Source organism: Paractinoplanes lichenicola, assembly GCF_016785085.1.
GTDB lineage: Bacteria > Actinomycetota > Actinomycetes > Mycobacteriales > Micromonosporaceae > Actinoplanes > Actinoplanes lichenicola.
On the sequence record NZ_JAENHO010000013.1, the window covers coordinates 170,795 to 383,177 of the forward strand.

General features: G+C 70.7%; 157 protein-coding genes and 3 pseudogenes (1 of these 160 only partly in view). 66 read left to right on the top strand and 94 right to left on the bottom strand.

Annotation, left to right across the window (positions count from 1 at the left end; genetic code table 11):
* The 3 genes and pseudogenes from JKJ07_RS50565 to JKJ07_RS38290 all read right to left on the bottom strand — a co-directional run.
* Positions 1-5,389: the beginning of a type I polyketide synthase gene (locus JKJ07_RS50565; RefSeq protein WP_307834619.1), read on the bottom strand. Its footprint begins 8,852 nt before the window's first position; only the first 5,389 of its 14,241 coding nucleotides appear in the window; the start codon lies at positions 5,387-5,389; its stop codon lies off the left edge, out of view.
* Positions 5,390-5,451: 62 nt separating this feature from the next.
* Positions 5,452-31,971 (bottom strand): type I polyketide synthase, encoded by a 26,520-nt coding sequence (locus JKJ07_RS50570; protein WP_438871471.1) that lies wholly within the window; start codon positions 31,969-31,971, stop codon positions 5,452-5,454.
* 5 nt (positions 31,972-31,976) lie between these two features.
* Positions 31,977-37,181: pseudogene (locus JKJ07_RS38290) on the bottom strand (beta-ketoacyl synthase N-terminal-like domain-containing protein); the annotation flags it as partial.
* Positions 37,182-37,476: 295 nt separating this feature from the next.
* Between JKJ07_RS38290 and JKJ07_RS38295 the strand changes: the two are divergent.
* Both JKJ07_RS38295 and JKJ07_RS38300 read left to right on the top strand, forming a co-directional pair.
* Positions 37,477-39,027, top strand: coding sequence for a glycosyltransferase family 39 protein (locus tag JKJ07_RS38295; RefSeq protein ID WP_202996872.1), 1,551 nt, complete (start codon positions 37,477-37,479; stop codon positions 39,025-39,027).
* Positions 39,028-39,056: 29 nt separating this feature from the next.
* Positions 39,057-39,818, top strand: coding sequence for a thioesterase II family protein (locus JKJ07_RS38300; RefSeq protein WP_202996873.1), 762 nt, complete (start codon positions 39,057-39,059; stop codon positions 39,816-39,818).
* Between the two features lie 11 nt (positions 39,819-39,829).
* Here the strand turns inward: JKJ07_RS38300 and JKJ07_RS38305 are convergent, their stop codons facing one another.
* Both JKJ07_RS38305 and JKJ07_RS38310 read right to left on the bottom strand, forming a co-directional pair.
* Positions 39,830-40,957 carry an SAM-dependent methyltransferase gene (locus JKJ07_RS38305; RefSeq protein WP_202996874.1) on the bottom strand — a complete coding sequence of 376 codons (1,128 nt, stop codon included), beginning with the start codon at positions 40,955-40,957 and terminating at the stop codon, positions 39,830-39,832.
* Positions 40,958-41,056: 99 nt separating this feature from the next.
* Positions 41,057-41,515: a flagellar basal body-associated FliL family protein gene (locus JKJ07_RS38310; protein ID WP_202996875.1), complete on the bottom strand. Its 459-nt coding sequence runs from the start codon at positions 41,513-41,515 to the stop codon at positions 41,057-41,059.
* Between the two features lie 324 nt (positions 41,516-41,839).
* Between JKJ07_RS38310 and JKJ07_RS38315 the strand changes: the two genes are divergently transcribed.
* Positions 41,840-42,433, top strand: coding sequence for a hypothetical protein (locus tag JKJ07_RS38315; protein WP_202996876.1), 594 nt, complete (start codon positions 41,840-41,842; stop codon positions 42,431-42,433).
* On the opposite strand, the gene JKJ07_RS38320 is transcribed toward JKJ07_RS38315, so the two are convergent.
* The gene (locus JKJ07_RS38320) at positions 42,414-43,859 is read right to left on the bottom strand and encodes a sigma-70 family RNA polymerase sigma factor (RefSeq protein WP_202996877.1); all 1,446 of its coding nucleotides are present in this window, start codon (positions 43,857-43,859) and stop codon (positions 42,414-42,416) included. The two genes, JKJ07_RS38315 and JKJ07_RS38320, sit on opposite strands and share 20 nt — an antisense overlap.
* Before the next feature lie 394 nt (positions 43,860-44,253).
* On the opposite strand from JKJ07_RS38320, the gene JKJ07_RS38325 reads away from it, so the two are divergent.
* Complete coding sequence (locus JKJ07_RS38325; protein ID WP_202996878.1) at positions 44,254-45,705, top strand: non-reducing end alpha-L-arabinofuranosidase family hydrolase; 1,452 nt, start codon at positions 44,254-44,256, stop codon at positions 45,703-45,705.
* 20 nt (positions 45,706-45,725) lie between these two features.
* Here JKJ07_RS38325 and JKJ07_RS38330 read toward each other — a convergent pair whose 3' ends face one another.
* On the bottom strand, positions 45,726-46,925 hold the full coding sequence (locus tag JKJ07_RS38330) for a serine/threonine-protein kinase (RefSeq protein ID WP_202996879.1): 1,200 nt from the start codon (positions 46,923-46,925) through the stop codon (positions 45,726-45,728).
* A 398-nt stretch (positions 46,926-47,323) separates the two neighbouring features.
* Here JKJ07_RS38330 and JKJ07_RS38335 point away from each other — a divergent pair, with 398 nt between their 5' ends.
* Positions 47,324-48,781: an endo-1,4-beta-xylanase gene (locus tag JKJ07_RS38335; RefSeq protein WP_307834620.1), complete on the top strand. Its 1,458-nt coding sequence runs from the start codon at positions 47,324-47,326 to the stop codon at positions 48,779-48,781.
* A 96-nt stretch (positions 48,782-48,877) separates the two neighbouring features.
* On the opposite strand, the gene JKJ07_RS52470 is transcribed toward JKJ07_RS38335, so the two are convergent.
* Complete coding sequence (locus JKJ07_RS52470; RefSeq protein WP_236030597.1) at positions 48,878-50,203, bottom strand: alpha-N-arabinofuranosidase; 1,326 nt, start codon at positions 50,201-50,203, stop codon at positions 48,878-48,880.
* 227 nt (positions 50,204-50,430) lie between these two features.
* Between JKJ07_RS52470 and JKJ07_RS38350 the strand changes: the two genes are divergently transcribed.
* From JKJ07_RS38350 to JKJ07_RS38360, 3 genes are read left to right on the top strand one after another with little or no spacing between them, the layout of a single operon-like run.
* Positions 50,431-51,702: an ABC transporter substrate-binding protein gene (locus tag JKJ07_RS38350; protein ID WP_307834621.1), complete on the top strand. Its 1,272-nt coding sequence runs from the start codon at positions 50,431-50,433 to the stop codon at positions 51,700-51,702.
* 2 nt (positions 51,703-51,704) lie between these two features.
* On the top strand, positions 51,705-52,676 hold the full coding sequence (locus JKJ07_RS38355; RefSeq protein WP_202996884.1) for a carbohydrate ABC transporter permease: 972 nt from the start codon (positions 51,705-51,707) through the stop codon (positions 52,674-52,676).
* Between the two features lie 2 nt (positions 52,677-52,678).
* The gene (locus tag JKJ07_RS38360) at positions 52,679-53,494 is read left to right on the top strand and encodes a carbohydrate ABC transporter permease (RefSeq protein WP_202996885.1); all 816 of its coding nucleotides are present in this window, start codon (positions 52,679-52,681) and stop codon (positions 53,492-53,494) included.
* A 41-nt stretch (positions 53,495-53,535) separates the two neighbouring features.
* Here JKJ07_RS38360 and JKJ07_RS38365 read toward each other — a convergent pair whose 3' ends face one another.
* Positions 53,536-54,054 (bottom strand): TetR-like C-terminal domain-containing protein, encoded by a 519-nt coding sequence (locus JKJ07_RS38365; protein WP_202996886.1) that lies wholly within the window; start codon positions 54,052-54,054, stop codon positions 53,536-53,538.
* Positions 54,055-54,129: 75 nt separating this feature from the next.
* On the opposite strand from JKJ07_RS38365, the gene JKJ07_RS38370 reads away from it, so the two are divergent.
* The 3 genes from JKJ07_RS38370 to JKJ07_RS38380 are packed head-to-tail and all read left to right on the top strand — an operon-like array spanning position 54,130 to position 54,806.
* A complete protein-coding gene (locus JKJ07_RS38370) occupies positions 54,130-54,372 on the top strand; it encodes an SDR family NAD(P)-dependent oxidoreductase (protein ID WP_202996887.1) in 243 nt (80 codons plus the stop codon).
* Positions 54,373-54,398: 26 nt separating this feature from the next.
* Positions 54,399-54,578, top strand: a complete 180-nt coding sequence (locus JKJ07_RS38375) for a hypothetical protein (RefSeq protein ID WP_202996888.1) — start codon at positions 54,399-54,401, stop codon at positions 54,576-54,578.
* A gap of 21 nt (positions 54,579-54,599) precedes the next feature.
* On the top strand, positions 54,600-54,806 hold the full coding sequence (locus JKJ07_RS38380; RefSeq protein ID WP_202996889.1) for a 4-oxalocrotonate tautomerase family protein: 207 nt from the start codon (positions 54,600-54,602) through the stop codon (positions 54,804-54,806).
* 160 nt (positions 54,807-54,966) lie between these two features.
* Here the strand turns inward: JKJ07_RS38380 and JKJ07_RS38385 are convergent, their stop codons facing one another.
* Positions 54,967-56,037, bottom strand: coding sequence for a LacI family DNA-binding transcriptional regulator (locus JKJ07_RS38385; protein WP_307834622.1), 1,071 nt, complete (start codon positions 56,035-56,037; stop codon positions 54,967-54,969).
* Positions 56,038-56,084: 47 nt separating this feature from the next.
* Entirely contained in the window at positions 56,085-56,276 is a 192-nt protein-coding gene (locus tag JKJ07_RS38390; protein WP_202996891.1) for a hypothetical protein, read from the bottom strand.
* A 188-nt stretch (positions 56,277-56,464) separates the two neighbouring features.
* Here JKJ07_RS38390 and JKJ07_RS38395 point away from each other — a divergent pair, with 188 nt between their 5' ends.
* A complete protein-coding gene (locus JKJ07_RS38395) occupies positions 56,465-58,414 on the top strand; it encodes a sensor histidine kinase (RefSeq protein WP_202996892.1) in 1,950 nt (649 codons plus the stop codon).
* Between the two features lie 60 nt (positions 58,415-58,474).
* Here JKJ07_RS38395 and JKJ07_RS38400 read toward each other — a convergent pair whose 3' ends face one another.
* The 3 genes from JKJ07_RS38400 to JKJ07_RS38410 all read right to left on the bottom strand — a co-directional run bounded on the left by JKJ07_RS38400 (position 58,475) and on the right by JKJ07_RS38410 (position 62,907).
* Entirely contained in the window at positions 58,475-59,503 is a 1,029-nt protein-coding gene (locus tag JKJ07_RS38400; protein WP_202996893.1) for a glycoside hydrolase family 11 protein, read from the bottom strand.
* 390 nt (positions 59,504-59,893) lie between these two features.
* A complete protein-coding gene (locus JKJ07_RS38405) occupies positions 59,894-62,173 on the bottom strand; it encodes a putative bifunctional diguanylate cyclase/phosphodiesterase (protein ID WP_307834623.1) in 2,280 nt (759 codons plus the stop codon).
* On the bottom strand, positions 62,167-62,907 hold the full coding sequence (locus tag JKJ07_RS38410) for a zinc-binding dehydrogenase (protein ID WP_307834624.1): 741 nt from the start codon (positions 62,905-62,907) through the stop codon (positions 62,167-62,169). The genes JKJ07_RS38405 and JKJ07_RS38410 overlap by 7 nt, the downstream gene beginning before the upstream one ends.
* A 107-nt stretch (positions 62,908-63,014) precedes the next feature.
* Here JKJ07_RS38410 and JKJ07_RS52025 point away from each other — a divergent pair, with 107 nt between their 5' ends.
* Positions 63,015-63,290 (top strand): MarR family winged helix-turn-helix transcriptional regulator, encoded by a 276-nt coding sequence (locus tag JKJ07_RS52025; protein WP_307834625.1) that lies wholly within the window; start codon positions 63,015-63,017, stop codon positions 63,288-63,290.
* An 11-nt stretch (positions 63,291-63,301) separates the two neighbouring features.
* Here the strand turns inward: JKJ07_RS52025 and JKJ07_RS52030 are convergent, their stop codons facing one another.
* Complete coding sequence (locus JKJ07_RS52030; RefSeq protein WP_307834626.1) at positions 63,302-65,176, bottom strand: helix-turn-helix transcriptional regulator; 1,875 nt, start codon at positions 65,174-65,176, stop codon at positions 63,302-63,304.
* 445 nt (positions 65,177-65,621) lie between these two features.
* Positions 65,622-66,032, bottom strand: a pseudogene (locus JKJ07_RS52345) (ATP-binding protein); the annotation flags it as partial.
* 123 nt (positions 66,033-66,155) lie between these two features.
* Between JKJ07_RS52345 and JKJ07_RS38430 the strand changes: the two are divergent.
* Positions 66,156-66,626: a VOC family protein gene (locus JKJ07_RS38430; protein ID WP_202996896.1), complete on the top strand. Its 471-nt coding sequence runs from the start codon at positions 66,156-66,158 to the stop codon at positions 66,624-66,626.
* Positions 66,627-66,802: 176 nt separating this feature from the next.
* Here the strand turns inward: JKJ07_RS38430 and JKJ07_RS38435 are convergent, their stop codons facing one another.
* Together JKJ07_RS38435 and JKJ07_RS38440 are read right to left on the bottom strand one after the other, a co-directional pair.
* A complete protein-coding gene (locus JKJ07_RS38435; protein WP_202996897.1) occupies positions 66,803-67,789 on the bottom strand; it encodes an SDR family NAD(P)-dependent oxidoreductase in 987 nt (328 codons plus the stop codon).
* A gap of 63 nt (positions 67,790-67,852) precedes the next feature.
* The gene (locus JKJ07_RS38440; protein WP_202996898.1) at positions 67,853-68,749 is read right to left on the bottom strand and encodes an alpha/beta hydrolase family protein; all 897 of its coding nucleotides are present in this window, start codon (positions 68,747-68,749) and stop codon (positions 67,853-67,855) included.
* A gap of 133 nt (positions 68,750-68,882) precedes the next feature.
* Between JKJ07_RS38440 and JKJ07_RS38445 the strand changes: the two genes are divergently transcribed.
* Positions 68,883-69,476, top strand: coding sequence for a TetR/AcrR family transcriptional regulator (locus JKJ07_RS38445; RefSeq protein WP_202996899.1), 594 nt, complete (start codon positions 68,883-68,885; stop codon positions 69,474-69,476).
* A 55-nt stretch (positions 69,477-69,531) separates the two neighbouring features.
* On the opposite strand, the gene JKJ07_RS38450 is transcribed toward JKJ07_RS38445, so the two are convergent.
* From JKJ07_RS38450 to JKJ07_RS52350, 4 genes are all read right to left on the bottom strand, one after another.
* Positions 69,532-70,041, bottom strand: coding sequence for a GtrA family protein (locus JKJ07_RS38450; protein ID WP_202996900.1), 510 nt, complete (start codon positions 70,039-70,041; stop codon positions 69,532-69,534).
* 79 nt (positions 70,042-70,120) lie between these two features.
* A complete protein-coding gene (locus JKJ07_RS38455) occupies positions 70,121-70,594 on the bottom strand; it encodes a DUF1707 SHOCT-like domain-containing protein (protein WP_202996901.1) in 474 nt (157 codons plus the stop codon).
* A 288-nt stretch (positions 70,595-70,882) separates the two neighbouring features.
* Complete coding sequence (locus JKJ07_RS52035) at positions 70,883-71,197, bottom strand: COG4705 family protein (protein ID WP_202996902.1); 315 nt, start codon at positions 71,195-71,197, stop codon at positions 70,883-70,885.
* Positions 71,190-71,321 (bottom strand): hypothetical protein, encoded by a 132-nt coding sequence (locus JKJ07_RS52350; RefSeq protein ID WP_202996903.1) that lies wholly within the window; start codon positions 71,319-71,321, stop codon positions 71,190-71,192. Before JKJ07_RS52350 ends, JKJ07_RS52035 begins: the two co-directional genes overlap by 8 nt.
* A 71-nt stretch (positions 71,322-71,392) precedes the next feature.
* On the opposite strand from JKJ07_RS52350, the gene JKJ07_RS38470 reads away from it, so the two are divergent.
* Positions 71,393-72,049 carry a hypothetical protein gene (locus JKJ07_RS38470; protein WP_202996904.1) on the top strand — a complete coding sequence of 219 codons (657 nt, stop codon included), beginning with the start codon at positions 71,393-71,395 and terminating at the stop codon, positions 72,047-72,049.
* A gap of 45 nt (positions 72,050-72,094) precedes the next feature.
* Positions 72,095-72,784: a response regulator transcription factor gene (locus JKJ07_RS38475; protein WP_202996905.1), complete on the top strand. Its 690-nt coding sequence runs from the start codon at positions 72,095-72,097 to the stop codon at positions 72,782-72,784.
* Here the strand turns inward: JKJ07_RS38475 and JKJ07_RS38480 are convergent.
* Positions 72,763-73,983: a sensor histidine kinase gene (locus JKJ07_RS38480; RefSeq protein ID WP_202996906.1), complete on the bottom strand. Its 1,221-nt coding sequence runs from the start codon at positions 73,981-73,983 to the stop codon at positions 72,763-72,765. The genes JKJ07_RS38475 and JKJ07_RS38480 overlap by 22 nt on opposite strands.
* Before the next feature lie 87 nt (positions 73,984-74,070).
* Between JKJ07_RS38480 and JKJ07_RS38485 the strand changes: the two genes are divergently transcribed.
* The 5 genes from JKJ07_RS38485 to JKJ07_RS38505 all read left to right on the top strand — a co-directional run bounded on the left by JKJ07_RS38485 (position 74,071) and on the right by JKJ07_RS38505 (position 79,829).
* Positions 74,071-74,670, top strand: a complete 600-nt coding sequence (locus tag JKJ07_RS38485) for a hypothetical protein (protein ID WP_202996907.1) — start codon at positions 74,071-74,073, stop codon at positions 74,668-74,670.
* Positions 74,667-75,320: an ABC transporter ATP-binding protein gene (locus JKJ07_RS38490; RefSeq protein WP_202996908.1), complete on the top strand. Its 654-nt coding sequence runs from the start codon at positions 74,667-74,669 to the stop codon at positions 75,318-75,320. Before JKJ07_RS38485 ends, JKJ07_RS38490 begins: the two co-directional genes overlap by 4 nt.
* Positions 75,317-75,907 carry an ATP-binding cassette domain-containing protein gene (locus tag JKJ07_RS38495; protein ID WP_202996909.1) on the top strand — a complete coding sequence of 197 codons (591 nt, stop codon included), beginning with the start codon at positions 75,317-75,319 and terminating at the stop codon, positions 75,905-75,907. Before JKJ07_RS38490 ends, JKJ07_RS38495 begins: the two co-directional genes overlap by 4 nt.
* The gene (locus tag JKJ07_RS38500) at positions 75,904-78,486 is read left to right on the top strand and encodes an FtsX-like permease family protein (RefSeq protein WP_202996910.1); all 2,583 of its coding nucleotides are present in this window, start codon (positions 75,904-75,906) and stop codon (positions 78,484-78,486) included. The genes JKJ07_RS38495 and JKJ07_RS38500 overlap by 4 nt, the downstream gene beginning before the upstream one ends.
* A 104-nt stretch (positions 78,487-78,590) precedes the next feature.
* On the top strand, positions 78,591-79,829 hold the full coding sequence (locus JKJ07_RS38505) for a COG4705 family protein (protein WP_236030600.1): 1,239 nt from the start codon (positions 78,591-78,593) through the stop codon (positions 79,827-79,829).
* Positions 79,830-79,834: 5 nt separating this feature from the next.
* On the opposite strand, the gene JKJ07_RS38510 is transcribed toward JKJ07_RS38505, so the two are convergent.
* Together JKJ07_RS38510 and JKJ07_RS38515 are read right to left on the bottom strand one after the other, a co-directional pair.
* The gene (locus JKJ07_RS38510) at positions 79,835-80,722 is read right to left on the bottom strand and encodes a M56 family metallopeptidase (RefSeq protein WP_202996911.1); all 888 of its coding nucleotides are present in this window, start codon (positions 80,720-80,722) and stop codon (positions 79,835-79,837) included.
* Positions 80,719-81,099 carry a BlaI/MecI/CopY family transcriptional regulator gene (locus JKJ07_RS38515; protein ID WP_307834628.1) on the bottom strand — a complete coding sequence of 127 codons (381 nt, stop codon included), beginning with the start codon at positions 81,097-81,099 and terminating at the stop codon, positions 80,719-80,721. The genes JKJ07_RS38510 and JKJ07_RS38515 overlap by 4 nt, the downstream gene beginning before the upstream one ends.
* Before the next feature lie 84 nt (positions 81,100-81,183).
* Between JKJ07_RS38515 and JKJ07_RS38520 the strand changes: the two genes are divergently transcribed.
* Complete coding sequence (locus JKJ07_RS38520) at positions 81,184-82,083, top strand: M48 family metalloprotease (protein WP_202996912.1); 900 nt, start codon at positions 81,184-81,186, stop codon at positions 82,081-82,083.
* Here the strand turns inward: JKJ07_RS38520 and JKJ07_RS38525 are convergent.
* The 5 genes from JKJ07_RS38525 to JKJ07_RS38545 form a co-directional block, all read right to left on the bottom strand.
* Complete coding sequence (locus tag JKJ07_RS38525) at positions 82,068-82,748, bottom strand: metal-dependent transcriptional regulator (protein WP_202997055.1); 681 nt, start codon at positions 82,746-82,748, stop codon at positions 82,068-82,070. The genes JKJ07_RS38520 and JKJ07_RS38525 overlap by 16 nt on opposite strands.
* A 62-nt stretch (positions 82,749-82,810) precedes the next feature.
* The gene (locus tag JKJ07_RS38530) at positions 82,811-83,482 is read right to left on the bottom strand and encodes a phosphatase PAP2 family protein (RefSeq protein ID WP_202996913.1); all 672 of its coding nucleotides are present in this window, start codon (positions 83,480-83,482) and stop codon (positions 82,811-82,813) included.
* Between the two features lie 37 nt (positions 83,483-83,519).
* On the bottom strand, positions 83,520-84,332 hold the full coding sequence (locus tag JKJ07_RS38535) for an alkaline phosphatase family protein (protein WP_236030602.1): 813 nt from the start codon (positions 84,330-84,332) through the stop codon (positions 83,520-83,522).
* Between the two features lie 55 nt (positions 84,333-84,387).
* Positions 84,388-85,572, bottom strand: coding sequence for a sensor histidine kinase (locus JKJ07_RS52040; protein WP_202996918.1), 1,185 nt, complete (start codon positions 85,570-85,572; stop codon positions 84,388-84,390).
* 3 nt (positions 85,573-85,575) lie between these two features.
* A complete protein-coding gene (locus tag JKJ07_RS38545) occupies positions 85,576-86,187 on the bottom strand; it encodes a response regulator transcription factor (protein ID WP_202996919.1) in 612 nt (203 codons plus the stop codon).
* Positions 86,188-86,274: 87 nt separating this feature from the next.
* Here JKJ07_RS38545 and JKJ07_RS38550 point away from each other — a divergent pair, with 87 nt between their 5' ends.
* Genes JKJ07_RS38550 through JKJ07_RS38560 form a run of 3 tightly spaced genes read left to right on the top strand, consistent with a single transcriptional unit; the run spans position 86,275 to position 89,848 of the window.
* The gene (locus JKJ07_RS38550) at positions 86,275-87,303 is read left to right on the top strand and encodes an iron ABC transporter substrate-binding protein (RefSeq protein ID WP_202996921.1); all 1,029 of its coding nucleotides are present in this window, start codon (positions 86,275-86,277) and stop codon (positions 87,301-87,303) included.
* Entirely contained in the window at positions 87,300-88,790 is a 1,491-nt protein-coding gene (locus JKJ07_RS38555) for an ABC transporter permease (RefSeq protein ID WP_202996923.1), read from the top strand. The genes JKJ07_RS38550 and JKJ07_RS38555 overlap by 4 nt, the downstream gene beginning before the upstream one ends.
* Positions 88,787-89,848, top strand: a complete 1,062-nt coding sequence (locus tag JKJ07_RS38560; RefSeq protein WP_202996925.1) for an ABC transporter ATP-binding protein — start codon at positions 88,787-88,789, stop codon at positions 89,846-89,848. The genes JKJ07_RS38555 and JKJ07_RS38560 overlap by 4 nt, the downstream gene beginning before the upstream one ends.
* Here the strand turns inward: JKJ07_RS38560 and JKJ07_RS38565 are convergent.
* Entirely contained in the window at positions 89,787-91,130 is a 1,344-nt protein-coding gene (locus tag JKJ07_RS38565; RefSeq protein ID WP_236030603.1) for a sensor histidine kinase, read from the bottom strand. The genes JKJ07_RS38560 and JKJ07_RS38565 overlap by 62 nt on opposite strands.
* Before the next feature lie 84 nt (positions 91,131-91,214).
* Between JKJ07_RS38565 and JKJ07_RS38570 the strand changes: the two genes are divergently transcribed.
* Positions 91,215-91,880: a response regulator transcription factor gene (locus JKJ07_RS38570; protein ID WP_202996927.1), complete on the top strand. Its 666-nt coding sequence runs from the start codon at positions 91,215-91,217 to the stop codon at positions 91,878-91,880.
* Here the strand turns inward: JKJ07_RS38570 and JKJ07_RS38575 are convergent.
* Positions 91,862-92,473, bottom strand: a complete 612-nt coding sequence (locus JKJ07_RS38575) for a DedA family protein (RefSeq protein ID WP_202996928.1) — start codon at positions 92,471-92,473, stop codon at positions 91,862-91,864. The two genes, JKJ07_RS38570 and JKJ07_RS38575, sit on opposite strands and share 19 nt — an antisense overlap.
* Positions 92,474-92,572: 99 nt before the next feature.
* On the opposite strand from JKJ07_RS38575, the gene JKJ07_RS38580 reads away from it, so the two are divergent.
* The 8 genes from JKJ07_RS38580 to JKJ07_RS38615 are packed head-to-tail and all read left to right on the top strand — an operon-like array spanning position 92,573 to position 99,827.
* Entirely contained in the window at positions 92,573-93,310 is a 738-nt protein-coding gene (locus JKJ07_RS38580; RefSeq protein ID WP_202996930.1) for a COG4705 family protein, read from the top strand.
* Positions 93,307-94,407 carry a glycosyltransferase gene (locus JKJ07_RS52045; RefSeq protein WP_202996932.1) on the top strand — a complete coding sequence of 367 codons (1,101 nt, stop codon included), beginning with the start codon at positions 93,307-93,309 and terminating at the stop codon, positions 94,405-94,407. Before JKJ07_RS38580 ends, JKJ07_RS52045 begins: the two co-directional genes overlap by 4 nt.
* Complete coding sequence (locus JKJ07_RS38590) at positions 94,404-95,111, top strand: polysaccharide deacetylase family protein (protein ID WP_202996934.1); 708 nt, start codon at positions 94,404-94,406, stop codon at positions 95,109-95,111. Before JKJ07_RS52045 ends, JKJ07_RS38590 begins: the two co-directional genes overlap by 4 nt.
* Entirely contained in the window at positions 95,108-96,427 is a 1,320-nt protein-coding gene (locus tag JKJ07_RS38595; protein ID WP_202996936.1) for an FAD-binding oxidoreductase, read from the top strand. Before JKJ07_RS38590 ends, JKJ07_RS38595 begins: the two co-directional genes overlap by 4 nt.
* Positions 96,420-97,187, top strand: coding sequence for an SDR family NAD(P)-dependent oxidoreductase (locus JKJ07_RS38600; RefSeq protein ID WP_202996938.1), 768 nt, complete (start codon positions 96,420-96,422; stop codon positions 97,185-97,187). Before JKJ07_RS38595 ends, JKJ07_RS38600 begins: the two co-directional genes overlap by 8 nt.
* Position 97,188: 1 nt before the next feature.
* The gene (locus JKJ07_RS38605) at positions 97,189-97,839 is read left to right on the top strand and encodes an HAD-IB family hydrolase (protein WP_202996940.1); all 651 of its coding nucleotides are present in this window, start codon (positions 97,189-97,191) and stop codon (positions 97,837-97,839) included.
* Positions 97,836-98,924: a hypothetical protein gene (locus tag JKJ07_RS38610; protein ID WP_202996941.1), complete on the top strand. Its 1,089-nt coding sequence runs from the start codon at positions 97,836-97,838 to the stop codon at positions 98,922-98,924. Before JKJ07_RS38605 ends, JKJ07_RS38610 begins: the two co-directional genes overlap by 4 nt.
* A 9-nt stretch (positions 98,925-98,933) precedes the next feature.
* The gene (locus JKJ07_RS38615) at positions 98,934-99,827 is read left to right on the top strand and encodes a decaprenyl-phosphate phosphoribosyltransferase (protein ID WP_202996942.1); all 894 of its coding nucleotides are present in this window, start codon (positions 98,934-98,936) and stop codon (positions 99,825-99,827) included.
* A gap of 3 nt (positions 99,828-99,830) precedes the next feature.
* Here JKJ07_RS38615 and JKJ07_RS38620 read toward each other — a convergent pair whose 3' ends face one another.
* On the bottom strand, positions 99,831-100,466 hold the full coding sequence (locus tag JKJ07_RS38620) for a DedA family protein (RefSeq protein WP_202996943.1): 636 nt from the start codon (positions 100,464-100,466) through the stop codon (positions 99,831-99,833).
* A gap of 150 nt (positions 100,467-100,616) precedes the next feature.
* Here JKJ07_RS38620 and efeU point away from each other — a divergent pair, with 150 nt between their 5' ends.
* Positions 100,617-101,450 (top strand): iron uptake transporter permease EfeU, encoded by an 834-nt coding sequence (gene efeU, locus JKJ07_RS38625; protein WP_202996944.1) that lies wholly within the window; start codon positions 100,617-100,619, stop codon positions 101,448-101,450.
* Here the strand turns inward: efeU and JKJ07_RS38630 are convergent.
* The 5 genes from JKJ07_RS38630 to JKJ07_RS38650 all read right to left on the bottom strand — a co-directional run bounded on the left by JKJ07_RS38630 (position 101,441) and on the right by JKJ07_RS38650 (position 107,595).
* Positions 101,441-101,977 carry a phosphatase PAP2 family protein gene (locus JKJ07_RS38630; protein ID WP_202996946.1) on the bottom strand — a complete coding sequence of 179 codons (537 nt, stop codon included), beginning with the start codon at positions 101,975-101,977 and terminating at the stop codon, positions 101,441-101,443. The two genes, efeU and JKJ07_RS38630, sit on opposite strands and share 10 nt — an antisense overlap.
* A gap of 264 nt (positions 101,978-102,241) precedes the next feature.
* Complete coding sequence (locus JKJ07_RS38635) at positions 102,242-103,330, bottom strand: calcium-binding protein (RefSeq protein ID WP_202996948.1); 1,089 nt, start codon at positions 103,328-103,330, stop codon at positions 102,242-102,244.
* Between the two features lie 53 nt (positions 103,331-103,383).
* Positions 103,384-104,136, bottom strand: coding sequence for a carboxymuconolactone decarboxylase family protein (locus tag JKJ07_RS38640; protein ID WP_202996950.1), 753 nt, complete (start codon positions 104,134-104,136; stop codon positions 103,384-103,386).
* Positions 104,137-104,247: 111 nt separating this feature from the next.
* Positions 104,248-105,252, bottom strand: a complete 1,005-nt coding sequence (locus tag JKJ07_RS38645) for a glycosyltransferase family 2 protein (RefSeq protein WP_202996952.1) — start codon at positions 105,250-105,252, stop codon at positions 104,248-104,250.
* 81 nt (positions 105,253-105,333) lie between these two features.
* The gene (locus JKJ07_RS38650) at positions 105,334-107,595 is read right to left on the bottom strand and encodes a hypothetical protein (protein ID WP_202996954.1); all 2,262 of its coding nucleotides are present in this window, start codon (positions 107,593-107,595) and stop codon (positions 105,334-105,336) included.
* 267 nt (positions 107,596-107,862) lie between these two features.
* Here JKJ07_RS38650 and JKJ07_RS38655 point away from each other — a divergent pair, with 267 nt between their 5' ends.
* The gene (locus JKJ07_RS38655; RefSeq protein ID WP_202996956.1) at positions 107,863-108,909 is read left to right on the top strand and encodes a TolB-like translocation protein; all 1,047 of its coding nucleotides are present in this window, start codon (positions 107,863-107,865) and stop codon (positions 108,907-108,909) included.
* A 95-nt stretch (positions 108,910-109,004) separates the two neighbouring features.
* Positions 109,005-109,583 (top strand): hypothetical protein, encoded by a 579-nt coding sequence (locus JKJ07_RS38660; protein ID WP_202996958.1) that lies wholly within the window; start codon positions 109,005-109,007, stop codon positions 109,581-109,583.
* A gap of 136 nt (positions 109,584-109,719) precedes the next feature.
* Here the strand turns inward: JKJ07_RS38660 and JKJ07_RS38665 are convergent, their stop codons facing one another.
* The gene (locus tag JKJ07_RS38665; protein WP_202996960.1) at positions 109,720-110,304 is read right to left on the bottom strand and encodes an RICIN domain-containing protein; all 585 of its coding nucleotides are present in this window, start codon (positions 110,302-110,304) and stop codon (positions 109,720-109,722) included.
* Positions 110,305-110,464: 160 nt separating this feature from the next.
* On the opposite strand from JKJ07_RS38665, the gene JKJ07_RS38670 reads away from it, so the two are divergent.
* Positions 110,465-112,663, top strand: a complete 2,199-nt coding sequence (locus tag JKJ07_RS38670; RefSeq protein ID WP_202996961.1) for an XRE family transcriptional regulator — start codon at positions 110,465-110,467, stop codon at positions 112,661-112,663.
* Between the two features lie 36 nt (positions 112,664-112,699).
* Here JKJ07_RS38670 and JKJ07_RS38675 read toward each other — a convergent pair whose 3' ends face one another.
* The 3 genes from JKJ07_RS38675 to JKJ07_RS38685 all read right to left on the bottom strand — a co-directional run bounded on the left by JKJ07_RS38675 (position 112,700) and on the right by JKJ07_RS38685 (position 116,644).
* On the bottom strand, positions 112,700-113,179 hold the full coding sequence (locus JKJ07_RS38675; protein WP_202996963.1) for an SRPBCC family protein: 480 nt from the start codon (positions 113,177-113,179) through the stop codon (positions 112,700-112,702).
* 35 nt (positions 113,180-113,214) lie between these two features.
* Positions 113,215-116,016 (bottom strand): AfsR/SARP family transcriptional regulator, encoded by a 2,802-nt coding sequence (locus JKJ07_RS38680; RefSeq protein WP_202996965.1) that lies wholly within the window; start codon positions 116,014-116,016, stop codon positions 113,215-113,217.
* Between the two features lie 181 nt (positions 116,017-116,197).
* Complete coding sequence (locus tag JKJ07_RS38685; protein WP_202996968.1) at positions 116,198-116,644, bottom strand: MarR family winged helix-turn-helix transcriptional regulator; 447 nt, start codon at positions 116,642-116,644, stop codon at positions 116,198-116,200.
* Between the two features lie 53 nt (positions 116,645-116,697).
* Here JKJ07_RS38685 and JKJ07_RS38690 point away from each other — a divergent pair, with 53 nt between their 5' ends.
* Positions 116,698-118,713 (top strand): MMPL family transporter, encoded by a 2,016-nt coding sequence (locus tag JKJ07_RS38690; RefSeq protein WP_202996970.1) that lies wholly within the window; start codon positions 116,698-116,700, stop codon positions 118,711-118,713.
* Between the two features lie 15 nt (positions 118,714-118,728).
* Here JKJ07_RS38690 and JKJ07_RS38695 read toward each other — a convergent pair whose 3' ends face one another.
* The 5 genes from JKJ07_RS38695 to JKJ07_RS38715 form a co-directional block, all read right to left on the bottom strand.
* On the bottom strand, positions 118,729-119,388 hold the full coding sequence (locus tag JKJ07_RS38695; RefSeq protein ID WP_307834629.1) for a response regulator: 660 nt from the start codon (positions 119,386-119,388) through the stop codon (positions 118,729-118,731).
* Positions 119,385-120,488 (bottom strand): sensor histidine kinase, encoded by a 1,104-nt coding sequence (locus tag JKJ07_RS38700; RefSeq protein ID WP_202996971.1) that lies wholly within the window; start codon positions 120,486-120,488, stop codon positions 119,385-119,387. Before JKJ07_RS38700 ends, JKJ07_RS38695 begins: the two co-directional genes overlap by 4 nt.
* A 61-nt stretch (positions 120,489-120,549) precedes the next feature.
* On the bottom strand, positions 120,550-122,766 hold the full coding sequence (locus JKJ07_RS38705) for an MMPL family transporter (protein ID WP_202996972.1): 2,217 nt from the start codon (positions 122,764-122,766) through the stop codon (positions 120,550-120,552).
* Between the two features lie 389 nt (positions 122,767-123,155).
* Positions 123,156-123,866 carry a hypothetical protein gene (locus JKJ07_RS38710; protein WP_202996973.1) on the bottom strand — a complete coding sequence of 237 codons (711 nt, stop codon included), beginning with the start codon at positions 123,864-123,866 and terminating at the stop codon, positions 123,156-123,158.
* A 139-nt stretch (positions 123,867-124,005) separates the two neighbouring features.
* Positions 124,006-124,704 (bottom strand): SDR family NAD(P)-dependent oxidoreductase, encoded by a 699-nt coding sequence (locus tag JKJ07_RS38715; RefSeq protein ID WP_202996974.1) that lies wholly within the window; start codon positions 124,702-124,704, stop codon positions 124,006-124,008.
* 87 nt (positions 124,705-124,791) lie between these two features.
* On the opposite strand from JKJ07_RS38715, the gene JKJ07_RS38720 reads away from it, so the two are divergent.
* Positions 124,792-125,637 (top strand): helix-turn-helix domain-containing protein, encoded by an 846-nt coding sequence (locus tag JKJ07_RS38720; protein ID WP_202996975.1) that lies wholly within the window; start codon positions 124,792-124,794, stop codon positions 125,635-125,637.
* 139 nt (positions 125,638-125,776) lie between these two features.
* Positions 125,777-126,193 (top strand): hypothetical protein, encoded by a 417-nt coding sequence (locus JKJ07_RS38725; RefSeq protein WP_202996976.1) that lies wholly within the window; start codon positions 125,777-125,779, stop codon positions 126,191-126,193.
* 21 nt (positions 126,194-126,214) lie between these two features.
* Here JKJ07_RS38725 and JKJ07_RS38730 read toward each other — a convergent pair whose 3' ends face one another.
* Positions 126,215-126,796, bottom strand: a complete 582-nt coding sequence (locus JKJ07_RS38730; RefSeq protein WP_202996977.1) for a TetR/AcrR family transcriptional regulator — start codon at positions 126,794-126,796, stop codon at positions 126,215-126,217.
* Positions 126,797-126,861: 65 nt separating this feature from the next.
* On the opposite strand from JKJ07_RS38730, the gene JKJ07_RS38735 reads away from it, so the two are divergent.
* From JKJ07_RS38735 to JKJ07_RS38745, 3 genes are all read left to right on the top strand, one after another.
* The gene (locus tag JKJ07_RS38735; RefSeq protein WP_202996979.1) at positions 126,862-127,560 is read left to right on the top strand and encodes an alpha/beta hydrolase; all 699 of its coding nucleotides are present in this window, start codon (positions 126,862-126,864) and stop codon (positions 127,558-127,560) included.
* Positions 127,557-127,946: a nuclear transport factor 2 family protein gene (locus tag JKJ07_RS38740; RefSeq protein ID WP_202996981.1), complete on the top strand. Its 390-nt coding sequence runs from the start codon at positions 127,557-127,559 to the stop codon at positions 127,944-127,946. Before JKJ07_RS38735 ends, JKJ07_RS38740 begins: the two co-directional genes overlap by 4 nt.
* Positions 127,947-128,052: 106 nt before the next feature.
* Positions 128,053-128,421, top strand: coding sequence for an STAS domain-containing protein (locus JKJ07_RS38745; protein WP_202996983.1), 369 nt, complete (start codon positions 128,053-128,055; stop codon positions 128,419-128,421).
* Here the strand turns inward: JKJ07_RS38745 and JKJ07_RS38750 are convergent.
* Together JKJ07_RS38750 and JKJ07_RS38755 are read right to left on the bottom strand one after the other, a co-directional pair.
* Positions 128,373-128,696: pseudogene (locus JKJ07_RS38750) on the bottom strand (SAM-dependent methyltransferase); the annotation flags it as partial. The gene JKJ07_RS38745 and the pseudogene JKJ07_RS38750 sit on opposite strands and share 49 nt — an antisense overlap.
* Positions 128,697-128,769: 73 nt before the next feature.
* Positions 128,770-129,729, bottom strand: coding sequence for an acyl-CoA dehydrogenase family protein (locus JKJ07_RS38755; RefSeq protein ID WP_307834630.1), 960 nt, complete (start codon positions 129,727-129,729; stop codon positions 128,770-128,772).
* A gap of 86 nt (positions 129,730-129,815) precedes the next feature.
* On the opposite strand from JKJ07_RS38755, the gene JKJ07_RS38760 reads away from it, so the two are divergent.
* Positions 129,816-130,667: an AraC family transcriptional regulator gene (locus tag JKJ07_RS38760; protein WP_236030653.1), complete on the top strand. Its 852-nt coding sequence runs from the start codon at positions 129,816-129,818 to the stop codon at positions 130,665-130,667.
* On the opposite strand, the gene JKJ07_RS38765 is transcribed toward JKJ07_RS38760, so the two are convergent.
* The gene (locus JKJ07_RS38765) at positions 130,664-131,101 is read right to left on the bottom strand and encodes an RDD family protein (RefSeq protein ID WP_202996986.1); all 438 of its coding nucleotides are present in this window, start codon (positions 131,099-131,101) and stop codon (positions 130,664-130,666) included. The genes JKJ07_RS38760 and JKJ07_RS38765 overlap by 4 nt on opposite strands.
* Positions 131,102-131,238: 137 nt before the next feature.
* Between JKJ07_RS38765 and JKJ07_RS38770 the strand changes: the two genes are divergently transcribed.
* Positions 131,239-132,252: a LacI family DNA-binding transcriptional regulator gene (locus JKJ07_RS38770; RefSeq protein WP_202996988.1), complete on the top strand. Its 1,014-nt coding sequence runs from the start codon at positions 131,239-131,241 to the stop codon at positions 132,250-132,252.
* Here JKJ07_RS38770 and JKJ07_RS38775 read toward each other — a convergent pair.
* Positions 132,249-133,268, bottom strand: coding sequence for a glycoside hydrolase family 26 protein (locus JKJ07_RS38775; RefSeq protein WP_202996989.1), 1,020 nt, complete (start codon positions 133,266-133,268; stop codon positions 132,249-132,251). The two genes, JKJ07_RS38770 and JKJ07_RS38775, sit on opposite strands and share 4 nt — an antisense overlap.
* A gap of 192 nt (positions 133,269-133,460) precedes the next feature.
* Between JKJ07_RS38775 and bglS the strand changes: the two genes are divergently transcribed.
* A complete protein-coding gene (gene bglS / locus JKJ07_RS38780) occupies positions 133,461-134,234 on the top strand; it encodes a beta-glucanase (protein WP_202996991.1) in 774 nt (257 codons plus the stop codon).
* A gap of 21 nt (positions 134,235-134,255) precedes the next feature.
* Here bglS and JKJ07_RS50605 read toward each other — a convergent pair whose 3' ends face one another.
* From JKJ07_RS50605 to JKJ07_RS38795, 3 genes are read right to left on the bottom strand one after another with little or no spacing between them, the layout of a single operon-like run.
* Positions 134,256-135,086, bottom strand: coding sequence for a M23 family metallopeptidase (locus tag JKJ07_RS50605; RefSeq protein ID WP_202996992.1), 831 nt, complete (start codon positions 135,084-135,086; stop codon positions 134,256-134,258).
* Entirely contained in the window at positions 135,083-135,580 is a 498-nt protein-coding gene (locus JKJ07_RS38790) for a helix-turn-helix domain-containing protein (protein ID WP_202996993.1), read from the bottom strand. The genes JKJ07_RS50605 and JKJ07_RS38790 overlap by 4 nt, the downstream gene beginning before the upstream one ends.
* 45 nt (positions 135,581-135,625) lie before the next feature.
* On the bottom strand, positions 135,626-136,531 hold the full coding sequence (locus JKJ07_RS38795; protein WP_236030606.1) for a beta-ketoacyl-ACP synthase 3: 906 nt from the start codon (positions 136,529-136,531) through the stop codon (positions 135,626-135,628).
* A 341-nt stretch (positions 136,532-136,872) separates the two neighbouring features.
* Between JKJ07_RS38795 and JKJ07_RS38800 the strand changes: the two genes are divergently transcribed.
* The gene (locus tag JKJ07_RS38800; protein WP_202996995.1) at positions 136,873-140,331 is read left to right on the top strand and encodes an AMP-binding protein; all 3,459 of its coding nucleotides are present in this window, start codon (positions 136,873-136,875) and stop codon (positions 140,329-140,331) included.
* 127 nt (positions 140,332-140,458) lie between these two features.
* Here the strand turns inward: JKJ07_RS38800 and JKJ07_RS38805 are convergent, their stop codons facing one another.
* From JKJ07_RS38805 to JKJ07_RS38825, 5 genes are read right to left on the bottom strand one after another with little or no spacing between them, the layout of a single operon-like run.
* Complete coding sequence (locus JKJ07_RS38805) at positions 140,459-141,133, bottom strand: DUF1345 domain-containing protein (protein ID WP_202996996.1); 675 nt, start codon at positions 141,131-141,133, stop codon at positions 140,459-140,461.
* The gene (locus JKJ07_RS38810; RefSeq protein WP_202996997.1) at positions 141,100-142,275 is read right to left on the bottom strand and encodes a zinc-dependent alcohol dehydrogenase; all 1,176 of its coding nucleotides are present in this window, start codon (positions 142,273-142,275) and stop codon (positions 141,100-141,102) included. Before JKJ07_RS38810 ends, JKJ07_RS38805 begins: the two co-directional genes overlap by 34 nt.
* A complete protein-coding gene (locus JKJ07_RS38815) occupies positions 142,272-142,760 on the bottom strand; it encodes an SRPBCC family protein (protein WP_202996998.1) in 489 nt (162 codons plus the stop codon). The genes JKJ07_RS38810 and JKJ07_RS38815 overlap by 4 nt, the downstream gene beginning before the upstream one ends.
* Positions 142,757-143,332 (bottom strand): type 1 glutamine amidotransferase domain-containing protein, encoded by a 576-nt coding sequence (locus JKJ07_RS38820; RefSeq protein WP_202996999.1) that lies wholly within the window; start codon positions 143,330-143,332, stop codon positions 142,757-142,759. Before JKJ07_RS38820 ends, JKJ07_RS38815 begins: the two co-directional genes overlap by 4 nt.
* A 1-nt stretch (position 143,333) precedes the next feature.
* Positions 143,334-144,494, bottom strand: a complete 1,161-nt coding sequence (locus tag JKJ07_RS38825) for a glutathione-independent formaldehyde dehydrogenase (RefSeq protein ID WP_202997000.1) — start codon at positions 144,492-144,494, stop codon at positions 143,334-143,336.
* A gap of 196 nt (positions 144,495-144,690) precedes the next feature.
* Between JKJ07_RS38825 and JKJ07_RS38830 the strand changes: the two genes are divergently transcribed.
* Positions 144,691-146,340 (top strand): alpha-amylase family protein, encoded by a 1,650-nt coding sequence (locus JKJ07_RS38830; RefSeq protein ID WP_202997001.1) that lies wholly within the window; start codon positions 144,691-144,693, stop codon positions 146,338-146,340.
* Positions 146,341-146,469: 129 nt separating this feature from the next.
* Positions 146,470-147,336: a sigma-70 family RNA polymerase sigma factor gene (locus JKJ07_RS38835; protein ID WP_202997002.1), complete on the top strand. Its 867-nt coding sequence runs from the start codon at positions 146,470-146,472 to the stop codon at positions 147,334-147,336.
* On the opposite strand, the gene JKJ07_RS38840 is transcribed toward JKJ07_RS38835, so the two are convergent.
* Positions 147,312-148,334 carry a LuxR C-terminal-related transcriptional regulator gene (locus tag JKJ07_RS38840; protein WP_202997003.1) on the bottom strand — a complete coding sequence of 341 codons (1,023 nt, stop codon included), beginning with the start codon at positions 148,332-148,334 and terminating at the stop codon, positions 147,312-147,314. The genes JKJ07_RS38835 and JKJ07_RS38840 overlap by 25 nt on opposite strands.
* Before the next feature lie 448 nt (positions 148,335-148,782).
* On the opposite strand from JKJ07_RS38840, the gene ctaD reads away from it, so the two are divergent.
* Positions 148,783-150,777 carry an aa3-type cytochrome oxidase subunit I gene (gene ctaD, locus JKJ07_RS38845; RefSeq protein WP_202997004.1) on the top strand — a complete coding sequence of 665 codons (1,995 nt, stop codon included), beginning with the start codon at positions 148,783-148,785 and terminating at the stop codon, positions 150,775-150,777.
* A 79-nt stretch (positions 150,778-150,856) separates the two neighbouring features.
* Here the strand turns inward: ctaD and JKJ07_RS50610 are convergent, their stop codons facing one another.
* Positions 150,857-151,180 carry a glycosyltransferase gene (locus JKJ07_RS50610; protein WP_236030607.1) on the bottom strand — a complete coding sequence of 108 codons (324 nt, stop codon included), beginning with the start codon at positions 151,178-151,180 and terminating at the stop codon, positions 150,857-150,859.
* Here JKJ07_RS50610 and JKJ07_RS38850 point away from each other — a divergent pair.
* A complete protein-coding gene (locus tag JKJ07_RS38850) occupies positions 151,179-151,967 on the top strand; it encodes a zinc-dependent alcohol dehydrogenase (RefSeq protein ID WP_236030608.1) in 789 nt (262 codons plus the stop codon). The genes JKJ07_RS50610 and JKJ07_RS38850 overlap by 2 nt on opposite strands.
* A gap of 24 nt (positions 151,968-151,991) precedes the next feature.
* On the opposite strand, the gene JKJ07_RS38855 is transcribed toward JKJ07_RS38850, so the two are convergent.
* The 5 genes from JKJ07_RS38855 to JKJ07_RS38870 all read right to left on the bottom strand — a co-directional run bounded on the left by JKJ07_RS38855 (position 151,992) and on the right by JKJ07_RS38870 (position 158,013).
* On the bottom strand, positions 151,992-153,674 hold the full coding sequence (locus JKJ07_RS38855; protein ID WP_236030609.1) for an MFS transporter: 1,683 nt from the start codon (positions 153,672-153,674) through the stop codon (positions 151,992-151,994).
* Positions 153,650-154,672, bottom strand: a complete 1,023-nt coding sequence (locus JKJ07_RS38860) for a hypothetical protein (RefSeq protein WP_236030610.1) — start codon at positions 154,670-154,672, stop codon at positions 153,650-153,652. Before JKJ07_RS38860 ends, JKJ07_RS38855 begins: the two co-directional genes overlap by 25 nt.
* Positions 154,673-155,526: 854 nt before the next feature.
* Entirely contained in the window at positions 155,527-156,468 is a 942-nt protein-coding gene (locus tag JKJ07_RS38865; protein WP_307834631.1) for a methyl-accepting chemotaxis protein, read from the bottom strand.
* A 67-nt stretch (positions 156,469-156,535) separates the two neighbouring features.
* A complete protein-coding gene (locus tag JKJ07_RS52050) occupies positions 156,536-156,868 on the bottom strand; it encodes a Tar ligand binding domain-containing protein (RefSeq protein WP_307834632.1) in 333 nt (110 codons plus the stop codon).
* 575 nt (positions 156,869-157,443) lie between these two features.
* Complete coding sequence (locus JKJ07_RS38870) at positions 157,444-158,013, bottom strand: CGNR zinc finger domain-containing protein (RefSeq protein WP_202997007.1); 570 nt, start codon at positions 158,011-158,013, stop codon at positions 157,444-157,446.
* 55 nt (positions 158,014-158,068) lie between these two features.
* Here JKJ07_RS38870 and JKJ07_RS38875 point away from each other — a divergent pair, with 55 nt between their 5' ends.
* The gene (locus JKJ07_RS38875) at positions 158,069-159,358 is read left to right on the top strand and encodes an MFS transporter (protein ID WP_202997008.1); all 1,290 of its coding nucleotides are present in this window, start codon (positions 158,069-158,071) and stop codon (positions 159,356-159,358) included.
* A gap of 43 nt (positions 159,359-159,401) precedes the next feature.
* On the opposite strand, the gene JKJ07_RS38880 is transcribed toward JKJ07_RS38875, so the two are convergent.
* The 4 genes from JKJ07_RS38880 to JKJ07_RS38895 form a co-directional block, all read right to left on the bottom strand.
* Positions 159,402-160,217, bottom strand: coding sequence for an alpha/beta fold hydrolase (locus tag JKJ07_RS38880; protein ID WP_202997009.1), 816 nt, complete (start codon positions 160,215-160,217; stop codon positions 159,402-159,404).
* Between the two features lie 142 nt (positions 160,218-160,359).
* Positions 160,360-160,779, bottom strand: coding sequence for a hypothetical protein (locus JKJ07_RS38885; RefSeq protein WP_202997010.1), 420 nt, complete (start codon positions 160,777-160,779; stop codon positions 160,360-160,362).
* A 104-nt stretch (positions 160,780-160,883) separates the two neighbouring features.
* Positions 160,884-161,096, bottom strand: a complete 213-nt coding sequence (locus tag JKJ07_RS38890) for a hypothetical protein (RefSeq protein WP_202997011.1) — start codon at positions 161,094-161,096, stop codon at positions 160,884-160,886.
* Between the two features lie 142 nt (positions 161,097-161,238).
* Positions 161,239-161,412, bottom strand: coding sequence for a hypothetical protein (locus tag JKJ07_RS38895; protein WP_202997012.1), 174 nt, complete (start codon positions 161,410-161,412; stop codon positions 161,239-161,241).
* A gap of 349 nt (positions 161,413-161,761) precedes the next feature.
* On the opposite strand from JKJ07_RS38895, the gene JKJ07_RS38900 reads away from it, so the two are divergent.
* From JKJ07_RS38900 to JKJ07_RS38915, 4 genes are all read left to right on the top strand, one after another.
* Positions 161,762-164,182, top strand: a complete 2,421-nt coding sequence (locus JKJ07_RS38900) for a hypothetical protein (RefSeq protein WP_202997013.1) — start codon at positions 161,762-161,764, stop codon at positions 164,180-164,182.
* Positions 164,183-164,277: 95 nt separating this feature from the next.
* Positions 164,278-165,381 (top strand): winged helix-turn-helix domain-containing protein, encoded by a 1,104-nt coding sequence (locus tag JKJ07_RS38905; RefSeq protein ID WP_202997014.1) that lies wholly within the window; start codon positions 164,278-164,280, stop codon positions 165,379-165,381.
* A 107-nt stretch (positions 165,382-165,488) separates the two neighbouring features.
* A complete protein-coding gene (locus JKJ07_RS38910) occupies positions 165,489-166,907 on the top strand; it encodes a cellulase family glycosylhydrolase (RefSeq protein WP_202997015.1) in 1,419 nt (472 codons plus the stop codon).
* Positions 166,908-166,940: 33 nt separating this feature from the next.
* Positions 166,941-167,408, top strand: a complete 468-nt coding sequence (locus JKJ07_RS38915; protein ID WP_202997016.1) for a hypothetical protein — start codon at positions 166,941-166,943, stop codon at positions 167,406-167,408.
* Between the two features lie 124 nt (positions 167,409-167,532).
* On the opposite strand, the gene JKJ07_RS38920 is transcribed toward JKJ07_RS38915, so the two are convergent.
* From JKJ07_RS38920 to JKJ07_RS38930, 3 genes are read right to left on the bottom strand one after another with little or no spacing between them, the layout of a single operon-like run.
* Positions 167,533-168,024, bottom strand: a complete 492-nt coding sequence (locus JKJ07_RS38920) for a S26 family signal peptidase (RefSeq protein ID WP_307834633.1) — start codon at positions 168,022-168,024, stop codon at positions 167,533-167,535.
* The gene (locus JKJ07_RS38925; protein ID WP_202997017.1) at positions 168,021-169,862 is read right to left on the bottom strand and encodes an ABC transporter ATP-binding protein; all 1,842 of its coding nucleotides are present in this window, start codon (positions 169,860-169,862) and stop codon (positions 168,021-168,023) included. The genes JKJ07_RS38920 and JKJ07_RS38925 overlap by 4 nt, the downstream gene beginning before the upstream one ends.
* A complete protein-coding gene (locus JKJ07_RS38930) occupies positions 169,859-170,392 on the bottom strand; it encodes a TlpA family protein disulfide reductase (protein ID WP_202997018.1) in 534 nt (177 codons plus the stop codon). Before JKJ07_RS38930 ends, JKJ07_RS38925 begins: the two co-directional genes overlap by 4 nt.
* 477 nt (positions 170,393-170,869) lie before the next feature.
* Here JKJ07_RS38930 and JKJ07_RS38935 point away from each other — a divergent pair, with 477 nt between their 5' ends.
* Entirely contained in the window at positions 170,870-171,439 is a 570-nt protein-coding gene (locus JKJ07_RS38935) for a MauE/DoxX family redox-associated membrane protein (protein WP_202997019.1), read from the top strand.
* Positions 171,440-171,448: 9 nt separating this feature from the next.
* Positions 171,449-172,033: a TetR/AcrR family transcriptional regulator gene (locus tag JKJ07_RS38940; protein WP_202997020.1), complete on the top strand. Its 585-nt coding sequence runs from the start codon at positions 171,449-171,451 to the stop codon at positions 172,031-172,033.
* On the opposite strand, the gene JKJ07_RS38945 is transcribed toward JKJ07_RS38940, so the two are convergent.
* Positions 172,030-172,851: an SDR family oxidoreductase gene (locus JKJ07_RS38945; RefSeq protein WP_202997021.1), complete on the bottom strand. Its 822-nt coding sequence runs from the start codon at positions 172,849-172,851 to the stop codon at positions 172,030-172,032. The genes JKJ07_RS38940 and JKJ07_RS38945 overlap by 4 nt on opposite strands.
* 95 nt (positions 172,852-172,946) lie before the next feature.
* Between JKJ07_RS38945 and JKJ07_RS38950 the strand changes: the two genes are divergently transcribed.
* Positions 172,947-173,855, top strand: a complete 909-nt coding sequence (locus JKJ07_RS38950; protein ID WP_202997022.1) for an AraC family transcriptional regulator — start codon at positions 172,947-172,949, stop codon at positions 173,853-173,855.
* On the opposite strand, the gene JKJ07_RS38955 is transcribed toward JKJ07_RS38950, so the two are convergent.
* The 3 genes from JKJ07_RS38955 to JKJ07_RS38965 all read right to left on the bottom strand — a co-directional run bounded on the left by JKJ07_RS38955 (position 173,812) and on the right by JKJ07_RS38965 (position 176,265).
* On the bottom strand, positions 173,812-175,218 hold the full coding sequence (locus JKJ07_RS38955) for a dihydrolipoyl dehydrogenase family protein (RefSeq protein WP_202997023.1): 1,407 nt from the start codon (positions 175,216-175,218) through the stop codon (positions 173,812-173,814). The two genes, JKJ07_RS38950 and JKJ07_RS38955, sit on opposite strands and share 44 nt — an antisense overlap.
* 2 nt (positions 175,219-175,220) lie before the next feature.
* Positions 175,221-175,778, bottom strand: coding sequence for a hypothetical protein (locus JKJ07_RS38960; protein WP_202997024.1), 558 nt, complete (start codon positions 175,776-175,778; stop codon positions 175,221-175,223).
* A 184-nt stretch (positions 175,779-175,962) separates the two neighbouring features.
* Entirely contained in the window at positions 175,963-176,265 is a 303-nt protein-coding gene (locus JKJ07_RS38965; RefSeq protein ID WP_202997025.1) for a hypothetical protein, read from the bottom strand.
* Positions 176,266-176,853: 588 nt separating this feature from the next.
* On the opposite strand from JKJ07_RS38965, the gene JKJ07_RS38970 reads away from it, so the two are divergent.
* Both JKJ07_RS38970 and JKJ07_RS38975 read left to right on the top strand, forming a co-directional pair.
* Positions 176,854-177,708: an aldo/keto reductase gene (locus tag JKJ07_RS38970; protein ID WP_202997026.1), complete on the top strand. Its 855-nt coding sequence runs from the start codon at positions 176,854-176,856 to the stop codon at positions 177,706-177,708.
* 226 nt (positions 177,709-177,934) lie between these two features.
* Positions 177,935-178,987: a hypothetical protein gene (locus tag JKJ07_RS38975; RefSeq protein WP_202997027.1), complete on the top strand. Its 1,053-nt coding sequence runs from the start codon at positions 177,935-177,937 to the stop codon at positions 178,985-178,987.
* A 27-nt stretch (positions 178,988-179,014) separates the two neighbouring features.
* On the opposite strand, the gene JKJ07_RS38980 is transcribed toward JKJ07_RS38975, so the two are convergent.
* The 3 genes from JKJ07_RS38980 to JKJ07_RS52475 form a co-directional block, all read right to left on the bottom strand.
* Positions 179,015-179,617 carry a hypothetical protein gene (locus JKJ07_RS38980; RefSeq protein WP_202997028.1) on the bottom strand — a complete coding sequence of 201 codons (603 nt, stop codon included), beginning with the start codon at positions 179,615-179,617 and terminating at the stop codon, positions 179,015-179,017.
* Between the two features lie 95 nt (positions 179,618-179,712).
* On the bottom strand, positions 179,713-182,358 hold the full coding sequence (locus JKJ07_RS38985; protein WP_202997029.1) for a hypothetical protein: 2,646 nt from the start codon (positions 182,356-182,358) through the stop codon (positions 179,713-179,715).
* A 185-nt stretch (positions 182,359-182,543) separates the two neighbouring features.
* Positions 182,544-183,251 (bottom strand): helix-turn-helix domain-containing protein, encoded by a 708-nt coding sequence (locus JKJ07_RS52475; protein WP_202997060.1) that lies wholly within the window; start codon positions 183,249-183,251, stop codon positions 182,544-182,546.
* Positions 183,252-183,444: 193 nt separating this feature from the next.
* On the opposite strand from JKJ07_RS52475, the gene JKJ07_RS38995 reads away from it, so the two are divergent.
* Positions 183,445-184,131 (top strand): DUF4097 family beta strand repeat-containing protein, encoded by a 687-nt coding sequence (locus tag JKJ07_RS38995; RefSeq protein ID WP_236030611.1) that lies wholly within the window; start codon positions 183,445-183,447, stop codon positions 184,129-184,131.
* Between the two features lie 10 nt (positions 184,132-184,141).
* Complete coding sequence (locus JKJ07_RS39000) at positions 184,142-185,245, top strand: serine hydrolase domain-containing protein (protein ID WP_202997030.1); 1,104 nt, start codon at positions 184,142-184,144, stop codon at positions 185,243-185,245.
* Here JKJ07_RS39000 and JKJ07_RS39005 read toward each other — a convergent pair.
* The 3 genes from JKJ07_RS39005 to JKJ07_RS39015 form a co-directional block, all read right to left on the bottom strand.
* Positions 185,172-186,482: an MFS transporter gene (locus JKJ07_RS39005; protein ID WP_202997031.1), complete on the bottom strand. Its 1,311-nt coding sequence runs from the start codon at positions 186,480-186,482 to the stop codon at positions 185,172-185,174. The genes JKJ07_RS39000 and JKJ07_RS39005 overlap by 74 nt on opposite strands.
* A gap of 358 nt (positions 186,483-186,840) precedes the next feature.
* A complete protein-coding gene (locus JKJ07_RS39010; protein WP_202997032.1) occupies positions 186,841-188,562 on the bottom strand; it encodes a 2-isopropylmalate synthase in 1,722 nt (573 codons plus the stop codon).
* Positions 188,563-188,584: 22 nt separating this feature from the next.
* A complete protein-coding gene (locus JKJ07_RS39015) occupies positions 188,585-188,923 on the bottom strand; it encodes a hydroxyisourate hydrolase (RefSeq protein ID WP_202997033.1) in 339 nt (112 codons plus the stop codon).
* On the opposite strand from JKJ07_RS39015, the gene JKJ07_RS39020 reads away from it, so the two are divergent.
* On the top strand, positions 188,922-189,398 hold the full coding sequence (locus tag JKJ07_RS39020) for a hypothetical protein (protein WP_202997034.1): 477 nt from the start codon (positions 188,922-188,924) through the stop codon (positions 189,396-189,398). The two genes, JKJ07_RS39015 and JKJ07_RS39020, sit on opposite strands and share 2 nt — an antisense overlap.
* A gap of 61 nt (positions 189,399-189,459) precedes the next feature.
* Here JKJ07_RS39020 and JKJ07_RS39025 read toward each other — a convergent pair whose 3' ends face one another.
* From JKJ07_RS39025 to JKJ07_RS39070, 10 genes are all read right to left on the bottom strand, one after another.
* Positions 189,460-192,609 (bottom strand): AfsR/SARP family transcriptional regulator, encoded by a 3,150-nt coding sequence (locus tag JKJ07_RS39025; RefSeq protein WP_202997035.1) that lies wholly within the window; start codon positions 192,607-192,609, stop codon positions 189,460-189,462.
* Positions 192,610-192,928: 319 nt separating this feature from the next.
* Entirely contained in the window at positions 192,929-193,645 is a 717-nt protein-coding gene (locus tag JKJ07_RS39030) for a 4'-phosphopantetheinyl transferase family protein (RefSeq protein WP_202997036.1), read from the bottom strand.
* 142 nt (positions 193,646-193,787) lie between these two features.
* Complete coding sequence (locus tag JKJ07_RS39035; RefSeq protein WP_202997037.1) at positions 193,788-196,553, bottom strand: helix-turn-helix transcriptional regulator; 2,766 nt, start codon at positions 196,551-196,553, stop codon at positions 193,788-193,790.
* A gap of 202 nt (positions 196,554-196,755) precedes the next feature.
* Positions 196,756-197,718, bottom strand: coding sequence for an aminotransferase class III-fold pyridoxal phosphate-dependent enzyme (locus tag JKJ07_RS39040; RefSeq protein ID WP_202997038.1), 963 nt, complete (start codon positions 197,716-197,718; stop codon positions 196,756-196,758).
* Positions 197,705-198,469 carry a thioesterase II family protein gene (locus tag JKJ07_RS39045; RefSeq protein WP_307834634.1) on the bottom strand — a complete coding sequence of 255 codons (765 nt, stop codon included), beginning with the start codon at positions 198,467-198,469 and terminating at the stop codon, positions 197,705-197,707. The genes JKJ07_RS39040 and JKJ07_RS39045 overlap by 14 nt, the downstream gene beginning before the upstream one ends.
* Positions 198,466-199,836, bottom strand: a complete 1,371-nt coding sequence (locus tag JKJ07_RS39050) for a lysine N(6)-hydroxylase/L-ornithine N(5)-oxygenase family protein (protein ID WP_236030612.1) — start codon at positions 199,834-199,836, stop codon at positions 198,466-198,468. The genes JKJ07_RS39045 and JKJ07_RS39050 overlap by 4 nt, the downstream gene beginning before the upstream one ends.
* Positions 199,837-199,979: 143 nt before the next feature.
* Entirely contained in the window at positions 199,980-200,567 is a 588-nt protein-coding gene (locus tag JKJ07_RS39055) for a DUF1579 domain-containing protein (RefSeq protein ID WP_202997039.1), read from the bottom strand.
* Between the two features lie 66 nt (positions 200,568-200,633).
* The gene (locus JKJ07_RS39060; protein ID WP_307834635.1) at positions 200,634-203,837 is read right to left on the bottom strand and encodes an AMP-binding protein; all 3,204 of its coding nucleotides are present in this window, start codon (positions 203,835-203,837) and stop codon (positions 200,634-200,636) included.
* A 140-nt stretch (positions 203,838-203,977) separates the two neighbouring features.
* Positions 203,978-207,100 (bottom strand): type I polyketide synthase, encoded by a 3,123-nt coding sequence (locus tag JKJ07_RS39065; RefSeq protein WP_202997041.1) that lies wholly within the window; start codon positions 207,098-207,100, stop codon positions 203,978-203,980.
* Position 207,101: 1 nt separating this feature from the next.
* Positions 207,102-212,381 (bottom strand): type I polyketide synthase, encoded by a 5,280-nt coding sequence (locus JKJ07_RS39070; RefSeq protein ID WP_202997042.1) that lies wholly within the window; start codon positions 212,379-212,381, stop codon positions 207,102-207,104.
* Between the last annotated feature and the right edge of the window lie 2 nt (positions 212,382-212,383).

Genomic DNA, 212,383 nt, shown 5'->3' on the forward strand with positions numbered 1-212,383 from the left:
GCGCCGCCCGGATCACCCGCTGCTGCGACGGACCATTCGGCGCCGTCAACCCGTTCGACGCCCCGTCCTGATTCACCGCACTACCGCGCACCACCGCCAGCACCCGGCGTCCCGCTGCCACCGCATCCGACAGCCGCTGAACCACCAGCACGCCGACGCCTTCCGACCAACCCGTCCCGTCCGCAGCATCAGCGAACGCCTTGCACCGGCCATCACCGGCCAACCCACCCTGACGCGCAAACTCGGTGAACGTATCCGCAGTCGCCATCACGGTCACACCACCCGCGATAGCCATCGAACACTCACCAGCCCGCAACGACTGACCCGCCAAATGCAGGGCCACCAACGACGACGAACAAGCCGTGTCCACCGTCAACGCCGGACCTTCCAACCCCAGCACGTACGACACCCGGCCCGACACCACACTGCCCGCGCCACCGGTCATCAGATAGCCCTCGGCCCCGCCGCCGTCCTCACCCCCATAACCCGACGGCGTCCCACCCATGAACACCCCGACCGGCGAACCCCGCAACGAATCCGGAGCCACCCCCGCCCGCTCCAGGGCCTCCCACGAACACTCCAACACCAGCCGCTGCTGCGGATCCATCGCCAACGCCTCACGCGGCGAAATACCGAAGAACCCCGCATCGAACCCGCCCACATCACGGACGAACCCGCCCACCGCGGCAAAGTCTCCACCGCCGGGCCAGCCCCGATCCGCCGGGAAACCCTCCATCGCGTCAACGCCCGCAACGGTCAGATCCCACAGCGCCTCAGGCGAGGACACCCCACCCGGCAAACGGCATGCCATCCCCACAATGGCCAGACTCTCGTCAACAGCACCGACCACTGGTGCCGCCGCCACGGCCGGAGTCGTACCCAGCAGCTGCTCACGGATGACATCAGCCAAGGCCCGCGGGTTCGGATAGTCGAACACGACAGTGGCCGGCAACGTGACACCCGTCGCCGACGCCATACGGTTCCGGATCTCCACCGCGGTCAGGGAATCAACACCCATGTCCCGGAACGCACGCTCGGGCGCGATCTCACCAGTAGCGCCGAACCCCAACACCGCCGCCGTCTCCGCCCGCAACAACTCCAAGACTGCGCGGCTCTGCTCCGCCGGCCGCATGCCGACCAGACGCCGTACGAGCTCATTCGACCCGCCTTCGGAAGGACCGGCCGAGACTGCGGCGTCGGGCAGATCCGAGAACAGCGGATGCGCCCCCGTGGCAAACCGCGACCAGTCGACATCGACGACGACGAGGTCACCGGCCCCCGTCACCGCGCGGCTCAGGGCGGCGAGCGCGATATCGGGCTCGAGCGGTGTGAGACCTGCCCGCAGAGCGCGCTCGTGGGCCAGCCCGACCGCCATACCCCCACCATCCCAGGGACCCCAAGCGATCGCCGTCGCGCGACGCCCCGCCGCCCGGCGACGCCGGACCACCGCCTCCAACCCCGCGTTCGCCGCGGCGTAGGCCCCCTGACCAGGGCCACCGGTCACAGTCACGAACGACGAGAAGCACACGAAGTACGCCAGATCGAGGTCGGCGGTCAGCTCATCCAGATGCTCCGCCGCCTGCACCTTCGGCGCCATCACCACATCGAGGTCGCCGGGAGACACCGCGTCCAGAACACCGTCCCGCACCACGCCGGCAACGTGGAACACCGCGGTCAAAGGAGCCTCAGGACCGGCCAACGCGATCGCCGACGCCACCGCGTCGCGATCAGACACGTCACCGGCGACCATACTTACCCGGGCGCCGAGCGTTTCGAGCTCGTCCACCAGCTCGGCGTCACGCCCCCGGCGGCTCATCAGGATCAGATGACCGGCACCGTGAGCGGCCGCCCAACGCGCGACATGAGCACCCAACGCACCCGTGCCACCCGTCACCAGAACCGCGCCGCGAAGCACGGGCTCGTCCCAGTCCACCCGCTGGTCCGCACGTACGAGACGCCGCCCGAACACACCCGTCGCCCGGACCGCAAACTCGGTCTCGCCGTCCCGGGCCTGCAACGCGCCCAACAACCCCTGAGCCATGACGTCGTCGAGGCACGGCACATCGACCATCCCGCCCCAGCGGTGCGGATCCTCCAAGGCAGCAACCCGGCCCAGACCCCACACAGCGGCCTGACCGACATCGACCGCGACAGCCTGCTCATCGACACCGTCGATGCGAACCCCGTCGGTCGTCAGCAACCACAGCGGCGCGTCGACCCCAGCATCGCCGAGAGCCTGAACCAGAACGGTCGTCGCGGCCACCGGAGCCGGGCCCAGAGCCAGCAGTGAGATGACACCCGCCAGATCCCCATCACCCACGGCCGCGATCCGCGCCGCCAGCTCCACCCGATCGCCTTCAGCAACCAGCAGGCACGGTTCGCCGCCGTGAGCCGCGAGCAGACCGGCCACGTCCGGCACCTCAACGGACGGAACCACCACCAACCAACGCCCGCCGATCCCGGTGCCATCAACCGGCCCGCGCGCACTCCAGGTAACCCGATAACTCAGGTCCCCAACACGCGACCGCTCCCGCCGACGACGACGCCAACCCGAGAGCGCCGGCAAGACCGTGCGCAAAGGCTGGTCGGCATCGATAGCGAGACTCGCAAAGTCCTCCCGCTCCACCGCGGCCCAGAACTCGGCGTCAACCCGATCGCTCGAACCCCCGCCGGGCACCCCACCCGCCCACCAAAAATGCTGGTGCTGGAACGCGTACGTGGGCAGTGCGACCTGCCGTGCGCCGGGGAACACCGCACGCCAGTCGACGTCAACTCCCGAGGTCCACAGTCGTGCCAGGAACGCCGCCACCGCGTCGCGCTCGTCGCGGTCGCGGCGCAGGATGGGTATCACCTCGGCGGTGGTGGTGAGCGTCTCCAGGGCCGAGCCGCTCAGCACGGCGTCCGGTCCGAGTTCGAGGAGGGTGCCGATGCCGCCGTTCTGCAGCCGGCGCACCCCGTCGGCGAAGCGGACCGTCTCCCGGACGTGGCGGACCCAGTGCGCCGCGTCGGCGGTTTCGATGACGTCGCCGGTGAGGGTGGAGACGATCGGGATGCGTGCCGGGTGGTAGTGCAGGGTCGCGGCGACCTCGTGGAACGCGTCGAGCATCGCGTCCATGTGGGGCGAGTGGAAGGCGTGGCTGACCCGCAGGCGGTGCGTGCGGCGACCGAGCTCGGCGAACGAGCGCTCCAGTTCGTCGACGACAGCATCGTCTCCGGCGATCACGACCGAGGCCGGCCCGTTCACGGCGGCAATCGAGACCTGCGACTCGCGGCCCACGAGGAACGGCGCGATGGTGGCCTCGTCGGCGCCGACCGCGAGCATCGCCCCGCCAGTCGGGAGGGCCTGCATCAGGCGCCCACGCGCCGCGACCAGCGTGGCCGCGTCGGGCAATGAGAGGATCCCCGCGACATGGGCCGCGGTGATCTCACCGATCGAGTGGCCGATCAGCATCGTCGGTCGCAGACCCCACGACTCCACCAGCCGGTAGAGCGCCACTTCGACCGCGAACAGCGCCGGCTGTGTCCACTCCGTCCGATCGAGCAGGCCCTCGGGGTCGTCGGCGAAGACCACGTCCCGTAGTGGCCGGCTCAGGTGGCGGTCCAGTTCGGCACAGGCGGCGTCGAAGGCCTTGGCGAAGACCGGCTCGCTCGCGTACAGGTCACGGCCCATGCCCGGACGCTGCGCACCCTGGCCGGAAAACATGACCGCGAACCGGCCGTCACCCCGTACGGTGCCGTGCACCACGGAAACGGCGGGCTCGTCCTTGGCGAGCGCGGCAAGACCGCTGAGCATGTCCGCACGGTCGGTGCCGACGACGGCTGCCCGGTGCGGCATCGCGGCCCGCGTGGTGGCCAGAGAGAATCCGACGTCGGCGAGGGGCGCCTCGGGGTCGAGCGCGGCGAGCAGCCGGGCGGCCTGGCCGGCGAGGGCGGCTTCCGAGCGGGCCGAAAGCAACCACGGCACCGGCCCGGATGTGGGCCCGGCGGCGCTTTCGAGACCGGCCGGAGGCGCCTGCTCGAGGATGACGTGCGCGTTCGTGCCGCTGATCCCGAACGACGAGACCCCGGCGCGTCGGGGCCGCCCGGTGTCGGGCCACGGGGTGGTGTCGGTGAGCAGGCGTACGGCCCCGGCGGTCCAGTCGACCTGCGCGGTCGGCTCGTCCACGTGCATGGTCCGCGGCAGGCTGCCGTGCCGCATCGCCTGAACCATTTTGATCAGACCCGCGACGCCGGCGGCCGACTGAGTGTGACCGATGTTCGACTTGATCGTGCCGAGCAGCACCGGACGGTCGCTGGGCCGGTCCTGCCCGTACGTCGCGAGCAGGGCCTCGACCTCGATCGGGTCCCCGAGGGTGGTGGCGGTGCCGTGGCCCTCCACGGCGTCGACGTCGCCCGCGGTCAGCCCCGCGTCGGCCAGGGCTTGGCGGATCAACCGCTCCTGAGAGGGTCCGTTCGGGGCGGTGAGCCCGTTCGAGGCACCGTCCTGGTTGACCGCACTGCCACGGACGACCGCGAGCACCGGGTGACCGTGCCTGCGGGCGTCGGACAGCCGCTCCAGCAGCAGCACCCCGACGCCCTCGCTCCACGCCGTGCCGTCGGCCGCCGTCGCGAACGAACGGCACCGCCCGCTCGTGGACAGGCCGCGCTGCCGGCTGAACTCGACGAAGGTGCTCGGCGTGGCCATCACCGTGACACCGCCGGCGAGCGCCATCGTGGCCTCCCCGTTCCGCAGCGCCTGCGCGGCCAGGTGCACGGCGACCAGCGACGACGAGCAGGCCGTGTCGACGGTGACGGCGGGCCCTTCCAAGCCCATGACGTACGCGACCCGCCCCGACGCCACGCTGGCGGAGGTGCCGGTGGCCAGGAACCCCTCGACGCCGTCGGGCAGCCGCTCGGCATCGGGGATGTAGTCGTGGTTGCTGACCCCGGCGAAGACCCCCGTACGCGACCCGCGCAGCCGCGTCGGGTCGATGCCGGCTCGCTCGACCGCCTCCCAGGCGACCTCCAGGAGCAGCCGCTGCTGCGGATCCATCGCCAACGCCTCGCGCGGGCTGATGCCGAAGAACGCCGCGTCGAACGCTCCCGCCTCGTGGAGGAATCCGCCCTCCCGCGCGTACGTCGTCCCGAGATGGTCCGGGTCGGGGTGATACAAGCCTTCGAGGTCCCACCCGCGGTTGACCGGGAACGGTGTGATCCCGTCGCGACCCTCGTCGACGAGCTGCCACAGCTCCTCCGGGCCGTCGACCCCACCGGGATAGCGGCAGCTCATGGCGACGATCGCGATCGGCTCGGCCCGGCTCTGCTCGAGCTCGCGTACGCGCGCACGGGTCGTGTGCAGATCGGCGGTGACCTGCTTGAGGAAGTGCCGCAGCTTGTCTTCGTTCGTCATCACAGGTCAGCTCCCAGGGGCGGCAACGGGCCGGGTAGGTCGTAGGTGGCGGCACCCGCCGGTCAGGAGATGCCGAACTCCCGGCCGATGAAGTCGAAGACCTCGTCGTCGGTGGCGGTCTCGAGCCGAGGGCCGGCGTCGTCGCCGGGATGCGAGGGGCCGGCGCTGTCCGCGAGCAGGGCCCGCAGCCGGTTGACGATGCGCTCGCGGGCCGTGTCGTCCAGCGCGTCACCGCGCAGCACCCGTTCGACGGCGTCGAGCTCCGCGGTTGCGACCGCGTCGGGAGCCGGCTCGTCCAGTCCCAGTCGGTGCACCAGGTGGACCGCGACCGCGGCCGGGGTCGGGTGGTTGAACACAATTGTGTTGCTCAGCTCGAGGCCGGTGGCGACACGGAGCCGGTTGCGGATCTCCAGGGCGCCCAGGGAGTCGACGCCCAGCGCCTGGAAGGGCCGGTCGGGCGCGACGTCGTCGGCGGTGTGGCCGAGGGCGCCTGCCACCTCACGGCTAACCAGCTCCAGGACGGCACGCTGCTGATCGGCGCTAGTGAGGCCGGTCAGTCCGGCGACGAAGTCCGCGCTGTGCTCCCCCGCCGGCGCCGGAACCGGCTCGGCCAGCGCCGCCCGAGCCTCGGGAATCCCGTCGAGCAGAGGACGTGCCCGGGCGATGCTGAAGGACGCCGCGAAGACCGGCCAGTCGACGTCGGTGACCACGACGGTGGTCTCGCCTCGCCCCACGGCGACGGCCATCGCCTGGATCGCCGCGCCGGGATCCATCGGGCGCAGTCCCCGCCGGCTCAGGTGCCCGGCCGTCGGACCACCGGCGGACATGCCGACCTCGCCCCAGGTGCCCCAGGCGATCGACGTGGCGGCGAGGCCCCGCGAGTGCCGTCGCTCCGCCAGCGCGTCGAGCGCGGCGTTGGCCGCGGCGTATGCCCCCTGCCCGGCACCGCCCCACGTGGCCGCGTTGGACGAGAACAGCACGAACGCCTCGAGGTCGGGGCAGAGCTCGTCGAGGTGCTGTGCCCCGAGGACCTTCGCGCCGCGTTCGGCGGCGAGGGCATCGAGGTCGAGGTCGTCGATGACGGCGCTGCTCCCGAGACCCGCTGCGTGCACGACGGCCGTCGGAGGGTGCTCGGCGACCAGCGCCGCGAGCGCGTCCCGGTCGGCGCTGTCACAGGCCACGACCGTGACCCGTACGCCCAGGCCTTCGACCTCGGCGGCAAGCTCGGCCGCGCCCGGGGCGTCGGGTCCGCGGCGGCTGCACAGGACGAGGTGCTCCGCGCCCTCGCGGGCCGCCCAGCGCGCGACGCTTCCGCCCAGCCCACCGGTCCCTCCCGTGATCAGCACGGTGCCGTGGGGAGACCAAGGGGTCACCGTCTCGTCCGCACTCAGGGGAGCTCGCTCGAGGCGCCGGGCGTGGATCCCGTCGGCGCGGATCGCGAGCTGGTCCTCATCGCCCGCGCCACAGGCGAGCAGCGCGACGGCGTGGGCCGTCGCCGCCGGGTCGAGCCGGGCCGGCAGGTCGATCAGGCCGCCCCAACGATGCGGATACTCGAGCCCCACCACGCGGCCCAGGCCCCAGATCTCGGCCCGGTCCGGCCGCGGCGCCTCGTCGTCACCCACCGCGACCGCGCCCTGGGTGACGATCCAGAGCGGCGCGTCGAGCTCCGCGTCGGCGAGGGCCTGGGCGAGCACGACGGTACGGGCCAGTCCGAGCGGCACCGGGCCGCCCACGGTGTCGTCCCCGGCGTCATCGTCGGCCGCGAGGAGCAGCACACCGGCCGGCGCCGCGGCGGCGAGAGCGCGGGCCAGGCCGGCGCGGTCCAGGCCCGCGTTGTCGATCCGGCTCACGGTGGCGCCCGCGGCGGCGAGTTCCGTGCTCAGCTGTTCCCCGACCGGGTCGTCGGCGGACCCGACGACGACCCACGAACCCGCGGGCGGGCGTGGGGCGGGGGTGACGGTGGTCCAGGCGACGCGATAGCGCCAGGCGGTGAGCGCTTCCCGGGCGACCCGCTCCCGGCGCCAGGCGGACAGGGCAGGGAGCACGTCCGCGACAGCGTGCTCCGCGAGCCCGAGTTCGCCCGCGTCGAGGCGCTCCACGGCGGACCAGAACGCGGTGTCGACGAGCGACCCACTGCCGGCCGTACGGGATCCGGTGGACCCGGATGAGCCGAGGTCCCCGAGCCAGAAGCGGCGATGCTGGAACGCGTACGTGGGCAGCGCGACGGGCCGGCCGTCCCCGAGGAAGGCGGGCCAGTCGAGCGCGACCCCCGACACGTGCAGCGCGGCAAGAGCACCGACCAGCGTCTCGGCCTCCGGACGATCGCGGCGCATCGCGGCCACGACGACGGTCTCGTCGGGAACCAGAGCGCGGGCGATGCCGGCGAGCACGCCGTCCGGGCCCAGCTCGAGCAGGGCACCGACGCCACGCCCGACCAGGCACCCGACGTTGTCGGCGAATCGCACGGTCGCGCGCACGTGCCGAACCCAGTACTGCGCCGACGCCACGTCCTCGACCTGACCGGTCACGTTCGACACCACCGGGATCCGGGCCGGGTGGTAGGTGAGCTGCTCGGCCACCGCGGCGAAGTCGTCGAGCATCGGTGCCATCAGCGGCGAGTGGAACGCGTGACTGACCCGCAACGCCGGGGTGCGGTGCCCTTCTGCCGCGAAGGCCTCGGCGAGCGCCGCGACCTCGGCGGCGGCGCCGGAGATGACGACTGCCTCGGGGCCGTTCACCGCCGCGACCGACACCGCGTGACCGACCGCGCGCTGCTCGATGGCCGCCAGGACCGCCGGCTCGGTCGCGTCGACGGCCACCATCGCCCCGTCCGCGGGCAGCGCCTGCATCAGGGCCGCCCGCGCGGCGACCAGGCGGGCCGCGTCGGCCAGGTCGAGCACGCCGGCCACGTGCGCCGCGACCAGCTCCCCGATCGAGTGCCCGGTGACGACGTCGGGGGTCAGCCCCCACGACTCGACGAGCCGGTAGAGGGCGACCTCGACGGCGAACAGGGCCGGCTGCGTCCAGCCCGTCGTGTCGAGCAGGCCGTCCCCGGCCGCCACGACCTCGCTCAGCGGCCGGTCGAGGTGGCGATCGAGCTCGGCGCAGACGGTGTCGAAGGCCGTCGCGAAGACCGGGTACGTGGCGTAGAGCTCGCGGCCCATCCCGGCGCGCTGGGAGCCCTGGCCCGAGAACAGCACGGCCAGGCGCCCGGCCCGCCCCGAGCCTCGCACGACCGCTGCGGACGGCTCGTCTGCCGCGAGGGCGTCGAGGCCCGCCTCGAGTGCGGCACGGTCGGCGCCGACCACCACCGCACGGTGCTCGAGGACCGCGCGACCGGTAGCCAAGGAGTAGGCGATGTCGTGGTCGGTGCCGGGCACCGTGCCGAGCCACTCGCGCAGCCGCCGGGCCTGGTCGGCGAGGGCCGCCGGGCTGGCGCCGAACAGGACCCACGGCAAGGGCCCCGCCACGACCGGTCCGCGGGGCGCCGGTGGGCCGGCCGCCGCCGGCGCCTCCAGCACGACGTGGGCGTTGGTGCCGCTGATCCCGAAGGCCGAGACCCCGGCGCGGCGCGGCCGGTCCAGCGCCGGCCAGGGCCGGTTGCGGGTCAGCAGTTCGACCGCGCCGACGCTCCAGTCGACCTGGGCCGACGGGTTCTCGGCGTACAGGGTCTGCGGAAGCGTGCCGGCGTTGAGCGCCATCACCATCTTGATCACGCCGGCCAGACCGGCCACGGCCTGCGTGTGACCGATGTTCGTCTTGATCGAACCGAGGTAGAGCGGCAGGTCGGGGCGATCCTGACCGTAGGTGGCGAGCAGGGCGTGGGCTTCGACAGGGTCGCCCAGCGCGGTGCCCGTACCGTGTGCCTCGACCGCGTCGACCTCGCTCGGGGCGAGCCCGGCCTGGGCGAGCGCGGCCCTGATCACCCGCTGCTGGGAGGAACCGTTGGGCGCGGTGAGGCCGTTGGAGACGCCGTCCTGGTTGGTCGCCGAGCCCCGCACCACGGCCAGCACGCGGTGACCGCGAGCCCGCGCGTCGGACAGGCGCTCGACGAGCAGGGTAGCCACGCCCTCGCCCCACCCGGTGCCGTCGGCGTCGTCGGAGAACGCCTTGCACCGGGCGTCGCGAGCGAGGCCGCTCTGCCGGCTGAACTCGACGAAGGCGGTGGGAGTCGACATGACAGTGACCCCGCCGACCAGCGCTGCCGAGCATTCGCCGGTGCGCAGGGAGCCCGCGGCGAGGTGCAGCGCCACCAACGAGGCCGAGCAGGCGGTGTCGACGGTAAGGGCGGGACCACGCAGTCCGAGCATGTAGGACAGGCGTCCCGAAAGCACGCTTCCCGCGGTTCCGGTCATGAGGTAACCGCCGTCGTCCTCGCCGGCCTGGCCCACGGTGTGGATGTAGTCCTGGCCGCTGGAGCCGACGAACACCCCGACGTCTTCGCCGCGGAGCGAGGTCGGGTCGATCCCGGCGTGCTCGATGGCCTCCCACGCGCTCTCGAGCAGCAACCGTTGCTGCGGGTCCATCGCGGTGGCCTCGCGCGGGCTGATCCCGAAGAACTGCGGGTCGAACCCGGCCACATCGCTGAGGAACCCACCCTCACGGACGTACGACGCGTCGAGGTGCTCGACACCGGCGATGAGCTCGGCGTCCCATCCGCGGTCGGTCGGGTACGGTCCCATCGCGTCGACGCCGTTGAGGACCAGCGACCACAGGTCGTCCGGGGAGGAAACCCCGCCCGGGAACCGGCAGGCCATCCCCACGATCACGATCGGGTCCTTGCCGGTGTTCACCGTATTCGGCGCCGTGGGCTGCAGGGCTGGGGCGGTGTCGGCGCCGAGCAACTCGCCGAGCACATGGGCGGCGAGCAGCTCCGGTGTCGGGTGGTCGAACACGAGCGTGGCCGGCAGCCGCAGCCCGGTCGCCGCGGTCAGCAGGTTGCGCAGCTCCACCGCGGTCAGCGAGTCGAAGCCCTGGTCCTGGAACGCCCGCTGCGCCGGCACCGAACTAGCCGACCCATGCCCCAGCACCGAAGCCGCGATCCCCCGCACCATGTCGAGGACCAGCTCGCGCCGCTCGGCCGAGTTCGCCCGCCGCAGACGTCCAAGCAGCTCCGCCTCACCGGCCGAGGTGCCCGTCGCGACGACACGACGGGCCGGGGCACGCACCAAACCGCGCAGCAGCGACGGCACCGTGCCGCTCTTGGCGACCGCGGCGGTGTCCAAGGGCTGCGCCACGACCAGGGCCTCGTCGAGGTCGACGGCGCGGTCGAACAGCGCCATACCTTGCTCGGTCTCAAGCGTCCGTACGCCGTCACGACGCAACCGCGCCATGTCGGCCTGGCCCAGATGCGCCGTCATCCCACTGGCCTGAGCCCACAGACCCCACGCCACCGATTGGCCCGCCAACCCCCGCGCGCGGCGGTGCGCGGCCAGGGCGTCGAGGAACGCGTTCGCCGCGGCGTAGTTGCCCTGCCCCGGACCGCCCATCACCGACGCGGCCGAGGAGAACAGCACGAACATCGCCAGGTCCATCCCGGCCGTCAGCTCATGCAGTGCCAGCGCCCCGTCGACCTTCGGGCCCATTACTCGCTCAACCTGCTCGGCGCTCATCCCGGCCACGGTCACGTCATCGAGCACCCCGGCGGTATGCACCACCCCGGTCAACCGACGCCCCAAACCGTCTAGCAGCTCGGCCAGCGCGCCGCGGTCAGCCACATCGCACGCGGCGATCTGAACGTTGGCCCCAGCCGCCTCCAAGTCGGACTGCAACTGTTCCGCGCCCGGCGCCGACAGCCCTCGACGGCTGGTCAACACCAGATGCCGCACCCCGTACGCGGAAACTAGATGCCGCGCGAGCTCCCCACCCAACGTCCCGGTTCCACCGGTGATCAGCACCACGCCGTCCGGGTCCCAAGGCGACGCCGCCGTTCCCTTCTCCGGACGGACCAACCGCGGCGCCCACAAGTCGCCCTCATGCCACGCGAGTTGTGGTTCGTCTTCCGGCAGCCCCGGCAGCACCATTTCGGTCTCGGATTGGGCGGGCAGGTCGAGCAGCACGAACCGATCCGGGTGCTCCGACTGCGCCGAACGCACCAACCCCAGACATGCCGCCTGCGCCAGGTCGACGACATCGCCACCCGCCTCGACCGCTACCGCACCCCGGGTCACCAGCACCAGTACGACGTCGGCCAGCACCGGTGCCGCCAACCACTGCTGCAGCAACACCATCGTCGCCGTCACCGCCTCAACCGGCGAGGAACCTGCGGGCACGGCCGCAAAGACCTTCTCCGGTACGGGGGCACCCTCCTCGATAGCGGCCGCCAGCGCACCGACGTCGCCGTACCGCGTACCCACCGCGAGACCATCGATCGGCTCGCCGAGTACCCACGGCGTCGCCGGACTGCCAGCGACGGGCACGGTGGTCCACTTGACGGCGAACAAGGCGTTGTTTTCCGCCCCGGCGGCTGCGGCGAGTTGCTCGGCCGACATCGGGCGGAACACCAACTCGTCGATCCGCGCCACCGCCGCGCCGGCGTGGTCAGCCGCCTCTACCCGCAGCACTCCACCGTTGCCGGCGCTCAACCGCACCCGCAACCGTGACGCGCCCGACGCGAGCAGACTCACCCTGCGCCACGAGTACGGCAGTAGCGCGCCCTCGCCCGCAGGAGTCAACCCACCCAGCGACGCGGCCTGCAACGCCGCGTCCAACACCGCCGGATGCAACCCGAACCGCTCCGGCTCCAGAACCGGCGACTCGACCTCGACGAAGACTTCGCCATCGCCGGCCCACGCCGCGACCACACCCTGGAACACCGGCCCGTAGACCAGCCCTTCATCGGCGAGCCGGTCGTAGAACCCGGCCAGGTCCACCGGGTGTGCCGAGACGGGAGGCCACACCGACAGATCAGCTGACTCCGGCACCGGCGTTGGCTCGCTGGTCAGCACCGCCGACGCGTGACGCACCCACGTGCCGCCGGAGCCACCGCGGGCGAACACCTGCGCGTCCCGTACCCCGTCGTCGAGCGCACCGACGCCGACCTGCAACGCCACCCCGCCCTCGGGTGGGATCACCAACGGCACCTCGATCGTCAGGTCGGCAAGGTGCGGGCAACCGACCTCATCACCCGCCCGAACCAGGACTTCCACCAACGCCGTACCCGGTACGACGATCGACCCGCCTACGACGTGATCGGCGAGCCACGGTTGGGCCGCCAGCGACAACCGGCCGGTCAACACCACCCCGGCATCGGGCAACTCCACCAACGCCGACACCAGCGGATGGCCGGTGTCGCGCAAACCGGCCGCACCCAGGTCCCCTGCCCCGGCCGCCGGGGCCAGCCAGTAGCGTTCGCGCTGGAAGGCGTACGTGGGCAGATCGACCCGGCGGCCTTGGGCCAGCACGCTGGTCCAGTCAACGTCTAGGCCGGCGGTCCAAGCCTCGGCCAAAGCGGTGGTGAACCTAGTCTGGTCGCCTTCGCCGCGTTTCAAAGTCGGCAGGACAACCGCGTCGGGAGCGGCCTGTTCCATCCAGTAGGTCAATACCGGATGCGCGCTGACCTCGATAAAGGCCTGATAGCCCTGCTGCGACAACACCGCCGGCACCTGCGCGAACCGCACCGGCTCACGCAGGTTGCTGTACCAGTAACCTGCGTCGAGTTCCGGCCCGTCGATCCACCCTGTGTCGCCGACGGTTGAGTACATCGGGATTGTGGCCGGGCGCGGTGTAACCGGCGCCAGCAGAGCGGCAATCTCCTCACTGATTTCCTCGACGTGGTGGGAGTGCGAGGCATAGTCCACCGGGATCCGCCGCACCCGCACACCCTCGGCCTCATAGACGGCCAGCAACGCGTCGAGTTCGGCATCATCACCGGAGACCACCGTGGCCGCCGGAGCGTTCACCGCCGCCACCGACAACCCCGGCGTCAACCGCGCCTGTACCTCGGCCTCCGGCAAAGCGACCGACACCATCCCGCCGCGGCCGGTGATCACGGTGATCGCCCGCGACCGCAACGCCACCACCCGAGCCCCATCGGCCAGCGACAACACCCCGGCCACCGTCGCCGCCGCGATCTCGCCCTGCGAATGACCCACCACCGCTGCCGGCTGCACGCCATGGGCCCGCCACAGCTCTGCCAGCGACACGTTGACCGCCCACAGCGCCGGCTGGACCACATCGACTCGCTGCAGTGCCGTCTCGTCCGACAGCACTGCGAACAGGTCCCAGTCCACGAACTCGGCCAGCGCTGCTGCGCACTCGCGCATGCGCTCCGCGAAGACCGCGGAGTTGGCGAGCAGGTCGGTGGCCATCCCCACCCACTGCGAACCCTGACCCGGGAACACCAGCACCGGCTGCGCCGCCGACCGGCCAAGATGACGTACCACCGAGTCGGCCGGGCTGTCCTCGGCCAGCGCGGTCAGGCCCGCCACAGCCTCGTCCGTGTCACGGGCAAGGACCACCGCCCGGCTCGCAAGCATGCTGCGAGTCGTCACCAACGACCACGCCACATCACGCAGCGCCAACCCTGGCTGCCCGGTCACCCGCTCCCGTAGCGCCGCCGCTTGCCCCCGCAGCCCCGCCTCGTCCTGCCCCGACAACACCAACGCGACCACACCCGCATCGGTGCCATCGGTGGGGCTGTTGCCGTCGGTGGGCTTGGTGGGATTTATGCCGTCGTTGGGGTTGGTGCCGTCGGTGGGGTTGGTGCCGTCGGTGGGGTTGGTGAGGTTAGAGCCGTCGGCGAGTTCGATGCCGTCGATGCCGTCGGTGCGGTCCGTGAGGTTGGTGGTGTTGGTGGGATCGGTGCCGTTGACGGCGTCAATGCCGTTGGCAGCGTCGATGCTGTCGGTGCCGTTGACGGCCTCGACGTCGGTGCCGTTAGGGGCCTCGACGCTGTCGGTGGCGTTGGTGGTGTTGGTGGCGTCGATGCCGTTGACGGCGCCGATGGTGTTGGTGGCGTTGGACGGGACGGTCGGCTGTTCCAGGACTACGTGGGCGTTGGTGCCGGAGATTCCGAACGACGACACCGCCGCCCGGCGCGGTCTGGTTGTCGGGGGCCAGGTGCGGTTCTCGGTCAGTAGTTCGACGGCACCGGACGACCAGTCCACGTGGGTCGACGGAGTGTCCACGTGCAGGGTGCGCGGCAGCGTGCCGTGTTGCATTGCCATCACCATTTTGATGACGCCGGCCATGCCTGCCGCGGCCTGGGTGTGGCCGATGTTCGACTTCACCGAACCCAAATACAGAGGCTCAGAACGGCCCTGCCCATAGGTTGCCAGCAGCGCGCCCGCCTCGATCGGGTCGCCGAGACTGGTTCCCGTGCCGTGCGCTTCGACCGCATCGATGTCGGCGGTCTCGAGTCGGGCGTCGGCCAGCGCGGCCCGGATCACCCGCTGCTGCGACGGACCGTTCGGCGCGGTCAACCCGTTGGACGCACCGTCCTGATTCACCGCCGAACCTCGTACGACCGCCAATACCCGGTGCCCTGCCGTCACCGCCTGCGAGAGGCGCTCGACGACCAGGACGCCGATACCTTCCGACCAGCCCGTCCCGTCCGCGGCGTCAGCGAACGCCTTGCACCGGCCATCGCCGGCCAAGCCGTCCTGACGGGCGAACTCGGTGAACGTACCCGGCGTCGGCATCACCGTTACACCACCGACCAACGCCATCGAGCATTCACCGCGGCGCAGTGATTGACCCGCGACGTGCAGGGCCACCAGCGACGATGAGCAGGCCGTGTCGACCGTCAGGGCCGGACCTTCCAACCCGAGCACGTACGACACCCGACCGGAGACCACACTGCCGGCGCCACCGGTCAGCAGATAACCCTCAACCCCGGAACCGCCGTCATCGCCGTACCCCGATGGGGCTCCGCCCATGAACACCCCGACCGGTGAGCCGCGCAATGAATCCGGCGCGATGCCCGCCCGCTCCAGGGCCTCCCAGGAGCACTCCAGCACCAGCCGCTGCTGCGGATCCATCGCCAGCGCCTCACGCGGCGAGATCCCGAAGAACCCGGCATCGAAGCCGGCCGCGTCCACGAAACCGCCCACCGCCGCGAAACCCTCGACGTTGGCGTGCCAGCCGCGGTCGGTCGGGAACGCGCCGATCGCGTCGCTGCCCTCGGCCACCAAACGCCACAGCTCCTCCGGGGAGGAGACCCCGCCCGGGAACCGGCACGCCATCCCTACGATCACGATCGGGTCCTCGGCGGTGCTCACGTCGCCTGGCGTGACCGCGACCGAGGTCGCGTCGGTTCCGACCAGTTCCGCGCGCAAGTATTCGGCCAGCGCGATCGGTGAAGGATGGTCGAACACCAACGTCGTCGGGAGCCGCAACCCTGTCGCCGAGCTCAGCAGGTTCCGCATCTCCACCGCGGTCAATGAGTCGAAACCCTGATCCCGGAACGCTCGCTGCGCCGGAACCGAGCTGGCCGAACTCGTCCCCAGCACCGACGCGCTGTGGGTGCGGACCAAGTCCAGCAACAACTCCCGCTGCTGCGACGGCGTCGAACGTGACAACCGACGACCCAGCACCGAACCATCATCGGCGCCGCCGGCGGCACTACGACGAGCCGGACCGCGCACCAACCCTCGCAGCAACGCCGGCACCGCGCTGACGCCGTCCAACCCGGCCAGGTCCAGCGGCTGCGCCACCAGCAACGCCTCATCGAGACCGGCCGCCCGATCGAAGAGTGCCATGCCTTGCTCGACCTCGACCATGCCCATACCGGCTCGGCGCATCCGCGCGTTCTCGGCGTCGTCGAAGTTCGCCGCCATACCGGGCCCCTGCCAAGGACCCCACGCCAACGACCGACCCGGCAGACCACGCGCACGCCGATGCGCGGCCAGGCCATCCAGAAAAGCGTTCGCTGCCGCGTAGACACCCTGCCCCGGAGCACCAATCACCGACGCCGTCGACGAGAACATCACGAACATCGCCAGATCCATCCCGGCGGTCAACTCATGCAACGCCAGCGCACCACGGACCTTCGGCGCCAGCACCCGCTCAACCTGCTCAGCGGTGATCGAACTCAGTGTCCCGTCGTCGAGCACACCGGCCAGATGCACCACCCCGGTCAACGAGTAATCGAGTCCGGCGAGCAGGGCCGCGACAGCATCCCGGTCCGCCACATCACACGCCGCGACCGTCACCTCCGCGCCAGCCGCCTCCAATTCCGTACGCAACTGGGCCACACCCGGCGCCACGTCACCCCGGCGACCGGTCAGCACCAGACGACGTACCCCATGCACCGCGACCAGATGACGCGCCACTTGAGAGCCCAGACCCCCGGTGCCGCCCGTAACGAGCACGACACCCTCGGGTTCCAGCCCATAACCGCCGCGCGAGGACCCCGTACGGGCCAGGCGCGGCACGCGCAGCGTTCCGTCGCGCAGCACCAGCTCCGGTTCGTCGTCGGGCAACCCGACCGGACCGGGCGTGCCCGAGCCGGCCGGCAGGTCCAGCAGCACGAACCGTCCCGGATTCTCCGCGGCCGCCGCACGCACCAAGCCCCACACCGCGGCCGACGCCAGATCCGCCACATCTTCACTCGGCTCGACCGCCACCGCGCCCCGGGTGACCAGCACCAGCCGGGTCGCCTCCAACGCCGGCTCGATCAGCCACGCCTGCAGCAACGACACCGTCGCAGACACCGCCCGCTCGACCGCCTCAGCGGGAACAGCCGCGAACACCATCCCTGGCACCGCCGCACCGCCCCGCACGGCCTCCGCCAACGCGACCAGATCCGGATAGCGCGCCGCCCCGGGAACCACCGGCCCGTCGCCGAGCACCGCCACGCCCGGGTCGCTCACGACCGAAACCGGGCCGGCGGCCTCCACCCACCTGATCCGCCACAACACATCGCGCTCACCGGCCGGCAGATCCCCGACGCCCACCTCACGTACGGTCAGACTCGACACGCTGATCACCGTCGCGCCGGTCCCGTCGACGGCGAACAGACTCCACCCGCCATCGCCGGCAGCAGCGATCCGCACCCGCAACCGATCAGCACCCGCAGCGTGCAGAGTCACCCCCCGCCACGAGACCGGCTGCAACGCACCCTCACCCGTCAATGCCGACGCGTCGAGCAGGGCGGCATGCCACGCCGCGTCCAGAACGACAGGGTGAATGCCGTACAGACCCGCGTCGTCGACCGGGGACTCGATCTCGGCGAAAACCTCCCCCTCGCCGACCCACACACCCACGACCCCGCGGAACGCCGGACCGAACTCGGCCCGGCTGGCATACACATCGGCCACAGGCACCGAACGCGCACCCCGCGGAGGCCACACCGACAGGTCGACAGGCTCCGACTCCGGCTCCCCGGTCAGCACCGCTGACGCGTGACGCATCCACATCTCGCCGACGCCGCTGCGGGCGAACACCTGCGCCTCACACGCTCCGCCGTCGTCGGCCGGACCGACGCTGACCCGCAACGCCACCCCACCCTCGGGCGGCACCACCAACGGCACCTCGACCGTCACATCGGCAAGATGCGGACAACCGACCTCATCCCCGGCCCGGACCAACACCTCCACCAACGCCGCAGCCGGCACGACAACCTGGCCGCCTACCACGTGATCCCCGAGCCACGGATGCGTCGCCGCCGACAACCGCCCGGTCAACACCACCCCGGCATCCGGCAGGTCCACCAACGCCGACACCAACGGATGCCCGGTGTCACTCAAACCTGCCGCATCCAGGTCCGCACTCGCCGCCCGGGATGCGACCCAGAACCGCTCGTGCTGGAACGCGTACGTCGGCAGGACCACTTGCCGGCCTCGGGGCAGAATCCTGGTCCAGTCGACGGTGACGCCTGCGGTGTGCATCCCGGCCACAGCAGTCAGCAGCACGGCCGGCTCATCACCCTCGAGGCGCCCCGCCGTAAGTACCCTGACCTCGTCCACGCAGGCGCTGACCATCGGCGTGAGCACCGCGTCCGGGCCCAGCTCCAGCACGACCGGATTCGCCTGATCACCGACCGCGGAGGCAATCGCGTCAGCGAAGCGCACCGTCGCCCGGACCTGGCTGACCCAATACTCGGCGGTGGCGATATCACCGGTCGAGGTCGACACGATCGGAATGGACGGTGCGTGGTAGGTCAGCTGCTCAGCGACCCCCCGGAACTCGTCCAGCATCGGATCCATCAACGGCGAATGGAACGCGTGCGACACCCGCAACCGCCGAGTCCGGAACCGCTGCCCCCACTCGGCCTCCAACTCCTCGATCACCGAGACATCCCCGGAAACCACCACCGAACCCGGAGCATTCACCGCCGCGACCGACACCCCGTCGCGTCCGCCCAACAAGGCGAGCACGGTGGCCTCGTCCGCGCCGACCGCGAGCATCGCCCCACCCGCCGGCAACGCCTGCATCAACGACGCCCGCGCCGCCACCAAACGCGCCGCATCAGCAAGGTCCAGAACCCCGGCCACATGCGCCGCCGCCAGCTCCCCGATCGAATGACCCACCAGCACGTCCGGCCGGATACCCCACGACTCGACTAGCCGGAACAGCGCCACCTCGTACGCGAACAACGCCGGCTGCGCCCACCCCGTCGCGCCGGGGTCGACTACCTCAAACAGCGGCCGACCCAACTGCTCACACACTGCGTCAAAGGCCGCCGCGAATACAGGGAACGTCGCATACAACCCACGGCCCATCCCGGCCCACTGCGAACCCTGACCCGAGAACACCGCAACCAGGCGGCCATCCAACGCTGCACCGGTCACCACGCTCTCCGCCGGCGCCCCCGAAGCCAACGCCTGCAACCCCGCCACCAACACCGCCGAGTCCCCGCCAACCACAGCCGCCCGATACTCCAACGACGCCCGACTCGTCGCCAACGACCACGCCACATCCGCGTACGGCAAATCAGCTTCACGCACCGCGTCGGCCAGCCGGCCCGCCTGCACCGCCAACGCCTGCGGCGTCCGCGCCGACAGCAGCCACGCCAGCACCCCAGCAGGTTCGTCGATCGGCACCAACGCGGGCTTAGAGGCCTGCTCGAGCACCACATGCGCGTTAGTGCCGGAAATCCCGAACGACGACACCGCCGCCCGCCGCGGACGATCCACCTCAGGCCAAGCACGGTTCTCGGTCAGCAGCTCCACCGCACCAGCCGACCAGTCCACATGCGAGCTGGGCGCATCCACATGCAGCGTGCGCGGCAGCAACCCCCGCTGCATCGCCATCACCATCTTGATGACACCGGCCATACCCGCCGCGGCCTGCGTATGCCCGATGTTCGACTTCACCGACCCCAGATACAACGGCTCGGAACGGTCCTGCCCATAGGTCGCCAGCAACGCCTGCGCCTCGATCGGATCCCCCAGCGTCGTACCCGTCCCGTGGCCTTCGACGACGTCGACATCCCCCGTGCTCAGCCCGCCCTGGGCCAGGGCCTGCCGGATGACCCGCTGCTGCGACGGCCCGTTCGGCGCGGTCAACCCGTTCGACGCCCCGTCCTGATTCACCGCGCTACCCCGCAGCACCGCCCACACCCGGTGACCCCGAGCGATGGCCTGGGACCGGCGCTCGAGCAGCACCGTCCCCACACCTTCGCCCCAGCCCATCCCGTTGGCGGCGTCAGCGAACGGCTTGCAGCGGCCGTCGACGGCCATGCCGCGCTGACGGGCAAACTCGGTGAACGTGTTCGGGGTGTACATCACGGTCACGCCACCGGCGATGGCCATCGAGCATTCGCCGGAACGAAGCGCCTGCGCCGCCGCGTGCATCGCCACCAACGACGACGAGCACGCCGCGTCGATCGTCATCGCCGGGCCCTCCAGGCCCAGGGTGTAGGACACCCGGCCGGAGATCACGCTGCTGGCCTCGCCCGTGGCGCCGTAACCCTCGACTTCGACGGGCACGTCCGCGCCCAACGCGTAGGTGTCGGCATAGGCGCCCGCGTAGACCCCGATCGGCTCGCCGCGGACCGAGGTCGGGTCGATCCCGGCGTGTTCGAGGACCTCCCACGCCGACTCCAGGAACAGCCGCTGCTGCGGTTCCATCGCCAACGCCTCGCGCGGCGAGATCCCGAAGAACCCGGCATCGAACCCGGCCGCGTCGCTGAGGAACCCGCCCTCACGGACATAGGTCGTCCCGGGAATCTCCGGATCCGCGTCGTAGATCCGCTCCAGGTCCCAGCCGCGGTCGGTCGGAAACGCACCGATCGCGTCAATGCCCTCGGCCACGAGCCGCCAGAGGTCGTCCGGGGAGGAAACCCCGCCCGGGAACCGGCACGCCATCCCCACGATCACGATCGGGTCCTCGCCGGTGTCCACCGTGCTCGACACCGGGGGCTGCACAACGGGGACGGTGTCGACGCCGAGCAACTCGCCCAACACATGGTCGGCGAGCAACTCCGGCGTCGGGTAGTCGAACACCAACGTGGCCGGCAGCCGCAGCCCAGTCGCCGACGTCAGCAGGTTGCGCAACTCCACCGCGGTCAACGAATCGAAGCCCTGATCCTGGAACGCCCGTTGCGCCGGCACCGAACTCGCCGACCCATGCCCCAACACCGACGCCGCGATGCCCCGCACCACGTCGAGGACCAGCTCGCGCCGCTCGGCCAAGTTTGCCCGCTGCAAACGCCCGACCAGCTCCGCCTCACCGGAGGAAAGCCCAGCTACTGCGCTCCGACGGACCGGGGCACGCACCAGACCCCGCAGCAGCGCCGGCACCGTGCCGCTCTTGGCAACCGCGGCGGTGTCCAACGGCTGCGCCACGACCAAAGCCTCGTCGAGGTCGAGAGCGCGGTCGAACAACGCCATACCCTGACCGGTCTCCAACACCCCCACACCATCACGACGCAACCGCGCCAGGTCAGCCTCACCCAGATGCGCCGTCATCCCGCTGGCCTGAGCCCACAGACCCCACGCCACCGACTGACCCGCCAACCCCCGCGCCCGCCGATGCACGGCCAGCGCATCGAGGAACGCGTTCGCCGCGGCGTAGTTGCCCTGCCCGGGCCCACCCATCACCGACGCGGCCGAGGAGAACAGCACGAACATCGCCAGGTCCAGCCCAGCCGTCAGCTCATGCAACGCCAACGCCCCGCCGACCTTCGGACCCATCACCCGCTCGACCTGCTCAGCGCTCATCCCGGCCACAGTCACGTCATCGAGCACCCCAGCGGTGTGCACCACCCCGGTCAGCTGGCGCCCCAAACCATCGAGCAGCCCGGCCAGTTCCCCGCGATCAGCCACATCGCACGCGGTGACCTGAACGGTGGCCCCCGCCGCTTCCAACTCGGCCTGCAACTGCCCGGCCCCCGGCGCCGACAACCCCCGACGGCTGGTCAACACCAAATGCCGCACCCCGTACGCGGAAACCAGATGCCGCGCGAGCTCCCCACCCAACGTCCCGGTCCCACCGGTGATCAGCACCACGCCGTCCGGGTCCAAGCGGCGCGGCATCGACAGCGCGATCTTGCCGACGTGGCGGGCCTGGCTCATGAACCGCAACGCCTCCGGCGCCCGGCGTACGTCCCACGACCGCACCGGCAACGCCTCGAGCACCCCCGTCTCGAACAGGGTCACCAGCTCACCCAGCGTCCCGCGGATGAACTCGGGCGAAGCCTCGACCAAGTCGAACGCCTGATAGACCACCCCGGGGTGCGCGGCTGCGACCTGGTCGGGCCCGCGTACGTCGGTCTTGCCCATCTCGAGGAACCGCCCGCCCCGGGGCAGCAGCCGCAGCGAGGCGTCGACGAACTCGCGCGCCAGCGAGTCCAGCACCACGTCCATGCCCGCGCCATCGGTGGCCTCGAGGAACGCGCCCTCGAAATCCAGGGTGCGCGAGGAAGCGATGTGCGCGTCGTCGAGACCCCAGGCGCGGAGCGTGTCCCACTTGCTCTCACTGGCGGTGGCGAAGACCTCTGCCCCGAGATGCCGCGCGATCTGCAGCGCGGCCAGACCCACCCCACCGGTCGCCGAGTGGACCAGCACCCGCTCGCCGGCCTGCAATCCGCCCAGCTCCACCAGCCCGTACCACGCGGTCAGGAACACCAGCGCCGTCGAGGACGCCTGCTCATCCGACCAGCCCGCCGGCAGCGCGGCCACCATGGCTCGATCGGCCACCGCCACCGGGCCGAAGGCGTGATCCATCAGCCCGAACACACGGTCACCGACCGCGCGATCGGTCACGTCCGGGCCTACTTCCACGACCACACCGGCCGCTTCGTGGCCCAGCCCCGAGCCGCCTCCGACACCCTCGACCATGCCGAGGGTCACCACTACGTCGCGATAGTTCAGCCCCGCCGCCCCCACGGCGATCCGCACCTGCGACCCCGTCAGCGCGGCCGCCGCGGCCGGCCGCTCGACCAGCCGCAAGCCGTCGAAGCTGCCCACCCCCGGCGTGACTGCCAATTCCCAGTACGGCTTTCCCGCCGGGGGAACCAACGCCGTGCTCTTCTCCGGACGCACCATCCGCGGCACCCACCACGCGTCCTCGCGCCACGCCAGCTGGGGCTCGTCCTCCGGCATCCCCTCGGGCAGGGTCTCGGTCTCGGGCCGGGCGGGCAGGTCGAGCAGCACGAACCGATCCGGGTGCTCCGACTGCGCCGAACGCACCAACCCCAGACACGCCGCAGCCGCCAAATCAACGACGTCGCCACCAGCGTCGACCGCCACCGCACCCCGAGTAACCAGCACCAGTACGACGTCCGCCAGCACCGGTGCCGCCAACCACTGCTGCAGCAACACCATCGTCGCCGTCACGGCCTCGACCGGCGAACAACCAGCGGGCACAGCCGCAAAGACCTTCCCCGGTACGGGAGCACCCTCCTCGAGCGCGGCCACCAGCGCACCCACGTCGCCGTACCGCGTACCCGCCGGAAGACCATCGATCGGCTCGCCTAGCACCCCGGACACCACGGAATCATCGGTGCCAGGCACAGTCGTCCATGTGACGGCGAACAACGCGTCGCGTTCCCCCGCGAGCTGCTCGGCCGACACCGGGCGGAACACCAACTCGTCGATCCGCGCCACCGCCACACCGGCCTGGTCAGCCGCCTCCACCCGCAGCGCCCCGCCGCTACGAGCGCTCAACCGCACCCGCAAACGTGAAGCCCCCGACGCGAACAAACTCACGCCCCGCCACGAGAACGGCAGCAACGCGCCCTCACCCGCAGGAGTCAACCCACCCAGCGACGCGGCCTGCAACGCCGCGTCCAACACGGCCGGATGCAACCCGAACCGCTCCGGCTCCAGAACCGGCGACTCGACCTCGACGAACACCTCGCCATCACCGGCCCACGCCGCAACTACGCCTTGGAACACCGGCCCGTAGACCAGCCCCTCATCGGCGAGCCGCTCGTAGAACCCGTCCAGATCCACCGGGCGGGCCGACACCGGTGGCCATACCGTCAAATCAACGGACGCCGACACCGGCTCGCTGGTCAGCACCGCCGACGCGTGACGCACCCATGTGCCGCCGCCGTCACGGGCGAACACCTGCGCCTCGCACACCCCGCCGTCGTCGGCCGGACCGACGCTGACCCGCAACGCCACCCCGCCCTCGGGTGGGATCACCAACGGCACCTCGATCGTCAGATCGGCAAGATGCGGAGAACCGACCTCATCACCCGCCCGAACCAAAACCTCCACCAACGCCGTACCCGGAACGACGATCGACCCGCCTACCACGTGATCGGCGAGCCACGGATGCGTTGCCAGCGACAACCGGCCGGTCAACACCACCCCGGCGTCAGGCAACTCCACCAACGCCGATACCAACGGATGCCCGGTGCCACCCAGGCCGGCGGCGCTCAGATCCGCGTCCGATGCGCGAGCGGTCAACCAGAAACGCTCATGCTGGAAGGCGTAGGTCGGCAAATCCACCCGCCGACCCCGCGGCAATACGCTGGCCCAGTCGACGGTCACGCCAGCGGTGTGCAACCCCGCCATAGCGGTCAGCAGCGTGGCCAGCTCGTCACGCTCACGACGCCCCGCCATGTGTACCGAGACCTGATCCACCGTGGCGCTGACCATCGGCGCCAGCACCGCGTCCGGACCCAGCTCCAGCACCACCGGATTCGCCTCGTCACCGACCGCGGAGGAAATCGCGTCAGCGAAACGCACCGTCGCCCGGACCTGGTTCACCCAATACTCGGCGGTGGTGATGTCGCCGGTCGCGGTCGGCACGATCGGAATCTGCGGCGCGTGGTAAGTCAACTGCTCGGCCACGGCCCGGAACTCGTCCAGCATCGGATCCATGTGCGGCGAATGGAAGGCGTGCGACACCCGCAACCGCCGAATACGGAACCGCTGCCCCAGCTCCGCCTCAACCGCCTCGACCTCACCCGAAACCACGACAGCGTCCGGAGCGTTAACCGCCGCAACCGACACCCCGCTGCGCCCGCCGATAGCCTCGAGCACCGTCGCCTCGTCCGCGCCGACCGCGAGCATCGCCCCACCCGCCGGCAACGCCTGCATCAACGTGGCCCGTGCCGCCACCAACCTCGCCGCATCTGGCAGATCCAGGACACCGGCCACATGTGCTGCGGCCAGCTCACCGATCGAATGACCCACCAGGACGTCCGGGGTAATCCCCCACGATTCCATCAGCCGGAACAGGGCCACCTCGTACGCGAACAAGGCCGGCTGCGCCCAACCCGTCGCGCCGGGGTCGACCACCTCATCGTGCAGCGGCCGATCCCACTGCCCACACACCGCATCAAAGGCCGCCGCAAAGGCCGGGAACGCCGCATACAACCCGCGACCCATCCCCGCCCACTGCGAACCCTGACCCGAGAACACCGCAACCAGCCGAGCGTCGACCGCTGCACCGGTCACCACGTTGTCCGCCGCCACCCCCGAAGCCAACGCTTGCAACCCCGCCACCAACGCTGACGAGTCCTCGCCGACTACCGCCGCCCGGTGCTCCAACGACGCCCGACCCATCGCCAACGACCACGCCACATCCCCGTACGGCAAATCAGCTGCACGCACCGCGGCGACCAGCCGACCCGCCTGCACCGCCAACGCCTGCGGCGACTTAGCCGACAACAACCACGCCACCGCCCCGGCGGGCTGCTCAACCGGAACCGGCGTCGGCTCAGGCGCCTGCTCGAGCACCACATGCGCGTTGGTGCCGCTGATCCCGAACGACGACACTCCGGCGCGGCGGGGACGGTCCGACACGGGCCAGGACCGCGTTTCCGCGAGCAGCTCGATCGCACCGGCCGCCCAGTCGACGTGGGTCGAGGGTGCGTCGATGTGCAAGCTGCGCGGCAGCGTCTGCCGCTGCATCGCCATCACCATTTTGATCACACCGGCCATACCCGCCGCGGCCTGCGTGTGCCCGATGTTCGACTTCACCGACCCCAGATACAACGGCTCGGAACGGTCCTGCCCGTAGGTCGCCAGCAATGCTTGCGCCTCGATGGGATCGCCCAGTGTCGTCCCGGTCCCGTGCGCCTCCACCGCATCCACCTCGGCGGCCGTGAGCCCCGCCTGCGCCAGAGCCGCCCGGATCACCCGCTGCTGCGACGGCCCGTTCGGCGCGGTCAGGCCGTTCGACGCCCCGTCCTGATTCACCGCGCTACCCCGCAGCACCGCCCACACCCGGTGGCCCTGAGCGATCGCCTGGGACCGGCGCTCGAGCAGCACCGTCCCCACACCCTCGCCCCACCCGGTGCCGTCGGCCGCGTCGGCGAACGGCTTGCAGCGACCATCCGCGGCCAGGCCGCGCTGACGGGCGAACTCGGTGAATGCGCTCGGGGTGGCCATCACGGTCACGCCACCGGCGATGGCCATCGAGCACTCACCGGAACGAAGCGCCTGCGCCGCCGCGTGCATCGCCACCAACGACGACGAACACGCCGTGTCCACCGTCAGCGCCGGACCTTCCAACCCCAGCACGTACGACACTCGCCCGGAGATGACGCTGGTCGCCTCGCCCGTGGCGCCGTACCCCTCGACCTCGGCCGGCAGGCCGGCGCCCACGGCGTAGGTGTCGGCGTAAGCGCCGGCGTAGACCCCGACCTGCTGACCGCGCACCGAGGTCGGGTCGATCCCGGCGTGTTCGAGGACCTCCCACGCCGACTCCAGGAACAGCCGCTGCTGCGGGTCCATCGCCAGCGCCTCACGCGGCGAGATCCCGAAGAACTCCGCGTCGAACCCGGCCGCGTCGTCGAGGAACCCGCCCGTACGGACGTACGTGGTTCCCGGGGTGTCGGGGTCAGGGTCGTAGAGGGCATCGATGTCCCAGCCCCGGTCGGTCGGGAACGTGCCAACGGCGTCGCCGCCCTCGGCCACCAGCTGCCACAGCTGCTCCGCCGAGGAGACCCCGCCCGGGAAGCGGCACGCCATCCCCACGATCACGATCGGGTCCTCGGCGGTGTCCACGTCGGCTGGGTTCACCACGGCCGGTACGTCTGCCGGGCCGTTATCGGTTCCGACCAGCTCCGCGCGCAAGTACTCGGCCAGCGCGACCGGCGAGGGATGGTCGAACACCAACGTCGCCGGCAGCCGCAACCCTGTCGCCGAGCTCAACAGGTTCCGCAGCTCCACCGCCGTCAACGAGTCGAAACCCTGATCTCGGAACGCCCGCTGCGCCGCGACCGCACTGGCCGAGCTCGCTCCCAGCACCGACGCGCTGTGCGTGCGGACCAGGTCCAGCAGCAACTCCTGCTGCTGCGACGACGATGAACCCGTCAGACGCCGAGCCAGAACCGAACCACCGCCGACCCCGGTGGCGGCCTTACGCCGAACGGCAGCACGCACCAGCCCTCGAAACAGCGCCGGCACCGCGCTGACGCCGTCCAACCCGGCCAGGTCCAGCGGCTGCACCACCACCAACGCCTCATCGAGACCGGCCGCCCGATCGAACAGACTCATGCCTTGCTCGACATCGACCACCCCGAGACCGGCACGCCGCATCCGCGCGTTCTCGGCGTCGTCGAAGTTCGCCGCCATACCGGCGCCCTGCCAAGGCCCCCACGCCAACGACCGACCCGGCAGACCATGAGCACGCCGATGCGCGGCCAGGCCATCCAGAAAAGCGTTCGCTGCCGCGTAGACACCCTGCCCCGGAGCACCAATCACCGACGCCGTCGACGAGAACATCACGAACATCGCCAGATCCATCCCGGCGGTCAACTCATGCAACGCCAGCGCACCACGGACCTTCGGCGCCAGCACCCGCTCAACCTGCTCAACCGTGATCGAACTCAACGTCGCGTCGTCGAGCACACCAGCCAGATGCACCACCCCGGTCAACTGGTGGTCGAGCCTGGCGAGCAGGGCCGCGACCGCATCCCGGTCCGCCACATCACACGCCGCGACCGTCACCTCCGCGCCGGAAGCCTCCAACTCCGTACGCAAGTGGGCCACACCCGGCGCCGCGTCACCCCGACGACCGGTCAGCACCAGACGACGTACCCCATGCACCGCCACCAGATGACGCGCCACATGAGAACCGAGAGCACCCGTGCCACCGGTAACCAGCACGACACCCTCGGGATCCAGCCTCAACCCATCCGAGGACACATCGGAGCCCGTACGGGCCAGGCGCGGCGCACGCAGCACCCCGTCCCGCAGCACCAGCTCCGGTTCGTCATCGGGCAACCGGACCGGGACCGGCATATCGTGCGAGCCTGCTGGCAGGTCCAGCAGCACGAACCATCCCGGATTCTCCGCGGCCGCCGCACGCACCAGACCCCACACCGCGGCCGACGCCAGATCCGCCACATCCTCGGCCGGCTCCACCGCCACCGCACCCCGCGTGACCAGCACCAGCCGTGCCGCAGCCAGCACCGGCTCAACAACCCACGAATGCAGCAACGACACCGTCGCGGACACCGCCAGCTCGACCGCCTCAGCGGGAACAGCCGCGAACACCAGCCCTGGCGCCGCCGCACCGCCCCGCACGGCCTCCGCCAACGCGACCAGATCCGGATAGCGCGCCGCCCCGAGAACCACCGGACCGTCGCCCAGCACCGCCACGCCCGGGTCGCTCACACCCGAAACCGGGCCGGCGGCCTCCACCCAACTGATCTGCCACAACGCATCGCGCTCACCGGCCGGTAGATCCCCGACGCTTGTCTCACACAGGGTCAGACTCGACACGCTGATCACCGGCGCGCCGGTCTCGTCGACGGCGAACAGACTCCACCCGCCATCGCCGGCAGCAGCGATCCGCACCCGCAGCCGATCAGCACCGGCAGCGTGCAGAGTCACCCCGCGCCACGAGACCGGCTGGACCGTGCCCTCACCCCTGATCGCCGACGCGTCCAGCAGGGCGGCGTGCCACGCCGCGTCGAGAACGGCAGGGTGAATGCCGTACCTCCCCGCGTCTTCCACCCGGGACTCAACCTCGGCGAAAACCTCCCCCTCGCCGACCCACACACCCACGACCCCGCGGAACGCCGGGCCGTCATCCAAGCCAAACTCGGCCCGGCGGGCATAGACGTCGTCCGCAGGTACGGGGCGGGCCCCTCGCGGCGGCCACACCGACAGGTCGACAGGCTCCGACTCAGGCTCCCCGGTCAGCACCGCCGACGCGTGACGCACCCACACTCCACCGGTGCCACCGCGAGCGAACACCTGCGCCTCGCACGCTCCGGCCTCATCGGGGGGATTGACGCTGACCCGCAGCGCCACCCCACCCTCGGCGGGCACCACCAACGGCACCTCGACCGTCAGATCGGCAAGGTGCGGACAATCGACCTCATCACCCGCCCGAACCAGAACCTCCACCAACGCCGCAGCCGGCACGACGACCTGTCCGCCGACCACGTGGTCGGCGAGCCACGGATGCGTCGCCAGCGACAACCGGCCGGTCAACACCACCCCGGCATCCGGCAGGTCCACCAACGCCGACACCAACGGATGCCCGGTGTCGCTCAAACCCACCGCGCCCAGGTCCGCACTCGCCGCCCGCGTCGTGACCCAGAACCGCTCGCGCTGGAACGCGTACGTGGGCAGATCGACCCGCCTGCCTCGGGGCAGCACACTGGTCCAGTCAACAGTCACACCAGCGGTATGGAGTCCGGCCACAGCCGTCAGCAGCGTGGCCGGCTCATCACGCTCACGACGCCCCGCCGCGTGCACGCTCGCCTGCTCCACGGTCTGCGACACCATCGGCGCCAGCACCGCATCCGGACCCAGCTCCAGCACTACCGGGTTCGCCTCGTCACCGACCGCAGAGGTAATCGCGTCAGCAAAGCGCACCGTCGCCCGCACCTGACCGACCCAATACTCGGGGGTGGCAATATCGCCAGTCGAGGTCGAAACGATTGGAATGGACGGTGCGTGGTAGGTCAGCTGCTCAGCGACCCGGCGGAACTCGTCGAGCATCGGAACCATACGCGGCGAGTGGAACGCATGCGACACCCGCAACCGCCGAGTCCGGAACCGCTGCCCCAGCTCCGCCTCAAGCGCATCGACCTCACCCGAAACCACGACAGCGTCCGGAGCATTGACCGCCGCAACCGACACCCCGTCGCGCCCGCCGATAGCCTCAAGCACCGTCGCCTCGTCCGCGCCGACGGCAAGCATCGCCCCACCCGCCGGCAACGCCTGCATCAACGACGCCCGCGCCGCCACCAACCGCGCCGCATCCGCCAGATCCAGCACCCCAGCCACATGCGCCGCCGCCAGCTCACCGATCGAATGACCCACCAGCACGTCCGGGCGGATCCCCCACGACTCCATCAGCCGGAACAGCGCCACCTCGTACGCGAACAACGCCGGCTGCGCCCACCCCGTCGCGTCGGAGTCGACGACCTCAAACAGCGGCCGATCCAACTGCTCACACACCGCGTCAAAGGCCGCCGCGAAAGCTGGGAACGCCGCATACAACCCGCGACCCATCCCCGCCCACTGCGAACCCTGACCCGAGAACACCGCCACCAGCCGGGCATCGGCAGCCGTGCCAGTCACCACGTTGTCCGACGGGGAACCCGACACCAACGCCTGCAACCCCGCCACCAACGCTGACGAGTCCCCGCCAACCACAGCCGCCCGATACTCCAACGACGCCCGACCCGTCGCCAACGACCACGCCACATCCCCGTACGGCAAATCAGCCTCACGCACCGCGGCGACCAACCGACCCGCCTGCACCGCCAAAGCCTGCGGCGACTTGGCCGACAACAACCACGGCACTGCCCCGGCGGGCTCCTCGACCGGCGCATCAACGGGTGCGGGCGCTTGTTCCAGTACGACGTGAGCATTGGTGCCGGAAATCCCGAACGACGACACCGCCGCCCGCCACGGACGATCCACCTCAGGCCAAGCACGGTTCTCGGTCAGCAGCTCGACAGCGCCGGCCGACCAGTCCACATGCGAGCTCGGGGCATCCACGTGCAAGGTGCGCGGCAGCATCCCCCGCTGCATCGCCATCACCATCTTGATCACACCCGCCACACCCGCGGCCGACTGCGTGTGACCGATGTTCGACTTCACCGACCCCAAATACAACGGCTCAGAACGACCCTGCCCATAGGTCGCCAGCAACGCCTGCGCCTCGATCGGATCACCCAACGAGGTCCCGGTCCCGTGCGCCTCCACCGCATCGACATCCACAGCCGCAAGCCCCGCCTGCGCCAGCGCCGCCCGAATCACCCGCTGCTGCGACGGCCCGTTCGGCGCCGTCAACCCGTTCGACGCCCCGTCCTGATTCACCGCGCTGCCACGGATGACCGCCAGCACCGGGTGCCCCCGGCGCTGCGCCTCCGAGAGCCGCTCGATCAGCAGCATCCCGGCGCCCTCGCCCCACCCTGTCCCGTCCGCCGCGTCAGCGAACGGCTTGCAGCGGCCGTCGATGGCGAGACCGCGCTGCCGGGCGAACTCGGTGAACAGCTCCGGCGTCGACATCACGGTCACGCCGCCGGCGAGGGCCATCGAACACTCACCGGCCCGCAGCGCGCGCATCGCCAGGTGCAGCGCCACCAGCGACGACGAGCACGCGGTGTCGATGGTCGCGGCCGGCCCCTCCAGGCCCAGCGTGTAGGACACGCGCCCGGACACGACGGCATCGGAGTTGCCGGTGACGATGTACGGCTCGAGGTCCTCGGTGACCGTGCCGCCGGTGTCCGCGTAGTCGGCATGGCTGGATCCGGCGAACACACCGGTGTCGCTGCCGTGCAGGGATGTGGGGTCGATCCCGGCCCGTTCGATCGCCTCCCAGGCCAGCTCGAGCAGCAGCCGCTGCTGGGGGTCCATGGCCTGCGCCTCGCGCGGGGAGATGCCGAAGAACGCGGCGTCGAAGCGGTCGGCGCCGGTCAGGAAGCCGCCCTCGAGGACCCGCGAGACGCCCGGCTCCTCGGGGACCATGTCGTAGATGCCGTCGAGGTCCCAGAACCGGTCGGTGGGGAAGGGACCGATGGCGTCGGTTCCCTCGGCGAGCAGGGTCCACAGGTCTTCGGGCGAGGAAACGCAGCCCGGGAAGCGGCACGACATCCCGACGATGGCGATCGGCTCGCGCTCGGCGTCCTCCAGCTCCGAGATGCGGCGGCGGGTCCGGCGCAGCTCACCCGTCATCCATCGGAGGTTCTCGACGAGCTTGTCCTGGTCCGGGGCAGCCATCAGCGGGGAACCTACTTTCGGGGGAGCACGAGCAGGGGGGCGCACATTTCTCAGGTTCGGCCGAACTCGTTCTGGATGATGTCCAAGAGGTCGTCGGCGGAGGCGTGCGCGAGGTCGCCGGCCGCGGTGTCGGTGGTCCGCGAGCTCCAGCGGGACACCAGCGCCTGCAGCCGGTTGCCGATCTCGGCCGCGGCCTCGTCGTCGTCCTCGACCCGGGCCAGGGCGGAGTCGAGAAGGTCGATGTCGGCGAGGGCCTTCGCGCCCGGGGGCAACGCCGTCGCCGGGCCGAGCAGCCGTACGCTCAGGTGGTCGGCCAGCCGGGCGGGGGTGGGATGGTCGAAGATCGCGGTGGCCGGGACGCCGATGCCGGTCACCGCGGTGAGCCGGTTGCGGTATTCCACGGCGGTCAGTGAGTCGAAGCCGAGCTCGCGGAAGGAGCGGCTCGGCCCGACCGGTTCCGACTCCGCGTGCCCGAGCGTCGCCGCCGCGATTTCCCGTACGACGGCCAGGATCCGTTGCTCCTGTTCGGCGCGGTCCTTGCCGGCCAGCCGCGCAGCCAGCCCGCCCGCGTCGGGGTCGGCCCGTCGCGCCGAGCGTGGGAGGACGTCCCTCAGGCCCCGCCGGGTGCTGCGCGATGGGACTGGGCGCGGAACGTTCAGCGGCCGCGATACGAGCGTGGCTACCTCGAGCACCGGCGTGCCGGCGGGGTCGGCGGCGCTGATCGCCAGCGTGTCCGGGGCGACGCGGTGCAGGCGCGCGCGCAGTGACGTCGCGCCGGTGGCATGCAGAGCGACCTGCGACCATGCGGAGGGGGCGACAAGCTCGCGGGTGTCGGTGTCCGGCAGCAGGCTCTCCGCGTGCAGCACAGCGTCCAGCAGCGCGGGGTGCAGGCCCCAGAGGTGCGCGTCGGTGGGGTCCGGCAGGTCGGCCTCGACGAGGACGTCGCCGTCGTGCCGCCACGCCGCGCGCAGACCCTGGAGGCGGGGGCCGTAGTCGTAGCCCCGTTCGGAGAGGCCGGCATAGAACCCGCTCAGATCGATCGGTTCCGCGCCGGCCGGGGGCCAGTCGCCGGGAAGCGGCTCACCGGCGCCGTTCTGCGCAGTCAGGGTCCCGCTCGCGTGCCGGGTCCAGTGGCCGTCCCCGGCACCCGGGCGGGCGTGGATCGTCACCATGCGAGCCTCGGTGGCCGCGTCGCCGGGGCCGACCACGACGCGGATGGCGACCGGGTCGTGGTCGGGAATGATCAGGGGCGCGTCGATCGTCAGTTCCCGCAGCCGCGTGCATCCGAGCTGCCCACCGGCCCACAACGCCAGTTCGACGAACGCCGGGGCCGGCAGCAGCACCGAGCCGCCGATCTCGTGGTCGGCGACCCAGTCGGCGACGTCGTGGGAGAGCACGCCGGTGGCCACGAGCCCGCCTTCGTCGGGCAGGTCGACCACGGCCGCGAGCAGCGGGTGGCCGGCCGGGTCGGCGCCGGCCGCGCTGACGTCGGCGCCGCCGGAGGGCCGCAGCCAGAAGTGCTCGCGCTGGAACGGATACGTCGGGAGCTCGATCCGGCGCGCGCCGGCGTGGAAGCTCGCCCAGTCGACGGGAACGCCACCGGTGTACAGCTCGGCCAGCGCCGCGACCAGGGTCTCGGGCTCGGGGTGGTCGCGCCGGCCGGCCGCGGCGACGGTGACGGTGACGGTGTCGTCGAGCAGGCCGTCGGCCAGGGTGGTGAGCACCCGGTCCGGCCCGAGCTCGAGCACCGCGGTCACGTCCTGTTCGGCCAGGGCCGCGACGCCGTCGGCGAACCGGACCGCGGAGCGGACGTGCTCGACCCAGTGCCCCGGCGATCCGACGTCGGTGATCGCGCCCGTCAGGGTGGACACCACGGGGATGCTCGCCGGCCGGTACGTCAGGGTTTCCGCCACGGCCGCGAACCGGTCGAGCATCGGCTCCATCAGCGGGGAGTGGAAGGCGTGGCTGACCCGCAGCCGCGTGGTGAGCTTCCCGTCGGCGCGAAACCTCTCCCCCAGCGCGTCGACGGCCTCGGCCGCGCCCGAGATGACCACTGAGGACGGCCCGTTGACCGCCGCAATCCCGACGTCCTCGACGCCGGCGATCCGCTCGGTCACGGCCGGCTCGCCGGCCTGCACGGCGAGCATCGCGCCGCCGGCCGGAAGGGCCTGCATCATCCGCGCGCGGGCGGCTACCAGCGCGGCGGCGTCGGCCAGGTCGAGGACGCCGGCGACGTGGGCGGCGGCGATCTCGCCGATCGAGTGCCCCATGACGACGGCGGGCACGACGCCCCACGACTCCACGAGCCGGTAGAGCGCCACCTCGAACGCGAACAGCCCCGGCTGGGTCCAGCCGGTCTCGTCGAGCAGCACGCTGTCCGGGTCGAGCACCACCTCGGCGAGCGGGCCGTCGAGGTGCCGGTCGAGCGCAGCGCAGGCGGCGTCGAAGGCGTGGGCGAAGACGGGGTAGGCGCCGTGCAGCTCGCGGCCCATCCCGGCGCGCTGCGAGCCCTGCCCCGAGAACATCACGGCCAGCCGTGGCTCGGGCACGGCCCGCCCGAGGGCGACCCCCGGCGCGGTGCGGCCCTCGGCGACGCTGCGCAGCCCCGCCGCAAGCGCGGTGACGCTCCGGCCGACCACCACCGCCCGGTCCGGCAGCGCCGAGCGGGTAGTAGCCAGCGAGTAGCCGATGTCGGCGGCGCTGCCGGTCGCCGGGTGCGCGGCGAGCCGTGCGGCCACGGCCCGCAGGGCTTCCTGGCCGCGGCTGGACACCGGCCAAGCCACCACGGGAGCGTCGAAGTCGGCGAGCTCGGTGCCCCACCCGCCGTAGAACACGTCCCAGCGCGGCTCCACTCCGTCGGCCCAGAGCCCGGCCAGCACCGCGATCAGGTCTCGGGGCGAGTTCAGCGTGGCGACCGCGACGGGGTGATCGACGGTGCCGGGCTCAGGGTCGGCCACAGCGACCTCGGGGGCCCTGCGCGTGATGAGCTCGCCGAGCCAGGCGAGTTCGTCCTCGTCGAGCCCCCAGATGCGAGCCGTGGCCTCGGCGACGGCGTCCGGCAGGTCGAAGATCCCGGCGACGTGGTCGGCGACGATCGCGCCCACCCCGGTGCCGGTGACCCGGCCGGGCGTCACACCCCAGCGACGCAGCGTCTCGGCCACGGCGACCTGGTGGGCGAACGTCAGCGCCACCGGGTGGGTCGCCGGCCCGTCCAGATGGGCGGCGAAGTGCCGGCTCGCCTGGGCGTGGGCCCGCGCATAGACCGGGAACGTGTCTCCGAGGCCCGCACCGGGCTCGCCGACCGGCTCGGCGAAGCGCAGCGTGACGGGCGCGTCGCTCACCCGCCCGCGCAGCACCCGGTGGTCGGTGCGGCCCGCCGCGAGCGCCGTCAGCCCCGCCAGCAGGTCGGTGGTGTCACCCGCGAGAATCACGGCGCGTTCGTTGCCGCGCGGGCGGCGCCGCGCGAGCGTGCGCGCGGCGTCGAGCACGGTGATCTCGGGGCGCCCGGTCAGCTCCGCACAAAGCCGCGCCGCGCGGGTGGCGAGCTCGCGGGGCCCGGAAGCCGCGAGCAGCACGGGCAGGACCCCCGCGGGCGCCGGGTCCTCGTCGGCGACGGCAGCTGACTGCTCGTCGGGAGCCTGCTCGAGCACGGCATGGGCGTTGGTGCCGCTGAAACCGAACGAGGAGACCGCGGCGCGGCGAGGACGGCCGGTGTCCGGCCACGGGCGGGCGCTCCGCAGCAACGCGACCCCACCGGCGGCCCAGTCCACGTACGGGGTCGGCTCGTCGACGTGCAAGGTGCGCGGCAGGACCCCCGCACGCATCGCCATCACCATCTTGATGACCCCGGCCACGCCGGCCGCGGCCTGAGTGTGGCCGAGGTTCGACTTGAGCGATCCCAGCCACGCCGGCTCGCCGGTACGATCGCGGCCATAGGTCGCGAGCAGCGCGTTGGCTTCGATCGGGTCGCCAAGAGCGGTCCCGGTGCCGTGGGCCTCGATCGCGTCCACGTCCTCGGGGCCGAGGCCCGCACCGGCCAGGGCCTGCCGGATGACGCGCTGCTGGGCCGGGCCGTTGGGGGCGGTCAGCCCGTTCGACGCACCGTCCTGGTTCACCGCCGAGCCGCGCAGCAGGGCGAGGACCTGGTGACCGTTTCGACGCGCGTCGTCGAGCCGCTCGAGCACCAGCAGCCCGACGCCCTCCGACCACGCGGTGCCGTCGGCGTGGGCGGAGAACGCCTTGCACCGCCCGTCGCGGGCCAGGCCGCCCTGACGGCTGAAGGACACGAATCCCCCGGGACCGGACATGATCGCGACCCCGCCGGCGAGGGCGAGGTCGGCCTCGCCGAGACGCAGGGCCTGGGCGCCGAGGTGCAGCGCGACCAGGGACGCCGAGCAGGCCGAGTCGATGGTCAGGGCCGCGCCCTCGAGTCCCAGGGTGTAGGCGATCCGCCCGGACGCGACGCTGCCCGCGGTGCCGGTGACGAGGTGGCCCTCCAAGCCGTCCTCGGCGGAGGCGAGCTTCGGGCCGTACTCCTGCGCCTCGGCGCCGACCAGGACAGCCGTACGGGTGCCGCGCAGTGCGGTCGCCGCGATGCCGGCCCGCTCCAACGCCTCCCAGGCCACCTCCAGCAGATGACGCTGCTGGGGATCCATCGCCAGCGCCTCACGGGGCGAGATCCCGAAGAAGTCGGCGTCGAAGGCGCCGGCCTCGTCGAGGAAGCCGCCCCGATCGGTGACCGAGGTGCCCGGACGCCGCCCCTGCGGATCGTGAAGGGTGGAGAGGTCCCAGCCGCGGTCGGTGGGAAACCCGGAGACGACCTCACCGCCCTCGGCCACGAGACGCCACAGGTCCTCGGGACTCGCGATCCCGCCCGGAAACCGGCAAGCCATGCCCACGATCGCGACGGGCTCGCCGGCGACGTCGCTCGCTGCGCGGAGGGGGTGCCGTTCGGCGGCTTCGCCGGTGACCGCGGCCAGCAGATGCCGGGCGAGCGCGCGCGGCGACGGGTAGTCGAAGGCCAGGGTCACGGGCAGCTGCAGCCCGGTCGCCTCGACGATCCGCGCGTGCAGCGACACTGCCGCCACGGAGTCGAACCCGGCGTCCTGGAAGGCGAGGTCGGCCGGCACGGACGCGGCGGTGTCCCAACCCAGAGTGGCGGCCACCGCGGTACGCACCGTAGCGAGCAGCTGACGCTCGAGGTCGGGGTGCGCCTGGGCGCCGGTTCCCTCGGCCGCCGCTTCGGTGCTGCTCGTCATCGCGCTCCATTTCGCTGCGTCGAGGGGGCGCTTTCTCCTCCGAGTCGCTTGGGCTCGCTCGCGATCCGTCACGGACTTCTCGATGCTGTCGTGAGCGTAATCAGCGACCGATGGCCCGCCAGCGGCTCACGCCCCTGCACCGGCCCCTACCGGCCCCTGTTTTCCGCCCCCGATCACGGTCGACCCCCTACTCGGGGCCGCACGAACGCCCCTGCCCACTACCGTGGGCCCGAAGTTCTTACGCATCGCGCGGGGACCGGTCGGTGGAACCCCTGAGCCCGTGGAGACCCCCATGAGCACGCAGTCCGGCGCCGGGACCGGCGCCGACGCCAGGATCGAACCGCCCCGCACGTCCACCCCCGACGATCGGCCGGTGGACGTGGCGGCGCTGCCCCCCTTCGCATGGCGGTGGGTCGCCCCGGTCGCGGTGGCGCTCGGGGCCCTCATGCTGGCGACGAGCGGACGCTACGGATACCAGGGCGACGAACTGTATTTCCTCGGCGCGGGGGCGCACCCGGCCTGGGGCTACGCGGACAACCCGCCGCTGATGCCGTGGCTGGCCGCGACTCTTGACGCGCTGTCGGGCGGCTCGCTGGTCGCCTTGCGGGTGCCGTCGGCCCTCATGGCGGCGGGCACCGCCCTGATGATCGCCCTCACGGCCCGCGAGCTCGGCGGCCGGGGCCGGGCCCAGCTGACAGCCGCGCTCGCCTGGGCGGTCACGCCGCTGACGATGTTCGCCGGGCACACCCTCTCGGCCTCGACCGTCGACATCCTCGCCTGGACCACCGTCGTCTGGGTGCTCGTGGCCTGGTGCCGGCGCCGCGACGACCGCCTGCTGGTGCTCGCCGTCGTCGCCTCCGCCGTGGCCATGCAGGCCAAGTATTCGATCGTCTTCCTGTGGGCCGCCGTGGCCCTCGCCGCGCTCGTCGTCGGTCCGCGCCGGCTGCTGGGGCGTCCGGTGCTGCTGATCGGCGGCGTGGTCGTCGCCGCCAGTCTCGTGCCCGGTCTGCTGTGGCAGGCCGCGCACGGCTGGCCGCAGCTCGAGATGACGGGCGTCCTGGCCGCCGAAGGCTACGGACCGGTCAGCTTCTTCGGCACCTTCGTCTACTTCGCCGGCCTGCTGCTGGTCGTCCTGATGGCCGTGGGGCTGTGGTCGCTGTTGCGGTCACCCGAGTACGCGCGCTACCGGTTCCTCGGGTGGAGCGCCGTACTGCTGTTCGTGCTCTTCCTCGTCCAGGACGCGCCGTCGCGCTACGTCGCGGGCATGTTCGGGCTGCTCTGGGCCGTGGGCGCGGTTCGGCTGCAGGACCGGGGCGGTGCGCGCTGGTGGCGCTGGACGGTCAGCTGGCCGGTGTTCGCGGTGATCGGCGCGATCTCCGTCGTCGTCCATCTGCCGGTGCTTCCCGCCGCCCAGGCGATCCCGGCCCCGGGTGCGCCGAACAACCCGCAGGCCGCCGAGACGGTGGGCTGGCCCGAGCTGGTCGCGGCCACCCGAGCCGCCTACGACGCCGTCCCTGAGGCCCAGCGCCCGCACACCGTGATCATCGCCCAGTACTACACCTCCGCGGGCGCGCTCGATCACCTCGGCCCGGCCGCCGGCCTCCCGCCGGTGTACAGCAGCCACCGCGGCTACTGGTACTTCGGCGCACCCCCCGACGACACAACCACCGCCCTGTACGTCGGCACCGACCCCACCGCGATGCGCGCCATCTACAACGACGTCCGCGAGGTCAGCCGCAGCGCACCCGGCCCTGCCACCACCGCCGACATCCCCGTCTATCTGGGCACCGGGGCCCGGCAGAGCTGGTCGGCCGCCTGGCCCACACTCAGGCATCTGCTGTGAGTGGCCGTCACGACAAGTTTGGAGACAGCATGACCGCGTCGTCCCGCACCCTGCACTCGGAGACGGACTTGTGGCTTCGTCGCTACCAGCCGGCTCCGAACGCGACGCACCAGCTGCTGTGCCTGAGCTACGCGGGCGGTTCGGCCAGCTACTTCGTGCCGGTCGCGCGGGCCCTCGCACCGGCGATCGATGTGCTGGCGGTGCAGTATCCGGGCCGCCAGGACCGCTATCGCGAGCCGTGCCTGACCTCGATGGAGGAGCTCGCCGACCGCGTGAGCGAGATCGTGGCCCCGGTGATCGACCGTCCGTTGGCGATCTTCGGGCATTCGATGGGTGCCTCGCTCGGCTACGAGATCGCCCGCCGGCTCACCGGCCGCGGAATCGAGCCCGCGCTGCTTGTCGTGTCCGGTCGTCGCGCCCCCTCGACGGTGCGCGACGAGCGCTTCCACGAGAAGAGCGACGACGAGCTGATCGCCGAGATCGGTCGCCTCGGCGGCACCGAGACCGCCCTGCTCGCCGACCCGGAGGTGCGGGCCATGGTGCTCCCGGCGGTGCGAGCCGATTATCGGGTGGCCGAGCTGTATCGGCACACCCCGGGCCCGGAGCCGCGCTGCCCGGTCCTCGCGCTCGTCGGCGACGCCGACCCCAAGGCCGACATCGACGAGGTGCGCCGCTGGGCCGGCCACTCCACGGGCCCCTTCGAGCTGGAGGTCTTCCCCGGCGGCCACTTCTATCTCAACAAGGCCGTTCCCCAGGTGCTCGAGCACATCCGCTCGCGGCTGGCGGCTTGACGCACCCTGCCTCAGAAAGACTCGGGAAACAGGTATCGGTAGAAGTCGCCGGCCCGGAACGGGGCGTCGTGGTGGGGTGAGTCCCAGCGGAACGCGACCGGCGCCCCCGCACTGCGACGGATCTCGCCGGTGATCCGATAGTCCGGGTGGATGCCGTCGCTGCTGGGCTGCCAGGAGAAGTCGAGCTCGATGCGGTCGCCGGGCCGTACGGGCACGCCCTCGCTGAAGAGCGGGGCGAACACCGGCAGCCAGCTGGTGTACTGCGCGATGGAGTCGATCACCTGGAGCTGCGGTGTCACGGTGAGCCGCAGGCCGAGCGCGAGCCCGTGCACGGCGCCCTCGCGGGTGACCGTGAGGGTGCGGTGATCGCTGCCGCGCTCGTTGTCGACGCCCTGGTAGTCGAGGTATTCGACCTCGCCCCACTCGGAGACGGCGGCGGCCTCGCGCAGTGAGTTCAAGCAGACGCGGACGTCGAAGGGCTTTCCGACAGCGCCGAAGATGTTCTCCACGTAGTGCAGGAGCTGGGCCTCGAAGCCGATCTTGGCGACGTCGACGACTCGCCACAGGTCGACCGCGGCGATCGTCGTGACGCTGTGGTGCGGCACGGCCAGACCGCCGGGCCGCAACAGTCGTCTGCGCACGTCGTCGAGGACGGCGGCGGCGCCCTCGGAACCCCCGATGGTCCCGATGATCTCCGAGATGCTGACGTCGATCGGCTCGGGCAGCTCGAGGGACATCGACTCGCCCTCGACCACCTCGATGACGTCGGCGAACCCCGCCTCGGCAACAGTGCGCCGCGCCTTCTCGGCGGCCTCGGGGATGCGCTCGACGGCATAGACCTTGCGGGCGCCGGCCCGAGCACTGTGGATAGCCCAGACCGCGTCCTGGCCGGTCCCGATGTCGAGCACGGTTTGACCGGGAGCCGCTGCCGCGACCGCACGTTCGTAGGTCTGCGAACGCACCCGGTCATTGAGCATGAACTGGTACGCGGCCTCGTCGTAGACCGGATACTCCCCCGTCGAGGGAATGAACAGGTGGCGGAAGCCGTCGTCGGCGGTCGACGCGCTGCGGACGGGGAGTGGCTCGCCGTCGACGAGGATCCGGGAGATTTGGGGAACCGCGGGGCGCGTGGATCTCACCTTGTCGATCTTACAAGCACACGCCGATGAAAGGCGACGTGCGAAGCGCCGCGAGCTGACCGCCGTCGAGAGGCTCGACGACGGTCAGCTCGGGAACGGTTACTGGGTGACGAACGAGGTGAAGTACATGCCCATCACCATCTTCTTGCCGTCCTCGGTGTACGCCTTCACGATCTTCGCGGTCAGCTCCGACTTGAGCTCCTCGCGGCCCTTCTCGGTCGAGAGGTCGGCCAGCTTCTTGCCGGTGTACTCGTCGATCGCCAGCTCGCGTGCCTCGCTCGTGTCGACCGACTCGGCGCCGGCGTCCGCGGTCTGCTGCAGCGAGAAGTTCAGCTTCAGGTAGTGACCGTCGGCCAGGTTGATGGTCATCGCGTCCTCGAGGGCCACGACGCTGCCCTTGACCGGCGCCGCCTCGGCCTTGTCGCCCTTGAGCATGAAGAAGGCCCCGGCACCGCCACCGCCCAGCAGCACGACCGCGGCCGCCACGATGATCATCAGCATTTTCTTGGACTTCTTGGGGGCGTCGGCGGCGGTAGTGGTCGTCTCGTCCTTGCTCATCGAAAGCTCCTCAGTCGTATGTCGGGCTGCGGCTGATCGGCTCCGCGCCGGCCTCACAGTTGTTATTGGCCGGGGGCTCGATGGTTTGAGCCGCCCCGGCTGCAACTGAGGTTCGACCTGGGTGCAGTTCGTTGTCGGGACCCGAAGCCGACCCACCAGCCCCGCTGAGGAATCAGACAAAACCGCCAAAGCGCTATCGATCGGCCAGGGTCGTGCCGAGGCGCGAGCGACATCGAAGCCGCGACTATCTCGGAGGAACGGCAAGCGGACGACGGGTTGCGGGCGGCGGCAATGATGGCCGGCATGCGACGCATATTGACTGTCATGATTTCGGCGGTGCTGGGCCTGCTGGTCGCCACGGGGCCGGCCGTGGCCCACCCACGAGGGATTCCGGATCGGCTGATGCTGCAACCGGCCGACCTCGGCGGCGCGGTGCCCGGACCGGTCGAGGAGGGGCTGGTGTGGCCGCTGCTGCCCCAGCCCTGCGCGGACCGGCCCATCCCGCAGCCGGTGGCAAGCAGAACACAGGCCGCCGACTACAACACCCGTTACCGCGTCTATCAGAACGTGGCCCGCTTCCGGGGCGACGGCGCCCAGCGCTACCTGACCGAGCTGAAGGCCCAACTGGCCGACTGCGGTGTCGGCGGCGGCGACAACGGCCTCGATCCGGTCGCCGAGGACCACCTCGGGCCGGACACCGTGTTGTTCACCGGCAACTACGACCTGGGCGACCGATGGGTCGCGTACGTGGCGGCGGCGGTGGGCCGCCACGTCGTGGTCATCATGGTGTCCGACTCCTACCTGGGGGCCGGCGACCTGACTCTGGCGAACGGGCTCGCCCAGGGGGCCATGAACCGCCTCCGCCAGGCAGCGGCCGAGTCCGCGGTGCCGTACGGGGTCAGGCCAGCGGGGGCCTGACGAAGAACGAGCTGTCGGCGCGGAACGGTCCGGTGCCGTCGGACTGGTCAACCCAGAGCTGGTCGCCGAGGCGGCGCAGATAGAACCCCCGGTAGTTGTGCGACTCCAGCGAAACGCTGCCGACGGCCGAGCCGGGGCGGCCGCAGAACGTGGCGTCGCCGCGGAACAGGGTAGTCCCCTCGTCCGGGACCAACTGCAGCCGGAACGACGCATGGCGCAGGTAGCGGCCGTCGGGGCTGCGCAACGAGACGCAGGCCGGGTCGGCGAGACCGGTCACCACTCGCAGCGTGGCCCGCTGGCGGTCCTCGGCGGCGCTGGCCGGGCCGATCGGCTCGAGCCCGGCCTCGTATTTGGTCACGGTGACGTACTGCCCCGGAGCGGCGGCCGACTCCAGGGAGACCGATCCGGTCGTCAACGGCAGCGCGGACGTCGCGAATGGCGAGGCGGCCGGGCCGGGGCGGTGCGGCGGGGTGACGGGGCCGGTCGCCCAGCCCGTGGCGGGGACCGTGACGCCTACGGCCAGGACCCCGGCACCGATGGCAGCGGCCAGCGGATGCGCGGCGGCGGCATGCAGGACGCCTCCGGCCCATTGCGCGACGCCTGACGTCACGGCGGGCGTGACTCCCGCGGTCTTGGCCAGGGCGGCACTCGCGAGCGCGATCGGCACGGGGAGCAGCACCAGCGCGGGAAGCAGGCGATCGGCGGGCACCAGTTGCCCGGCGGCGCGGGCACACGCCGGGCAGGACCGGGCGTGCCGACCGATCCGCTTGCGCCAGTACGGGGCCGGGCGCCCGTCCCAGCTGCCGATGACGTCGCCGAGCGCGTCGCAGCCGGGCACCGCCTCCAGCGCCGCGACGATGCCCCGGGCCGCCTCCAGCTGTTCGCGCATGCGCTGGATCCGTACGCCCGCATGGGCCACGCCGAGGCCGAGCCCGGCGGCGACCTCGGCCCGGGTCAGCTCGCCGATCAGCTCGAGCCACCACAGGGCGAACACCGCGCGCTCCGCCGGGCCCATCCACCGGGCGGCCTGGCGGACCTGGCGGCGCTGATCGGCCAGCTCGACCCGCAGCACGGCCGGCCCCTCCACGTCGGCGGCCGCGTCCGGGCGGTCGACGGCCGCGGTCAGCGCGACCGCGCGGCGGGCCGAGAGCCGCTCGCGTGCGGCGTGGGTGCCGACCTCGCGTACGGCGATCATCGTCAGCCAGGAGCGCAAGCTGCCCGGCGACCGCAGATCGCCGAGCTGCCGCAGCACGCGGACCATGACGTTCTGCACCACGTCGTCCACCTGCTCGTCGTCCACCACCGGGCGGACCAGGTGATACACGATCGGCAAGTAGTGGCGGGCCAGCTCGTTCAGCGCCGCCGGGTCGCCGGCCTGGGCCGCCCGGACGACGTCGTCGTACGGGTCGCGTCGAGATTGGACCATCGGGGACCCTCCTTCCGGTGAACGCTCACACCGCTGCCGCGACCGGATCGTAGGAGCGCCAGGCATCAATACTCAAGGCAGGGTGTGGCCGGCGCACCCCCGACTTCGAATGCCCCCGTCCCGTAACGAGTTTTCAGCGGCTTTCTGAAGAGCGATAAAAGATAAACTACAAAACGCACAAAGAATAGCCCTAAAAAATTGTTATGCCTGCCGTTAGCATGCGCTTTGAGCAGCAACAACGCCATTTATAAGGCCGTTTCCCTTGAGCACTCGGAAACGTTCTGGCAACATTGGCCTCCTTGAATTTCTGACCTTGAGTCGATGGCGTGTGAACGCTAACCAAGGTCGATCGAACCCCATCCCCCGGAGGACGTCCGTGAGATCATTCAGAACCATGGCCGCCGGCCTCGTGGCGGTCCTGGCCGGCGGCGCGCTGGCGATCGCCAACGCCCCCGCCGCCTCCGCCGCCACCATCGACACCAGCGCCTGGTACGTGCTGGTCAACCGGACCAGCGGCAAGGCCCTCGACGTCTACAACCTGGCCACCACCGACGGCGCCCGGATCACCCAGTGGACCCGCAACGACGGCACCCAGCAGCAGTGGCAGTTCGTCGACTCCGGCGGCGGGCAGTATCGCCTCAAGTCCCGCCTGTCCGGCAAGGTGCTGGACGTCTACAACTTCTCGACCGCCGACGGCGGCTCGATCGTCCAGTGGACCGACAACAACACCACCAACCAGCAATTCAGCGTCCAGGACATCGACGGCTACCTCCAGCTGATCAACCGCAACAGCGGCAAGGCGCTCGAGGTGCAGGGCGGCTCCACGGCCGACGGGGCGAACATCGTCCAGTACAGCGACTGGAACGGCGCCAACCAGCAGTGGCAGCTGGTCCGCATCGGCGGCGGCTCCGATCCGACGACCCCGCCACCGTCCGGCTCGTGCACGCTGCCCTCGTCGTACCGCTGGAGCTCGACCGGCTCGCTGGCCAACCCGAGGTCGGGCTGGGTGTCGCTGAAAGACTTCACCACCGCCCCGTACAACGGCCGGCAGCTCGTGTACGCGACGACCCACGACTACGGGTCGACGTGGGGCTCGATGAACTTCGGCCTGGTCAGCACCTTCTCCGACCTGGGCTCGGCCAGTCAGAATGCGATGAGCTCAGCCACGGTTGCGCCGTCGCTGTTCTACTTCGCGCCCAAGAACATCTGGGTCCTGGCCTACCAGTGGGGCGGGCCGGCGTTCTCGTACCGCACGTCCAGCGATCCCACCAACCCCAACGGCTGGTCGGCGCCGCAGACCCTGTTCACCGGCAGCATCACCGGCTCCGGCACCGGGCCGATCGACCAGGCCCTGATCGGTGACAGCCAGAACATGTACCTGTTCTTCGCCGGCGACAACGGCAAGATCTACCGAGCGAGCATGCCGATCGGCAACTTCCCCGGCAGCTTCGGCTCCTCCTACACCACCATCATGAGCGACTCCACCAACAACCTTTTCGAGGCCCCGCAGGTCTACAAGGTCCAGGGCCAGAATCAGTACCTCATGATCGTCGAGGCGATCGGTAGCCAGGGCCGCTACTTCCGGTCGTTCACCGCGAGCAGCCTCGGCGGCTCGTGGACGCCCAACGCCGCCTTGGAGAGCAACCCGTTCGCGGGCAAGGCGAACAGCGGCGCCACCTGGACCAACGACATCAGCCACGGCGAGCTCATCCGGGTCAGCGCCGACCAGACCATGACCGTCGACCCGTGCAACCTGCAGCTGCTCTATCAGGGCCGTTCCCCCAGCTCGGGCGGCGACTACGGCCTGCTGCCGTACCGCCCCGGCCTGCTCACCCGGCAGCGCTGACCATGACCGCGGCCGCTCGGCTATTTCTTGCCGGGCGGCCCGGGCCGCGGAGCCTTGCCCGGCGCACCCGGCTTGGCCTTCGGCGCCGGTGGGGCCGCCGGCTTCCGCGCCTTGCCGCCCGCTCGGCTGCTGCGCTTGTGCGATACCACCCGCGTGACAACGACCTTGGCCGTGGACGGGCTCGGCTTGGGCGCAACGGTGGGGGCCGACGAGGACGGCGTCGCGACCGCGTCGGCCCGGGCCGGCTCGGCCGGGGCGCGGTCGACCCACCACGCGCCCCCGGCGATGATCAATCCGGACAACGCCCCGGCGCCGATCAGCGCCGCCGGGCGGGGCCGGCGGGTCCTCACCGCGGGCAGGGTGACCGTCGGCGCGGCGACGCTGCGCATCAGCGCGGAGGACGGCAAGCCGGCGACCTCCCCCAGCACTTCCGAGACCTCGATCGCGCTGGGCCGGTCGCCCGGCGTCTTGGCCAGGCAACGCGCCACGAGCCGGGAGACCGCGAGGGGCAGACCGGCGATCGGCGGCAGCGGACGGGGTTTCGCATAGACATGAGCCCGGACCATCTGCGTGACGGTCGACGCGTCCCACGGCATCTGCCCGGCCAGCGCGAGATACATCAGCAGACCGAGGGCGTACATGTCGGTCGCGGGCCGGACCGGGCCGCCCCGGATCCGCTCCGGCGCGAGGTAAGCCGGTGTGCCCACCAGCTGGCCGTTGTCATCGTCGAACGCACCCACGGCGGCCGAGATGCCGAAGTCGACCAGCTTCACGCCCGAGCCGGTCACCATGACGTTGGCCGGTTTCACGTCGCGGTGCACGATGCCGTCCGCGTGGGCCGCCGCCAGCGCGGCCGCCACCTGCGCACCGACCAGCGTCGCCACCTTCCACGGGAGCCGGCCGCCGGTCAGCATGTCGGCCAGGGTCCGGCCGTCGACCAGCTCCATCACGACGTACGCCAGCGTGCGCCCGTCGTCGACGACGTCTCCGTAGTCGTAGACGGCGACGACATTGGCGTGCCGCAGCCGTGCGACGGCCCGCGCCTCGTCGCGGATCTGACGCCGCTGCCCGGGGTCGGCGGCCAGCTTGGGTGACAGCATCTTCACCGCCACCTCGCGGCCCAGCACGTCGTCCTCGGCCCGCCAGACCACGGACATCCCGCCCCGGCCCAGCACCTCCCGGAGCCGATAGCGCCCGGCGATCAGTTGTCCTCGATCCACGGCACCCTTCTTCTCCCGTGGGCCCACATCGAAACCCATGGGATTCGGGGTGCGCTCATAACAACTATTCAGCACGCGTTTCTTGCACCATGCTCTTTCTTCAATACGTTCGGAAGTTTCGGAGATTTAGGATCGCTCGGAGCGCCCGAGACTGACGCTTTCCGTCCCTCGGGATCCATCGGTGCAGTTCAAAGTCCCTCAAGAGGACATCAGGAACGCAGAACTTCCGGAAAACTTCCGGAAGCTATTGTTTCGCCGACGTTACTCGTGCCAGCATGACCCGAAATCGAAGCTCATCGTTCTTCGGTCCGGTCACGCGATCCCCGGCCATTCGCGAGTGCGACGGCCGGACCGCGAAATGCCGTGTGCCCGGACGCGGAACTAAGAAGGGAGACCTGGTGAACATCCAATCTCCGGCCGGCGTCGCGCGACGCCGGTCGCCGCGGCTCCGGCTGCTGTTCAGTGGTGCGATCGCCGCGGTCACGGCGGCCGGCGTGGTCGCGGTGATGCCGGATGCGAGCGCCGCCGAAAGCACTCTGGGCGCCGCGGCCGCGCAGTCGGGCCGATACTTCGGCACGGCCGTCGCCGCCGGCCGGCTCAGCAACTCGCAGTACAGCACCATCGCCGCCCGTGAGTTCAACATGATCACGGCCGAGAACGAGATGAAGCCCGAGTCTCTGCAGCCCAACCGGGGCCAGTTCAACTTCAGCTCCGGCGATCAGATCTACAACTGGGCGACCCAGCGCGGCCTCAAGGTGCGCGGCCACACCCTGGCGTGGCATGCCCAGCAGCCGGGCTGGATGCAGAGCCTCAACGGCAGCTCCCTGCGCCAGGCGATGATCGACCACATCAACGGCGTGATGAACCACTACAAGGGCAAGCTCGCCGCCTGGGACGTGGTCAACGAGGCCTTCAACGAGGACGGCAGCCGACGCTCGTCCAACCTGCAGGGCACCGGCAACGACTGGATCGAGGTGGCTTTCCGGACGGCCCGCAACGCCGACCCGTCGGTCAAGCTCTGCTACAACGACTACAACATCGAGAACTGGTCCTACGGCAAGACGCAGGGCGTCTACAACATGATCCGCGACTTCAAGTCCCGCGGCGTGCCGATCGACTGCGTGGGCCTGCAGACCCACTTCACCGGGGGCAGCTCGCTGCCGGGCAACTTCCAGACCACGCTGTCGAACTTCGCGGCCCTCGGGGTGGACGTGGCCCTGACCGAGGTCGACGTCACCAACTCGTCCACCTCCCAGTACGCCGGGCTGACCCAGGCCTGCCTCAACGTCGCCCGCTGCATCGGCATCACGGTCTGGGGCGTACGGGACAGCGACTCGTGGCGCTCCAACGAGAGCCCGCTGCTGTTCGACGGCAACGGCAACAAGAAGGCCGCCTACACGTCGGTGCTCAACGCGCTCAACTCCGCCGGCCCCACCAACCCCACCTCTCCCCCGCCGAGCACGACCCCGCCGCCCACGGGCGACGCCAAGCGGATCCTGGGCGCCCAGTCCGGCCGATGCGTGGACGTGCCCGGCGCGTCACAGAGCAACGGCACGCGGGTTCAGCTCTACGACTGCAACGGCCAGAGCAACCAGGCGTGGACCCTCACGTCGAGCAGGCAGCTGACCGTGTACGGCTCGCGGTGCCTGGACGCCGCCGGCTCCGGCAACGGCTCGGCCGTGCAGATCTACAGCTGCAACGGCCAGGCCAACCAGCAGTGGAACGTCAACAGCAACGGAACCATCACCGGCGTCCAGTCCGGACGATGCCTCGACGTCTGGGGCACCGGGAACGGCCAGCAGGTGCAGATCTACGACTGCAACGGCCAGGCCAATCAGCAGTTCAGCCTGAGCTGAACTGCTGGTTGGCACGGCGGACGTGGGCCGCCGTGCCCCCGACCTGGCGCACCGGCGGCCCCTCGGCGGCGCGCCGGCGAGCGGCATCTGGGCGCCCTACCGCGCCGGCTCGCTCACAACGCACCGCTCACGGTGACGAACGAGTGAGCCGGCAGCTCCACCCGCAGCGCGCCGCCGGCCACCGACACCCCCTCGTACAGGCGTGGCGCCACCGCCGACGGCGACTGCGGCGTGTTGTGGTCCTGCAACGCCTCCGACGTCAGGATCAGCGCCTCGAACGACTCGAGGGCGCCGCCGCGTACGTCGATCCGCACCTCGACCGGGGCCGCCGCGTCCAAGTTGGACAGCGAGAGCAGCAGCCGCCCGTCCCTGCGGCTGGCCGACATCGACACGGTCGTCAGCGTCGCGTCGCCGACCGGCCGGGACGGCGGCGCGGTGCGGACGTCGATCCGCAACGAGGTCGCGTCCTGATGCCCCTGGTTCATCCGGAAGACGTGGTAGGTCGGGGTCAGCACCAGCGCCGACGGTCTGACCGGGGTCGTAGGCGTCCATCACCGCCGCATGACCGGCCAGGATCTCCTCGATGCCGGCCGCGGCGAGCATCGTCGTGTAGTACTCCTCGGTGTCGAACACCGTGGCCGAGCCCTTGTCCTCCCAGGTCGGCCCGGTCAGCGTGTAGTGGTGCACCGACAGGGCGCGGTAGCCGGTGCTGCGGATGCGCTGGCAGCCGAGATGCCCGAGCTGCTTCATGAGCGTCTCGGTCCAGGCGTAGTCGGCCCCGGCCGCCCCGGCGGCGATCTTGTAAAGCTGGTTGTCGCCGTAGTCCCGGCAGTAGGTGCCGTAGCGGCGGGCCTCCTGGGCGTAGTGCTCGGCGGTCATGGAGCCGCCGCAGCCCCACGCCTCGTTGCCCAGGCCCCAGAACCGGACCCGCCACGGCTCGTCACGGCCGTTGGCCTTGCGCAGTCGCGCCATCGGCGAGTCACCGTCGCGGGTCAGGTATTCGACCCACTCGCTCATTTCCCGTACGGTCCCGGATCCGACGTTGCCGCTGATGTAGGGCTCGGCGCCGAGCAGGTCGCACAGCGCCATGAACTCGTGGGTGCCGAAGTGGTTGTTCTCCTCGACCCCGCCCCAATGGGTGTTGACCATGACCGGCCGCCGCTTTTTGGGCCCGACGCCGTCACGCCAGTGGTATTCGTCGGCGAAGCAGCCGCCCGGCCAGCGCAGGTTCGGGATGCGCAGGGCGCGCAGGGCCTCGACGACGTCGAGCCGGATGCCGCCCTCGTTCGGGATGGCGGAGTCCTCGCCGACGTAGAAGCCGCCGTAGACGCAGCGGCCCAGATGCTCGGCGAAGTGCCCGTACAGGTGCCGGCTGATCCGCGGACCGTCCACGTCCACGTTGATCACAGCTTCAACGGTCATAGAGGCGCCTTCCGCTCGGCCGCAACTTGCGAGTGCATGCGAAACGTTTCAGTCCACTTAGACGGCGGCCTGGACGTCGCGCACGTTAACAACAACTTCTACCTCATCGTGCCGGATATCTTGACATGCACATTGATCACTTCATAGCTTGGCTTCACATTCCGGAAACACTCCGAAACTTTCGGTTCCGAGAGGTGAGCTCTGTGGCGCCTAGAAGATTTTTGGCTGTGGCCGCCGTGCTGGCGCTCAGCACTGTGGGCCTGGCCGCCTGCAGCGGCGGCGACGAAGACGGCGGCGGGTCCGACTCGGGCGGCAACGTCACGATGACCCTCTGGCACAACTCCACGACCGGTCCCGGCAAGGCGTTCTGGGACAAGGCGGTGGCCGACTTCCACACCGCCAACCCCACCGTCACGATCAAGATCCAGTCGATCCAGAACGAGGACCTGGACGGCAAGCTGCAGACGTCACTCAACTCCGGTTCCGCGCCCGACATCTTCCTGCAGCGCGGGGGCGGCAAGATGGCCGCGATGGTCGAGGCGGGTCAGCTCAAGGACATCACCGACCTCGTCAGCCCCGAGACCAAGGCGGCGGTGGGCGACGCCGCGCTCGGGACGGGGCAGATCGACGGTAAGACGTACGGGGTGCCGGTCTCGATCCTTCCCGGCGGGTTCTGGTACAGCAAAGACATCTTCAAGAAGGCCGGCATCACGTCCCTGCCGACCACTGTGGAGGAATTGAACGCGGCGGCGGCCAAGCTCAAGGCCACCGGGACGCCGATCGCCCTCGGCGCCAAGGACGCCTGGCCGGCCGCGCACTGGTTCTATTTCTTCGCCCTGCGTGCCTGCAGCAAGGCCTCGCTCGACGCCGCGGCCAAGGACAAGAACTTCACCGATCCCTGCTGGACCAAGGCCGGCAACGACCTCAAGGCCTTCGCCGACACCCAGCCCTACAACAACGGCTTCCTGACCACCTCGGCCCAGCAGGGCGCGGGCAGCTCGGCCGGCCTGGTCGCCAACGGCAAGGCGGGCATGGAGCTCATGGGCTCGTGGGACCCGGGCGTGATCGCCGGGCTCACCAAGGACAAGAAACCCCTGCCCGACCTCGGCTTCTTCCCGTTCCCGGCGGTCCCGGGCGGTCAGGGCGACCCGGCCGCGATCATGGGCGGCGCGGACGGCTTCTCCTGCTCGGAGAAGGCCCCGAAGGAGTGCGCCGACTTCCTCAACTACATCCTGACCAAGCCCTTGCAGGAGGCGTACTACAAGGCTTTCAACTCGCTGCCGGTCAGCAAGGAGGCGCAGGGCGCCGTCACCGAGGACTACCTCAAGGCCGTGCTCGAGGCCTACAACAAGGCGCCGTACGTCTCGCAGTGGCTCGACACCCTGTACGGCCAGAACGTGGGCAACGCGCTGAACGTCGGCGTCGTGAACCTGCTCGCCGGCAAGGGCGACGTCGCCGGAATCATCAAGGCCACCAACGACGCGGCCAAGAAGGGCTGAGCGTGACGGTCACCCGTCTGCGGCACGGAGGCGGCGTGCAGACGCCGCCTCCGGTGCGGCCCCGCCGGCGCGGCATCGGCTGGGCCCAGCGTCTGGAGATCGTGGCGCTGTCCGGCCCGGCGATCCTGGTCTTCGTCAGCTTCGTGATCTTCCCGGTCCTGATGGCCGCGTACTACGGCTTCTACAAGTGGAAGGGCTACGGCGTCCCGACCAACTTCGTCGGGCTCGACAACTACAAGACCATCCTGCAGGACACCGCGTTCCACGAGGCGCTCTGGCACAACGCCGAGATCCTCGTGCTCTCACTCGTCCTGCAGGGCCCGGTCGCGATCGGCCTCGCCCTGCTGCTCAATCGCCGGATGCGGGGCCAGTCCGCCATCCGGGTGCTCATCTTCGTCCCGTACGTGATCTCGGAGGTCATCACCGGCACGGCGTGGGCGCTCATCCTGCAGACCAACGGCGCCGGCAACGACATCCTGAGCTCGATCGGCCTGGGCGCGCTGACCGAGGACTGGCTGGCCGACCCGAAACTGGCCATCTGGTCCCTGATGTTCATCCTGACCTGGAAGTACGTCGGGTTCGCGGTGATCCTGTTCCTGGCCGGCATGCAGAACATCCCCGACGAGCTGGCCGAGGCGGCCGCGGTCGACGGCGCCTCGTTCTGGCAGATCCAGCGGCACATCACGCTGCCGCTGCTCGGACCGACCATCCGGATCTGGGCCTTCCTGTCGATCATCGGCTCGCTGCAGTTGTTCGACCTCGTCTACATCATCTGGGGCCAGTACGTCGCCTCGACCGCCGGCACCTCGACCATGGCGACCTACATGGTCGTCGAGGGCCGGAACGCGGCCAACTACGGCTACGGCAACGCCGTGGCGGTCGTGCTGTTCGTCATCTCCATGGTCATCGCGCTGATCTACCAGCGCTTCGTGCTGCGCCGCGACACCGAGGGCGCCCTCACCGGAGGACGGTAGGAATGGCCCGGCGCAACCCGATCGTCTACCTCGTCGCCCTGTTGCTGATCGGCCTGATGCTCGGACCGGTCCTCTACATCATCGTCGGCGGGTTCCGGACCAACTCGCAGATCACCGTCGCGCCGGCCGGCCTGCCCGACCCGTGGGTGATCGGCAACTACACCGACATCCTGGCCAGCGACCTCTTCTGGCGCCAGGTCGGCAACTCGACCATCGTGGCCCTCGTCACGACCATCGCCGTCGTCGCGCTGGGCGTCATGGCCAGTTACGTGCTGGCGCGCTACAAGTTCCGCGGCCGCGGCGCGATGTACGCGCTTTTCGCCGCCGGCCTGATGTTCCCGGCCACAGTGGCCATCACGCCGCTCTACATCCTGGTCAAGAATCTGGGCCTGGTGAACACCCTGCCCGGCGTCATCCTGCCCCAGATCGCGTTCGGCCTGCCGACCACGGTCATCATCCTGGTGCCGTTCCTGCAGGCGATCCCGAAAGAGATCGAGGAGGCCGCGATGATCGACCGGTGCAGCCGGCTCGGCTTCTTCTGGCGGATGGTCCTGCCGCTCTCGGTGCCCGGCCTGATCACCACCGGGATCCTGGCCTTCATCGGCAGCTGGAACAGCTACCTGCTGCCCCTGTTCATCCTCAACGACCAGGACACCTTCACCCTGCCGCTGGGCGTGCAGGCCTTCGCCTCGCAGTACTCGGTCGACACGGCCAAGGTGCTCGCGTTCACGTCGCTGTCGATGATCCCGGCCCTGGTGTTCTTCAGCCTCTTCGAGCGGCGCATCGTCGGCGGGCTGACCGGTGCCGTCAAAGGGTGAGGGCCGGACCGGCGGAACGGCGGGCGGAAGCTGACCGGAGCTCAGGACGGCGCCGGCTGGTCGAGCCGTTCGAGCCAGCGGTCGAGCAGGTCGACCTCCACCGGCTCGAGGTGGCTCGTACCGGTGAGGGCGAGCTGGGAGCGCAGCTGCCGGGCGGCGCCGCGGACCGGGTCCGGCCCGCTCGGGGCGGCGGGGGCGGCCAGGACGACGGTGAAGACGGCGTCGCGGGCCGCGTGGGAGAGGGCGGGGTCGTCGAACAAGGTGGGCTGGGCGATCCGGGCCAGGCAGACGCCGATGTTGGCCGGCAGGATCAGCCGGGCCGCCGCGCGCGGGGTGGTCGCAAGCGCCCCGGCGGCGGCGCACCGCAGCAGGGTGGCCTCGAGCAGGTCGAGGATGCGCTGGTAGGCCCGGGCGGCCGGCTGCGGGCGGGGCGCGAACATCAGCCTGTACAGGGCGGGGTTCTCGGCGGCGAAGGCCATGTGGTCGTCCCAGCCCGCGTACAGGTCGGCGACCGGGTCAGTGGTGGCCTCGAGCGCCGCAATCCTGGAAGGGGGAGTCATGGCAGAGCAACGAGTCGCCGTCGTCACGGGCGCATCGCCGCCGAGGAGGCGACCGGCCAACGGAGGGATTGCCTGATGGCCGTCATCCTTGTCACCGGCGCCTCCAGCGGCTTCGGCCGGCTGACCGCGCAGGCGCCGGCCCGCGCCGGACACACCGTCGTCGCGGGCATACGCGCCACCGAGGGCCGCAACGCCCCCGCGGTCGCAGAGCTCGACCGGCTCGCAAAGGCCGCCCGGAGGATCAAGAGCGGGAGACCGCGTACGAGGAGCTGTACGGCCGGCTCCGTGGCGAGATCGACCAGCGGCTCGCCGCTCTGATCCCGCCCGGCGCCGATGTGCAGTCGGTGGCCGACGAGATCGTCCGGGTCGTCGGGCTGCCGGCGGACGAGCGGCCGTTCCGCACCCATGTGGACCCGAGCCGCGACGGCAGCGAAGTGGTCTCGGCCGTCGCCGACCGCATCCGCAGCGAGTTCTACCACCGCATCGGCATCGAGGACCTGCTGTCCCCGAACGCCGCACTCTGACCCACGAAAGGAACCACGACCATGCCGTTCGCCAACCTGAAGGTCCCCGCCGACACCCTGACCCCGGAGTCGAAGCAGAAGCTCATCAACGCCGTCACCGACGCCTACGCCGACGTGTACGGCGAGCGCGCCCGTGCGACCACCCTGGTGCTCATCAACGAGGTCGCCGAGGGTGGCTGGGGACTGGGCGGCAATGTCCTCACCGCCGAAATGCTGGGCCGCAGCTGACTGTCGTGGAAGGCGCCCCACGGGCCGCACCCAGTCGGCGCCGGTCCGGGCGGCCACCGGCAGGCGCAGCTCCCGTCAGGCTCAACCCGCCCCGCACCAGCGACACGGCGGAGGCCGGCGCCGACAACAATCTCCGGCCGTCAGATCGGCAGCGCCCGGCTCATCGTGCGGAACCGGGCCGGGGCGGCGCGGCAGCCGGGCCGCTGCTCTCCCGGATCACCAGTTCGGTCGGCAGCACAATGTGCTCCACGGGGGCCGGCGCTCCCGTCCGGGCGTGCTCGATGGCGGCGGTCAGGGCGGCCGCCGCGGCCCGGCCCTTGGCCGCGAGGTCCTGGCGGACCGTGGTCAGCGTCGGCCGGACCTGCGAGGCCAGCGGGTTGTCGTCGAAACCGACCACCGTCAACTGCCCCGGTACGTCGATGCCGAGCTCGGCGGCGGCCTGCAACACCCCGTACGCGATGGCGTCCGAGAAACACAGGACGGCCGTCGGCCGGTCGGGCCGGTCGAGCAACAGCCGGGCCCCCCAGCGCGCGTGCTCCGGAGTGGCGCTGTCCTGCCGGGCCGAGATCAGTTCGGCGCCGGCCGGGCCGAGCTCGTCGAGCCAGCCGAGCAGCCGCTGCCGGGACGAGTGGCCCTCGGCCGCCTCCGGGGTAGCCAGCAACCCGTACGGGCCATGGGTGCCCGACAGCAGCAGCCCGATCCGCCGATGCCCCAGCTCGAGCACGTGCCGGGCGGCCGCCGCGGCGCCACCCCGGTCGTCGATGTTGACGCTGGGAATGTCGTCGTCGACGTCCTGATCGACGTAGACCAGTGGCAGCTTCCGCCGGTGCAGGAAGTCCACGGCCTGCGACTTCCAGTCGCACGAGTAGACCAGGGCGCCGTCCATGGCGACGTCGCGCGCGGGCACGATGTCACCGTCGTCGCTGGAGGTCAGCAGCGTCAACGAGAGCCCCGTCGGGGCCAGTTCCTCGGCGATCGCGCCGAGGAAGCCGGTGGCCACCAGGTCGGTGAAGGCGAAGCGCACGGAGTGGGTGAAGATCACCCCGACCGCGCCGGTGCTGCCCCGGGCCAGGGCCCGCGCGGCCGGGTCGGGCCCGACATAGCCAAGCTCCTGAGCGGCGGAGAGAATGCGCTCGCGCAGTGTGGCAGAGAGCTGGTCGGGCTTGGAGAACGCATTGGAGACGGTCATCCGGCTCACACCGACCTGGTCGGCGATCGTCTGCAGTGTCACCCGCGCTCCCACCGCGTCACCATAGCTCCGCCCCGCGGGAACGGCCGTCAGCGGCAGACCGGCTCGGGTGGCGCGATGGCATGGGCGAGCCGGATCAGCCCACCGGCCAGGGCCCTGCGGAATCGGCGCCGGGTTCCGGCCCGTACGGGCTCGGGCCGCGCGGGCGCGTCCGGCGCACACTCGGCGAAGCGCCGGCGAACCTGGTCTACCCCCATGATCATCGCGCTGGGCAGTTCCATGGCAACTCCCTTCTTTACCGGTACAGTATCGAGGCCTTCTTTACCGGTCAAGAGCCGCGTCCCGACGAATGGAAAGCAGGCGGCTTCCTTCAACCCTGAGCGGGTCGCGGGCCGTACTCCTCATTGGATGCCGCAAAGGTCACCTCTCCCCCAGAGCGTTTGCCCGTCATCTGCCCGATTGAGGTCGCATGCGAAGAAAACCGAGGTCCATTCGCTCCAAGATCGTTCTGGCGCTGCTGGTGCCGGTCGTCGCGCTGACCGGGTTGTGGGTGATCGACGTCAAGGCGCAGTTCGCCGACGCCACCGCGCTGCGCGACACCTACAGCACGCGCGACAACGTGAGCCTGCCGGCCGACCGGATGGTGGCCGCCCTGCAGTCCGAGCGCACCCGGTCGGTGGAGTTCCTGGCCCAGCCCGACGGCGACGCCGGCGCTCTGCGCGCGCAGCGGGCGGCGACGGATGCGGCGGTAGCGCAGTTCCGGCAGTTGTCGGGCCGCTACGAGGGAAGCGACATCTCGGCCGAGATCACGCGGGCCCGGTTCGCCGACATGGCGACCAGCCTCTCGACGTTGACGTGGGTGCGGGCCGACGTCGATGTCCGGGACGCCACGTCGATCTCGGTCCTCGGCGGCTACACCGGCATCATCCAGACCGCGTTCAGCGTGTCCAACGCGGCCGCCGCCTCCAGCGACCCGCTGGTGGAACGGGTCATGCGCACGACGATCGCCATGCGCCGGGCCGGGGAGCTGCTCTATCAGGAGGACGCCCTGCTCAGCGGCGTCACCACGGCCGGGCGCTTCGGCGACGGCGAATACCCGCGGCTGATCGAGATCATCGGCGCGTTGCGCTTCCAGGTCCCCATCGCCGGCACGGCCCTGCCGGGGCCCGATCAGGCGCTGTTCAAGGCCATGCTCAGCGGTGACGCCTTCACGGCGCTGCGGGCGGCCGAGGATCAGATCATCGGCCGGGGCCGCGAAGGCGAGCCGGTGGGGATGAGCCGGGCGGTCTGGAAGGCGACGTCCAACCTGGCCGTGAGCCAGTTGTTCGCTTTCATGGCGGACGGCTACGACCACGCCATCGCGTTCGCCAAGGACGCTCGCGACCGGATCCTGATCCGGTTCGGCGTGTCGGGCCTGCTCGGCCTGATTGCCATCGTCGTGTCGTTGACCATGGCGGTCCGGATCGGCGGGTCGGTCGTGCGGCGGCTGGGCCAGCTGCGGGCGGCCGCCACCGATCTCGCCCGCCAGCGGCTGCCGGACCTGGTCCGGCGATCACGAGCCGGCGAGCGCATCGACGTGGACAGTGCGGCGATGCGCCTGCGCCTGGGCGACGACGAGATAGCGGAGGTGGGCGCCGCGCTGTCCGATGTGCACCGCAGCGCGGTGGAGGCGGCCGCCGCGGAGGCGGCCATGCGGTACGACCTGAACAAGGTCCTGGTCAACATCGCCCGCCGCAACCAGTCGCTGCTGGACCGCCAGATCGAGGCGCTCGGGCCGCCGGACGGCGACGACGCCCGCGCGTACCGGCTGGCCGTCCGGATGCGCCGGCACGCCGAGCATCTGGTCATCCTGGCCGGCTCGGCCCGGAGCCGCCGCGGGCTCGGGGCCGAGCCGCTGACCACCGTCCTCACCCGCGTCGCGGGCGAGATGGAACACGCCGAACGCATCGCGATCGGGCCGACGGCGAACGCCGAGGTGCCCGGGAACGCCGTCGGCGACCTCGGGCACCTGATCGGTGAGGTGCTGGCCAACGCCATCACCTTCTCGGCGCCGAGCACCGCCGTCAGCGTGTCGGCCCGTCCGGGCCCGGACGGGATAGTGGTGGAGATCGAGGACCACGGTCTCGGGATGTCCGCCGCCGTGCTCGAGCAGACCAACCGCAGGCTGGCGCAGCCGCGGGAGTTCGACCCGGCCGACAGCGCCCGCCTCGGCTTGTTCGTGGTCGCGACCCTGGCCGCGCAGCACAGCATCACGGTCACTCTCGGTCCCGTCGACGGCGGCGGCACCCGCGCGACGGTCACCCTCCCCGCGAATGTGGCGGCGCCGGCCGGCGAGACGGCGCCGGTGGCCGGCCCGCCACAACGCTCGGATCAGTCCCGGCTGGTCGGCATGGTGGTCCGGTCCGGCCGCGGCTCGTGACCGTACGATCACGAGCCGGGCCGGGTCAGGCCCTGCTCAGCAGCCGAGCAGGCCCGGGGGTCACCCGGCCTGGCAGGAGACCGACGGCCACGTGGTGCTGCCGTTGGTCTTGGCGATCGTCACGCCGAAGTTGTTGCCGGAGCCGTTCGGCTTGGCGACCATCTGGTACTGCGACGGCCAGGAGGCGCTGGTGTTCCAGGTCGACATCACCGTCTGCGGCGCCACCAGGTTCATCGTGACGGTCCAGTTGCTCGACCCGCTCACGCTGACGTTCAGGTTGTAGCGGTCCGACCAGTTGTCACCCGCGGACAGCGACGCGGTGCAGCCGCCGCCACCGTTGCCCGGCGGAGTCGTCGGACTGGTGGTCGGGTTGTTCGAGCCACTGCCCTCACTGACCGTGATGTTCGACTGCACCGTGCTCTGGTAACCCTCGGTCGCCATGATCTGGTAGTCGTGGTTGCCCAGCTGCAGGCCGGCTCTGGTCCAAGCGTCGAAGTGGTTGCCGACGGTGATGGTGCCGCCGGTGCGCTTCTGCTGCCGGATGCTCCAGTACTGGTAGAACGTCGAGTTGTTGCCCTCGATCGACGGCTTGTTGACCCGCTGGGTGCGGTAGAGGTCGTAGGTGCTGCCGTCGGTGGTCACCGATCCGAACCGCTGTGCCTGGCTGGCCGGGTTGTAGTTGCCGTAGTTCTCGACCACGTAGTACTCGACCAGCGGGTTCCTGGTCCAGCCGTAGAGGGCCAGATAGCCGTTGCCCTGGGTGCTCCAGGAGCCGGAGTAGTTCACCACGCGGCGGGCGCCGGGGTTCCAGCCCTTGCCGCCCACCCAGTTGTTGGTGCCGCCCTGGATGTTGACGGAGTAGTTGCCGCCCTGACCCAGGGTCATGGAGACGTTGCCGCTGTCCTTCCAGTACGAGAAGAAGTAGCCGTTGTGGTAGCCGGTCTCATTGCCGGAGAGCGTCCGGTTGGCTTCGGCGTGAGCCTCGGTCACCGCCACGGCACCGACCACCGCGACGGTGACCGCGCACGCAGCGCCGAACAATGCTCTGATGCCACGCCGGCGGCGGCTGGGACGGGTTTGCTGATCCATGTGCAGACTCCTCTGCGCAGGCCGAGCTGCGGCGCGCCACGCCCGCTGGAGCTTCTCGTGGCCGGTGGCGGCCACAGATCGCGGCGGAAGGCGCGCGGCGGCGGGGGATTCAGCCGGCCGCGGGGAATCGACGGCCGACGATACGGAGGGATCCGCGCGATCCATCCACCGCCGACAATGAACCAGCCTTGCCTTCATGTCAACAACTTACGAAGCTTCTCGTAAGTTTCGGCGTCAAAACGGCCAAGAGGGACTACTGAACTTCCGTAATAGGACCTTGCTCGGTTCGGTCGGCTAATTGGAAGTTTCGGTAGTTGCGACAGACCGCGCAACCATCAGACCGTGCGCGTTCACCGCGTGGCGAACAACCCCCGGGTACGGGCGCCACCCTCACGACCTCACGGGCACCGCGGTGTCAGCCTGGCTGGTCATGAAATAGGCGAGCGCGTCGGCGGTGGTCAGCGGTTTGGCGTAGTGGTAGCCCTGGCCGGTGCGGCAGCCCAGCCGTCGAAGTTCGGCCGCCTGGGCCGGGGTCTCGATGCCTTCGGCGACGGTGCCCAGGTCGAGCACCTGGGCCAGCCGGATGATGGCCTCGGTGACGGCGCCGCCATGACCGGTGCCGATCAGGTCGGCGACGAAGCTGCGGTCGATCTTGAGGATGTCGATCGGCAGGCGGGTGAGGTATTGCAGCGAGGAGTATCCGGTGCCGAAGTCGTCGATCGCGACCCGGACGCCGTGGGCCCGCAGGGCTTGCAGGGTCGGGATGGCTACCTGATCGTCGACGATCGCGGACTCGGTGACCTCCAGCACCAGTCGCTGCGGGGCGAGCCCGGCCCGGTCGAGGGTGGCGAGGACATCGGCGACCAGATCGGGGTCCTGGAGCTGGCGGGGTGACACGTTGACGCTGACGTAGAAGTCGCCGCCACTGGCCCGGCGCCAGGACAAGGCCTGGTGGCAGGCCTGTTCCAGGACGTACAGGCCGATCTCGGCGATGACGCCGGTCCGCTCGGCGACCGGGATGAAGTCGAGCGGCGAGACCATGCCGCGGACCGGGTGCCGCCAGCGCACGAGGGCCTCGGCGCCGATGGGCCGGCCGGTGGCCAGGTCGACCATGGGCTGGTAGCGGACCTCCAGTTGCCCGCCGGCCACGGCGTTGTCCAGGTCACGGCCCAGCAGGTCGTCGTCGCGGCGCCGATCGAGCATGCCCGGCTCGTACAGCGCGAAACTCTGGGGTGCGCCCCGCTTCGCCTGATACATCGCCAGGTCGGCGCGGCGGCGCAGGTCGTCGAGCGAGTCCCCGGGCGCGGCCACGGCGATGCCGATACTGGCCCGCAGGACGAGGCTGTGCTCGCCCACCTTCAGCGGCCGGGCCACGGCGGCGGACAGGATCCGGCGGGCCAGCGCCACCGCGTCGTCCGGGCCGGTCACCTCGCGTTGCACGACGAAGAACTCGTCGCCGCCCAAACGAGCGACGATGTCACCGGTGCGGACATTGCCGCGCAGCACGGCGGCGAACTCCATGAGCAGCAGATCGCCGGCGGCGTGGCCGTGGGCGTCGTTGACCGCCTTGAAGCCGTCGAGGTCGATGACGAGCCCGGCCAGGGTCTCGCCACGGCGGTTCAACCGGCGGGCCCGGCGGTCCAGACCCTCGCGGCTGGTCAGTCCGGTCAGCGCGTCGACGATCTGCTGGTCGTTGCTCTCCCGCAGCGAGAGGATCTGCCGGACGATCACCGCGCCGGTCATCAGGATCAGCCCCAGGACGAAACCGCCGAAGACCAAAGCCCCTTCGTCCCGCAGGAGCACCGCGACCATCAGCCCGATGCCGGCGACGACGGCCGCGTACGGGATGTAGGTGAACCAGGCCGCGGTCAGCGGACGCTGCACCGGCCCGTCGGCTCGGCCGGTCACACTGGCCCACATCGCGGCCAGCGTCATGCACAACGAGGCCGCTACCACCGCGACCGTGGCGGGCCCCGGGCCGATCGCGTGGCTGCCGTCGCCACCGATGGCGTTGAGCGTGACGTCCGACAACAGGTACAACCCCAGTCCCACCATCAGCAGGCTGGTCGGGCGGTCGCTGAGGTTCAGCCCGCCGCGGAGCACCACCGCCGCGATCCCGATCAGCAGGACCAGGTCGCCGATGGGGAAGCCGATGGTGACCGGCCAGCGCTGCACCCAATCGGGGTCGGTAGTGACGTGCGGCTCGATGACGAAGTTCCAGATGTAGATCAGGCCGCAGCCCAGCACCGCCACGGCCTCACAGACCAGCGCGGCCCGCTGCCGGCGTCGCAACCGCTGGGCCGGGAACGCGAACGCCCCGACGCCCATCAGCACGTACATGACGAAGGCGGTGAAGGCGCCGGTCAGCCACAAACCCCGGACGTCCTGCTGGGCGCCCACCCCGAGGGCGGTGTTGGCCTCGATGGAGGTCAGCCGGGCCATCGAGATCAGCAGCCAGCCCGCGCGATGCCGCCCGGTCGCGGCCGCTCGCAAGCCGAACAGCGCCCCGAGCAGGTCCAGGATCATCAGACAGACGACCACCAGCACCAGCCGCCACTCGGGCATCGCGAACGAGGCCACCTGCGCGACGAGCACGACCGCCACCAGCACCGCAGCGGCCACACCGGTGACCAGTCGCCGACGGGCCGCACCGGCGAGGAGAGCTACCACATCGTTCCCATCGGCGACCGGACCGGACGCCTGAGTTGCTGCCCTGCCGACCGAGGCGGCCGGAGGTCAGGCGCTCGGATTCGGGCGACCCGCTTGCCGAAGCCGTGGCGGGTGGCGACATCGGTGTAGGCCCGGGCGATGTCCTCGAGCGGATACTCCGCCTCGATCGGCACGACCCGCCGGCCGGCCGCGATCAGCGTCTGCAGCTCGCTCCAGACGCCGGGTGACAGGGCGTCGCCGTTGCCGCGAGCCTGTACGCCGTACCACTGGACGGCCGCGTAATCGGTGATGGTGTTGATCCGCTCCGGGGCGACACCGAGGGCGAGGGCGAGTTCGACGTAGCCGCCGCCGAAGGTGTCGATGACCGCGTCCAGGCCGTCCCGGGTCATCGCCCGCAGCCGCGCTTCGAGGCCCGGCCCGTACGGCACCGGCTCGATCCCGAGGGCCTCGAGGCGCGGCATGTTCCGGGTCGAGGAGGCGCCGATGACCCGGGCGCCGGCCAGCCGGGCCAGCTGGCCGGCGAGGACCCCGACGCCGCCCGCCGCGGCCGAGACGAACACGGTCTCCCCCGGGGCCGGGCTCACTGCGGCGACCGTCGCCCAGGCGGTGGCGCCGACGGGCCGTCCTGGCTGACCGCCGACGAGATGCGGGCCTGGCGCGCGCTGCACGCCGTTGTCGTGGTGCTGCCGGCCGCGCTGGACGTCCAGTTGCAACGCGACGCCCAGATCAGCCACCTGGAGTACTACGTTCTGGCCGGGCTCTCCGAACGCCCCGACCGCACGTTGCGCCTCAGCGAGCTGGCGATCCTCACGGCGCCGAGCTGTCCCGCATCTCCCACCTGGTGGCCCGGCTCGAGAAGCGCGGCCTGGTGCTGCGCCGCCCCGACCCCGACGATGCCCGCTACACGAACGCGGTGCTCACCGAGCAGGGCTGGGAGAAGGTCACGACGGCCGCTCCGGGGCACGTGGGCACCGTACGCAAGCTGCTCTTCGACGGCCTGGACGCCACCGGCCTGCGGGAGCTGACGAACACGGCGGACCGGATCGTCGCCGCGCTCAGCCGGTCCGACCTGCCCCTCGCGCCGACGATCCGGAAGGCCCTGCACCCTCCGGAGTGATGCTCGGCGCGTCAGCGCGGTGGCAGGGCGTCCCGGAGACCGGCCCGGCCACGCACACCGAGCTTGGGGAAGATCTGGTAGAGGTGTGAGCCGACCGTGCGGTGCGACAGGAACAGCCGCTGGCCGATCTCCCTGTTGGTCAGGCCGGCCGCGGCCAGTTCGGCGATCTCACGTTCCCGGCGGGTCAGCACCGGCGGCTCGGTGCTCGCCCGGCGGGGCCGCGTCAGCCCGGTGGCCCGCAACTCGTTCTCCGCACGGTCCAGCCACGGGGTCGCAGCCAGCCGGCGAAAGGCGTCCGCGGCCGCCAGCAACTCGGTCCGCGCGTCGGCGGTCGCGCTCAAGCGGCGCAGCCGTTCCCCGAAAGCCAGGCGTACGCGGGCATGGTCGAACGGCCATCGGCCGGCGTGCGCGACGGACAGGGCTCGTTCGTACGCCGTCCGCGCCTCGTCGTCCGGGGCGACCAGCGCCGTGGCGCCGGCGGCGATCAGGGCCAGCCGGGGCGAGAGCCGGGTCACGCCGGCCGCCCGCAACGCCTCGGCGTGCGCGACGGCCTCGGCCCGCCGGCCGGTTCGGAGCGCCGACTCGACCAGGTCGAAGGCCACCCACAAGGCCTGCGGCAGATGACCGGGCAGCGAGCCGGCCGGTGAGATCGATGCCGCCTCACGATAGGCCGCCGCGAAATCACCCTGACCGACGTGGTGCAGCGCCAGCGCGTGGCGGGCGAACATCTCCACACCGGCGGCTCGCCGGGCCGTCGACCAGCGAATGAGATCCTCGCTGACGGCGGAGCCCTCGCCGCGGGCGGCGGCCAGCAGGCCCAGCTGGCTTCGGAAGATCCAGATGGGGAACGAGAAGCCGTACTCGGTGCAGAGCCGGGCGCCCTCGTCGGCGATCTCGGCGACGGTGTCCCACTGCCCCGCATGGAACAGGTCGCGGCCGAGCATGCCGAGTGCGGTGATGTGGCGACGGCCGGGAGCCTCACCGGCTCGGCCCTGGCGGACCACTCGCCACAGGTCGTCGTGGGCCGGGCCGATCTGGTCGAGGTATTGCACCGCCGATCCGAGCCGGACGACGCGGCCGGGATCAGGCTCCCGGTGCAGACCGGCCAGCCGAGCCGTGAGCTCCTCGACCAGTGCCGGCGCGGGATCGACGGTTTCCGAATAGACCTGGGTGAGCAGGACCAGATCGGGGTCGACCGGTTGCTCCAGCCGGTCGTACAGGGCGAAGTAGCGCTGCCAAGCCTGCTCGGTGGCGGCGTACCGGGACAGCAGGAGCAGCGAGTGCATCGATTCGGTGAGTTCGTCGTCGCGTCCGCCGGCAGCGTGATCACCGGACTCGATGGCCGCCGCCAGCAGGGCGTGCGCCGTCGGCACGTCACCGTCTCCGTTGATCAGCAGGGCCGCGGCGGCGGTCACGGCCAGCAACGGCGAGCGGTCGCCACCTCGAGCCTCCGCGAGGAGCCGGCCGGCCTGGCCGGCCTCGCCCACCGACTCCGCCCCGAGATAGGCGGCCAGGGCCAGCCGCCGTGACCGGCTCGAAGGGGCCGGGCTCAGATCGGCCGACCGGTGCAGCCGGACGATCGCGCCGACCGCGTCGCCCCGCGCGTTCGCCCGCTGGGCCGACTGTTCCAGCAGGGCCGCCACCGACTCGTCCGGCGCGGTTGCCGCCTCGCCCAGGTGCCAGGCCCGATATTCCGGGTCGTCGGACAGCACCTCGGCCAGAGCCTGGTGGGCCCGGCGACGATCGGCTGTCGTCGACGCGGCGACCACGGCCGATCGGATGAGCGGGTGGCGGAAGGTGAAGCGGCGGGAACCGGCCGAGACCTCGATGAGCCGGTTGCGCTCGGCCGGGTGCCAGCAGGTCCAGACAGCCGGTGCCGCCGGCACGCATCGCGGCTCGTCCGCCGTGGCGATCCAGGGCGCCCATGAGCAGCATCGCCCGGCAATCGTCGGGGAGCTCGGCGACCCGGCCGGCGAAGATGCTCTCGAGCCGATCGGTCAACGGCAGAACCACCGGCAGATGCTCCAGCGCCCGCCGCTGGCCACGGCTCAGGGCCGCCGGCAGCTCCAGCAATGCCAGCGGATTGCCCGCCGCCTCGGCCACCACCCGCCGGCGCACCGGCAGCGCCAGCTCCGGAAACCGCCGGGCCAGCAACTCCAGGGCCGAGTCGTCGTCGACCGGGCCCAGCGGGTGGAGCGGCACGCCCGCCGTCTCGAACAGGCCCGCCGCGCCGGAACGGGCTGCTCCCAGCAGACCCACCTTGCTGCCGGCCAGCCGACGGCCGACGAAGCCGAGCACCGCCGTGCTGGCTCGATCCATCCATGGCAGGTCGTCCACCACCAGCACCAGCGGCCGCGGGGCCACGACCGCTCGGACCAGCATCAGCACCGCGTTGCCGACCAGCAACGGCGGCGGCGCGGCGCCCGGGCTGAAGCCCAGGGCCGTCCGCAGTGCCTCCCGGTGCGCTGGTTCCAGCCCGTCGAAGCTGTCCTGCAGGCCGAACACCAGCTGGTGCAGCCCCGCGTACGGCACGTCCGACTCGAACTGGGCCCCGGCCGCCCACAGCACCCGGGCTCCGTCGCCCTCGGCGCGGGCCGCCACGGCGGACAGCAGCGCGGTCTTGCCGGCCCCCGGGTCGCCCAGCACCAGCGCGGCGCCGCCGCCACCCAGGAGTGCGCTCAGCCGCCGCAGGTCCTCGTCACGACCGACGAGAACCTCGGCCTTCCCTGCTTGCGGGCTCATCCCGGCCGAGCCTACCTACCTGAGCCCCGGGCGGCCCCAGTCGCCGAACCAGTCGTTTGACTGACAACTCGAGCCGCCCTCCTCGCTTGACTGGAGCGGTCCCCATCTTTCGAGGAGCACGTAATGCCGCTGCCTGCCGATCCACCGCAGGACACCAGTTCCCCGTTCGCGTCGATGCGCGGGCATCACACCGGGATCCGCTACCCCGACTTCGAGAAGGCGCGCGCCTTCTGGGTCGACACGATGGGCTGGCGAGTCCTGCAGACCTGGCCGTACGGGGAGCTGACCCTGGCCTACGTCATGCCGCCGGCCCAGGACGACTTCCACCTGGAGATCCTGGCCGGGCCCGGCGCGACCGGTCAGCCGGAGTTCGCGGACGTCGACGCGAGCCTGACGGTCACCGGATACAACCACGTCTGCCTCTCGGTGGACAGCGTCGACGACACCTTGGCCGAGCTTCGCCGGCGCGGGGTGGACATCGTCAACGCACCGTTCGAGATCGACGACATCAGCGCCCGGCTCGCGTTCTTCCGCGACCCGTGGGGCAACATGTTCGAGCTCTCCGAACACATCGACGGCTCCCCCACGCACTGAGATCTGCTGCTAAGGCCTGTTTTATAACTGGGACGGGGCTGCGGCAGGGCCCAGATCCCGCCTGGGGCGGCGTCCCGCGAAAGCCCGGTTCCAACCCCGGGAGCCGGGCTTCCACGGGCCACCACCAGACGAAATCTGGACCCGGCCTCGCTGCCGCCCCAGTTATAAAACAGGCCTTAGGCGCCGGCGCGGAGCAGTGTCTCGCTCAGGGTCCACAACCGGGCCGCGTCGGCGCTGTCCAGTGCGTGCGAGACGGCGTCGGCGGGAATGGCGTCCGCGGTCGGGACGAGGGTGCGGTCGTCGATCGGCGCGACGTCGTTGTTGTTCAGATACAGCCCGCCCAGGCCGTTCAGCTGCGGGCTGGTGGCGCCGAAGACGATCGTGGCGGCGCCTTGCTCCGCGGTCTTCTTGCCGGCTTCCGGGTCGATAACGGGATTCCCGTACGCGTCGACGAGGCCCATCCGCTGGTAGTCGGCTCGGCTGCCGCCACTGTTGAGCTGCGTGCCCAGGACGACCCCGGGGTGCGCCGCGAACGCCCGGATCCGGTCGGCCGCCCACCGTTCGTCAAGCGCGACGGCGAACAGCACGTTGGCGAGCTTCGCCTGCGCGTAGGAGCTTCCCGGATCGTACGAGGTGGTGAAGTGGGGGTCGTCCCATCGGATCCGGCCGAATCTGTGCGCCCCGGACGAGACGTTGACGACCCGGGCCCCGCCGGCGCGCCGAAGCGCCTCGTGCAGGGCGAGGGTGAGCTGGAAGTGCCCGAGATGGCTGGTGGCGAACTGCACCTCGAACCCTCGGCTGTCCCGGCGCACCGTGCCGGGCGTGGGCACCGCGGCGTTGTTGATCAGGATGTGCAGCGGCCGCCTCGAGGCCACCCAGTCCGCGGCGAAGGCGTCGATAGTGTCCGGCTCGAGCAGATCCATCGGGGCGACGGTCACATTCGCCGTCGCGCCCAGGGCCTGCGCGGCACGCTGCGGGTCACGGGCCGGGACGGTGACGGCGGCGCCGGCTCGAGTCAGGGCTCGCGTGACCGCCTTGCCGATGCCGGAGTGGCCGCCGGTGACGACCGCGTTGACGCCGGCCAGGTCCACGCCGGCGAGCACGTCATCCGCGGTCGCCGCCGCCGTGAAGCCGCTGCCGAGCGGACGCTGAAGCTTGCTCACGTTGATCTCTCTGTCGGGTCAGGGGCGCCGGCCAAGGACGAACCCGGCCGGCGCCCGGGAGGACTACTTGGATTCGATGCGGCCGACCGGTTCGGCCGTGACCTTGCTCCACGCGGTGGGATCGACCTCCAGGGCCTGCTGGAGGAAGGCCGTGGTCGTGCGGCGGACCAGCTCGACGCGTTCCGGGCTCTCGTCGGTCGTACTGGCCGAGCCGTAGGCGTGGATGCCACCGAGGGAGTGCTCGCCACCGATGAGGGTGACGAGGTGCTGCGCGCCGGGGCTCAGGTGGTAGACGTCGGTGAACCAGTCCGGGCCGCGCGTGGACAGCAGCGACTGGTCGTGGTCGCCGGCCACGACGATCGACGGGGTCGTGAGCTGCTCGAAGTCCGGGCTCATGAACGCGAAGTTCTGCTGTGCGAAGGGGGTCAGGTCCGCGCCGCCGATTCCGGTCGTGGCCAGCAGCACGCCCGCCTTGACCCGCTTGTCGGTGCGGTCCTCGCCGGGCCGGCCGTCGGCGCCCACGACGCGGGCCCCGAGCAGCATCCCGACCGACTGGCCGCCCCAGGAGTGACCGGCGACCGCGAGGCGCCGGGTGTCGGCACGACCCGTCAGGCCGGGCACCGCGCCGATCACGGTCTCCAGCTGGTCGATGACCAGCTCGAGATCGTCGACGCGGGTCCGCCAGATCTCCGGGTAGCGGGGGTCGGCGGGCGTCAGCCCGAACTCGGCGGAGTCGAGGAAGGTCGGCTGGACGACGACGAACCCGTTGGCCGTCCAGTGGTCCACGAGCGGGTCGTACGAGTTCATCGACTGGGCGAATCCGTGGGCGAAGACGATGACCGGGAGCTCCGTGCCCTCGACGGGCGCCGTGATCCGGACCTCGAGGTCGTCGCCCCGGGCAGGCGCCGAGAGCGTCACCGGCCGGACGCTGATGACCTGAGGAGTGTTGCTGCGAGGCATGGTGAGTCCTTCCGGGGGTGGGCGACCTGAAACGGATCGCTGTTCCACCTAAGATACGGAACACGGTTCCGCTAGACAACGCCTTAACGGAACCGTGTTCCACAACACACCGGCGGCGTGCGATCATCGGAGCGTGAACGCCTCCGCACCCCGACCCGCCGCCCGGCGTCGACGCACCGACGCGAAACGCAACGAGGACGCCCTGCTGGAGGCGGCCGCGTCGGTGTTCGCTGCCTCCGGGGTCGACGCACCGGTGCGCGAAGTGGCGGCGGCCGCGGGAGTCGGCGTGGCGACGCTCTACCGGCACTTCCCGACCCGCTCCGACCTGGTCGTCGCCGTCTACCGCCACCAGGTCGACGCGTGCGCGGACGCCGGACCGGCCCTGCTCGCGTCGGAGGCGTCCCCGTTCGCCGCCATCCTGCGCTGGGTGCATCTGTACGTCGACTTCCTCGGCACCAAACACGGTCTCGCCCGGGTGTGGGAGGGCGACCCGGACGGCTTCACCGCCCTCCACCGCCTGATCGTGGATCGTCTCGTACCCGTCCTGACCGACATGCTCGCCGAGGCCCGGGCCTCGGCGGAGGTAGTCGCCCCGATCACGGCCTACCAACTGATCCGCGCCGTCGGTGACCTCGTCGCCTTCAACCCGCCCGACCCCCAGTACGACGTCCGGCGGATCGTGACCCTGCTCGTCAGCGGGCTGCGTCAGCAGCAACCTCACCCATGACCGCGGTAAGGCGAGGGCCTGCGTCGCGAAGGTAGCCGGCGCTGCCGGCGGCCCTTCATCGCTCCACCGGGCCGGCCGCGTCCGGACAGCGCGCCCCGCGAAAGACAAACCAGCGTGCTGCCGCGTAGGCGAGGAGCACAACGAAGGCCGCGGAGATCAGACGGGACGTCCAGAATTCCACGCCGGCGGCGTTGAGACCGGTGGTCAGGCCGACGGTCAGCAGATAGTCGGCGATCGCGACAACGGCGTAGCGCAACGATTCACGGCCCATCGGCGCGCGCGAACGGAAGTTCCAGGTGCGGTTGAACAAGTAGTTCAAGCCGACCGCACCGATGTAGGCCAGGGACACGGCGGCGGGGACCGGCATGGCCAGAACGTGCCGGAGCAGCCAGAGCAGCGCGAGATCGACGGCGAACGTCAACCCGCTGAGCATGGCGAAGCCGACCAGCTCGCGGGGGATCACCCGCCGAAGCGGTGCGGGAAGCCAGTCACCGAGGTGGCGCCCACGGTTTCGCGACTCGCGGCCGAACCGTCCGCCGGGATCGGCTTGAGTGTCTATGACCATGTCTCCTTCGAGCGGCGCGGCCCGCCTCGAGCACAGCGATGGCTGGACGCTGACGACCGGCTGGACACCCCCGAATCGATCAGTCGCCGCCCGGGCCCTCCAGCCCACCGCCGTGCTCGAGGCCTCCGTGATGCTCGAAGCCCTCGCCGCCGAAGCCGTGCAGGGCGCCGGCCACCGAGCCGATCAGGAAGAGCACCATCAGCAGCAGAGTCGCGGCGACGATCAACCGGCGGAACCTCGACGCGCCCGGCACCCGGCCACGCAGGATCATCAGCTCGGTGATCAACTGCGCGCGGAGCAACGCGATGATCCTCCGCCACCCGGTCCGGGCCTGCTCGTTCCGAGGAAGATCGGCGGTCAGCGGAGTCAGCTCGTCATGGTGCTTCGCGTCGTAGACGGCCGACAGCCGCTCGTCGAGTTCCTCCATCGTCAGGCGGCCTTCCCCAGCGGCGTCCCGCAGCCGCGCGGACACCCTTTCCCGGTCGGCGTCCGAGCATCGGATGCGAGCCGGATCGGGTTCGGCTTGCGGCAGGCGGGCGGCGATGTCGTTCATAGGGCACCTCGATCGGTCAGTGGTGTTCTCGGGCGACGATCACGGTGCCGGAAAAACCATGAACGTCTGCTGAAGGCCGGGCCTGAATTCGGCTTGCCGATCGCCCCGAAGGCTGATCTCAGCGTGACAAGCGTCCGGATGCCGGGCACGGCGGGGCGGCCTAACCGAGAGGTAGGTGGTTCGGCCGGCCCGCCGGCCGCCCGGCCGGCCGACAGCGAGCGGCACCGACCGGACGTTTCACCGGGGGTCTGCAACCTCGCACCGCGGTCCTGAGAAAACGCTGAAGAGTCACGCGCGTACGTGAAGCGGCTTGCGGCGCTCCTTCCGATGGGCGTGGGCCATCAGCGCGAACAGCACGCCCAGCAGCACGAGCGACGAGCCGAGGGTGCCCAGGGCCAGCCCGCCCTTGGCCACCGGCTTGGTCAGAAAGTCGCCGGCAGTGGCCCCGAGCGGCCGGGTCAGCACGAAAGCCAACCAGAACAGCAGCACGTTGGGCACAGCCGGCACGTACTTGAGCGCCAGCAGCACCGCCAGCACACCGCCGACCAGCGCGGCGCCGCCGGCGTACCCGAGCCCGGAACTGTCGGCCAGGAAGTCACCCATCGAGGTGCCGAGGGTATTGAACACTCAGGGTTTGGGCGAATAAATCTCCGGCCGTCTCCCCCAAGGTCGTGGCGGCGATCTTCATGATCCAGAAGGCCGCGGTGACCTCGGGAAGCAACGCCATACCTCAGACAGCGACCGGAACAGCCGATCCTTCCGCGCGTACCCGTCCGCCGTCCCGCGCAGGAGCACACGTTGATTCCCGTACGCCGTCTCGTCCGGCTCACCGCTGTCGGTGCCGCCACCCTGGGCACGCTCGCCGGATGCGCCGCGACCAGCGCCAACGCGTCGACCGTGCCCACCCCCGGCACCACCTCGGCCAGCCCCGGCCCGGTGACCTCCGGCCTCGCCACAGCCGCGCCGCCGACCAGTGCCGCGCCCGGGCTTGTCAACACCGGCACCGCGTGGCCCAAGGTGATCCCGTCGATGATCGCGTACGGGCAGTGGCTGATCGCTAACCCCAACCCGGCGCTGGCCACGACCATCACGCAGCCCGGTTGCGCCAGCGCCAACGCGCTCACGGCGCAGTTGCAGTCACTGGTCGAGCAGCGCGCCTACGTCAAGACGGCCGCACCCACCCTGACTTACGTCTCCGGGCCGACCGGAACTGCCGCGGGCAACCCGGTCACCGTCGACATTCAGCTCACCCGCCCCGCCGAACAGATTCTGAGCCACACGGCCACGTCGACGGTCAAGGGTGATAAAACCGTCGTGCTGTCCGACCGCGCTCAGCTGCCGCCGACCAGCCTGCACCTGTCCCTGTGGCTGGGCGCCGACAAGAAGTGGCGCTTCTGCGACATCGCCGACGCCGTCAACGACCCGGACGGCGAAGCGATCACCACCCTGTTCTGACCGCCGTTCACCGGTTTCTCAGGTACGGCCGCCTAGCCTGCGCGAATGCGAAAGAACCCGGCACGGGTGCTGGTGGTCGAGGACGACGCGGGAGTCGGCGCGGGGCTGGTCGGTGTGCTCGCCGCCGACGGTCACGAGGTGCGCTGGGCCCGGACCGGGGCCGAGGCCCGGCACAAGCTGGCCGACGCCGTACCCGATCTGGTGCTGCTCGACCTCGGCCTGCCCGACAGCGACGGTCTCGACCTGTGCGCGGACATCCGGGAGCGCGACGCCGACGTGGTGGTCGTCGTGGTGACCGCGCGGACCGGGGAGGCCGACGCCGTACGGGCCCTCGACGGTGGTGGGGACGACTTCGTGACGAAGCCGTTCCGGCCGGTGGAGTTGCTGGCCCGGTTGCGCGCGCACCTGCGGCGCCGAGGCGACGCCGGTCCTCCCGAGCTGCGCGCCGGCCCGGTCCGGCTCGACCAGCGGGCCCGGCGGGCCTGGGTGGGTGACGTCGAGCTCGGGTTGCGGCCCAAGGAGCACGAGCTGCTGGCGGTGCTGGTGGCCGGGGCGGGCGAGGCTGTGCGGCGGGAGCAGCTGATGGAACAGGTCTGGGACGAGTACTGGTCGGGCTCGACCAAGACCCTCGACGTGCACGTAGCCAACCTGCGGCGCAAACTGGCCGACGCCGGGGACCGCTGGGACCGGATCGCCACCCTGCGCGGCTTCGGCTATAGGTTCGAGGCGGACTGACCGGCCGGCGGCAGCATCAACGCGATCCGTGGACCCGGGGCTCGCCGCCGGATCAGCACCGATCCCCCGGCCCGCCCGGCCAAAGCGCTCACCAGTTGCAGCCCGGTACGTGGCAGGGCGTCGGCGCTCAGCCCAGGGCCCTGGTCGCAGACTTCGATCAAAACCGCTTCCCCGTACGGCTCCACCGTCACCGTGATAGGCCCGGCGCCGTGCCGTACAGCGTTGTCGAGCAGGACGTCCAGGCTTTGCCGCAGCGCCGGCGCATTCATCGCGACCGGCCCGGTGTCGTCGCGCCGCACAGTGACCGGGCGATCCGGCGTCGTCCAGCGCTGCGCTGCCTCGGCCGCGATCGCGCCGGGATCGCAGGAGCCGCCGGCCCGGGAACGCAGCGCGAGCAGATCGGAGATGGTCACCTCGAGGTCGTGAGCCCGGCCCAGTGCGGCGCTGATATCGGCGACCGGCCGTTCCAGCGCCAGCAGCACCCCGGCCAACGGGGTCCGTAACTGGTGGGAGGCATGCCGGACGAAGTCGCGTTCCTGTTCCAGCAGGGCCTCGACCTCGCGCGCACTCTCGCGCAGGGCGTCCCCGGCCGCGTCCGCCTCGGCGATGCCCCAGCGCGGGAGGTCGATCGGGCCGCCGTCGCCGAGCTGCCGGGCCGCCGCGGTGAGCTGCTCGAACGGGCCGGAGATGCGGATTGCGGACCGCCGCGCGAGCAGCACGGCGATACCCATCACGAGCAGAGCGAGCGCGGCCAGCAACGCCCACACCCGGTAGGTCTCGGCGCGCAGCCCGGCCAGGGGCACCGCCGCCCGCACACTCCCGGCCACCGTGGTGTCCGACAGGACCGGCACCACTACGCCGAGGGCATCACCGTCGCGGCCGTCGTGCTCGCGCCCGTCAGCGACCTGGGCCGCCAACGCCGACCGGGCCGGACCGGACCCGGCAACCAGGCCACCACTCGCGTCGTAGACGGCGATCCGCACGCCATGGCTGCCGCCCGGCACCCGGACAGGGACACCGGCCTCGAGGACGTTGTCCGGCACGGCGGCGACTCCGCGGGTGGCGTCGCGCTGCAGGGTGGTCAAGGCTTGGCTGGTGATCAGCCGGTCGAGCACCACGGCCAGCGGCACCCCGAACAGCAGCAGGGCGATCACCGCGACCGACGCGATGGCCCGGCGCACCTGCCTGCGCATGGTCATGCCCCGCACGGTAGGCCGGGCAAGGCAAACGCCCGCTTAACGCCACGTTGGCCGGGCGCTGGCCGGCCCTTCCCTACGGTCGGCGGCATGAGACGAATCAGCCTGCTGGCGGCGGTTGTGCTGGTGGCCGGATGCGGAGCGAACCCGCCCGCTCCGATGCCGGTCCCGTCCGCCACCTCGTCGACCTTCGCCCAGCAGAAGGCGGTTCCCGCCGAGTCGAACCCGCCGGGCGACATCCCCGACAACATCGCGTTCGTCGCCTACACCAGCACCGCCGGCCGCTACCGGTTCACCCATCCCGAGGGCTGGGCCGAACGGTCCCAGGCGAGCACGGTGACCTTCACCGACAAGCTCAACGGCGTGCAGGCGAGCACCGGACCGGCCACCACCGCGAAGACGGCCGACTACGCAGAGAAGCACGACGTGCCCGACCTTCAGCACACTCAAGCGGCGTTCGAGCTGAGCAGCGTCCTTGCCGTCACCGTCCCGGCCGGCGACGGCGTCAAGATCGTCTACCGGCGCAACTCCGCACCCGACCCGGTCACCGGCAAGCAGTACCGCGACGAGGTCGTCCGCTACGACGTGGTCGCCCGCGGCCGCGAGGTCATCATGGAGCTGTTCGGGCCGGTCGGGGCGGACAACGTCGACGCCTACAAGACCATGATCGACAGTCTGAAGCTGCTGTGACGCCCCTGGAGGCCCACAGCCTGCACCGCTTCTACCGCCGCGGCGGCACCGAGATCCCGGCCCTGCTCGACGTGTCGCTCACCTGCCGGGCCGGCGAGATGGTGGCGGTCACCGGGCCGTCCGGGTCGGGCAAGTCGACCCTGCTGAGCCTGCTGGCCGGGCTGGACGACCCGGACGGCGGCTCGGTCCGCGTGGCCGGGGAACTGCTCAGCCACCGTACGCCCGCGGCGGCGGCCCGGCTGCGGGCAAGGCACATCGGCGTGCTGACCCAGAACAGTTCGCTGTTCGCCCATCTGAGCGTGCGCGAGAACGTCCGCTTCGCCGCCGCCCTGAGCCGGGCCGGCGGCCCCTCCCCCGACGACCTTCTGGACGCCCTCGGCCTGCGCGACGTCCGGCGAGCCACACCACGGACGCTGTCCGGGGGCGAGACCGCCCGGGCCGGGCTGGCCGTCGCGCTGGCCGGAGCACCCACCGTGCTGCTCGCCGACGAGCCGACGGCGGAGGTCAGCACCGACGAGGAACGGTCGATCCTCGATCTGCTGGGCGAATGGCGGCCCCCGACCGGCGCCACCGTTGTGGTCACCCACTCGGCCGCCGTCGCCGAGCACGCGGACCGGGTGCTGCATCTGGTGGACGGGAGGATCGCGTGATCCTCAAGGCGGCGGATCTGCGTGTGGCGTACGGCGGCCGGACCGTCCTCGACGGGTTCTCGGCCGAACTGGGCGACGGCGAGCACTACGCGCTGACCGGGCGCTCCGGATCCGGCAAAACCTCCCTGCTGCTCGTACTGGCCGGGCTGCTCGAGCCGACCGGCGGCACGGTCGACCGCACCCTCGAACCCCGGGAGGTCGTCTACGTGCCGCAGGCCCCATCCCTCGTACCGGAACTCTCCGCCCTGCAGAACGCCGCGCTCGGGCTGCGTCTGCGCGGGCACGCACCGGCCGAGGCCGAGGACCGTGCCCGGGAACAGGCCCACGCCCTCGGGCTCGCCGGTATCGACGACGCCCTGCCGGCCGAGCTGTCCGGCGGGATGCAGCAGCGGGTCGCCCTGGCCCGCGCGCTCGCGATGGCGCCCCGGCTGATCCTGGCCGACGAGCCGACCGGCGCTCTCGACCGGGCCACCGCCGCCCGCACCATCGACGTCCTCCTGCGGCAGGCCAGGGACAGCGCTCTGGTCGTGGCCACCCACGATCCGGATGTCGCCGCCCGATTCCCTCACCGATGGACGGTCTCATGACGACCCGATACGTCCTGCAGGCCCTGCGCCGCCGCCCGGCCGAGACCCTGGCCGCCGCGCTCGCCGTCGCCTTGACCGTGGCCTTCCTCGTCGCGCTGGGCTCGTTCACCACCCGCACCGGTGCCCGGCTCACCGAACGCGCCGCGGCCAGGGTGCCGGTCGACTGGCAGGTGCAGGTCACGCCGGGCAGCGATCCCGCCGTCGCCCGCGACGCGCTGGCCGCGACGCCCGGCCTGACCGGCTTCCGCGCGGTCGACTACGCCAAGGTTCGCGGGTTGACCTCGAAGTCGGCCGACGGCCAGACGCGCACCACGGGCGCCGCGTACGTGGTGTCCCTGCCCGCCGATTATGCGTCGTTCGCACCCGGTCAGCTCCGCACCCTGGGCGGCTCGCTCGTCGGCGCCGCCCTGCAGCAGCAGACCGCGGCCAACCTCGCAGCCGCTCCCGGCGACACAGTGACCGTGCTGGGCAGCGGACGCACGGTAGCGGTCACGGGGGTGGCCGAGCTGCCCACCGCCGACTCCTTCTTCCAGGTCGTGGGCGCCCCCGCCGGGTCAGGAGCGAGTGCGCCGCCGGACAACGTCCTGCTGGTCGCCCCGGAACGGTTCCGCGATCTGGTCGGTTCGGCAACAGTGATCCATCAGTTCCACGTACGGCTGAATCACGGCGAGCTGCCGAGCGACCCGGCGCGGGCCGCCGACCTGATCACCCTCCGCTCCAACCACCTGGTCGCCGACATCGCCGGCAGCGCCCTGATCGGTGACAACCTCGAGGTGGCCCTGTCGGCGGCCCGGGAGGACGCCATCTACGCCGGATTGCTCGTGCTGCTGCTCGGAGTGCCGGCGCTCGTCCTCGCGGGCGTGGTCGCCCTGCTGCTGATCTCGCTGCGCAACGACCGGCAGCGCCGCGACCTGGCCCTGCTGCGCCTGCGCGGGGTGACACCCCGCCGCGCGGCCACCCTGCTGGGCCTGGTGGCCCTGATCGACGGGCTGCTCGGCGCGGCCTTGGGCGCCGTGCTGGCCCGCGCTCTGGGCACAGTCTCCGTTCCCTGGCTGGCCGGCGGGACGGCGGCCGGTGTCCTGCTCGCGGTCGTGACCGAGCTGGCGCCGGTGGCGCGTCTGCTCCGCGGCGGCCCTCCCACCGTGCAGGACGCCGCCACCGCCCTGCCCGCCACCCGATCACCGCTGCCGCTGCGGCTCGGCCTCGACTTCCTGCTGCTCGCCGGCTCGGCCATGGTGTTCTGGCTGACCTCCCGCGGCGGGTACAAGGTCGTGGTCGTGCCCGAGGGTGTGCCGGTGGCGTCGGTCAACTACGCCGCGCTGCTGGCCCCGGCGCTGCTGTGGCCCGGGATGGCCCTGCTCACCTGGCGTTTGTCGGCCCTGGTGCTGGCCCGCCGCGGCCGGCGGCCCGGCACCGACCCGTCGGGGCGGCTGCCCGACCTGCGCCGGGACGTCCTGCGGCGCCGGCGGCGGGTGGTCGCCCGCGGCGCGACCGGGCTCGCGGTGGCCGTCGCCGTCACCGTGTCGGCCGCGGTCTTCACCACCACCTACGACCGGCAGGCCCGCGTCGACACTGCGCTGACCGTCGGATCTGACGTGGCGATAACACTGCCGGCCGACAGCGGCGGCACCCTCGACCCGGCGATCGCCGCCGTCCCCGGCGTGACCGCGGTCGAACAGGTCAGCCACCGGCTCGTCTATGTGGGACCGGATCTGCAGGACCTGTACGGCGTCGACGCGGCCACGGTCGGCCGGGCGGCGCCGCTGGAGGACGCGTTCACGCCCGGCAGCTCCGTGCGAGCGGTGATGGCGAACCTGGCCGCGACCCGGGACGGCGTGCTGCTTTCGCAGGAGACGCTGCACGACTACCAGCTGCACACGGGCGACGCCGTACGGCTGCGGCTGCGAACGGACCAGGGCGCGTACCGCTCGATCGGCTTTCACGTCGTCGGAGTGATCACCGAGTTCGCCACGGCGCCGCGCGACAGCTTCGTGGTCGCCAACCGGTCGTACCTGGCCGAGGCGACCGGACGCCCGGCCGTCGAGACGCTGCTGGTGCGCACCGGCCATCCCGCCCGGGTGGCGGCGGCCATCCGTCCCCCGACCGGCGCGCAGGTCAACGACACCACCTCGCCGCGCGTCGCCGTGGTGTCCGCGTCCGGTCTGGCCGCCGGCAGCCTGTCCGGCCTGGCCCGGCTCAGCCTGACCTTCGGGCTGCTGCTGGCCGGGGCGAGCGCGGGCCTGGTGCTGGTGGCCGGTGCCGTCCAGCGGCGAAGGGCGACCACGGCGCTGGCCGTGCTCGGCGCCACCGCCCGGCAGCGGGCCGGTTTCCTCTGGACCGAAGCGCGGGCTCTGGTGGCGCTCGGCGTGATCGGCGGTCTGGTGGCCGGCGGTCTGGTCGCGGCCCAGCTCATCAAGGTCCTCAACGGCATCTTCGACCCGCCGCCGCACCATCCGGTGGTGCCGTGGGACTTCGTCGCCGCCACCGTGCTGGCCGTGCTCGCCACCGCCGCCGCCACGACCGCCGTCACCGCCCGCTGGACCGGCCGGGTCGACGCCAGCCGCCTCAGGGATCTGTGACGGCGACCACGGGTCTGCCGGCCGGCGGTGCTGAGAATTCGGTGAGCGACCCCCTTTCGTGGCCTTCAGCAAATGTTCAGCGCCGCTTGCCCAGTGTGGCGATCATGACTTTTGCGCATTCCGCTCCCGCCGTCCGCGTGCCGGGCTGGCTGACCAAGGTCCCGGCGATCACCGCGACCTTCTGGGTCATCAAGATCCTGTCCACCACGATCGGCGAGACGTTCGCCGACTACCTGTCGGTCAACGTCGGGCTCGGCCCGCTGATCACCGACGCCATCATGCTCGCGGTGCTCGCGGCAGCGCTCGTCGTACAGTTCCGCACCAACCGCTACACACCGTGGATCTATTGGCTGTGCGTGGTGCTGGTGAGCATCGTCGGCACCCAGATCACCGACTTCCTCACCGACACCCTGGGCGTGAGCCTCTATGTCAGCACCGCCGTCTTCTCCGTCGTGCTGGCCGCGGTCTTCGTGATCTGGCACCGCCAGGAGGGCACCCTGGCCATCGCCTCGATCGACACCCCGCGCCGGGAGGCGTTCTACTGGGGCGCCATCCTCACCACCTTCGCCCTCGGCACCGCGGCCGGCGACCTGGCCACCGAGGCGCTCAGCCTCGGCTTCCGCAACGGCACCCTGATCTTCGGCGGACTCATCCTGGCCACGTGGATCGCCCGCAAGGCCGGGGTGAGCCAGGTGCTCACCTTCTGGATCGCGTACGTGCTGACCCGCCCGCTCGGTGCCTCGCTGGGCGACCTGCTGACCCAGGACCGCCAGTTCGGCGGGCTGGCGCTCGGGGCCAGCGTGACCAGCCTGCTGTTCTTCGCCGTCATCCTGGTGCTGGTGACCCGCGAGCAGGTGCTGACCGGCCGCCACGGCATCACGGCCAAGGGCGACGAGCCCGCCGGTGGACGGCGCAGCGACTACGCCTGGGCCGGCGCGGCGGTGGTGGTGCTGGCCGCCGCGGGCTGGGGGCTCAGCGGCACCCCGGCCCCGTCGAACCGCGCGGAGCTGACCACCGCCACCTCGACGACGAGCGCCAAGGCCGCGCACCCCACCACCCGGCTGGGCGACCTGAGCGCGTTCACGGTGATCGCCACCGACGTCAAGACCAAGGTCGACCACAACGATCTGACCGCCGGCAAGACGAAGGTCAAGGACCTCGAGGTGGCCTGGGACGACGCCGAGTCCGGTCTCAAGCCACGCGACCCGGCGAAGTGGCACCAGCTCGACGGCGAGATCGACACCGTGCTGACCTCGCTGCGCGCAGGCAGCCCGACCCAGCCCGACTGCGAGGCCGGCCTGCAGACGCTGATCTCGACGTTGAACACCTACAACGGCGTGTGACCCCGTCAGATCCAGGCCTGGGCCAGCGCGACGAACTCGACCGTGATCACCGTGACCACGGCGAGCAACACGACGCCGAGAGCGACGGGCGCGATCAACCGGCGGCGGCTGCCGGTGGGCGGCGGGTCCAGTAACGCTCGCACTCGCTGCACGGCGACCCCGCCGCCGATGCCCAGCACTGTTCCGGGGCGGGTGGTCGCCGCCAGCGACGCCCGGGCCACCGCCTGCGCCGTCAACCGGCGGTCGCCGACCTCGGCCGCGGCGTCCTCGTCGGCCCAGCGCTCCACCAGGTAGCCGACGGCGTCGCGGACCGGGATCAGCAACGGGTTGAGGGCGGCGGCCACGGCAGTGGCGGCGGTGAGCCGATGGTGCCCGCGTTCCAGGTGGGCGCGCTCGTGGGCGAGGACGACCCGGCGTTCGTCGGCGTCGAGCAGCTTCAGGATGCCGGTGGTCACCAGGAGTCGCCCGCGGCGCCGGATCGTGCCGGGGACCGCCACCGCCATGGGTTCAGACCAGTCGGCGACGACCATCGCCTCGTCCGGGGCGCCGACCGCCCGCAGGTCACGGAAGGTGGTGATCCGCAGCCGGACGGCCCGGAACACGCGCACGGCCGCCCCGAGCAGCAGAACAGCCGCCACGAGGGCAACCGGGCCCGGCACCGGCTCGGGCAGTTCGATCGCCGGATGGTTGTCCAGCGCCGAAAGGGGCGGAACGTCGTCGAGGAGCGTGAGCGCCAGCACCACCAGCGACCACGTCGAGCAGGCCGCCGCCAGCAGCGCGACCGCGCTCAGCGTCCACGCCGCCGGGCCGGGCCGGCCGCGCGCGGCCATGGGGCGAGCCGCGAGAGTCAGCGGCAGCGCCAGCAGCAGCGGAAGATAGACGGCCAGCCTCATGCGCCGCGCTTGCGCTCGGCTACGCCCAGCAACTGCCGGAGCAGGTCGGCGTCGGACTCGTCGAGGGAGGCGGCGAAACGCTGCAGCACCGCGTGCCGGTCGGGGCGGTTGGCCAGGGCGGCGCGCATCTGGGAGGCGGCCGCGGTGGACTCGTCCTCGACCGGCCAGTAGACGTGACCGCGGCCGGCCCGGCGCCGCTCGACGGTCTTCTTCTCGTGCAGGCGGATCAGGATGGTCTGCACGGTGTTGTAGGCCAGCTCACCGCCGACCTCTTGCTGCACCTCGGTGGCCGACATCGGCCGCCCGGCGGCCCACAAAACCGCCATGACCGAGGCTTCCAGCGTCCCCGGCGCCCGGCGCCCGTCCTTCGTCGTCACAGTGGCTGACCTCCGCGCTCAGGATAGCCTTCCGGGGAACACGCACGAGCACCACGACGTCGACGGCCGGGCAGGCGGGAGCGGATGTTCGATCACTTCGTATGGTCCGTGCTCGTCGTGCCCGCCGTGATCGCCGGGCTGGCGCTGGTCTCCGCGGATCGCATGCCGCCCGGCCGGGCCGCCGCCGTGCTGGCGTGGTCCGCGGCCGGCGCGGCGGCGGCCAGCACGGTGAATCTGGCACTCTTCACGGTCAAGGCCGTCGCCGAACTCCCGGTTCCTGGGCAGTGGCTCGGCTGGTCGAGCGTCGTCATCGCGCGCGACACCCAGACGGTGCCGTGGGTCTCGTGGCTCTCGGCGGTGCTGTTCCTGGCGTCCATGGCCGCCGTCTGGCGTACGCGGCGCCGGCACCGCTCGGCGCTGGCCGTCATCACTGGTCTCGGTGACCTGCCGGCCGATCGGGAAGTCATCGTCGTGCCCGATCCGGCGCCGGAGGCGTTCAGCGTCGAGGGCCCGCCCGGGCGCATCGTGGTCACCACCGGCATGCTCGATCTGCTCACCGACCAGCAGTATGCCGCGCTACTGGCCCACGAGCGGGAGCATCTGCGCGGCGGCCATCACCGGCTGGCGCGTACGGCCGAACTGGCGTGCGCGGCTCACCCGCTGCTGCGGGTGCTCGCGATCCGCATCGACTACCTCGTCGAACGTGCCGCCGACGAGAGGGCCGCCGCGGCCGTCGGCGACCGCCGGTCCGTAGCGCTTGCGCTCGGGGCCGCCGCGCTGGCGGGGCCGAGGACACCGGCCGGTCTCCATCTGGCCGAGCGGCCCGGCGTGGTGCCCAAGCGGGTACGCGAGTTGCTGATGCCGCGACGCCGTCCGCTCTCCTGGCTCTATCTGCTGCTGCCGGGCGCCCTCGCCGCCTTCTCGCTGGTCTGGACGGTCGAGGCCGCGCGTGACCTGCTCGAGCTGTTTCACGCCGCGGCCTGAGCCGACGACCCGTACGCCTGGTCGAGATCCGTCGTGACGACGATGCCGCGCGCCAGCGGCTCCGGGAGCTGAACGCCGCCGACGACCACCGCGGCGGGCCGTTGGATGACGGTCACCACCCGGCCCGGACGTACCCCGGCGGCGGCCAGCTCCATCAGCAACGCGTGGTGCGCCTGAACCCACTCGCCGATCCGCTGCACCACGACGGCACCGCTCAGCCCCGGGGTCGCCAGCGGCGCCTGCCCCCGGGCGCGGCGCCGTGCCGAAGGTGGGCCGCCGATCGCGGTAAGGCCCGGGATCGGATTGCCGTACGGCGAGCGGACCGGGTAGCCCAGCTTGCGGAACAGCACCTGTTCGACGCGGTCGCTCAGGGCATGCTGCAGCTGGTCCGCCTCGCGGTGAGCCTGGTCGTAGGGGACGCCGAAGAGGTCGACCAGCATCAGCTCGGCCAGCCGATGCTTGCGCATGACCGCGACGGCGCGGCGGCGGCCCGGCCGCGTGAGGTTGAGCCGGCGGCTCTCGTCCACGGTGATCAGCCGATGCTGCTTCAGCCGATCGACGGCTTTGTGGACGGTCGGTGCCCGGCGGCCCAGCCGCTCGACGATGCGGGCGCTCAACGGGGGCACGCCTTCTTCCTCGCACTCCAGGATGACCCGCAGGTACATCCCCACGAGGCCGCTCGGATCGCCCGCGTTCTCAGCCAAGGGTCCACCCCACCCGCGAAATACTACAAGGTGTAGGTTTTTTGTCCACGGAAGCACACCCACCACACGACCGGCACGACGGCGAGCACGAAGAGCCAGGCTCCGAGCACGTCGGTGGGCCAGTGCACGACCAGCGCCACCCGGCTCACCCCCACGGCCACGGCCCACAAACCCGCGACGACGGCGAGCGCGATCCGGCTCCCCCGGCGGCGCAGCATCGGCCAGCAGACCATGACCGCGACCAGGGCCGCCGTCGCCGAGGCGGCGGTGTGCCCGGAGGGAAAGGCGTAGCTCGACGCGGGCGCCAACTGATCGACCGGGCGCGGCCGGGCGACGACATTGAGCACCGCCAGCCGCGCACCGAGCGTGATGGTGAGCGCGGCCACGACGAACACCGCATGTCGCCACCGGCCGCGGACGAGCAGAATGAGACACGCAAGCGCGGCCAGCGGCCCGATGACCGTCGTGCTGCCGGTGACCGTGACCGCCGCCATCGCCGCACGCCAGAGCGGGGCGGCGATGGCGGCGGAATGTGCCGCCCGGCTGAGCCAGGAGTCGAAGGACACCACCGGGTCCGCCTTAGCGGCCACCAACACGGCCAGGAGCACGAACGCAGCGGCCGACCGCGCGGCCAGCCGCAGGCTCAGCGAGCCGCCGTGAGTGGTGGTGGCTTGGTCGTCGAGGTGCGCGGTCATCGCCCGACTGTATCCCCTACAAGCTGTAGGTGCAGGGTCAGCCGCGGGGAGCCCAGATGGCCGGGAGTCCCGCTCGGCGCGTCGCCCACCCCGCCGGGCGCAGTCCGTACATCTGCTGCACGGTGCGCAGCAGGTCGTAATGGTCGACGCGGGTGGCGTAGGCGCCAGGCCGCACCCCCGCGCCGGCCACGATGGTGGCGATCCGGTTGCCGCCGGTCTTGTTGTCCTCGTCGAAGGTCAGGATGAACAGGCTGTTGTGCTTACGGGCCCAGGCGACGTAGCCGGCGAACTCCCGCTTCAACCAGGCGTCACCCTGCGCCTTCGGGCAGTCGTGCATGTCGTGACACAGGTTCGGGATGACGAACGACAGCGTCGGAAGCCGGCTGAAGTCGGACGGGAATGCCGTGTACGGCCGGTTGGCCGCGGCCGGCACATTGCTGAAGTTGACCCAGGGGTTGTGGCGCCGGACGTACCCGCCGGACCCGCAGCCACGCCAGCCCGTACGGGGCAGATCCTCCGAGTAGCCGGCGAAGCTGTGGCCGGCGTCGATCAGCTGACGGGCAAGGTTGACCCGATCACCCAGCTCGTGGGGGCACTTGTTGTCGGTCACGCCCTGGGTGGAGCCGGAGAACAACGCCAGGTAGTTGGGCTGGCTGGGGTGCGTCTCGGCGTAGAACCTCGTGAGGTTGGCCGACCGGGCAGCCAGGGCACTCACCCAAGGCGTGCGCCGGTCGCCGACGACGGAGTCGTACCGCTTGTTCTCCAGCACGACGATCACGACGTGATCCGGGCGAGGCACAGCCGCCGCCTGGGCGGCCGAGCTCGGCACCACCATGACCACTGTCGACATTGCCAACAACATACGTCCGATGCGACCCACCACATGCCTCCCTGAAACATTACTCCTACATCTTGTAGGAATAACGAGGTCGCAGCGGGAAGGTCACCGTCACCGTCGTTCCCTGATCATGACCGAAGCGCAGAACGCCCCCGTGCTCACGCACCAGGCCGCGGATCAGCCGCAGCCCGACATGCCCAGCGGGAGCGACCGCGCTCGGGTCGAAGCCGGTCCCGTCGTCGGTCACGGTCAGGCGGACGCTCGACGCGCAGACCTCGACCACGAGCCGGATCGTGCCGGCCCCGGCATGGTGGATGGCATTGCGGACGAGTTCCCCGCCGACGCTGAGCAGGACCGGCGCGAGGGCTGCCGGCAGCTCAGGCAGCGCCGGCACGGCGGTCGTGATCGCGGGCGACGGGCCGTCCGGCCGCAGCCGGGCCACCAGATCGGCGAAGTGTGCGGGCAGGTGGTCCCCGGCCGGCTCGGGCGGGACCAGCTCGCTCAGCAACGCCCTGATCTGCCCGATCTCGCCGGTCAGGATCGCGTGCAGACGGTCGGCCAGCTCGCCGCGGGTCACCCCGGCCCGGGCCAGGTCGGCCTCCCCCGCGTTGCGCAGGTTGTCCACCAGCATGCGGGCGCCGGCCAGCTCGGGGAGGACATCGTCGTGCAGGCGGCGGGCCAGGTCACGACGGGTCGGGCCGGGATCGCGCCGAGCCTGTCGAGTCCCCAGCAGCGCCACGGGAAGGACAAGCAGCATGGCAACCACGACAACGGCCACCCAACCGGTCACCGTGGCGTCGACCGGGACGTACAACTCGAGCTGGGTGGCGTTGCCGCGGGCGTCCTGGAACGCGAAGAACACCTCCCTCGTCGCGCCGGCCAGCGACCGCTCATAGCGGTGGTTCTCGTCGCCGGGAACGGAAGCCGTGCCGGAACTCGGGTGTTCGACCAGGCCCTCGGTGCGTGGCTCGTCGGAGAAGACAACGGTCGCGCGGTCGCCCCGCACTGCGAGAACCTTGACGCGTTTCACCACGCCGTCAGCCAGGAACGGCTGCAAGTGCCTGAGCAGCCCCACCCGATCAATGCCGCCGGGCTGCCGGAAGTCCTGCGACGCCATGGGCGTCAGCAACGCGGCCGCCACACCCCGGGCAAGATGCCCGGCGTCGCGATCGGACAGCCGCCGTACGCCGACGCTCACCAGCAGGGCGAGCACGACCGCCACCGCGGCGCACCGCACGATTACGGCGCGCACGGTTCAGTACCGGGAGCCGACGGTGATCAGGCCGAGCCGCTCGGCCGACACCACGGCGTCGAGCTGCGTCTGCACACCCAGCTTGGCCAGCACAGCCTTGATGTGCCCGCGGGCGGTGTGGAGCGAGATGCCCAGGGTGGCGGCGGCTCGCGTGGCGTCGTGACCCTGCCCGAGCTCGCGCAGCACGTCGAGCTCACGATGGGTCAGCCCGACGGGCGGCTGCCGCAACCCCGCCACAACCTGCGGGCGGGCCGGATCGGCCGACCTGATCACAGTCAGGATCTCGGTCAGCGGCAGATCCTTGCCCAGAAAGGCCGCCGCGCCGGCGGCGAGCGCCCGGTCGGCCAGGTCGGCCTTCGGGTGGGCGGTGAGCACGACGATCGGCGCATCGGGGCGCATCGCGCGCAGACGGGCGACGACATCGAGCCCGCCCGCATCGGGCAACTGCAGATCCACGACCGCAACCGCGTACGGGATGGCGGCGGCCTTGGCCAAGCCGTCGCGGGCCGTGTAGGCCACCGCCGCGCAGCACAGGTCGGGCTGCAGCTCCAGGCTCAGCGCCAGCGAGTCCACCAGGACCCGGTGGTCATCGACCAGCAGGACCGGCAGGCGCATCGTCCACCCCCAATTTTGGGCACCAAATCGCAAGTAAGCCGAGCCTAACCTTCCTTCGGCAACACCCGAAACACCGAAGGAGCGACCGTGCGTCGTCACACATTCGCCGTCGCCGTGACCGCAGCCGCCGGGCTGCTCCTCACGGCCTGCGGTTCGTCCGACAACTCGACCGGCAACGGGTCCCAGCCCGCCGCCCTGGTGCTCTACAACGCCCAGCACGAGGAGGTCGGCCAGGCCTGGGCCGACGCCTTCACCGCCAAGACCGGCACCAAGGTCGAGGTCCGCAACGGCAGCGACTTCGAGCTGGCCAACCAGATCGTCGCCGAGGGCGCAGCCTCCCCGGCCGACGTGTTCATCACCGAGAACTCCCCGGCCATGTCGCTGGTCTCGAGCAAGGACCTGTTCGCGCCGGTCGACGCGGCGACCAAGGACCAGGTGCCGGCCGAGTACTCGTCGAGCAAGGGCGACTGGGTGGGGGTCGCCGCGCGCTCGACCGTCTTTGTCTACAACACCACGCTCGTGCCCGAGAACCAGCTCCCGGCCTCGATCCTCGACCTGGCCCAGCCGCAGTGGCAGGGCAAGTTCGGCATCTCGCCCAGCGGCGCCGACTTCCAGGCCATCGTCAGCGCCGTCTACGAGATCAAGGGCGAGTCCGAGGGCGCCAAGTGGCTCGAGGGCGTCAAGGCCAACGCCAAGGTCTTCCGCGGCAACAGCACCATCATGAAGGCCGCCAACGCCGGTGAGGTGCCGGGCGGCGTCATCTACCACTACTACTGGTACGGCGATCAGGCCGACGGCGGCGCCAACAGTGCCAAGACCAAGCTGAAGTACTTCGGCAACAAGGACGCGGGCGCTTTCGTCAGCGTCTCCGGCGGCGGCGTGCTCAAGTCGAGCAAGAATGGGCCCGCGGCCCAGCAGTTCCTCGCCTACATGACCGGCGCCGAGGGCCAGAAACTGCTCGCCGACAGCAAGGCCCTCGAATACACCGTCGGCAAGGGCGTCGACGCCAACAAAGCACTCACCCCGCTGGCCGAGTTGAACGCGCCGGTGGTCGACAACAACGCGCTCAACGGCCCGAAGATCGTCGAGGAGATGCAGCGGGTCGGCCTGCTGTGACCTGGTTCGCCGGCAGCCAGCGGGCCGCCGCGGTCGCGGTCGGCCTGCTGGCCCTGCTCCCCCTCGCCTACGTCGCCGCCGGCCTGATCGAGGCCGGTGGCGACACCGTGGCGCTGGTCGTGCGCCCTCGCGTCGGCGAACTGCTCACCAACACCGTCGTGCTCGTGGTGCTGGGCATCGCCACCTGCACGATCGTCGGCGCCGGAGCGGCCTGGCTGGTCGAACGCACCACCCTGCCCGGCCGTGGCGTCTGGACCGCCCTGATGGTCGCGCCCCTTGCGGTGCCGGCCTTCGTCAACAGCTTCGGCTGGTTCTCGCTGCGCCCGTCCTTCCAGGGCCTCGGCGCCGCGCTGACCGTCACCACGCTGTCTTACTACCCCCTCGTGTATCTCCCGGTCGCCGCGGCGTTGCGCGGCAGCGACCCGGCCCACGAGGAGATCAGCCGGTCCCTGGGCACCAGCGCGTCCCGTACGTTCGTCCGCGTCGTTCTGCCTCAGCTGCGCCCCGCCCTGCTGGGTGGTGGCCTGCTCGTGGGGCTGCACCTGCTGGCCGAGTTCGGGGCGCTGCAGGCGCTGCGCTACGACACGTTCACGACCGCGATCTATGACCAGTACCAGTCCACGTTCGACGGCTCAGCGGCGACGGCCCTGGCCGGCGTACTGGTGCTGCTCTGCCTGGTGCTGCTCGGCGGCGAACTCGCACTCGGCCGACAAGCCCGCATTGCCCGTACGGGCTCGGGTGCGGCCCGCCCTGCCCTGCGCCGCCCGGTGAGCCGCTGGTTCCTGGTCGTCCTGGCGCTGCTGCCGGTCGCGGCCCTCGGGGTTCCGCTCGGCACGCTCGTGCACTGGCTGCTGACCAGCACCTCGGCCGGCTTCCCGGCGGGGCCGCTGCTGAGCGCGACGGCGTCGACGCTCGGCCTTGCCTTAGGTGGCGCGGCCGTGACGACGGTGCTCGCACTGCCCGTGGCCTGGCTCGTCGTACGGCGGCGGGGACGCCTGAGCACGGTGATCGAACGCAGCACGTACGTCGGGAATTCACTGCCCGGCATCGTGGTCGCACTCGCGCTCATCACGGCCGGGATCCGCTGGCTGCCGGCGCTCTACCAGAGCACGGCGATGTTGCTTACCGCGTACGCGCTGCTGTTCCTGCCCCGGGCCATGGTGACCTTGCGCGCCGCCTTCGAGCAGGCGCCGCCAGAACTCGACGACGTGGCGCGCTCACTCGGCGTCCGGCCGCACGCGGTGCTCTTGCGGGTCGGGCTGCCGCTGATCGCCAAGGGCCTCGGCGCCGGCTTCCTGCTGGTCTTCCTGGCCGTGGTCACCGAGCTCACGTCCACGCTGCTGCTGGCCCCGATCGGCACCCGCACCCTGGCCACCGGCTTCTGGAATGCCACCAGCGAGATCAACTACGGCGCCGCCGCCCCGTACGCGCTGCTCATGATCGTCATCTCGGCGCCCGCCGCCTACCTGCTGGTGCGGCGCGCATGAGCGGCGTCGAAGTATCCAGGCTGCGCAAGGCCCACGCGGGAGTGCCGGTGCTCGACGGGCTCGACCTGGCCGCGGCGCACGGCGAACTGACCGCGGTGATCGGACGCTCGGGCAGCGGCAAGACGACGTTGCTGCGGCTGATCGCCGGCTTCGACCAGCCCGACGACGGCACCATCACCGTCGGCGGCCGGCCGGTGCGTGGCCTGCCGGCCGAGCACCGCCGGATCGGCTACGTCACACAGGAAGGCAACCTGTTCCCGCACCTCACGGTGCTGGGAAACGTCGCTTTCGGGCTGCCCTGGCGACGGCGGCGCGGTCGTCACGGCGTACGGGAATTGCTTGATCTTGTGGGTTTGGACGCCCGCCTCGAGCACCGCTTTCCGCATCAGCTCTCCGGTGGCGAGCAGCAACGCGTCGCGCTGGCCCGGGCGCTCGCGCCGCAACCCGACGCCGTGCTGCTGGACGAGCCGTTCTCGGCGCTCGACCCGGCGATCCGAGCCGGCACCCGGACAGCCGTGGCCGCGGCGCTCGCCGCCACCTCGACCACCACGATCCTGGTCACCCACGATCTTTCCGAGGCGTTGTCGCTGGCCACCCGGGTGGCGCTGGTGCGCGACGGCACGACCGCACAGCAGGGCAGTCCCGCCGACCTTTATCTGCGACCGGCCGACGCCGCGATCGCCGCCTTCACCGGTGAGGTCTGCGAGCTGCCGGCCAAGTTGCTGGGCGACCACGCCGCCACCGCCCTGGGATCAGCGCCGATCCCCCGGCCGGCCAACGGCCAGGGCGCCGTTCTCGTACGCCCGGAGCAGCTCGTCCTCGACCCGGCCGCCCCGACCCACGCGACCGTGCTCGGTGTCGAATTCCGCGGGCACGACGGCCTGCTGCGGCTGGGCACCGACGACGGCGAGGTCACCGCACGCTGCCCGGCCCACCTGCTTCCCGCCACCGGCGAGCGGGTCGGCGTACGACTGACCGGGACCGCGCTCGCCACTGTCATTCCTCCTGGGGCAGCCGAATCCGCATCGCGGCGCCCTCGGCCAGATCGTCGACCGTGAGCGTGCCGCCATGAGCGGTGACGATGTCGCGGGCGATCGCCAGACCCAGACCGGCACCACCGTCCTGCCGCGCGCGACTGTCGTCCAGCCGGACGAAACGATCGAAGATGCGCTCCCGGTCGGCGGCCGGGATCGGCGGCCCGTCGTTGCCGACGATCACCTCGCCGCCGGCCAGGCTCACGGTGACCCTCTGCCGGGCGTGCCGGACGGTGTTGTCGACCAGGTTGCGCAGCACGCGGTGCAACTGGTCGGGGTCGCCGCTGACCCGGGCCGGGCCGACCGAGCCCTCGATGCGCAGCTCGGGATGCTCGAGCGCGACCCGCTCCCGCTCGGCGTAGACCAGGTCGTCGAGGTCGACGTCCTGACGCCGTACGGGCAGGGCCTGGTCGTCGACGCGGGCGAGCGTGAGCAGGTCGTCGACCAGCTTGGCCATCCGGCCGCTCTCGGTGTGGATCCGGGTCGCCGAGCGGGCCTCCCCCTCGGCCAGCCCGGCCCCGACCAGCAGATCGGCGTTGGCGTGGATGGTGGCCAGCGGGCTGCGCAGCTCGTGGCTGGCGTCGGCGACGAAGCGCCGCTGGACCGCCGAGGCCGTCTCGATCCGGTCGAGCATCGTGTTCATCGTGGCGGCCAGGGCGGCGATCTCGTCGTCGGCGGCCGGCACCGGCAGCCGGGTGTGCAGGTTGCGGGACGTGATCGTCGCGGCCTGCCGGCGCATCGCCTCGACCGGGCGCAGGGTCCGCCCGACGAACAGGAACGTCGCGCCGCCCACGGCGAGCACCAGCAGGGGCAGGCCGAACAGCAACGCGACCAGGATCGCCTCGGTGCCGTCGTCGACGGCGTCCATCGACTCGGCCACCAGCACGGTCCGCATTCCCGCGCCGGTGCTGACGCCGGCGGCGACGATCCGGAACGGCGAGTCCTGGCCGAGGCCGAGATGGCGGGTCTGCTGCTGCCGACGGCCCGCGGCCGGGCGCAGATCGGACACCGGGGGCGCGTCGGTCAGCGCGGGAGACGCCGTTATCACCACGCCCTGGGCGTCGAGGATCTGCACGACGGTGCGGCCCGGCGAGGACGGCAGCAGGTCGGGCTCGTCGCCGGAGGCCAGCGCCGCGACCAGCTGGGTGGCGCGGTCGCCGGCGGCCACGTTCACGTTGTCGATCAGGACGCCGCGGGCGACCACGAGCAGGACGACGCCGGCCAGCAACGACGCGATGGCCACGACCAGACTCGCGGCGAGCGCGGACCGCATCCGGACACCCAGCCACCGACGTAACCTCAGCATGAGATCACGCTAACGGCGCGGTTCAGTATTTTCTCAGCTGTTCGCGGGCACCCTGCCCCCGTCGACCGGACCAGGAGGTAGAGCATGCGGGTGCTCGTCGTGGAGGACGAGGTGGGCCTGGCGGAGACGATCCGCGACGGCCTGAGCCGGGAGGGGTTCACCGTCGACCTGGCCCATGACGGTGTCGACGGGCTGTGGACCGCCGCCGAGACACCCCACGGGGCGTACGACGTGATCGTGCTGGACATCATGCTCCCCAAGCTCAGCGGGTACGAAATCTGCCGGCAGCTGCGGGCCAAGGGTGTCTGGACCCCGATCCTGATGCTGACCGCCAAGGACGGCGAATACGACCAGGCCGACGCGCTCGATCTCGGTGCCGACGACTACCTGGTCAAGCCGTTCTCGTTCGTGGTGCTGGTGGCGCACCTGCGGGCGCTGATCCGCCGTGGCGCCCCGGAACGCCCGGCCGTGCTCACCGCCGGCGACTTGAGTCTCGACCCGTCCGAGCGCCGGGTGACCCGGGCCGGCGACCCGGTGGCGGTAACGCCACGCGAGTTCGCGCTGCTCGAGTTCCTGCTGCGCCACCGCGGGCAGGCGGTGACCAAGACGGCGATCATCGAGAACGTCTGGGACGCGCACTTCGACGGCGATCCCAACATCGTCGAGGTCTACATCGGCTACCTGCGCCGCAAGGTCGGCCGCGAGGCGATCGAGACCGTTCGCGGCGCCGGTTACCGCATGGCCGGCTGACGGTTGCGCAGCAGCTCGACCGCGACCGGAATCAGCGACACCACGACGATGCCGATCAGGATCAGCTCGATGTGCGACCGCACGAACGCGACCTGGCCCAGGAAGTACCCCAGCGAGGTCACCCCGCACCCCCACAGCACCCCGCCGACCACGTTGAAGATCAGGAACGTGCGGTAGTGCATCCGGCCCGCGCCGGCGACGATCGGCGTGAACGTCCGCACGATCGGCACGAACCGCGCGAGCACGATCGCCCGGGCGCCGTGGCGCTCGAAGAAGCTCCCGGCCCGGGCGAGGTTCTCCTGCTTGAAGAACCGTGAGTCGGGCCGCTTGAACAGCGCCGGGCCGAACCGCCGGCCGAACAGATAGCCGAACTGGTCGCCGGCCACCGCCGCGATCGAGACGAGCAGGCACACCAGCCACAGCGGCTGATGCAGCAGCACCCCACCCGCCACCAGCAGGCCGGTGGTGAACAGCAGCGAGTCGCCCGGCAGGAAGAACCCGATGAGCAGCCCGGACTCGGCGAACACGATGGCCAGGATGCCGATCAGCCCGACCGTGGTGATCAGAGATGTGGGGTCGAGAAACGAGGTCATGGCGCGAAGGTAGGGACGCGAACCTGAGAAACCGTTGAAGAAGACCGTTTCCTCGTACGTTCAGTGATCTCTTAGCTCGTGGGGACGAGTGTCTCGGCCATGACCCCCACCCGACCGGCCCGGCGCTTCCTGAGCAAGGTGCCCGAGGTCACCGTCTTCTTCTGGATCGCCACGGTCCTGACGTCGGCCGATTTCCCGAGCTCCACGCTCGGGCTGGGCCTGACGCGAACCACCGTCGTCGTGGCGGCGCTGCTGTTCGTTGCGCTGTCGGTGCAGTTCTGGCACCGGGGCTACTCGCCCGTCCGGTACTGGCTGGTCGCGGTGCTGATCAGTATCTTCGCCAGGCTGCTGACCGACAACCTCGGGGTGTCGCCCGGGGCCGCCACCGCGACCTGTGCCGTGCTGCTGGCCGGCGCGCTCGCCGCCTGGTACGCCGCCGAGCGGACGCTGTCGATCCACACCATCGACACGTCTCGGCGGGAGGCGTTCTACTGGCTCACGATCCTGTTCGCCTTCGCGCTCGGCACGGCCGTGAGCGACCTGGCCGCCGCGGCCTTGGGGCTCGGGTCCGCCATGACGGCGACGCTGTTCGCCATCGTGATCGGCGGCATCTGGGCCACCCACCGGCTGACCGAGGCCGGCGCGATCGCCGCCTTCTGGGCCGCGTGCGTGCTGACCCGGCCGCTCGGCGCGGCCCTGGGTGATCTGCTCCCCCGGCCCCTCGGCACGGTCGCGATCAGCCTGGCCCTCCTCGTCGTGATCGTCTTCCTCGGTGTGAGCCGGCGGGACCAGCCGAGCCTCGACGCCGCCACGGCCCGGGCCGGGTCGGCGTGGTGACCGGGCCGGTGGTGATCTTCTCGGCGAGCATCGGCGCCGGGCACGACGGCGCGGCCGCCGAGCTGGCCCGCCGCCTCGGCGAGCAGGGACTCGAGGTGCTGCGGCACGACTTCCTCGACATGCTGCCCCCGGGAGTGGGCCGGCGGATCCGCGACGGGTACGCCCGGCAGCTCAACACCCTCCCGCAAAGCTGGGGCTGGCTGCTGAACGCCATGGGTGGCCCCCGGATGTCGGCCGGCGCCGCCGGGCTTTCGGCGAGCCTGGCCACGACCCGGATGCTGGCCGCGATCCCGGCCGACGCCGCCGTCGTGGTCTCCACCTATCCCTTGGCCAGTCAGGTGCTGGGCCGGCTGCGCGGTGACGGGCGCCTGAGCGTTCCGGTCGCGGCGGTCATGACCGACCCCTCGGTGCATCCGCTGTGCGCCGCCGCGGGTGTGGACGTCCACCTGGCCCCCGGTCTTGCCACCGCGGACCAGCTGCGACGGCTGGGCGTCCCGACGCTAGCGGTCTCCCCCATCGTTCGCCCGGAGTTCCGGCCCGTGACCGGGCCGGCCGAGCGCGACGCGACCCGGCGGCGGCTCGGCCTGCCCGCCGACGAGCGCCTCGCGGTGGTCGTAGCGGGCTCCTGGGGCGTCGGTGATGTCGCCGCGACCGCACGCGACATCACCGCCACCGGGCTCGCGGTGCCGGTCGTGGTCTGCGGCCGCAACGAGATCCTGCGCCGGCGCATCGGACGCGACGGCTCGGCCATCGCGCTGGGCTGGGTCGACGCGATGCCGGAGTTGCTGCGCTGCGCCGACGTGGTGGTGCACAACGCGGGCGGCCTGTCCAGCGCCGAGGCGATGGCCGGCGGTGTGCCGGTGATCAGTTACCGCTGCTTGCCCGGGCACGGCGTCGCCAACGCGGCCGTGCTGGCCCGGGCCGGGCTGTCGCCGTGGCCGCGCTCGGCAACCACGTTCGCCGAGGAGCTCAGCCGGGCGATGACCGCAACACCCGCACCGCAGGCCTCGGCCGAACCGGACGCCGCGGATCTGATCGCCGCGCTGGCCGGCTCGGCACCGCTGATCGCTGATCCCCTACAGGAGGCAGTCGTATGAAGCTACTCGGGACCACCGCCACCGCGGTCGCCCTCGCTCACGCCGCCCCGGCCGTCGCGGCGATCGGGCCGCTGCGCCGTCGCCTCCTGCCCGCCACGTCCGGCCTGGGAAACCGCAGGCACATCGCCCTGACCTTCGACGACGGCCCGCATCCCGACGCCACCCCGCAGCTGCTGCGCCTGCTCGACCGGTTCGGCGTCCGGGCGACGTTCTTCCTGCTCGGCCGGATGGCCGAGGAACACCCGGGCGTCGCGCGGTCGATCGCCGCGGCCGGACACGAGATCGGCGTGCACGGCTACGAACACCGCCTGCTGCTCAAGAGCCGGCCCGACCTCGCCCGGGCCACTGCGGTGCTGACCGCCGTCACCGGGCAGCAGCCTCGATGGTGGCGGCCGCCCTACGGGGTGGCGAGCACCGCGGCCCTGCTCGAAGCCCGGCGGCTGGGATTGAGGCCCGTGCTGTGGACCTGCTGGGGTCGTGACTGGACCCGCCGGGCGACGCCCGACTCGGTCTTCCGGGCCGTCCGCCGGGGTCTGCACGGTGGCGGAACCATCCTGCTGCACGACAGCGACCACGCCGCAGCCGCCGGCTCGTTCCAGGCCACCCTCGGCGCCCTGCCCGGAATCCTCGCGCTCTGCCGGGCGCGCGGCTACACCGTCGGGCCCCTGGCCGACCACGGACTCCTCGGAGAAAGGACGCGATGACGATGCACACCTCCGCAACGACCGGCTGGGGCAGATCGACCAGCAGCCACGGCCGGGTGATCCGCCCGGACAGCGCGGAACAGTGGGAGGAAATGATGGCCGCGGCCGGGCCCCGAGGCCTGATCGCCCGTGGTGGCGGCTGTGCCTACGGCGATGCGGCCCAGAACGCCGGCGGCATTGTCGCCCTGACCAGCAGCACCAACGAGCGGCTCGAAGTCGAGGGCGACACTGTGCTGGCCGAGGCCGGCACCACGCTCGGCGCGATCATCCGCGCTCTCGCCCCGCTCGGCTGGACTCTGCCGGTCGTCCCCGGCACCAGCCACGTGACCGTGGGCGGAGCCATCGCCGCGGACGTCCACGGCAAGAACCACGTGCACACCGGAACCTTCGGCTCCCACGTACGGGAGATGTCGGTCCTCACCCCCGCCCTGGGCGAAGTCGTGCTCGGACCGGAGAGCAACCCGGACGCCTTCCGCGCCACCGTCGGAGGACTGGGGCTCACCGGCGTGATCACCCGGGCCCGGCTGGGGCTGATCCGGCTCGACTCGTGGTTCTACCGCACCACCGACACCGTCGTCGACGGCCTCGACGCGACGCTCGAGAGTCTGGCCACCGCGGCTCGCGACAGCCCGTACGCGGTGGGTTGGCTCGACGCCCGCACGCGGACCGGCATCGTCAGCCGCGCCGACCCGATGATGCCCGGCCGGGCCGCACCACCCGGTGGCGGACGGCTACCGGCGCCCCGCATGCCCGCGCCGACGCTGCTCGGCCGGGGCATCGGCACCACGGTCACGGTCGCGAACCGCGCCCGCCTGACCGCCGCGCGCCTGCGCCCCCGCTCGATCCGCCCTCTGCCGGCTGTGCTCTACCCTCTCGACGCCCTTCCCGGCTGGCCCGGCCTGCACGGCCCGCGCGGCCTCGTGCAATACCAGTTCGTGGTGCCGTTCGGCGCCGAGCAGGTTCTGCACGCGGCAATGCGTGGACCGGCCCGAGCCGCCACCCTCGCCGTCCTGAAAGTCTTCGGCGCGGCCGGCGACGCGCCGCTGTCGTTCCCGATGCCGGGCTGGAGCCTGGCGCTCGACTTCCCGGCCCATCCCCGGCTCGCGTCCGCGCTGGACACGCTGGACGACCAGGTCGCCGCGGCCGGCGGACGGGTCTATCTGGTCAAGGACAGCCGGATGCGGCCCGACCTGGTGGCGGCCATGTATCCGGGCCTGGACCGCTGGCGGGCCGAACGCGACCTGCTCGACCCCGACCGCCTCATGACCTCCGACCTCGACCGGCGGCTGCGCCTGAGCGGGGACGGCCATGCGTGACGGCCTGGGACGCGACCAGACCGTGCTCGTGCTCGGCGGAACGTCGGACATCGGCACCGCGATCGCCCACGAACTGCTCCCCTCCGCCGGCACCATCCTGCTCGCCGGACGCGAAACCGCCGCGCTGAAACTCGCCGCCGACCGGCTGACCGTTCCGGGCCGGCGCGTCGAGACACTGCACTACGACGCGACCGCACCCGCCGCGGCGACGGTCGACGTGCTGGCCTGCGCGGCCGCACTGGCCGGTGACCTCGACGTGGTCGTTCTCGCCGTCGGCGCGCTGACCGGCGAGGAGCTGATCGGCGCGGACAGCCCCGCGCTCGAGAGCTCCCTGCAGACGAACATGCTGGGCCCGATGGTCGCCGTGCACGCGACGGCCCACCGACTCCGGGAGCAGGGGCACGGCACCCTGATCGTGCTCTCGTCAGTGGCCGCCGTGCGTACGCGGGAAACGCTCTTGACCTATGGCGTGGCGAAGGCGGCGCTGGATCTCTATGCGCGCCGGATCGGAAGGACTCTGCGCGGCAGCGGCGCCCGGGTGCTCGTGGTGCGGCCGGGCCACGTGCGGACCCGGATGACCGCCGGCCTGCCCGAGGCTCCCTTCGCCACCACGGCTCGCGAGGTCGCCGCCCGGGTGAGCCGGTCGCTGCGCCGGCGCGCGGCCGTCGTCTACGCGCCCGCGATCCTGCGCCCTGTCATGGCCACGCTCCGCGTGCTGCCCCAAGACCTGATGAACAACACCCCGAGAAAGGAACGATGACATGCGCCCACCACTGACCGTCATCGAGCAACCGGTGGTACTCCCGCCCAGCCCTGTGCCGGTGCCCGGCCGCGGCGGTGTCGCCGCATGGGACGTCGACGGAACTCTCGTCTTCGGCGACACCCTGCTCCCGTTCCTTCGGCGCTTCGTCGGAACGGCGGCCCTGAGCGGCATCCTGCTCGACGTCATCGCCCGGAACCTCCTCAGCCGCGACGCCGCGAAAGCCGCCCTGCTGCAGCGGGTGCTCGGCGGCCGGGAACTGGCCGAGGTCGATGCCGTGGCCCGTGACTACACGACGACCCTCATGCACCGCACCCGGCCCGGCTGTCTGCGCCGCTGGCAATGGCATCGCAACCAGGGACACCGGCTGGTGCTCGCCTCGGCCTCACCCGACCTGTACCTCACGCACCTGGGCTCTCGCCTCGGCGCCGACGCCGTGCTCAGCACCACCATGGAGGTCGTCAACGGGCGAGTGACCGGGCGGATGATCGGACCCAACTGCCGCGGCGAACACAAGGCGTCCCGCCTTCTGCACTACCTCTCCGGGCATCCCACGAACAAGCTCTGGGCGTACGGGAACAGCCGCGCCGACGAGCCGATGCTCGCGCTGGCCGATGTGGCCGAGCGCCGCCCCGGACGGATCACTCGATGACGCTCACCAGGCGCCGTCGCGTCACCCTCGTCGTCCTGCTGGTCGCCGTGCTGCTGGCCGTGCCCGGCATCTCGTACGCCCGCGCCCTGACCGCTCCCGGAAGCGCGACGCTGGGCATGCGCACCGTCGACTGGATCCGCGCCCACGGCGGAAACCCGGTCATCAACGCCATCGAGAACTGGTACTACACCCGGCATCAACCCTCCACCGGAGCGCCCGACCCGGCCTCCCTGCCACAGGTGACGGTGACCAAGAAGGCACCGGACAGCGCCCCTCCGCCACGCCTGCCAACACTGCCCGGCGTGCCGGCCTTGCCTGGCGAGTCGGTCTGGACACCGGGCCGCACCGATGCGAACGGCCGCCCCCTCATTTACACCAGCTACTTGCGGCCCGACCCTCAGCATCAGAGTGTTGTCGCCGGGGTGGCCTGGATGCGAGCCGGCGGCAGCACCGCCCACCTGGTCGCCGGCACCGTCCAGCCCGGCGGCCCCGCCTGGGCGGGCAACGCCGCCGTGCCGTGGCAGGACGTCCCGCAACTGGTGGCCACCTTCAACTCCGGCTTCAAAATGGCCGACATCCACGGCGGGTTCTACCTCAACGGCCAGTACGCCCGCCCACTGCTCGACAACCAAGCCTCCGTCGTCATCGACAAACAGGGCCGCATCACCGTCGGCGCCTGGAACCGCGACGTCGCCCTGAGCGCCGACACCGTAGCCGTACGCCAGAACCTCGAGATGATCGTCGAGTCGGGCCGCCCGGTCGCCGGGCTCAGCCGGAACCCGTCCGGCCGCTGGGGCTCACCGAAGAACCAGCTCCAGTACACGTGGCGCTCCGGGCTCGGCGTCGACGCCCACGGCAACCTGATCTACGTCGCCGGACACCATATGAACCTGCAGATGCTGGCCGCCGCGCTGACCGCGGCCGGGGCGCAGCGGGGCATGCAGCTCGACATCCACGACGGCATGGCCTCGTTCGCCTCTTGGAACTCCGGCACCCCGGCCAAGCTGCTGCCCTCCATGTCCCGCTCGGCATGGCGTTACACGTATCCCGACCAGCGGGACTTCATCTATCTGACCGCCCGATAGGAGCCCGTCGTGTCCGCCTCCACCACCCTCGCCCCGCCTCGGGTCGCGGCCGTCGCCATACTGGTCACCGCCCGGCCCCGGCAATGGATCAAGAACCTGCTCGTCCTGGGCGCCCCGGCGTCGACCGGGATGCTCTTCACCGCCGGGTCCGCGCGCGGCAGCATATTCGCCTTCGTAGCGTTCACTCTCGCCGCCGCGGGCACCTACTTCGTCAACGACGCGGCCGACGTCGAGGCCGACCGCCGCCACCCCGTGAAGCGACGGCGGCCGGTGGCCGCGGGCGACCTCAGCCCCTCCACCGCCCGGCTCATCGGCTACGGCAGTGCCGCCGCGGCCGTGCTGGTGGCGCTCACCGTCAACTGGCAGTTCGCGGCGTGTGTGGCCGCGTACCTGGCCCTGACCGCGGCGTACAGCAACGGGCTCAAACACGTGCCGGTGCTCGATGTGCTCATCGTCGCCGGCGGCTTCCTGCTCCGCGTGGCCGGCGGCGCGGCCGCGACCCGGACCAGCCCGTCGAGCTGGTTTCTGCTGCTGATCCTGTTCGGTTCCCTCTACTTGGTCATCGCCAAGCGGGCGGGTGAACTCGGCCGCGCGGCCACGGCCGGTCGGCGGGTGCTGGCCGGTTACTCCGCGCCCTGGCTGCAACAGGTTCTCGCCATGGCCCTGACCGGCACGGTGATCGCGTACGCAGTGTGGGCCTTCCAGTACCGCGGCACCGATGTGGCCCTGCCCCTGCTCGCCGCGTCGCTGGTGCCGTTCCTGGCCGGTTTGATGCGCTACAGCCTGCTGGTCGCCCAAGGCGCCGGCGAGGCGCCGGAAACCGTTCTCACATCGGATCGTTTCCTGCTGGCCGCCGGTGTCGTGTGGGCCGCGACAGCCGGGGGCGCGATCTATCTGGCGTAGGCCTCACGGCCGGCCGGATCGGGCGCGGCGCCGGGCCCGCAGCAGTTCGATGCCGATGGGGATCACCGAGAGCACGACGATGCCGATGAGGATGAACTCGATGTTGGACTTCACGAACGCGATCTGCCCCAGGAAGTAGCCCAGGATCGTCACGCCGCAGCCCCAGACCGTGCCACCGATCAGGTTGTAGACCAGGAACGTGCGATAGTGCATGTGGCTCGCCCCGGCGACGATCGGGGTGAAGGTCCGCACGATCGGCACGAAGCGGGCCAGCACGATCGACCGGGCGCCGTACTTGGCGAAGAACTCCTGGGCCCGGGTGAGATTCTGCTGTTTGAAGAGCCGCGAGTCGGGGCGGCGGAACAGCGACGGGCCGAAGCGGCGCCCGAAGGCGTAGCCGAACTGGTCACCGGCGACGGCCGCGATCGAGACGAGCAGGCAGACCAGCCACAGCGGCTGGTGCAGGTAGGTGCCGTCGGCGACGAGCAGCCCGGCGGTGAACAGCAGCGAGTCGCCGGGCAGGAAGAACCCGATCAGCAGACCCGACTCGGCGAACACGATGGCCAGGATGCCGATGAGGCCGAACGTCGAGATCAACCATTCCGGCTCGAGGAACGACGGGCCGAGCGCTGACGTCATCGGTTGGTGCCCCTTACCGGTTCGAGTTCATTCTGCCCAGCACTGCTTAACCTACAACTCGTAGGTCAAACGTCGGCTTGACTTAAACCTACATGATGTAGGAACTTGGCCGGAGTCAGGTAAGCCTTACTTCGCTTCGGGAGCACACACGTGGGCGCTGCCTTCTTCGCCAGTTATCTCATCGGGTTACGCGACGGTCTGGAGGCGGCCCTGGTCGTCTCGATCCTGGTCACCGTCCTCGTCCGCTCCCGTCGCCGAGACGCCGTCCTGCCGCTGTGGGCAGGTGTCGCCGGCGCGGTGCTGTGCGCGGCCGCGCTGGGTTTCGTGCTGACCTATGTCGCCACGTCGGTCGTCTCGGGCGTACGGCTGGAGCTGTTCGAGGCCTTCACCTCACTGGTCGCCGTGGCCATGGTCACCTGGATGATCTTCTGGATGCGGCGTAGTGCCCGCACGATCAAGTCGGAGCTGACCGGACGTTTGACCGAGGCCCTGGGGCTCGGCAAGGCCGCCGTCGCCGGCCTCGCGTTCGTCGCCGTGATCCGCGAGGGCCTGGAGATGGTGCTTCTGGTGTTCTCGGCCGCCCAGGCCGCCAGCGAGACGATCGCACCGCTGCTGGGCATGCTGACCGGTGTCGCCTCGGCCGTCGTGCTCGGCTGGCTGATGTACGCCGCCGTCGCCCGCGTCGATCTCGGCCGGCTGTTCACCTGGACCGGGGTGCTGCTCGTGCTGGTCGCGGCGGGCATCGCCAAGTACGCGGTGCACGGATTTCAGATGGCCGGGTATCTCCCGGGGTCGACGTCGACGGCCTATGACGTCTCCGCGCAGCTCGAACCCAGCTCCTGGTACGGCACGCTGCTCGCGGCCACGGTCAACGTGACCCCGTCGGCGACGGTGCTCGAGGTGGTGACGTGGCTCGCGTACGCCGCTGTTGTCCTCTACCTGTTCTTCCGCCCCGCTCCCCGCCTGTCACCAGCTCACTCTTGACGCGCCAGACGGGTGACGGCCCGGTTCCAGCGGACACCGACCCACACCTCCAGCACGGCGAGACCGGCGATCAGCCCGGCCGCGAGGATGTCACCGGGGTAATGCACACCGACCCAGACCCGGGCGAAACCGATGACCACGGCGGCCACCGCCAATCCCGTCCCCCAGCGCCGGCTGATGAACGCCATCACGCCGAAGGCCAGCGCGAACGCCGCCGTGGCATGATCGCTCGGCAGGGAAACACCCGGATCGTGCGGGATCAACTGATGCACCTGATGGCTTTGGAACGGCCGCACCTGACCGCTCAGGTGGGACAGGATCCAGGCGCCCGCGAAGGCCAGGAAGAGCGCCGACCCCAGCTCCACCACCGGCTGAAACCGGCGCCGGTAGAGCTCTCGCCCGACGAGCAACGCCGAAACGACGAAGACCCCGTAGACAAGCCAGACCGCGGCGAACTCCAGCACATCGTCCAGGCTGTCGAACCGCCCGGAAACACCATTGACCACTTCGAAAAGGCGATAGTTCACGCCGGCAACGCTGCCTGATCACAACTATGAAAACGCTGAAGATCCCGAACCGCTGATGCCGCGGCTGGCGGTGTCGGCCGTGGCCCTGACCGCCTTCCTCAGCATCGACACGCCGCTGGCAGACGAAGGCGCCGCTGCCCCAGCCCCGTGGTGGCCTGGCGGTCGCGGCTCACGGCGGATACCTCTACGCCTTCATCTACACCTTTGGCGTCGGCACCCGCGCGGGCGGCAACTTCGCCGGCGACCTGAACGAAGCGCTCGTCCTCACGGCCCGACGCGACGCTCACAATCGACCGTGACATCGCCGCTGGTGACGTAGCAGGTGTCGGCGCCGGCGCCGGCCTCGAGCCGGTCGTCGGCGTCGAAGTCGTCGTCAGTGCCGTAGAGGACGTCGTCGCCGTCGCCGCCATACAGCTTGTCGGCGCCCTGGTCACCGTCGATGGTGTCGTTGCCGCCGTAGCCGTAGATCGTGTCGTTGCCCTGCACGCCGTTGAACGTGTCGTCGCGGGCGGTGCCGCCCATCCAGTCGGCCCCCTGAGAGCCGACGAGAACCTCGATGTCGGCGCCGATCGTGTCACGCTCGCCGGTCAGGCCGTCGTCGCCGGTCACGCCGTCCGCGTCGATGCGTACCCCGGTGCGGTAGGCGGCGTAGGTGACCACGTCCTGGTCGGGGCCGCCGACGAACCGGTCCGCATCCGCCTTGACCTGGGCCCCGGTCGGCTGGGAGGGGATGAACGCGTCGCCGCCCGGACCGCCGTCGTACGTGTCGTTGCCCGCGCCGCCGAGGAATTCGTCCTTGCCGTTGCCGCCGAGCACGACGTCCGTACCGGGACCGTCGTTGATCTTGTCGTTGCCGTCCCCGCCGGACACCCGGTCGTTGTCGTAGCCCGCGTCGATCTGGTCGTTGCCGCCCATGCCCCAGATGGCGTCGGAGCCGCCACCGCCCTTGAGGATGTCGGCCCACGGCCCGCCGGTGATCTTGTCGGCGCCCGTGCCGCCGTCGGCCGAGAGGGGCAGGTCGGTCTTGTTGATCACGATGTCGTTGCCGTCGTACAGATAGACCCGCACCCACGACAACCTCGAAGCCGAGCACCGTACGGTCGTCGCGTCCACGGCCTTGCATCCCTTGCCGGGCGTGATGGTCGTGCGGTCGTCGATCGTCACCGTCGTGCCGGAGCGGGTCAGCACCACGCCGTTCGAGCGGCCCTTGCCGGCCTGATACTGCACGATGCCCGTGCCGACCACAGTGGCGAGTCCGTTGGTCGCGGCCTGCGCCGGTGTCGCCACCGCCACGAGGGCGACGAGCCCACCGGCCCCCAGCAGTGCCGTGACAATCTTGCCGACGTGCCGCATCGGATCTCCCCCGTGATCGCTCGGAGCAGGGATCATAACCCCCGTACGATCCGCTACAGGGTGACCTCGTCGAGGGCGCGCAGCGCGTTGAGAGTGCGCGGATAACCGACGAAGGGCAGCAGCTGGGTGATGACGGCGAGCATGGTGGCGCGGTCGTTGCCGACATTCAGGTTGGCCTGCACGTGTCCCTTGACTTGCGGGTCGGCGCCGCCGAGGGAGATCAGCATGGCCAGGGTGAGCAGCTCCCGGGTCCTCAGGTCGAGGCCGCCGCGGGTGTAGTGGTCGCCGAAGCAGTTGGCCGACAGCAGCCGCTGGATGTGCTGCTCGTCGTCGGGGGCGTTGGCGTACATGGCGTCGACCGCGTCGGCCCCGACGATCTGCTTCTGGACGGCGAGTCCCTTTTCGGCTCGCGTCTCGGGTGTGGTGGTCGACTGGCCGGGTAGCGGCAGTTCGACACCGCGTTCGGTGAGGACCTCGTTGGTGGCGTGCAGGAAGTCGAAGACCTTGCCCATTCCCGCGTACGGGACGGCCTGGTAGACGATTTCCTTGGCCTCGACCGGGGTGACGCCGGCGGTCAGGGCGGCGCCCAGCATCACGCGGTATTCGCGCAGCGCCTGCCCGGCGATCAGCGCGGCGAGCTGGGTCATGAGCCGGGTGCGCGGGTCGAGGTCGCCGTGCTGCAGCACCTCGTCGAACGCGAAGTTGTCGAAGTACTCGATCAGCTCCGGGTCGGTGACCGCGAGCGCCGACACGTGGCCGGGGAACAGCTCGTCGTGGTTCTTCCGGGCGGCGTCACTGATAGCCATGCCGTACCTCATCTCTGCTCATGCTCACGCTAGAGCGGGAATGAGCAGCTGTGGGAGGGCCTGGCGTTACCTCCTTCGACCGGTTCGACCGACGGGGTGGGCGTGTGCGGGCTAGGCGGAGACAGCGAACTGATCCGGGTCCAGCGTCGTCTCGGCCGCCGGGGGATGCACGGTCGCCGGGCGGGCGGCGTCGAGCCTCGCGGTGTCGAGGGCGACGAGGAACGGCGGCCTCTTCTGCGTGGCGGCATAGATCCGGCCCACGTATTCGCCCAGCAGGCCGAGGCAGATCAGCTGGATGCCGCCGAGCAGCAGCACGGCGATGAACAGCGAGGACCAGCCCGGCACGGTCGCACCGCTGCCCCACGCCACCAGCGTGGTGACGATCAGGCCGAGGCACAGCACGAAGCTCAGCAGCCCGAGCCAGGTGGCGATCCTCAGCGGCGAGGCGGAGAAACCGGTGATGCTGTCGAACGTCAGCCGGATCATGCGGCTCAGCGGGTATTTCGTCGTGCCGGCGACCCGCTCCTCCCGCACGTACGGCACCTCGGCGCCGGCGAAACCCAGCGAGGGCACCACCAGCCGATACACCGGGCGCGGCTCGGGCAGCGCGTTCAGCACGTCCACCACGGCGCGGCTCATCAGCCGGAAATCGCCCGCCTGGTCGCTGACCCAGGGGCCGATCAGCTTGCGCATCATCCAGTAGTAGGCGCCCGCCGTGTTGCGCTTGAACGCCGTGTCGGTGCTGCGGTCGCATCGCACGCCGTACACGACGTCGACGTTCTGCTCGCGCGCCGCGGCCAGCATCTCGCTGATCGTCTCGGGCGGGTCCTGCAGGTCCGCGTCGATGCTCACCACGTAATCGCCCCGGGCGGCCAGCAGCCCGGCCCGCAGAGCCGTCTGATGCCCCACGTTGCGGCGCAACGCCACGATGCGCAGCTCCGGCCAGTCCGTCTTCAGCTGCATCAGCCGCGCCACGGTGGCGTCGCTGCTGCCGTCGTCGACCGCGACCACCTCGTACGGCTCATCGAGCCGGTCCAGCACCGGGCGCAACCGGGCGACGAAGTGGTCGACCGCTTCCCGCTCGTTGTACATCGGGGTGACCACCGAGAGGGTCATATCCTGATTCAACGCTTCGCCTTCGGATCGTTCCGCCATGTCGACATGAGCATGTTTCGTCTTACCTGCCGGCCGGTGAGACTACCGGGCGGCTGCAAGCTCGTAGATGGTCACCGGGCCATTGGTGTACCGGACTGTGGCGACGCCGGCCAGAGAGGGTGCGACTGTCCCGGCTCGCTTGTCGGCGAAGAGCCAGCGCACGCCGTGCTCATCGCGGAGCCGTCCGACGTCCGCGGCGTCGCCCTCCTGGAACGCCCGCTGGTTCAGCTCGTAGACCTCGGGGTAGGGGGCCGGCTGGAAGTTGTAGGCGAGCCCGTTCACGCCGTGCGCGGCCACCGGGAGGTCGGAGTATCCCCAGCTCTCGATCAGCATGCGGCGCCCGGTCAGGCCGGCCACCCAGAATGCGCGCGCGTTGCAGAGCTTCTTCGCGTTCATGGGCATGCAGTGCACATTCGTGGCGACCAGATCGTCCCGTGCGGCGTTGGCGTCCAGCCACCGAGCGGCCCGCATCTCGGCCGCGGTCACGGCCATGTTCTCGTTCACCGGGGGTGGCGCATCGTTCAGCCGGCCGAACGCGTCGGTGATCCCCGTGCCGAGGCTCGCGCCGACGACCGCCGCGATCAGCGCCGCGGGCAGGGCCCGGACTGCCCGGGCGCGCCAGACCGCGATCGTCACGGCAGCCACCACGGCGGTCACCGCGGCGGTGATCAGCAAGGGCACGGCCAGCGCCCAGGACCACGCCCCGATGGTGTCTGTGGCCGCTTCGCGCGTCTGCGGCATCAGCACCACCCAGACCGCTCCGGCGGCCGCTCCCGCGACAACGGCCTTGAGCCGCTTCGCCCGGGTGGCCAGCACGCAGACGGTCAGCACCGCGCCGATCGGCATGACGCCGGTGAAGAAGTAACCCTGGCTGGCCGCGGGGTGCCAGAACAACCAGGTCGCGGCGGCGCCGGCGAAGACCATCCCACCCAGCAGCCAGACGTCGGCGTCCGGACCTGCCTCCGCGTCGCGCCGCCGCCGGCGCACGACCAGGCCGAGCAGCCGCGGCGCCTGCATCAGGAACCACCACACGACCATCCAGGCCACGAACCAGCCACCGGCCGCGGAGGCGTTGGCGACACCTGACGGCAGGAAACCGCCTTGGGTGATGCCGTCGGCCGTCCCGAGCGTCACCTCGTACGGATCCATCCAGCGCAGCAGGGCGAGCGGCTGCAGCACCAGCGTGCCCGCTCCCCCGCCGGCGAACAGCCCGAAACCGACGACGGTTCCGAAGCCGATCACGCCGAGCAGGCCGACCGCCGTCCACGGCATCCGGCGGCGCGCCAGGAGCAGCACCAGGCCGGCCAACCCGATTCCGGCGAACAGCGGCGGCAGCGCGCTGGACTTCGCGCCGGCGCAGGCCACGGCCAGCAGCGGGAGGATCGCCCAGGTCCAGCGCAGCGACTTGCCGCGCAGCGCCTCGACGGCGATGACGGTGAACAACCCGACCAGCGGCAGCACGTACGTCTGCGAGGGGCTGACCAGCGAGATGGGCAGGCCGCCGTTGAACGGTGAAATGGGGCCGCGCAGTGTCAGCGCCTGCCCGGCGAAACCGAGCGCCGCGGCGACCGGACCGGTCCACCAACGTCCGCTGACCGTGCGCGCCAGCACGGCGAACACCAGCACGCCGACGCCGACGACCGGCAACAGCCACAGCCGCAGGTACACGTTGACCGGCGAGATCCCGGTGATCATGCTGGCGGCTGCCATGTCCGCGTCGGACAAGTAGTGGTAACGCAGCGTCTCCTCCGCCACGTGCGGAACGTGGAACGGCGCCGACCGGGTCATCTCGTAGATCAACCCGAGGTGGTAATAGACGTCCTGGTGGTGGCTGAAGGTGACCGGCGGCAACGGGTTGGCGTCGAAGACGGCCACCGCCCAGACGCAGACCAGCAGAAGCACCGCCGCTATGCCCCACGACCAGGCCGGCGGCAACGGGGTCGGTGACTCGATCCGCCAGTGCCGCCGCAGGCGTGGTACCGCCGCGAACACCACCAGAATGGCGGCTAGCCAGACAAACAGCACCAAACGGCTGCCCGTGACGGCGGCCAGCGCCCACCCCACAAGTTGCAGGACCAGGCCGAGCGCCGCACCGAGCCCCAGATCCTCCGGCCAGTTGCCCCGGCTGCCGTAGCAGGCCCGCAGCACCAAGGTTCCGGGGACGACGACCGCCACCAGGAAATACCCGGCGTAGACGGCGATCTGCAGGTCCGGGGTTCCCGCCTGGTGCAGAACGAACCAGGCGGCCAAGGCCGGCGCCGCCCACGGCAGCAGCCGCCGGATCAGGTCGTGCCGCGGCCGCACAGTCGCCGGAGCGGTATCGACAGGCGCTTCTTGCAACACAGCGGTCACAGCGCGGCCATGCCAGGCTCAGATCCAACTATCGGACGACATCCGAGATCGCACACGCGGGCACCCTGCAAGGCTAGAACTACTGGACGGCTGTTCGGACGAATCAGCAGCGGCGATCGTAGCCGTCGAGATCCACCACCGATACCCCGTCCCGGACCCGCGGGCTTCGGCCGTTCGTCCAGGTTCTTTCCGGACCGCCGGCGTGGAACAGTGACTTCCATGGATGCGCTTGGTGCCGCCCTCGCCGTCACCGCCCTCGTCGCCGGCCTGACCGGACCGCCGGCAGGCAACCAGACCGTGCTGCTGACCCCGGCCAACAGCTACCCGGGCGCGGTCAGCCCCGACGGCCGCTACGTGGTGTTCGAGTCGGGCGCGGCGCTGGTCCCGGACGACACCAACAACGCGTACGACGTCTTCGTCCGCGATCGCCGCACCGGGACGACCTCGCTGGTCAGCGTGGCCACGACAGCCGGCAGCGGCTCCGGAACGATCAGCGCCGACGCGCGGTACGTGGCGTTCTGGTCCCGGGACTTCGGCGTGAGCGTGCGCGACCGCCGGACCGGCACCACCCGCGACATCGACGCCGACGGTTTCGAGCCGGCGATCAGCGCCAACGGCCGCTACGTCGTGTTCTCCGGCCCGAGCGCCGGCCCGTTCGACATGATCCGCTACGACCTCGCGACCGGCGCCACCGACCGCATCCCCACCGGCCTGCTCCCCGACCCGATCGACGGCAACGGCCCCCAGCCCCATGTCAGCGCCGACGGCCAGATCGTCGCCTACACCGGAGCCGAGGGCGTGGTCACCGCGCACAACTTCCGCACCGGCACGACCCGGACCTTCGGCACCGGCCGGGCGGGCGCGATCAGCGGCGACGGCCGTACGGTGGTCTGGTCCGACGGGTCGAACGTCTACGCCAACAACCGGCTGGTCAGCGTGGCCGTCGGCGGCGGACCCGGAGACGGCCCGAGTTACGGCTGGATGACCGCGAGCCACGACGGCCGCCTGATCGGCTTCGGGTCGGTCGCCACCAACCTGGTGCCCGCCGACACCAACGGCTACCTCGACGTCTTCGTCCGCGACATGCGCACCCACCGCACGATCCGAGCAAGCGAATCCCGTACGGGCGGCAACGCCAACGGGGAAAGCCTGGCCCCGGTCATCAGCGCCGACGGCCGCGTATTGGTGTTCGCCTCGTTCGCCGGCAACATCACCGAAACCGGTCTCGGTGGCGACCAGTGGTTGTATGCCCGCACGCTGAGGTGAGCCGAATGTACGCCGCATATGCGATGTGTTCGTAGTTTGCTGCCGTCAGGCACCGGCCTGCGTTTCCGACAGGAAGAAGACACCGGACCATGATGGTGAAAAAGACTCTGTACGGCGGGCTGGTCGCGTCGCTGACGGCCGGGCTGCTGGCCGCGGTGGCCGCGCCCGCGTCGCCGGCATTCGCGATCTGCGACGGACCGAAATACCGATACACCACGACGAACAAGAGCCTCGTGCTGATGCCGGGCAGCTACAAGACCGCCTGGGCCGACCCCGGCGCCACCGTCACGTACGCCAAGGGCAAGACGACGGGGTGGACGGTCGGCGGCACATTCACCGCGAAGGCGGAGGCCGGCATCATCTTCGCCAAGGCCGAAACGTCACTGGCCATCTCGGTGACGTATTCCTGGTCGAACACGACCACGCAGACCATCTCGCAGAAGGTGCCGAAGGGTAAACGGCAGGGCCGGCTGCGCCTCTATTCCGACGGCTACCGATACAAGGTGACCAAGTATCAGCTCAAGGCGCCGTGCAACTACGTGAAAATCAAGTCCGGCTGGCAGACCGCGCCCAAGAAGAAGGCCGACACGTCGGTCGTCATGGAATACCGCAAGAAGCCACCGGTCGGCAAGGCCGCCGCCGACATCACCCCTCAGGCGATTCCGGTCGGATAGCCGCAGACAGCGACGCCTCGCCAACCCCCAGTGGCGAGGCGTCGCGAACGGGCCGGCCCAGCGGTCAAGTCCGGAGCAGCCACCCGGCACGGCACCCCCCGTCCCTGAGAGCCGTGCCGGGAACCGACGGCCAGGGCTAAAGGATGTTCCAGCGCTGGTTCCAGTTGGAGGAGTTGTTGAGGTTGCAACTCCACACCTGCAGCGGGGTGCCGCTGTCGTAGCTCGGCCCGGTGGCGTCCAGGCACAACTGCGTGGCCTTGCCGATGGTGTAGTAGTTCACCAGGATGCCGTGATTGTTGCCGCTTTCCACCCGCAACCAGATCCACTTCTGGTTGTCGAAGCCGCTGTTACAGCCGTATTCGTAGACGGGGCTGCCGTTGCCCGCCGGGGTGTCCAGCGACATGTCCAGGCACAATTGCGAGTTCTTGTTCCTGAACATGAGCAGGTTGTTGCCGTTGTAGGTGCCCGCCGTGCTGATTGTCCACATCTGGTGGCTCGGAACGGGGTTCTCCTTCAGCCAGATCACCGCCCGGCTCCTGTCCTGGATCGGGCCGCGCGCGTCCAGCACCACCGGGCCGATGCTCGAGCCGGGCGGCGGCTTGACGCTGATCCACACCGTTCGCAGATCGGCGGCCGATGCCGGCGCGCTGCCCGCCAGCAGCGCGCCGAGCATGACCCCCGTGGCCGCCAAAGCCGTGATCGCCCTGGTCAGTAGCTTCACTGTGCCCCCTCGTGACGTTCGATCCCTGCCCGAGAGATTCAAGAGCAAAAGCCGCCCGTACGGTCCGGATCGCGACGGACACCGAACACATAGGACATCGACGCTGGTAAGTTGCGGGCGCGAACGTGTTCGGACCGGACGACACCGGACGGGGAGGATCATGAGCGAGCCCCAGGACGGGCCGGTGGCGGCGTTCTGTGCCGACCTGCGGCGGCGGTGGCGCGAGTCGGGGCGCGAGCTGGTCGCCGTGGCGCGCGAGATCAAGATCAGCCGAACCCAGCTGTACGCGATCCTCAACGGCGACATCAAGCGCCCGCCCGACTTCGACGGCGTGGTCGAGCCGTTGCTGCGGGCCTGCGGGGCCGGCCCGGACGAAGTGGCCGTCTGGCGGCAGCGCCACGAGGTGCTGACCGGCGTGCACGCCGAGATCCGCCGCCGCCGGCCGCCCGCCCGGCTCGTACCCGCCCAGCTGCCCGCCGACCTGGGCGTATTCCACGGACGGCACGCGGCGCTGGCCGCACTCGACGCCGCCACCGCGCCGGTGGTCACCATCAGCGGCGTGGCCGGCGTCGGCAAGACCGCGCTGGCCGTGCACTGGGCGCACCGGGCCGCCGGCCGCTACCCGGACGGCCAGCTCTACGCCGACCTGCGCGGCTTCGACCGCGACGAGCCCGCCGACCCGGCCGAGGTGATTCGGACGCTGCTCGACGGGCTCGGCGCGGAGCCCGGGCAGATCCCGGCCGGCCGCGACGGCCAGGCCGCCCTGTTCCGCACGCTGACCAGCGGCCGCCGCCTGCTCGTCGTGCTGGACAACGCACGCGATGCCGCTCAGGTCCGGCCGTTGCTGGCCGCCGGCCCGGGCGTGCGGACGCTGATCACCAGCCGGGACAGATTGACCGCGCTGGTCGCCGGGACAGGCGCCGACCCGATCCGGCTCGACCCGCCGGAACCCGATGAGGCGGTCGCGCTGCTGCAGCGGCGGGCGCCGATCGAGGCCGGCGCGGCCGCAACGATCGTCGCCGGGTGCGGGCGTCTGCCGCTCGCCCTGGCGCTGGTCGCCGCGCGCGTACGGCAGTCCGGGTTCAGCACTCCGGCGGCCGGGCTGGACGACGTACGGGCGGTGTTCTCCTGGTCGTACGACGCGCTCGGGGCGGACGCGGCCCGGCTGTTCCGGCTGCTCGGGCCGGCCGCCGGGGACGACATCGCCTTGCCCGCGGCGGCCGCGCTGGCCGGGCTCGAACCGATCGAGGCGCGGCCGCTGCTGCGTGAGCTCGTCGACGCCAGCCTGCTGTCCGAGCCCGCGCCGGGGCGGTTCCGGCTGCACGACCTGCTGCGCGCGTACGCCCGGGAACTGGCCGGGGCGGACGAGCGCCGGGCCGCCCTGACCCGGCTGCTGGATCACTACACGCACACCGCGTACCAGGCCGAACTGGCGCTGAATCCGGCCCGGGCGCCGATCATGCTGGCCCTGGAGTCGCCGCCCGACGAGACCCGGCCCAAGCAGCGCGTCGACATCAAGGCGGCCCTCGAATGGCTCGGCACCGAGCGGGCGGTGCTGATGGCGGCGCTGCGCCAGGCCGCCGACGAGGGCCTGGACCGGCGGGCGTGGCAGCTCGGCTGGGCCCTGGACACGTTCCTCTACCAGAACAAGCACTGGCAGGACGAGGACGCGGCCTGGGCGGTGGCGTTACGCGCGGCCACCGCGCTGGTCGATCAGCCGGCCGCGGCCCAGGCGCACCGGTTCCTGGCCGTGGTCGCCGGGCGCCTCGAGCGTTTCGGCGACGCCGACGAGCACATGCTGCGCTCGGCCGAGCTGTGCCGCCAGGCCGGCGACGACGAGGGCGCGGCCGAAACCGAGTTCATGCTCTCGTACGTGTGCTGGCTGCGCGGCGACCACGACGGCGCGCTGGCCCACGCCGAACGGTCGCTCCAGCAGTGGACTTCGCTCGGCGATCCGCTCTGGGCGGCCAAGGCCGGCAACGCCGTCGCCTGGTATCACGCGCAGCTCGGCGACCACCCGCGCGCGGTCGCGCACTACGAGGCGGCGCTGAGCTGGTTGCGGGACGCCGGGGATCAGCCGGACGAGGCCGTCGTGCGGCACGGCCTCGGCCTGGTCCGGCTCGCGCAGGGCGACCACACCGGCGCGGCCGAGCAGCTGCACGCCGGGCTGGATCTGGTCCGCCGGCTGGACGATCCGCTGATGGAGGCCCAGCTGGCGCTCAGCCTCGGCGACGTACTCCGCGCGGCCGGCGATCCAGCGGCCGCACGCCCGGAGTGGGAACGCGCGCACGCGTTGCTGACCGCGGCCGGCCACCCGCAGGCCGCGGACGTCGCCCGCAAACTCGCCGCGGCGCGCTAGGGTCCGTGCCCACTCGAGGCGGTCCGCCACGACACCTCAACGAGGGCCAGACCGCGCCGCAAGATCGCGTTCCACATCTCGCGCCACGGCACGCAGGGTGGCCGCGAAACCCAGTCGCCCGGCAAGCGACAACACCGGCCCGGCGAGCCTGGTGAGGGAGCGGGGCGAGACGGTCACCTCCTCGAACCAGACCACCCGGCAGCGCCGGTCCGCCAGCGGCGTCACCGAGAACCAGGCCCGGCCGTGCACGACCCGGCCCGACTTGACGACCTCGCACCGCCCCGGCCGGTCGCCCGCCGGCGCCTGCCAGGCGACCACGGTCATCGGGTCGTCGAACGCCAGCGGACCCACGCCGGTGCGGGCCACGAATCCGGCGCCCACACCCTCGGCCGGCCCCGGCACTGTCCGCACCACGGTCAACGGCGCCCAGTCACCGTGCCGCGGCCAATCCACCAGGGCGCCCCAGACGGCCTCGGCGGGGGCGTCAACCTCTTGCACAACGGTGAAGCGGGCCATCAGCCGACTCTATAACCGGCCGCCCGGCCCGGCCGTCAGCGTGCCGGCCGCATGCTGTGGTCGACGCCGGGCAGGGCGTCCAGCCGGTCCCGGACGCCTTGCGCGTCGGTGTGGTCGAGGTCGACGAAGATGCGCAGCGCGTCGGTCCATTCGCCGCGCGCCGCCGCGGGATTGCCGGCTGCCTCGTGCGTGTCGCCGAGATGGACCAGGATCTGCGCCTCGGCCAGCCGGTCGCCGATGTCGCGTGTCAGGTCCACGCTGCGCCGGTAGCACTCCTTTGCCTCGTCGTACCGGCCGAGGTGGTGATGGGCGTGGCCGATGGTGTCCCACACGTCGGCCTGCCCGCGCTTGTCGCCGACCCGCCGGTTCACCGCGAGCGACCGTTGCCCGTACTCGATGGCTTGATGATGGTCCCCGCCGAGGGTGCTGTGCCAGGCCATGCTGCTCAGCGCCACGGCCTGTCCGCGCAGGTTCCCGGCGTCCTCGTAGAGCGCGAGGGCCTCGCGGGCATGCACCAGGGCCTGTGCGTGCTGGTGCTCGATGCCGTTGATGACCGCCAAGGTGTTGTGCACGAACGCCTGGCCGCCGCGGTTGCCGGAGCGAACGCTCAGCTCCAGGGCGTGGCCCAGATGAGCGCGGGCCACCTCGAGCCGGCCGAGGATGATGTTGGCCCGCGACAGGCTCCGGTGGGCGCCGGCCAGTGGTTCCTCGCCCAGGCGCTCCGCCCCTCCGAGCGCGACCGTCCAGGCCTCGAGCCGGTCGTGGCGGTGCCCGCCGCGGAAGAGGTAGGTGTCGAGCGCCCAGGCGAGCTGCCAGGCACTCGCGTCCCGCCCGGAGGCGGCCGCGTTCCGGGCGACGGCCAGCAGCGCCGGCCGTTCGGCGGCGAACCAGGCCAGGGCTTGCCGATGGTCGGTGAAGACATCCGGATGGGAGCCGGTGTCCGGCGGCAGCGGCACGTTGATCGGGTCGCGGGCCGGATAGAGCAACCGGTCCGCGGCGTGCGCGGTGCGGGCGTAGTAGTCGATCAGGCGGCCGGTCGCGGCGTCACGATCGGCGTCGGAGTCGTGGACGGCTGTCAGGTCGCCGGCGTACACGCGCACCAGGTCGTGCCACGAGTATCGGCCCGGGGAGCGCTCGGTGAGCAGGCTGGCCTGGGTCAGCTCGCTCAGGAGCCGCCGGGCGTGCGCGGGGCGGTGCTCGGCGAGCGCGGCCGCGGCGGCCGGCGCGACGTCCGCCCCGGGATGCAGGCTCAGCAGCCGGAACAGCTGCTGCGCGGCGCCGCTCAGCGCGGCATAGGACCACGAGAACACCGCCCGCACCTGCACCGCCGGGTCGCCGGTGTCCAGGGCGTCCAACCGGTCGTCCGCCCCGGCGAGCTCACCGGCCAGCGCGGCCAGCGGGAAGTCGTTCTGCCGGGCCCGGGCCGCGGTGATGGCCAACGCGATCGGCAGGCGCGCACAGGAGGCGATGATGCTGTTCACCGCGTGCGGTTCCCGGCGGGTCCGGGTGGTGCCGAGCCGGCGGCTGAGCAGGTCACGAGCCTCCGGGAGGGACAGCACACCCAGTGTCACCGGATGAGCGCCCACGGTCGCCACCAGCCCGGTGAGACGGTTGCGTGAGGTCACCACGACCTGGGTCCCGGCCGTGGCCGGCAGCAGCGGGCGGACCTGCTCGGCATCCCGGGCGTTGTCGAGCACGATGAGGATCCGCTTGCCGGACAGCAGGCTGCGGTAGAGCCCCGCTTGGGCATCCAGGCCGGCGGGTATGCGGCCGGTGGGCACACCGAGGGCGTCGAGGAAGCCGCGCACGGCGTCGGCGGGATCCATCGGCCGACCGGACAGGTCGAACCCGCGAAGATTCACGTACAGCTGGCCGTCGGGGAAGTGGTTCGCGACCCGGTGCGCCCAATGCACCACCAGGGTGGTCTTGCCGACCCCGGCCACACCGGAGACGGCGATGACCGGCGTCCCGGACCCCGCCTCCGGACTGCCCGGCGCGGCGGTCCGCAGGAGGCTGTCGAGCTGTGCCAGCTGGTCGTCGCGGCCGACGAAGCCGGAGACGTCGGCGGGCAAATGCGCCGGTGCGGCCTCGGCCGGGGCCGCGGGGGCCGGCGTGGGTGGCGCCTCGCCCCGCAGGATCGACCGGTAGATCTTCTGCAGCTCGGCGCTCGGATCGGCACCGAGCTCCTCGAGCAGCTTCCGGCGTACGACGTCGTAGTAGGACAGCGCCTCGGCCGGCTGGCCCGCCGCGAACAGCGCCTCGATCACGACCGCGGCCAGCGCCTCGTTGAGCGGATGGTCCCGAGCCAGGTCACCGAGAACCGTGACGACGCCGGCCGGGTTCGTTGTCAGCTCGGCCCGGCCCCAGGCCACTGAGGCCGCCAGATGTTCGCGCCGCCACGCCTGCCGGGCCTGCTCGGCCCATGCTCCGCGCATACCGGCCAGGGGTTCCCCGCGCCACAGCCCGATGGCCTGGCGCAGCGGCTCCGGCCCGCCCGAGGCGGCGAGATGCCGGAAACGGTGCAGATCGACCCGCAGCGGATCGACACCGAGCAGGTAGGAGCCACCCTTGCGGTCCAGAGTAATCACTCGATCACCCGGTGTCGCCGCCTGCTCGAGCATCCGCCGGATCCGGGTGATGTGCGCCTGCAGCGTCGGGCGGACAGCGCGCGGTGGCTCCGGCCCCCACACCCGCTCGATCAGCGTGCCGACGAGAACGGGCCGGCCGGCGTCCACCAGCAGAGCCGCCAGGACCGCCCGCTGCCGTGGCTGACCGGCGTCGACGCGCCGCCCGCCGGACCCCACCTCGACCGGGCCCAGCAGCTGAAACTCGATCACGTCACTCCCGCCCACTTGCCTCGAACCGCAAGGATTTCACAAGCGAGCCGCAGGCAGGCATCAGCGATCCTGGATGAGGACGTCGCAACGGGGGTCGGTGATCGCAGACAGCGATCGACCGCTGACGCCGCCGGGTCAGCCGTCGTCGATCTCGCAGTCGTTTGCCGGCATCGTCACCTCGTCAGACCTGGCGGTCGGACGAGGTGACGATGCGCAGCAGGGTGTTCAGCTGTCCGGCCTGCTCCCGGGTCAGCCCGAGAGACTTCTCGACGCCCGCGACCTCCGCCGCGCACTGGTGCAACATCTCGCGACCGGCCGGGGTCAGCCGGGCCGGGACCCGATGGCCCTGCCCGGCCGAGTCGTCCCGTTCGATGTAACCGAGCCGCGCCAGCGACGCCAGCAGATCACTCATCGACTGCGGCGTCACCAGCACCGCCCGGGCGACCTCACCGTTCGACAAACCCGGGTGCAGGTCGAGCTCGAGCAGGACCCCGAACTGGGTGGGTGAGAGCCCGAGCCGGCCGAACGCCGCCCGGAAGCGCCGGGCCACGACGTGGCTGGCCTGCACCAACGTCCACGCCGTAAGGTTCTCGGGCGCCGGTCCCGGCCACACTTGTTCGACGCTCACCCCCCGCATCGTAGAAGCCCGGCCAGGTATCAGGAGCCTGATACCTTGGAGCGATGAACGCCGTCGCGCGCTTCGTGGTCCGGCATCGCCGGTGGGTCCTGCTCGCCTGGCTGGCATTGGCCCTGGCCGGTGGTTTCGCGGCGCCCAAGGCCACGGCCGCGCTGACCTACGACTTCTCCCTGCCCGGGCAACCGGGATACGAGACCAATCGGGCCATCCAGCAGCAGTTCGGCTCGGGCGGTGACGCGCTGCCGATCCTGCTGGTCGACGAACGGCCCTCCGCCGAGCGGGCGGACAACCTGGCCTCGGCGGTCGAGCAGGCGCTGCCGGGGGCGAGCGTCGTGTCGTACGCCGACGAGAAGGCCTTGCAGTCGGCCGACGGCCGGACCGGCGTGGTCGTGGTCTACCCCAAGATCGTGCCGGGCCCGGAGCCGTATGTGGCCGCGCTGCCCGTCCTGGAGGAACTGGCCGCGGCCCAGCAGGTGACCGTGACCGGCAAGGACGCACTGGCCGCGGAGGGCGGCGGTGATCAGGGCGCCGATGTGCTGATCGAGACGATCTTCGGCGGGGCCGGCGCGCTGATCGTGCTCCTGGTGGTGTTCGGCTCGGCCCTGGCGTTGATGCCGCTGCTGATCGCGGCCGCGTCGATCCTCACGACCTTCCTGATCGTGTGGGGCCTGACCGGGCTCACCGACATCTCGTTCATCGTGCAGTTCCTGCTGGCGCTGATCGGGCTGGGCGTGGCGATCGACTACGCCCTGCTGATCGTCACCCGGTGGCGCGAGGAACGCGGCCGCGGCGCCGACCCCGCTGAGGCGGTGCATCGCGCGATGGCCACCGCGGGCCGCTCGGTCTTCTTCTCCGGCGTCACCGTCGCGGTCAGCCTGGCCGCCCTCATCGCCTTGCCCGTCCCGTTCCTGCGCAGCGTCGGCTTCACCGGGCTGCTCATCCCGGTGATCAGCGTCCTGGCCGCGCTCACCCTGCTGCCCGCACTGCTAGTCACAGCCGGACGGCGACTGGACTGGCCGCACCGGCGCACGACCGATCCGGAAAGCCGGCTGTGGCGACGGATCGGCACGGCCGTGGTGCGGCACCGCTGGTGGGCGGCCGCCGGAGCCACCGTCGTGCTGCTCGCGCTGGCCGCTCCCGTGCTGACGATCCGTCTCGGACAGCCGACGAACGCCTCGCTCGCGTCCACCGGCGGCGACGCCGGGGCCGCGATCACCCGGGTGGACGACGCCGGCCTCGGCGCCGGACTGTCCACCCCGGTGGACATCCTGACCGGCGACCCCGCCGCCGCCCGGACGGCCGTGGCCGATCTGCCCGGAGTGGCCGCAGCAATCATCTGGCCCGGTGACTCCCTCGTACGCGCGTGGACGACCGCCGACACGTCGACCGAAGAAGGTGCGCAAGCGGCTGCGGCCATCCGATCGGCCGCCGAAGCCACCGGCGCACGGGTCGGCGGCGGGCCGGCCGGAGACGCCGATTTCATCGATGCCGTCTACGGCAACGCGTGGTGGGTGATCGGTCTCATCGTCGTGGTGACAGTCCTGCTTCTGATCCGGGCGCTGCGCTCGATCGTCCTGCCGGTCAAGGCACTGCTGCTCAATGTGGTCTCGCTGGGTGCGGCGTACGGGATCACGGTGTGGATCTGGCAGGACGGGCACGGTACCGAGCTGATGTTCGATCAGCAGGCGGCCGGGGCGATCACCACCTGGGTGCCGATCGCCGTGTTCGCCTTCCTGTTCGGCCTGTCCATGGACTACGAGGTCTTCCTGCTCGCCCGCATCCGGGAGGAACACGACGACGGTCACGACACCGACGAGGCAACGGTGCACGGCGTCGCCCGCACCGGCCGCCTGGTCACCTCGGCCGCGCTGATCCTGTTCCTGGCCTTCATCTCGCTGGCTCAGGTGCCCACCACCGAGGTCAAGATCCTGGCCACCGCACTCGCCCTGGGCATCGTCATCGACGCCACCATCGTGCGCGGCGTGCTCGCCCCGGCACTGGTCGCCGCCCTGGGCAAAGCCAACTGGTGGTCCTTGCCGCCGGTCCGCCGGCCGTCGTGAGGCGGCCGTGGCCGGCTATCTGCGCGGCTGAACGATCCCCGCGTCGTAAGCCATCACGATCGCGGCCGCGCGGTCGCGGGCCCCGAGTTTGCTGAAGACCGCGCTGACATGAGTTTTCACCGTCGTCTCGGCCAGGAACAGCTCCTCGGCGATCTCCCGGTTGGAGGAGCCGCGGGCCATCAGGCGCAACACCTCGAGTTCACGCTCGGTCAGAGTGGCGACGCGGCGGCCGTCCTCCCCGCCCGAGCCCGGCCGGGTCAGTTTCCGGAACGTGGCCAGCATCGGGCCCAGCAGTGTGCCGTCGATCCACGTGCCACCGGCCGCCACCGTCCGGACCGCCTCGATCAGATTTTCCGGCGTTGCGGACTTCAGCTCGAACCCCGCGGCCCCGGCGTCCACCGCCGACCAGAGCACGTCTTCCTCACCGAACGTGGTCAGCACGCAGACCGGGGGCCCGCCGGCCGCGCGTACCCTCCGGGTCGCCTCCACCCCCGAGACACCGGGCATCTGGACGTCCATGCAGATGACGTCGGGCCGGTGGTCGGCGACGGCCGCCACCACCTCGTCGCCGTCGCCGCACTCGCCGACGACCTGCATGTCCGGCTGGCTGCGCAGGATCAGCCCGAGCCCGGCACGGACCATCGGCTGGTCGTCGACCAGCAGCACGCGGATCACGACGTCACCCCGGCCAGGCGGCGCGGCAGGCTGACGTCGACGACCCAGCTGCCCGCCCGCGCCCCGGCCCGGAACACGCCGTCGATGGCCCCCACCCGGTGTTCCAGACTGATCAGGCCCAGGCCCGAGCCGGCCGGGGCGGCACCGAGGGCGTTCTCGACGCGCAGCACGACCTCGTCCGGTCCGACGTCGATGCGGACGGTCACCTCCGGGGTCGTCGCGTGCTTGGCCGCGTTGGTCAGCGCCTCGCGCAGGACGTCGCTGAGCACCATGCGCGGTGCCGCCGAGACACCGGCGAGGTCGCCCGCGACGACCAGGTCGACCCGCAGGCCGGCGTTCTGGTAGCCGGCCACCAGTCGTTCCACGTCGCCCGCCTCGCTCGCTGCCGGGGCGGGCGAGCCTTCATGCATCAGCATCAGAGCCTGGCGCAGCTCGTCCATGCCCCGGCGGCCCACCGCCTCGGCGTCGCGCAAGGCCTCGGCCGCGGTCTCGGGTGCGGAATCCAGGATCATGCGGGCTCCCGAGAGGTGCAGCAGGACCACGCTGAAGCTGTGGCCCACCAGGTCGTGCAGGTCGCGGGCCATCCGCTGGCGGTCCTCGGCCACTGCCGCCTCGGCGAGCCGGGTCCGGGTGCGATCGAGCTCGGCGATCAGCCGCCATTGCTGCCGTACGACGTGGCCGAAGGCCAGGCCGACGAGCAGCCCGCCGAACCAGAGCCAGGCACCGATCCGCCGGTGCCAGTCGCTCGCCTCGAACAGCAGCGGGAAGAACGGCGCCGCCAGGGTCAAGCCGATCGCCGTGGCGTCGAGCCGGCTGCGGCGGCCCGCGGCGACGACCGCCAGCGCGGCGGTCACGATGAGATAGCTGGTCTGAGTGACCTGGAACGCCTCACCGACCACAGTCGGCACGGCGACCCAGGCCAGCAGCAGCCAGCCGGGCATGGCAGGCCAGCAGGCCCGGACGACCAGCGCCGGGAAAAGGATCAACGCCGGGATCCAGCCCCACGACTCGGTGTAGGCGAACGTGAGCACTCCGGCGCCGAGGCCGAGCAAGGCAGCCGCCGCGGCGAACTGGTCGCGGCTGCGCAGGGGTGAGGGCATTCGAGCAATATAGGACAGCTTCACCAAGGGTCCCTTCGGCGCCGGACTGCGTCACGTGCGGTCAGCCCACCCGTTGCGGCTCACGGGCCTCACGTTCGGCCGTGGTGGAGAGGGCGCCACCGGTCTCGTCGAGCCCGGCCTTCTCGTGCAGCTTGCGGGCCCAGGCCGGCGCCCACCAGTTGGCCCGGCCGGCCATCTTCATCAGCGCCGGCACCAGCGTGGCCCGGACGAGGAACGCGTCGATCAGCACCGCGAGGCCGAGCCCGAGACCGAACATCTTCATGAACGTGACCCCGGCGGTGGCGAACGCGAAGAACGTGATCGACAGGACCAGGGCGGCGGCGGTGACGATCGGACCGGTACGGGCGATGCCGGCGACGATTGCGGCGCGGTTGTCGCCCGTCCGGTCGTACTCCTCCTTCATCCGCGCCAGCAGGAATACCTCGTAGTCCATCGAGAGGCCGAACGCGACCGCGAACATCAGCAGCGGCATCGAGACGTCGGTGAGCCCGGTCGAGGTGAAGTCGAGCACCCCGGCCAGGTTGCCGTCCTGGAAGATCCACACCATCACGCCGAGCATGGCAGTCAGGTTGAGCGTGTTGAGCAGGATCGCCTTGAGCGGGACCAGGAGACTGCCGAACATCAGGAACAGCAGGGCGAAGGTGGCCACGGCGATCCACAGCGCGGCCCACGGCGCGACCGCCGCGATGCCCGCCTTGGTGTCCACGAGTTCCGCGGTGCTGCCCCCGACCAGGGGGGCGAACGGCGCCTCGATGGCCCGCAGGCCGCGGACGACGTTCTCGGCCTCGCCGGAGATGGGCTGAACCGCCGGGAACACCTCGAGCCATTCACCGGTGCCGGCGGCGTACCGGGCGGCGTCGGGGGCGGGGCCGGCCGTTCGCTGCCCCGCGGTCCAGCTGCCGTAGCGGGTGCTGACCTGGGTGACGTCACCGACCCGTGAGGCTGCCGCGGCGTACGCCTCGATGTCGGTGCGGCTCTGGGCCCCCTCGACGACCACGGGCAGGGCCTCGTAGCCGAAGTCGCGCTGCGCCGCCTCGGTGGCCTGGCGCGCCGCGACGTCGGCGGGCAGGACCCGGGCGTCGGGGTTGCCGAACTTGGTGCCCAGCACGGGCGCCGAGAGCAGCAACAGGATCGCGACTGCCGCGCCGGTGACCAGACCCGGCCGGCGCAGCACACCCTCGGCGAGGGCAGCCCAGCGGCGCGAGCCGCCCTGGGCGTCACGGCGCATACCGGGCAGGCGCCACGCATTGACCCGGTGCCCCAGCAGCGCCAGGACCGCCGGCAGGATGATCACGGAGGCGAGGATCGCCACCAGCACCACGCCGACGCCGGCATAGGCGAACGAGCGCAGGAAGAACATCGGGAAGGCGATCAGCGACAGCAGCGCCACGGCCACGGTCACCCCGGAGAAGACCACCGTACGCCCGGCCGACTCCACCGTCCGGATGGTGGCCAGCCTGGGTTCGTGACCGGCGGCGAGCTCCTCGCGGAACCGGGAGACGATCAGCAACGAGTAGTCGATCGCCAGGCCGATGCCGAGTGCGGTGACCAGGTTGACGGAGAACACCGAGACGTCGGTGAACTGCGCGAACGCCCACAGCACGAAGAAAGCGCCGAAGACCGCGGCCCCACCGACGAGCAGCGGGAGCAGCGCCGCCACAACCCCGCGGAACACGATCAGGAGCAGCAGCAGAGTCAGCGGGATCGCGATCAGCTCGGCCCGCAACAAGTCCTCCTCGAGACCGTGCCCGAGTGCCGCGTCGACCGCCGCGGACCCGCCGACCTGCACGGTGACCGCGCCCCGGTCCCCTTCCAGGCTGTCCTGCACCCGGGCGACGGTGGCCTCGACCTCCGCCTCCGAGCCGCCGGCCCGCGCCATCACCAGGGCCGACCCGCCGCTCTCGGACCGCAGCGGCGGCGGCGAGCCGAGCAACCAGTACGAGGTCACCTCGTCGATGCCCGCCGTCGCGGTCAGCGCGTCCGACAGCGCCCGGCCCGCGGCGGCCGCCTCCGGCGCGTCGATGTCACCTCCTTGCGCCGTGACGACGAGCAGCAGATTGGGTGATCCCGCGCCCAGTTCCTCCTCGAGGATCACCCGGGCCCGGGCCGAGTCCGACGACGGGTCGTCGAAGCCACCGTTCTTCAAGGCCGTGAAGGCGCCGCTGCCGAGGATTGCGGTCAGCAGGACCACGGCGAGCGACACCAAGAGGGTTATTTTGGTCCGCCGGACGACGAGCCTGCCGAGTGCGGTGAACATGTGATCCTCCCCGCGGCCCGGGCGTTCCGAGCCGTACGAGGGAAAATTCTGTCGGCGGCGGAGCGCGCAGTCGTCGGAGCGCAGCACCTTTGCCGGCCGTCCCCCGGGCGGAACAGACAGCTGTTCCCTCCTCCTGCAGGAGGACCCCTGGTGCCTAGGTTGCCGGTGGCGGAAGGTCGTCTGTCACGTGACCCACGCCCCGGCTCGCATCCGGTCGCGAAACGCCGCGGCCGCCAGGCGAGATGCTCGCCCGGCGGCCAAGGATGTGTAAGTCACCCATCGGCATGGAGGATTGCGCGATAAATGCATCCCAAGGCGTTACTCAGATGCGTCTGATGCTGCTCCGAACGACCCGCTTGACGGCGCCGCCCGATATCGTGCTCGCGGCGTCAGTGCCCGCGCGGGTTGTTGCCCTGGTTGCCACCCGGGATGTTGCCCTGGTTGCCACCCGGGATGTTGCCCTGGTTGCCACCCGGGATGTTGCCGTGGTTCCCACGCGGGTTGTCGTCCCGGCCGTCACGGCCGTCGTTGTGGTTCCAGCCACCACGGCCGTCGTGGTCCCGGCCACCGCGGCCGTCGTTGCGGTCCCAGCCACCGTGGCGGCGGTCCCGGTCCCGCATCCAGTCGGACCGGTGCGAACCCGGGCGGAAGTGCCGGAACTGGCCCGGACGAACCTGGCGGAACTGGCCCGCCCAGACGGGACGGAACTGGGCCGGGAAGCCGCGGACGACCTGGAACGGCCGGCCGAAGCCGAACGAGCCCCAGTTGTCGTAGTCAGCAACCTCGAGCGCCCAGGCACCCCGCCGGGGACCGACACGAACGGCGTTGCAGTCGAAGTCGTCCCAGGCACCGCTCCGCTCGCCGTACATGCCGGCCAACTGGCAGGCCCGCAGCGAACGGTAGAAGCCGACGATCTGGCTTTCACCCCGCCACATGGTGTGGCCGGCCGTGACCTTGCTGTCGGCAGTCGCCGGACCGACCGGCCCGGCCGGGGCGGCCGGGGCGGCCTGGGCGGCCTGAGCCGGACCCATGCCAACGGTCAAAGCGGTGAGAACGCCGAACCCTCCCAGGGTCAGGGCGCGGGTGAGCTTGTTCATCATGGTCCTCTCGTCCTGTTTCATGGCGCCGTACGAGAGAACAAACCGGATTCAGCCGACACCGGACGTCGCGCTGACGGCTACCTTCAAGTGCTGAACAGGCCGTCGGCTTGTCAGTCGGTCGGTGGACCCTGGACGGGCCTCATGACCAGGTGATCTCGGTGTGGCGGTCGACGAGACGGCCGGACCGGTGGCCCGGGCCCTCGGTGGCCAGAGCCACGATCGCGTCGGTGCCCTCGGTCACCGTCTGCGGGCCGGAATGGCCGTTGAAGTCGGTCGCGGTGTAGCCGGGATCGGCCGCGTTGACCCGGATGCCGGGGAAAGCCTTCGCGTACTGGGTGGTCAGCATGGTCAGGGCCGCCTTGGACGCGGTGTAGACCGGCGCCAGATAGGCCGACTCGGGACGGGACGGGTCGTGGGTGGCCTCCAGAGAGCCCATCCCGCTGCTCACGTTGATGATCACGGGGTCGGGCGAGCGCCGCAGCAGCGGCAGGAACGCGGTCGTCGTGCGGACCACACCCGCGACGTTGACGTCCATGACGCCGAGAACCTCGCCGCCGGTCAGTGTGCCCGGTTCGCCGGCCGGCCCGTGGATGCCGGCATTGTTGATCAGAACGTCGACGGTCCCCTCGTGGGCCTGGACGTCGGCGGCCGCGGCGGCCACCGAGGCGTCGTCGGTGACGTCGATACGGACGAAACGCGCGCCGAGCTCGTCGGCCGCCAGTTTGCCGGCCCGTTCGTCGCGGGCGCCCAGCAGCACTGTGTGACCCGCCGCGACCAACCGGCGGGCCGTCTCGTAGCCGAGGCTCCGGTTGGCCCCGGTGATGAATGTTGTCGTCATGCGGTCTACCGTGCCCCGCGGTCACCGCGCCATCCAGGGAAAGGCACTACCACCCACCTGCGCCCCGGCCGCGGCAGAATCGACGGCATGAACGAGTTCGGCGCCACCCTCCGCGCCTGGCGCGACCGGATGTCCCCGGCCGTGGTGGGGCTTCCGGTCAGCCGCAACCGCCGGACCAAGGGCCTGCGTCGTGAGGAACTCGCCGAGCTCAGCGGGATCTCGGTGGACTACCTGGTCCGGCTGGAGCAGGGCCGTTTCACCACCCCGTCCGAGCAGGTCGCGGCGGCGCTGGCCCGGGCGTTGCAGCTGTCCGCCGCCGAGCGCGACCACCTCTATCGGCTCGCCGGGCTCAACGCTCCCGGCGCCGCCGAGATCACCGACCACATCCCCCCGAGCGTCCAGCGGGTGGTCCGGCGCCTCGATCACGCGGCGGTCGCGGTGTTCGCGGCCGACTGGCAGCTCATCTGGTGGAACCGCGGCTGGGCCGCACTGTGCGGCGATCCGTCGCGCGTGCCACCCCACCTGCGCAATTTCGCCCGCGACACCTTCCTCCCCGGCCCGGCCCAGCTCAGCGCCTACGGAGTCACGTCACTGGTGGCCGGAGCGCCACAGGCCGCCCTTGTCGCTGACCTGCGCCGGGCCACCGGCCGCTTTCCGGGCAGCCGCCGCCTGACCGCGCTGATCGACGAGCTCACGACGGGGAGCGAGACGTTCGCAAGGCTGTGGGTGGACGGCGTGGTCGGCGCCCACCGCACCGATCAGAAGATCATCGACCACCCGCTGGCCGGCCCGGTCGCGGTCGACTGCGACGTGCTCACCGACGGCGACGCGGACCTGAAGATCGTCATCATGAGCGCCGAACCCGACAGCGACGACGAGACAAAACTGCGCCTGGCTGTGCTGTCCGGAGCCGACGCCGTGCCGGGAACCTGAGGCCCCTTCTTGTGTCGCCGGCATGCACAGCCGGCGGCAGCCGCACGGCCACTGCTCCCGACGCGTATCTCAAGATCCGGTTGGGCTGTTGTTGCTGAAGAGGCCCTGAGGGCGGAGTCAGCAGTCGAGGAGAACAGCGATGGCACCCATCAAGCCGAGCGGCGTTTTTGCCCTGACGGTGGCCTGTGCGGCAGCCGTGTTCACGCCGGCGGTACCCGTGTCGGCCGCATCGGCTTCGGCGCCGGCCGAAGCAATCGTGCTGGAACGGACCGGCGGCTTCGCCGGGAAGCGCGACACTTTCGTGGTCGACCGTTCGACGGCTGACGGCCGAGGTCCGCTGCGCGTCGCCGGCAGCACCGAGTTCAAGTCGTTACGTGCCTCGTACCGGCCGCGGAATTCCTGCTGCGACCGTTACTCCTACCGAGTCACCGTCAGCTACCGCCACGGCCGGGTCAAGACAGTCACCGCCGTGCAGGGTGCCTCCGCCCCGAGGATCCTGTGGCGCACCATCGATGAGGTGCAGCACGTAGGGCGGCAGAATCCCGACGCGCACTGATGGTTGGCCGAGGCCGGCGTTTCACGATGCGCCGGTGGCGGTTCTGCCGGTGGCCGTCATAAGAGCGAGCGCTGCCAGGAAGTCGTCGAAGGCACGGTCGGCACGTGGCGTGTCACCGGTGGCCTCGATATCCATGATCAGGCCGCGGATGGCCGCCAGCACCAAGGTGGCGAGCTCGGGGCGGCCCACGGTACGCATGCCGTCCTCGAGGGGCTGGAGCCAGTCGGTGGTGGCCTCGCGTTTGAAGGTGGGCCACAACTGCTGCTCGGTGTCCTCGCGAAGTCTGCCGAACATGCTGAGATAGGGACGGCCCTCGGGGCCGGTCATGGCCTGCCATGCGCGCCGCAGCGTCACCAGGTAAGGCTCGTCCTGCCGCGCGGACAACAAACTGCCGTAGAACAGCCGCTGACGCTGCCGCGCCCGCCGCAGGGTCTCGTACAGCAGCGCGTCCCTCGTCCCGAAGTGATAGATCAGCATGCGGGTCGACGATCCGGACGCCTTCACGAAAGGCTCGAGCCGGTCGGGAAGCCCGTGGGCGAGCGCGTGATCGACACAGGCATTGAGGATGCGGTCGCGGATCTCGGGTTGCTTGTGACGGCCCACCCTCACACTTTTTCACGTAACTCCCGGTACGTCTAACGTGGGAATCAGCCGAGAAAGGGGCAGAGATGCGAGTGGTGTTCGTGCATGGCGCGTGTGTCCGGGACGGCGATTGGTGGTGGCACCTGACGTCCGACGCTTTGCGGAAGCGGGGTATCAGCAGCGTCGCCCCGGCGTTGCCGAGCTGCGGGGAGGCCGGCCGGCCCGCCGGAGCGGACGGTCCCGGCCTGCCGGAGGACGTGGCGGCGGTGCGGACGATCCTGGCCGAGAGCGACGAGCCGACCGTGGTCGTCGGACACAGCTATGGCGGGATCGTCGCGTCCGAGGCAGCGGTGGGCGTCGTGTCGGTGCGGCACATGGTGTTCGTGTCGAGCTATCTGCCCGAGCCGGGAGAGTCGCTGTCGACCTTCGGCGCTCCACAACCGCCGCCGTTCCTCGACTTCGACCTCGAGCGGGGCACGTTCGGCGCGGTGCCGAACCTGTTCACCGAGACGTTCGTCCAGGACTGCCCGCCGGAGATCGTACGCGAGGGTGCGGCCCGCCTCACCCGGCAGACGATCACGGTCACCCAGCAGCAGGTGCGGCAGGTGGCGTGGCACGACCTGCCGACCACGTACGTCGTATGCACCGATGACCGTGGCACTCCGGCTGCGGCGCAGCGCCGGTTCTCCCGTCGCGCCGACGAAGTCGTCGAACTTCCGACGGGCCACCACCCGTTCCTGTCACAACCGCAAGCCGTCGCCGACATCCTGACCGGCCTGTCATGACCACGGCGTCGGAGCTGGTACAGCGCATGTACGCGGCCTACAACCGCCGCGATGCCGACGGTCTGCTCGCCCTGCTGACCGATGACGTCGATTGGCCGGACGGCACCTCCCGGCTGCACGGCAAGGATGCGCTCCGCGGGTACTGGCTCGAGCAATGGACCCGGGTCCACACCCACGACGAGCCGGGCGAGCCGGTCGAGCTGGGCGCCGGACGCATCGCGGTGCAGGTCAACCAGACCGTCCGTACGCCGGAGGGGTCGGCCGTGTCGACGGCGCGCTTCGTCCATCTCTTTCAGCTCCGAGACGGGCTGACCGCCCGCATGGACATCGAACCGGAACGGCGGCGGCCGGCCGAGACAGAGCCGCCGCAGCAGGAGACGCTGTGACTCTTCTCCTCGCGGCTCCTGACGTTCTGTCATGCAACCGTCGTAATTGCGGGACAGACTGATTGCGTACGGCGGCAGCGCCGGACGACGTAGCGGAGGTGACGACGTGACTATTGTTCCGAGCGTTCACGGCGCCGGATTCTCGACGGCGGTGACTCCGGAGGCGGCACTGGTCCGGGTGACCGGTGACATCGACCTCGACGTGATCGGCGAGCTGCGCGAGGCTCTCGACAACGCGGTGGCCCTGCGTCCCGTGGTCATCGTCGACCTCATCTCGGCCGGTACGATCGACTCGCTCGGTCTGGCCGTGCTCACCGGCGCCCGCGACGCCACTCGCCGCCACGGCGGTGACCTGTTGCTGGTCGCTTCCAGCCACTTCACCCGGGGCGTCCTGACGGCCCGCCGCCTGCAGACGGCTTTCCGGGTCTACGACACCGTGCCCCAGGCCATCACCGCGGCGTCCGGCCCGCGCTGACGATGCGGGCCGTAGACCACCCGCGCCGCCGGATGCACGGACTGCGCGACGTGGTGGACGTCGGGCGCACTCGGAATGCCGGTCCCGATGTCGAGGAACTGGTCGACGCCCTGCTCAGCGGCGAGATACCGGACGGCTCGGCGAAGAAACGCCCGATTCTCCCGGGGCGGCACACGGCTGGCCGGATGGGACTTCATCCCCTGCTCGGCAGCTGTCCGGTCGGCCTCGAAATAGACGTCACCGCCGAGGAGGAAGTTGTACACCCGGGCGGGATGCGGCCGGTCCGTGACCGCATCCTAGGCATGGCCGTGCACTGAGGACAGAGACGCGGCAACCGAGCCTGCGGCCTTACAGGCGGTTGGCCGCCAGGAAAGCGTTGATGTGCGGGTGGCGGCTCGCCACGGCGACATCCCGCCAGTAGCGCTGCAGCGGGTTGGACTCCGCGAAACCGCTGGCGCCGTGCAGGTCGAGCATCAGGTCCATGGCCACGCGGCAGTCGCGGGCCGCCCCGGACATGTCGAGGCCGTGGTCGCCCGGGCCCGCCGCCGCGAGGGCGAGCATCGTGCGCTCGGCCTGCCGGGCGAGGGAGGTGGCCTCGGCCCGCCAGGTGCGCGCGGCCGGGGACTCGCCCATGGAGGCGTACGCGCTCATGTAGGGCTTGCGATCGGACGCGAACATCGCGGTGATCAGATCCAAGGCACCCAGCGTGGCCCCGACGACCGGGGCGAGCGCGGTCAGGCCGAAAAGCACCATGTCGCCGGCCAGTCGGGTGAAGTCGAGCGGCGCCACGCGCCCGACCGGCACGAGGACGTCCTCGGCGACGAGGGTGTGGCTGCCGGTGCCGCGCATGCCGGCGGCCGACCAGGTGTGTTCGACGCGCAGGTCGCGTGTGGGGATGAGGGCCCAGGACAGCGTCCCGTCGATCAGGACGGCCAGGCCGGCCCACTCCGCGTCCTCGCAGCCGGAGACGTTCGCCCAGCGGCCGGTGACGCGTACGCCGCCGAAGGCTTCTTCCCCGCGACCACCCGGCGTGCCCGACCCGGCGAGCAGCGCGTCCATGCCGATCACGTCGCCGATCGCCCGGCGGCTGAAGATCTTGCCGGTGAGCGAGGTGCCGGCGATCCAGCTGGTGGACGGGCAGCCCCGGGCCAGCTCGGTGAGCAGCTGGACGGCCTCGGTGGCGGTGCGGTCGTGCAGGGCGAAGGCGCCGGCCTCCCGGGCAGCCTGCAGGCTTTTCGCGGTGGGACGGCCCTGCTTCTCGGTCTCCGCGGCCTGCGCGGACAGGATCTCGACGAGTGGTGATGTCACGCCGTCAACCGAACCAGCTCCGGCTCCGCGCGACCATGCGCGCGCGGCCCGAGCCGATACGCGGACGTACCATCGCGGTCGTGGACATGATCTCTGCGGCGCTCGGCAGCGTCCGGGCCTTGCGCGTGAACGGGCGCCGGATCACGGAGTCGGGCGCGTGGGGGCTCCGCTTCCCGCCGATGGCCGTGCTCGGCTTCCACGTGATGCTGCGCGGTGAGGGATGGTTGATCCAGGAGCAGATCAACCCCTTGCCCGTACGCGCGGGGGACGTCATCTTCACCGCGGCCGGTGTGATGCACGGGCTGTCCCACGCGCCGTGCGCCCTCGACGAGTTGCCTGTCTTCACGGTGGAGGAACCCGCGCCGTCCGGGGAGGCCGACTTCGAGTTCTTGTGCGGCGCCTACCGGATGCGGGACGGCCGGGTGCCCGCCCTGCTGCGGCAGTTGCCGGAGCTCGTGCTGATCACGCCGGACTACGCCGAGCAGCCGGAGCTGCGGGCGCTGATCGACATGTTGCACGCCGACTTCGACCGGCCCGAGCCGGGCACCGACGCGGCCCGGGCGGCCCTGATCGACCTGATGGTCGTGCGGATGCTGCGCCAGGTGCCGGACCGGCCGGAGGTCATCGACCCGGGGATCGCCGGCGCGCTGCACGCGATCCACGAGCGGCCCGAGCAGCCTTGGACGGTGGGCCGGCTGAGCTCGGTCGCGGGCATGTCACGCACCACGTTCCACCGGCGCTTCACCGCCGTGACCGGCACTCCCCCGATGGCGTACCTGGTCGATCGGCGGATGAGCCTCGGCGCCCAGCTGCTGCGGGCGAGCCCGGCGCCACTGGCGGCCATCGCGCGGCAGGTCGGCTACTCGACGGAGTACGCCTTCTCGGCCGCATTCCGACGCGCCTACGGGGTCGCGCCAGGCCGGTTCCGCGCCACCTAGGCCCGTACGACCAGAGTCTTGGCCGCCATGTCCCCCAGTCGGCGGCGGCGCGAAGAGTTGACCACAACGACGAACGCCACGAGGTAGACGGCGATCCCGTCGACGAGCCGCAGCAGCGTACGGACCAGCGCCGATACGAACCCGGGCCGGTTGCCGTTCTCGTCGACCACCCGGATGCCCGTCACCACCTTGCCGGCCGTCCGTCCGAACCAGCCCTCCAGCACGATGTAGTAGGCGAGCACCACCACGGCGGTCAATAAGCTGCCCCCGAACGACAGTGTGGTCAGGTCCAGGGTGCCCGACGGCACCTTGACGTCGAAGACAAGCCCCAGGATGTTGAGCACCACGCTCAGGACCACGCCATCGATGAGCGTCGCAAAGATCCGGCGCCGGGTGACGTGGACGTTCAACGCGGTTTGCTGCGAATATCCCATTGAATGATCTTAATACGCTCGCGGGACGCAGGCCTTGTGCCATCCCTGGCCGCGTACGATGTGAGGTCACGGACCGCAGTGAGCGAGGGCCGCGCCAGGCCGGCGACAACGTGATCGGCTCGATCGGAGGGGGACGCATGCCGTCACCGGGCCCGTCCCGACCGCCGACCCTGGATGAGGTCGCCGAGCGCGCCGGGGTGTCGCGCACCGTCGTCTCCCGGGTCATCAACAACGGGCCGCACGTCAGCCGGGCCAAGCGCGACGCGGTCGAGAAGGCGATCCGCGAGCTCCGGTACACGCCCAACCGGGCCGCCCGGGCTCTGGTCACCCGGCAGACGGATGTGGTGGTGCTGGTGGTCTCCGGCGACGGGCCGGAGGTGTTCACGGACCCGTTCTTCGCCCAGATCATCGCCGGGGTGTCCGCGGCGCTGGAGAAGACCGACCTCAATCTCATGCTGAGCCTGGCCACTCCCGTTCACGGCCGGCAGCGCCTCGAGGCCTTCCTGCGGACCCGGGGCGCGGACGGGGTGATGCTGGTAGCGATGCGCGGCGAGGATCCGCTGATCGACATCGCCGCGAAGTCCGGGCTGCCGACGGTCTTCGTCGGGCTGCCGATGCACGGGACGCCACCGTATTACGTCGACGTCGACAATGCCGGCGGGTCCCGTGCGGCGACCGAGCATCTCCTGCGGTCCGGTCGGCGACGCATCGCCATGATCACCGGACCGGACGACACCGCCGTGGCCCGGGAACGTCTTCGTGGTTACGCCGAGGCGTTGATGCTGGCCGGGCTCGGCCCGTACGCCACCGAGCCCGGCGACTTCCTGGAGGAGAGCGGTGCCGCCGCGATGCGGACGCTGCTGAGCACGCACCCCGATCTCGACGGTGTGGTCGCCGCCAACGACAATATGGCAGCCGGGGCCTTGCGGGTGTTGCGTGAGGCCGGCCGCACGGTGCCGGGCGATGTGGCCGTGGTCGGCTTCGACGACCTGCTGGTCGCTGTGCACACCGACCCGAAACTCACCACCGTTCACCAGCCGGTGCAGGCGCTGGGGCGCGAAGCAGCCCGCATGCTGATCGATCTGCTGGACGGCGCTCAGCCGGAGCCTTTCGTCCTGTCGACCAAAATGGTGGTCCGGGATTCGGCCTAACGGGCGTACCGCGCGGCGACGCGGGCCAGTTCGTGGCCCTGCCCCTTCATGTACCGCCGCCGCACCCAGGCGGTGAACGCGGCCAGCGCGGCCGGTGACGAGCTCGGCGACCAGGCCTCTTCCTTGATCACGTCGAAGTAGGTGAGGAGCTTGAGGTCGGGATAGGCGCCCGAGCGCAGCGCTGTGTCCATGTCCGTGAGCCAGCGCGCCTTGTCGCCGCCGTCCTCGGTCGACGCGAACTCGCCGAGCATCACCGGCCGATTCGGGGCAATGGCCCGGGCTTTGGCGTACGCGGTGGCGAACGTCGCGTCGAAGCTCGTCCAATGGTCACCGGCCGGATCCCATGAGGGGCCGAACCCCCAGTTGTAGCCGTCGATGCCGACCCAGTCGACGAAGGCGTCGCCGGGATAGGCGCCGGCCGGGTCGTTGTAGGCCTCGTCCGGTGAGGAGCCGTTGTTGAACGCCCACACCCACTGCACGTTGCGGGCGCCGGCCGCCACGGCCAGGTCATGGACATGCCGATAAGCCCGTACGTACAACGAGGGGTCGGCGTTGTTGTTCGCGATGCCCCACGGGTACCAGTTGCCGTTGAACTCGTGACCCCAGCGAACCAGAACGGGCAGTCGCACGGCGGCGAACTCCCGGGCCCGCGCTGCGATGTAACCGTCCCAGGCGCCGTCGACGATGTCGGTCAAATGGATCTGCGCGGGGTCGTTCAGGCCGACAGCGGTGTTCCAGGGCTCCCAGGTGTAGTGCGGCATGATGCCGCGCCGCCAGAGCTGCTGGGCTTCGGTCACCGGGAAGGCCCGCCCGCTGGCCCAGCTGTCGAACCACATCACGCTGGCGGGAGTGACACCGTACTGGCGTTTGACGTCGGCGGCGGTCGCCGTCGGGTCCTTCTCCTGAAAGACCCCCAGATATCGGGTCGCCATCGGTGCGGCCGACGCCCCGGCCGCATCCGACACCACTAATGCTCCCGCGGCCGCCGCCGCGGTCAGGAGTGATCGCCTCCGCATTTCTGCCTCCGTCCATGCACGCCTCTCCGCCCAATTGGAAGCGCTTCCGGTGAAAGGTAAGACTTGTGTTCATCTATGTAAAGAGTGGGCCGTGGGTACGGCCGCGTCCTTGACAAGCGTTACGGCGAAGTTACAAACTCAAACTGGTAGCGCTTCCAGTACGCCATCCCCCGTACGGAACTGGAGACCTCAGTGAGCATCACTCGATCTCGCCTGCCCCACGCGATCGCGGCCGCCGCCCTCGGCATCACCGCCGCCCTGACCGGACCCGGCGCGGCGCCGGCCGAGGCAGCCATCGGCCCGAGCTTCGTCGACAACTTCGACGCCTTCAACACCAGCCGTTGGCACAAGGCCGACGGCTACAGCAACGGCAGCATGTTCAACGCCGGCTGGCGGGCCGACCACACCTGGTTCAACGGCGGCGTCATGGGCCTCAACCTGGACACCACACCATGCCCGAGCGGCTGCTCCGGCAAGCCGTACGCCTCCGGCGAATACCGCACCAACGATCTGTACTCGTACGGCCGCTTCGAGGCGCGCATGAAAGCCGTCAAGAACCCGGGCACCGTGACCTCGTTCTTCACCTACACCGGACCCAGCGACGGCCAGCCCTGGGACGAGATCGACGTGGAGATCCTCGGCAAGAACACCACCCAGATGCAGGTCAACTACTTCACCAACGGCGTCGGCGGGCACGAGACAGTCATCAACCTGGGCTTCGACGCCGCCGCGGGCTACCACAACTACGCCTTCGAATGGTGGAACGGAGGCACCATCAACTGGTTCGTCGACGGGCGACTCGTCCACCAGGAGAACGGCTCGCGCGGGCCACTGCCCACCCGCCCGCAGCGCATCATGATGAACCTGTGGCCCGGCATCGGCGTCGACAGCTGGCTGCAGCCCTTCACCTATCCCGGCACCAAACTGACCGCCACCTACGACTGGGCCAGATACACCAAGTACTGATCCGATCGCGCTCCGGCCGCATCAGGCCTGCACGAGCTGCCCGTTCTGCGGGAAGCCGGGCAGCGCGGTGGCTTTCGGCTCACCGGTGACCCAGCGCGGGTCCTTCTCCTCGCCGCCGGCCACGTGCGGCCACCGCATCGGCAGGCCGGCGGCGGCCGTCACGCGAGCCCGATCCATGAGCTGGACGTGTAGATGCGGCTCGGAGGTGTTGCCGGTGTTGCCGACCTCGGCCAGTTGCTCGCCGGCAGTCACCCGGTCACCGGGGCGCACCGCGGCCGACCCCCGGCGCAGGTGCGCGTAGGCCGCGAAGGTGCCGTCATCGTGCTCGACGATCACGTGGTTGCCGAGGATGAAGGACGCGCCGCCCAGCTCGCGAGCGAAGGCCTCGACCGTCATCATCGCGATCAGGGCCGGCCAGGTGTCCCGGCTGCGGTGGTCGCGCTGCCAGTCCGTCGCCCGGACGACCGTGCCGCCGGCCATGGCCCGTACGGGCTCGCCGAAACACGGATACGTCGCCGGGCGGCGGGTGCGCAAGGACCAGCCGATCGAAGGTGCGGCGTCGAGCGACGGCTGCAGGATGTCCACCGCGTACATCTGGCCGTAGGCCTTGACGCCGTGGCTGGGCACGGCCGTCCCGGGGCTGTTGATGACGACCCAGCGACCCCGTACGGGTGCCGCCAGGTCAGTTGCCGGCCGGTCGGATCGGGGCGGCCGCACCAGCGACAGCGCGAACAGCACGGCGATCAGTCCCAGCTCGAGCAGGTGAGGAACCGGCGCGACGGTCGAGGCGATGACGGCCAGCACGAACAGCCGCACCCACCAGGTCTGCGCGGAGGCGATGGCCCGTTTCACCGGCGCACCCCCAGCAGCGTGGTGAGCAGCGGCACGACCCGGGCCACGGGAACCTCGTAGCGCCCGCCGCCGACCGTGTGCAGCCAGCCCGCGGCGACCAGTTGGCGCAGGTGGTGATAGACCTGCCCGCTGGTCCCGATGCCCTCGACGGCCATCAGGTCGTGGGCCGTGCCGGCCTCGGTCAGCAGCCGTACGAGCAGCCGGAGGCGGGCCGGGTGACCGAGGGCAGCGAGCGCGGCGACCTGCTGCGACCAGTCGGTCTCGAGCAGCTCCGCCGTGCCCGCGCCCTCCTGCCATCGCGCCACCCGCCCGTCGGGAAGGGTCACCCCGCCGGTGATCAGGACGGCTCCCGGCTCGCCGACCCGCTCGAGAAGACCCTCGAGCGCCCAGAACGCGCCCGGGTCGGAACCCGGGCCGGCGGTCTGCGGCTCGCGGAGTCTGTCTTCGAGCTCGGCCACGCGTCGTTCGAGCGCGGTCAACCGATCCTCGTCCATCGGCCAAGCGTAACGGGATTACGTAAATACGTACAGCCGTGCGGGTCAGGGCAGGGTGACGACCTGAGCCGCGTACGAGAGGCCGGCGCCGAAGCCGATGAGAAGGGCGGGACCTGTCGTGTCGGGCAGAGCCGCCATGGCCTGGGGAATGGAGGCCGCGCCGGTGTTGCCGTTGGTGGTGATATCGGTGGCCACCCGCACGTGCGGGCCGAGTCCCAAAGACTTGGCGGTGGACGTGATGATGCGCAGGTTGGCCTGGTGCGGCACGAAGGCCGCGAGATCGGCCGCGGCGAGGCCCGCCGCGTCCAACGCCCGGCCGGCCGCGTCGGGAACGACGGAGGTCGCCCAGCGGAACACCTCGGGGCCGGCCATGCGGAGGATGCCCGCCTCGTCGTACCGCAGCAACTCGCTCCCGGAGCCGTCGGAGCCCCACACCACCGGACCGATCTCGCAGGTCTGCGCGGGACCGACGACCACCGCGCCCGCGCCGTCGCCGAAGAGGAACGCCGTGCCGCGGTCGCGCTCGTCGATGATGTCGGTCATGCGCTCGGCCCCGACCAGGACCACGTAGCCGGCCGCACCGCTGCGCACGAGCGCGTCGGCGGTCGCCAAGGCGTACGGGAACCCGGCGCAGGCCGCGCCCAGATCCATCGCGGCCGCGTCGGTGGCTCCCAGCGCGTCGGCCACCAGAGGAGCCGCGGTGGTCGCGGGGCCGCGGTGTGACATCGTCGCCACCAGCACGGCCGAGACATCGGCCGGATCGACACCCGCGCCGGCCAGGGCCTTGGCGGCGGCCGCCACGGCCATCATGACCACGTCCTCATCGGGTGCGGCGCGCCGGCGCGACTCGATGCCGCAGCGACGGCGGATCCATTCGTCGCTCGAGTCGATCAGGGCGGCGACCTGCTCGTTGCCCACCTCGGTCCGCGGGCGGTACGAGGCGACGCTCAAGATACGCGATCCGGGGTGACCGGCGCGGCGTTGCAGAAGGTGGGCCATGGCCAGCAATCCAAGCATGCCCGGCTGGACGACCCCCGGCGTTGAAGTTCCCCGCCGGTAACCAGGCATTTCAAGCGGCCGCCGGCCGAGGAGTCGCCGCCCGATCGCCGGTCCGCCGGGAGGGGTTCCACTGATCCGCTCGATCTGGTGAACCCAGGGAGGATGGCGTCGAGCGAGCCCGGCCGGTAGGAACGAAGGCACCGGGGATCGCAGCTCACGGCGGGACCGGCCCCCTCAATGGTGACCGGGGTAATGTCCGAACGAGTCACTCCCCCGTCCATCGGAGTCCTGGATTGTCCGCGAGCCTGCTGACCATCATGGCCGACCGGCTCGGCGCCGCTCCCGGGGCGCCCCTCTACACGTTTCTCGATCGCCACGGCAAAGAGATCGACACCGCCGACCGCCAGGAGATCGTCCGGCGGGCGGCCGGCACCGCCGACCTCCTGGAGGCGGCCGGGGTTGGGCCCGGCGACCGTGTGCTGCTCGTCTTCCCGCCCGATGGCCTGGAGTTCGTCGCGAGCTTCTTCGGCTGCATGCTCCTCGGTGCGATCGCGGTCCCCGTGGCCAGCCCCGACCCGCGGCATCTCGAGCGAGAGCTGCCCAAGCTCCGGCACATCGCCGAGGACAGCGGCGCCCGCGTCGCCCTCACCCATGCGAGGTACCGCGCGCTCGCCACGATGGCGTCGGTACGCGACGGCGTGGCGAGCCGCTGGCGCGGCCGCGAGACGTCGGATTGGCCCAAACTCGCCTGGCTGCTGTCCAATCGGGTCAAACGTGCTGATCCCGAAGCGGCCGCGGCCCGGCTGACCCGAGCGGCCTCCCGGTTCGGCCCGGACGACGTCGTGTACCTGCAATACACCTCCGGCTCGACGTCGGATCCCCGGGGCGTCGTCGTACGGCACCGGAATCTGACGCACAATCTCGAGCTGATCGCGCGCAACACGCAGGTCGACAGCCGGTCGGTGCTCGTCGGCTGGGTGCCGTTGTTCCACGACATGGGGCTGGCCGGCGGAATCCTCAACGCCATGTACACCGGGGCGCGCTGCATCGCCTTCTCCTCGACGACCTTCCTGACCACCCCGCGTCTCTGGCTCGAGGCGATCGATCGCTACCGCGGCACGCACATCGCCGGGCCGAACTTCGGCTACGAATACGTGTTGCGCGGTCTGCGCGACGGCGACTCGTTCGACCTCTCGTCGGTCCGCTCCACCCTGCAGGGCGGTGAGCCGATGCTGGTCGCCACGATGGACCGCGTCGGGGCCGCGCTCGGCCGGATGGGCTTCGACCCGGCGTCGTTCGTCAACGTCTACGGCATGGCCGAGGCCGTGCTGTTCGTCTGCGGCCGGGCCGGCCGGAAGCCCACGCTGCTGCACGGGGATCGGGCCCGGCTGGATCGCGACGGCGTGATCGTCGCGCCGGCCCCGGGCGCACCGGCGGTGACACTCGTGGGCAGCGGCGTGCCCGACAGCGAGTGGGGTGTCTCGGTGATCGCCGTTGACCCCGTGACCCGGCGGCCGCGGCCGGCCTACGCCGTCGGTGAGCTGTGGATCTCCAGTCCCAGCGTGTCGAGCGGCTATTGGGGACGAACCGAGGAGGAGAACGCGGCCGTCTTCGCCGCGCGCCTGGCGACCGGGCACGGGCCGGACGACGGGCGACGTTTCCTGCGTACGGGTGATCTCGGGGTGATCGGCGACGACGGCGAGGTGTTCCTGTGCGGCCGCCTCAAGGATCTGATCATCGTCGGCGGCCGCAACATCCACCCGCAGGATCTGGAAGCGGCGGTCGTGGCGGCCGATCCGGCTCTGCGGCCGGGCAACGCGGTCGCCTTCGGGGTGCGGGTCGACGGCGTCGAGCGGGTCGTGGTGGCGGCCGAACTGCGCAAGAAGGTCCTGCGGAACTCCGGGCCGATCCCGCTGGACCGCGCGGCCTCGGCGATCCGGGCCGCGGTGACCTCGCACTGCGGGGTGCAGTGTCATGAGGTCCTGCTGATCAGGCCGGACAGCCTGCCGAAGACGACCAGCGGGAAGCTGCGGCGCGCACAATCCAAACACCAGTGGTCGGCCGGCTTGCTGCGTTCCTCGGCGATCGCGGGCCAGCGCAGGCCGAGGTCGAGGACGTTGCCGCGGGCGGGCCCGGCCGCCGAGCCGGAATACGTGCTCCGGCTGCTGCAGACCGAGGTCGCGGAGGTGCTGCACCTGACCGGCCCGGACGACGTATCGGTGGATCGGCCGCTGGTCGACGTCGGCCTCGACTCGCTCGGGTTGATCGATCTGGCCCATCGCGTCGAGGACCGGACCGGAGCGCGCATCGCACCGGCGAGCTTCGGCGGCGACTCGACTCTGCGGGCGATAGCGATCTCGCTGGTACGGCACTTCGAGCCGGCTCCGCCCGAGCCGCGCGAGGGTCCGGACACCGGTGACGTCCCGTTCAGCGCCGCCCAGCGGCACGCCCTGGAGCTGGGGCGATGGGACGGCTGGACCCGTACGGTCATGATCGACGTCCATCGGCGGCTCACCACGGACCGCCTGCGCCGGGCCGCGTACGCGTTGGTCGCCCGGCACGAGGCGCTGCGCCTGCGATTCCGCCGGGACGAAGGCCGATTCGCGCAGCGCTACGGCGACATCGAGGGCAGTTTCGCCGTCGAGTCGGTCACGCTGGAACGGCCCGACATGCTCGCGCCGCTCCTCCGCGAGCAGCATCACCGCGTCAGCGTCGAGCGCGGCCCGCTGATGCGTCTCCTGCTGATCGAGACCGGCTCCAGGCAACGCCTGTTCCTCGCGGTCAACCACCTCGTCATGGACGGGGTCACGCTGCGCATCCTGCTGGACGACTTGGACCAGCTCTGCCGGTTGGACGAACAGGGCGAGGCCCCGCGGCTGGCCCGCACATCGGCGCGCTTCGAGGCTTTCTCCGGCTGGATGAACGACTTCGCCCGCCGGGACGCGAAAACGGATCTGGAGTTCTGGCGTGCTCAGCTCGCGGTGCCGCCACCGGCCACCTACGACCCGCTGGCGCAGCCCGGCATGCCGGCGGACGAGCTGGTCACCGCCCGCGACAGCCTGCCGCCCGAAGAGACGCGCGCGCTCCGCACCGTACGGATGACCGGGCTGGACCCAGGCCGGGCACCGCTCGCCACCACCCTGCTCACGGCGCTGGTGCGAACCGCTCAGCGCCAGTGGAGCTGCGAGCGGCTCGTGGTTGAGCTCTCCGGCTCGGGCAGGCAGACAGCGGTGCACGGCCTCGATCTCTCGCGGACGGTCGGCGATCTGCACTGCACCTTCCCGCTCACCTTCGCCGACAGCCGGTCCCAGGGCCCCGCCGAGACGCTGAGCGCGGTGGGCGAACGGCTTGCCGGTGTCCCGTCCGCGGGTCTGTCGTTCGACGGCCTCAAATATCTGAGCGACGACCCGGACGTGCGGCAGACGATCCGCCAGGCCCCGGCTCCGACGCTTTCGTTCGCCTTCCAAGGCGAGATGCCGACGCGGAGCCGCAGCGGCCTGTTCTCTCTGAGCGCGGCCGCCATAGGTGACGTCAGGGGCCCGGGGGCCGGCGTGCGGCAACCGCCGCTCCACGTCGAGTGCACGGTCGTCGGGGGCACGACCCGCATCGTCTGGGAATACTCACCCCGGCGGCTGTGGTGGACCGGAGCTGAGATCGATCAGTGGATGACCCGGTTCCGAAACGAGCTCCACCACCTGGCCCGAAGGGGCGACATGCAGGACCCTTCGGCCGATGCCCGGTTACGCCGCTGACTGTCGAGCTGCTGGTGCGGTTCCCCACCGAAACGCTTCGCGACCGCCTTGCCGAGCGCGCCGCCCGGGATGTCGTACACCACCGAGACGTACACCTATGTCCGCGCGGAGGGGGCAACTCTCTCCGTCAGGACTGCTGTCCCAAGTTCGTCACCAGGTTGATCGCCACGGCGATGATGACGGTTCCGAACAGAAAGGACAGCAGAGCATGTCCGAGGGCGACCTTGCGGATCTGTGGATCGGCGATCTGAATGTCTGATACCGCGAAGCTCATCCCCACGGTCAACGCTACATAGGCGAAATCGCTGTAAGCGGGCGGTTCCGGCTGGCCGAAGTCGATGCCGCCGTCCCCGCCTGAGTAGTACAGACGCGCGTACTTCAGAGCGAAGACCATGTTGACCAATGCCCACGACAGCACCACCACGAGGACACCGAGAATCACGATGGCCACCCCGACGGCGTCCTGGGTGCCGGACCGGACGAGGGCCTCCACGACGGTGGCCAGGCTGACCACCGCCGCGCCCAGCACCGCCGCGTCCGTGACACGGGTGCGGCCCTCCTCCTCGGCCAGCCGTTTGGTCCCGTCCGCACCGCGCCGCCAGCTGATCCGCCACACCCAGACCAGCAGACCGCCGGCCGCGACCGACCAGCCGACGAGCACTGCGATCTCGGGCAGGCCGAGCACAGCGGTCAATACCGCCGCGGCGATCCCGCCCCCGAGGCACAGCAGCAAACGGCGCCCCGAAAGGATGGTCGACCTCTGCGTCCTCACATGCTCGGCCGGAACACGGCTCGGACGCACCCGTCCTCCTTGTTCTTGAACATCTGGTAGCCCTTCGGCCCGTCGCTGAGCGGCATCACGTGGGTGGCGAGGTGCTCTGTCCTGATCTCGTCGCGGCTCATCCGCTCGAGGATCTCGGGGATGTATCGGTGCCCGTGCTGCTGGGCACCACGCAGGGTCAGCGCCTTGTTCATCACGGCGCCGAGCGGGAACTTGTCGACCAGACCGGCGAACACGCCGAGGGTGAAGACCGTCCCACCCTTACGGCAGGCGTAGATCGCCTCGCGGACCGCCGTGGGCCGGTCGGTCTGCAGCCGCATCTGCTGCTTCACCTGATCGTAGAGATACTGCGGGCCCGGAGAGTGGGCCTCCATGCCCACCGCCTCGATGCAGACGTCCGGCCCTCGTCCACCTGTCATCTCGCGCAGCTCGGCGGGCACCTCGGCCTTCTCGTAATGGAGGGTGTCCGCCCCAATGTGCGTGCGAACCTGCTGAAGCCGATTGTCGAACCGGTCGATGACGACCACCCGCTCGGCGCCCATGAGCATCGCCGCGCGAGCCGCCATCTGGCCCACGCCACCGGCACCCCACACTGCGACTACGTCGCCCGGCCGAACCTCGGCCTGGTGCGCCCCGGTCCAGCCGGTGGGGGCGGCGTCGGACGCGAACAGAGCTCGCTCGTCGGAGACGCCGTCGGGGATCGCGAAAGCCCCTTGATCGGCGTACGGAACGCGGATGAACGGGGCATGGCTGCCCGCCCAGCCGCCCAGCGCGTGGGAGTAGCCGTAGCAGCCACCGATGGACTGGCCCCACAGCGCCTCGGTGATACCCGGATTGGGATTGCCGTTGTCACACAGCGACCACAGCCCCTGCCGGCAGTACCAGCACTGCCCGCAGCTGGTGAAGGACACCACCACCACCCGGTCGCCCACCTGGTGCTTCGTCACGCCACGACCGACCTCGGCGACCCGTCCCATGAACTCGTGCCCGAGCACGTCCCCCGCACGCATGGCGGGGATGTAGCCGCCCATCAGGTGCAGGTCCGAGCCGCACGCCGCGCTCAGCCCCACCTCGAGGATGATGTCGTGATCGTTGATGATCGTCGGTTCGGCCACCTCCTCGACGCCGATCTCGTTGACCCCGCGCCAGGTCACCGCCTTCATCGCACACCACCTTTCGGCGCCGCTTTGGTCCAGCCCTCCAGAAACGCGCCACCGGGGGTCGCCGTCCGCTCCCCGTGCGGCACCGGGTCCACCGCCAGCACCTCACCCACCTCGATGAGCTGCTTGGCCCGGCGCAACGCGGACCGCAGGCCGGCCTCCGGGTCCTGGCCGCTCAGCCGGCTGAGCGCGCCGCCCGGACGCGGCCGGTCGCGCAGCCGCGCCGCCAGTTCGGTGCCCTTGCCGCCGGGGGCGGCCTGGATGCGAACCTCGATCCGGTCGCCGAACTCGGCCAGCGGCGCGGGGAGCTTCGCGGCATCCAGCTCGGACGGCTCGACGAACACGGTCACGACGAGCCACCCGGATGCCGAATGTCCGGCGGCGGCCGGATGCGCGGCGGACGGGTTGACCACTGCGCGCACGTGACGCACCACGCTGCCGGCGCCACGGGCGGCCAGGGACGCCACATTTCCGATCGACGAAGTCATGCCCGGCCTCCTGTCCCGGTCGGCTGCGGAGTTCGGGCGAACTCCCGCACGATGCGCTCGCAGAACGCCGGCAGGTCGTCGGGCGACCGGCTCGTCGTGATGTTGCCGTCGGTGACCACCTGTTCGTCGACCACCTCGGCCCCGGCGTTGCGCAAATCGGTGCGCACGCTCGGCCACGAGGTCAACCGGCGGCCGCGGGCGACGCCGGCCTCGACGAAGTTCCACGGGCCGTGGCAGATCGAGGCGACCGGTTTGCCGGACTGGACGAAGTCCCGGACGAACTGCACCGCGGCCGGTTCCATCCGCAGCTTGTCCGGGTTGACCGTCCCGCCCGGAAGAAGCAGGGCGTCGTAGTCGTCGACCGACACGGAGCCGACCAACTGGTCGACCGGGAAAGTGCCGGCGTCCTCGAGGTCGTTGTTGCGGGCCTGGATCTCGCCGCCGCGGATGGAGACAATGTCGGTGCCGGCTCCGGCTTCCCGCAGCGCCTGCCGTGGTTGCTCGAGTTCGACCCGTTCCACGCCGTCCGCGGCGAGGATGGCAACCTTGCGTCCGTTCAGTTCTCCGGCCATCTCAGGCACCCGCCCCTGCCGTCGCCGGATGCAGGACAACCTTCGTCCAGCCGTCGTCCCGCTTGTCGAAATGCTCATAAGCCTCCGGCGCCCGGTCCAGCGACAGCTCGTGGCTCACGATGAACGAGGGTTCGGCCCTGCCCCCGGCGATCAAGTCGCGCAGCTGCCGGTTGTACTTCTTGACCGGCGCTTGGCCGCTGCCGATGTGCTGGCCCTTGAACCAGAACATGCCGTAGTCGAAGGCCAGCCTGCCCTGCTTGGCCAATTCGTCGCCGGCGCCCGGATCCTGCGGCACGAAGACGCCGACATTGCCGATCTTGCCGGTGAACCGCACGGAGGCGACGAGCCGGTTCATCGTCAGGTTGGCCCGCTCCTGGCCGTCCGGCTCGTGGGCCTGGTAGCCGACGCACTCGCAACCGTTGTCGGCGCCCAGCCCCATCGTCTCGTCCAGGACGGCCTGCACCGGATCGACCTTCGAGTCGTCGATGGCGATCGCACCGATCGACTCGGCCAGGCGCAGCCGGTCGGGATGCCGATCGACGATCATGACCTTGCTCGCCCCGCGAATGGTCGCCGACAGTGCCGCCATCAGGCCGACCGGACCGGCGCCGTAGATGACCGTCTGGTCCCCGGGCTGCACACCGGCCATCTCGGTGGCGTGATAGCCGGTCGGGAAGATGTCGGCGAGCATCACGTAATCCGTCTGCCGCTGCTCGGCGTCCTCCCCCAGCCGCAGGCAGTTGAAGTCACCCCAGGGCACGCGCAGCAACTCGGCCTGTCCCCCGCCGTACGGGCCCATGTCGGCGAAGCCGTACGCGGCGCCGGCCATCTTCGGCTCCGGCTGCGCGGTCAGACAGTAGTTCGTGAGCTGGCGCTCGCAGTTCTTGCAGTGCCCGCACGCAATGTTGAACGGCAGAACGACCCAGTCCCCCACCTGAACCTTGTCGACCCCGGCGCCGGCCTCGACCACCTGACCCAGGTTCTCGTGCCCGAACCAGCGGCCGGGCTCGAAGTCGGTCCGGCCCTCGTACATGTGCAAGTCGGAACCGCAGATGTTGGCCGATGTGATCCGCACCAGCACATCGGTCGGCCGTTCGATCCGCGCATCCGGCACATCCTTGACGCTGACCTGCCGCGGCCCCTCGTAAACCACCGCCTTCATTACTCTCCCTTGTCACAGTTTTTGCGCTTCGGACCCCCCTATTACACGCGCAGCGCCGCCGGCGCGGTATTGGCAGAATTGCCAACACCCCCGGCTATTGGCAGAGCTACCAATAGACGCGGCCCACCGAAACGCAAATCCTGAAAGCGCAGCCCGGGCCGGCATCGGGCCGGTTCAAAAAGCCCGAGAGGTGACGGTGGCTGAGCGCTGGTACCGCAACGGTGTCATATACAACCTGGATGTAAGGGCTTTCCAAGACTCCAACGGCGACGGTGTCGGCGACCTGCGCGGCCTGATCAGCCGGATCGACTATCTCGGCCGGCTCGGCGTGACGACGCTCTGGTTGAGTCCCCTCCACCCCAGTCCCTGGCGCGACGGCGGGTACGACGTCAGCGATCACTACAACATCGACCCGGCCCTGGGCAGCCTCGGGGACTTCGCCGAACTCATGAACGTCGCGGACGAGCGTGGTCTGCGCATCATGCTGGATCTGGTGCTCAACCACACCAGCGACGAGCATCCCTGGTTCACCTCGGCCCGCACCGACCCGCGCTCGGCGCACCGCGACTGGTACGTCTGGTCCGACCAGGAGCCGCCCGACCGTGATGAGGGCATGGTCTTCCCCGGCATCCAGAAGACGACGTGGACCTACAGCGACCAGGCCGGCGCCTGGTACCACCACCGCTTCTACGACTTCGAGCCCGACCTCGCCATCGCCAACCCGGACGTTCGCGAGGAGCTCGTCAAGATCGTGTCGTTCTGGGAGCGGCTCGGGGTGAGCGGTTTCCGGATCGACGCCGCACCGTTCATGATCGAATGTACTGAGCCCGGCGGAGACCCGGAGCACCGCGACTTCTCGGTCCTCACCGAACTGCGGGAGCGGGTGTCGTGGCGCCGGGGCGACGTAGTCTTCCTGGCCGAGGCCAACGTACCCAACGAGGACCTCGTCCAGTTCTTCGGCGACGCGGACGGCGCCGCGAACCGGCTGCAGATGCTCTTCGCGTTCCGGCTCAACGAGGCGCTCATGCTGTCTCTGGCCCGGCAGGATTCCACCGCGGTGGCCCGGGCGCTGGCTGCGCTGCCTCGGCTGCCCCGCCACGGGCAGTGGGCGACGTTCCTCCGTAACCATGACGAAGTCGACCTGTCGCACCTGCCGGAGTCCGAACGGGAAACGGTCTTCGCCGCCTTCGGCCCGGAACGCCGCCACCAGTTGTACGGACGGGGCATCCGGCGCCGGCTGGCCACGATGCTCGGCGGCAGCCGGCGCCGGCTGCGGATGGCCTACAGCCTTCAGTTCACCATGCCCGGCACCCCGGTGCTGCGCTACGGCGACGAGATCGGCATGGGCGAGGACCTGCGGCTGCCGGAACGCGACGCGATCCGGACACCGATGCAGTGGTCGGCCACCGCCAATGCCGGCTTCAGCACGGCAGCGGCCCAGGACCTGGTCCGCCCGGTGATCGGCGAGGGCCCGCACTCGTACGAGGAGGTCAACGTGACCGACCAGCGCCGGGTCCCGGACTCGTTGCTGATGTGGTTCGAGCGGATGCTGCACACCCGGCACGAATGTGGCGAGATCGGCGTCGGCGATCACCAGGTCCTGCACGTCCAGCCGGCACACGTCTTCGCCCACCGGGCCGATGCCCCTGGTGGTTCGATCGTGTTCCTGCACAACTTGAGTGACCGTCCGACCCGGATCAGCCTGCCCGTGCGACCGGCCGGCGACAGCCCGCCGGTCGAGGTGTTCAGCGATCGCGAATACCCCGGCCTCGACCTGTGCGATCTCGAGCTGGACGGCTTCGGCTACCGCTGGATCCGGCTTCGGCGGTCGCACCTGCGCCGCTGAGCTGTCCGGGGCGCCGGCTCGTCGCGGCCTCGATATTGGCAATCATGCCGATCGACGCCGACCTGAGGAACGGCGATTCTCACAAGGAGCGTTCCGCATCATTCGGCCGAGCGGCAAAGGGGAACCGGGGTGCACGGCGAAGACCGCGAAATCACCTTTTCAGAAGTAACCGACCTGGACACCGAGGCATTGGCGTACGCCGTCGCGCAGGCACATGGCGACACGGCACAGAGGCACGTTCTGCGGGACGATTTCATCCGCGCCCTGATTCCCTTCGCGGACCGGCTGGCGTCGCGTTATCGAACACGAATCGAATACTCCGACGACATTCGTCAGGTGGCCCGGCTCGGCCTGGTCAAGACGGTTGACCGGTACGACCCCCAGCGGGGCTCCTTTACTGCCTTCGCGGTCATCACCATCACTGGCGAAATGAAGCGGCACACCCGGGACAACGCGTGGAGAGCACGGGTGCACCGGGGCCTGCAGGAACTGTCCATGGAGGTCGACCGCGCCACCACCGAACTCACCCAGACGCTGGCCCGAACGCCGACCGTCCGGGAGGTCGCCTGCCGCCTGGGGGTAAGCGAGGAAGACGTACGAAGCGCCCGATTGTGCAAGACCGCGCGCCATCCGGTGTCGCTGAGCATGCCGGTCGGCCAGGACGGCCACACGGAACTCGGCGACCTGGTCGGCGTGCCGGACGAAACGCTGGAGGCCGTCGCGGACCGGGTCGCCGTCGTGGAGTTGATGCGTCACCTCCCTCCGGACGTCCGCCGCATGATCATCATGCGGTTCTACGGCAACCTGACGCAGACCCAGATCGGCACCGTGCTGGGGATCTCGCAGATGCATGTGTCCCGGCTGATCCGCCGTGGACTGGCCTGGCTCCGGGCCGCGATGCTCGGCGACACGTTGCCGCTGTGGAATCAGGTCGACCAGTACACCACTGCCAGCCACCGGCATCGCGAGAGTCAAGCGTCGGCTCCGGCCAGTTGAGACGGGAAGTACAGAGCTTGGTCCAGCGACCGGACGGCGGCCGCGGTGCGGGTCGGCGCGCCGAGCTTGGACCGGATGTGCTCCAGGTGGGCCGCCACGGTGCGCTCGGTGATGAACAACGTGGCGGCGATCTGCCGATTGGTCGCGCCGTCGATCACCAGCCCCAGCACTTCGAGCTCACGCCGGGTCAGACCGTGCAGATCGCCCGCCGGCGACAGGATCACCAGTTCGGCGTACGGCGAGTACGGATCGGGCGGGCAGGCGATCGCTGTGACGCGGACGCAGTCGTCAGCCCCCTGCCCCGGGTACGGGCACAGGAAGGAGGTGGGGCTGCTGTGGGTCTTCAGGCGGTCCGAGGCGATGGCGACCACCTGACCACCGGAGGACAGCAGCGGATGCGCCGGCGAGCCGGGCAACGGATGAACCGCGCGGTCCGGGCCGACCACTGCCGAGGCGCGGGCGTCGTCGACCAGGCCGGCCAGCCCGATGATCGAGGTCATCGGATCGACCGCCGCCGTGATCATCGGCGCGATCTCACCGATCAGCCGGCAGTCGGGGTCGCCGGGGTCGCCGGTCTCGTCGGTGACGAGAACGAGCAGCCCGATCGGTCGTCCGTCCGGGGCGGTCAGCGGCATTCCGAGACCGTAGTGCTCCCCGGCCGGCCACCAGAGCTGATCCAGGGATGCGTAGGCGGACGGCAGGTCGCCGCTCCGCAGCCGCACCGGTTGGCCACGCCGCAGCACGCCGGACGACTCGACGTCCGAGCAGTATCCCCGCGACTCGATGTGGGTACGCGTCACGCCCTCATGGCCGAGCGCGGCAGCGGTCAAGTAGTGTCCGCCGCCGCCGTCCAGCACGCCCAGCCACGCCCCGGAGAACGGCATGATCTCGCGCAGCGGGTCCCACAGGCTCACCAGCTGACTAGGCGGGCCACCCGCACAGGTGATCCGGTTGATCTCTGCGGCGAAGGCCACCGCATTCGCCATGAGCTCCGACATCGCTCTCCTTCCGTCCCTGGCCGGCGTTCCGTCAAGACCGCTGACGGTGGTATCGCCGGGCATCTCTGAACCACTTGCCGGGTAACAACAATCTGTTTACGTACCGTTATGCACAGCGCGCTGGTGGTCGGTGGGTTCCAGGGAAGATCCGCAGTATGCGCATGCGAGTCCGTCTTAACGTGCAGATTATGCGAAAAATACTTCCCACCCGAGTCACTATCGGTGAGAACTGACAGAGCAGGTAAGACGGCCTTCACTCTCAGTGACCGACACTGGCGACTCTCTTCCCTCCTGCTGAGCGCGACTTCACCAGACCGCCCGAAAGCTACTTCCGGCCGAGCCGGCCGCCTGGACGCTCCTCTGTCCACAAAAGACACCCCCGTCGGCGTTTGAGGCCGCGGAGCCGGGGTAGGCCGCGCCGACTCGTAGGCGACTAAGTGGAGGACCGATGGTCGATCGAGCAGTTCAGACGCCGGAGGAGCGGCTTGAGCCGGTAGTCATCCGGACCGGTAGCTCACCCGGCTACCCTGGACCGGTACGACGGCAGGTCCGCGGCAGCGCGCTGGCCAGGCTGCTGAGGACCACCGACGCGAAGCAGATCGGCCTGATGTACTTCGTGACGTCGTTCGGGTTCTTCCTGATCGGCGGGGTGATGGCGCTGCTGATCCGCGGCGAGCTGGGCCGGCCGGGCCTGCAGTTCCTCTCCCCCGAGCAGTACAACCAGATGTTCACGATGCACGGCACGATCATGTTGCTGCTGTTCGCGACCCCGATCGTGTTCGCCTTCGCCAACTACATGATCCCGCTGCAGATCGGCGCGCCCGACGTGGCGTTCCCGCGCCTCAATGCGTTCGCTTATTGGCTGTACCTGCTCGGCGGCATCGTCGTGGTAGCCGGCTTCCTCACCCCCGGCGGCGCGCCGGACTACGGCTGGACCGCTTACCCGCCGCTGAGCGATTACGCCCACAGCCCCGGCCCGGGCGGCGACATGTGGATCATCGGACTGGTGCTCACCGGGCTGGGCACCATTCTCGGCTCGGTCAACATGATCACGACGATCATCACGCTGCGAGCGCCGGGCATGACTATGTTCCGGATGCCGATCTTCACCTGGAACATTCTGATCACCGCGCTGATGGCGATCGTCGTCTTCCCTCTGCTCGCCGCTCTCCTGCTTTCCCTGTACGCCGACCGGAAGCTGGGCGCGCACGTCTTCGACGCCTCGCACGGCGGGCCGGTGCTCTATCAGCACCTGTTCTGGTTCTTCGGCCACCCCGAGGTCTACATCGTCGCGCTGCCGTTCTTCGGCATCATCACCGAGGTCATCCCCGTCTTCAGCCGCAAGCCGCTCTTCGGCTACAAGGGAATGGTCTTCGCGACGGTCTTCATCTTCGCGTATTCCATGGTGGTGTGGGCGCACCACATGTTCGCCACCGGGCAGGTGCTCAATCAGTTCTTCTCCGCGACGACGTTCCTGATCGCCGTGCCGACCGGGGTCAAGTTCTTCAACTGGATCGGCACGATGTGGAAGGGCCAGGTGTCGCTGGAGACGCCGATGCTGTTCTCGATCGGCTTCCTGGTCACCTTCCTGCTCGGCGGGCTCACCGGAATCCTGCTGGCCAGCCCGCCGATCGACTACCACGTGCACGACACCTACTTCGTCGTCGCCCACTTCCACTACGTACTGTTCGGCACGATCGTCTTCGCTGTCTTCGCCGGCGTCTACTTCTGGTTCCCCAAGATGACCGGGCGGATGCTCGACGAACGACTCGGCAAAGCGCACTTCTGGACGATGTTCATCGGCTTCCACGCCACTTTCCTGGTGCAGCACTGGCTCGGCGCCGAGGGCATGCCGCGCCGCTACGCCGACTACCTGCCCACCGACGAGTTCACCATCCTCAACACGGTCTCCACCATCGGCTCCTTCGTGCTCGGGGTGTCCACCCTGTTCTTCCTCTACAACGTGTGGAAGTGCTATCGCATCGGCCGGGTCGTCGACGTGGACGACCCGTGGGGCTACGGCAACTCGCTCGAGTGGGCGACCAGCTGCCCGCCACCCCTGCGCAACTTCGACCGCATGCCGCGCATCCGGTCCGAACGTCCCGCGTTCGACGTGAAGTACGGCACCGCCGTGGCCGACCTCGGGCGGGACGTCCGGCAAGGGGACGCCCGAACGCCGCAGAGCCTCGAGGACTCCCAGCGACCAGGGCCGGCCAAAGGGTCCTCCGATGTCGCCACGCCGGGCGGGGCGACCGGTTCCGAAGCGGCCGAGCAGCACCAACCACCACCCGGCGCGGGCGCTCGTGGGGTCCGGATCCCTGAACCCGAAGCGATCCGCTCCGAGGACAGCACACCGCCGGAGCCCGGGCAGGCCGTCTGGGACGCCGACACCGGAGACCGGGACACCAACCGGCGCCATCGAACCGGCGGCGACGACGCGTGACCCGCGCCGGCCGACGCTCCGGATGCGCCGGCACTCGCCGGGAGGACTGAGCGGCCGAACACCGTACGGGAAAGGGTTTTCAGGCGATCAAGCGTTCGTAGATCTTCAAGTACTGGGCCGCCATCACCGCGGGTGTGAAGCGACGAGCTGCTTGCTCCTGGCACTCACGCTCGTCGAGGACACCCACGGCCTCGACCAGATCGCCCAGCTCGTCCTCCGCCGTGGTGAGCAGTCCCGTGCGGCCGTGCTCGACCAGTTCCGGCAGGCAGCCGCGGCCGATGCCGACCACCGGTGTGCCCAGCGCCAGCGATTCGACCACTGCCGTACCGCCGGGCTCGTTCCAGCGCAACGGGAACAGTGCCACCCGGGCCCCGGCCACCAGCTCGTCGCGGGCCTTGCCCATGACCGAACCGACCCAGCGCACCCGGGTGCCGTCCACGGCGATCCGCTGCGCGACCGGGTCGTCCCGCTGCCACCCGCTCGACCCGCTGCTGGGCATCTATGTGGCCCACATGGGACCGATCTGCGCCAACGGGCTGCTGCACGCGGCGGCCGACCTGCACGGCACAGCCGTTCGCAGCCTGGCGGACGGGGTCGCCGGTCGCCGCGTCGTCGTGACCGGCGCCGGTGTGGTCGGGCTCCTGACGGCGCTGTTCGCTCGCCGGCACGGGGCCGCGTCGGTCGTGGTGATCGATCCGACACCGGCTCGACGGGAGGTCGCCGTATCGCTGGGGCTCGAGGCGCTCGATCCGGCCGCCGGCGACCCCGCCGTGACTCTGAAGACGGCCTGGCGGCACACCGCGGATGACCGAGGGGCCGACGTGGTTTTCCAGTGCCGGGGACAGGCCGCGTCGCTGCATCTGGCTCTCCGGCTGCTGCGGCCCCAGGGCACCGTCATCGACCTCGCGTTCTATCAGGGTGGAGCGGACGAGCTGCGGCTGGGGGCGGAGTTCCACCACAACGGGCTGTCCGTGCGCTGCGCCCAGATCGGCCGGGTGCCGCGCGGCCTGGCGCCGTTCTGGGACCGCGAACGCCTGTCAGCGGAGACGATCGAGCTCCTGAGCGACTACGGCCCGGCTGTCCGCGAGCACCTGGTGACCGCGGTCGTGCCGTTCGACGAGGGCCCGGGGTTGCTCCTCGACCTGGCCACGCGCAAGCGGCAGGAGCTGCAGGCGGTGCTGCAGTTCTGACTGCCACCCCACCGGACCGCGGCGTCACACTCGATGATCCGGTGACGGTCGCAGTGCGCCCGCCCAGATCAGGTGCCGGACCACCGGGTCGGCGCCGTCCTCGGTAAGCGCCCGGGCTGCCGCCTCCAGCTCCCGATCCCATACGGTGCCGCGTTCGAAGTGCTGACGCAGATGCTCGTGCCAGGTCGCCACGGTGAACGTCTCGACGTACAGGGAGGGGTCGGACACGTCCCGGAACAGACCCCACAAGGTGGCACCGGTTCGTTTCCGCGAGCGGCTCACGTGAAGCATGGCGTCGACGAACGCCTCGGCGTTCGGCTGGGGGACCCGCCACTGCACCTCGACCAGCACGGGACCGGCCCCGGATTGGGAGTCCGGGCCGCCGGCCGGTTCGGGCCAGAACGGCATCCGGCTCAGGTCGAGTGACGTCCGCGGCAGGCGAAATCTCCGGACGGTCAGCGCGGCCGTCAGCAGCAGAGCGCAGCCGGGCACGATGAACGCCGCCCGTAACCCGGACAGACCCGCGATCATCCCCCAGCCGATCGCGCCCAGCGTCTGCCCGCCCATGAAGACGAGCTGAAAGTAGGCCAGGGCCCGAGCCCGCGTCCAAGCAGGCAGCAGCGCCTGCGCGGTGGCGTTGAGGGTGGACTGCACCCCGATCCATGCCGCGCCGGCTACCACCAGCGCCGGCAGCACCAAGGCGACCCGCGGCCCGGCGCCGATCACCACCACGGCCCCGCCGTAAGCCACCGTCGACGCGCTCACCACCGCGTTCGCGCCGATCGCCGCGCGCAGGCGGCCGATCGCGAAGGCTCCGGCGACCGCCCCGATGCCGACGGCGGCCAGCAGCACGCCGTACCCGTCGGCGCCGAGCCGCAGCGGCCCGCGGGCGACAGCCGGCAGCAACGCCCACAGGCAACTCGCGAAGATCATGAACAGCGCGGACCGCATGAGAACGGTCGCGAATCGCGGAGCGTTCAGGATGTAGCGCGCGCCGGCCCGGGTTGCCGCGGCCACATGCTCGGCGCCCAGGGGCCGGTGGTCGGGCGGCCGCCGCCACCGGTACAGCACCGCCAGTACGCCGAGGAACGACAGCGTGTTGAAGGCGAAGGTGGAAGCCGGGCCGGTGGCGGCGATCAGCAGGCCGCCCACCGCGGGGCCGACCGCCCGCGCCACGTTGACATTCACCCCGTTGAGCACCGCCGCCTGCGGTACCTCGCCCCGGCTGACCAGCTCGGGCTGGATCGCCTGGAACGAGGGCACCGACAGCGCCTGACCCACGCCGGTGACGGCGATCCACCCGAGCAAAAGGGCCGGCGTCGTCCGGTCGAAGGCGGTCGTGAGGGTGATCCCGGCAGCCCCGGCGCACATCAGCGCCTGTCCGGTCAGCAGCAACCGCCGCCGGTCCAGGATGTCGCCCAACGCGCCGGCCGGCACGACGAGCAGGAACACCGGCAGCGTGGTGGCGGCCTGGATGAGCGCGACCGCCAGCGCGCCGCCGCCGAGGTCGCCCATCAGCCACTGCGCGCCGACAGTCTGCATCCAGGTGCCGGTATTGGCTACGAACTGGGCGAGCCAGAGGGCACGAAAGACCGGGCGGCGCAACGGCGCCCACCCGGAGGGCGGCGTCGCAGGTTCGACCTCGGCTGGGGACACGCGATGCTCATCTCCCCCCGCCGGAGCTATCCATCCCTCTCGTCCAGCCATCCGTCGGGTTCGGGATGGTAGCCGTAAGCGGCGGCCCGCACCGTGTCCTCGTCCTCCAGGCCGGAGCCGATCGCGCCGCCGACGGTCGCCAGCGAGCTGATGATCCAGGCGAGCGTCAGGTAGTCGGCGACACCGACCGGCCGCTGAAGGTTCTCTTCCAGCACCGATGTGTCGATCAGCAACGCTGCCGCAAGTGCCGTCCCGGTGAACAGCACAACATAGGACACCGCCGTGGCCAGGGCGAGGGTCAGCACAGTGCCCAGGTTGAACAGCCGGGCCAGCTCGGCCGGTGTCTGCTGATCCGGCTTCTCCCACAGATCGTGCGCGACGATCAGCCAGGCCACCAGCGCCGTCAACCCGAGCAGCATGATCACAGTAAGACGCAACCCGCCGAGCGCATCGCCCATCTGCCAGATGGTGCTCGTGGCGAGCGCGAACGCGGCCGTGCCGAACGCGCCGACCAGCAACTTCGACAGACCCACCAGGGCCCGCCCCGGACGGTTGGCCCGGATCATCCCGGTCAGCAGCCGCGCCCGCCCGACCAGTCGTGAGGCCACGTAGCCCCACTCCCCGGCTTCGCTCTCGCCGGTCATCCGGCGGACGGAGGCGACCCGGGCGGCCATCTCAGCCGGCGCCCAGCCGGCCGGCGAGACCCGCTCGTCGCCCATGTCGGTGAGCAGCCGGCTCACCAGATCGGGAACGACCCGGCGGACCGCGTGCAGCTGACGCAGTCCCAGCGCGGGCAACGACACCAGCGCGACTTGTCGCCGGGCGGAGGTCTGGACGACCAGGGGCACCCGATCGGTGTGCAACGGCAGGTCCGTCAGGCAGATCGCGACGTCCCACCGCTCGTCGGCGCGCCGCTTGGCAACACCGTCGAGCAGCGCCTCGACGCCACCGTCGCGCCGGGGCGCCACCTCGCCCCAGCCCGTCCGCACAGTCCAGCGCACGTTCGCGTCGACCTGTTCGGCCAGCTGATCGGCCAACTCGCGCGTCAACCGCGCGACGACGCGCGCCGGGTGATCCGGCGGAGTCGCCACCAATCCGACGACGATCTCCGGACGGTGCTGTCCATTGCGAGCCATCGGGGCCGGGGCCTACGCCGGTCGTCCGCTCAGGGCCACGGTCCAGCAGCATTTGTCGAGAGAGTCCACCATCGACATCGCCTCGCTTCTCCTCATCATGGGTCAGCGCTTCGCCGGTCCGGCCACGATCTGTGGGGCAGGCGCACCGCCGCCGCCGCGCGGAATCACCGAGCCGCGCGCTCCCCTCCCCCGCCATCGGATCACCATCGCCCGGCGGTGTCGATTGGCAGATCTGCCGATTCCTCCGGTGGCGACAGTGGCCGAAGCCGGGACCGCCGCCGCCGGAGCCGGACGCGGCTTGGCCGCACCGGCCACCGCCGACCGGCGACACCAACCCCGACACGGGAGCGGTGCGGCTGCGAAGTGAGTGACCTCTTGCGCTGCACCCCGGAGCAAGCCCGGCTGCGCGTCCAGGCCGTGCTCAGCGCCATCGAGGCGCAAGATCAGGCCGTACTCGGCACGTTGTCTATCCCGGAGGACCTGACGGAGCTGACCCGGCCGCCACGACCGGGCGGCGGCCTCGTCGGTCCGAGCGGGCACACCGCCTTGCTCGACGACGAGGAAGTGCGTACGGCGCTGCGGCGGCTGCCGGATTGGAGCGGCGATGTGAAGGCCCTGGCCCGCGCTCTCGTGTTGCCACCCGATCAGCTGGAGCGGGTGCCTCGCTTGGAGTCACGGTCCCGCGGCGTGCCGGTCACGGGGCTGGACCCGACGACCTCCGTACAGGGCCCTGGTGGTGACGCGCGACTGCGTCACCTGGGCCTTGCTCATAGGCGGAAGGTGGCGACCAGTCCGCTCAGCTCGGTGGACATCCGTGCGAGTTCCGCGGTTGCCTGCTGCGTCTGTGCCACGCCTTCGCTAGTCATCCGGGCGGCCTCGGCGACGCCGGTGATGTTGTGCGCGATCTCGGCGGTGCCGCCGGCGGCCTCGGCGACGCTGCGGTTCATCTCGGCCGTCGTGGCAGTCTGCTGTTCCACCGCCGATGCGATGGTGGTCTGGAACTGGCTGATGCGTTCGATGACGATGGAGATCTCCTCGATAGCGGCCACGGCACCGCTGGTGTCGGCCTGGATCGCCTCGACCCGCCGGGAGATGTCGTCGGTGGCTCGGGCCGTCTCCTGTGCCAGGTCTTTGACCTCGCTGGCGACGACGGCGAACCCCTTGCCGGCCTCGGCGGCGTTCTGAGAGATATCCCGGATCGACGCCCCCATTTGTTCGCTGCCGGACGAGACGGTGTCCACGCTGCGCGATACCTCCTCGGCCGCGGCGGAGACGGTTTGCGCCTGCATCGAGGCCCGCTCAGCCGACGTCGCGATGGTTGCCGTGGTGCTGTTCATCTGCTCGGAGGCACCAGCCAAGGAGGCAGCGGATCCCTCGATGGTGGTGATCGTCCTCCGTAACCGAGCCATCGCCGCGTCCAGCGCCTGCCCCATCCGGCCGGGCTCGTCACGCGTCTCGAGGCCGGTATGACGGGTGAGGTCTCCGTCGGCGAGCCCGTCGCACACATACGTGACAGTGGTCAACGACTGCACGATCTTGCGAGCCACCCAGAAGCCCAGTCCGAGGGCGAGCAGCAGCCCGACGACCATCGTGAGGATCGTCGTAGTGCGGCTCGACTCGTAGCTCGATCTCGCTGCGGAGGCGTTCTTGGCCGCGTCGGCGGTCTCGACCCGTTTCATGGTGGCCAGGTTTTCGTTGATCTTCTGCACGAGCGGAAGCGCCTCGTTGTCGCGGATCGACGTCCACTCGGCGAACCTCTGCCGGCCCCTAGGGGGATCATCTTTCGTTCACCACGGCGACATATGCCTCCCAGTTGGCTTGCAGATCGTCGATCAGCTGTGGTTCGGGCGCCGGCATACTCGCCCGATACACGGTCATCGCGGCGGCCACGGCCTGCAGGTCGGCGGCGACGGCATCGGTGAACTTCTCGGTGTCGGCGTCCGCGACGGATAGCACCTGGTTCGCCAGGTCCACCCGGGCCTGGATCGCGGCGGCTCTCAGCTGCCCCAACGCCTCGACGCTGGCGAGGTTGGAGCGGTAGATCAATTGCGCCGAGTGGCTGGCCGCGTTCAGCGCGGCCAGCCCGACGATGCCGACGAGCAGCGCCACCAGAGCCGCCGCCGTGACCGCTGTGAGCACCTTGACTCTGACGCTGAGATCGGCGAAGAAGGTCCTACGACGCGATGCACCCATACTGTCCCCTCCGCAGGGAAATCGGTGTCCCGGCCGCGATACCGGTCCGTTCGCTCACACATCGGGCGAGCCCCCGGACGGAACCGGCACGCCGGCCGCGAGCCACCAGGACCAGATCCGCGTGTGCCTCACGACCGGTAATCGGCGCGAACACAACGGCGCCTGAGCCCTGATGAAGAACCGGTTCGGCATACGAAAAAGCTCATTGCGGGAAGCGGATCGGGCCTTCGGAATCCGGACACCCGGCTACGCCTCCCGGCCGCCCGGGTACGCCGCGCCTCGCGTACCCGGGCTCGAACTTCTTGGGTCAGAGGCGGCGGAGGGCCAGCGGGATGATGTTGAGCAGCAGCCCCGCGGCAGCACGCCGGTCACCAGGCCCACCCCGGGGTGGAAGCCGCTGAAGCGGCCGGCCGGCCCTGCGGAGCGTTCTGTCCGAGCACCTGGACTCCGCCCCGGACGACGCCGGCCCGGTCTGACGGGCCGGCGAGGTTTCACCCGTCCTGGCCGGGCGTCCGGCGACGGTCGCGCCAGGCCTCCTGCTTGGCCCGGTTGCCGCACAGCCGCATGGAACACCACTTCCCGGTGCCGGCGCGGGAGGTGTCGTAAAAGGCCCAGCGGCACGAGTCCCGGGCGCAGATCTTGAGCCTCGGCCAGGTGCCCGCGGTCATCGAGTCGACCACCCGGAGAACGATTTCGCCGAGCGCCCCGTCGACACCCTGTGCCCCAGCTGTCGCGCGCCAGCCGCCCTCTGGCGTGAAGGAGATCGAGACGGCCGCCCGGCGGGCGAAGTCGTCCAGGACGGTCGTCACCGCGAACGGCAGAGCGGACCCGTCGTGGTGGCCGAGGGCCGCCGTTCGCAAGGCTTCCCGAAGTTCGTGCGCCCGGCGGAGCTCGTCGTCGCCGGGCGGTAGGCCCAGTTCCAGGCCGGCCGAACTCAACCAGCTCGACAGCCCCTCGGCGTCGCCGATGGCATCGATGCCGTCTTCGACGTCCAGGGTGTTGACGAACCGACGGACCAGCTCCAGCCGGTCCGGGGCCGCCATCGAGACACCGGTTGACACGTCGCCATCATAACCAACTTGCCCCCTTGAGCGGTTAGCCATAACCTCCTTGGCTATGAAGCCGGTTACTAAGGGCACGACGAACCCCGGGCGAGCGCCCTCGGCCTGGTCCAACCCGAACTACCGCCGGCTCTGGCGCGGATCGGCCGCCTCGACGCTCGGCAGCGAAGTCGCCGAGATCGCGCTGCCCCTGTTCGCCCTGGTGACGCTGTCCGCCTCCGCCGCCGAGGCCAGCACCCTGCGGGTCGCGCAGTTCCTGCCGTTCCTGCTGGCCACCCTGCCGGTCGGGTTGCTGGTCGACCGGTTCGAGCACAGCCGGTTGCGGCTGATGATCGGCGCCGACCTGGGCCGGGCACTGCTCGTCGCGCTTCTCCCCCTGGCCGCGTGGACGGGGACGGCCGGCATGCCGATCCTCTATATCGTCGTCTTCGCCGCCGCCACTCTCACGGTCGTCTTCCAGGTGGCCGACTTCGCCCTCCTGCCGAAGATCGTGACGGAGGGTCAGTTGGTCGGAGCCAACGGCAAGCTGGCCGCCACGCAATCAGCGGCCGAGATCGGCGGTCGCGGTGTCGGCGCCCTGCTGGTTCAAGCCCTGTCCGCACCCTTCGCCCTCCTGCTCAACGCGGGCGGCTACCTGGTCTCAGCGATCTCCCTGAGCCGGATCCGCCTGCCGGAGCCGCTCAAGGACCAGCCGGCAGATCGCACACCCGCCCGGCTCGATCTGGTGCGTGGCATCACGTTCACGCTCCGCCACCGTTTTGTGCGGCCACTGCTCGGCGAGGCCGCCACCTTCAACCTCTTCAACGAGATTTTGATGCTCGGCCTGCTGCTGTACGTCGTCCGTGACGCTCATCTGAGCCCGCTGGCCATCGGCGCGATATTCACGGCCGGCGGCCTGGGATCGTTCGCCGGCGCGTGGTTCGGAGCCCGCTTCACCGCCCGTTTCGGGTACGGCCGGGTCCTGCTCGTCACGCTGGCCGTCGGCAACGGCGCACCCCTGGGTGTGCTTCTCGCCGACCGGAGCGGCAGCGGTCTCCTGGCCCTGCTGTGCTCGATCTTCGTCGTCATGGGAGCCGGCATCGGCATCGCCAACGTCCACGCCGTCAGCCTGCGCCAAGCCGCCACCCCGAAAGAGCTACGCGGCCAGGTGAACGCCGCCTACCGGCTGGTCTCCTGGGGTGCCATCCCGGTCGGCGCCGCGGCCGGCGGCATCATCGCGACCCAGACCGGCCCCTTGACCGCGATGGGAACCGGCGCGGCCGGCGTCGCCGCGGCGACCCTGTGGGTGGCTTTCTCGGCCGTTCCCACTCTGCGCGACATCCACGACGCGTCGGCCCGTCCGTAACAGTTTCTCCGAACCAGTCTTGGCTCTACCCCCGCGCCGCGGGTCAGCGGCCTTTCAAGTACGCCGTGATGACTTCGATGGTTTCCTCCGGCGCGCTGAGGTTGGGACAGTGCCCGGTGGCGTTCATGACGACCATGGTGCTCTCCCGCAGGTGAGCGGTGACGTACTCCCCGACCGCGAGCGGGGCGATGATGTCGTCGGTGCACTGCATGACCAGTGAGGGCGTGGTCACCTCGGCCAGATCCTTACGGTTGTCCGACAAGAACGTGACTTTGGCGAACTTCTTGGCGATGTCCGGGTCCGTGGCGCAGAAACTGTTGACGAGTTCCTGGCTCAGTTCCGGCCGCTGCGGGTTTGCCATGATCATCGGTGCGATCGCGCTGGACCAGCCCAGGTAGTTGCTGTCCAGGGCGTGCATCATCTCCTCGATGTCGCTGCGGCTGAACCCCCCGACGTAATCGCCGTCGTCGATGTATGACGGCGACGGGCCGACGAGGATCAGGGTGGCGAAGCGGTCGGGTTCGCGGATCGCGGCCAGCACACCGATCATGGCGCTGACCGAGTGACCGACGAAGATCACGTCGTGCAGATCGAGGTCGTGCACGATCCGCAGGACGTCGGAGGCGTAGCCGTCCAAACTGCCGTAGCGGGCGTCGTCGTAAGCCTGCAGGTCGGAGCGGCCGACCCCGACGTGGTCGAACAGCACAACCCGGTAGCTGTCGGCGAAGAACGGTGTGACCAGCCGCCACATGTTCTGGTCACAGCCGTAGCCGTGCGCGAACAGCATCGGCTGACCGTCCGGAACGCCGATGTCCTCGATGGCGTGCCGGCGTACCGTCTCTTCCGCTTGCTCCGTCATCGGCCCAGAGTCTCATTGATGGCTGTCGTCAATCACCCCGCGTCACTGAGCCGGGTGAAGATCCGACTGATCGGAGTTCCCCGGCCGGCCCCGCACCGCCGCGGCCCGGGGCTGCGCGGCGGCACAGGGAGTCCGGCGGACCTCAGAGATCGATGGCTTTGTCGACCCAGGTGACGTTGCCGTCCGGCCCGAGGGCGGTGTGGAACTCGATCCGCCTCACCGACGGGCGATCGATCGGGTTCCAGAAGTGCCACTTGAAGTCGGCGTCGCCCTGCTTGCCGTTGTTGTCGTTGGTGTACTTGAGGACGACCGACTGCCTGCCGTTGAGGTAGATGACACGCACCCACGACTCGGCCTTGATCGGCACCGAGGCGTACGTGTCGAACTGCAGGATCTTGGCGTTGCAGTCGAAGAAGATGGCGTTCTGGACCACGCCGTACGCGGCCGTGTTCTTCTCCTGGATCGCCTCGCAGGGCGCCGCCGAGGCCGGGCCGGCCGTTCCCAGCAGCGCGGTGCCGGCCGCGAGGACGGACGTCGCGACGAGTGCCGCAGTTTTCCGCATCGAAGGGTTCCTCTCCCAAGGGGTGTCCGGGAGAAGATAGGCGGCCTGCGTATATCGAACGCATATGCCTTCGTGGCCCGCGTAGAGCCCGCGGCCGAGGCGGCTCAGGCGAAGGGATAGTGGTCCTGCTCGGGCGCGATGACGGTGATGCGCCCGGATCGCAGGAACCTGTCCACTTCGTAGTCGGTCAGCTTCTCGCCGTTGCCCGCCCGCCACGGGAATATGCCGGCCGAATTCTTGATGTACCAACGGTCGAGGGTCCCGTCGTGCGCTGCGGTGCCGTGGCTCAGATCGGCAGACCTCACGGTAGTGCTCACAGTTTCGGCTCCTCCTCAGCTCCGAGGCATGACGGTAACGGTCCGAGCCGCACTTCAACGGCGTACCGGCCTTTCGTCACTCCGTCGGCGGAACCTGCGCCGACGCGGGCGGGGGTCCGGTGACCCCCGCCCGCCTCCTGCGTCAGGGGACTACGGGAACCGGCACCACGGGGATGACCGGGATGATGGGGACGAGTGTCGCGCCGTCGCCTTCGCCGTTCTGGTCGCGCTTGAGCTCGCCCTGGGCCCGTACGTTGGCCGGGGCCTCCTTGCCCTTGGCCACATAGACGTGACCGGGGGCAGGTCGAGGCCCCACACGTAGACCAGATCGCCGCCGATGATCCAGCAGTCCCGCCCGTCCAGGCAGTCCTGCTTGATGAATCCGCGACCTGATCCGCCACCCCACCGGCTCAGGCAGCGTCTCCCGCTACCACGAATACGGCGAAGGCAACGACCCCCGCCTCTTCTACGTCAGCGTGGTGTGGCGCCCCTCCGCCTGACCGCCTTGACCGGCCGGGTTTTCCCTCTCACTCCGCCAAATGTGGTGATGGTGTAGCGCGTCCTGCCACTGTCCGGTTGCAGTCCTGCTCTGCCGATACATCGGGTGTGTGACAGACCAGGGTGCTCAGTGCGTGGTAGACCGTGCTCGTCGGCAGGAGGTAGTGATGGCCGGGTATGTCAGAGACAAGAGCGCCGAGTGGATCGAGTTGCGGGTGCACGGTGTGTCCGGCACTCCCCCGCAGAGCATGCTCGAGCATCCGGAAGTGCGGCGGGTCGCGGGTGACAGTTCGAGTGGCTTCTACCGTCGCGTGTGGCCGACCGAGCCCGGCGCCGACACGAAGGTAGACACCCTCGAGGCGTACTCGTGGGGCGGTTTGACCTCGGGGCCGAAGCTGCGCGCGCTGTGGCTTCTGCTGATCCCGTTCCTGCTCGTGAACGTGGCGTTCTATGCGCGTCCGGCGGGCGGGGGCAGACGCCTCAGGGCTTTCGCGGACCTGGTGCAGCGGCTGTTCGCGCTGACTATCACGGCAACGCTGGTGATGGCGCTGGTGAACGTGACGATGGACTTCGGCGGCTGGCAGTGCGGCGATTCCTGCCGCACCAGCTGGCTCGGGTTCCTCTCCTGGTCGTGGCTGAACGGCCCGGACCGGCGGATCGCGGTGCTCGCGCTGATCCCGCTCGCGGTGGTCGGCATCCTGTGGCGACTGGCCCGGCGCACCTGGTGCGACAACGAGACGACCGAGGTGCCCGACGCCGCACCGACGGCGCAGGACTCGCCGCTGGAGAACCGGCAGATGTGGAACAGCGCCCGCCCGGTGCGTCGCCTGCGGGCGGTCCACATCAGCACGGCCATCTGCCTGGTCGGCATCTTCGCGCTGGCGCCGTTCGCCCGGGACTGGCCGTCGCTGCACGGCGACCCGGCCGCCTGGCCGAAGCGGGGCAGCGAGATCCTGCTCGCGTTGACACTGCTGTTGGCCCTGACCAGTCTGATCCTGGCCACCCTGCCGAGCATGTCCGATCGCCCCGGCGCGGAGGACGCCCCGCCGGTGCGCAACGAGTTGTCGGACGGGGTTCGCAGCCAGTTGATCGGGGCGCTGCCCTGGGCGTCGCTCGTCGTGGTCGGCTCCGCGCTGGTGTGGCTCTTCGTCGCTCGTCCCGCGGTCACCGGCACTCCCGGCAACCCACGGACAGTGCTGCCGTGGTTGTCGTTCGCCATCAACGCCAACATCGCCGCCCAGATCATCCTTCTCGTCGCCATGGCCGGAGTGCTGCTGGCCGTGCGGCCGAAGAAGGACAGCGCCGCCCCGGCGGCCTGGCGCGGCTTCACGACGTTGATCCTGATGCTCTTCGGCTCGGCGCTCAGCGGCACCTACGCGGCCTCGCTGGTGCTCGCGGTCGCGCATCTGCTCGGCAAGCCGCAGCAGCGCCAGGAGGGCATCGACCCGCTGGTCACGTCGCTGCCGTACTTCTGGGCCGCGGCCCTGGCCGTCCCCATCGCGGCAGTCGCGCTGGTGTTCGGCGGAATCGGGTACTGGAACCTGCGCCGCTCGGCCGGCAAACCGCCGTGGGAGAACGTCAAGGCCGCGTACGCCCTGGACCTGCCCAGCGAGGACAAAGCTGTGAACGCGCGGGCCGGTGCCATCTCGCGGGTCTGGGCGACCGCCACTCTCGAGGACACTGTCCGCCGGATCACCGGCTGGTTCGTCAGCGTGACCATCCTGCTCATCGTGGCGGCGTTCGCGTGGTTCGTCGCCGACCGCACCGCGATCACCGACGCCGAAGCGCTGCGCGCGGTGACCAACGTCGGCGACTGGATGGTCGGGCTCTTCGCCGCCGGCCTGCTCTACGTCGGCCGGCAGACCTATCAGAACGCGAGCACCCGCCGCCTGGTCGGCGTGATCTGGGACCTCGGCACCTTCTGGCCCCGGGCCGTCCATCCCCTGGCCCCGCCGTGCTACGCGGAGCGGGCCGTGCCCGATCTGATCAAACGGGTCGCCTTCCACACCGCCACGAGCCGGGTCATCCTGTCCTGCCACTCGCAGGGCGCCGTCATCGGCGCCGCCGTGGTCAACCAATTGACGTACGAGCAGAGCAGCCGGGTTGCCCTGCTCACCTACGGGGCCCCGCTGCGCCGGCTCTACGCGCGTTTCTTCCCCGCCTACTTCGGACCGGCCGTGCTCGAGCGCACCGCCCGGCTCCTGCTCCGCGGCGAGCCCGACCCCGGACACAAGAACGTGCCGTGGCGCAACTTGTACCGCAACAGCGACCCCATCGGAGGCGCCGTCTTCGGTGCCGACCCGATCGACGTCCTGCTGCTCGACCCGATCTTCGCCAAGCCGCCCGGCGACACCGCCTACCCGGCGACGCTGGGACACTCGCACTACCCAGACGATTCGCATTGGGCCGAAGTCGTGAAGATGGTCAAGGCCAACCGCCCGCTACCCCTCCCGTCGGGACGCCAATCCGATCCGGGAGGCGAGCCGGCCGTTCGACCCAGCCGGGTTCTCCTGATCACCATGTCAGTCGCGGCCCGTCGGCGGCACCAGACCCGCCTACTGCTGTATCGGCGCCTGAGCCGGGACTAACCGCCGGTCACCCTCAGCCCGAGAGGGTATTGGGGTTGGTTGATACGGTGTGCCCGATCGTGCGGGCCTTTCGAGGTCGGCGGGGAGGGTGCGCGGTGGGTGAGCTACGGCTGTTGGGGCCGGTCGAGGTCCGTACAGCCGATGGGGTTGCTCTGGGCGGCGAACCCCGGCGCCTGGCCGTGCTGGCGGCATTGGCGGTCGACGCGGGCCGGGTGGTGCAGGCGACGACCTTGATCGACCGGGTCTGGGGTGAGGACCCGCCGGGGCAGGCGGCCAGGACGCTCGGCACCTACATCACGCGGATCCGGCGCATGCTGGAGCAGTCCTTCGGCGACGTGACCGTGGTCAATCACCCCGGCGGCTATCGATTGACGGCCGCGCGCGACCAGGTCGACCTGACCCGGTTTCGTGACCTCGTGGCTCGGTCGCGGGCTTCGTCGTGCACGCCGGAGAGCCGTGTCGAGTTGCTGCGGCAAAGTGTGTCGCTGCACCGCGGCGACCCGCTGACCGGCGTGAGCGGTGAGTGGGCCGTCACCCCCTTCACCGTCACCGAGGACTTCTCCGGCACGGTCCTGACGCCGTTGCAGTGGGCCGCCAACCAGGCCCAGCGGGAGAACGGCTCGTCGTGGTCGCCGGGCGCGGTGCGGGTCGGGGGCGGCGAACTGCAGATCAGCGGTACGGGCCGGAACCCGACCGGCGCCGGCAACGTCGCGGGTGCCGTCTGCTGGTGCCTGGAACAGGGAATCGTGCGCACCTACGGGGTGTGGGAGGTGCGGGCGAAGTTCGACGTCGGCTCCGGCTACGCCCCGGCCCTCGGGTTGTATTCCAGTGTCGACCCGGACACCCCGGGCTGGGGCTTCATGACGATGGCCCGGTTCGACGAGGGCGACCGCCGGGTCATGTATCCGGTGATGCGCGGGGCCGGGTCCGAGCACGTCGACGGCGCGCCGGTGGCCGGAGATTTCACCACCTGGAACACGTACGCGATCGAATGGCGGCCCGGCTTCGTCACCGTCTCGCTGAACGGTGCGGTCATTCTCGACACCCGGAAGCTGCCCGGCCCGGTGCGCATCCCGACCGTCCCGATGTATCTCTACGTGCAGATCAACCCGGGGCCCGAGGGCTCCATCCCGGCTCCGAACCAGGAGACACCGAGCCAGGTCGCGGCCCACGTCGACTGGGCGCGCTACACGAGCTGACCTGCACCTCAACAAATCCACAGCCGAGCCTTCCGCGTGACCTGCGACGCTCCCGAGCGAATCGGACAGGACCACAACGGGAGACAACTGTGTTTTTAGAACGTGGGGTGTATCGGGGACTCGTCGTTCTCCTCAGCGCCCTGATCGCGCTGACCGGTCTGGCGATTCCGTCGCCCGCGACCGCCGCGGCTGCGTCCGGCCACGGGTTCCTCACGCGCAGCGGGCGTCAGCTGATGCTCGACGGTCAGCCGTACAAGTTCGTCGGGGTGAACGCGTACGGCCTGACCGGCTGCGACGGCGCCCGGACGGACACCTCCGAGGCCGGGCTGGACGCCTTCTTCGGTTCGCTGCGGCCCAAGAGCGTCACCCGCACCTGGGCGTTCAAGCGGTACGGGCTCGACGTCGTGGACCGGGTCGTCGCCGCGGCCGAGCGGCACAACCAGTTGGTGATCTTCGCGTTGGCCGACGGCGCCAATTACTGCGGCGACGACGGACACGACGCTGCCTTCTACGCCGGTGGGTATCGGGGCGACTACCTCACCTGGGTTCGTTCGATCGTGCCGCGTTACCGCGGCTCCAAGGCGGTGGCGATGTGGGAGCTCATGAACGAGCCGAAGGGCGCCTCGTCCGACACGGTCATGAAGAGCTTCTTCGACGACACGGCCGCCGTCATCAAGTCTCTCGACCCGAACCACCTGGTGTCGTCGGGATCACAGGCCTCGTACGTCGGCGGCACGAGCGACTACGCCTACGTGCACAGCGGCCCCGACATCGACGCGGGTTCGCTGCACGAGTACGACTACGACTACAACAACAGCCACCTGATCGTCTCCAACTGGTTCACGCCGGCGATCGACGGGATGAACTCGCTCGACAAGCCGCTCTACGTCGGCGAGATCGGTGTGGCCGACGCCGACAACGTCGCCGGTTGCCGCAGCCGCGCCGCACGGGCCGACGTCTACCGGCAGAAGTTCGACGCGTATCTGAACCGCGGCGCCACGGGCGTGCTGGCCTGGGCCTACCGCACTGAGAAGACCGAGAACTGCACCGACACGGACGCCACCATCTACCCCGGTGACGCCTACATGGCCATGACCAAGTCGTACGACCTGCCCGGCGTGACCGACCCGACCGACGACCCGCCGCCCGGCGTGACGAAGTTCGACGAGGAGTCGTACACGTTCTCGGGCACGTGGGCGTCGAGCACCGACGCCGCGAAGTTCAACGGCGACGACCAGTATTCGTCGACCGCGGGCAGCTATTACACGTTCTCGTTCACCGGTACGAAGATCCAGCTGTACGCGGCGGCAGCGAGTCATCACGGCATCGCCGCGGTAAGCATCGACGGCGGCGCCGAGGTCGACGTCGACTTCTACGCGCCGACGCGCGCCGAACAACGCCTGCTGTACACCTCGCCGGCATTGGCGGCCGGCACACACGTGGTGAAGGTCCGCAACACCGGCCGCAAGAACGCGTCGTCGACCGGCACCGTCATCGCCGCCGACCGCATCGACGTCACGTCCTGACGCCCTCCCTTTTTCGAAACAAGGAAACCCCAGATGAGGAGCACTGCATTGTTGATCCGAAGGCTGTTGACTGTCATCGCGCTGACCTGCGCCGCCGTTCTTACGCCGATGGCCGCCTCCACGGCGTCGGCGGTCAGTGCGTTCGAGTGGGACTACACGGTCAACGGAAGCGGGATCGGGTATCAGAACTGCACGTTCGTGGTCGGGAGCTCGCCCAGCAACGGCGTCACCGGATGCTTCCACCCGGACGGTGACAAGTTCTGGGTGGAAGACTCGGATCGCGACGGCGTGTCGGCCGCCCTGTACTGGTCCAACTACAACAGCGACGGCTCTCTCTACCGTCACGGCGCCTGCGTCGAGAAGCGCGGCGTGGGCGAAAGTGGCTGGTGCAACAAGAACTTCCGCGAGGGCACCACGCTGAGGATCAGGGCCTGCTTCTACGACGTGCCGACCGGCGTGCGCGGCAAATGCAATTCCATCAGCAACTACATCACCGTCTGACGCCGGATAGCCGGTTGTGAGGACGCCACGCCGGTCTTGACGAACGCGGCCTTCTGATGATCATGCAGGTGTCTGCAGGATGATCGAGAAGGACCGCGTTCGTCGAAGCACCACGGGTCGGGGCTCACGCGGGCCGGGCTCCGATCCGGGACGATCGGCGTACGACTACGCCGAGGAGATACTCGGCGTGCGCGTAGCCGAACTGCCGCGAGTCGGTACTGGCGGACGCATTGTCGCCGATCAGCAAGAACCTGCCGGCCGGAACGGTTTCGTCGGGGACGACGGCTCGCATCGCTTCCGGCACAGGGTCGCCCGGCCCGGCCACGAGCCGCTTCACTACCCACGGTGCCAAGGTGGGCGGGACGCCAGGTTCCGGCTCCGCGATGGTGAACGGGAACGGCCCGCCCGGTTCGGGTGTGCCCCACGCCGCCACCACGACCTCTCCCGTCCGGGTCCGGTCCGGGCGGACACGGCGCACAAGGACGCGGTCTCCGTGCGCGAGCGTCGGAACCATGCTCTCGCCGAGAACGGTCACCATGACGAACCGCCGCCGTGCCCACCAGGCCAGACCGGCCAGAGCCAGCCCGCCGGCCGCTAAAACCCCCGCGATCGTCACCGGTCGGCCCCGGCCCGGAGGTATCCGCTCGCCTGAAGGGTGAAGAGCTGGGCGTACGTGCCCGCCGCGGCCATGAGCGCCGCGTGGTCCCCCTCCTCCGCCACGACGCCGCCGGCCAGGACCACGATCTTGTCGGCGTCCGCAACGGCCCCGAGACGGTGTGAGATCAGCAGGCTCGTCCGGCCGGCGCGGAAGTTCCGTACTTCGCGGTGCACCTCATGCTCGGCCACGGCATCGAGACCGGCGCTCGGCTCGTCCAGGATCAGCAGGTCACGTCCGCGGCGCATGATCGCCCGGGCGAACGCGACGCGTTGCCATTGCCCGCCCGACAACGTCGTCACGGCCTGGGAACTGTCCTGCGGGTCGGTTTCGTCGGCGTCCTCGGCGAACATCTGCGACAGCATCGTGTCGTAGCCGCGCGGCAGGCCGGCCAACACGTCGTCGATGCCCGCACTGCGGGCCGCTTGCACGATCCGGGCCCGGTCACGCATCGCCGCCACATCTCCGAGGCCGATGTTCTCCGCGGCTGTGAGGTCGTACTCCATGTAGTCCTGGAACACCGCGGCGATCCGCTCGCGAAGGTCGTCGACCCGCATCTCTCGCAGGTCGACACCGTCCCACAGAATGGCTCCGCGGGTGGGGTCGTACAGGCGGCACAGCAGCTTCACCAGCGTCGTCTTGCCGGCCCCGTTGCGGCCGGCCAGCGCGACGCTCGAGCCGTACGGGATCGTGAAGCTCACGCCGCGCAGCACCCACGGCTTGTCGTCGGCGTACCGGAACCACACGTCCCGCAGTTCGATCCCGCGCCTCAGCGGGGGAATCGGGCGCGGGTCCGCGGCGATCGGCAGGTCGGGCTCGGCCGCGAGGACCGCGCTGTGGTGCGCGAACGACAACGCGTGCAGGTGACCGCCGGCGAGCGCGCCGACGAGCCCAGCGAGCGCTGCCTGCAGGGAGGCGACCGTGACCACGAACATCGACACGTCGCCGACGCTCAGCCGCCCCTGGCGGGCGGCGAACACCGCCCAGATCAGGCCGCCGCCGGCGACGCACGATCCGAGGAGCGCGAGACCGCCTTGCGTCGCGAGCTCTCTGCGGTCGAGACCGCGCTCCGCGGCGTCGATCGTGCGGTGCTCCTTCAGCATCCGGTCACGTAGAAAGCCGGCGAGGCCGAACAGCCGGACCTCCTTCGCAGCGACAGGATGGCTGAGCAGCTGGCCGAAGAAGAACTCGCGCCGGGCCGCCGGGCTCATCTGCCAGGTCACGGTCGCCCGGCGCCGCGCGAGCGTCAGCTCCAGCACGACGACCGGCACCGCTGCGGCGAGAACGATGACGGCCATCAACGGGCTCACCAGGATCAGGGCGGTCAGGAGGCCGCCGGCGCCCAGCAGCCCGGCGCCGGTGGCCAGCACCGCGCCGCACAAGTCGCCCGGGGCGCGACCGCCTGCGCCGGCCATCCGAAGCCTGTCCAGGAACGCCGGATCCTCGAACCGGCGCAGCCCGCTCTGGCGCTCGACCGCGCGGTACAACTCGTCGAGGGCGACGACGGCGCACCGCCGCCCGATCTCCACCCGCAAGTAGGTCGCGACCTGCGGCAAGACTCCGAACGCCACGCCCGCCACAGCCAGCCCGCCGACCCCCGCGAACAGCTCGCGGCCGCTCGCGGACGTGACGAGGCCGTCGATCGTCGCCCGCGTCAGCCATGCCGTCACGACAGGCGTGGCCGCGGTCAGCAAAGCGATGACCACATCGGCCGCCAGGTGCATCGGCGCAGCCCGGAAGGCCAAACGGAACGCGGCCTCGACGGTGCGCCAGACCGGCACGGAGCGGTCCTGGCTCATTCCGCCGGCACCGGCAGCCTCTCCAGTGACGCACCGCTGAACACCACGGTGCCGTCGCCGTCAAGTTGGAAGACGGTTGGGTAACCCGAAACGCGGAACGCGTGCCCGACGGCTGCGCCAGGAGAATCCTCGACGACCACGCGAGCCACCCGCGACAACCTCACGACATAGTCGGCCGCCTCGTCCGGCGTCCCGACGACGACGGCGAGGGCACTCTCCCGGCCGCCGGGCAGGGCTTCCGAGTGGGCGACGAACTTCGGCAGGAGCGCCTCGCACGGCCCGCATCCGGGACTGAAGAAGCCGACTATCGCCTCGGCGGGCAGCTCGTCCCCGCGGACAGCTTGTCCGTCCACATCGGTGGTCTCGAAGGCTTCGACCTGCGTCCCGACCGGGAGCCCGTCGTCGGCCGGGTGGTCGCCGTGCGGTGGAACCGGCTGCTCACGCAGGCGGCGGATGACACCGAGAAGCAACAGAAGGTTCAGGAGCGTCAGGACGTTCGTGACGACCAGCGCGACGACGACATACGTCACGAGGGAGTATCCCTTGGACTCGTGGGTTGGTTTCCGCACGACACGTTGGATGGCTGCCGGACGAGCCCGGCAGCCATCCCGGGCTGGTTCTGCCTAAGTGGCAGCGCAGGCTGAGCTGACGTACACGCACCCGGTGGTGTCGTACCACGCGCTGCAATTCCCGGAGCAGTAACGCTGCTGCTTCTTCCAGCGGTCGTGCGGACACCCGCTGTTGGTGCAGCGGTACTCGTAGCCGGCCGTTGCGGTGGTCCGCGGCACCACAGCTGACAGCAAGCCGTCAGCGAGTCTGGCGATCGTTCGGCGCATGCTTTCCCTCCCCCATGAGAGCCCCATCACCATCGGCGCTCCGACGGCGTGAACCGACTGTTACATCGACAACACTCTCTGTCAACTGTCCTTACCGGACGCCAGACCCTCACCAGGGCCGGTGATATTTCATGTTTGCGAGCCGGCGCCGCACACATCTAGGTTTCTTGCATGCAGTACGTCGAGATCGCGGCCAGGGCGCTGCTCGCCGTGGTGTTCGCGGTCGCCGTCGCCGGCAAGGTGTCCAGCCGGTCGAACTGGGTCGATTTCGTGGCCTCGCTGCATACGATGAAGATCATCCGTCGGTCCTGGATCCGCGAGGCGGCCGTCGCGACAGTCCTCGCCGAAACAGCGATCGTCGTGCTGGCGCTCGTGCCGGTCCGCGCCGCCGGCACGTCCGCGTTCGTTGTGGCCGCGGGTCTTCTCGCAGTCCTGACACTCGCGGTCACGGTCGTCGTGCGCCGCGGAACGACTGTCACGTGTCGTTGCCTGGGCGCCTCCGACACACCGCTGGGTCTGCGTCATGTCGCGCGCAATTCGGCGCTCGTCGCCGTTGCGCTGCTGGGCCTCGTGGGCTCCCTGACCCCCGGCGGCTTCCAAGCACCGATGGTGGCTGCGGCCGCGTCGGCAGGCTTGTTCCTCGGCCTTCTCGTCACCCGATGGGACGACCTGGCAACCCTCGTACGCTCACCGGCTCAGCCGCCCATCGTAAAGGTGCAGACCGAACGTTCTCCCCGCTAAGATTGCCTCATGATGCGCGGTACCACCTCCGAGGCCCGGCAGCGGCTCCTGGGCACGGCGACCCAGATCTTCTACGCCGACGGCATCCACGCGGTCGGCGTCGACCGTATCGTCGCCGAGGCCAAGGTGACCCGGGCCACGTTCTATCGGCACTTCCCCAGCAAGGACGACCTGGTGGTCACCTATCTGCAAGAGGTGCACCAGATGGAACGCGGCGCCATCACCGCGGCCATCGCCGCCCAGGCGACGGCGGCCGACTCGCTGCTGGCCGTGGCCGACACCATCGCCGGCATGATCCGGCGGCCGGGTTTCCGCGGCTGCGCCTTCCTCAACGCCGCTGCGGAGTTCCCCGACCCCGCCCACCCGGTGCACCAGCAGATCATCGCCCACCGCCAGTGGTTCCTGGACACGCTGACCACGCTGATGGCCCAGGTCGCCCAGGAGTCGTCGGACGCCGCCGCCCGCCACTTCGTCATGCTCCGCGACGGTGCCATGGCCGCCGGCTGCCTGTTCGACCCCGATCTGGTGGTCGACACGTTCCTCCGCGGCGTCGAGGGCCTGGTCCGCATCCACGGCGAGCGCCAGCCCGCTTAGGCGTCGAGGCTGAACTGGCTTCGGATGCCGGCCAGGAAGGCGGCGTCGTCGGTGGCCCGCCGGGCGGCGAGCACCTGGACGGCGTCGGCGCCCGCCTCGTACCGCAATCGGCTTGAATCGTCGTTGACGGCGGTGAAGACGACCTCGGCGATGTCGGACGGGGCGGAGCCCTCGGCGGTGAGCGGCCCGAGCACATCGAGGACCCTGCCCACGGTCGGCTGGTAGTCGGCGATCGGCGGTTCGTTGCTGAAGTCGAGGGAGCGGCCGCCGAAGTCGGTGCGGATGCCCCCTGGCTCGACGAGCTTCACGCGTACGCCGAGTGGGGCCATCTCGTAGGCCAGCGACTCGGACAGGCCCTCGACCGCGAACTTCGCGCCGTGATAGAGCGTGCCGAGCGGGAACGCCATCCGGCCGCCGATCGACGAGATGTTGACGATCACGCCGGAGCGCTGCTCGCGGAAGTGGGGCAGCACGGCCTGGGTCGTCGCCAGCAGGCCGAACACGTTGACCTCGAACTGGCGGCGGATCTTGGCCATCGGCGTCGACTCCAGCGGGCCGTACGCGCCGTAGCCGGCGTTGTTGACGAGCGCGTCGAGGCGGCCGAAGCGGTCCCGGCCGGCCTGCACGGCCGCGGTGATCGACGCCGGATCCTCGACGTCGAGTCGCGTCACCAGCGTGTTGCCGAGCCGGGTCAGCTCCGTCTCGGCCTCGGGGTGGCGCATCGTGGCGACGACGTTCCAGCCCTTGGCCTGGAAGAGTTCGGCGGTGGCCCGGCCCAGGCCGCTGGAGGTTCCGGTGATGAGGACTGTCTGCGTCATGCATCAATCGTCGGCCCGGCCGCCGCTCGGCCCTAGACCGTTCGGCGCAGCCCGATGCCTGATCCGCTCACGGGCGCGGGTGCCATACTCGGCGGGTGGATGTCACGGCTGAGCTGCGCGAGCTGATTCCCCGGCTGCACGGCACGGTCGCGCGGGGCAGCTGGCTGCCCGGTTCGCTGGTGTCGGTCGCGACCACCGCCGCGGAGCCGTACTGCTCACATGTCGAGCCGATGGTCGCCGTCGTGGTGGCCGGCGAGAAGCGGATGGCGCTGGCCGGGCACGAGTTCCGCTACGGCGCCGGCGAATTCCTGGTGTTCTCGCTCGAGCTGGCTGTCACGGCCCGGATCACCCGGGCCGACCCGTTCCTCGCGGCCGGGGTGCGGCTGCGCCCCGAACTGATCGCCGAGTTGCTGCTCGAGGCGCCCGAGCTGGCCGGGCGCGACTTCGCCGGGCCCGGCGCCGGGGTCGCCACCGCCGACAACGAGCTGCTGGGCGCGATCCTGCGGCTGCTGCGCCTGGTCGAGCGGCCGCGGGACTTCGCGATCCTGTCCCCCGGCCTCGAGCGGGAGATCCACTGGCTGCTGCTGACCGGACCGTTGGGCGGCCTGGTCCGCCAGGTCGGCCGGGCCGATGAGCGCTTCACGATCGCCCGCCGGGCCGCCCGCTGGCTCGAGAACCACTACGACCGGGCCGTACGGGCCGACGACCTGGCCCGGCACGTGGGCGTCAGCGTGGCCACGCTCAACCGGCACTTCCGCGCGGCCACCACGATGAGTCCGGTGCAGTATCAGAAGCAGCTGCGCCTGCAGGAGGCCCGAATCCGGCTCGCGGCCGCCCCCGGCGACGTGGCCGGGGTCGGTCACGCGGTCGGCTACGAGAGCCTGTCGCAGTTCAGCCGTGAATACCGCCGGCTCTTCGGCGTCCCCCCGAGCGAGGACGCCCGCCGCACCCAGCCGGCGGTCACCGGCCGTACGTCTCGAGCAGGCGCAGCCAGACCTCGCTGACCGTGGGGAACGCGGGGACGGCGTGCCACAGCCGGTCGATCGGGACCTCGCCGACGATGGCGATCGTGGCCGCGTGGATCAGCTCGGCCACGTCCGGGCCGACCAGGGTGAAACCGACGATCACCCGGCGGTCCTCGTCGACGACCATGCGGGCGTGACCCTGATAGCCCTCGGCGTGCAGCACCGAACCGGAGACCGCGCCCAGGTCGTAGTCGATGACCCGCGTACGCAATCCGGCTTCTTCGGCCGCGGCCGCGGTCAGCCCGACGGATGCCACCTCGGGGTCGGTGAACACGACCTGCGGCACTGCGCGCTCGTCGGCGGTGACCGCGTGCCGGCCCCACGGACCGGTTTCGGCCTGCTCCCCCCTGGCCCGGGCCACGATCGCGTCGCCGAGCGCGCGGGCCTGATACTTGCCCTGGTGAGTCAGCAGCACCCGCCGGTTCACGTCGCCCGCGGCGTACAGCCAGTCCCCGGCCCCGTCGACGCGCAGCGCCTCGTCGACCGTGAGCCACGAGCCGGGCTTCAGACCGATGGCCTCGAGACCGATGTCCTGCGTGTTGGGCGTACGGCCGATCGCGACCAGAAGCTCGTCGGCCTCGACCCGCGCGCCGTCGGCCAGCGTGAGATGCACGGTCCCGGCCTCGTCCCGCGTCACCGACAGCGCCTCGGCCCCGACCAGAACATCGACACCGGACTCGCGCAGGGCCCGGGTGACCCGCTCCCCCGCGAACGGCTCGGCCTGGTGCAGCACGCCGTCGCGGGCGAGCATCGTGACCTTCGCGCCGAGGCTCGTGTACGCGGTCGCCATCTCGGACGCCACCACACCACCCCCGATGATGGCCAGCCGGCCGGGAACCGCGCTCGCCGCGGCCGCCTCCCGGCTCGTCCACGGCTTCGCCTCGCGCAGCCCCTCGATGTCGGGCACCAGCGCGCTGGAACCGGTCGCCACGACCACCGCGTGCCGGGCGGTGAGGGAGGTCCCGGCCACCTCGACGACGCGCTCCGAAACAATCCGGCCCTGACCCCGGTACAGCGTGATCCCGGCCGATTCGAGCCAGGCCACCTGACCGTCGTCCTTCCAGTTCGAGGCGAAGGAATCCCGGCGGGCCAGCACCGCCGCCGCATCCAGGTTTCCGGTGGCGGCCTCGCGAGCGCCGGCCACCTGACGGGCCGCCCGCAACGCGCTCCCGCTGCGCAGCAGGGCCTTGGTCGGCATGCACGCCCAGTAGGAGCACTCGCCCCCGACCAGTTCCCGCTCGACGATGGCGGCGGTCAGCCCGCCCTGCACCAGGCGGTCGGCGATGTTCTCCCCGACCGGGCCGGCGCCGATCACGATGACGTCGTACGTGGTTTCGCTCATGGTCAGTTGCCCTTCGCGGTACGGCCGAGGCGGATGGCGGCGATGAGGAAGAAGATGGCGCCGGGGATGGCGTAGCCGACCGCGTTGGTGACCGCGGGGTCGGCCGCGGAAGCGCCGGCGATGAACGACCCACCCGCGAGCACGGAGAGGCCACCGCTGATGATCATCGGCCACTGGCCGCCCATCTTGCGACGGGTCACGCCGACGAACAGCTGAACCAAACCGGCCACGACGGCCCAGGCGCCCCACACCCGCAGCACGGCCGGGATGCCGGACGAGCCGGCGACGGCCAGGCCGGCCGCGGCGAGCAGGCTGACCACGACGTTCACGTAGAGCAGGACGGGCGAGCCGGAGGCGCGCGACGACCGGGCGTCGATGATGGCGGCGGCCACGTCGACCAGCGGGTAGATGACGAGCAGCGCGGTGGTGAGGGCGGTCAGCTCGTCGGCGACCGCGAACGTCACCCCGGCCCAGACGATGGCGAAGGCGGCCCGCGCGAAGTACAGCCGGCGCAGGGCGGCCGCCGTCGTCGAGATGCCGGTTGCGGCAAAGGTGGTCATGGTCGGCCTTTCAGGAGTTCCGATGGGAGAACGAACGTTCTGCCTTTAACCACCATGACCGCCCCTTGCCCGGCTGTCAAGAATGAACGTTCTATCCGCCAACTTCGTCACATCTGAGATCAGCGGAAACGGTCGCGACGTGGGTGGAGCCAGCCGGCTCCACCCGACCGTTCACGTTGCCGGACTAGCCCTCGATGTCCGAGAACAGACCCTTGAACGGCACCTGCGTCCCGATGAGGCCACCGAAGACGGCACCAGCGGCCGGCGTGGCGACTGCGGCCGAGGCGTCCTCGTAGCTGTCGAAGTACAGGTCGAGCGTGCGGTAGGCCGGCGTCGGGGTGCCGTCCTCCTTGGGCCACACCTTGGCCGACTCGACCCGCCGGACGTTGGGGAACGTCGCCGCGGCCACCTTCACCTCGGCGTAGACCTTCTCGAACTCGTCCGGGTTCCCGGGGTTGTCGATGACCAGCGTGATCTTGGTCGGCATGGCTTTCTCCTCCGTCACTAGGCAGAACGAACGTTCTGCCCGTACGAAGCTAGCCTCACCGATCGTCCTCGTCAACACCGAACGTTCTACCTTGATCGGCCTTCAGTGACGTGCTCGGCCGGGCGGAGCTTGTGCTCGAACTCGGGGCGGCATACGGCCCGTCCGTGCCGATCGACCGCTGGGACTCGGGCGGCAGACGTTGCCGATGACTACCGTGGCCGATCATTTCCTCCCGCTGTCCCGCCTCGGGTTCGTGATTGGCCCTCACCGCCCTTTAACGCCGAACCGCGCACCTCGGCAGCCGACGCCCTCCGCACGCCGGCGAACCTGGGCGGCCCACGGCGGATTCGGCGATTCGCTGGCGACGAAGCATGCCCTGACAGGGCACCCTTCGAGCCGTTTCCCCAACGTCGGACCGGGCAATCGACCGGCTGCAGTTGCACCTGACCATCGGCTTGAACACCGGCCTGACCAAGGACCAGCTGCGCGACTTGCTTCAGCTGCTGCGCACCGAGGCCGGCCGGCATCAAGGCGACGACGCCGGCCACATCCCGACCAGGTCCTCAACAACCGCTAAGAGCAAGTTTCATGGTTCTCGACGACACCTGCACCCTGTCCAACGGCGTACGCATCCCCCAGCTCGGCCTCGGCACCTGGTTCATCGACGACGACAAGGCTGCCCAGGCCGTTCGCGATGCGGTGGCCATCGGATACCGCAATATCGACACTGCCCAGGCGTACGGCAACGAGCGGGGCGTCGGCGACGGAGTGCGCACCAGCGGCGTCGCGCGCGACCAGCTCTTCCTGTCCACCAAGCTGGCGGCCGAGATCAAGAACTATGACGATGCGGTCGCCGCGATCGACGGCTCACTGACGACGCTGGGACTGGACTACATCGACCTGATGCTGATCCACAGCCCGCAGCCGTGGAACGACTTCCGCGGCGGCGACTACGCCGACGGCAACCGCGAAGCCTGGCGCGCCCTCGAGGAGGCGCACAGGGCCGGCAAGATCCGCGCTATCGGCGTCTCCAACTTCGAGCAGACCGACCTCGAGAACATCCTCGAGACCGGCACGATCACCCCGCACGTGAACCAGTTGCTGGTCCACGCCGGCAACACCCCGGCCGAGCTCATCGAGTACTGCCAGGGCAAAGACATCCTCGTCGAGGCGTACTCGCCCATCGCCCACGGCGAGATCCTGAAGAACCCGGACGTCACCACGATGGCCCAGCGGTACGAGGTGACCGTCCCGCAGCTCTGCATCCGATACACACTGCAGTTGGGCACGGTGTCGCTGCCGAAGACCGCGAACCCGGACCACATGCGCAGCAACGCCGAAGTCGACTTCACCATCTCCGACGATGACATGGGCACACTGCGCACCCTGCAGGCCCGCGACTACGGCGACCACAGCGCCTTCCCGGTCTACAGCGGCAAATAGCACATCGGTCCGGACGAGCCCGGCTCGCGTCATGTCGGCGTGAGCCGGGCTTTCAGGACCGCTCAAGTGCCACGCGAACGCCGAACTAGTGGCGTCGCCTTGCGGTGGAACATCCGGCCGGGACTGCTGCGGTGGCGCTGAACGGGCGGACCACATCGGATGATCGGTTCATGTGGCACCACCCCGGCACCGAGTAGCGTCCCCCTCGAATCCGCTGGGGGCGTCCATGGACAATCTCGTTTTGGAAACGGTCATCGGGCTGGTATTCATCTTCGGCACGTTCTCGGTCGTCGTCTCATTGCTCACCGAGATGATCGCGCGCTTCATCGGGTTGCGCGGCGAATACCTGATGCGCGGCATCCGCACGCTGGTCGACGGCTCAGGGCGCTTCAGCCTCTCCTTCCGCGACCTGTTCGCGCGTACGTCAAAAGAACCGGCACCGAAAGACGGCGACCCGTCCGAGCCGATGACCACGAAATTGATGCAGCACGCGCTGATCTGTTCGTCGGCCGACAAGGCGCAGATCCCGGTGAATGCCGGGAACGCCAAATTGAGCTCTCGTGATCGACGGAAGCTTCCGGCCTACATCTCCGGCCGGTCGTTCGCCCGGGCCCTGCTCGACACCGTCATCCCCGATGCCGCGGGCAAGACCAAAATGGACGAGGTCCGCACCCTCATCGATGGACTGGGCGACACCCACCTGCGCGCCTCATTGCTCGCTCTTGCCAACGCCGCCGAGGAAGACGTGGCCCGTTTCCGCCGCAACGTCGAGGAGTGGTACGACGACCACATGGCCCGGGTGTCCGGGTGGTACAAGCGGCACGTACGGTGGATCTCCCTGGCGATCGGCGTCCTGCTGGTGCTCCTCTTCAACCTCGACGCCGTCCAGATCACCCGGTCGCTCTACACCGATCAGGCGCTGCGGGCCTCGGTCGTCACCGAGGCCACGCGCGCGGCCCAGTGCGGCGACAAGGCGCCGGCGGCCTGCCTGCAGGAGGTGCGCGGCCAGATCGACCAGGTCCGCGGGGCCGGGCTGCCGATCGGGTGGGCGACTGTCCCCGCCTGCGCGGTGCCGGTGAAATGCGGCTGGTGGGAACAGCGGGGCCTGGTGACCCCGGACGCCGGCGGCGGGACGAAGGCCCTGTCTCTGCTCATCATCCTGGCCGGGTGGGCGCTGATGACGCTGACTCTGCTGCCGGGGGCGCGATTCTGGTTCGACGCCTTGTCGCGCCTGGGCACCCTGCGATCGACCGGGCCCAAGCCGAAGACCGGCAGCTAGAACGGGTGAGGGACGCGGCGCTGCAGCCTATCGGTCTTGGCATTTCCAGGTGATCGTGCCGCTGATGGCGTCGTCGGGCGAGCTGCCCTCCAGGCGATTGACGAGCTTCGTGAACGTCCACGAACCGCCACCCTTGCCGTCCACGGTGACCTGGCCGGTACTGTTTTCGCGGGTGCCGTAGACAGTGTCCTCGATCGCGATCGTCGGACGCGTCTGCGAGGCGATCAACTGCTTCCGCGGGTACGAGCCCGGGCCGGCGTATCCGGCGATCCGCATGTCCAGCGCGACCGACTGGTTGCCGGCCGGCCCGTCGTACTCGCCGGGCGCCAGGTACTCCTGGTCGGCGGAGCCCTTCACGTAATCGGCGCAGGTCTTCCAGGGCTTGCGATCGGCGGACGGGGCGTACCCGGTGGTCGTGCCGGTGAAGGCAACCGCGCCGGTGATGTCGAACGTGATCGTCATCTTCGGGCCCAGGGTGGCCTCGACCTCGTCGGAGATCTCGCTTCCGGGCGGGCCGGTGTCATAGACCGGGCCGGGGCCCTCGTCGGTGATGTCGTCGGTGCAGGCGGCAAGAGCGGTGAGCGCGAAAGCGGCCATCAGGATGGCGGCGATCCGGCGGGCGTCGGGCATGGGAGAAGCGTGCGGGGCAGCGCCAAAAAACGGCCAAAGAGCTACCCGGCCGGGTGAGGCCGGCTCGTATCCGTCGAGCCGGCCTCTTTACCGGGTTACTCGACGGCGGCGACCGTCGCCGAGAAGGCGTCACTCTGGAGAACGGCGACGTGGCCGTCGACGACCAGCGTGTACGTGCCCGCGGCCGGGAAGTCGCACCGCGACTCGGTGATCGGGCGGCCCGATCCGCACGCCGGGGTGCCCTGCTCGTTCAGCACGACGACCGACCGCTGCTCCCCGGCCTCGCTCACCGCGCGCACCTCGTAGGTGCCGGCCGCCGGGATCGTGACCCGCCGGCAGCGGATGCCGCTCAACGGGTCGGTCGACGGCGTGCCGGGTTCGACCACCGGGCAGCCCACCGGTGCGGTGACCGACCGGATCTGGATCTCGCCGGAGTCCTTGCCCGCCACCCCGCGGCTCGCCGCCACGTAGGTGCCGCCGGCGGTCAGCTCGCACGACGGATTGGTGTAGCGCTCCGGCACGGCGCAGATCCCGGTGCCGTCGGCGTGGTAGATCTCGACGCCGCCGCTCTCGGAGAAGCCCATCACCCTTTCGCCGGCGGAAGCCTCGAACCGTACGCAGTGCGATTGCAGCGGGTCATCCTGCGGCAGCCGCACGGTCGGCGCGGTCCACGCCGTACTGATGTCGGTGCTGCAGTCGGCCGGCGCGGGCGACAGGGTGGCGACGAGGCGGTAACTGAAATCGGTGGTGCCGCTTTCGTTGCCCAGCTTGATCGTGTAATCGCCGGCCTCGCTGATGTGGCAGCTGAATATCCGGCCCCGCTGCAACATGCACTCCCGGCTGCTTTCGTCGGCCGTGAAGACCCAGCCGGAACCGGGCAGCGGCGGCCCGTCGATCCGCAGGGTGTGCCACCCGGCGGAGAGGTGGATCGGGTGACAGCCGAGCTTGCCGGGCGGGACGGTGGCCGTGGCGATCTGGTCGGCCGACAGCGGCCCGTAACGGCTCTCGGTGAACGGCACCACCGGGCCGCACGTGGCCGGCGGCGGCGGATCGGTCGGGGGCGGCGGCGTCTCCCCGCGCTCGGTCTTGGTGATGCGGTAGCGGGCCGCGGACGGCTGGCCGGTCAGCACGAGCGTGGTCGTGTGGCTGAGCTCCAGCCGACAAGTGACGGTGGTCACCTCCCCCGGGTCGCAGGGCGGTCCGGCGCCGTAGTCGACCTCGACGTCGACCGCGTTGGAGCCGGACAGCTTCTCGAGGGCGATGTCCATCTCGCCGGTCTTGTCGGACGTGAAGGTGAAGCAGTTGGTGAACCGGCCCGGGCCGAACTGGGCGACAACCTCCGGCGTCCACGGCCGGCAGCTCTCGCTGATCGCGTTGCGCCGGAACGCGAACACGTAGTCGCCGGTCGCGCCGCCGGGGGCGGTCAACAGCAGCCGGTACGTCGGTGAGCCGCTCAGCTGGCAGTCGAGCGCCGAGCAGAGCAGCGTGCCGTCGTCACCGTAGACGCGTGGGAGCGGGCTGGCCGCGCCCGTCGCGCCGGCCGGGTAGGACAGGTGCGTCTCCAGGCCGTCCGGGAGCTGGAACTGGTAGCAGTCGACCTGACCGACCGCGCGGAACCGGCCACGTTTGCCCGGCTCGTCCAGGCCGTACGCGGAAATGGTCTTGCACCCCGGCGCCGTGGACGGAACGAAAGTGGCCGCGAACGGCGCGTCCCGTACCTCGGAGCTCGTGCTGCCGGCGATCAGGGTGTAGGTGCCCGCCGTGGTGAACGTGCACGTGTCTCCGTCGACGTACGGGTATCCGCTGGTGCTGCAGGGCAGGCTGCCGTCGGCAGCCATGATCACGAAGTTCTGGACGGGCCCGTTGGCGTCCGTGGCGCCGATGAAGTATGAGCCCGGCTCGGTGATCTGGAGTGTGCGGCAGCGGACGGCGCTGAGCTTGCCCGGCGTGCCGAACCGGCCCGGCCGCACGGTGGGGCAGCCCTTGACCGGGCTCAGCGACCTGACCTGGATCTCGCTGGCCGTCTTGCCCGGCTGGGCCACGGAGATCGCGCGGTAGAGCCCGTCGGCGGCGAGCTCGCACGGCCCGTTACGCTCGGTCGGCACGGTGCAGACCAGGTTATCGGCGGCGTCACGCAGGGCGATCCGGCCCGAGCTGCTGTAGGCCAGGATCCGCTCGCCGGCCGAACCGGTGAACCGCACACACTGCACTTCCACGCCGACTGCGGGGATGCGCACGGCTGGCGCGTTCCACGCCGTACCGACACGCGAGGTGCAGCGGGACGGATCCTCGGAGGTCACCGCAATCTTGTAGTCGACCGGCGTGGGGCCACGCAGGTTCTGCACCACGACGGTGTAGTCACCGGCCGCCGGGACGTCGCACTCCCACTGGTAGCCCGGCGGGGCCGTGCAGACCGCGGTGCCCTGCGCGTTCTGCAGGGTCGCCGAGCGCAGGGCGGTGAAGCCGGTGAACTGAATGAAGTGCCGGCCGGCAGTGAGCCGGACATCGTGGCACAGCGTCTCGCCCCGAGCGATCGTGCCCGAGCCGATCTGCTCGGCCGACAGCCGCCCGAAGTGCCCCTCGACCAGCGGCGCACAGCTGCTGGACGACGGCTGCGATGCCGTCGGCGCGGCAGTGGGTTCGCCGGCCACAGCTGTTGCCGGCTCGGCGGCGTACGCGGTGCTGGTGAGCCCGGACGCCAGAATCAGGCCGCACGCCAGTGCGGCACCCCAACGTTTCAACGTGTCCCCCGTGTGATTCCCGTCGATGATGCACCAGTAGGAATACCACGGCGGAGCACTGTGGAGAAAGATACGTAGCGTGAATGCCTATTTCGGCACGCATCTATCCCCGCCCATCGCCGGGACCGCGGACCAGGTGATCATCACCTGTCGAGCCGCCCTCAAACCGTCGGACGCCGGGTAGCTCAGTCGAGTCTTGTGTGGAGGACTTGGCGGGCCTGGTCTGCGGCGCGGGCGATGCTTTCGGAGACGAAGTCGACGAAGCGGGCGACGCTCTCCATGCGAGCCGCGGCCGGCGTGCCGCGGCCGAGCACGCTCACACCCTGGCGGGCGATCTCACCGAGCTGGGCCGTGGACCGCGCGCTGGACATCGCCGACTGGTACATGACGTCGTCATCGACCATGTAGCGCTCGCGGCGGCGTTCGTCTCGCTCGCGGCGTGCCAAACCCTGGCTTTCGAGAAACGCTACGGCCTTGGAGACGGAGGCCGGGCTGACGCGCAAACGGCCGGCGATCTCGGCGGCCGTCAGGCTGCCGGAGTCGGTGGTGTAGAGGCCGGCCAGCGTGCGGGCGGTGATCTTGGGCAGGCCGGACTGCATGAAGACGGACGCGAACGCCTCCTCGTACTCCCGGACGGCGTCGGTGTCGCGACCGGCGGCCTGCGACGGAGCGTCGGGTACGGCCTTCTTGCTGCGGCGCCTCGCCCGGTTCTCGGTGGCGTGGTGCGCGAGGTCGGCCCGATAACTCGTGTGCCCGCCGTTGCGCATGATCTCGCGGGTGACGGTCGAGGTCGGCCGGTCGAGGCGTCTGGCGATCGCCGCGTAGGGAAGGCCTTCTGCCAGCCCAGCGGCGATCTGCTGACGGTCTTGCTGGGTGAGTCTGCCTCCCGGCATCGCAGCCTCCTTCATGCTGGCGCAACCGGGCCCACCATAGCGTTCACGCTCCACCCATTGCAACATCACGCCAAGTGCCGTTGCATAATTTTCCGACTCATTGCAATGATTCGAGCCGTTTCACCTGTGGTTTTGGCGAAATCCGGCGAGTTGCATGTTGCCCATTTGCTGAAGGCAACGTAGCGTTTATGACATGGGAAACGAGAGCATCCAGAAGTTCGACAGCCCCTCCGCGGTCTCGGCCACGGTCGACGTTCCCGCGGGACGCATCCAGTTCATCGCCGGCGAGCGGGCCGACACGACGGTCGAGATCCGGCCTTCGGACGCCGGCAAGAAGAGCGATGTCAAAGCGGCCGACGGCATCGAGGTCACCTTCGCCGACGGTGCCCTGCGCGTCGAGGCGGCGGAACCGACCAACCGCCTCCTCGGCAGCTCCGGTTCCGTCGAGGTGACGGTTCTGCTGCCCACCGACTCCAAGATCGACGCGAAGAGCGCGCTCGCCGACTTCCGCGGCGTCGGGCGGCTCGGCGACGTCACCATCGAGGCGGCGCAGGGCTCGATCAAGCTCGACGAGACCGCGACCGCCCACCTCACCCTCCAGTCCGGCGACATCTCGGTCGGCCGCTTGGGCGGCTCGGCCGAGATCAGCACCCAGCAGGGCAACCTGCAGATCTCCGAGGCCGTGACCGGCACCGTCGAGCTGAACACCACGCGCGGCGACATCACGGTCGGCGCGGCCCCCGGCTCCTCAGCCACGCTCGACGCCGGCACCACGTACGGCCGCGTTCGCAACTCCCTCAAGAACACCGACGGCGCCGCCACCGCGCTGAACATCCGCGCGACCACCGCACACGGCGACATCACCGCCGAGAGCCGCTAAGGAGCCCCCCATGACCTCGAACAACAACGGCCGGCCCGAGCGCCGAAAGCTGCAAGAAGCGGTCGATGCAGTCGTCAACGCCGGCTTCGCCTCACTCCACGTGCGGGTGCACGACGAGCAAGGCGAATGGGTCGGCGCCGCCGGAGTGCGCGAACTAGGCGAGACGGCCCGGCCGCCGACCGACGGCCAGTTCTGGGCGGGCAGCGTGGTCAAGCCGTTCACGGCCACCGTCGTCCTTCAACTGGTGGCCGAGCAACGGCTCAGCTTGGACGCCGCGGTCGCCTATCACCTTCCCGACCTGGGGCTGGACGAGCGGATCACCGCACGGATGCTGCTGCAGCACACCAGCGGCCTGTTCAACTACACCGGCGAGTACTACGACGACGGGACCGTCGTGCCGGGCGTAGCCGCCACCGGGCCCGAGTGGGTGGACACCCGGTTGGACAGTCACTCGGCAGCGGACCTGGTCCAGCTGGCGCTTTCCAAGCCGGCCCGCTTCGAGCCCGGCGAGGGCTGGAGCTACTCCAACACCAACTACACGCTGGCCACCCTGCTGATCGAGGAGATCACCGGCGACTCCTACGGTGAGCAGATGCGCCAACGGATCCTGGCACCGCTGGGGCTGAAGGACACGGTGCTCTCGGGCAATGCCACGGATCTGCCCGAGCCGTACTCACACGGCTACTACCGCTACCAGGACGGCGATCAGACGAAGGTGGTGGACGTCTCCCGCCAGAACCTGTCGCTGATGCCGGGCGCCGGGGGCGCGATCTCGACCACCCAGGACTTGCACCTGTTCTTCACGGCGCTCAACGGCGGCAAGCTCCTCCCGGCCCCGCTGCTGGCCGAGATGCGCAAGCCCGCGGGTCCGATCAACTACGGCCTGGGAGTGTTCGTGCAGAACATGGGGGCCGACTGCGGCGACATCACGATCTATCACCACAACGGCGGCGCCCCGGGCGGCTACGGGGCACTGATGTACAGCAACGCCGACGGCAGCAAGACGCTCACCGCGGGGCTGACCACCGGAGACGCCGACGTCAACCCGGCCGAGGCATTGCCGCCGGTCCTGAACACTCTCGTCGAAGCGGTGTTCTGCGGCACGACGCGCTGACACCGGGCGGGGCCCCCGCCCCACGGCTCGTTCCTCGCCACCTCCCGATACCGGGCGGTGTGCTCCGCGCCCCCGTCGGAGCACACCGCCTTTCGGCGTCGGTGTCCGTCCGCGGCAGCGGGTCACCAGGGCGTTCGCGGCGGACCAGCAGCAGGGTCAAGCCCGCCGCGAGCATGAAGGCCGTCGCCACCGCGAGCCAGGCCGGGCCGTAGCCGACGCCGTCCACGATCGCGCCGAACGGCATCGGGGCAAGGACGAAACCGGCGAAGAAACCGAGAGACAGCAGAGCCGAAGCCGGCCCGAGCGGGCCGGTGCGCCGATCACGCACGACCAGCACCATCACCACGGCGTTCGCGCCGACCGCGGTGGCGCCCACGCCGGCCGCGCCGGCCCAGAGCGCTACCGGCCCCAGCCAGGCGCTGGACCAGACGAGCAGCCCCGACGCCGCAGCACCGACCGCGAGCATGCCGAGCAACGGGCTGAGCAGCTCCAGCGACGCGCATCGACGCGACCACAGCAACCGGGAGGCCACCCCGGCGACGCCGAGCACCGCGATCGACAACGTCGCCACACCCGCGCCCAGTCCCAGCTGTTCCCGGCCATAGAGTGGGACGAACGTCGCCACCGCCGAGACACCCGATCCTTGGGCCGCGAGGAAAAGCATCAGCAGTCCGAGATAGGGGTTGGGGCGGCTCGGCCGCCAGCTGACCCGCTGGTCGGCCCGGGGCCGGGCCGGCACCGAACGCATCGTCACCACCAGCGCGAACGCCGCGAACGGGGCGCCGGCCAGGAAGACCGCCCGCCAGCCGGCGAGGTGCGTGAGCAGCGGCGCGGCCAAGCCCACCACCAGCGCCGACAGCTGCACGGCGGCCTGCTTGCGGCCGACGACGGCGGCCCGCATCGCGGGTTCGACGTTCTCGGTGATCGCCAGGTTCGTGGCTGGGTTCGACATCGCCTGACACACGCCGCACAGCGCCATGGCCGCGGCCAGGCCGAGGTGCCCGGCCACCACTCCCATCAGCGCGAACACGGTCACGGCGAAGGCGAACAGGGCGAGCAGCGCGGCTCGGGCGCCGAATCGGACGATCACCCCGCCGGACCAGAGGGACAGCAGGGCGGCGGTGCCGAAGACGGTCGTGGGCAGCGCGCCGAGCGCCGACCGGGAGACGTCGAACGCCGAGGTCAGTTCGGGCCCGATGGACCCGATCGAATAGAGCACCGAGGACGGCAATGCCATCGCCAAGATCAGTACCAGGTTCAGCTCGCCGGCTTCATGCCCGGACCGCAGCCACGTCAGAAGCCCATTGCGCGGGCTGGTCATCACGCCGAAGTTGATGATCGGTCCGGCGCGGGAAGCGCCGGGCACTGAACGATGGGCATCAGGGTCACCTGTTTCTCAGGGCGCGGCCTTCGCGGGGCCGGCTTGCAGAGAGTGGCGCGGCGCGCTTGTGGCCGCCGGGCCGGCGCGCCGTCGCACCGTGCACCTAACGTAGGCAGCCGCTCAACGCGCCGTACACCCCTCACTCTGATGACAGGAGGACTCCCTTGACCTCGATCCGTGGATGGACTCGGCTCCGTGGCCGGGCGGCAAAGGTCTACGCCGCGCCCAGAAGCGGCTGCCTCGCCGGCTCCCGATTCGGCTGCGAGGTCCGCAGGGCCCTGGTGATGGCGGCGCTCACGGCCGAGCGAGTCGCGATGTCGAGACTCGCGGCTGAGCCGGCACCCCAGACCGTCCTGGTGCCGATCGTGCAGTCCGCATAGACGACCACGCCGTCGCGGACGGCGTCGGCGGCACCGGCGCCGATCCGGCGGATCTCGTCCACGCGCAGGCCCCACGACGCCAGATGGGCGCCGAGGTCGCCGAGCGAGTCGGCCCGGTCGCTGCCCACCACGAACGGGTCCCCCTGCACGTGCAGGGTGGTCGGTACGGGCTTGCGGAACGTCACCGGCACCGTGAGGAACCGAGGGGAGGCGTACTCGGTGAGAAACATCCGGACGATCTCGTCCGGCTCGATCTCGCGGCCCCATTCATCGGCGGTCCGCTGAACCAGGGCGGCGAATTCGACGCTCAGTTCGCGGGGCAGTTCCAGACCCTGCCGGGAGCTGAGCACGTAGGACACGCCACCCTTCCCGGACTGGCTGTTGATCCGCACGACCGCCTCGTAGGTGCGGCCGACGTCCTGCGGGTCCAGCGGCAGATACGGCACCTCCCAGGCCAGCGTGGCGGGATCCGCGCCGTCCGCGACCGCCCGTGACCGCGCGTCGAAGCCCTTCTTGATCGCATCCTGGTGCGAGCCGGAGAACGCGGTGTAGACCATGTCCCCGCCGTACGGGTGACGCGGGTGCACCGGGATCTCGTTGCACCACTCCACGACGCGGCGGATCCCGTTCAGGTCGCCGAAGTCCAGTCCCGGGTCGATGCCGTGGGTCAGCGCGTTGAGCCCGAGCGTGACGAGGCAGACGTTGCCGGCGCGCTCACCGTTGCCGAACAGGCAGCCCTCCACGCGCTGCGCGCCGGCCAGGACGGCGAGCTCGGCGGAGGCGACGCCGGTGCCCCGGTCGTTGTGGGGGTGAACGGAAAGGCAGACGTTCTCGCGCCGGGACAGGTTACGGTCGAGCCATTCGATCTGGTCCGCGAACACGTTCGGCGTGGACCGCTCCACCGTGGTCGGGAAGTTCAGGATGATCGGCCGGCTCTGCTCCGGCTGCCAGACGTCCATGACCGCCTCGCAGACTTCGAGCGAGAAGTCCAGCTCGGTGTCCGCGAACATCTCGGGCGAGTACTGGAAGCCGAGATCGCAGTCGCCGAGCAGGCGATCGGCGTACTTCAGGAAGAACCGGGTGCCCTGCACCGCGAGGTCTTTGCACTCCGAGCGGCTCATACCGAAGACCATCCGGCGGAACTGCGGTGAGGTCGCGTTGTAGAGGTGGACCGTGGCGGCGCGCGCGCCGGCCAGGCTCTCCACGGTGCCCTTGATCAGCTCTTCGCGAGCCTGCACCAGCACCGAGATGCGGACATCGTCGGGGATCAGGTCGCCTTCGATGAGCATCCGCAGGAAATCGTGGTCGTCCTGGCTGGCCACCGGGAAACCTACCTCGATCTCCTTGAAGCCCATGCCCACCAGCAGGTCGAACATGGCCAGCTTGCGGTCCGGCGACATCGGATTCACCAGTGATTGATTGCCGTCACGCAGATCGGTGCTCAGCCACCGCGGCGCACGGCTCATCGTGCGGGACGGCCAGGCGCGGTTCTCCAGGGCCACCGTAGCGGGCGGAGCGTAGCGACCTGACGTTGATGGGTTGCTCCTCACGGCCATTCCTCTCTCGACCGGTGTCGGGTCAGGCCCGATCGCCGAAAAACAACGAATATGCGTACGGGGTCAGCACGACGGAAACCTGGTGGTCGTCCGGCTCGACGCTCACCCGGACGGAGATGACGATCTCCGGATAGGCGGCGGTGAAGCCGAGCCCGGAGTAGTAGAGGTCGCTGTCGACGACGACCCGGTAGAGCCCCGGGCGGAGCTGCCTGTCGACGAAACTTGCGATGACGCCGTCCTCGTTGGTCGTCGCGTGCGCGACCTTCGACCACTGACCGGCCACCGCGAACTCGAGGCGAGCCTGCGCACCGACCGCGGGCTTGCCATAGATGCCGTCAAGAGCCTGCAACGAGACTCGCATGTCTTCACCTCTCCCTGTCCGGACCGTTCCTATTACCTTCACGATGCTCGTGCGAGCTTCTATCAAGGCACCCTTCATCGCGTTATCGTCCGAGCTTCCTTTCGTTATCGCCGGGCGCGAAAAGCGGGAAACTCCGGCGATGGCGGATTCGTTGCGCACTGATAACGAGGCGATGCGGCCCGCCCATAGCGTTCTGCTCAACGGCGACGAGCAAATCGCTCAGCCGAAATCCAGAGCAGAAAGAGCAGGTATCGTCATGCGCAATATCGCCCGCACCACGATCGTCAAGGCCGCTTTCACCTTCGCCCTCGCCGCCGGCTCGATCGCCGCGTTCGGCTCGCTGGCGGACTCGTCGATCGACCAGGCTCCGACCACGGTCGTCAACTACGCCGACAGCACCGGAACGCCGCAGGCCCCGGCCGCGACGCCGGCCCCGACGGCCACCACGAACAACGGCACCATGCCGTGGGGCTGAGCGACGACAACCGGGAGGGCGTTCGTTCTGCCGACGCCCTCCGGTGCGATAAAAGAAATGACTACTCGGGCTTTGCCGGCACCATATTCGAATGGTCACTCAAGGCATACGCATCGCTCAGCAGACCAAGCGCACGCTTTTCCATCTCCGGCGAGGAAATCGCCCGGAACAGCCCGAGTGAACGATGCAAGTGGGCCACCGCGCGCTGGGGATCGCCTTCAGCCATGGCCAGCTCACCGATCAGCATGGACACTCGGGCCACCATGAGCCGCTCGCCGGCCGCGCCGGCCAGTTCGAGCGCTTCGGTCAACGCCGCGCTGCACTCCACCAACGATCCGGTCCGCAGGTACGCCATGCCCAAGCCGTACAGAGTGAAGGCCTGCCCCATCGGGTCGCCGACTTCACGAACGATGGCCAGCGCCTGCCCGTAGAAATCCATCGCCGCCTTCGGCTCGCCGGCCCGCAACTCAGTGTCGCCGAGCCTGTGCAGCACCTGCGCCTGGAGCCTGCGACTGCCCGCTTGCCGGGCACCTTCCAGCGATTCCGCGAGGAAGGCCCGAGCGGCCGGCAAGTCGTCCTGTTCCAGCTTGATGTGCGCCATGTTGTGCAAGACGAATGCCACCGCCGCCAGATCGCCGACTTCTCGCAACGGCGCCAGGCAGGTGGTGTAACACTCGAACGCTTCGGTGAAACGGCCGGCCATCCGATGAATGACACCCTCGTTCCGGCTAACCTCGGCGAGATCGTGCTCGTTTCCCGCCCGCTCGAACAGGCCGCGAGCCGACTGGAGAGCCTCCAGTGCTTCCGCGAACCGTCCCTCCCGGAGCAGCAGACTCCCCGACGAAGTGAGCAACGCCGCCTGGCCGCGTTCATCACCGGCCTGCTCCGCCGCGCCCAAGGCGATCTGGTTGGTCTCCCGCCAGTCGGTCAGATAGATCCGATATTCGAACAGGGTGACCGAGATCAGCGCCAGACCCCAGCAATGTGTCACCAAGCCCGCTCGCGCCGCCTGCCGGACAGCGGCGACGAGCGTAAGCCGTTCCTGCTCGTACCAGGCGATCGGCGAGCCGATGATCCGGCGCGTCTGCTTGGCGGGCAGCTCGTGCAGCGAGGCGTTGCTGTAAAGCATCAGATAGTCGCCACCGAGTACTCCTCGGTGCGCCTCCTGCGCGAGGAACAGCAACGCGCCGAGAGCCCGGCGCAGCGCTTCCGCGCGTTCCTGCACGCCTTCCTCGGCGAACAGCTGCTCACGGGCGAAGACACGAATCAGGTCGTGCACCCGGTACTGGGTGTTGGCTCCGCGCCCGGTGCCGCCGGTCTCGATGAGCTGGGCGTCCGCCAGGTCGTCCAGCAGGTCCTGGGCGTCATCGATGTCGGCGTCCAGCAGCGCGGCGGCGATCCAGGCCGTCACGTGCGGGAAGTTCACGACCGTCAGCAGGCGGAACAGCCGCCGCGCATCCTCCTCGAGGTGGTCGTAGGTCAGCGAGATGCTGGCCCGGATGCCCATCCCGCTGTGCTTGAGCTCATCGAGCCGGCGTGCCTCGTTGGCGAGCCGGTCGACCAACTGCTCGACGCTCCAGTGCGGGCGCGCGGCCAGCCGGGCTCCGGCGATGCGCAGGGCGAGCGGCAGGTGCCCGCAGAGCTCGGCCAGCTCGGCAGTGGAGTCCAGCTCGGACTCGACCCGTTCGGCGCCGGCGATCCGGGAGATCAGCTCCACGGAATGCTCGGCGTTGAACACTTCGACCTGGAGGTGGACGGCGCCGGGCAGGCCGCCGAACCGGCCCCGGCTCGTGATCAGCACCGCCGACTGCGACGTGCCCGGGATCAAGGGCCGGACCTGGCTCTCACCTCCGGCGTTGTCGAGCACCACGAGCATCCGGCGATCGGCGAGCAACGTGCGATAGAGCTCGGCGCGCTCCTCCAGCAGATCAGGCATCTGGGTGCCCGGGACGCCCAACGCGCGCAGGAAGCGTTCCAGCACCCGCATCGGGCCGATCTGCTCGGGCCGGCGGCCGTGCAGGTCGGCGAAGAGTTGCCCGTCCGGATAGCGCTCGGCCAAGCGGTGCGCCGCGTGCACCGCAAGCGTGGTCTTGCCGATGCCCGGCTTGCCGACCATCACGACGACCGGGACCGCGAACTCCAACCGGTTCTCGGTGGCCGCCTCCACCTGCATCTGAATCGCTTCCATCTGCAGGCTGCGGCCGGTGAAGTCGGCGATGTCGGTCGGCAGCAGGCAGGGTACCGGCGATACCGCCAAGCCACCGGGTGAGATCGGCACTCCGGAGACCGGCGGGATCTCGGCGACCGCGGGCACGGCGAACGCCGGCGGGGGTGACGCCGGGCTCGATTCCGGCGCAGCCGGTTCGATCGGTTCGCCGACTCGCATCGGGGCGAGTGGCGGCACCAACGGTGCGGGCGGGGACACCGGCGTGAGGGACACCGACGCGCCAGGCTGCTCCGGCAGAGCGAGGTGCGGGTCATCGGTGAGCACGGAGTGTTCGAGGCGGCGCAGCTCCTCGCTCGGCTCCAGTCCCAGCTCCTCGATGAAGAGCTTGCGCGCCGCCCGGTACGTCTCCAGCGCCTCGGCCTGCCGCCCGGATCGGTAGAGCGCGAGCATGAGGTGCTCGCGCAGCCGCCCGCGCAGGGGGTGCTCGTCGACCAGGGAGCCCAGCTCGTCGATGAGTTCGCGGTGCCGGCCGAGCTGAAGTTCCAGATCGAGGCACTCCTCGGTGACGGTCAGGCGGCGTTCCGCGAGGCGGTCGGCGGCCTGCTGGATCACCCGGCTCTCCAGCCCGTCGAGCACCGGGCCGCGCCACAAGGCCAGGGCCTTGCGATAGTTGACGACAGCTTCGTCGAGCCGGCGGAATTCCCGGAACTGGCGCGCCTGAGTCAGTGCCTCCTCGAACCGATGCAGATCGAGGCTGCCCGCCGGCAGTTGCAGTGAGTAACCTTGACTGCGGGTGCCGATCGCATCGGCGAAACCTTTCTCCGTGAACCGCCGGCGCAGTGCCGAGATGCAGATCTGCACCTGCACTCGCGACGTCGACGGCAGATCCTCACCGTAGAGTGCCTCCATAAGGCGGGTGATCCGGATTACACGATTAGCCTCGAGGGCCAGCGTGCCAAGGATGATCTGCTGCCGTTGTGCGCCGAGCTCGAGTGAAGCTCCGTCTATGACGATCTCGAGCGCACCCAGGACAAGAACCTGCACCTGCGCCTCCCCCGTTAGGGCAACGCGTCCCGGTGGCGCCCCCTTTGCGCCCACGAAAAGCTAGGCAAGATCGAGCGAGACCGACAGGCAGGACAGCGAAGACCCCCATTGATTCGGAGGCTATTCGATGCATGACTAGCCGCGCCACCCGATGGCCATGCCTCCAGCGGCCTGTTCGCCCATGAAAATCTGGACACGCGGTCAGTCGTCGATGGTGATGATTGCTGTTAAACTGCCGAACTCATAACCAGAGGAATCCCAGGTGATGATGGTCGATTCCTGGTGTCGATCAGCTTCGCCGAGGTCACCCAGAGCGACGCTAGGCGCCGACGAGTGCGCGGGGTGGTGACGGTCGCACCGCCACCGTCGCGGGCACGGCGATCGCGGTCAGGATCAGCCCGTTATCCACCAGCCAGCGGCCGGTGAACCCGTCGAGCCGCTTGCCGCCCAGCCGCGGGCCGGTCACCAGCAGCCGCGCCTGGAACTCACCCGTCATCGCGCCCGCCGAGCCGGGCAGCATGGTGACCGCCGCGTCCTCGAAGTCGAGCCACCGCTGCGTCAGCGGATACCACGATTTGTAGACGGCTTCCTTCGCGCAGAACAGCATGCGATCCCAGCGGATCTCGGGCCGGGCCTTGAGCAGCTCGGCGACGTGGATGCGCTCGTCGGGCGAGGCGACGGTGTCGAGCACGCCGTTGATCATCGCCTCGTTGGGTTCGGCATCGATGCCGATCGTGGCGAGGGTGGTCTCCCGCGCGACGACCACACCGCGATAACCCGCGCAATGCGTGATCGCGCCGACCACCCCCGCAGGCCAGAGCGGCTCCCTCAGCCGGCCCGCCAGGATCGGCACCGGCGGCATGCCGAGCCGGGCCAGCGCCGCCCGCGCGCAGTACCGGGCGGTTGTGAACTCGAGCCGGCGCTTCTCCACCGACGAGGCGATGATCAGCTCCTCCTCGGGCAGGAGTACCGCGTCCGGCGGGTCGTCGAACGTGTCGACCGCCGCCACGCCGGCAGGAAGGATGGCCTCGATCATGACGTCCCCGCAATGGCTCGGTGTGTCGCTGCAAACGCTGATGACTGTGGACGGCCTGAGCTAGGCCCTGGATCGATTACGCATGGTCACCGCAACGGCAGGCGGTCCGGGCCCGTCGGAGCCTGGACCGCCTCAGGGTTGCTCACACGGCGGAGGCGAGGCTCGCGTCCAGGTTGGTGGGCAGTTCGCTGCGGCGCCGGATGTTCAGCTTCCGGTACGTGCGGGTGAGGTGCTGCTCCACGGTGCTCATAGTGATGTAGAGCTTCCCGGCGATTTCGCGGTTCGAGTAACCGAGCGCGGCAAGCGCCGCCACCCGGCGCTCAGACATGCTCAGCACTGCCGTCGCCCCGTCCGGGACGTTCAGCTCCGCGGCCGCGTCGTCCAGGTCGTCGCCGTCGCCCAGCAGCCGGCTCAGCGGCTCAGCAGCGCAGGCGTCGGCCAGTGCACGAGCCCGCTGGGTGATCGACTTGGCCCGGCGGGACTCACCGAGCGCGACGTAGGACTCGGCCAGGGCGGCCAGCGTACGGGCGAGCTCGAACTGGTCACCGGCGCTCTGCAGCAGGTCGGCCGACCGCCGCAGCAACATGGGCTGGTGCCGCTGCAGCTCGGTGGCGGCCAGCAGCCGCAGTCCGACCCCACGGGCCCGGGGCATCTGGTCGGTGCACCGTTCGAGCTGCATCTCGACGAGCTTGCGAGCCTGCTGCGGGCGGTCCATCCGCAGGTACGCCTCGGCCGCGTCGGCACGCCAGTTGACCAGGCCGGGAGCGTCGACGCCCCAGGCGGCCATCAGGTCGCCGCACCGCAGGAAGTCCCGCAGCGCGAGGTTGGGGTGCTCGGTCGCGAGGCTGTGCCGTCCCCGCGCCTGGAGGTAGTGCAGGCCGTAGCGGGTCTCGTACATCGCGGCGGGCACCGGCTGGTCGAGCCATTCGCGGACGTCGTCGAGGTTGCCCATCGCCACCGAGGCGTTGATCAAGAGGGACAGCGGGTGGCCGATCGCCACACCCCAGCTGGCCGGCGGCATGATCTCCAGCGCGGTCCGGGCCCAGCTCAGCGCGGCGGGCAGGTCCCCCATGCGCAGCGCGACCTCGGAACGGACCACAGCGAGGCGCGCCTGCCGGCTCGGTGCCCGGCGGGTGTAAGCCTCCTCGATGAACTGGTCGCACCAGCCGGCCGCCTTGTCGGCGTGGCCCGAATACGTCAAGCCCAGCAGCGCGCTCTCGACGGTGTCCAGCGACATCTCGTCGAGCCGCGATCCGCGCAGGATCCGCTCCAGCGTGTCGCTGAGGTCGGCGCCGGGGTTCGAGCTGATCACCATGGCGAGCGCCCGGGCCGCTGCCAACCGGCGGCTGGCCGACACCGTCGACGCCGTCGCGTTCGCCGCCGGCAGGTGCGCCGCCAGCGGTGCGTACGTGCACCGCAGCCACGGCCGGGCGATGGCGAGCTCGGTAGCGGTGTCGGAGTCCATCTCGGTGCTGTTCGCCATGAGACGCTCCAGCACGTCCTCCGCCTCGGCCAGCTGGCCGTGCCAGAGCAGCGCCTTGACCAGCACGAGCGCATCGCTGCCGCGCAACGCGCCGTCCTCCAGCGCACCGGAGAGCTGGGGCAGATAGCCGGCTGAGCTGCTGGGATTGATCCGCCATTCGGCCCGGACCAGGGTGGTCATGACCCGCAGGCGGTCCTGGTCGTCGGTGCAGACCTTCCAGGCGAGCTTGAGATAGCGGACCGCGGCTTCGACACGGCCCTCGCGCAGCGCCTGACGAGCGGCGTCCTCCAGCACGGTGAACGCCCAGGTCTCCTGCACCTCGCTGGCGTTGACCAGGTGCTCGGCCACCACCCGGGTCGCGGCGCCCCGGTCGTACGCGAGCACGGCCGCACGACCGTGCAGCTCGGACTTCTCGTCCTGCCGCACGTCGGCGAGCACGGCCAGGCGGGCCGCCGGGTGCCGGAAGACGCCCATGCCGACCAGGCCGGCCGTGGTGAGCGCACGAACGGCCTGCGCGACCTGGGGCGCGCCCATGCCGATCAGCCGGTCCAGGCTGTTCGCGTCGTCCAGCACCGCGATTCCCCGGGCGACCTGGAGCAGCCGGTCGTCGCTGCGGTAGAGGCACGACATCACGGACGCGCCGTACTCCTCACCGGCGAACGCCTCCTCCGGCTCCGCCCCGAGCTCCGCGGTGACCTGGTGCAGGTCGGCGAGCAGACCGTCGAGCAGCAGCGGGTTGCCACCGCTGAGCTCGTGCCAGCGGCCGGCGAACCGGTCGGCGAGCTCGGCATCGGCGCGGTCCTCGACATAGCTCCACACCCCGGCCCGGCTCAGCGGCTCGAGGTTGATCCGGACACCGTGACCGGGTCGCACCAGGTCGTTCTCCCAGGCCGGCTCCGCGCCGATGCTGAACGTACTGTGCGTGAAGACGATCAGGAGCTTGGCCAGGCGGGCCCGGCGCGCCAGGTAGGTGAGGCAGACCAGGGACTCGGGATCCGCGTGCTGGACGTCGTCCACGAGGAGTACGAGGGGGCAGCGCTCGGCCAGTTCCAGCAGCGCGGTGCACAGCCCCTGGATGATCTGCGCGTCCAGCCGGCCTTCGCCGTGCCGCGCCCCGGCCAGCGTGGCCTTGGTGCCCTCGAGCAGCAGGCTCATCGCCCGGTCCCGGTCCTCGGCGAGCAGCGGCGCGTCGTGGAACAGCTGGCTCAGCAGGGCCAGCGGCATGTCCTTCTCCATCGCCGAGCCGGTCGCGGTGACGGCCAGCGCACCCCGCTCCATGGAACGGTCGGCGAGTGCGGCCAGGAGCTCGCTCTTGCCCGTCGCGACCGTGCCGGTGACGAGGGCTACGCGACCGCGGCCGGCGATCGCGGCGGCCAGAAGGTCGTCCAGGCGGGCAGCCGCCTCATCTCGCTCGATCAAATCCATGATGGCGCTCCTATCGAATCCTTCGATCCCGGCCCCTGACGCCGGCTTGGCCGAGAGACAACCGGACATCCCGGCGCCTGATACCACTGTCGACCCCACCGTTATCGCGTCGCCTTCGCTTCCTTATCGCCCCCTACCTGCGCGGATGTGGCCCACGAAAGCGGACGCGCCACCACCGGGGTGGCGCCCCTTATCGCGGGCCTCAGGCCGCTCCGCGCAGCAGCAGCGGGGAACGCGCCGAGCCGGCCGAGACGCTGTCCATCGCCCGGGGCAGCTCGGCGACGAGGGCATCGGCCTGCGCAATCGTGAAGATCAACGGCGGCGCGATCCGGATGACGGCGGGCCGGACCACGGCGACCGGAAAGCCCTCCCGGCGCAGCAGATCCGCCACCGGTCCGGCGACCGGCTCGGTCAGCTCGACGCCGAGCAGCAGCCCGGCGCCGCGCACCTCGGCGATCCACGGGTGCCCGAGCATCTCCAGACCACCGCGGAGCCGGTCGCCGACCCGCTTGACGTGATCGAGCACGCCCCTGCCGGCGATCGTGCGGATCACGGTGAGCGCCGCCGCGCAACTGGCCGAATCGGCGGCGGTGTTCTCGTACGTGCCGGTGGTGAGCAGCGCCGCCGCCCGCCCGAACGCCAGGCAGGCACCGAGCGGCAGGCCGTTGGTCAGGTTCCGGCCCAGCGTGACGAGGTCCGGATCGACACCTTCGCTCTGATAGTGGAACCAGTAGCCGGTACGCCCCAAGCCGGTCCGCACCTCGTCGAGTGCGAGCAGCGCACCGGCCGTCGTGCAGATCTCCCGCGCCGCGGCGAGATAGCCGGGCGGTGGCACGACCACGCCGTTCCCGCTCTGGATCGGTTCTAAAATCACCAACGCCGTGTCGTGGTTGACCGCGGCACTGAGCGCCTCGGCGTCGCCGAAGGGCACGTGCCGCACCGGTCGGCCGGTCGGCACCGCGGCGTCCACGGCCGGGCCGTGGAACGACCCGGCCGCCGCGATCACCCGGGACCGGCCGGTGAGCAGGGACAGACCGACCGCCGTCTCGTTCGCCTCGACGCCCGAGCCGGTGAGCAGCGCCCGGCCGGCGCCGCTCAGGGCCAGCAGCAGGCCGCCGAGCAGGCCGGACGGCGCTGTGCCGCCGGCACCGTCAGCTGAACCCATGCCGGCCTCCCGGGCTCCAGGCCTCCGCCATGTCGGTCAGCAGATGAGCCTCGGAGGTCCGGAGATAGAAATGGCCGCCGGGGAAGACGCGGAGCCGGAAAGCGCCACGGGTGACGTCCGCCCAGCCGCGCATCTGCTCTTTGCTGATGGCGGGATCGTCCGCGCCGACGTAGCCGTACACCGGGCAGTTGAGCACGGGCCCACGGCAGCCGCGATAGTCGTTGACCAGTTCGAGGTCCGCGCGGATGGCCGGTAGCGCGAACTCGCGCAGTTCGAGATCCTCGAAGACCTCCCTGCGGCTGGCGTCGTGGCGCACGATCTCCTCGACCAGCTCGTCGTCGGTGACGACCAGACGCGGCTGACTCGCGAGCGACCTCGGTGACAGCCGGGCCGACACGCACAGCGCGGCCGGCGGGAACCCGCGCTGCTGCAGGCGGATCGCCACCTCGTGCGCCACCGACGCGCCCAGGCTGTGGCCGAACAGCACCAGCCGCTGCCCGGCCAAATGGTCGAGCGCGTCGGCCAGGTCGTCCGCCAGGCTTTCCAGCCGGGACGGGAACGGGTCACCGATCCGGTCCTCCCGGCCCGGGTAGCGGACACCGAGCACGCCGACGTCGGCCGGCAAGTTCGCGGGCCAGGTGCGGTAGGCGCTGGCCCAGCCACCGGCGTGCGGGAAGCAGATGAGCTTCGTCGAACACTCGTCACCGTCGCGGAAGCGGCGTAGCCACCGGTCCTTCACCAGCGTTCTCACTCGAAACCTCCTGCGGCCTGCCCGGAGGACGCCACCGCGGCCTCGGCGAGCATGGCCCGCTCGGCGTCGTGCGCGAGACCGCGCGCGACGATCGAGTCGACGATCTCGCCGCTTCGCACGGCGATGTTGGACAGCAGCGACGAGCTGAGGCCGTGGGTGTGCTCGGTGCCGCCCTGCAGATAGATGCCGCACCGCAGCTCCGGCGCGGTGACGATGCGATAGTCGCGTTCCATGCGGAACCGGCCCGCGTCGTCGCGCAGGCAGTACAGATCCAGCTCGCCGAGCAGGTTCGTCGGCTCCATCGTGTGATACCCGGTCGCGCACACGAGCGCGTCGACCTCGATCTCGCGGCGCTCGCCGGCGGGGCCGGCGCGCAGCGAGACGCGGGTCTCGCTGCCGCTGCGCTGCACTGCGTCGACCCTGGTCAGGTTGAGGAAGTGAAGACGCTCGACACCCCGGACCTCGTCGTCGTAGTGCCTGCGGTAGAGGTCCCGGATCACGTCGTCGTCGACGACCGAGTAGTTCGTGTTGCTGTGGTACCGCCAGAACGCCTCACGCGTCTGTTCCGAGCCGAAGTAGTACTCGTCGACAGCCCGCGGGGCGAAGATCTGGTTGGCGAACGGGGTGTCGTCCGCCACCGAGTAACCGTAGGACGGGATGATGGCCGACACCTCGGCCTGCGGGAGCTGGTCGTAGAGGAACCGGGTGATCTCGGCGGCGCTCTGGCCGGCGCCGACGACCGCGACCCGGCGCAAGCTCTTCGGGTCCATCCGGTGGAACTTGTAGAGGAACTCCGAGCTGTGCCACACCCGGTCGTCACTCTTCAGACCGGCGAGCATCCGCGGAACCAGGCCGGTCGAGATCACCACATTCCGGGCCTCGACCATGCGTTCGGCCTCGCCGGCACCGTCCAGCACGGTCAGCCGCAGACGTTCCGGCAGGCCCGTGACGTCGTCCGGCACGGGCTGAATCGAGGTCACCTTGGAGCCGTACGAGACGCGGCCAGCCACCCGCGCCTGCGCCCACTCGAGGTACTGATGAAACTCCAGGCGCGTCGGGAAGAAGTCCTTGTTGTTGACGAACTGCGCCAACCGCCCGGATTCGTGCAGGAAGGAGACGAAACTGTAGTCCGACGCCGGATTGCGAAACGTCACAAGATCTTTGAGGAACGAGATCTGCATCGTCGCGGACGGCAGCAGCATGTTGCGGTGCCAGCCGAAACGCTGCTGACGCTCGAAGAAGTGGCTGGTGATCCCGTTACCGGGCCCGCCCAACTCGCGCTCCCGCAGAGCGATGTCGAGCGCCAGATTGGACGGGCCGTAACCGATGCCGACAACGTCGTAGATCTCGTTTTCACGCATGTTCATGGATGACTCTCCCGCTGGCAGGGCCGCACAGTGCGCTATACGTATGTCGGCCGGCAAGGTGGTTCGGGGGATCCCGGCCCGGCGGCCGGACCGGGATCCCTGACGTCAATGGCTGCGGATCGATCCCTGGATCCGACCCGCCGTCACCGCGTGCAGGCCGACTCGGACACCACGGTGGCGTTACCGGCCGCGGCACCGAGGTCGGCCACCGCCCGTACGGTGAATGCCTTCTTGCCGGTCTTGGTGATGGTCGTGGTCAGGGACATCGTGAAACCGCCCGGCTGCACCAGGTCGCCGGTCGAGGTCAGCACGTCGCCGACCCAGCCGGGCGTCGTCTGCTTGCCGCGCTGACCGGCGTCGTCGTAGCGGTCGACGGTGAACAGGTTCTGCTGCGCGTCCCAGCCCCAGAAGTACTCGGCCGAGCCGATCGGGGTGCCGTTGCTGGTGCTGGCCTCCTGCCAGCGCAGCCAGTTCCCGTTGAGGACGAACTTGGCGGTCGAGGTGGTGTCGAACTGCGTCCGGGTGCCGTCCCACCCGGTGGTCACGCCGCTGCACGTCCACGATCCGATCAGGGAGCTCAGCGGCTCCAGCGCGGCGATCGGGGCCGGCTTGGCCTCAGCCACCAGGGCGACCGGGCTGACCGCCTGGGCGACGCCGGGGCTGATCGCCGCCCCGGCGAGCACCACCGCGACCGCGAAGACCGCTTTCGCCGGCTTCTTCGTCAAAGACATCGAAATTCTCCTTGGGTATGCGGCATCGCGTGTCGACGCCGTTTCAGGTGTTCTCCAGCGGGTCGCTCAGACGACCGCACCGGCCTTGGTCCGGCGCCGCAACGCCGGCCGGCTCGACTGTGTGAGGTTCTGCTTGCGCTCCGACAGACCGGCGACGGTGCGCGCGGCGAACAACGTGCGGATCGAGACCTCCAGCTGCAGCTCCGTGCGGATCAGACCGACCAGCCTGATCGCCCGCAGCGAGTTGCCGCCGAGGTCGAAGAAGTCCTCGTCGATGCCGACCCGGCCCAGCTCGAGCACGTCCGCGAAGAGCCTCGCCAGGACCTCCTCGGTGTTATTGCGCGGCGCCCGGTACCTGGTCTCGTGGATCTCGGGCTCCGGCAGCCGGGTCCGGTCGACCCGGCCGCCCGGCGTGAGCGGCAACCGGTCCAGCACCACGAACGCGGAGGGCAGCAGCGACTCCTGCACCCGCCCGGCGACGAAGCGGCTGAGCTCCTCGTGGGTCAGCTCGGTGCGCGGGTCGAGCGTGCCCGGATCGGCGGCCCGGCCGGTCGCCGGCACCACATAGGCCACCAGGTGCTCCTGCCCGGCGCCGTCCTCGCGGACGACCACGAGCGACTGCGCCAGCCGGGGATGGCCGGCCAGCGCGTCCTCGATGTGGCCGGTGTCGACCTCGGCGCCGCGCAGCCGCGCGCGTTCACCGGCACGGCCCAGGTGTTCCAGCCGGCCGTCGGCCGCCAGCCGGACTCGGTCCCCGGTGCGGTACATGACCGCGCCCGCCGGGCCGAACGGGCAGGCCACGAAGCGTTCCGCGGTGGCACCCGGCCGCCCGGCGAGGCCGCGGGCCACACCGGGCCCGGCGACGTACAGCTCACCTTCCACGCCGGCCGGTACCGGCGCCAAGCCCGGACCCAGCACGTAGCGGGCGGAGGTGGGCGCCTCGTTGTCCGTCACACCGCCGACCGACGCGGCGGTCTGCGCCGGACCGTGACTGTTGACGATCGACAGTCCGGTGCAGGCTGCCCGGACCCGCCGCAACGCGGCCACGGGCACCTGGTCGGCCTGCGTCCACACCTCGGTGAACCCGGCCAGATCGCCGGCGCGGTCCGCCGCGACGGCCGCGAACAGGGCCGCCGGCAGCCAGGCGCGGGAGATGCGGTGGGTGGCCTGCAGGGCGGTGAGGGTGGCGCCGTCCAGCTCCGCCTCCGGTGCGACGACGACCTGGCCGCCGAGCAGCAGCGGCGCCCACAGCTCGAACGCGAGCGCGTCGGCGGCCGGGGAGCAGTGCCACAGCGTGGTGCCGGCGCCGAGCCCGGGTCGGTGCCGGTCGAGCACGTAGCGGGACAGATTCCGGTGCGTGATCATGAGGGGTGCGCCCGCGTCCACCGGGCCGGAGCCGGTCAGCACCGCGGCCGCGTTGTCCGGGCGGACCGGAACCGGCAGGTCATCGGCGGTGGCGCCGGTGCTCAGGTCACCGAGGAGCAGCGTCGTCGCCTCGGTCTCGACGGCGGTCTCGGCCGCGGTCTCGGCCGCGACGATGAGCACCCCGGCCGAGGCCGCGCCGAGCCGCGCCTTGATCTCGTCCGCCGGTCGCCCCGGGTCGATCGCGAGGTACGCGCCGCCGGCCTTGACCACGCCCAGGAGGGCGACGGCCAGATCCACCGAGCGCGGCAGCAGGATCGCCACGACCGTCTCGGCACCGACGTGCCGGCCGCGCAGCGACGCGGCCACGCGGTCGGACCGCTCGTCCAGGTCGCGATAGGAGACCACCGCGTCGCCGGAAACGATCGCGATGCCCTCAGGGTCGCGAGCCACCTGCCGGGCGAACAGCTCCGTGACCGTCGCCGGCGCGGCGGCCGCGTCGGCCGGCGCCGCCAGGACGCGGTCCCGCTCGGCGCCACCGACCACGTCGAGCGCGCCGAGCGGTTGCTCGGCGTCGGCCACGACGGCCCGGACGAACGCGATCAGATCCTCGCCGATCAGTCGCAGTTGCGCCCGGTCGTAGAGGCTCGCGGGCGCGTCGAGCCGGATGTAGAGGTCGCTGTCCGCGGTGCCGTCCGTGTAGACACCGATCGAGAGCTCGTTGAAGCTTCCGGTCGTCGCGCCCGAGTAACGCGCCGGGTGGCCGGCGAAGTGGATCTGGTCCACGAACTCGATGACGTTCATGACGGGACCGAAGCTGCCCCGCCCGCCGGGCGTCGTGCCGCTCGCGCGCTGGATGTCCGAGTAGTGGCAGAGCGTGTGCCCGGAGATCTCAAACGTCTCGTCGACGATCGAGTCGGCGAGGTCCGCGACGGTCGCGCCGAGCGGAGCCCGCACCCGGATCGGCACGACGTTCACGGCCAGGCCGGGGGTCGTGCTCGCGCCGCCGGAGCGATTACCGGCGGCGACGGAGAGCAGGAACTCCGGGAGGTCGCACCGGTGGCGCAGGAACGCGGCGGTGGCCGCGGTCAGCATCGACGACATCCACACACCCATCGCCGCCGCCGCCTCGGTCCACGTGTCGGCCTCGGCCCGTCCGACGGTAAGCGTCCGGGCGGTCATGCCGATCGCGCCGGCCACCTCGGACCAGCGGTCCGCGGCGCTCATCGGCTCGGCGAGCTCGGACCGTCGCACGTCGGGGACGACGACGCGGGGAACCTGAGCCGCGGGCGGGGCCGCCTTCAGATAGTCGCGCCAGAACTCGACGTCCTCGGTCGACTGCTCCGAGTCGAGGTACTGCGTGGTCAGGGCCGCGAACGACGAGGCGTCCCACGAGTACGGCAGCGGCGCGATCTCGACGCCCCGCACGAGCGAGGTGTAGACGTCGGCGATCCGCCGGGACAGCAGGCCACCGGCGCCGAAGCCGTCCGCGACAAGGTGGTGATAGGCGATCACCAGCAGCGAACGGTCCTCGGCCAGCTTCACCACGCCCAGCCGGAACAGCACGTCCCGCGCCACGTCGAACGGCTCGCGCACCAGGTCGGTCAGGGCCTCGCGGGCGGCCTGCTCGGGGTCGGCGGCGGCGCTGAGGTCGAGGTGGAACGGCTGCCAGTCGCCCAGCTCCCGGACCACCAGCCGCAGGCCCTCGCCGTCGTCGACGAAGTTGACCCGCAGCACCTCCGCTTCGCCCAGCACGTGCAGGCACGCGGACCGGATGGCCGCCGCGTCCAGGTCACCCGCCACCTCCCACATCGTCAGCGCGTGGTTCAGCGTGTCGGGCGCCATCCGGTCCGCCAGCCACATTCCTTTATGTGCGGGAGAGGCAACGAACGAGGGCACAGGAATCACTCCTCAACAACTGCTCGGGAATCGAATGGTCCGCCGATCACCTCCCACTGTCCGGGAGACGAATAAGCTCTACAAGACGTCTGAAACGCAACCTGGAATTTGTCTCGCCGGCGGGACGAATTCCGCCGGCGGGCAACGGCCTAACTCGAGCCGCGCGCCGACATCGAGGAAACAATGTGCCCGGCGACCAGGCGCGGCGACGGGTGACGCAGCACCAGGTTCGCCCGGAGCTTGAGCCCGGTCGACGTGGTGAGCCGTTTGCTCAGCTCCATGGAGAGCAGCGAGTCGAACCCGATCTCCTTGAACCGCTGATCGGGGTTGATGGACGCGCCGGACGACTGCCCCAGCACGACGGCGACCTTGTCGAGGACATGCGCGAGCACGAGCTGGGTGGCATCGCTTTCCGGCAGCGCGACGATCCGGTCATACAGCGGAACCTGGGCCTCCTCGATCGCAGGCACCTGCTCGGCCGCCGCCGGCAGCTCCACCGCAACCGCCTGACGTGCGGGGTTGGCCCAGTAGCGCCGCCGTTGGAAGGCATAGGTCGGAAGGTCAACGCGACGGTCCGGCCCGGACAGAGCGGACCAGTTCACCGCACCGCCGCTGACGAACAGCTGGGCGAGCGAGCCGAGCAGCGCCTCGGCCTCGTCCTGGTTGCGCCGGGACGACGAGAGGACGAGCGCGTCGTCGAGCTCCTCGACGATCTCCTGTACCGGAACGGTCAGTACCGGGTGCGGGCTCATTTCGATGAAAACGCGGAAACCGTCCTCGACCGCGGACCGTACCGCGGGCTCGAAGAGAACTTTTTCACGCAGGTTGTCGTACCAGTATTCCGCGTTCATATCGCCGGTGTCGATACGCTTCCCGTACAACGTCGAATATAGGGTTCCCCCTACCGTGAGCGGCGCCACGCCGGCCAATGCGGTGGCCACCTCGTCACGCACGCGGGCCACCTGGTGAGAATGTGATGCGTACTCGACGGAAATCCTTCGGGCTTGAATTCCGTCGGCCTTCATCGCCTCGATGAATTCGTCGAGCGCGTCCGGTTCGCCGGAGAGCACCACCGAGCGGGGGCCGTTGACGACCGCCACGCTGACCCGGCCCTGCCACGGCGCCAGGCGCTCCTCCACGAGATCCGCCGGGGCCACGACCGAACCCATCGCGCCGTGCCCGATCAGGGAGACCAGCGCCTGACTGCGCAGTGCCACGATCCTGGTCGCGTCCCGCAGCGACAGTGCGCCGCAGACGTACGCCGCGGCGATCTCGCCCTGGCTGTGCCCGATCACGGCGGCCGGCTCGACGCCCCAGGACCGCCACAGAGCGGCCGTCGACACCATCACCGCGAAGATCGCCGGTTGCACGACGTCCACCCGGTCCAGTCCGGGCGCCCCGTCGACGCCCTGGATGACGTCCAGCAGCGACCAGTCGACCCATTCGCCCATCGCCGCCGCGCACTCGTCGATCGTCTCGGCGAAGACCGGGAAGGAGGCGTACAGCTGACGACCCATGCCGACCCACTGCGAGCCCTGGCCGGGGAAGAGGAAGACGGCGCCATCCACCTTCCCGGCAACACCGCGGATCGCGCCCGGCGCGTCGTCGCCGTCGCGTAGCGCGGACAGCGACCGCAGCAGTTCGTCCCGATCGCGACCCAGCACCACCGCGCGGTGGTCGAACCGGGAGCGGTGCGAGAGCAGCGACGAGCCGATGGCGGCGAGATCCGCGCCGGGGTCACCGGCGAGGAAGTCGCGCAGCTTGGCGGCCTGCCCCGCGAGCGCGGCGGCGCTCTTGCCGGAGAGCACCCACGGCACCAGGCCGCCGGGGACGGCGGTGGTCGCGCCGTCGCCGTCCGCCTCCGGCTCGGGAGCCTCCTCGAGGATGACGTGCGCGTTGGTGCCGCTCACGCCGAACGACGACACGGCGGCCCGGCGGCGGCCGTCCGGCCGGCTCCACTCCCGGCCCTCGACCAGCAGCTCGACCCCGCCGGACGACCAGTCGACGTGCGCGGACGGCGAACCGACGTGCAGCGTCTTGGGCAGGTATTTGTGGCGCAGGGCGAGCACGGCCTTGATGACGCCGGCCACACCGGCCGCCGCCTGGGCATGGCCCAGGTTGGACTTGAGCGAACCCAGCCAGAGCGGCCGGTCCGGCTTGCGCTCTTTCCCGTACGTCGCGAGCAGTGCCCCGGCCTCGATCGGGTCACCCAGCACGGTGCCGGTGCCGTGCGCCTCGACAAGGTCCACGTCAGTCGCCGAGAGGCCCGCGTTGGCCAGCGCCTTGCGGATCACCTTCTCCTGTGCGCGGCCGTTGGGCGCGGTCAGCCCGTTGCTGGCGCCGTCCTGGTTCACGGCGGAGCCGCGCAGGACGGCCAGCACCGGGTGACCGTTGCGGCGGGCGTCGGAGAGCCGCTCTAGCAGCAGGATGCCCACGCCCTCGGCCCAGCCCGTGCCGTCGGCCTCGTCGGCGAACGACTTGCACCGGCCGTCGGTGGCGAGCCCGCGCTGCCGCGAGAACTCGACGAAGATCGACGGCGTCGACATCACGAGCGCGCCACCGGCCAGAGCCAGCGAGCACTCCCCCGCCCGCAGCGACTGCGCCGCCAGGTGCAGGGCTACCAGCGACGATGAGCACGCGGTGTCGATCGACACGGCCGGACCGGTCAGGCCCAGCTCGTAGGCGACCCGGCCGGAGGCGACGCTGAGCGTGCTGCCCTGCAGCAGGTAGCCCTCGAGCTCTTCGCTGGCGCCGTCCAGCAAGCGGGTGCCGTATTCCGACGAGCTCACCCCGGTGAAGACGCCGACCTCGGTGCCGCGTACCTCCGCGGGCACGATGCCCGCTCGCTCGAACGCCTCCCACGACGTCTCCAGCAGCAGGCGCTGCTGCGGATCGACGGCGCGCGCCTCCCGCGGACTGATACCGAAGAAGTCGGCGTCGAACCCGGCCACGTCGTCGAGGAACCCGCCGTGCCGGACGTACGAGGTGCCGGACGTGTCGGGGTCGGCGTCGTAGATGTCGCGCCAGCCGCGATCCGCCGGGAAGTCGGTCACGACGTCCCGGCCCTCGCGGATCACGTCCCACAGCTGCTCCGGCGACCAGACGCCACCGGGATAGCGGCACGCCATCGCCACCACCGCGATCGGTTCACCGCGGCCGGCCTTCAGGGTGTCGTTCTCCTGCCGGAGGCGGTCGCGCTCCTCGATCAGCGTACGGAGGGCTCGTTGGACCCGGTCCTCGCCCGCGACCGCGGGGTTCTTGGTGTCGCTCATGTCAGTTCTTCCCCTCATCCAGAGCCAGCTCCAGGAGCGCCTCCAGGTCCAGGTCCGCCAGTTCGTCGAGAACGCCGGCCGCTTCGGTCTCCGGCCGCTCCGGTTCGGCGCAGGCCAGGATCTGATCGAGTACGCCCACACTGCGCAGCCGGTCGATCGAGACCGTCTGCAGGATCGCGCGGATCGCGGCGTCCTCAACCGAGCCGGGATCCGGCTCCGGACGCAGCAGTTCGGTGATGTGCCGGCCCAGCTCGTCGGGCGTCGGGTAGCTGAAGACGAGCGTCGAGGCCAGGCGCAGCCCGGTCGCGGCGGCCAGGCGGTTGCAGAGCTCCACCGAGGTGAGCGAGTCGAAACCGAGCACGGTGAACGTCTGGCCGGCGTCGATGACCGTACCGGCCGGGTAGCCGAGGACGACGGCAACCTGCTCGCCGACCCAGTTCCGGACGGCCGCCTCCGCCTCCGCCGGGGTCAGCGTGGCCAGCTGGTCGAGCAGCCCGCGAGAGCCGCCGTCCCGGGCCGCCCGGGCACCGCCGCGCGACGGTCGCCCGCCACCGGCGAGTCCCCGCAGCAGCAGCGGCAGTTCGTCCTCAGTCCGGCTCCGCAGCGCGGCCGTGTCCATCCGCGCGGGAATGAGCACCGCCCGGTCGAGCGCGCAGGCCGTGTCGAAGAGGGCCAGCGCCTGCGGCGTCGGCATCGGTCCCACGCCCAGGCGCCGCAGCCGGGAGAGCTGAGTCTCGTCCAGGGTGCCGGTCATGCCGCTGCTCTGCGCCCACAGTCCCCAGCACAGCGACGTGGCGACCAGCCCCGCGGCCCGGCGTGCCCCCGCCAGACCGTCCAGGAATCCGTTCGCCGCGGCATAGTTGGCCTGTCCTGCGGTGCCCAGCGTGCCGGCGAGCGCGGAGAACTGGATGAACGCCGACAGCGGCCGGTCCTTGGTCAGTTCGTGCAGGTTCACCGCGCCGCCGACCTTGGCGCCCAGCACGTGATCGACGCTTTCGCCGGTCAGCGACTCGACAGTGCCGTCCGCGAGCACGCCGGCCGCGTGCACCACCGCGGTCAGCGGGTACGCCCCGGGCAGCGTATCGAGCAGCTGTGCCACGGCGTCCCGATCGGCGACGTCGCAGTCCGCGACCCGGACCACCGCGCCGGTGCTCTCCAGCTCGGCGACCAGCTCCGCGACCCCGGCCGCCGACGAGCCCCGGCGGCTCGCCAGCAGCAGGCTGCGTACGCCGCGGGCGCCGGCGAGATGCCGCGCCACGAGTGAGCCGACGCCACCGGTTCCGCCGGTGACCAGCACGGTGCCGCCGCCGAGGCGGTCGCCGACCTCCAGGACGAGCTTGCCGATGTGGCGGCCCTGGCTCATCTCGCGGAAGGTCTTGCGCGCGTCGCGGACGTGCCGGACCGATACCGGGTTCAACGTCACCCGGCCGTCGACGAGAAGCGCCATGACCTCGGTGAACATCTCCTGGATCGCGTCCGGGCCGGCTTCGTAGAGGTCGAAGGCCATGTAGTCGACACCGGGGTGCTCGGCGGCCACCAGGCCGGCGTCCCGGATGTCCGTCTTACCCATCTCGATGAACTTCCCGCCCCCGGCGAGCAGCCGCAGCGAGGCGTCCACGAAGTCGTGTGCGAGCGAGTTGAGGACGACATCGACGCCGCCGGTGAACTTGTCCGCGAACGCCAGGTCACGCGACGAGGCCAGGTGCTCGTCGTCGATGCCGAGGCGGCGCAGCGTCGGCCACTTGCCGGGGCTCGCGGTGGCGTAGACCTCGGCGCCGACGTACTTCGCCAGCTGGACGGCGGCCATGCCGACGCCACCGGCTCCGGCGTGGATGAGGATCCGCTGACCGGCCGCGAGCCGGGTCACGCGGAACAGCGCGTAGTAGGCCGTGAGGAAGACGCTCGGCACGGACGCGGCCTCGGCGAAGCTCCACCCGTCGGGGATCGGGACGAGCAGGCGGTGATCGGCGACGGTCACCCGGCCGAACGCGCCGGGGAAGATGCCCATCACACGGTCGCCCGGCGTGAACCCGGTGACGTCGTCCGCCACCTCCAGCACGACTCCGGCGCCCTCGCTGCCGAGCCCCGCGTCGAACGCGGTCCGCTCCACCAGCCCGAGCGCGATGGTGACGTCGCGGAAGTTGACGCCGCCGGCCTCGACCGCGATGCGCACCTGGCCGCTGACGAGCGGCGCCTCCACCTCGGGGCACGGGATCCAGGTCAGGTTCTCCAGCGTTCCCGCGGTCGTGACGCCCAGCCGGTGCGCACCCGCGACCGGCGGCTCGATCTGCTGTTCCGCGGGCGCGGCCGGTGCCAGCCGGGGGACGAGGTACGCGCCGCCACGCACCGCCAGCTGTTCGTCGCCGCGGGCGAGCACGTCCGGGAAGCACGCCCACGAGGCCGCTTCGTCGTCGGTGTCCACGATCCGGAACCGGCCCGGGTGCTCCGACTGCGCGGAGCGGACCAGGCCCCACACCGAGGCGCCGGCCAGGCTTTCGACACCCTCACCGGCGCTGGTCTCGACGGCCGACCGGGTGAGGATCACCAAGGTGGACTCGGCCAGCCGCTCGACCGTGAGGAACTGCTGGATGAGGGCGAGCACCGCCTTGTCCGCACCGGCGACGCGCTCCGCCGGCCCGGTCCCGGTGACGAGGTCGTCCACGTACGCCACGACGTGGCCGGGTGCGCCGGCTTCGACGAGCGCGTCGACGGACTCGAAACGAACGGCGTCGGCCAGGCCGTCGGTGGAGCCCAGGACAGCCCATCGGCCACCGTACGGCTCGCGCTGGTCCGGCTGAACCGGGCGCCACTGGAGCTCGAAGAGCGCCTGCTCCGATTCGCCGGACGCCGAGCGCACCTGCTCGGCGCTGACCCGCCGGAACGTCAGCGCCTCGGCGCGACCGACCTCGCGGCCGTGCGGGTCGGCGAGCGTCACCGCGAAGACGCCCTCGCCGGTCGGGGAGAGCCGGACGTGCAGGGCCGGGCCGCAGGCGCCGGTGAGCCGCACACCCGACCAGGCGAACGGCATCCAGCCGTTCTCGCCCTGCACTTCGATGGCGCCGCCGGCGACCAGGGCATGCAGCAGCGTGTCCAGCAGCGCGGGATGTACGCCGAAGCCACCGCCGGACGAGGCCGTCGCGACCTCCGGCAGCGTCGCCGCCGCGTACAGGTCGCCGTCGTGGCGCCACACCTCACGCAGCCCGCGGAACGCCGGGCCGTAATCGAACCCGCCGTCCGCGAGTGAGTCGTACAGGTCGTCGAGGTTCACGTCGAGCCGGGTCGCGCCGGCCGGCGGCCACGGCGTCTCGCCCCCGGTGACCGGCTGCGACTCCTCCGGGGCCAGGCAACCGACCGCGTGGCGGGTCCAGCCGGTGGCGGCCCGATGGTCGTCGGGGTGCGAATACACGCTCAGCGAGCGGCGCCCGGTCTCGTCGGGCGCGTCGGCGACGATCCGCACCTGCACGTCGCCGGTGTCCGGCAGGATCAGCGGGACCTCGAGGGACAGCTCTTCGAGGGTGGCACAGCCGACCTGGTCGCCCACCCAGAGCGCCAGGTCCAGGTATGCCGTCGCCGGCACGACGGTCCGCCCGTACACCGTGTGATCGGTGAGCCACTGGTGCGTCTGACCGGACCATCGGGCGCAGAACATCACCTCGCCGGTGCCCGGGTGGTCCACGACCGCGCCGAGCAGCGGGTGCTCGGGCGCGGCGAGGCCGGCCGCCGTCACGTCCGTGGTCGCCATCTCGGCCAGGAAGTCCAGCCAGTACCGCTGGTGCTGGAACGCGTACGTCGGAAGCTCCACCCGGGGGCGTGCGCCGAAGAGGGCGGTCCAGTCGACGAGCCCGCCGCGCACGTGCAGCTGGCCAAGAGCGTCGATCAGCGACTCGGCCACGCCGCGACCGCGCCGGGCCGAGGCGATCACCAGCGTGTCGCCCGCCACCAGGTCCTTGGTGAGGCCGGCAAGCGTCGACCCCGGTCCCGTCTCGAAGAAGACGTTCGCGCCGGCGGCCCGCGCGGCCGTCACCGCGTCGGCGAAGCGGACCGGCTCGCGAACATGCCGCACCCAGTACTCGACGGAGGTCAGCTCCGCGAGAGTGGCCTCCCGGCCGAGCCTGGTCGAGACGATCGGGATCGACATCGTGCCCGGGGCGAGATCACGGATCGCGGCGGCGAACTCGTCCAGGATCGGGTCCATGAGCGGCGAGTGGAACGCGTGGCCGACTTCGAGCAGCTTCGCCGAGAGGCCGTCCGCGACCAGCTGGTCCCGCAGCTCGTGCACCGCGTCCCGGGCCCCCGAGAGCACCACCGACTCCGGGCCGTTGACGGCGGCGATGCCGACCCGGTCATATCGGGAGAGCAGCGCGCCGACCCGGTCCTCGCCGGCCCGGACCGCCAGCATGGCGCCGCGCTCCCGGACCGACTGCATGAGCCGGCCACGGGCCGCCACGAGCCTGGTGGCGTCGTCCAGCGAGAGAATGCCGGACACGTGCGCGGCGGCGATCTCGCCGACCGAGTGCCCGATCAGGTAGTCCGGTCGCTGTGCGTAACGCGTGATGAGCCGGTAGAGGCTGACCTGCAACGCGAACAGGGCCGCCTGCGTGATGTCGGTGCGGTCGGTGTCCGCGGGCTCCTCGGAGAGCAGGACGGACTTGAGCGAGAACGGCAGGTGCGCGTCGAACGCGGCGCAGACCTCGTCGAGAGTCCGCTCGAAATCCGGATAGGTGTCGCACAGCTCCCGGGCCACCCCCGTCCAGCGTGTGCCCTGGCCGGGGAACATGTAGACGAGGCCGCCGAGCTCGTCGGCGACGCCGCGGACCACGCCAGGCGCCTCGGCACCGCCGGCAAGTGCGGTAAGGCGGGCGGTCAGCTCGTCCGTGGTGCGACCGACGACGACGGCGCGGTGCTCGAAGAGCGACCGGGTCGACACCAGTGAGGCGCCGACGTCAGCGGGCGACTTGTCCCCGGCCACCTCGGCCAGACGGCCGGCCTGGGCTTGCAGCGCCTGCTCGGAACGAGCCGACAGCACCCACGGCACCACCGGCACCTCGGTCGCCGGCATCTCGGCCACCGGTTCTTCGGCCGGTGCCTCTTCGAGGATCAGGTGTGCGTTCGTCCCGCTGGCGCCGAAGGCGGAGACACCGGCCCGGCGCGGCCGGCCCCCATCACCGACCCACTCCCGCGCCTCGGTCAACAACTCCACCGAACCCGCCGACCAATCCACAAACGACGACGGCCGATCCACATGCAACGTCCGCGGCAACACCCCACGCCGCAACGCCATCA

Bases quoted from the DNA above. Each gene is read 5' to 3' on its own strand.
- JKJ07_RS52470 (WP_236030597.1), bottom strand. From the start codon at position 50,203: ATGACCGTTGAAGCTGTGATCAACGTGGACGTGGACGGTCCGCGGATC.
- JKJ07_RS38710 (WP_202996973.1), bottom strand. From the start codon at position 123,866: ATGATGAACAAGCTCACCCGCGCCCTGACCCTGGGAGGGTTCGGCGTT.
- JKJ07_RS38440 (WP_202996898.1), bottom strand. From the start codon at position 68,749: ATGCCTCGCAGCAACACTCCTCAGGTCATCAGCGTCCGGCCGGTGACG.
- JKJ07_RS38995 (WP_236030611.1), top strand. From the start codon at position 183,445: ATGGGAAACGAGAGCATCCAGAAGTTCGACAGCCCCTCCGCGGTCTCG.
- JKJ07_RS38320 (WP_202996877.1), bottom strand. From the start codon at position 43,859: ATGGTCCAATCTCGACGCGACCCGTACGACGACGTCGTCCGGGCGGCC.
- JKJ07_RS38690 (WP_202996970.1), top strand. From the start codon at position 116,698: ATGAACGCCGTCGCGCGCTTCGTGGTCCGGCATCGCCGGTGGGTCCTG.
- JKJ07_RS39035 (WP_202997037.1), bottom strand. From the start codon at position 196,553: ATGGATTTGATCGAGCGAGATGAGGCGGCTGCCCGCCTGGACGACCTT.
- JKJ07_RS38640 (WP_202996950.1), bottom strand. From the start codon at position 104,136: ATGGCTATCAGTGACGCCGCCCGGAAGAACCACGACGAGCTGTTCCCC.
- JKJ07_RS38530 (WP_202996913.1), bottom strand. From the start codon at position 83,482: ATGACCGCGCACCTCGACGACCAAGCCACCACCACTCACGGCGGCTCG.
- JKJ07_RS38880 (WP_202997009.1), bottom strand. From the start codon at position 160,217: ATGACGGAGCAAGCGGAAGAGACGGTACGCCGGCACGCCATCGAGGAC.
- JKJ07_RS38705 (WP_202996972.1), bottom strand. From the start codon at position 122,766: ATGTTCACCGCACTCGGCAGGCTCGTCGTCCGGCGGACCAAAATAACC.
- JKJ07_RS38840 (WP_202997003.1), bottom strand. From the start codon at position 148,334: ATGTCGGAGCTCATGGCGAATGCGGTGGCCTTCGCCGCAGAGATCAAC.
- JKJ07_RS38825 (WP_202997000.1), bottom strand. From the start codon at position 144,494: ATGAAGGCGGTGGTTTACGAGGGGCCGCGGCAGGTCAGCGTCAAGGAT.
- JKJ07_RS38570 (WP_202996927.1), top strand. From the start codon at position 91,215: ATGCGGGTGCTCGTCGTGGAGGACGAGGTGGGCCTGGCGGAGACGATC.
- JKJ07_RS38485 (WP_202996907.1), top strand. From the start codon at position 74,071: ATGAGACGAATCAGCCTGCTGGCGGCGGTTGTGCTGGTGGCCGGATGC.
- JKJ07_RS52350 (WP_202996903.1), bottom strand. From the start codon at position 71,321: ATGGCGTTGCTTCCCGAGGTCACCGCGGCCTTCTGGATCATGAAGATC.
- JKJ07_RS52475 (WP_202997060.1), bottom strand. From the start codon at position 183,251: ATGCCGGGAGGCAGACTCACCCAGCAAGACCGTCAGCAGATCGCCGCT.
- JKJ07_RS38975 (WP_202997027.1), top strand. From the start codon at position 177,935: ATGGACAATCTCGTTTTGGAAACGGTCATCGGGCTGGTATTCATCTTC.
- JKJ07_RS39040 (WP_202997038.1), bottom strand. From the start codon at position 197,718: ATGGGTTCAGCTGACGGTGCCGGCGGCACAGCGCCGTCCGGCCTGCTC.
- JKJ07_RS38765 (WP_202996986.1), bottom strand. From the start codon at position 131,101: ATGGGATATTCGCAGCAAACCGCGTTGAACGTCCACGTCACCCGGCGC.
- JKJ07_RS38610 (WP_202996941.1), top strand. From the start codon at position 97,836: ATGACGCTCACCAGGCGCCGTCGCGTCACCCTCGTCGTCCTGCTGGTC.
- JKJ07_RS38620 (WP_202996943.1), bottom strand. From the start codon at position 100,466: ATGACGTCAGCGCTCGGCCCGTCGTTCCTCGAGCCGGAATGGTTGATC.
- JKJ07_RS38565 (WP_236030603.1), bottom strand. From the start codon at position 91,130: ATGCTGAGGTTACGTCGGTGGCTGGGTGTCCGGATGCGGTCCGCGCTC.
- JKJ07_RS38300 (WP_202996873.1), top strand. From the start codon at position 39,057: ATGACCGCGTCGTCCCGCACCCTGCACTCGGAGACGGACTTGTGGCTT.
- JKJ07_RS39020 (WP_202997034.1), top strand. From the start codon at position 188,922: ATGTCTTCACCTCTCCCTGTCCGGACCGTTCCTATTACCTTCACGATG.
- JKJ07_RS38475 (WP_202996905.1), top strand. From the start codon at position 72,095: ATGCGAAAGAACCCGGCACGGGTGCTGGTGGTCGAGGACGACGCGGGA.
- JKJ07_RS38380 (WP_202996889.1), top strand. From the start codon at position 54,600: ATGCCGTTCGCCAACCTGAAGGTCCCCGCCGACACCCTGACCCCGGAG.
- ctaD (WP_202997004.1), top strand. From the start codon at position 148,783: ATGGTCGATCGAGCAGTTCAGACGCCGGAGGAGCGGCTTGAGCCGGTA.
- JKJ07_RS38970 (WP_202997026.1), top strand. From the start codon at position 176,854: ATGGTTCTCGACGACACCTGCACCCTGTCCAACGGCGTACGCATCCCC.
- JKJ07_RS38700 (WP_202996971.1), bottom strand. From the start codon at position 120,488: ATGCCCTCACCCCTGCGCAGCCGCGACCAGTTCGCCGCGGCGGCTGCC.
- JKJ07_RS38790 (WP_202996993.1), bottom strand. From the start codon at position 135,580: ATGGACGAGGATCGGTTGACCGCGCTCGAACGACGCGTGGCCGAGCTC.
- JKJ07_RS38940 (WP_202997020.1), top strand. From the start codon at position 171,449: ATGATGCGCGGTACCACCTCCGAGGCCCGGCAGCGGCTCCTGGGCACG.
- JKJ07_RS39070 (WP_202997042.1), bottom strand. From the start codon at position 212,381: ATGGCGTTGCGGCGTGGGGTGTTGCCGCGGACGTTGCATGTGGATCGG.
- JKJ07_RS38525 (WP_202997055.1), bottom strand. From the start codon at position 82,748: ATGTACCTGCGGGTCATCCTGGAGTGCGAGGAAGAAGGCGTGCCCCCG.
- JKJ07_RS38775 (WP_202996989.1), bottom strand. From the start codon at position 133,268: ATGCGGAGGCGATCACTCCTGACCGCGGCGGCGGCCGCGGGAGCATTA.
- JKJ07_RS38935 (WP_202997019.1), top strand. From the start codon at position 170,870: ATGCAGTACGTCGAGATCGCGGCCAGGGCGCTGCTCGCCGTGGTGTTC.
- JKJ07_RS38510 (WP_202996911.1), bottom strand. From the start codon at position 80,722: ATGAGGCTGGCCGTCTATCTTCCGCTGCTGCTGGCGCTGCCGCTGACT.
- JKJ07_RS38760 (WP_236030653.1), top strand. From the start codon at position 129,816: ATGATCTCTGCGGCGCTCGGCAGCGTCCGGGCCTTGCGCGTGAACGGG.
- JKJ07_RS38575 (WP_202996928.1), bottom strand. From the start codon at position 92,473: ATGACCTCGTTTCTCGACCCCACATCTCTGATCACCACGGTCGGGCTG.
- JKJ07_RS38720 (WP_202996975.1), top strand. From the start codon at position 124,792: ATGAACGAGTTCGGCGCCACCCTCCGCGCCTGGCGCGACCGGATGTCC.
- JKJ07_RS38605 (WP_202996940.1), top strand. From the start codon at position 97,189: ATGCGCCCACCACTGACCGTCATCGAGCAACCGGTGGTACTCCCGCCC.
- JKJ07_RS39000 (WP_202997030.1), top strand. From the start codon at position 184,142: ATGACCTCGAACAACAACGGCCGGCCCGAGCGCCGAAAGCTGCAAGAA.
- JKJ07_RS38715 (WP_202996974.1), bottom strand. From the start codon at position 124,704: ATGACGACAACATTCATCACCGGGGCCAACCGGAGCCTCGGCTACGAG.
- JKJ07_RS38430 (WP_202996896.1), top strand. From the start codon at position 66,156: ATGCCGCTGCCTGCCGATCCACCGCAGGACACCAGTTCCCCGTTCGCG.
- JKJ07_RS39050 (WP_236030612.1), bottom strand. From the start codon at position 199,836: ATGAACATGCGTGAAAACGAGATCTACGACGTTGTCGGCATCGGTTAC.
- JKJ07_RS38545 (WP_202996919.1), bottom strand. From the start codon at position 86,187: ATGCGCCTGCCGGTCCTGCTGGTCGATGACCACCGGGTCCTGGTGGAC.
- JKJ07_RS38595 (WP_202996936.1), top strand. From the start codon at position 95,108: ATGACGATGCACACCTCCGCAACGACCGGCTGGGGCAGATCGACCAGC.
- JKJ07_RS38455 (WP_202996901.1), bottom strand. From the start codon at position 70,594: ATGAACGACATCGCCGCCCGCCTGCCGCAAGCCGAACCCGATCCGGCT.
- JKJ07_RS38945 (WP_202997021.1), bottom strand. From the start codon at position 172,851: ATGACGCAGACAGTCCTCATCACCGGAACCTCCAGCGGCCTGGGCCGG.
- JKJ07_RS38855 (WP_236030609.1), bottom strand. From the start codon at position 153,674: ATGGCTGGACGAGAGGGATGGATAGCTCCGGCGGGGGGAGATGAGCAT.
- JKJ07_RS38505 (WP_236030600.1), top strand. From the start codon at position 78,591: ATGACTTTTGCGCATTCCGCTCCCGCCGTCCGCGTGCCGGGCTGGCTG.
- JKJ07_RS38965 (WP_202997025.1), bottom strand. From the start codon at position 176,265: ATGCCGACCAAGATCACGCTGGTCATCGACAACCCCGGGAACCCGGAC.
- JKJ07_RS39015 (WP_202997033.1), bottom strand. From the start codon at position 188,923: ATGCGAGTCTCGTTGCAGGCTCTTGACGGCATCTATGGCAAGCCCGCG.
- JKJ07_RS38810 (WP_202996997.1), bottom strand. From the start codon at position 142,275: ATGAAGGCGGTGACCTGGCGCGGGGTCAACGAGATCGGCGTCGAGGAG.
- JKJ07_RS38915 (WP_202997016.1), top strand. From the start codon at position 166,941: ATGAGGAGCACTGCATTGTTGATCCGAAGGCTGTTGACTGTCATCGCG.
- JKJ07_RS38900 (WP_202997013.1), top strand. From the start codon at position 161,762: ATGGCCGGGTATGTCAGAGACAAGAGCGCCGAGTGGATCGAGTTGCGG.
- JKJ07_RS39055 (WP_202997039.1), bottom strand. From the start codon at position 200,567: ATGTCTTTGACGAAGAAGCCGGCGAAAGCGGTCTTCGCGGTCGCGGTG.
- JKJ07_RS38310 (WP_202996875.1), bottom strand. From the start codon at position 41,515: ATGAGCAAGGACGAGACGACCACTACCGCCGCCGACGCCCCCAAGAAG.
- JKJ07_RS38675 (WP_202996963.1), bottom strand. From the start codon at position 113,179: ATGGCCCGCTTCACCGTTGTGCAAGAGGTTGACGCCCCCGCCGAGGCC.
- JKJ07_RS38365 (WP_202996886.1), bottom strand. From the start codon at position 54,054: ATGACTCCCCCTTCCAGGATTGCGGCGCTCGAGGCCACCACTGACCCG.
- JKJ07_RS38655 (WP_202996956.1), top strand. From the start codon at position 107,863: ATGGATGCGCTTGGTGCCGCCCTCGCCGTCACCGCCCTCGTCGCCGGC.
- JKJ07_RS38370 (WP_202996887.1), top strand. From the start codon at position 54,130: ATGGCCGTCATCCTTGTCACCGGCGCCTCCAGCGGCTTCGGCCGGCTG.
- JKJ07_RS38480 (WP_202996906.1), bottom strand. From the start codon at position 73,983: ATGACCATGCGCAGGCAGGTGCGCCGGGCCATCGCGTCGGTCGCGGTG.
- JKJ07_RS38740 (WP_202996981.1), top strand. From the start codon at position 127,557: ATGACCACGGCGTCGGAGCTGGTACAGCGCATGTACGCGGCCTACAAC.
- JKJ07_RS38395 (WP_202996892.1), top strand. From the start codon at position 56,465: ATGCGAAGAAAACCGAGGTCCATTCGCTCCAAGATCGTTCTGGCGCTG.
- JKJ07_RS38635 (WP_202996948.1), bottom strand. From the start codon at position 103,330: ATGCGGCACGTCGGCAAGATTGTCACGGCACTGCTGGGGGCCGGTGGG.
- JKJ07_RS38600 (WP_202996938.1), top strand. From the start codon at position 96,420: ATGCGTGACGGCCTGGGACGCGACCAGACCGTGCTCGTGCTCGGCGGA.
- JKJ07_RS38580 (WP_202996930.1), top strand. From the start codon at position 92,573: ATGACCCCCACCCGACCGGCCCGGCGCTTCCTGAGCAAGGTGCCCGAG.
- JKJ07_RS38820 (WP_202996999.1), bottom strand. From the start codon at position 143,332: ATGGCCGGAGAACTGAACGGACGCAAGGTTGCCATCCTCGCCGCGGAC.
- JKJ07_RS38955 (WP_202997023.1), bottom strand. From the start codon at position 175,218: ATGAGCGAAACCACGTACGACGTCATCGTGATCGGCGCCGGCCCGGTC.
- JKJ07_RS50610 (WP_236030607.1), bottom strand. From the start codon at position 151,180: ATGGGCAAGGCCCGCGACGAGCTGGTGGCCGGGGCCCGGGTGGCACTG.
- JKJ07_RS38735 (WP_202996979.1), top strand. From the start codon at position 126,862: ATGCGAGTGGTGTTCGTGCATGGCGCGTGTGTCCGGGACGGCGATTGG.
- JKJ07_RS38885 (WP_202997010.1), bottom strand. From the start codon at position 160,779: ATGCGGAAAACTGCGGCACTCGTCGCGACGTCCGTCCTCGCGGCCGGC.
- JKJ07_RS38590 (WP_202996934.1), top strand. From the start codon at position 94,404: ATGAAGCTACTCGGGACCACCGCCACCGCGGTCGCCCTCGCTCACGCC.
- JKJ07_RS39010 (WP_202997032.1), bottom strand. From the start codon at position 188,562: ATGGCCGTGAGGAGCAACCCATCAACGTCAGGTCGCTACGCTCCGCCC.
- JKJ07_RS38450 (WP_202996900.1), bottom strand. From the start codon at position 70,041: ATGGTCATAGACACTCAAGCCGATCCCGGCGGACGGTTCGGCCGCGAG.
- JKJ07_RS38645 (WP_202996952.1), bottom strand. From the start codon at position 105,252: ATGACCCTCTCGGTGGTCACCCCGATGTACAACGAGCGGGAAGCGGTC.
- JKJ07_RS38875 (WP_202997008.1), top strand. From the start codon at position 158,069: ATGAAGCCGGTTACTAAGGGCACGACGAACCCCGGGCGAGCGCCCTCG.
- JKJ07_RS38670 (WP_202996961.1), top strand. From the start codon at position 110,465: ATGAGCGAGCCCCAGGACGGGCCGGTGGCGGCGTTCTGTGCCGACCTG.
- JKJ07_RS52035 (WP_202996902.1), bottom strand. From the start codon at position 71,197: ATGGGTGACTTCCTGGCCGACAGTTCCGGGCTCGGGTACGCCGGCGGC.
- JKJ07_RS38980 (WP_202997028.1), bottom strand. From the start codon at position 179,617: ATGCCCGACGCCCGCCGGATCGCCGCCATCCTGATGGCCGCTTTCGCG.
- JKJ07_RS38925 (WP_202997017.1), bottom strand. From the start codon at position 169,862: ATGAGCCAGGACCGCTCCGTGCCGGTCTGGCGCACCGTCGAGGCCGCG.
- JKJ07_RS38560 (WP_202996925.1), top strand. From the start codon at position 88,787: ATGAGCGGCGTCGAAGTATCCAGGCTGCGCAAGGCCCACGCGGGAGTG.
- JKJ07_RS38850 (WP_236030608.1), top strand. From the start codon at position 151,179: ATGACCGAACCGACCCAGCGCACCCGGGTGCCGTCCACGGCGATCCGC.
- JKJ07_RS38295 (WP_202996872.1), top strand. From the start codon at position 37,477: ATGAGCACGCAGTCCGGCGCCGGGACCGGCGCCGACGCCAGGATCGAA.
- JKJ07_RS38960 (WP_202997024.1), bottom strand. From the start codon at position 175,778: ATGACCACCTTTGCCGCAACCGGCATCTCGACGACGGCGGCCGCCCTG.
- JKJ07_RS38520 (WP_202996912.1), top strand. From the start codon at position 81,184: ATGTTCGATCACTTCGTATGGTCCGTGCTCGTCGTGCCCGCCGTGATC.
- JKJ07_RS38400 (WP_202996893.1), bottom strand. From the start codon at position 59,503: ATGGATCAGCAAACCCGTCCCAGCCGCCGCCGGCGTGGCATCAGAGCA.
- JKJ07_RS39030 (WP_202997036.1), bottom strand. From the start codon at position 193,645: ATGATCGAGGCCATCCTTCCTGCCGGCGTGGCGGCGGTCGACACGTTC.
- JKJ07_RS38315 (WP_202996876.1), top strand. From the start codon at position 41,840: ATGATTTCGGCGGTGCTGGGCCTGCTGGTCGCCACGGGGCCGGCCGTG.
- JKJ07_RS39005 (WP_202997031.1), bottom strand. From the start codon at position 186,482: ATGGCATTGCCGTCCTCGGTGCTCTATTCGATCGGGTCCATCGGGCCC.
- JKJ07_RS38390 (WP_202996891.1), bottom strand. From the start codon at position 56,276: ATGGAACTGCCCAGCGCGATGATCATGGGGGTAGACCAGGTTCGCCGG.
- JKJ07_RS38325 (WP_202996878.1), top strand. From the start codon at position 44,254: ATGGCCGCCGGCCTCGTGGCGGTCCTGGCCGGCGGCGCGCTGGCGATC.
- JKJ07_RS38725 (WP_202996976.1), top strand. From the start codon at position 125,777: ATGGCACCCATCAAGCCGAGCGGCGTTTTTGCCCTGACGGTGGCCTGT.
- JKJ07_RS38770 (WP_202996988.1), top strand. From the start codon at position 131,239: ATGCCGTCACCGGGCCCGTCCCGACCGCCGACCCTGGATGAGGTCGCC.
- JKJ07_RS38815 (WP_202996998.1), bottom strand. From the start codon at position 142,760: ATGACTTCGTCGATCGGAAATGTGGCGTCCCTGGCCGCCCGTGGCGCC.
- JKJ07_RS39065 (WP_202997041.1), bottom strand. From the start codon at position 207,100: ATGAGCGACACCAAGAACCCCGCGGTCGCGGGCGAGGACCGGGTCCAA.
- JKJ07_RS38360 (WP_202996885.1), top strand. From the start codon at position 52,679: ATGGCCCGGCGCAACCCGATCGTCTACCTCGTCGCCCTGTTGCTGATC.
- JKJ07_RS38535 (WP_236030602.1), bottom strand. From the start codon at position 84,332: ATGTCGACAGTGGTCATGGTGGTGCCGAGCTCGGCCGCCCAGGCGGCG.
- JKJ07_RS38500 (WP_202996910.1), top strand. From the start codon at position 75,904: ATGACGACCCGATACGTCCTGCAGGCCCTGCGCCGCCGCCCGGCCGAG.